The sequence below is a fragment of the Pseudomonas sp. GW822-FHT03F04 genome (genome assembly GCF_058801405.1).
In genome coordinates, this window is the sequence record NZ_JBXANF010000002.1 from 399,719 (window position 1) to 627,686 (window position 227,968).

Annotated in this window: 213 protein-coding genes, 3 tRNA genes and 3 pseudogenes (2 of these 219 cut by a window edge); 126 read left to right on the plus strand and 93 right to left on the minus strand. The window is 60.5% G+C overall.

Features of this window, described 5'->3' with window-relative positions; translation table 11 throughout:
• A protein-coding gene (locus AC1RMX_RS05460) for an MFS transporter (protein ID WP_096820461.1) crosses the window boundary here: on the plus strand, positions 1–125 show its 3' portion. It extends 1,084 nt beyond the left edge of the window; only the last 125 of its 1,209 coding nucleotides appear in the window; the start codon falls outside the window, past its left edge; the stop codon is at positions 123–125.
• A 199-nt stretch (positions 126–324) separates the two neighbouring features.
• Here AC1RMX_RS05460 and AC1RMX_RS05465 read toward each other — a convergent pair whose 3' ends face one another.
• The 4 genes from AC1RMX_RS05465 to AC1RMX_RS05480 form a co-directional block, all read right to left on the minus strand.
• Complete coding sequence (locus AC1RMX_RS05465; protein WP_429527034.1) at positions 325–1,323, minus strand: NADP-dependent oxidoreductase; 999 nt, start codon at positions 1,321–1,323, stop codon at positions 325–327.
• 68 nt (positions 1,324–1,391) lie between these two features.
• Entirely contained in the window at positions 1,392–2,261 is an 870-nt protein-coding gene (locus AC1RMX_RS05470; RefSeq protein ID WP_493070886.1) for an alpha/beta fold hydrolase, read from the minus strand.
• An 82-nt stretch (positions 2,262–2,343) separates the two neighbouring features.
• Positions 2,344–3,132 carry an SDR family NAD(P)-dependent oxidoreductase gene (locus AC1RMX_RS05475; protein WP_096820464.1) on the minus strand — a complete coding sequence of 263 codons (789 nt, stop codon included), beginning with the start codon at positions 3,130–3,132 and terminating at the stop codon, positions 2,344–2,346.
• A gap of 39 nt (positions 3,133–3,171) precedes the next feature.
• Positions 3,172–4,272, minus strand: coding sequence for an alkene reductase (locus AC1RMX_RS05480; protein WP_493070888.1), 1,101 nt, complete (start codon positions 4,270–4,272; stop codon positions 3,172–3,174).
• A gap of 149 nt (positions 4,273–4,421) precedes the next feature.
• On the opposite strand from AC1RMX_RS05480, the gene AC1RMX_RS05485 reads away from it, so the two are divergent.
• The 3 genes from AC1RMX_RS05485 to AC1RMX_RS05495 all read left to right on the plus strand — a co-directional run bounded on the left by AC1RMX_RS05485 (position 4,422) and on the right by AC1RMX_RS05495 (position 7,239).
• Positions 4,422–5,018, plus strand: coding sequence for a TetR/AcrR family transcriptional regulator (locus AC1RMX_RS05485; RefSeq protein WP_176504843.1), 597 nt, complete (start codon positions 4,422–4,424; stop codon positions 5,016–5,018).
• Between the two features lie 129 nt (positions 5,019–5,147).
• Positions 5,148–5,768, plus strand: coding sequence for a TetR/AcrR family transcriptional regulator (locus tag AC1RMX_RS05490; RefSeq protein ID WP_096820467.1), 621 nt, complete (start codon positions 5,148–5,150; stop codon positions 5,766–5,768).
• A 199-nt stretch (positions 5,769–5,967) separates the two neighbouring features.
• Positions 5,968–7,239, plus strand: coding sequence for an OmpP1/FadL family transporter (locus AC1RMX_RS05495; RefSeq protein ID WP_493070890.1), 1,272 nt, complete (start codon positions 5,968–5,970; stop codon positions 7,237–7,239).
• Positions 7,240–7,327: 88 nt separating this feature from the next.
• Here the strand turns inward: AC1RMX_RS05495 and AC1RMX_RS05500 are convergent, their stop codons facing one another.
• A complete protein-coding gene (locus AC1RMX_RS05500) occupies positions 7,328–8,788 on the minus strand; it encodes an efflux transporter outer membrane subunit (protein ID WP_493070892.1) in 1,461 nt (486 codons plus the stop codon).
• A gap of 208 nt (positions 8,789–8,996) precedes the next feature.
• On the opposite strand from AC1RMX_RS05500, the gene AC1RMX_RS05505 reads away from it, so the two are divergent.
• The 3 genes and pseudogenes from AC1RMX_RS05505 to AC1RMX_RS05515 all read left to right on the plus strand — a co-directional run.
• Entirely contained in the window at positions 8,997–10,106 is a 1,110-nt protein-coding gene (locus AC1RMX_RS05505; RefSeq protein ID WP_493070894.1) for an efflux RND transporter periplasmic adaptor subunit, read from the plus strand.
• The gene (locus AC1RMX_RS05510) at positions 10,103–13,192 is read left to right on the plus strand and encodes an efflux RND transporter permease subunit (RefSeq protein WP_493070896.1); all 3,090 of its coding nucleotides are present in this window, start codon (positions 10,103–10,105) and stop codon (positions 13,190–13,192) included. The genes AC1RMX_RS05505 and AC1RMX_RS05510 overlap by 4 nt, the downstream gene beginning before the upstream one ends.
• Before the next feature lie 63 nt (positions 13,193–13,255).
• A pseudogene (locus AC1RMX_RS05515) lies at positions 13,256–13,879 on the plus strand (DMT family transporter); the annotation flags it as partial.
• 137 nt (positions 13,880–14,016) lie between these two features.
• Here the strand turns inward: AC1RMX_RS05515 and AC1RMX_RS05520 are convergent.
• Entirely contained in the window at positions 14,017–15,231 is a 1,215-nt protein-coding gene (locus tag AC1RMX_RS05520) for an aldose 1-epimerase family protein (RefSeq protein WP_096820472.1), read from the minus strand.
• Positions 15,232–15,512: 281 nt separating this feature from the next.
• Here AC1RMX_RS05520 and AC1RMX_RS05525 point away from each other — a divergent pair, with 281 nt between their 5' ends.
• Both AC1RMX_RS05525 and AC1RMX_RS05530 read left to right on the plus strand, forming a co-directional pair.
• Positions 15,513–16,097 carry a hypothetical protein gene (locus tag AC1RMX_RS05525; RefSeq protein ID WP_096820473.1) on the plus strand — a complete coding sequence of 195 codons (585 nt, stop codon included), beginning with the start codon at positions 15,513–15,515 and terminating at the stop codon, positions 16,095–16,097.
• Complete coding sequence (locus tag AC1RMX_RS05530; RefSeq protein WP_493070899.1) at positions 16,094–17,533, plus strand: phytanoyl-CoA dioxygenase family protein; 1,440 nt, start codon at positions 16,094–16,096, stop codon at positions 17,531–17,533. The genes AC1RMX_RS05525 and AC1RMX_RS05530 overlap by 4 nt, the downstream gene beginning before the upstream one ends.
• Positions 17,534–17,581: 48 nt before the next feature.
• Here the strand turns inward: AC1RMX_RS05530 and AC1RMX_RS05535 are convergent, their stop codons facing one another.
• From AC1RMX_RS05535 to AC1RMX_RS05550, 4 genes are all read right to left on the minus strand, one after another.
• Positions 17,582–18,352 (minus strand): hypothetical protein, encoded by a 771-nt coding sequence (locus AC1RMX_RS05535; RefSeq protein WP_493070901.1) that lies wholly within the window; start codon positions 18,350–18,352, stop codon positions 17,582–17,584.
• A 54-nt stretch (positions 18,353–18,406) separates the two neighbouring features.
• Positions 18,407–19,732, minus strand: a complete 1,326-nt coding sequence (locus tag AC1RMX_RS05540; protein WP_493070903.1) for a DUF8189 domain-containing protein — start codon at positions 19,730–19,732, stop codon at positions 18,407–18,409.
• 15 nt (positions 19,733–19,747) lie between these two features.
• Positions 19,748–23,509: a hypothetical protein gene (locus AC1RMX_RS05545; protein ID WP_493070905.1), complete on the minus strand. Its 3,762-nt coding sequence runs from the start codon at positions 23,507–23,509 to the stop codon at positions 19,748–19,750.
• 81 nt (positions 23,510–23,590) lie between these two features.
• Positions 23,591–23,914, minus strand: coding sequence for a hypothetical protein (locus tag AC1RMX_RS05550; RefSeq protein ID WP_096821376.1), 324 nt, complete (start codon positions 23,912–23,914; stop codon positions 23,591–23,593).
• A gap of 434 nt (positions 23,915–24,348) precedes the next feature.
• Between AC1RMX_RS05550 and AC1RMX_RS05555 the strand changes: the two genes are divergently transcribed.
• A complete protein-coding gene (locus AC1RMX_RS05555) occupies positions 24,349–24,798 on the plus strand; it encodes an Xre family toxin-antitoxin system antitoxin (RefSeq protein WP_493070907.1) in 450 nt (149 codons plus the stop codon).
• Positions 24,799–24,948: 150 nt separating this feature from the next.
• On the opposite strand, the gene AC1RMX_RS05560 is transcribed toward AC1RMX_RS05555, so the two are convergent.
• Positions 24,949–25,233, minus strand: coding sequence for a helix-turn-helix domain-containing protein (locus AC1RMX_RS05560; RefSeq protein WP_096821380.1), 285 nt, complete (start codon positions 25,231–25,233; stop codon positions 24,949–24,951).
• 83 nt (positions 25,234–25,316) lie between these two features.
• Here AC1RMX_RS05560 and AC1RMX_RS05565 point away from each other — a divergent pair, with 83 nt between their 5' ends.
• Both AC1RMX_RS05565 and AC1RMX_RS05570 read left to right on the plus strand, forming a co-directional pair.
• Complete coding sequence (locus AC1RMX_RS05565; RefSeq protein WP_493070909.1) at positions 25,317–25,844, plus strand: hypothetical protein; 528 nt, start codon at positions 25,317–25,319, stop codon at positions 25,842–25,844.
• Between the two features lie 63 nt (positions 25,845–25,907).
• A complete protein-coding gene (locus AC1RMX_RS05570) occupies positions 25,908–26,126 on the plus strand; it encodes a hypothetical protein (RefSeq protein ID WP_141401791.1) in 219 nt (72 codons plus the stop codon).
• Positions 26,127–26,538: 412 nt separating this feature from the next.
• On the opposite strand, the gene AC1RMX_RS05575 is transcribed toward AC1RMX_RS05570, so the two are convergent.
• The 8 genes from AC1RMX_RS05575 to panB form a co-directional block, all read right to left on the minus strand.
• A complete protein-coding gene (locus AC1RMX_RS05575) occupies positions 26,539–27,054 on the minus strand; it encodes a cupin domain-containing protein (RefSeq protein ID WP_493070911.1) in 516 nt (171 codons plus the stop codon).
• Positions 27,055–27,185: 131 nt separating this feature from the next.
• Complete coding sequence (locus AC1RMX_RS05580; protein WP_493070913.1) at positions 27,186–28,796, minus strand: gamma-glutamyltransferase family protein; 1,611 nt, start codon at positions 28,794–28,796, stop codon at positions 27,186–27,188.
• A 25-nt stretch (positions 28,797–28,821) separates the two neighbouring features.
• Positions 28,822–29,913, minus strand: a complete 1,092-nt coding sequence (locus AC1RMX_RS05585) for a polyamine ABC transporter substrate-binding protein (protein WP_493070915.1) — start codon at positions 29,911–29,913, stop codon at positions 28,822–28,824.
• 20 nt (positions 29,914–29,933) lie between these two features.
• Entirely contained in the window at positions 29,934–30,713 is a 780-nt protein-coding gene (locus AC1RMX_RS05590; RefSeq protein WP_493070917.1) for an amino acid ABC transporter ATP-binding protein, read from the minus strand.
• A 2-nt stretch (positions 30,714–30,715) separates the two neighbouring features.
• On the minus strand, positions 30,716–31,492 hold the full coding sequence (locus AC1RMX_RS05595) for an amino acid ABC transporter permease (protein ID WP_493070919.1): 777 nt from the start codon (positions 31,490–31,492) through the stop codon (positions 30,716–30,718).
• An 11-nt stretch (positions 31,493–31,503) separates the two neighbouring features.
• Positions 31,504–32,310: an ABC transporter substrate-binding protein gene (locus AC1RMX_RS05600; protein ID WP_493070921.1), complete on the minus strand. Its 807-nt coding sequence runs from the start codon at positions 32,308–32,310 to the stop codon at positions 31,504–31,506.
• 79 nt (positions 32,311–32,389) lie between these two features.
• On the minus strand, positions 32,390–33,058 hold the full coding sequence (locus AC1RMX_RS05605) for a GntR family transcriptional regulator (RefSeq protein ID WP_096821385.1): 669 nt from the start codon (positions 33,056–33,058) through the stop codon (positions 32,390–32,392).
• Positions 33,059–33,357: 299 nt separating this feature from the next.
• Complete coding sequence (gene panB / locus AC1RMX_RS05610) at positions 33,358–34,182, minus strand: 3-methyl-2-oxobutanoate hydroxymethyltransferase (protein WP_493070923.1); 825 nt, start codon at positions 34,180–34,182, stop codon at positions 33,358–33,360.
• A 214-nt stretch (positions 34,183–34,396) separates the two neighbouring features.
• Here panB and AC1RMX_RS05615 point away from each other — a divergent pair, with 214 nt between their 5' ends.
• Positions 34,397–35,290, plus strand: coding sequence for a LysR family transcriptional regulator (locus AC1RMX_RS05615; RefSeq protein ID WP_493070925.1), 894 nt, complete (start codon positions 34,397–34,399; stop codon positions 35,288–35,290).
• Positions 35,291–35,299: 9 nt separating this feature from the next.
• Here the strand turns inward: AC1RMX_RS05615 and AC1RMX_RS05620 are convergent, their stop codons facing one another.
• The 12 genes from AC1RMX_RS05620 to AC1RMX_RS05675 all read right to left on the minus strand — a co-directional run bounded on the left by AC1RMX_RS05620 (position 35,300) and on the right by AC1RMX_RS05675 (position 47,603).
• Positions 35,300–36,175: an SDR family oxidoreductase gene (locus tag AC1RMX_RS05620; protein ID WP_493070927.1), complete on the minus strand. Its 876-nt coding sequence runs from the start codon at positions 36,173–36,175 to the stop codon at positions 35,300–35,302.
• A 25-nt stretch (positions 36,176–36,200) separates the two neighbouring features.
• Positions 36,201–37,349, minus strand: coding sequence for an acetyl-CoA C-acetyltransferase (locus tag AC1RMX_RS05625; protein ID WP_096821392.1), 1,149 nt, complete (start codon positions 37,347–37,349; stop codon positions 36,201–36,203).
• Positions 37,350–37,373: 24 nt separating this feature from the next.
• On the minus strand, positions 37,374–38,429 hold the full coding sequence (locus tag AC1RMX_RS05630; protein WP_493070929.1) for an acyl-CoA dehydrogenase family protein: 1,056 nt from the start codon (positions 38,427–38,429) through the stop codon (positions 37,374–37,376).
• Between the two features lie 10 nt (positions 38,430–38,439).
• Entirely contained in the window at positions 38,440–39,606 is a 1,167-nt protein-coding gene (locus AC1RMX_RS05635) for an acyl-CoA dehydrogenase family protein (RefSeq protein WP_493070931.1), read from the minus strand.
• Between the two features lie 10 nt (positions 39,607–39,616).
• Positions 39,617–40,372, minus strand: coding sequence for an enoyl-CoA hydratase family protein (locus tag AC1RMX_RS05640; protein WP_493070933.1), 756 nt, complete (start codon positions 40,370–40,372; stop codon positions 39,617–39,619).
• Between the two features lie 11 nt (positions 40,373–40,383).
• Positions 40,384–41,451, minus strand: coding sequence for an NAD(P)H-dependent flavin oxidoreductase (locus AC1RMX_RS05645; protein ID WP_096821396.1), 1,068 nt, complete (start codon positions 41,449–41,451; stop codon positions 40,384–40,386).
• A gap of 2 nt (positions 41,452–41,453) precedes the next feature.
• On the minus strand, positions 41,454–42,326 hold the full coding sequence (locus tag AC1RMX_RS05650) for an enoyl-CoA hydratase (RefSeq protein WP_192558007.1): 873 nt from the start codon (positions 42,324–42,326) through the stop codon (positions 41,454–41,456).
• 24 nt (positions 42,327–42,350) lie between these two features.
• The gene (locus tag AC1RMX_RS05655) at positions 42,351–43,145 is read right to left on the minus strand and encodes a CoA-transferase subunit beta (protein WP_493070936.1); all 795 of its coding nucleotides are present in this window, start codon (positions 43,143–43,145) and stop codon (positions 42,351–42,353) included.
• A gap of 12 nt (positions 43,146–43,157) precedes the next feature.
• Positions 43,158–44,039, minus strand: a complete 882-nt coding sequence (locus tag AC1RMX_RS05660) for a CoA transferase subunit A (RefSeq protein ID WP_493070938.1) — start codon at positions 44,037–44,039, stop codon at positions 43,158–43,160.
• An 11-nt stretch (positions 44,040–44,050) separates the two neighbouring features.
• Entirely contained in the window at positions 44,051–44,947 is an 897-nt protein-coding gene (locus AC1RMX_RS05665) for a VOC family protein (RefSeq protein ID WP_493070940.1), read from the minus strand.
• A 225-nt stretch (positions 44,948–45,172) separates the two neighbouring features.
• Positions 45,173–46,294 carry an LLM class flavin-dependent oxidoreductase gene (locus AC1RMX_RS05670; RefSeq protein ID WP_007951369.1) on the minus strand — a complete coding sequence of 374 codons (1,122 nt, stop codon included), beginning with the start codon at positions 46,292–46,294 and terminating at the stop codon, positions 45,173–45,175.
• A gap of 124 nt (positions 46,295–46,418) precedes the next feature.
• Positions 46,419–47,603, minus strand: a complete 1,185-nt coding sequence (locus tag AC1RMX_RS05675; protein ID WP_096821401.1) for an acyl-CoA dehydrogenase family protein — start codon at positions 47,601–47,603, stop codon at positions 46,419–46,421.
• A 257-nt stretch (positions 47,604–47,860) separates the two neighbouring features.
• Here AC1RMX_RS05675 and AC1RMX_RS05680 point away from each other — a divergent pair, with 257 nt between their 5' ends.
• The 6 genes and pseudogenes from AC1RMX_RS05680 to AC1RMX_RS05705 all read left to right on the plus strand — a co-directional run bounded on the left by AC1RMX_RS05680 (position 47,861) and on the right by AC1RMX_RS05705 (position 54,395).
• Entirely contained in the window at positions 47,861–48,376 is a 516-nt protein-coding gene (locus AC1RMX_RS05680; protein WP_096821402.1) for a flavin reductase family protein, read from the plus strand.
• A 9-nt stretch (positions 48,377–48,385) separates the two neighbouring features.
• Complete coding sequence (locus AC1RMX_RS05685; protein WP_493070943.1) at positions 48,386–50,065, plus strand: FAD-binding protein; 1,680 nt, start codon at positions 48,386–48,388, stop codon at positions 50,063–50,065.
• Positions 50,053–50,808, plus strand: a complete 756-nt coding sequence (locus AC1RMX_RS05690; RefSeq protein WP_085709911.1) for a glucose 1-dehydrogenase — start codon at positions 50,053–50,055, stop codon at positions 50,806–50,808. Before AC1RMX_RS05685 ends, AC1RMX_RS05690 begins: the two co-directional genes overlap by 13 nt.
• Positions 50,809–50,821: 13 nt before the next feature.
• Positions 50,822–51,907 (plus strand): annotated as a pseudogene (locus AC1RMX_RS05695) (2Fe-2S iron-sulfur cluster-binding protein).
• A 100-nt stretch (positions 51,908–52,007) separates the two neighbouring features.
• Positions 52,008–52,754, plus strand: a complete 747-nt coding sequence (locus AC1RMX_RS05700) for an SDR family NAD(P)-dependent oxidoreductase (protein ID WP_096821405.1) — start codon at positions 52,008–52,010, stop codon at positions 52,752–52,754.
• Between the two features lie 69 nt (positions 52,755–52,823).
• Positions 52,824–54,395: a FadD3 family acyl-CoA ligase gene (locus AC1RMX_RS05705; protein ID WP_493070946.1), complete on the plus strand. Its 1,572-nt coding sequence runs from the start codon at positions 52,824–52,826 to the stop codon at positions 54,393–54,395.
• Between the two features lie 39 nt (positions 54,396–54,434).
• On the opposite strand, the gene AC1RMX_RS05710 is transcribed toward AC1RMX_RS05705, so the two are convergent.
• Together AC1RMX_RS05710 and AC1RMX_RS05715 are read right to left on the minus strand one after the other, a co-directional pair.
• On the minus strand, positions 54,435–55,304 hold the full coding sequence (locus AC1RMX_RS05710) for an SDR family NAD(P)-dependent oxidoreductase (protein ID WP_493070948.1): 870 nt from the start codon (positions 55,302–55,304) through the stop codon (positions 54,435–54,437).
• Positions 55,301–57,046, minus strand: coding sequence for an FAD-dependent oxidoreductase (locus tag AC1RMX_RS05715; RefSeq protein ID WP_493070950.1), 1,746 nt, complete (start codon positions 57,044–57,046; stop codon positions 55,301–55,303). Before AC1RMX_RS05715 ends, AC1RMX_RS05710 begins: the two co-directional genes overlap by 4 nt.
• Positions 57,047–57,307: 261 nt before the next feature.
• Here AC1RMX_RS05715 and AC1RMX_RS05720 point away from each other — a divergent pair, with 261 nt between their 5' ends.
• The 3 genes from AC1RMX_RS05720 to surE all read left to right on the plus strand — a co-directional run bounded on the left by AC1RMX_RS05720 (position 57,308) and on the right by surE (position 61,315).
• Positions 57,308–58,885 (plus strand): DUF1302 domain-containing protein, encoded by a 1,578-nt coding sequence (locus AC1RMX_RS05720; RefSeq protein WP_192558019.1) that lies wholly within the window; start codon positions 57,308–57,310, stop codon positions 58,883–58,885.
• A 23-nt stretch (positions 58,886–58,908) separates the two neighbouring features.
• On the plus strand, positions 58,909–60,288 hold the full coding sequence (locus tag AC1RMX_RS05725) for a DUF1329 domain-containing protein (RefSeq protein ID WP_493070952.1): 1,380 nt from the start codon (positions 58,909–58,911) through the stop codon (positions 60,286–60,288).
• A 76-nt stretch (positions 60,289–60,364) separates the two neighbouring features.
• Entirely contained in the window at positions 60,365–61,315 is a 951-nt protein-coding gene (gene surE / locus AC1RMX_RS05730; RefSeq protein ID WP_493070954.1) for a 5'/3'-nucleotidase SurE, read from the plus strand.
• A 47-nt stretch (positions 61,316–61,362) separates the two neighbouring features.
• Here the strand turns inward: surE and ribB are convergent, their stop codons facing one another.
• Genes ribB through AC1RMX_RS05745 form a run of 3 tightly spaced genes read right to left on the minus strand, consistent with a single transcriptional unit; the run spans position 61,363 to position 64,224 of the window.
• Entirely contained in the window at positions 61,363–62,475 is a 1,113-nt protein-coding gene (gene ribB / locus AC1RMX_RS05735; RefSeq protein ID WP_493070956.1) for a 3,4-dihydroxy-2-butanone-4-phosphate synthase, read from the minus strand.
• Positions 62,472–63,398 (minus strand): LipP1 family hormone-sensitive lipase, encoded by a 927-nt coding sequence (gene lipP1 / locus AC1RMX_RS05740; protein ID WP_493070958.1) that lies wholly within the window; start codon positions 63,396–63,398, stop codon positions 62,472–62,474. Before lipP1 ends, ribB begins: the two co-directional genes overlap by 4 nt.
• Positions 63,385–64,224, minus strand: coding sequence for an SDR family NAD(P)-dependent oxidoreductase (locus tag AC1RMX_RS05745; RefSeq protein WP_493070960.1), 840 nt, complete (start codon positions 64,222–64,224; stop codon positions 63,385–63,387). The genes lipP1 and AC1RMX_RS05745 overlap by 14 nt, the downstream gene beginning before the upstream one ends.
• Positions 64,225–64,368: 144 nt before the next feature.
• On the opposite strand from AC1RMX_RS05745, the gene AC1RMX_RS05750 reads away from it, so the two are divergent.
• From AC1RMX_RS05750 to AC1RMX_RS05760, 3 genes are all read left to right on the plus strand, one after another.
• Positions 64,369–65,412: a 3-ketosteroid-9-alpha-monooxygenase, oxygenase component gene (locus tag AC1RMX_RS05750; RefSeq protein ID WP_192558025.1), complete on the plus strand. Its 1,044-nt coding sequence runs from the start codon at positions 64,369–64,371 to the stop codon at positions 65,410–65,412.
• A 132-nt stretch (positions 65,413–65,544) separates the two neighbouring features.
• Positions 65,545–66,675, plus strand: a complete 1,131-nt coding sequence (locus AC1RMX_RS05755; RefSeq protein ID WP_007951349.1) for a helix-turn-helix transcriptional regulator — start codon at positions 65,545–65,547, stop codon at positions 66,673–66,675.
• A 129-nt stretch (positions 66,676–66,804) separates the two neighbouring features.
• Positions 66,805–66,972, plus strand: coding sequence for a hypothetical protein (locus tag AC1RMX_RS05760; RefSeq protein WP_176504869.1), 168 nt, complete (start codon positions 66,805–66,807; stop codon positions 66,970–66,972).
• Positions 66,973–67,037: 65 nt separating this feature from the next.
• Here AC1RMX_RS05760 and dmpG read toward each other — a convergent pair whose 3' ends face one another.
• From dmpG to AC1RMX_RS05780, 4 genes are read right to left on the minus strand one after another with little or no spacing between them, the layout of a single operon-like run.
• On the minus strand, positions 67,038–68,072 hold the full coding sequence (gene dmpG / locus AC1RMX_RS05765; protein WP_096821416.1) for a 4-hydroxy-2-oxovalerate aldolase: 1,035 nt from the start codon (positions 68,070–68,072) through the stop codon (positions 67,038–67,040).
• Between the two features lie 13 nt (positions 68,073–68,085).
• Positions 68,086–68,994, minus strand: a complete 909-nt coding sequence (locus AC1RMX_RS05770) for an acetaldehyde dehydrogenase (acetylating) (protein WP_114883154.1) — start codon at positions 68,992–68,994, stop codon at positions 68,086–68,088.
• Positions 68,995–69,012: 18 nt separating this feature from the next.
• The gene (locus AC1RMX_RS05775) at positions 69,013–69,804 is read right to left on the minus strand and encodes a fumarylacetoacetate hydrolase family protein (protein WP_493070963.1); all 792 of its coding nucleotides are present in this window, start codon (positions 69,802–69,804) and stop codon (positions 69,013–69,015) included.
• Positions 69,801–70,643 (minus strand): alpha/beta fold hydrolase, encoded by an 843-nt coding sequence (locus AC1RMX_RS05780; protein ID WP_493070964.1) that lies wholly within the window; start codon positions 70,641–70,643, stop codon positions 69,801–69,803. The genes AC1RMX_RS05775 and AC1RMX_RS05780 overlap by 4 nt, the downstream gene beginning before the upstream one ends.
• A gap of 162 nt (positions 70,644–70,805) precedes the next feature.
• Between AC1RMX_RS05780 and AC1RMX_RS05785 the strand changes: the two genes are divergently transcribed.
• Both AC1RMX_RS05785 and AC1RMX_RS05790 read left to right on the plus strand, forming a co-directional pair.
• A complete protein-coding gene (locus tag AC1RMX_RS05785) occupies positions 70,806–71,579 on the plus strand; it encodes an SDR family oxidoreductase (protein WP_493070965.1) in 774 nt (257 codons plus the stop codon).
• A gap of 36 nt (positions 71,580–71,615) precedes the next feature.
• Positions 71,616–72,071, plus strand: coding sequence for an SRPBCC family protein (locus AC1RMX_RS05790; protein WP_493070966.1), 456 nt, complete (start codon positions 71,616–71,618; stop codon positions 72,069–72,071).
• Positions 72,072–72,113: 42 nt separating this feature from the next.
• Here the strand turns inward: AC1RMX_RS05790 and AC1RMX_RS05795 are convergent, their stop codons facing one another.
• The 6 genes from AC1RMX_RS05795 to AC1RMX_RS05820 are packed head-to-tail and all read right to left on the minus strand — an operon-like array spanning position 72,114 to position 77,345.
• On the minus strand, positions 72,114–72,497 hold the full coding sequence (locus AC1RMX_RS05795; protein WP_493070967.1) for a steroid Delta-isomerase: 384 nt from the start codon (positions 72,495–72,497) through the stop codon (positions 72,114–72,116).
• The gene (locus AC1RMX_RS05800) at positions 72,498–73,700 is read right to left on the minus strand and encodes an acetyl-CoA C-acyltransferase (protein ID WP_493070968.1); all 1,203 of its coding nucleotides are present in this window, start codon (positions 73,698–73,700) and stop codon (positions 72,498–72,500) included. It lies immediately after the preceding gene.
• Complete coding sequence (locus tag AC1RMX_RS05805; RefSeq protein WP_096821424.1) at positions 73,697–74,185, minus strand: MaoC family dehydratase; 489 nt, start codon at positions 74,183–74,185, stop codon at positions 73,697–73,699. The genes AC1RMX_RS05800 and AC1RMX_RS05805 overlap by 4 nt, the downstream gene beginning before the upstream one ends.
• A gap of 1 nt (position 74,186) precedes the next feature.
• Complete coding sequence (locus AC1RMX_RS05810; protein ID WP_493070969.1) at positions 74,187–74,969, minus strand: SDR family oxidoreductase; 783 nt, start codon at positions 74,967–74,969, stop codon at positions 74,187–74,189.
• A gap of 13 nt (positions 74,970–74,982) precedes the next feature.
• Complete coding sequence (locus AC1RMX_RS05815) at positions 74,983–76,176, minus strand: acyl-CoA dehydrogenase family protein (RefSeq protein WP_493070970.1); 1,194 nt, start codon at positions 76,174–76,176, stop codon at positions 74,983–74,985.
• Positions 76,173–77,345, minus strand: a complete 1,173-nt coding sequence (locus AC1RMX_RS05820; RefSeq protein ID WP_493070972.1) for an acyl-CoA dehydrogenase family protein — start codon at positions 77,343–77,345, stop codon at positions 76,173–76,175. Before AC1RMX_RS05820 ends, AC1RMX_RS05815 begins: the two co-directional genes overlap by 4 nt.
• 636 nt (positions 77,346–77,981) lie before the next feature.
• Here AC1RMX_RS05820 and AC1RMX_RS05825 point away from each other — a divergent pair.
• The 12 genes from AC1RMX_RS05825 (at position 77,982) to AC1RMX_RS05880 (ending at position 93,791) form a co-directional block, all read left to right on the plus strand.
• Positions 77,982–79,856 carry a 3-dehydroquinate synthase gene (locus AC1RMX_RS05825; protein WP_493070974.1) on the plus strand — a complete coding sequence of 625 codons (1,875 nt, stop codon included), beginning with the start codon at positions 77,982–77,984 and terminating at the stop codon, positions 79,854–79,856.
• Positions 79,853–80,743 (plus strand): UbiA family prenyltransferase, encoded by an 891-nt coding sequence (locus AC1RMX_RS05830; RefSeq protein WP_493070976.1) that lies wholly within the window; start codon positions 79,853–79,855, stop codon positions 80,741–80,743. The genes AC1RMX_RS05825 and AC1RMX_RS05830 overlap by 4 nt, the downstream gene beginning before the upstream one ends.
• Complete coding sequence (locus tag AC1RMX_RS05835) at positions 80,740–81,495, plus strand: EboA domain-containing protein (RefSeq protein ID WP_493070978.1); 756 nt, start codon at positions 80,740–80,742, stop codon at positions 81,493–81,495. The genes AC1RMX_RS05830 and AC1RMX_RS05835 overlap by 4 nt, the downstream gene beginning before the upstream one ends.
• Positions 81,496–81,531: 36 nt before the next feature.
• A complete protein-coding gene (locus tag AC1RMX_RS05840) occupies positions 81,532–82,416 on the plus strand; it encodes a TatD family hydrolase (RefSeq protein WP_096821431.1) in 885 nt (294 codons plus the stop codon).
• On the plus strand, positions 82,413–83,645 hold the full coding sequence (eboE, locus tag AC1RMX_RS05845; RefSeq protein ID WP_493070980.1) for a metabolite traffic protein EboE: 1,233 nt from the start codon (positions 82,413–82,415) through the stop codon (positions 83,643–83,645). The genes AC1RMX_RS05840 and eboE overlap by 4 nt, the downstream gene beginning before the upstream one ends.
• Positions 83,635–85,080 carry an alkaline phosphatase family protein gene (locus tag AC1RMX_RS05850; protein ID WP_493070982.1) on the plus strand — a complete coding sequence of 482 codons (1,446 nt, stop codon included), beginning with the start codon at positions 83,635–83,637 and terminating at the stop codon, positions 85,078–85,080. The genes eboE and AC1RMX_RS05850 overlap by 11 nt, the downstream gene beginning before the upstream one ends.
• Positions 85,059–86,201, plus strand: coding sequence for a hypothetical protein (locus AC1RMX_RS05855; RefSeq protein ID WP_493070984.1), 1,143 nt, complete (start codon positions 85,059–85,061; stop codon positions 86,199–86,201). The genes AC1RMX_RS05850 and AC1RMX_RS05855 overlap by 22 nt, the downstream gene beginning before the upstream one ends.
• Before the next feature lie 10 nt (positions 86,202–86,211).
• The gene (locus tag AC1RMX_RS05860; RefSeq protein WP_493070986.1) at positions 86,212–88,581 is read left to right on the plus strand and encodes a hypothetical protein; all 2,370 of its coding nucleotides are present in this window, start codon (positions 86,212–86,214) and stop codon (positions 88,579–88,581) included.
• Positions 88,582–88,657: 76 nt separating this feature from the next.
• Positions 88,658–89,578, plus strand: a complete 921-nt coding sequence (locus AC1RMX_RS05865; protein ID WP_096821436.1) for a hypothetical protein — start codon at positions 88,658–88,660, stop codon at positions 89,576–89,578.
• A 19-nt stretch (positions 89,579–89,597) separates the two neighbouring features.
• Positions 89,598–90,890 (plus strand): hypothetical protein, encoded by a 1,293-nt coding sequence (locus tag AC1RMX_RS05870; RefSeq protein ID WP_096821437.1) that lies wholly within the window; start codon positions 89,598–89,600, stop codon positions 90,888–90,890.
• A 3-nt stretch (positions 90,891–90,893) separates the two neighbouring features.
• Entirely contained in the window at positions 90,894–92,711 is a 1,818-nt protein-coding gene (locus AC1RMX_RS05875; RefSeq protein WP_493070988.1) for a hypothetical protein, read from the plus strand.
• A gap of 30 nt (positions 92,712–92,741) precedes the next feature.
• Positions 92,742–93,791, plus strand: a complete 1,050-nt coding sequence (locus AC1RMX_RS05880) for a hypothetical protein (RefSeq protein ID WP_493070990.1) — start codon at positions 92,742–92,744, stop codon at positions 93,789–93,791.
• A gap of 44 nt (positions 93,792–93,835) precedes the next feature.
• Here the strand turns inward: AC1RMX_RS05880 and AC1RMX_RS05885 are convergent, their stop codons facing one another.
• Positions 93,836–94,144, minus strand: a complete 309-nt coding sequence (locus tag AC1RMX_RS05885) for a cupredoxin domain-containing protein (RefSeq protein ID WP_096821440.1) — start codon at positions 94,142–94,144, stop codon at positions 93,836–93,838.
• 14 nt (positions 94,145–94,158) lie between these two features.
• On the minus strand, positions 94,159–95,130 hold the full coding sequence (locus AC1RMX_RS05890; RefSeq protein WP_493070993.1) for a metallophosphoesterase family protein: 972 nt from the start codon (positions 95,128–95,130) through the stop codon (positions 94,159–94,161).
• 154 nt (positions 95,131–95,284) lie between these two features.
• On the opposite strand from AC1RMX_RS05890, the gene AC1RMX_RS05895 reads away from it, so the two are divergent.
• Positions 95,285–95,806, plus strand: a complete 522-nt coding sequence (locus tag AC1RMX_RS05895; RefSeq protein WP_493070995.1) for a sigma-70 family RNA polymerase sigma factor — start codon at positions 95,285–95,287, stop codon at positions 95,804–95,806.
• Complete coding sequence (locus AC1RMX_RS05900) at positions 95,799–96,545, plus strand: anti-sigma factor family protein (RefSeq protein WP_493070997.1); 747 nt, start codon at positions 95,799–95,801, stop codon at positions 96,543–96,545. Before AC1RMX_RS05895 ends, AC1RMX_RS05900 begins: the two co-directional genes overlap by 8 nt.
• Before the next feature lie 18 nt (positions 96,546–96,563).
• On the opposite strand, the gene AC1RMX_RS05905 is transcribed toward AC1RMX_RS05900, so the two are convergent.
• Entirely contained in the window at positions 96,564–97,469 is a 906-nt protein-coding gene (locus tag AC1RMX_RS05905; protein ID WP_493070999.1) for a helix-turn-helix domain-containing protein, read from the minus strand.
• Between the two features lie 162 nt (positions 97,470–97,631).
• Here AC1RMX_RS05905 and AC1RMX_RS05910 point away from each other — a divergent pair, with 162 nt between their 5' ends.
• The 5 genes from AC1RMX_RS05910 (at position 97,632) to AC1RMX_RS05930 (ending at position 103,804) form a co-directional block, all read left to right on the plus strand.
• Positions 97,632–98,990 carry a glutamine synthetase family protein gene (locus tag AC1RMX_RS05910; protein WP_096821445.1) on the plus strand — a complete coding sequence of 453 codons (1,359 nt, stop codon included), beginning with the start codon at positions 97,632–97,634 and terminating at the stop codon, positions 98,988–98,990.
• 90 nt (positions 98,991–99,080) lie between these two features.
• Complete coding sequence (locus tag AC1RMX_RS05915; RefSeq protein ID WP_096821446.1) at positions 99,081–100,169, plus strand: polyamine ABC transporter substrate-binding protein; 1,089 nt, start codon at positions 99,081–99,083, stop codon at positions 100,167–100,169.
• The gene (locus AC1RMX_RS05920) at positions 100,166–101,467 is read left to right on the plus strand and encodes an NAD(P)/FAD-dependent oxidoreductase (RefSeq protein ID WP_493071001.1); all 1,302 of its coding nucleotides are present in this window, start codon (positions 100,166–100,168) and stop codon (positions 101,465–101,467) included. Before AC1RMX_RS05915 ends, AC1RMX_RS05920 begins: the two co-directional genes overlap by 4 nt.
• Before the next feature lie 113 nt (positions 101,468–101,580).
• Positions 101,581–103,236, plus strand: coding sequence for a PqiB family protein (locus AC1RMX_RS05925; protein WP_096821448.1), 1,656 nt, complete (start codon positions 101,581–101,583; stop codon positions 103,234–103,236).
• Between the two features lie 16 nt (positions 103,237–103,252).
• Positions 103,253–103,804, plus strand: coding sequence for a PqiC family protein (locus AC1RMX_RS05930; RefSeq protein WP_192558054.1), 552 nt, complete (start codon positions 103,253–103,255; stop codon positions 103,802–103,804).
• Here the strand turns inward: AC1RMX_RS05930 and AC1RMX_RS05935 are convergent.
• Positions 103,762–105,075, minus strand: coding sequence for a sensor histidine kinase (locus tag AC1RMX_RS05935; protein ID WP_096821450.1), 1,314 nt, complete (start codon positions 105,073–105,075; stop codon positions 103,762–103,764). The genes AC1RMX_RS05930 and AC1RMX_RS05935 overlap by 43 nt on opposite strands.
• A 326-nt stretch (positions 105,076–105,401) precedes the next feature.
• Here AC1RMX_RS05935 and pmrG point away from each other — a divergent pair, with 326 nt between their 5' ends.
• The 6 genes from pmrG (at position 105,402) to AC1RMX_RS05965 (ending at position 113,445) form a co-directional block, all read left to right on the plus strand.
• Positions 105,402–106,055: a lipopolysaccharide core heptose(II)-phosphate phosphatase PmrG gene (gene pmrG, locus AC1RMX_RS05940; RefSeq protein WP_096821451.1), complete on the plus strand. Its 654-nt coding sequence runs from the start codon at positions 105,402–105,404 to the stop codon at positions 106,053–106,055.
• Positions 106,056–106,336: 281 nt separating this feature from the next.
• Entirely contained in the window at positions 106,337–108,049 is a 1,713-nt protein-coding gene (arnT, locus tag AC1RMX_RS05945; RefSeq protein ID WP_493064867.1) for a lipid IV(A) 4-amino-4-deoxy-L-arabinosyltransferase, read from the plus strand.
• On the plus strand, positions 108,046–109,575 hold the full coding sequence (locus AC1RMX_RS05950) for an ArnT family glycosyltransferase (protein WP_493071004.1): 1,530 nt from the start codon (positions 108,046–108,048) through the stop codon (positions 109,573–109,575). The genes arnT (AC1RMX_RS05945) and AC1RMX_RS05950 overlap by 4 nt, the downstream gene beginning before the upstream one ends.
• Before the next feature lie 202 nt (positions 109,576–109,777).
• On the plus strand, positions 109,778–110,791 hold the full coding sequence (locus AC1RMX_RS05955) for an iron ABC transporter substrate-binding protein (protein WP_096821454.1): 1,014 nt from the start codon (positions 109,778–109,780) through the stop codon (positions 110,789–110,791).
• A 3-nt stretch (positions 110,792–110,794) separates the two neighbouring features.
• On the plus strand, positions 110,795–112,390 hold the full coding sequence (locus tag AC1RMX_RS05960; protein ID WP_493071006.1) for an ABC transporter permease: 1,596 nt from the start codon (positions 110,795–110,797) through the stop codon (positions 112,388–112,390).
• Positions 112,387–113,445: an ABC transporter ATP-binding protein gene (locus tag AC1RMX_RS05965; protein WP_493071008.1), complete on the plus strand. Its 1,059-nt coding sequence runs from the start codon at positions 112,387–112,389 to the stop codon at positions 113,443–113,445. The genes AC1RMX_RS05960 and AC1RMX_RS05965 overlap by 4 nt, the downstream gene beginning before the upstream one ends.
• Positions 113,446–113,452: 7 nt before the next feature.
• Here the strand turns inward: AC1RMX_RS05965 and AC1RMX_RS05970 are convergent, their stop codons facing one another.
• Positions 113,453–114,391, minus strand: a complete 939-nt coding sequence (locus AC1RMX_RS05970; RefSeq protein WP_493071010.1) for a site-specific integrase — start codon at positions 114,389–114,391, stop codon at positions 113,453–113,455.
• 372 nt (positions 114,392–114,763) lie between these two features.
• On the opposite strand from AC1RMX_RS05970, the gene arnB reads away from it, so the two are divergent.
• From arnB to AC1RMX_RS06020, 10 genes and pseudogenes are all read left to right on the plus strand, one after another.
• Complete coding sequence (gene arnB, locus AC1RMX_RS05975; RefSeq protein ID WP_096821457.1) at positions 114,764–115,912, plus strand: UDP-4-amino-4-deoxy-L-arabinose aminotransferase; 1,149 nt, start codon at positions 114,764–114,766, stop codon at positions 115,910–115,912.
• Positions 115,909–116,934, plus strand: coding sequence for an undecaprenyl-phosphate 4-deoxy-4-formamido-L-arabinose transferase (arnC, locus tag AC1RMX_RS05980; RefSeq protein ID WP_096821458.1), 1,026 nt, complete (start codon positions 115,909–115,911; stop codon positions 116,932–116,934). Before arnB ends, arnC begins: the two co-directional genes overlap by 4 nt.
• Complete coding sequence (arnA, locus tag AC1RMX_RS05985; protein WP_096821459.1) at positions 116,931–118,922, plus strand: bifunctional UDP-4-amino-4-deoxy-L-arabinose formyltransferase/UDP-glucuronic acid oxidase ArnA; 1,992 nt, start codon at positions 116,931–116,933, stop codon at positions 118,920–118,922. Before arnC ends, arnA begins: the two co-directional genes overlap by 4 nt.
• Positions 118,922–119,806, plus strand: coding sequence for a 4-deoxy-4-formamido-L-arabinose-phosphoundecaprenol deformylase (gene arnD / locus AC1RMX_RS05990; RefSeq protein WP_096821460.1), 885 nt, complete (start codon positions 118,922–118,924; stop codon positions 119,804–119,806). Before arnA ends, arnD begins: the two co-directional genes overlap by 1 nt.
• Entirely contained in the window at positions 119,803–121,452 is a 1,650-nt protein-coding gene (arnT, locus tag AC1RMX_RS05995) for a lipid IV(A) 4-amino-4-deoxy-L-arabinosyltransferase (protein WP_096821461.1), read from the plus strand. Before arnD ends, arnT (AC1RMX_RS05995) begins: the two co-directional genes overlap by 4 nt.
• Positions 121,449–121,793 carry a 4-amino-4-deoxy-L-arabinose-phosphoundecaprenol flippase subunit ArnE gene (gene arnE / locus AC1RMX_RS06000; RefSeq protein WP_493071012.1) on the plus strand — a complete coding sequence of 115 codons (345 nt, stop codon included), beginning with the start codon at positions 121,449–121,451 and terminating at the stop codon, positions 121,791–121,793. The genes arnT (AC1RMX_RS05995) and arnE overlap by 4 nt, the downstream gene beginning before the upstream one ends.
• Complete coding sequence (gene arnF / locus AC1RMX_RS06005; protein WP_493071014.1) at positions 121,790–122,203, plus strand: 4-amino-4-deoxy-L-arabinose-phosphoundecaprenol flippase subunit ArnF; 414 nt, start codon at positions 121,790–121,792, stop codon at positions 122,201–122,203. Before arnE ends, arnF begins: the two co-directional genes overlap by 4 nt.
• Positions 122,200–123,581: pseudogene (locus AC1RMX_RS06010) on the plus strand (UDP-glucose dehydrogenase family protein); the annotation flags it as partial. The gene arnF and the pseudogene AC1RMX_RS06010, both read left to right, overlap by 4 nt.
• Positions 123,576–125,174, plus strand: coding sequence for an ArnT family glycosyltransferase (locus tag AC1RMX_RS06015; protein WP_493071167.1), 1,599 nt, complete (start codon positions 123,576–123,578; stop codon positions 125,172–125,174). The pseudogene AC1RMX_RS06010 and the gene AC1RMX_RS06015, both read left to right, overlap by 6 nt.
• A gap of 62 nt (positions 125,175–125,236) precedes the next feature.
• Entirely contained in the window at positions 125,237–125,755 is a 519-nt protein-coding gene (locus tag AC1RMX_RS06020; RefSeq protein ID WP_493071016.1) for a GNAT family N-acetyltransferase, read from the plus strand.
• 1 nt (position 125,756) lies between these two features.
• On the opposite strand, the gene AC1RMX_RS06025 is transcribed toward AC1RMX_RS06020, so the two are convergent.
• The gene (locus AC1RMX_RS06025; protein WP_493071018.1) at positions 125,757–126,722 is read right to left on the minus strand and encodes a LysR family transcriptional regulator; all 966 of its coding nucleotides are present in this window, start codon (positions 126,720–126,722) and stop codon (positions 125,757–125,759) included.
• Between the two features lie 310 nt (positions 126,723–127,032).
• Between AC1RMX_RS06025 and argH the strand changes: the two genes are divergently transcribed.
• The 9 genes from argH (at position 127,033) to AC1RMX_RS06070 (ending at position 136,228) form a co-directional block, all read left to right on the plus strand.
• The gene (argH, locus tag AC1RMX_RS06030; protein WP_493071020.1) at positions 127,033–128,460 is read left to right on the plus strand and encodes an argininosuccinate lyase; all 1,428 of its coding nucleotides are present in this window, start codon (positions 127,033–127,035) and stop codon (positions 128,458–128,460) included.
• Positions 128,461–128,521: 61 nt separating this feature from the next.
• Positions 128,522–129,400, plus strand: coding sequence for an amino acid ABC transporter permease (locus tag AC1RMX_RS06035; protein ID WP_096821468.1), 879 nt, complete (start codon positions 128,522–128,524; stop codon positions 129,398–129,400).
• A gap of 20 nt (positions 129,401–129,420) precedes the next feature.
• On the plus strand, positions 129,421–130,185 hold the full coding sequence (locus tag AC1RMX_RS06040) for an amino acid ABC transporter ATP-binding protein (protein WP_096821469.1): 765 nt from the start codon (positions 129,421–129,423) through the stop codon (positions 130,183–130,185).
• A 39-nt stretch (positions 130,186–130,224) separates the two neighbouring features.
• Positions 130,225–131,049, plus strand: coding sequence for an ABC transporter substrate-binding protein (locus tag AC1RMX_RS06045; protein WP_249486042.1), 825 nt, complete (start codon positions 130,225–130,227; stop codon positions 131,047–131,049).
• A gap of 57 nt (positions 131,050–131,106) precedes the next feature.
• Positions 131,107–131,955 (plus strand): polysaccharide deacetylase family protein, encoded by an 849-nt coding sequence (locus tag AC1RMX_RS06050; RefSeq protein ID WP_493071022.1) that lies wholly within the window; start codon positions 131,107–131,109, stop codon positions 131,953–131,955.
• The gene (locus AC1RMX_RS06055; protein ID WP_493071024.1) at positions 131,948–132,838 is read left to right on the plus strand and encodes a polysaccharide deacetylase family protein; all 891 of its coding nucleotides are present in this window, start codon (positions 131,948–131,950) and stop codon (positions 132,836–132,838) included. Before AC1RMX_RS06050 ends, AC1RMX_RS06055 begins: the two co-directional genes overlap by 8 nt.
• Positions 132,835–134,187 (plus strand): MmgE/PrpD family protein, encoded by a 1,353-nt coding sequence (locus tag AC1RMX_RS06060; protein ID WP_493071026.1) that lies wholly within the window; start codon positions 132,835–132,837, stop codon positions 134,185–134,187. The genes AC1RMX_RS06055 and AC1RMX_RS06060 overlap by 4 nt, the downstream gene beginning before the upstream one ends.
• Before the next feature lie 16 nt (positions 134,188–134,203).
• Positions 134,204–135,382 carry an MFS transporter gene (locus AC1RMX_RS06065; protein ID WP_096821474.1) on the plus strand — a complete coding sequence of 393 codons (1,179 nt, stop codon included), beginning with the start codon at positions 134,204–134,206 and terminating at the stop codon, positions 135,380–135,382.
• Between the two features lie 159 nt (positions 135,383–135,541).
• Positions 135,542–136,228 carry an HPP family protein gene (locus tag AC1RMX_RS06070; protein WP_493071028.1) on the plus strand — a complete coding sequence of 229 codons (687 nt, stop codon included), beginning with the start codon at positions 135,542–135,544 and terminating at the stop codon, positions 136,226–136,228.
• A gap of 33 nt (positions 136,229–136,261) precedes the next feature.
• On the opposite strand, the gene AC1RMX_RS06075 is transcribed toward AC1RMX_RS06070, so the two are convergent.
• On the minus strand, positions 136,262–136,741 hold the full coding sequence (locus tag AC1RMX_RS06075; RefSeq protein WP_493071030.1) for a hypothetical protein: 480 nt from the start codon (positions 136,739–136,741) through the stop codon (positions 136,262–136,264).
• A gap of 280 nt (positions 136,742–137,021) precedes the next feature.
• Between AC1RMX_RS06075 and AC1RMX_RS06080 the strand changes: the two genes are divergently transcribed.
• Complete coding sequence (locus tag AC1RMX_RS06080; RefSeq protein WP_493071032.1) at positions 137,022–138,128, plus strand: enoyl-CoA hydratase/isomerase family protein; 1,107 nt, start codon at positions 137,022–137,024, stop codon at positions 138,126–138,128.
• 3 nt (positions 138,129–138,131) lie between these two features.
• Positions 138,132–139,283, plus strand: a complete 1,152-nt coding sequence (locus AC1RMX_RS06085; RefSeq protein WP_493071034.1) for an acyl-CoA dehydrogenase family protein — start codon at positions 138,132–138,134, stop codon at positions 139,281–139,283.
• A 37-nt stretch (positions 139,284–139,320) separates the two neighbouring features.
• On the opposite strand, the gene AC1RMX_RS06090 is transcribed toward AC1RMX_RS06085, so the two are convergent.
• The 6 genes from AC1RMX_RS06090 to AC1RMX_RS06115 form a co-directional block, all read right to left on the minus strand.
• Positions 139,321–140,094, minus strand: coding sequence for an enoyl-CoA hydratase (locus AC1RMX_RS06090; protein ID WP_085730850.1), 774 nt, complete (start codon positions 140,092–140,094; stop codon positions 139,321–139,323).
• Between the two features lie 14 nt (positions 140,095–140,108).
• Positions 140,109–141,236, minus strand: coding sequence for an acyl-CoA dehydrogenase (locus AC1RMX_RS06095; protein ID WP_493071036.1), 1,128 nt, complete (start codon positions 141,234–141,236; stop codon positions 140,109–140,111).
• A 19-nt stretch (positions 141,237–141,255) separates the two neighbouring features.
• Positions 141,256–142,446, minus strand: a complete 1,191-nt coding sequence (locus AC1RMX_RS06100) for an acetyl-CoA C-acyltransferase (RefSeq protein WP_085745585.1) — start codon at positions 142,444–142,446, stop codon at positions 141,256–141,258.
• A 12-nt stretch (positions 142,447–142,458) separates the two neighbouring features.
• Positions 142,459–143,220, minus strand: coding sequence for an SDR family NAD(P)-dependent oxidoreductase (locus AC1RMX_RS06105; RefSeq protein WP_096821481.1), 762 nt, complete (start codon positions 143,218–143,220; stop codon positions 142,459–142,461).
• Positions 143,221–143,236: 16 nt separating this feature from the next.
• Positions 143,237–144,901, minus strand: coding sequence for an AMP-binding protein (locus tag AC1RMX_RS06110; RefSeq protein WP_096821482.1), 1,665 nt, complete (start codon positions 144,899–144,901; stop codon positions 143,237–143,239).
• A 141-nt stretch (positions 144,902–145,042) separates the two neighbouring features.
• Positions 145,043–146,059 carry an AraC family transcriptional regulator gene (locus AC1RMX_RS06115; protein WP_493071038.1) on the minus strand — a complete coding sequence of 339 codons (1,017 nt, stop codon included), beginning with the start codon at positions 146,057–146,059 and terminating at the stop codon, positions 145,043–145,045.
• A 220-nt stretch (positions 146,060–146,279) separates the two neighbouring features.
• Between AC1RMX_RS06115 and efeU the strand changes: the two genes are divergently transcribed.
• From efeU to efeO (AC1RMX_RS06135), 4 genes are read left to right on the plus strand one after another with little or no spacing between them, the layout of a single operon-like run.
• Positions 146,280–147,128, plus strand: a complete 849-nt coding sequence (gene efeU / locus AC1RMX_RS06120; RefSeq protein ID WP_493071040.1) for an iron uptake transporter permease EfeU — start codon at positions 146,280–146,282, stop codon at positions 147,126–147,128.
• Positions 147,129–147,136: 8 nt separating this feature from the next.
• Positions 147,137–148,336 carry an iron uptake system protein EfeO gene (gene efeO / locus AC1RMX_RS06125; protein WP_192558072.1) on the plus strand — a complete coding sequence of 400 codons (1,200 nt, stop codon included), beginning with the start codon at positions 147,137–147,139 and terminating at the stop codon, positions 148,334–148,336.
• Between the two features lie 17 nt (positions 148,337–148,353).
• Positions 148,354–149,652: an iron uptake transporter deferrochelatase/peroxidase subunit gene (gene efeB / locus AC1RMX_RS06130; RefSeq protein WP_192558073.1), complete on the plus strand. Its 1,299-nt coding sequence runs from the start codon at positions 148,354–148,356 to the stop codon at positions 149,650–149,652.
• A gap of 21 nt (positions 149,653–149,673) precedes the next feature.
• Positions 149,674–150,498, plus strand: coding sequence for an iron uptake system protein EfeO (efeO, locus tag AC1RMX_RS06135; protein ID WP_096821487.1), 825 nt, complete (start codon positions 149,674–149,676; stop codon positions 150,496–150,498).
• 62 nt (positions 150,499–150,560) lie between these two features.
• Here efeO (AC1RMX_RS06135) and pssA read toward each other — a convergent pair whose 3' ends face one another.
• Entirely contained in the window at positions 150,561–151,904 is a 1,344-nt protein-coding gene (gene pssA / locus AC1RMX_RS06140; protein WP_493071043.1) for a CDP-diacylglycerol--serine O-phosphatidyltransferase, read from the minus strand.
• 206 nt (positions 151,905–152,110) lie between these two features.
• On the opposite strand from pssA, the gene AC1RMX_RS06145 reads away from it, so the two are divergent.
• Positions 152,111–152,677 (plus strand): TetR/AcrR family transcriptional regulator, encoded by a 567-nt coding sequence (locus AC1RMX_RS06145; protein WP_192558074.1) that lies wholly within the window; start codon positions 152,111–152,113, stop codon positions 152,675–152,677.
• A 52-nt stretch (positions 152,678–152,729) separates the two neighbouring features.
• The gene (locus AC1RMX_RS06150) at positions 152,730–153,209 is read left to right on the plus strand and encodes a nuclear transport factor 2 family protein (RefSeq protein WP_096821490.1); all 480 of its coding nucleotides are present in this window, start codon (positions 152,730–152,732) and stop codon (positions 153,207–153,209) included.
• A gap of 39 nt (positions 153,210–153,248) precedes the next feature.
• Here the strand turns inward: AC1RMX_RS06150 and sfnG are convergent, their stop codons facing one another.
• Complete coding sequence (gene sfnG / locus AC1RMX_RS06155; RefSeq protein ID WP_493071045.1) at positions 153,249–154,343, minus strand: dimethylsulfone monooxygenase SfnG; 1,095 nt, start codon at positions 154,341–154,343, stop codon at positions 153,249–153,251.
• Between the two features lie 256 nt (positions 154,344–154,599).
• Between sfnG and AC1RMX_RS06160 the strand changes: the two genes are divergently transcribed.
• Positions 154,600–155,379 (plus strand): TSUP family transporter, encoded by a 780-nt coding sequence (locus AC1RMX_RS06160; RefSeq protein ID WP_027611974.1) that lies wholly within the window; start codon positions 154,600–154,602, stop codon positions 155,377–155,379.
• On the opposite strand, the gene nudC is transcribed toward AC1RMX_RS06160, so the two are convergent.
• The 3 genes from nudC to AC1RMX_RS06175 form a co-directional block, all read right to left on the minus strand.
• Positions 155,347–156,177: an NAD(+) diphosphatase gene (gene nudC, locus AC1RMX_RS06165; protein WP_493071047.1), complete on the minus strand. Its 831-nt coding sequence runs from the start codon at positions 156,175–156,177 to the stop codon at positions 155,347–155,349. The genes AC1RMX_RS06160 and nudC overlap by 33 nt on opposite strands.
• Positions 156,178–156,183: 6 nt before the next feature.
• The gene (locus AC1RMX_RS06170; protein ID WP_085709995.1) at positions 156,184–156,996 is read right to left on the minus strand and encodes a crotonase/enoyl-CoA hydratase family protein; all 813 of its coding nucleotides are present in this window, start codon (positions 156,994–156,996) and stop codon (positions 156,184–156,186) included.
• An 82-nt stretch (positions 156,997–157,078) separates the two neighbouring features.
• On the minus strand, positions 157,079–157,852 hold the full coding sequence (locus tag AC1RMX_RS06175; RefSeq protein ID WP_096821608.1) for a class I SAM-dependent methyltransferase: 774 nt from the start codon (positions 157,850–157,852) through the stop codon (positions 157,079–157,081).
• 157 nt (positions 157,853–158,009) lie between these two features.
• Between AC1RMX_RS06175 and AC1RMX_RS06180 the strand changes: the two genes are divergently transcribed.
• The 4 genes from AC1RMX_RS06180 to pncA all read left to right on the plus strand — a co-directional run bounded on the left by AC1RMX_RS06180 (position 158,010) and on the right by pncA (position 160,524).
• On the plus strand, positions 158,010–158,543 hold the full coding sequence (locus AC1RMX_RS06180) for a tetratricopeptide repeat protein (RefSeq protein ID WP_096821494.1): 534 nt from the start codon (positions 158,010–158,012) through the stop codon (positions 158,541–158,543).
• Positions 158,544–158,605: 62 nt separating this feature from the next.
• Complete coding sequence (locus AC1RMX_RS06185; protein WP_141401792.1) at positions 158,606–159,091, plus strand: RNA polymerase sigma factor; 486 nt, start codon at positions 158,606–158,608, stop codon at positions 159,089–159,091.
• Entirely contained in the window at positions 159,088–159,846 is a 759-nt protein-coding gene (locus tag AC1RMX_RS06190; RefSeq protein ID WP_493071049.1) for an anti-sigma factor family protein, read from the plus strand. Before AC1RMX_RS06185 ends, AC1RMX_RS06190 begins: the two co-directional genes overlap by 4 nt.
• Before the next feature lie 51 nt (positions 159,847–159,897).
• Positions 159,898–160,524, plus strand: coding sequence for a bifunctional nicotinamidase/pyrazinamidase (pncA, locus tag AC1RMX_RS06195; protein WP_096821496.1), 627 nt, complete (start codon positions 159,898–159,900; stop codon positions 160,522–160,524).
• A gap of 39 nt (positions 160,525–160,563) precedes the next feature.
• Here pncA and AC1RMX_RS06200 read toward each other — a convergent pair whose 3' ends face one another.
• Complete coding sequence (locus AC1RMX_RS06200) at positions 160,564–161,865, minus strand: ATP-binding protein (protein ID WP_493071051.1); 1,302 nt, start codon at positions 161,863–161,865, stop codon at positions 160,564–160,566.
• 4 nt (positions 161,866–161,869) lie between these two features.
• Positions 161,870–162,571, minus strand: coding sequence for a response regulator (locus tag AC1RMX_RS06205; RefSeq protein WP_007960391.1), 702 nt, complete (start codon positions 162,569–162,571; stop codon positions 161,870–161,872).
• A gap of 220 nt (positions 162,572–162,791) precedes the next feature.
• Between AC1RMX_RS06205 and AC1RMX_RS06210 the strand changes: the two genes are divergently transcribed.
• The 8 genes from AC1RMX_RS06210 to AC1RMX_RS06245 all read left to right on the plus strand — a co-directional run bounded on the left by AC1RMX_RS06210 (position 162,792) and on the right by AC1RMX_RS06245 (position 173,110).
• On the plus strand, positions 162,792–163,949 hold the full coding sequence (locus tag AC1RMX_RS06210) for an efflux RND transporter periplasmic adaptor subunit (RefSeq protein ID WP_493071052.1): 1,158 nt from the start codon (positions 162,792–162,794) through the stop codon (positions 163,947–163,949).
• A gap of 15 nt (positions 163,950–163,964) precedes the next feature.
• Positions 163,965–167,063: a multidrug efflux RND transporter permease subunit gene (locus AC1RMX_RS06215; protein ID WP_493064884.1), complete on the plus strand. Its 3,099-nt coding sequence runs from the start codon at positions 163,965–163,967 to the stop codon at positions 167,061–167,063.
• Between the two features lie 79 nt (positions 167,064–167,142).
• On the plus strand, positions 167,143–167,784 hold the full coding sequence (locus tag AC1RMX_RS06220; protein WP_096821500.1) for a DUF1345 domain-containing protein: 642 nt from the start codon (positions 167,143–167,145) through the stop codon (positions 167,782–167,784).
• Between the two features lie 158 nt (positions 167,785–167,942).
• Entirely contained in the window at positions 167,943–168,968 is a 1,026-nt protein-coding gene (locus AC1RMX_RS06225; RefSeq protein ID WP_493071054.1) for a LacI family DNA-binding transcriptional regulator, read from the plus strand.
• Between the two features lie 63 nt (positions 168,969–169,031).
• The gene (locus tag AC1RMX_RS06230) at positions 169,032–169,814 is read left to right on the plus strand and encodes a sugar phosphate isomerase/epimerase family protein (RefSeq protein WP_493071056.1); all 783 of its coding nucleotides are present in this window, start codon (positions 169,032–169,034) and stop codon (positions 169,812–169,814) included.
• Positions 169,807–170,757 carry a sugar kinase gene (locus AC1RMX_RS06235; RefSeq protein ID WP_493071058.1) on the plus strand — a complete coding sequence of 317 codons (951 nt, stop codon included), beginning with the start codon at positions 169,807–169,809 and terminating at the stop codon, positions 170,755–170,757. Before AC1RMX_RS06230 ends, AC1RMX_RS06235 begins: the two co-directional genes overlap by 8 nt.
• A gap of 64 nt (positions 170,758–170,821) precedes the next feature.
• A complete protein-coding gene (locus AC1RMX_RS06240) occupies positions 170,822–172,120 on the plus strand; it encodes an MFS transporter (protein WP_096821504.1) in 1,299 nt (432 codons plus the stop codon).
• Positions 172,121–172,141: 21 nt separating this feature from the next.
• Positions 172,142–173,110 carry a 2-hydroxyacid dehydrogenase gene (locus tag AC1RMX_RS06245; RefSeq protein WP_096821610.1) on the plus strand — a complete coding sequence of 323 codons (969 nt, stop codon included), beginning with the start codon at positions 172,142–172,144 and terminating at the stop codon, positions 173,108–173,110.
• 6 nt (positions 173,111–173,116) lie between these two features.
• On the opposite strand, the gene AC1RMX_RS06250 is transcribed toward AC1RMX_RS06245, so the two are convergent.
• The 4 genes from AC1RMX_RS06250 to AC1RMX_RS06265 form a co-directional block, all read right to left on the minus strand.
• Complete coding sequence (locus tag AC1RMX_RS06250; RefSeq protein WP_096821505.1) at positions 173,117–174,304, minus strand: pyridoxal phosphate-dependent aminotransferase; 1,188 nt, start codon at positions 174,302–174,304, stop codon at positions 173,117–173,119.
• Positions 174,305–174,345: 41 nt separating this feature from the next.
• Positions 174,346–175,971 (minus strand): methyl-accepting chemotaxis protein, encoded by a 1,626-nt coding sequence (locus AC1RMX_RS06255; protein WP_493071061.1) that lies wholly within the window; start codon positions 175,969–175,971, stop codon positions 174,346–174,348.
• 224 nt (positions 175,972–176,195) lie between these two features.
• A complete protein-coding gene (locus AC1RMX_RS06260; RefSeq protein ID WP_493071063.1) occupies positions 176,196–177,335 on the minus strand; it encodes a glycerate kinase in 1,140 nt (379 codons plus the stop codon).
• A gap of 91 nt (positions 177,336–177,426) precedes the next feature.
• The gene (locus AC1RMX_RS06265) at positions 177,427–178,551 is read right to left on the minus strand and encodes a sugar diacid recognition domain-containing protein (protein WP_096821508.1); all 1,125 of its coding nucleotides are present in this window, start codon (positions 178,549–178,551) and stop codon (positions 177,427–177,429) included.
• 171 nt (positions 178,552–178,722) lie between these two features.
• On the opposite strand from AC1RMX_RS06265, the gene AC1RMX_RS06270 reads away from it, so the two are divergent.
• Complete coding sequence (locus AC1RMX_RS06270; RefSeq protein ID WP_096821509.1) at positions 178,723–180,033, plus strand: MFS transporter; 1,311 nt, start codon at positions 178,723–178,725, stop codon at positions 180,031–180,033.
• A 63-nt stretch (positions 180,034–180,096) separates the two neighbouring features.
• On the opposite strand, the gene AC1RMX_RS06275 is transcribed toward AC1RMX_RS06270, so the two are convergent.
• On the minus strand, positions 180,097–180,468 hold the full coding sequence (locus tag AC1RMX_RS06275) for a DUF6124 family protein (protein ID WP_493071066.1): 372 nt from the start codon (positions 180,466–180,468) through the stop codon (positions 180,097–180,099).
• A 352-nt stretch (positions 180,469–180,820) separates the two neighbouring features.
• On the minus strand, positions 180,821–181,186 hold the full coding sequence (locus AC1RMX_RS06280; RefSeq protein WP_493071068.1) for a VOC family protein: 366 nt from the start codon (positions 181,184–181,186) through the stop codon (positions 180,821–180,823).
• Positions 181,187–181,283: 97 nt separating this feature from the next.
• Here AC1RMX_RS06280 and AC1RMX_RS06285 point away from each other — a divergent pair, with 97 nt between their 5' ends.
• The 3 genes from AC1RMX_RS06285 (at position 181,284) to rarD (ending at position 184,287) form a co-directional block, all read left to right on the plus strand.
• A complete protein-coding gene (locus AC1RMX_RS06285; RefSeq protein WP_493071070.1) occupies positions 181,284–182,183 on the plus strand; it encodes a LysR family transcriptional regulator in 900 nt (299 codons plus the stop codon).
• 69 nt (positions 182,184–182,252) lie between these two features.
• On the plus strand, positions 182,253–183,266 hold the full coding sequence (locus AC1RMX_RS06290; RefSeq protein ID WP_493071072.1) for an aldo/keto reductase: 1,014 nt from the start codon (positions 182,253–182,255) through the stop codon (positions 183,264–183,266).
• A 139-nt stretch (positions 183,267–183,405) separates the two neighbouring features.
• The gene (gene rarD / locus AC1RMX_RS06295; protein WP_096821514.1) at positions 183,406–184,287 is read left to right on the plus strand and encodes an EamA family transporter RarD; all 882 of its coding nucleotides are present in this window, start codon (positions 183,406–183,408) and stop codon (positions 184,285–184,287) included.
• A gap of 60 nt (positions 184,288–184,347) precedes the next feature.
• Here rarD and hppD read toward each other — a convergent pair whose 3' ends face one another.
• Together hppD and AC1RMX_RS06305 are read right to left on the minus strand one after the other, a co-directional pair.
• On the minus strand, positions 184,348–185,424 hold the full coding sequence (gene hppD, locus AC1RMX_RS06300; RefSeq protein WP_493071075.1) for a 4-hydroxyphenylpyruvate dioxygenase: 1,077 nt from the start codon (positions 185,422–185,424) through the stop codon (positions 184,348–184,350).
• 246 nt (positions 185,425–185,670) lie between these two features.
• A complete protein-coding gene (locus AC1RMX_RS06305) occupies positions 185,671–186,618 on the minus strand; it encodes a DMT family transporter (RefSeq protein ID WP_493071077.1) in 948 nt (315 codons plus the stop codon).
• A gap of 77 nt (positions 186,619–186,695) precedes the next feature.
• On the opposite strand from AC1RMX_RS06305, the gene AC1RMX_RS06310 reads away from it, so the two are divergent.
• From AC1RMX_RS06310 to AC1RMX_RS06320, 3 genes are all read left to right on the plus strand, one after another.
• Positions 186,696–187,568, plus strand: coding sequence for a LysR family transcriptional regulator (locus AC1RMX_RS06310; RefSeq protein WP_493071079.1), 873 nt, complete (start codon positions 186,696–186,698; stop codon positions 187,566–187,568).
• Positions 187,569–187,683: 115 nt separating this feature from the next.
• The gene (locus AC1RMX_RS06315; RefSeq protein WP_096821519.1) at positions 187,684–189,219 is read left to right on the plus strand and encodes an EAL domain-containing protein; all 1,536 of its coding nucleotides are present in this window, start codon (positions 187,684–187,686) and stop codon (positions 189,217–189,219) included.
• A 235-nt stretch (positions 189,220–189,454) separates the two neighbouring features.
• Positions 189,455–189,820 carry a histone-like nucleoid-structuring protein, MvaT/MvaU family gene (locus AC1RMX_RS06320; RefSeq protein ID WP_096821522.1) on the plus strand — a complete coding sequence of 122 codons (366 nt, stop codon included), beginning with the start codon at positions 189,455–189,457 and terminating at the stop codon, positions 189,818–189,820.
• 208 nt (positions 189,821–190,028) lie between these two features.
• On the opposite strand, the gene AC1RMX_RS06325 is transcribed toward AC1RMX_RS06320, so the two are convergent.
• The gene (locus AC1RMX_RS06325; RefSeq protein WP_096821524.1) at positions 190,029–190,547 is read right to left on the minus strand and encodes a DUF4946 domain-containing protein; all 519 of its coding nucleotides are present in this window, start codon (positions 190,545–190,547) and stop codon (positions 190,029–190,031) included.
• A 142-nt stretch (positions 190,548–190,689) separates the two neighbouring features.
• On the opposite strand from AC1RMX_RS06325, the gene gloA reads away from it, so the two are divergent.
• The gene (gene gloA / locus AC1RMX_RS06330) at positions 190,690–191,211 is read left to right on the plus strand and encodes a lactoylglutathione lyase (protein WP_064381412.1); all 522 of its coding nucleotides are present in this window, start codon (positions 190,690–190,692) and stop codon (positions 191,209–191,211) included.
• Positions 191,212–191,303: 92 nt separating this feature from the next.
• On the opposite strand, the gene ahpF is transcribed toward gloA, so the two are convergent.
• From ahpF to AC1RMX_RS06345, 3 genes are all read right to left on the minus strand, one after another.
• On the minus strand, positions 191,304–192,866 hold the full coding sequence (gene ahpF, locus AC1RMX_RS06335; RefSeq protein ID WP_096821525.1) for an alkyl hydroperoxide reductase subunit F: 1,563 nt from the start codon (positions 192,864–192,866) through the stop codon (positions 191,304–191,306).
• 128 nt (positions 192,867–192,994) lie between these two features.
• Entirely contained in the window at positions 192,995–193,558 is a 564-nt protein-coding gene (gene ahpC / locus AC1RMX_RS06340) for an alkyl hydroperoxide reductase subunit C (protein ID WP_003224621.1), read from the minus strand.
• Positions 193,559–193,694: 136 nt separating this feature from the next.
• Positions 193,695–194,633 carry a site-specific integrase gene (locus AC1RMX_RS06345; protein ID WP_192558106.1) on the minus strand — a complete coding sequence of 313 codons (939 nt, stop codon included), beginning with the start codon at positions 194,631–194,633 and terminating at the stop codon, positions 193,695–193,697.
• A 177-nt stretch (positions 194,634–194,810) separates the two neighbouring features.
• Here AC1RMX_RS06345 and AC1RMX_RS06350 point away from each other — a divergent pair, with 177 nt between their 5' ends.
• Positions 194,811–195,815: a DNA-binding protein gene (locus AC1RMX_RS06350; protein ID WP_493071083.1), complete on the plus strand. Its 1,005-nt coding sequence runs from the start codon at positions 194,811–194,813 to the stop codon at positions 195,813–195,815.
• Here AC1RMX_RS06350 and gorA read toward each other — a convergent pair.
• Both gorA and galU read right to left on the minus strand, forming a co-directional pair.
• Positions 195,812–197,170, minus strand: a complete 1,359-nt coding sequence (gorA, locus tag AC1RMX_RS06355; protein ID WP_192558108.1) for a glutathione-disulfide reductase — start codon at positions 197,168–197,170, stop codon at positions 195,812–195,814. The genes AC1RMX_RS06350 and gorA overlap by 4 nt on opposite strands.
• Before the next feature lie 129 nt (positions 197,171–197,299).
• Positions 197,300–198,139, minus strand: a complete 840-nt coding sequence (galU, locus tag AC1RMX_RS06360; RefSeq protein ID WP_085710029.1) for a UTP--glucose-1-phosphate uridylyltransferase GalU — start codon at positions 198,137–198,139, stop codon at positions 197,300–197,302.
• Between the two features lie 247 nt (positions 198,140–198,386).
• On the opposite strand from galU, the gene AC1RMX_RS06365 reads away from it, so the two are divergent.
• Positions 198,387–198,575 (plus strand): hypothetical protein, encoded by a 189-nt coding sequence (locus tag AC1RMX_RS06365; protein ID WP_096821531.1) that lies wholly within the window; start codon positions 198,387–198,389, stop codon positions 198,573–198,575.
• Positions 198,576–198,725: 150 nt separating this feature from the next.
• Positions 198,726–199,007 (plus strand): hypothetical protein, encoded by a 282-nt coding sequence (locus tag AC1RMX_RS06370; protein WP_176504872.1) that lies wholly within the window; start codon positions 198,726–198,728, stop codon positions 199,005–199,007.
• Between the two features lie 3 nt (positions 199,008–199,010).
• Here AC1RMX_RS06370 and AC1RMX_RS06375 read toward each other — a convergent pair whose 3' ends face one another.
• Entirely contained in the window at positions 199,011–199,241 is a 231-nt protein-coding gene (locus AC1RMX_RS06375; RefSeq protein ID WP_096821535.1) for a hypothetical protein, read from the minus strand.
• Between the two features lie 72 nt (positions 199,242–199,313).
• On the minus strand, positions 199,314–199,670 hold the full coding sequence (locus tag AC1RMX_RS06380; RefSeq protein ID WP_096821537.1) for a hypothetical protein: 357 nt from the start codon (positions 199,668–199,670) through the stop codon (positions 199,314–199,316).
• A gap of 211 nt (positions 199,671–199,881) precedes the next feature.
• Between AC1RMX_RS06380 and AC1RMX_RS06385 the strand changes: the two genes are divergently transcribed.
• From AC1RMX_RS06385 to ada, 5 genes are all read left to right on the plus strand, one after another.
• The gene (locus tag AC1RMX_RS06385; protein WP_007958929.1) at positions 199,882–200,184 is read left to right on the plus strand and encodes a DUF1883 domain-containing protein; all 303 of its coding nucleotides are present in this window, start codon (positions 199,882–199,884) and stop codon (positions 200,182–200,184) included.
• A gap of 28 nt (positions 200,185–200,212) precedes the next feature.
• Positions 200,213–200,389 (plus strand): hypothetical protein, encoded by a 177-nt coding sequence (locus tag AC1RMX_RS06390; protein ID WP_169430549.1) that lies wholly within the window; start codon positions 200,213–200,215, stop codon positions 200,387–200,389.
• A gap of 92 nt (positions 200,390–200,481) precedes the next feature.
• Positions 200,482–201,195, plus strand: coding sequence for a 2OG-Fe(II) oxygenase (locus AC1RMX_RS06395; protein WP_493071085.1), 714 nt, complete (start codon positions 200,482–200,484; stop codon positions 201,193–201,195).
• Between the two features lie 5 nt (positions 201,196–201,200).
• Positions 201,201–201,863, plus strand: a complete 663-nt coding sequence (gene alkB / locus AC1RMX_RS06400) for a DNA oxidative demethylase AlkB (RefSeq protein ID WP_493071087.1) — start codon at positions 201,201–201,203, stop codon at positions 201,861–201,863.
• An 88-nt stretch (positions 201,864–201,951) separates the two neighbouring features.
• Positions 201,952–203,019, plus strand: a complete 1,068-nt coding sequence (gene ada, locus AC1RMX_RS06405; RefSeq protein WP_493071089.1) for a bifunctional DNA-binding transcriptional regulator/O6-methylguanine-DNA methyltransferase Ada — start codon at positions 201,952–201,954, stop codon at positions 203,017–203,019.
• Here the strand turns inward: ada and AC1RMX_RS06410 are convergent.
• Both AC1RMX_RS06410 and acuI read right to left on the minus strand, forming a co-directional pair.
• Entirely contained in the window at positions 203,016–203,474 is a 459-nt protein-coding gene (locus tag AC1RMX_RS06410; RefSeq protein ID WP_493071091.1) for a GyrI-like domain-containing protein, read from the minus strand. The genes ada and AC1RMX_RS06410 overlap by 4 nt on opposite strands.
• A gap of 61 nt (positions 203,475–203,535) precedes the next feature.
• Complete coding sequence (gene acuI / locus AC1RMX_RS06415) at positions 203,536–204,519, minus strand: acrylyl-CoA reductase (NADPH) (protein WP_493071093.1); 984 nt, start codon at positions 204,517–204,519, stop codon at positions 203,536–203,538.
• 179 nt (positions 204,520–204,698) lie between these two features.
• On the opposite strand from acuI, the gene AC1RMX_RS06420 reads away from it, so the two are divergent.
• The 11 genes from AC1RMX_RS06420 (at position 204,699) to AC1RMX_RS06470 (ending at position 214,901) form a co-directional block, all read left to right on the plus strand.
• Positions 204,699–207,143 (plus strand): autotransporter, encoded by a 2,445-nt coding sequence (locus AC1RMX_RS06420; RefSeq protein WP_493071095.1) that lies wholly within the window; start codon positions 204,699–204,701, stop codon positions 207,141–207,143.
• A 108-nt stretch (positions 207,144–207,251) separates the two neighbouring features.
• A complete protein-coding gene (locus AC1RMX_RS06425) occupies positions 207,252–208,313 on the plus strand; it encodes an NAD(P)H-dependent flavin oxidoreductase (RefSeq protein ID WP_096821547.1) in 1,062 nt (353 codons plus the stop codon).
• Between the two features lie 178 nt (positions 208,314–208,491).
• A complete protein-coding gene (gene modA / locus AC1RMX_RS06430; RefSeq protein WP_096821549.1) occupies positions 208,492–209,247 on the plus strand; it encodes a molybdate ABC transporter substrate-binding protein in 756 nt (251 codons plus the stop codon).
• The gene (gene modB / locus AC1RMX_RS06435) at positions 209,248–209,928 is read left to right on the plus strand and encodes a molybdate ABC transporter permease subunit (RefSeq protein ID WP_096821551.1); all 681 of its coding nucleotides are present in this window, start codon (positions 209,248–209,250) and stop codon (positions 209,926–209,928) included.
• 3 nt (positions 209,929–209,931) lie between these two features.
• Positions 209,932–211,011, plus strand: coding sequence for a molybdenum ABC transporter ATP-binding protein (gene modC / locus AC1RMX_RS06440; RefSeq protein ID WP_493071097.1), 1,080 nt, complete (start codon positions 209,932–209,934; stop codon positions 211,009–211,011).
• Positions 211,012–211,083: 72 nt separating this feature from the next.
• The gene (locus tag AC1RMX_RS06445; RefSeq protein ID WP_096821555.1) at positions 211,084–212,112 is read left to right on the plus strand and encodes a DNA topoisomerase IB; all 1,029 of its coding nucleotides are present in this window, start codon (positions 211,084–211,086) and stop codon (positions 212,110–212,112) included.
• Positions 212,113–212,205: 93 nt separating this feature from the next.
• Entirely contained in the window at positions 212,206–212,436 is a 231-nt protein-coding gene (locus AC1RMX_RS06450) for a hypothetical protein (RefSeq protein ID WP_096821557.1), read from the plus strand.
• A gap of 120 nt (positions 212,437–212,556) precedes the next feature.
• Positions 212,557–212,787, plus strand: a complete 231-nt coding sequence (locus tag AC1RMX_RS06455; protein ID WP_085730787.1) for a hypothetical protein — start codon at positions 212,557–212,559, stop codon at positions 212,785–212,787.
• An 85-nt stretch (positions 212,788–212,872) separates the two neighbouring features.
• Positions 212,873–213,157, plus strand: coding sequence for a hypothetical protein (locus AC1RMX_RS06460; protein WP_493071100.1), 285 nt, complete (start codon positions 212,873–212,875; stop codon positions 213,155–213,157).
• A gap of 114 nt (positions 213,158–213,271) precedes the next feature.
• Positions 213,272–213,943, plus strand: coding sequence for a TetR/AcrR family transcriptional regulator (locus AC1RMX_RS06465; protein WP_096821560.1), 672 nt, complete (start codon positions 213,272–213,274; stop codon positions 213,941–213,943).
• A gap of 118 nt (positions 213,944–214,061) precedes the next feature.
• Entirely contained in the window at positions 214,062–214,901 is an 840-nt protein-coding gene (locus tag AC1RMX_RS06470; protein ID WP_493071102.1) for an NAD(P)H-binding protein, read from the plus strand.
• A 194-nt stretch (positions 214,902–215,095) separates the two neighbouring features.
• Here the strand turns inward: AC1RMX_RS06470 and AC1RMX_RS06475 are convergent, their stop codons facing one another.
• The 8 genes from AC1RMX_RS06475 to AC1RMX_RS06510 all read right to left on the minus strand — a co-directional run bounded on the left by AC1RMX_RS06475 (position 215,096) and on the right by AC1RMX_RS06510 (position 219,734).
• Positions 215,096–215,335, minus strand: a complete 240-nt coding sequence (locus AC1RMX_RS06475) for a YceK/YidQ family lipoprotein (RefSeq protein WP_096821563.1) — start codon at positions 215,333–215,335, stop codon at positions 215,096–215,098.
• Positions 215,336–215,543: 208 nt separating this feature from the next.
• Positions 215,544–215,630, minus strand: a tRNA-Leu gene (locus AC1RMX_RS06480).
• Positions 215,631–215,824: 194 nt separating this feature from the next.
• Positions 215,825–215,898 (minus strand) — tRNA-Cys (locus tag AC1RMX_RS06485).
• Between the two features lie 47 nt (positions 215,899–215,945).
• Positions 215,946–216,021 (minus strand) — tRNA-Gly (locus tag AC1RMX_RS06490).
• A gap of 60 nt (positions 216,022–216,081) precedes the next feature.
• Complete coding sequence (gene pgsA / locus AC1RMX_RS06495) at positions 216,082–216,642, minus strand: CDP-diacylglycerol--glycerol-3-phosphate 3-phosphatidyltransferase (protein WP_085730785.1); 561 nt, start codon at positions 216,640–216,642, stop codon at positions 216,082–216,084.
• 32 nt (positions 216,643–216,674) lie between these two features.
• Positions 216,675–218,498: an excinuclease ABC subunit UvrC gene (gene uvrC / locus AC1RMX_RS06500; RefSeq protein ID WP_096821565.1), complete on the minus strand. Its 1,824-nt coding sequence runs from the start codon at positions 218,496–218,498 to the stop codon at positions 216,675–216,677.
• Positions 218,499–218,500: 2 nt separating this feature from the next.
• A complete protein-coding gene (gacA, locus tag AC1RMX_RS06505) occupies positions 218,501–219,142 on the minus strand; it encodes a response regulator transcription factor GacA (RefSeq protein WP_032829778.1) in 642 nt (213 codons plus the stop codon).
• A gap of 127 nt (positions 219,143–219,269) precedes the next feature.
• On the minus strand, positions 219,270–219,734 hold the full coding sequence (locus AC1RMX_RS06510; protein ID WP_096821612.1) for a GNAT family N-acetyltransferase: 465 nt from the start codon (positions 219,732–219,734) through the stop codon (positions 219,270–219,272).
• A 184-nt stretch (positions 219,735–219,918) separates the two neighbouring features.
• Here AC1RMX_RS06510 and AC1RMX_RS06515 point away from each other — a divergent pair, with 184 nt between their 5' ends.
• Complete coding sequence (locus AC1RMX_RS06515; RefSeq protein WP_255261935.1) at positions 219,919–220,047, plus strand: hypothetical protein; 129 nt, start codon at positions 219,919–219,921, stop codon at positions 220,045–220,047.
• 334 nt (positions 220,048–220,381) lie between these two features.
• Positions 220,382–221,458, plus strand: coding sequence for a 3-deoxy-7-phosphoheptulonate synthase (locus tag AC1RMX_RS06520; protein ID WP_493071106.1), 1,077 nt, complete (start codon positions 220,382–220,384; stop codon positions 221,456–221,458).
• 47 nt (positions 221,459–221,505) lie between these two features.
• Here the strand turns inward: AC1RMX_RS06520 and AC1RMX_RS06525 are convergent, their stop codons facing one another.
• Entirely contained in the window at positions 221,506–222,615 is a 1,110-nt protein-coding gene (locus AC1RMX_RS06525) for a hypothetical protein (RefSeq protein WP_493071108.1), read from the minus strand.
• 337 nt (positions 222,616–222,952) lie between these two features.
• On the opposite strand from AC1RMX_RS06525, the gene AC1RMX_RS06530 reads away from it, so the two are divergent.
• From AC1RMX_RS06530 to AC1RMX_RS06550, 5 genes are all read left to right on the plus strand, one after another.
• On the plus strand, positions 222,953–223,822 hold the full coding sequence (locus AC1RMX_RS06530) for an esterase/lipase family protein (RefSeq protein ID WP_493071110.1): 870 nt from the start codon (positions 222,953–222,955) through the stop codon (positions 223,820–223,822).
• A 97-nt stretch (positions 223,823–223,919) separates the two neighbouring features.
• Positions 223,920–224,201: a peptidylprolyl isomerase gene (locus AC1RMX_RS06535; protein ID WP_041478733.1), complete on the plus strand. Its 282-nt coding sequence runs from the start codon at positions 223,920–223,922 to the stop codon at positions 224,199–224,201.
• 135 nt (positions 224,202–224,336) lie between these two features.
• A complete protein-coding gene (locus AC1RMX_RS06540) occupies positions 224,337–226,205 on the plus strand; it encodes an extracellular solute-binding protein (RefSeq protein WP_493071112.1) in 1,869 nt (622 codons plus the stop codon).
• Positions 226,205–227,266: a microcin C ABC transporter permease YejB gene (locus AC1RMX_RS06545; protein ID WP_249485914.1), complete on the plus strand. Its 1,062-nt coding sequence runs from the start codon at positions 226,205–226,207 to the stop codon at positions 227,264–227,266. Before AC1RMX_RS06540 ends, AC1RMX_RS06545 begins: the two co-directional genes overlap by 1 nt.
• Positions 227,266–227,968, plus strand: partial view of an ABC transporter permease gene (locus AC1RMX_RS06550; RefSeq protein WP_102622254.1) — the 5' portion only. It continues 320 nt past the right edge of the window; only the first 703 of its 1,023 coding nucleotides appear in the window; its start codon is at positions 227,266–227,268; its stop codon lies beyond the right edge, outside the window. The genes AC1RMX_RS06545 and AC1RMX_RS06550 overlap by 1 nt, the downstream gene beginning before the upstream one ends.

Sequence of the window (227,968 nt, forward strand, 5' to 3'; positions counted from 1 at the left end):
TGAGCGGCTACAAAGCCACCTTCGAGCTTAGCGCCGCTGTCCTGGTCGCCGCATCTGTGCTGGCCTGGCTGGCCGGACGCAATGCCACGGAAGTTCATCTTGTCGAGCCGAACGCGACAGCCTGACGAGATCACCTGCAACCGGTTTCGCCTTATGGCTCAAGCATCAAACTGCGCCAAACGATAACGGGCGGTTCAACCCGCGCAACATCCGGTTGCGGCGCTTGCTGTTCCTGCACCTCTGGCGAAATCACTTCGGATGATGAGCGCTCAAGCAGTAAAAGCTGTGCAGTTTCTATGGTCGACTCATGAGTAGGCGGCGTGGTCATTTGAGCGAAACAACGACCTTGCCCTTGGCGCGTCCCTGCTCAACGTACTTCAATGCTTCAGCCGTTGATTCAAAGGGGAAGGAACGATCAACCACTGGTTTGATGATCCCGTCCTCCACGAGCGCGGTGATTTGTTGCAGTTGAGCGCCATTGGCCCGCATGAACACGAACGCGTAGCTGACATCCTGCTTGCGCGCTTTGCGACGAATGCCAAGGCTCAGCAGTCGCATGACTTGCTGCAATGGCCAGGACAATCCTTGCTCCCTCGCGAACTGCACAGTGGGTGGGCCCGAGATGGAAATGAGTTGACCACCGGGTTTCAGGACCGCGAGTGATTTCTCCAGCACGTCGGCGCCAAGGCTGTTCAGCACCACGTCGTAGTCACGCAGCACATTTTCGAAGTTCTGCTGTTTATAGTCGATGACTAGATCGGCCCCCAGCGCCTTGACCCATTCGACATTGGCGGTGCTGGTAGTTGTGGCGACAAACGCACCGAGGTGTTTGGCAAGCTGAATCGCAATTGTGCCGACGCCGCCGGAACCCGCGTGAATCAGCACTTTCTGGCCCTTTTGCAGCCGGGCGGTTTCAACCAGTACTTGCCAGGCGGTCAGTGCAACCAAGGGCAGGGATGCGGCTTGTGCCATGTCGGTATTGGCGGGTTTCAGGGCGACCGCGTTTTCGTTCACGGCGATCAATTGGGCGAACGTCCCGATCCGCGCTTCGGGCGGGCGAGCGTATACCTCGTCTCCCGGTTTGAAGCGTGTCACCTCCGGGCCGACTTCAACCACAACCCCCGCCAGGTCATTGCCCAATATCAACGGAAAGGCATAGGGCAGAATCAGCTTGAAGTCGCCTTTGCTGATCTTCGAATCCAGCACGTTGACACTGCTCGCATGGCCCTCGATCAAGACGTCGTGGGCACCGACTGCAGGGGCGGGCGCTTCGCCAATGCGTCCGGGGTTCTTGCCATAGCCATCAATCAGAAATGCTTTCATCGTTGTGCGGCTCTTGCTGGTTATACGGAGGGTAGTCGGTGGGGTTGCGGTGTTGCTGCGTGACGTGGTCAAGCATCGAGAAACGCCTGCGCCTTGGTCACAAAGTCGGCGTGATGCTGGAAAATCCCACCGTGCCCGGCATCCTCATAAATCACCAACTGTGCGTTGGGGATAAGCCTGGCCAGTTCAAACGAGTTAACGCTGGGCACCATGATGTCGTTGTCGCCGTTGACGACCAGCGTCGGCGTGCGCAAGCGTCCAAGCGCTTGTCGCGGTTGTCTGCCCCACGCCGTGATGGCTTTCAATTGCCGCAGGAAAGCGCGGGGCGTCGGGCCCTTGTCGCGATTTTTCTTGCGTGCCTTGAGGCGTCTTAAATACTGCGAGGCAGACCGTCGCCCATTGGCCGACGAGGTGAAGAAAAGGTAGAACTTGGGATCGCGCAGGGTCAGCAAACCTTTGAGGATCAATGGCCATGACACTGTGCCGACCTTGTCGATGCCGGTGCCGCCCGCCGGTCCAGTACCGGTCAGAATCAACCGGCGTACCAAGTCAGGCGCCTTGAGGGCAATGTCCTGAGCGACGAAACCTCCGAGGGAGAAACCGAGCACATCCACGGTTTTCAGCCCCAGCGCCCTGATCAGCTGGATGGCATCGTCGGCCATTTCGCCCACCGTCAGTGGCGCGGTTCCACCCGAGTTGCCGATGCCGCGATAGTCGGTGGTGATGACGCGTCTGGTTTGCGCCAGGCCATCGATGATCGCGGGGTCGAAGTTGTCCAGCACTGCGCCCCAATGGTTGAACAGTACCAGGGGCATGCCGGTTGCGGGCCCAGTGTCGCGGTAGGCGAAGGGCATGCCGTTGACCGTGATCGACTGGTTCGCCGCGTCGATGAATAACGTCGGCGAACCCGAGCGGGAATTTGTCTGCATTGAACTCATAGTCACTCCGGCCAGCGGGCAGGATTCGATGCAATGCCATGTGCCTGCATCGAATCTGCCGCGAATGCTCGCTAGCAAAAAATCACTGTGGCGTCTGGTAGCGTTGGGCGACCGCAGACTGGCGGATTTGCCCCAGCAGGCCCTGGCGTGCGCCCTGCAGGTCATCCCAGCGCTCAGCTTCGTGCAGCGGCGGGATGGTCACAGGTTCGCGACGATCGAAGCCGACCAGAGCGGCATCCACCAGGTCACCCACTTCCATGATTTCGCTCAGGGTATTGATGTCGACGCCGGAGCGATCCCAGATTTCCGTGCGGGTGGCGGCGGGCAACACGGCCTGCACGTAGACGCCCTGAGGCGAAAGCTCCAGGCTCAGGCCCTGGGACAGGAACAGCACAAAGGCCTTGGTCGCACCGTAGACCGTCATGCCGAACTCCGGCGCCAGACCCACCACCGAACCGATGTTGATGATCGCACCATCGCCGGCCTTGGCCAGGCGTGGGGCGATGGCGCTGGCGAGCCGCACCAATGCCGTGGTGTTGAGGGCAACCAGTTGCGCAACGCTGTCGGTGCTTTGGTCGACGAAGTGGCCGGACAGCGCGGCGCCGGCGTTATTGACGAGAATGCCGATGCGGTCGTCGTCGCGCAGGCGGCTTTCAACGGTGGTGAGATCGCTGAGTTGGGTCAGGTCTGCCGGGATGACATCGACGGCGACGTCGTGCTCGCTGCGCAATCGCGCTGCGAGTGCGTCCAGGCGAGCCTGATCGCGGGCGACCAGTACCAGATCATGGCCGCGTTGTGCGAAGCGTTCGGCGTAGACAGCGCCAATGCCGGTGGAGGCGCCGGTGATCAGAACAGTAGGGCGAGTGTTCATGGGGTATCTCTCTTTCAGGAGGTGAGAAACAGAACGCGCTCAGCTTGCGCTGACGCTCGATTCAGCCAGTGTCGGGTAGTCGATGTAGCCCGCCGCGCCGCCGCCGTAGAGGGTGGCGGGATTGAACGCGGACAGCGGCGCGCCCTGCTTGAGGCGCTCCACCAGATCCGGGTTGCCAATGAAAGGGCGACCGAAGGCGATCAGGTCGGCCTGGTCTTCGGCGAGCCGCGCGTTCGCTAGGTCCAGGTCATAGCCGTTGTTGGCGATATAGGTGTTTTTGAAGCGCTGGCGCAGGGCGCCAAAATCGAAAGGCGCCACGTCGCGCGGGCCGCCGGTCGCGCCTTCGACCACGTGCAGATAAATCACACCGAGGGCGTCGAGTTGCTCGACAACGTAATTGAATTGCGCCTGCGGATCGCTGCTGGAGACGCCATTGGCCGGCGACACTGGAGACAGGCGCACACCGGTGCGATCCGCGCCGATTTCATTGATGACGGCCGCCGTCACGTCGAGCAACAGACGCGCACGATTTTCAATCGAGCCGCCGTAAGCGTCGGTGCGCAGATTGGCGTTGTCCTTGAGGAATTGATCCAGCAAGTAGCCGTTTGCACCGTGAATCTCCACGCCATCGAACCCGGCATCGACCGCGTTAGCCGCAGCCTGGCGGAAATCGGAGACGATCCCCGGCAGTTCGCTGGTTTCCAGGGCGCGGGGTTCGGAGACGTCTTCAAAGCGGTTGTTGACGAACACTTTGGTCGCGGCACGCAGCGCAGAAGGGGCCACCGGTGCGGCGCCGTTTTCTTGCAGGTCAACGTGTGAGACGCGGCCGACATGCCACAGCTGCAGGAAGATTTTTCCGCCCTTAGCGTGGACGGCATCGGTGACTGTGCGCCAACCATCGATTTGCGCCTGGGTGTAGATCCCGGGGGTGTCCTGATAACCCTGGCCCTGTCGGGAAATCTGTGTAGCTTCGCTGATCAGCAAACCGGCGCTGGCACGCTGGCTGTAATAGGTCGCCGCAAATTCGCTGGCGACGAAGCCCTGGCCAGCGCGGTTGCGTGTCAGTGGTGCGAGAACGACGCGGTTCGACAGCGTGAGACTGCCTAGCGTGTATGGGGTGAACAAAGTCTGCTTGGTCATCTGATGAATCATCCGTGCCCGTTGGTGGAGATCGGTGGGGTGTGGAATTAGGATGATGATCGAAATCTAAACTGTCAACGGTTTTGATTATGGGCGACATCTATGTATCATCGGAGGCAGGAATTCCCGCTAAACACGAGGTATTGCACGTGAGAGTGACCAAGGCCCAGGCACAGGCCAATCGAGAACACATCGTTGAGACGGCCTCAGAGCTGTTCCGTGAGCGTGGCTTTGACGGCGTCGGTGTGGCGGATCTCATGGCGGCTGCCGGTTTCACCCATGGGGGCTTCTACAAGCATTTCGGGTCGAAGGCCGACCTGATGGCCGAAGCTTCGGCCTGCAGTCTCGGCAAATCGTTGACCGGCGCCCAGGCGCTCGATGTTCCGGGTTTCATCGACGTCTACGTGAACAGAGAACATCGCGACGGACGCGGCAGCGGTTGCACGATGGCCGCACTGTGTGGCGACGCGGCGCGTCAGTCGGACGATGTGAAAGCAACGTTTGCCGAAGGCATTGAGCACACCCTGCAAACCCTGGGGGATAAATACCCGACTGGGCCGGATGCCGCGGAGGGTGAGGGGAGAAAGAAAATGATCGATCTGCTGTCGCGTGCGGTCGGCGCAATCATCCTGTCACGCGCCTGCCCGGATGATTCTGCCTTGGCGGATGAAATCCTTGAGGTATGCCGCGCTGAAATGCTTGCTTCATTGCCGGTGTTGTCGGTCGATGAAGTGGAAACGCCGTAGAAGGGCCGATCCGCGCTGTTCGATGACTTGAACGTCAGCCCGTATTCAGCAGATCGGCCAGTTATTCGTGACTATGTACTAAATTGGTCACGATTTGTAAGTCCTCGACAGGGTGAGTAAGCTACGCCCATGAATCAGCCATCCATATCTTCGCCCGGCCCACGTGGCCCAGTCGATCACGACATTCGTGATCAGATCGTCGCGGCAGCCAATGAACACTTCAGCCAATACGGCTATGGCAAAACCACGGTTTCCGATCTGGCCAGGGCCATCGGTTTTTCCAAGGCGTACATCTATAAATTCTTTGATTCCAAACAGGCGATCGGGGAAGCGATCTGCTCAAATTGTCTGGGCCAAATCGTTGCAGCGGTAGAACAGGCTGTTAACGCAGAGGCGATTTCGCCAACCGAGCGTTTCCGCCGGCTGGTGAAAACCGTGATTGCCACGGGTGTGAACCTGTTCTTCAATGATCGCAAGCTCTACGACATCGCGGCATTTTCCGCGGCGGAGCGCTGGCCCAGTGCCCAAGTGTATGAGGAGCAGATCAAGCGCTTTATCTTCGACATCGTGCGTGAAGGGCGAGAGGTCGGAGAGTTCGAGCGCAAGACCCCGCTGGACGAGACCGTCGAGGCGATTCATCTGGCCCTGCGCCCCTTCGTCAACCCGTTGCTGCTGCAGCACAATCTCGATTTTATCGAGGTAGCGCCCACGCTGACCTCCAACCTAATTCTGCGTAGCCTGATGCCCTGATCCGACCCAGCTCACTTGTTCAAGTGAGCTGAGCCAGAGCGCGACATCCCCCAACCGGATTTCCTGTTCCCGGCACATGTGTGCCGGAGCGGCGTTCAATTTTGTATTATGTGACCATTGACTGAATTGGTCACTTGGATAGTATGGCTTCGCTGTCGTTTTCGATGTTGTTTTTCAGTGATCCCATAGAGTCCAGATAATGAAAAAAATAATGCTCAAGAATCCCGTTGGCCTGGCGGTCGCGCTGGCGTCCTCCAATGTGTTGGCCGGTGGTTTTGCACTTAACGAACAAAGCATTAGCGGGATGGGCTCCGGTTTTGCCGGGCGATCTTCATCTGCGGAAGATGCCAGTACGATCTACGGCAACCCGGCGGGCATGGCGCGGCTCAAACGAGAGCAGGTGAGCGTGGGTGCGGCGACGCTGTTCGCCAAATCGGACATCAGCCGGACTCGCAGTACCTTCGACGGCAAGGAAGACGGCAACATGGTGCCCACCACCACTGTACCGATGGGGTATTACGTCAAGCCGATCGATGAGCATTGGGCATTCGGCGTCGGGTTTTATGTGCCTTTCGGGTTGATCACCGATTACGGCAGTGGTTTTGCCGGACGCTATTACGCCAACAAGAGTGAAGTCACCACGCTGACCTTCCAGCCGACGATCAGCTACGCCTTTAACGAAAAAGTCTCGATCGGATTCGGGCCAACCATCAACCGTATCGGCGGAGAGATATCAGGCATGGTGCCCAATCCACTCAGCCCGGGGCGTAATGACGGTAAGCTTAAAAGCACCGGCGATGACACCGCACTGGGTTTCAACGCCGGCGTGCTGGTGCAGGCGACCGATCAGACCCGTCTGGGCCTGACGTATCACTCCAAAGTCAGTTACCACTTGGACGCCAAAACCAAGGTCACGGATGGCATCTTCAGCGTGCTGGGCGTCAGCGGCCGTAGTTATGACGCGTCGCTGGATGTGGACACGCCGGAGTCGGTGGACTTTTCGGTGACGCATCAATTCAACAACGACTGGACCCTCTATGTGGGCAGTACCTGGACACGCTGGAGCCGCTTCAAGGAACTGACGATTGAGAACAGCGGCTTGCCGCCGTTGCTGAGCGGCCAATTGGGGACGATCAGCGAAGAGCAGAACTGGCATGACACCTGGGCTCACGCGATCGGTGCGGCCTACCAATTGAATAACCAATGGGTGCTGCGTGGCGGGTTTTCGGTTGATCAGTCACCCACCAACAATACCAATCGCGGCCCTCGGATTCCTACCGGCGACCGTAAGGTTTTCAGCTTCGGTGCCGGCTGGACACCCGTGGACAATGTCACGATCGATCTCGCGTATTCCTATCTTTGGGAGGAGAGCGTACAGATCAACGACACCTCGGCAACCCGGGGTGCGTACAGTGCCAAGTACAAGAACAGCGCGAGCGGGTTCGGTACTTCCGTCAGTTACCGCTTCTAGTTGAACGCGGTTAAGCCAAATGCGGGTCGGGAGTACGCATGCCTCCCGACTCGGAATAGCCTGGTCTGACGCGATCTGGGGTTGCTGCTCAGCGCGCCGTTACAGACTGCGATTCAGCGGGTTGCCAGCCACCGCCGAGCGACTTGAATACCGCCACCGCCGCGCGGGCCGACTCCGTCCGCGCTTGCGCTCTGGCGTCGGAGGCCTGCAGCAGTGTTTCGTCGGTGTGCAAGACATCGATCAGGCTGGCTGTGCCTTTTTCATAGGCGGTGAACGCGGACTGGCGAGCTTGAGTCAGCGCCTCTTCGCCGCCGGTAAGGGTGGTGGTCTGAGCTTGCCGATTCACCAGCGAGGACAGCGCGTTCTCTACATCCTCGGTGGCTCGCAGTACTGACTGGCGATACGCGGCCAACGCTTCAGCTTGCTGTCCCTTGGCCTGATCGATCTGGGCGTTGATGCGTCCGAAGTCGAAAAGCCTCCAACGCAGGCCCAGGACACCGCTCGACTGGCTCGCGCCGCTGGTGAAAAGATTGCCTCCGGATACCGCTGTCGCGCTACCCAGCAAGGCGCTGAGGGAAAATTTCGGGTAGTACTCGGCAATCGCTTCACCAATGCGCGCGTTAGAGGCTGCAAGCCGACGCTCGGCCACGATCAGGTCCGGTCTGCGCTGCAGCAGATCTGCCGGTGTGCCCAGCGCAGTCAACGACGGCACCTTGGGAATTTCGCCCTCACGTGCCAGTTGCGTGCGGTGAGTGCCCGGAGGCGTGCCGAGCAGCACATCCATCGCATTCATGGCCGCCTCCAGACCGCTTTGCAGTACCGGAACGCTCGCCTGAACTTGTGACAATTCACCCTCGGCCTGGCGCACTTGGTACTCCGCGGCCAGGCCCTTCCCGTAAAGCAACCGAACCTTCTCCAGCAACGCGCGCCGGGTATCGACTTGCTGGTTGGCAATGTCCAGCCGTGCCTGCAATCCGCGCAGGGTGATGTAGATATCGGCCGTTTGCGCGGCGATTGTCAGCCGTGTAGCGGTGAAACCCGCTGCTGATGCCTGGTACTCAGCCAGTGTCGCCTCACGCCCGCGGCGCAGTCCGCCAAATACATCGACTTCCCAGCCCGCCTCGAAGTTGGCCTCGTAGGCATTGCCATAACGTTCATAGCCCGGTGTTGAATTCAAAACCTGGCCAAGTGGCGTCTCGACGGACTGATAAGCGCGTGCAGCCTGTGCGTTGATGTTCGCCGAGGGCAGCAGTGCTGCGTTTGCGGCACCCAGGCCGGCCCTTGCCTGGGTGACTCGCGCCGACGCCTGCGCCAGGTCCAGATTCTGCTGCAGAGCCTGGTTGATGAAGTCGGTCAGCATTGGATCATTAAAGTTTTCCCACCACGCGACAAGGCTGCCCGGTGTTGATTCGGACCGCGGTTCGACAGCGGACTGGCCCAAGTAATGGTCCGAAAGTGGGGCGTCCGGACGTTGGTAATCCGGACCCACCGCACAACCTGCCATCAGGCCGGCGGTAATCAAAAGAGCAATCGGGCGGAGGGGAGGCATTGGAGTTCCTTGGCGGATTGATTGTGACCATAATATAATTTGGTCACAATCTGTCAATTGACGACGCCTGTGTAGACGCAGCATTTCCAAGGACTTCTTGAGTATTTTGCTGAATTCATGAAGCGGAAATACTTTAGAGTCGTGACTATTGACGTAAATGGTCACAAGGATGAGAATATGATGATCATCCTATTTAGTAAGGGAATCTATGCGACGGCTTCGATCTTTCCCCATTGCCGCATGCCTGTTGCCACTCGCTCTGGTAGCGTGCGGTGATTCTTCCCCCGTATCCGACCCTCGTACGCAGGCGCCTTTGGTGCGGACCACCGCCGTTCAAGCTGCGACTGACGGTTCTCGATCCTTTACGGGGGTTGTGACCGCGCGCATTCAGACCGACCTGGGTTTTCGCGTATCGGGCAAGGTGCTCGAACGTCTGGTTGACACGGGCCAGACCGTCAAGCGCGGTCAGCCGCTAATGCGACTTGACCCCATCGATCTGGGGCTGCAGGCACGCGCGCAGCAGGAGTCGGTCAGCGCCGCCCGGGCCCGCGCCAGGCAGACAGCCGATGACGAAGTTCGCTATCGCACCCTGGTCAGCGCTGGCGCCATTTCCGCATCGGCTTACGATCAGATCAAAGCCGCCGCAGACACTGCCAAGGCGCAGCTCAGCGCTTCTGAAGCGCAAGCGGACGTTGCCCGCAACGCTTCTGGTTATGCGGTGCTGGTCGCCGATGCCGACGGCGTTGTGGTGGAAACACTCGCAGAACCCGGACAGGTCGTCAGCTCGGGACAACCGGTCGTTCGACTGGCGCGGGCAGGGCAGCGCGAGGCTATCGTGCACTTGCCCGAAACGTTGCGTCCCGCCGCAGGGTCCACCGCGCAAGCCACACTCTATGGTGACGCCTCGGGTGCTGTGACAGCGAAACTGAGGTTGCTTTCGGACTCGGCGGATCGCACGACGCGCACGTTCGAGGCGCGCTATGTACTGGAGGGAGCGCTGGCCAATGCGCCGATAGGTTCGACTGTCACCCTCAGAGTTGCCGAGGGCTCGACACCTGCCGCTTCATTACAGGTGCCCATCGCTGCTGTTTACGACGCGGGTAAAGGCCCTGGCGTGTGGGTCATCTCCGGTACACCGCCAACAGTGACCTGGCGACCGGTTCAGGTGCTGGGGTTGAGCGACGATTCGGCGCGAGTGGCCGGCGACCTCCGCATCGGCGAACAGATTGTGGCGCTGGGCGCTCACCTGTTGCGCGAAGGTGAACCAGTAAGAATACCCGTGCCTGATGCGACGACCGTTGCCGGGAGTCGCCCATGAGCGAGGGACGATTCAACATTTCCGCCATCGCCGTTCGGGAGCGCGCGATCACCGTCTTTCTGATCTTCTTGATCGCCGTTGCCGGCATCCTGGCGTTCTTCCAGTTGGGGCGTGCCGAAGATCCTCCGTTTACGGTCAAGCAGTTGACCGTCATCACGGCGTGGCCGGGGGCGACCGCGCAAGAGATGCAGGATCAGGTCGCGGAACCCCTGGAAAAACGCCTGCAAGAACTCAAATGGTACGACCGCTCGGAAACCTATACGCGGCCAGGGCTCGCTTTCACGATGGTCTCGTTGCTCGATAGCACGCCCCCTTCGCAAGTGCAGGAGGAGTTCTATCAGGCACGTAAAAAACTCGACGATGAATCTATCAAATTGCCGGCGGGCGTCATCGGGCCGATGGTCAACGACGAGTATTCGGACGTGACCTTTGCGCTGTTCGCCCTGAAAGCCAAAGGCGAGCCACAGCGATTGCTGGTCCGCGATGCGGAGTCCATGCGGCAGCGCCTGTTGCATGTGTCGGGGGTGAAGAAGGTCAACATCATCGGCGAACAAGCCGAACGGATATTTGTTTCGTTCTCGCATGACCGTTTGGCGACCTTGGGCTTGTCACCGCTGGACATCTTCGCCGCGCTGAACAGTCAGAACGCACTGACCCCGGCCGGGTCAATCGAAACCAGCGGGCCACAAGTTTTTCTGCGTCTTGATGGTGCGCTCGACAAGCTGCAGAAAATCCGCGACACCCCTGTTGTCGTGCAAGGGCGGACGCTCAAGCTGTCTGATGTGGCCAAGGTCGAACGTGGTTACGAAGACCCGGCCACCTTTCTGGTGCGCAATAACGGCGAAGATGCTCTGTTGCTCGGTGTGGTGATGCGTGAAGGCTGGAACGGTCTTGATCTGGGCAAGGCGCTGGATTCCGAGACCGTCAGGATCAATGAGGAAATGCCCCTGGGCATGAGCCTCTCCAAGGTCACCGACCAGGCAGTGAATATCGACTCCGCCGTTGGCGAGTTCATGGTCAAGTTCTTTGTCGCGTTGCTGGTGGTTATGCTGGTTTGCTTTCTGAGCATGGGCTGGCGTGTCGGCGTGGTAGTCGCTGCCGCCGTACCGTTGACCCTGGCGATCGTGTTTGTGGTGATGGCGGCCACCGGTAAGAATTTCGACCGTATCACCCTCGGGTCATTGATCCTGGCGCTTGGGCTGCTGGTTGACGACGCCATCATTGCCATTGAAATGATGGTCGTGAAAATGGAGGAGGGCTACGATCGCATCAAGGCGTCTGCCTATGCCTGGAGTCACACGGCAGCGCCGATGTTGTCCGGTACCTTAGTGACGGCGATCGGCTTTCTACCTAACGGATTCGCTCAGTCCACGGCCGGTGAGTACACCAGCAACATGTTCTGGATCGTGGGCATTGCACTGATCGCTTCCTGGGTCGTTGCGGTGGCTTTCACCCCCTATCTGGGCGTGAAGTTGTTGCCAGACATCAAGGCCGTGGAGGGTGGACACGCGGCGATCTACAACACGCCGCGATACAACCGCTTCCGCCGAGTTCTGACTCGGGTCATTGCGCGCAAATGGCTGGTCGCGGGCACGGTGGTCGCGCTGTTCTTCGTGGCGGCTGCGGGCATGGGCCTGGTTAAGAAACAGTTCTTCCCGACCTCTGACCGTCCCGAGGTCATGATCGAGGTGCAGATGCCCTACGGCACCTCCATCGAGCAGACCAGTGCCACGGCTGCCAAGGTCGAGGCCTGGCTGCGCCAGCAGGACGAGGCAAAAATCGTCACGGCCTATATCGGTCAGGGTGCGCCGCGTTTCTTCCTGGCGATGGCGCCGGAGCTGCCCGATCCGTCGTTCGCCAAGATCGTGGTGCTGACCGAGAGTCAGGAGGCACGGGAAACCCTCAAATTGCGTTTTCGCGAAGCAGTCGCTCAAGGGCTAGCCCCGGAAGCGCGCCTCAGGGCGTCGCAAATTGTGTTTGGTCCTTATTCGCCATTTCCGGTGGCTTACCGGGTGATGGGGCCTGACCCGGCAAAGTTGCGCGTGATCGCTGAGCAGGTGAGGGGCGTGATGCAGGACAGTCCGATGATGAGAACCGTGAACACCGACTGGGGCGCGCTTACCCCGGCCTTGCATTTCAATCTGGATCAGGATCGCCTGCAGGCTGTGGGGCTGACATCGACTGCGGTTGCACAACAATTGCAATTCCTGCTGAGCGGCGTACCGATTACAGCGGTGCGCGAGGATATTCGTTCAGTGCAGGTCATGGGGCGGGCAGCGGGCGATATCCGCCTCGATCCGCAGCAAATCGAAGGCTTCACCTTAGTCGGTGCGTCGGGGCAGCGAATCCCGTTGTCACAGATAGGCGAGGTCGATGTGCGCATGGAGGATCCGATCCTGCGCCGGCGTGATCGCACTCCGACCATCACCGTGCGCGGTGACATTGCCGAAGACTTGCAACCGCCGGATGTTTCCAGTGTGCTGCTGAAGCAACTGCAGCCGATCATCGAAAAACTGCCTTCCGGTTACCGGATTGAGCAGGCGGGTGCGATCGAAGAGTCCGGCAAGGCCGGCAAGGCGATCCTGCCGTTGTTGCCGATCATGATCGCCATGACCCTGGTCATCATCATTGTGCAGGTGCGTTCGATCTCGGCGATGATCATGGTGTTTTTGACCTCGCCGTTAGGGTTGATTGGTGTGGTGCCGACATTGCTCATCTTCAATCAGCCGTTTGGCATCAATGCGCTGGTCGGTTTGATTGCACTGTCGGGGATCCTGATGCGCAATACGCTGATTCTGATCGGGCAGATTCATCACAACGCGCAAGAAGGGCTGGATCCGTTTCACGCAGTCGTCGAAGCCACGGTGCAACGTGCGCGACCGGTACTATTAACGGCGCTGGCGGCAATCCTGGCGTTCATTCCCCTGACACACTCGGTGTTCTGGGGAACGCTGGCCTATACCCTGATTGGCGGCACGCTTGTCGGCACCATCATGACGCTGGTGTTCCTGCCCGCGATGTACTCGATCTGGTTCAAGATCGGTCCTGAGGATGAGAGGCAACCTGAAACAGTAAAACCGGTGTAGCTATAAATCTTGAAATCGAGGCCTGCTCTGTCGGGCCTCTTTGCCGCCCTCACGTGAACCCAGCACGCTGCGGCAGGTGTGGTGGTGCTGATGGCCAGTGCCTCAATTTCCTCGATCATTCTGGGGTGCATTTTCCTCAAGGATGCCATCTCCGCGAACGCTACTGTTGGCGCCACACTGGCTATCGCTGGGATCTCGGTAATCTTCGGCGGCGACCTGCAGCAGCGCTTTACCCTGCAAGGTGCTGCGCTCGCCTCCATGGCCGGTTCCGGCTATGGAGCCTTTCCGGTTGCTATGAAGCGCATGGGGGTGTCGGTGGGGCTGCACTTCACCCGTCAATTGTTGTTCTTTGGCAGCCTGTACTTACTGATGCCGGCAGCGGCCGATGGTTTCGTGATAGGCGAGCTGTCGCCGCTGGCGATCGCTGCGCTGCTGGCGCTGGCCACGCTGCCGACAATCCTGGGCTTCTTCTGCACCACCAAAGCCATCGAGTATCTCAAGCCATCCCAAGTGCAAGCGCTGGAGCTGACCGAACCACTGTTCGCCGCGCTGCTGGCATTTGTGGCGCTCAATGAGGTACCGCGCGAAAGCCTCTACGCAGGAGCGGCACTGATCATCGTCAGCCTGTGTTTTTCCAATGAACTGATCCGCTTGGGCAGCAAAGTCTCCGTCCCGTTGACCGAGTGAGCTATTTTCGAACCCTGATTAACTCTGTTGTCGCGAGCAGCCCATCGACTGCTCAAGGTCACGCGCTGGCGAACCTTGAACTAGCCGACGAATTTTTCGAGGCGCTGCAATATCGGCCGACAATGCTCTAGCCAGCGTCACCCCTTGGTCAGATCAACCAACGGTGTCTGCCGCACTTCAGTCTCCCGCCCACCCTGAATCTCGCTCACCTGCTTCAAGGCCTTATCCACAGCCATCTTATCCACCAACAAGCTGTAGCTGATGCGGAACTGCTTGTGCTCCTTCGGCCCAATTGTTGGTACCAGGCTCAGTGGCCGTTGATAACGGCGGTTGTAGGAAAAACTTGTCCCCGGCTCCAGCCCCGTGACATAACCCTGGCCTTGGGTATCGGTGTTTTTCCACAGGGAAAACACGGGCAGTGTTTGAGTATTGAAGCCGACCGAAACGCCCAGGTTGCCGGCCTTGTTGTGCAACACTGTCAACGTATCGCCCTTGGCATCGGCATACGGCACGACGTTGTAAACCGTTTCGTCGTAGTCCTTGGTCGGTGCGCGGTAGGTTTGCCATTCGGGCAGATCGCTCTTGGCCTTATCGTTGAACGGCGACACCTGTTTCACCGGCGCGGCGAAACGAGCGCCTTGCTCCAGGAACGGGGTGCTGAAGTTACTGTGATACAGCGCCTGGTATTCCTTCGGATAGTCGCCGTTGTTGGTCAGGGTGTCGTTGAGGGCGAACACTACGCTGCCGGGTTCGGTGACCAGTTCGGTCGTGATGGAGAAATCGACCTTCTTGAACGCCTGCTCTTTCAGTTCGCCACGCAGGGTGATGGCGTACGGTGCCATTTCATCAATGTGCAGGGTGACTTTGTTCGCAGGAATGTTGGCGGCCCGACCGTGCAGGGTCAGCAGTTCGCCGTTGTCGACGCCGGGGTGGCCGACCCATTCGTATCCACAACGGGTGACCAGTTCATTGAAACCTTCCAGCCAACCCAGACCACCGCGGCCATTGAGTTCGATGAAGGACGGATTGACCACTTCCTTGACCGGCGAATCCCAGCCCATGCGTACATTGCCGACCGAAGCCTGCAAGACGTTCATTCCCCGTGTCGGCACTACCGAGAGTTTCATCGTGCCGTTATCGATGTCGACGATGCTGACGCCCTCCTGCCGACCGCCATGCAAGGTGCGCAGGGTAACGCTGAAGGGTTTGTCGGTTTTTATGCCGAGTTGTTGGCTCGTGATCTGCCAGTTCAGGGCGGCTTTGTCGGTGTCGAGCAGAACGTAATCCCAGGCCATTGCGTGGGAAGAAGCGGACAGGGCACTGAGGACAGCAAAGAGTTTGAGCGGGGTCATGGCAGCAGCCTTTCTTGAAGTTGTGCCATTTTTATAACCGTGATGAAACGTTTCAGCAAGCTTGAAAAGTGACACAACACCGGTAAAACCAAGAAAGACTGGGGTCAAACCGAAAAATTGAGTCGATGCGATGCCGCAAATCCGCCGCAAGCTTCTCTGGCTCTTTGGCAGTCATCAACACTGGCTCATCCGGTATTCACTCTAGCGTCGGTTGTTTTGGAGCGAGCCTCGACTATGCTCCTAGCTGGGTATTCCCTACTGCTTTTCACAAGGACGTCACTATGAACGCAGAACAGGACAGCAGAGTCATCACCGGTATCATTCGTGCCTACGGCGGGTCGGCCTACAGGATGACTACCATCTCCACGCCGCAGGTCAAAAGCCCCGGCCTGTACGTGCTTTATTTCGTCACCGCTAGCGCGCAAGGCTATTGCATCCCCCTTTACTGCGGCTTCACCTCGCGCTCACTGGAGGTTAGGCTGAAAGAGCACGCCCAGCCCGGTGGCCAGATTTACACCATGCGAACCCCTGGCGGCGTCAAGACATCGTCGGGCTTCCCCATCGCCACGGCCAATGGCGAGGTTTATATCGGTTTTCTCGAAAGTACTGGGATGCTAGCAAAGTTGATGGAAAGCAGCCTTCTGCTCAATTACGACTTCCTGCTCAACGCTTCGGAAAACGGTCAAAGGCGGCTGTTGGATGTTACCCAGGCTAAGGAGTCTGACTGGGCTGCGCTTGATGACACTCTCACAGCCAGGCAGCAGATCGATCATTGGAACCCCGCGGTGGAAAACACCGTCAAGGAAGCCATTTTCGATGCCAAGCAACTGAATCTGAGCTTGGATAAATTCAGGGGTTTCGTTTGACTGCGCCAGCATCGAGCGCGCGTTACGGAACGGTACAATCCAACCCGGCCATGGTGTCCGCAAAAAACTTTTCGGCGCAGGTGCTGGCACAGAACGATGAAGGGCATCGATTGTGTCTGCAAGGCAGTTTCGAGGCAGCCGAGGCCTGCTTTCGATACGCAGTGCAACACCATCCCGACTGGTCCGTCGCGCACAACAATTTAGGTTGGGTGTTGCAGGCCCTAGGCCACAACGAAGACGCCATTGGCAGTTACAAGTCCGCCCTGCGTCTGGAGCCGGTCTGCGTGCTGGCTCGGGCCAACTTGGCCTATTTGCTTGCCCATTTGTATGTGCATCTAGGCCAGTTCGATGCCGCACGGGGCATGTGGCGGGTGCTGTTCGAGTTGTATCCGAACGACCCCGAAGTGTTGGATAACCTTACTAGCACGGCGCTGAGGGCCAATGATCTTGTCGACGCAGGGCATTGGGCCATGCGTCATGCGGCGGTCACTCGCGGCAGTACCTGGCACCCGCTGCCAGGCGATATACCCGAGGTTCCTATACCTGCGCCGAAGCTCAGCCGGGGCAAGCTGAGCCATGATCTCGAACAGTTGCGCTACCTGCGTGATCGGCAGTTGGTGAGTCCGCAATGGGATGCGGTCATCGACGGCTATGAAGCCGCACTGCAACGCTTCAATGAGAGCGATAGTCTCTTGCAGCAGCAGTTGTACGAGACATGGCCACTACACTCCACCTACGGTCGGGTCATTCACCATCTGCCGGCCGCACGCCAGGAAGAGGGCGCGTTGAGTGACAGCGCGGTGCTGCGTCGAGCGGAGCAGGATTACCAGCAGAGCCCACTGGGCGTGGTAGTGATCGATGATTTTCTGACGCCTCAAGCGTTGCTGGAGTTGCAAGCGTTCTGCCTGCAATCCACCGTCTGGCATACCAATCGTTACGCCCATGGCCGCTTGGGGGCTTTCTTCAGGGAGGGTTTCAACTGCCCTTTGCTGCTACAGGTTGCCGAGGAAATCCAGCAGTACTTTCCCCAGGTGATAGGCATTCAGCACCCGCTGTTGCAACTGTGGGGGTTCAAGTACGGGCACGACCAGCCGGCCACCTATCCACATGCTGACTTCGCTGCGGTGAACGTGAATTTCTGGATCACTCCCGACGAAGCGAACCTAGATAACAGCTCGGGTGGGCTGGTGATCTATGACGTCGAAGCACCGTTGGACTGGGACTTCGAAACCTACAACCGGCAAGGTGATCGGATCGCCGCGTTCCTGCAGGCGTCGGGCGCGCAGCCGCTGGTGATTCCCTACCGCTGCAATCGTGCAGTCATCTTCAATTCAGACCTGTTTCATGCCACAGCGCCCCTTGCATTTCGCCCTGGCTACGCCAATCAGCGCATCAATATCACGTTGCTTTACGGTGAGCGCGAGCGCGCTGGGTAGAGCTAATGCAGGAGTGCCCGGTACCTTGCGACACCGGGCTGGCACGGCTCAACTCCCCTTAGTTTGCAGGCTCACTTGCAGCGTGCCGATGTTGTCGCGCAAACCGGCCCCGTAGACGCCGTCCAAGTCATCGTTGATACACAACTGCAGTGGCCCCGACTGGCCCGCTGGCGCTTGTGCGTCAGCCCCTACGAGGAATGGCATATTGCTGCCGACTTTGCCAATTAGCGCGGCTTCCGGCACACCTGGCAAGGTGTAGCGTGCGGGAGCTGGGTAGGCGGGGTTGCCGGCGGGTCCCACCATGCCGGTAGCGGGGTTGGCGGTCCATGACCCTTGGGCGCTGATCCGCGTGACTTGGCGGCCGGTCACATTCAGCCCACTGGCCTGCCAGGCCTCGTTGGCCTGTACGATCAGGGTGATTGGGTACAGCACATTGATGGCATCGCTGGTGCTGGCTGCATCGAAATTCGCACCGGCCAGGGCGCTGGCCATCTCAGACGCTGGCGTACCGGGCAATACGTTGGGGGCGAGGATGATTGTACCAATTTCAAGTGCCGTCAGACTCGGATAGGTTTCATGCAGGATGATCGCCAGCGTCGCTGCGGTGATGGGTGAGAATACCTCGTGTACCGCTTCGGCCACCGCGACGCCGTTTTGAACGAGCTCTTCGTGTGGCAGCACGAGCGCCCTGGCGCCAATGCCGGTGGGGGCCGACGCCGTTGTCGATGACAGCGCAACGCGCACCGCCTCACGTGGCCCCAGTCCCTGCTCCTTGAGGGGTTGCAGGAGGTTGATCAAGGGTTGTACATCGATTGTCATGTGAGTATTCCTCTATAGGGGGCACTGACTGATTTTTGAGGGGCAGGCTGGCCATCAGGCCAGCGGTGGCGGGCTGGTGCGCGTCCAGCTCGACCAGTCGCCACCCGGTGAGCCTTGGGCGATCTGCCAGAGCTGGTTATCTTTGTCGACAGCCCAAAGCAGAACGCAACCATTGTTCTGCAAGGCTGCCGCAATTTTTTTCATGGGCGTCGGTTGCCCCTTGAAACCAGGGCCTTCCCAGTGGCTCCAGGGGCCGCCGGCAGTGGTCTGGTACAGCGTCCACACCTGGCCGCTGGCACCGACACCCCATAGCTCCACACCACGATTGCCATGCTGTTCCGACGCAGCAATAGAGGTAAACGCTTCTGGCTGGCCGACAAAGCCGGGGCCTTGCCAAGCGCCCCAGTCACCACCGGGCGACTGCTGGCTGATGCCCCACAGCTGGCCATCGCGGTCCAGCCCCCAGAACATCACTTTGCCATTGTTCTGTTGCGCGGCTGCGAGCTTGAACAGGGGGGTGGGTTGGCTCTTGAAGCCGGGGCCTTCCCAATGGCTCCAAGCGCCGCCTGCGATCAGTTGGTACAAGGTCCAGACTTGGCCGTCGGCACCCGCCGCCCACAGTTCCACACCACGACTGCCACCCTGTTGCGATGCCGCCAGTTGCTCGAAGGCGCAAGGCTGGGCACCCACCTTGGGGCCGCTCCAGGGGCTCCAGTCACCACCGGGGCTGCCCTGGCTGCAGGTCCAGACGCTGCCTGCGCCGTCCAGCCCGGCAAACAGTACGTTTCCATTGTTCTGTAGCGCAGCTGCCAACTTTTTCAAAGGGGTCGGCTGTTTTTTGAATCCCGGACCTTCCCAGGCGCTCCACTCAGCACCGGGGATTCGTTGGTACAAGGTCCATACCTGCCCCGATGTGCCGGCTACCCACAACTCGATGCCACGGTTGCCGCCTTGCATTGAGGAGGCGATCGTCGCGAAGGGTTCCTGAACGGGGGGCGCGGGGTAAAGCACCTTGATGGCATCGGCCACTGCCGTCGGTGAAAAGCCTGCCGAAACCAGTGCGCTCTGCATCTGTGCAGCTGTGGCGTCGGGGAACACTCCCGGCGCTAGCAGGACCTTGCCGATCTCCACCGGCCCAAGGTCTGGGTAGAGCTTGTGCAGGATGCTGGCCATCTCGCTCAGCGTGACAGGCGCATAGACCTGAACCAGCGCCTGGGCCAACGACGCGTGCTGTACGGGCGCATCGGCTTGGAGAGTGCTGGATGTGTCGGTGTCGGTGCCGAGCTGTGCCAGCACGGTGCTCGCAGCCAGCATGGCAGGCATGCCTTGCTGGCGCAGGGGCTGCAGGAGCCTGATCAGGCTCGGAACATCAGTTGTCATGCGGGGCTCCTTGCTTCAGTGATAAGCGCTGACCAGCGCGATGGACAAATCCAGGGGGGACAAGCCTGGGAACACTGCCGTGAGCCCCGCGCCGGTATCCTCCGCAGGGTATCCGGCTTGCGCCATGGCCGCGGCTAGGTCCTTGGCGACCAGTTCGGGGAATGCCTTGTGCAGGCTAGTTGCACAGACTACGCCGGTTGCGCCTTGGGCACGTAGGGCACGAGCCGTTTGCACCGGGCCGGGGTAGGCCTGGATCAACGCCTCCGCCAGCGCCTGCGGCGGAGTCTGTGGCCAAACGGCGAGCAAGCCCTTGCTGGTGTCGACAACGGCGTAACCGCCCTTGGCCATGGTGCTGGCCAGGGTATCGAGGGTTAGAGTCGGGAACGTATGCAATAGCTGAGGCCCGCAGTCAGCACCCGGCACGCCCCGCGCAAACAGACGGCTGGCCATTTGCACCGGATCTGGGTAAGCCTGTGTCAGCGCTGCCGCCAGGTCTTGTGGTGAGGTTTGCGGCCAGACCGCCATAAGGCCCTTGCTGGTGTCGGCCACGGCGTAACCGCCTTGGGCCATGGCGCTCGCCAAGGTTTCGATGTTCAGGCTCGGGAAGGCGTCCAGCAATTGTTGGGCGCAATGGACTCCATCGACCCTCTGGCTGTTAAGAGCCGTCGCCATCTCTACAGCACTGGCGTACAGCGTGATGGTGACTTCGACCGTGGTCGAAGGTACACCGGGCACGATGTCGTTCTGGCCCTCGGTAGGGATGGCCTGGACCTGTAGTTGGTAGAGTCGTGGCGAGCCGGCGGCACCGTTGAGGGTCAGTTTCGCAACCCACTCTTGGCCCTGGGCACTTGCTTGCAACGGGGTCACTTGCAACGGGCTGCCGGCGCTGTGTATGACTGCCTGATAGCGTGTGGCATTGGCCACGGCTTGCCAGCGCAGGGTGACGTTGCTACCGGCACTGCTGGCTTGCAGGTTCAACGGCTGGTCCAGGCGAACCAGGGTCAGCACATCGCTGGCCGGGCTAGCCACCGTGATGCTGCTGCCGTGTGTCACCAGGCTGAAGCCAAAGTTGCCGGCAGGCGCCGCCGCCTCGAAGGTGACGACACACTGCGTAGGCGGTGCCTGTTGCGGTTGGGGGGGCTCGATGTTCCGGTCGGGGACCCAGGTGCTACCGGCATGCATGCTGGAGAGGACATAAGACTGCGCTTCGGGCACGGCCGCCCAGCTCAGCATCACGCCACAGTCGGGCGCGCTGATGCTGCTCTCGTTGTGCGCCTGCAGGACTGTCGGCGCGGCAAGACGCTGGAATGATGCACCGACCCATACAGTCTTGGCATCGCCATGAGTACCCTGCACCTGGGCCTTGTACGGACCGGGGAGCCATTGGGCGTCGAAATCGAAATGGGTGTCGCGCGCGGCGACGTCCAGGCCAGGTTGGTCGAGCAGGACTTTTGCTGCGCTGTCGAGCAGTTGCGCATGATAGCCGGCGTTCCCCTGGCCACCGCCCCAGGCGAGTGTCACTACCCGGTTGACAACGCTGACGCTGGGGTGGTCGGGCGGGCTTTGGGTGCCAGTCCCCGTGCCGGTTCCGGTTCCGGTGCCCGTACCGGTTCCAGTACCTGTGCCGGTTCCAGTGCCAGTCCCCGTACCGGTTCCGCCGACGATCGCGATGATGCTCGCAACCGCACCTGCTACCGCCGCCGCGGCGCCCGCGGCTCCGGCGGCGGCCGCTTCGGATGCGGCCAGCGCCGAAGCCGCGGTTGAAGCCACGGCGTCGGCGGCGGCGCCATCTATCAGTTGCTGGCATGCCAGCGTGGCTGCGTAAGAGGCGGCAGCCTTGCCCGCCGTCAACGCAATCAAGGTGGCGATGGCCTCGCTGTTCTTGAGCAGGCCTTGCACGAACGATTCCGCCGCGCTGGCCAGCGCGCGATCGATATAGGCCCCGAGCTCCGACATCTTGATCGAGTTAGGCAGGGGAATCGAGACAATGCCAGGGAAGGGGATCGCTGCAGCGGTCAACGAAGTGTCGGCGATCGTCAGGGTGTACTTGCCATCCAGTTGCAGGCTGACGCCGTTGTCCTGCGTGCTGAACGACACGCTAATTTTGAATGTCGATTTGAGCAAGGTCTTGAAGGCGAAATCTACCAACTTACCGCAGCCGGAACTGCCTTGTTCGGACAGCTTTTGCAGCGTCTTGATGAAGTCTATCGCCTGGGTCAGGTAGTCGAAGCTTGGCCAATTGGTGACCTGGAAACCACCATCCTTGCTGTAGCGCACGCCCAGCGAGACATTTTTCGGCAGAAACGGCGAGTAATCGGAAAGAGAGGTGAGCGTGCCGTCGATCTGCATGTTGCCCTTGCTGTTCTTGCTGGTCATCACGCTGACATCGACACCGAACGATGCCTGCATGAACCACAAGCTGCCAGCAAACCCCATCGACTGCTTGCCCGAGACCGTGGAGATGGCAAGTGCCGGGCCACCAGTGGCGCTGGTCGCCTTAGGTGCGGCGATAGTCAGGATGTAGATGTCGATGGGATTGCCCAGGGCGATGGAGGCGGTGACGCCGTCCTTGGCGATCTGGATGTTGCCAACTACCTCGAAGGTGGTGACCAGTGTCAGGTCGAACAGCGCCTGGATATTGAAACCCGGCTGGTAGACGATGCTGCTGGCCGGCGGTGCGGTAGGCAATGTGCTCGGCACGATGGGGCAGGCGAACGTATCCAGACTCAGTGGTTGGCTGCCCGTCGTACTGCGATAGTAGAGCTGGCTGCCGGCCTTGAAGACGATGTTGATCAACGAGGTGGGCCATACCGCTTCGCCGATGCATTGGTTGAACACATCACCGATCGAGAGGGTCTTGTCAACTTTGACACTGGCAACCTGAGGGGTGCTGTTTACCAGATAAATGTACCCAGTGAGCTGGGCCGAACCCACCTTGACTGTGCCCTGTACCTGGAAGTTTTTCTGCGCGCTGGCGCCGCCATAGCGAGCGAAAACGCCGAACATCAGGTTGCTGAACGAGATGCCGGCCATGGCCCCACCGAACAGTTTAGGGATGCTGGCATCGGGCTTGGCGGTCTGCAGGCAGGCGGCGAAGGTCTTGTTGACGTCATCGGAAACCAGCGCACCGCTGAAGACGTAGTCGTTATCAAATACCGAGACGGTGAGATTACCGTTGACGCTCAGTTGCCTGGCCGTGGTGAACTGATAACTGATCTTGATGTTCTCGAAACCGAACAGGCCGAACAATTTGATGTTTGGAAGCGCAGCTGTGTAGAACGCCTGTTTGACAGCGGTGCCGGCCGCGCTACCGCTGGCGAGCAGGGCGGACAACGAGAGTGTGTCACCGCTGCCTGCCGAGGTGTCATAACCGATTTGAAACAGGCTGCCGAACAGTTCTATGTCCTTCAGACTGACCGTTAGCCAGAACCCACAGGTGTTGTCCATGGTCAGGGTGGTGGTGGCCACGCTCATGGGGACCGGCGTCTGTGGAAAAACGCTGAACAGATTGGTGCCGCTCGGCGGCGTGCCGTTGCCGAAGTGGTTGAAGGTGAAAAAACCCGCATCCTGTACCAGTAAGTGGCCGGTGGGCAGTTGCGTATTGAAGGCGTTGTTGATCAGCTCAAGAACATCCATCCCGCCAGCGTTCGCGGCGGCCAAGTCTGCGTAGATCAGGCTGTATTGACGTGACAGGTCCAGTTGGCACTTGCTCTGGGTGGCGAACTTGCCACCAAAAATCTCTGTCCAGGCAAAATGTGCCGATACGCGGATATCCATGGGCGAGTGGCCCTCCCGCAGGCAAGGTACTTCGAAGTGGCGGGGCCAAGACTACTGCCCCGCCATTTAGGCGAACGTGGTTCAGCTGAAGGTATGGGTCTTGGGATCGTAGGTGCCTTCCGAGACGACTACGTTCAAGTCTTTGACCACATCGCTGCCGATGGCGCCCGAGATCACGTCCATAGGTGGCGACACGGCGACGAACACCTGATTGGCGGCCCCCACGGCGACTGCGAGTAGTGTTTGCGGGTCCGGCGTCTTGCCGCCAGCTTCGGGAGCCTGCGAGATGACACTGAACAGGAACGGTGCGGCCGCTGTGGGGGCGGAGCTTGGGATGGCGAGCGAGGCGGTGTAGATTTTGTTGTCGATGTTGAATACTGCGTTTACGACAGCGCTGATAGCCATTATGAGAACTCCATTCTGCATTGACTGGCGATTACGATGGGTGACCAGCTACCTGGTACCCGATGGTGACGCATGATCACTGTAGTAGGCATTTTTGATGGCAAATAGCCACACGACGAACGGTCACTGCCGGGGAGTCCAACACCGGCTTCTAAAATTGCTGATGTCCGTATGGCGGCCGCTGAGCGAGACCTTGCCGAAATTGCAGATCAGCATATAAGAGACTCTCGCGCACTCGCCTCGATTTGAGGCAGGGGCAATGTAGCCTCCGACTGAGGTGTATGCGGTTGACGATGATCTTTTACGTTACCCCCCCTCTGAGTCGGACGTTGCTAGTAATTCACGTACTTTGTCGCGGACTTTATCAACGATGCTGATACCAGAATTTAAAATTTTATAAAGGCCCGATGCTATCTACTGAGTCAGGAGGTCCGATGTTTACAGAGGCTCTGTACCAGAATGCCCTTGGTGCTTACAGGGTAAGGTTAGAAGCACTTCTCCATATCCCCACAAACGCTTCAGATCAGGACATCCACGAACTGATCGAGGCGGGTTTTTCGCCGAGTAATGTCAAAGCTCTTTGCGACCTTGGAAGAATTAGCATGCTTGAGTGCGACCAGATAATTCCGCTTAAAACTCTCAACGCGAGGTTGGTGCGTGGCCAGCAATTGACGGTAGAGGAGAGCGATCGTCTGTTCCGTGTTGCACACATCATCGCCATGGCCCAGACACTCTTTGGGGATGACGAAAAAGCCAAACGTTGGCTATTCGAGTCCAAGGATCGCTTTTCGGGCAAAAGCCCTGTTGCGATGCTTTCCACCACTCAGGGCACCCATCTGGTTGAGGAGGTGTTGATTCAGGTAGCAGAAGGGTTTGTATTTTAATTTTGTGGCGCGTTATACAGACCGTGGTGAATAGGCCGATCAAAGGTAGAGGTATATCGCCGGAAACCAGTCGTCTGCCTGGCGACACGCCTTGCTCAAGGTCGAGATACCAGACAGCGGTCTGCAATAGCACAGCCCTCGATCCTTCTATCAGCCGTTTTTTCCTGCATTGCACTCACGGCGGATACGTTCAAACAGTGAGTCTAAATCCGTATCTGGATCGAGGAGCAAAAAACTCTCAACGAGCAGGGTGAGCGGATGTACATCCATCCTTTGGGCGAGCTCGAATGCCTTTTCTAGAGTCACGTTTTTGAGGCCTCGCTCAAGTGTGCTTAGGTATGTCCTGCTACTGACGATGCCGAAATCTTCTTGGGTCAAGCCACGGCGAATCCGCGAGTTACGTAAGGCAATGGCAAATGCTTCCCTGAGTTCCATTTTGCTTATCCACAAAAGGAACGATGAAGCCTTTTTGAACTCTATAGAGCTACAATCTATAGTGTTCATTTTTGGAGAGCTTTATGTCCGCACTTCAGAATACTGCCCGTCACCCATCGGCGACGAGTGGAGAGCACAACCCTTCTACGATAGTGCTTGTGGCAGTGGCTAACGTTGCCCAGCCGGAGGAGGGGGTAGGGATAGTCAAGCGTTTCTCAGGCCAAGATTTGATTGACCTCTTTCACGAAGTGGATCGTCCTGATTCAAATAAAACTATCGTGGGTGTCCAGTTAGCCATACCTCCTGAACTGAATGGCACTTCGCGATGGATCGCTGAAGCCATCGTTGACTTTGCGCGAGTCAGACTTTTCAGTGCAGATGCACAGGGCGTGGATACATATGCGTATCGCTTGGCAACAAATGCTATTTATAGAGACAGCGCCAAGGTCGAGCCGTCAGATATCTTTGAGTGGCGATCCCTCTACGAAGTATCCCGTGCCAACGGTGTCGATGACCCAGAGCTGGTTGTCCACCAGACCTGGCTGTCAACTGTCATTACTCGAATGGTGAATGCTGTAAATCTATCAGTGGAAGCGGCGGAGTCTCAGTAGTCGTTGCACACCCATCTTTACTAAGACCCCGACTCGACTACTCCTATCGGCGGGACTGAGGCCATGATGAAAGGAAGACGCAAAATCAAACACCCTAAGTGGGCTTTGCAAGCGCAGGTTGAGGCAGAAGCTAATCACTTGATGGCAAATCGTTCAAAAAAAGCAGCACACCGATTTTTTGATGCGATTACGCCGCTTCTGATTGATCAGGAGCCCACTGGACGGCTGGCGGGAGCCGCACGAATTACTGCTGCTGTACCCAGTACTCAGCAAGTCTCCTGATTCGGTACCACAGAGCTTGCTCCATCAGGGCTATCTCCAGCCCAAACGATTCTCGTACATCCTTTCCAGTACGCTCGACGAATGAATCCTCATCCGCCGGCATGTCGCCTGACTTTCCGTCGGCGTGCTTGCCGATCGCGAACTAATTCTTAGAGAATGTGCAGGTTATTGCTCGCCAGCGTGCGAGAACAAGCTATCAGATCTAATGGTATCGCTCTCATTTCTGATGACCACCGAGGCCTTAGACAGCCCGTGAACATCTATGACATACAATTTAACATAATATACATTACACGTAACAAGATGTTACAAGATCAGCCCGGTTGCACACCTGATTTCAATCTCCACCATGGCTCCTCAAAGCACCTTGCCTTTGATGCCTGGCGATCGCTCTATTTGGAATGTGCTGCTCTCAATCCTCGTCACGCGTCAGCTTTTCAATCAGCGCCCGATGCTGCGGATACTGCGCCGTAAGCTTCCGCCGATTCCCCATTTCCATATCCGCGAAATCAAATCCTGGCGAAACCGCTTCGCTGATCAAGCCAAATCCATTCTCGCCATTCAATAGTCTGGAGGCTTTCCAGATTCCGCCCGGTACGTGCAATTGCAGTTGTTGTCCTGCCAGAACGTCGCTGCCCATCACCAATGTCTGTAGCGAACCGTCAGGATGAATCAGGCTGTACTCGATGGCGTCGCCCAGATGGAAATAATGCAGGATGTCTGACTGGTTGAAATGAAACTGGCCGACGGGCGACTCTTCGGTCAACAGGTAATAAATGGACGTCATCAAATAACGTGAGCCGCCCTGGGTTTCGAGCATTTCTCGATGGTCGGCCTGAAATGTCCTGCGGAAATAGCCGCCTTCAATATGAGATTCAAGTTTCAGGGCTGCAATGACGTCTTTTGCGCTCGCCTGGCGTTTCAACATAGCCTTCTCCATTGATTTCACAGTAGATTTTCGCATAGCTCAACTAAAGGCTCATTTAGTGTAGTTAACCTAATATGTCGACACATTCGAAGATGTTAGCCTCATTTAGCGTCTTCTTCGTTAGCTTGTGCTTACCAAACCGCAATATGCGAATCCGCCCTGGGCTCAGTCCCACCACAAAGCACACCACTGACCGGATCACGAATAATAATCTGCCCTCTGCCGTAATCCGTAAGGTCAGAGGCGATCTGTACCTCATGTCCCCGTCGCGCCAGCGCATTGGCCAAATCCCTCGAAGCCCCCTGCTCGATCCCTACCTTCATCCCTCCCAGCCATTGCCAGCGCGGAGCGTCCAGCGCCGACTGCGGGTTCAATCCGAAATCCACCAGGTTCATGACCATCTGCACATGCCCCTGAGGCTGCATATAGCCGCCCATCACACCAAACGGCCCAAGCGCCTGGCCATCCTTGGTCAGGAAGCCCGGAATAATCGTATGGAACGTCTTCTTGCCCGGTGCCAGACAGTTGGCATGTTCCGGATCAAGGCTGAATTCTTGCCCTCTGTTCTGCAGCGCAATGCCGCTGTCAGGCAGCACCACACCCGAACCAAAGCCGTGGTAATTACTCTGGATGAACGACACCATGTTGCCGTGCCCATCGGCCGTCGCCAGATACACGGTGCCGCTGGCGTGAGGATCGCCTGGCTTCGGTGGCTGAGCCTTCTCACCAATCTGCCCCCGGCGCCGAGCGCTGTAGCCATCACTCAACAGATCGGCCACCGCCACGCGCATGTGCAATGGATCGGTGATGTAGTGCAAACCATCGCTGTACGCCAGTTTCATGGCCTCCAGCTGACGGTGCCAGGTTTGCTGGCTGTCACGATGATCGAAATCGAAACCCTCGAGAATCTTCAGCGCCATCAACGCGACCAGGCCCTGGCCGCTTGGTGGGATTTCCCAGACATCCACACCGCGATAATTGACGTGGATCGGCTCCACCCATTGCGCACGGTAATGTTCCAGATCCGTAGCTCGCAGATACCCGCCAGTAGCCCGTGAATGCGCATCCAGACGCTGAGCCAAAGCGCCGCGATACAAACTTTCACAGCAGCTCTCAGCCAATTCTTCAAGCGTCCGCGCTTGCGCTGGATTGCGAAACAGCTCCCCTGCCCTCGGCGCCCGCCCCTCAATCAGGAAAGTATCGAACCAGGCGTCCAGCACCTCGTCGCGATGGGGACTGAACTCATCCAAAGCGACCTGCCACTGATGGGCAACCACGGGCGACAGCGGAAAACCATCTCGCGCAAGGCTGATGGCCGGTTGCAACAAATCAGCGAACGGCAGCACGCCAAAGCGTTGAGAAAGTTCGGCCCAGGCCGAAGGGCAACCGGGTACCGTCACCGGCGTCCAGCCATACAGCGGCATCTGTTCATGTCCAGCCGCCTTGACCGCTTCGATGCTCAAAGCAGCCGGTGCATGGCCGTTGGCGTTGAGCCCATGCAACTGATCCTTGAACCAGACCAGAGCAAAAGCGTCACCACCAATGCCACACCCCGTTGGCTCGACTACGGTCAGCGCTGCCGCGGTGGCGATGGCGGCGTCGATCGCATTGCCACCCTTTTGCATCATCTCGATGCCGGCCTGAGCGGCCAGCGGCTGGGACGCCGCCACCATGCCACGACGGGCAAAAACACTTTGGCGTTGCGACGGATACGGGTACTCGTGAGCAGAAAATTTCAGCATGGCAAAGGCTCTTCAAAACAAGGATTCATTGGCCGGACTTGATCCGGTTCCATTCGCGGGTCATCAGGCGCTGGATGTTTTCCGGCAGATCGGCGGAGACAAAGGTGTGACTGATCACCTCGTCACTCGGGTAGATTCCCGGGTTGCCGCTGACCTTGGGATCCATCAAGGGCGTGGCGTCCTTGTTCGGATTCGCGTACCCCACATAGTCACTGACCGACGCAATGACCTCGGGCCGCAGCAAGTAGTTGATCACGGCATGGGCGTTGGCCACGTTGCCGGCATCCTTGGGAATCGCCAGCATGTCGAACCACAGGTTCACGCCTTCCTTGGGAATCAGGTAGCGGATATCGATGTTTTTCCCGGCCTCGCGAGCCCGGGTCTGGGCCTGCATCACATCGCCGGAATAACCGATCGCCACGCAAATGTCGCCATTGGCCAGGTCCGCGGTGTACTTCGATGAGTTGAAGTAAGTCACCGAGGGCCGCAAGGTCATCAGCAGTTTCGACGCCTGCTTGTAGTCGTCCGGTTTGACGCTGTTGGGGTCGAGCCCGAGATAAAGCATCGCTTGAGGAATGATCTTCACCGGCGCATCGAGAAAGGCCACACCGCAGCTTTTAAGTCTGGAAAGATTTTGCGGATCGAACACCATCGACCAAGAGTCCAGCGGCACGTCCTTGCCCAGCACCGCGCGCACCTTCTCCTCGTTGTAGCCGATGCCCACGGTGCCCCACATATAAGGCACGGCATAGCGGTTGCCCGGATCGGCCGCCTCCAGACGCTGCATCAAACGCGGGTCGAGGTGCTTCCAGTTATCCAGCAACGCTCGTTGCAGCGGCTGATAGGCACCGGCGCGAATCTGTTTCGACAGAAACTGGCTGGAAGGCACCACCACGTCATACCCCGAGTGCCCGGAAAGCAACTTGGCCTCGAGCATTTCATTGGTGTCGAAGATGTCGTACTGAACCTTGATGGCACTGTCTTTTTCGAAGTTCTTCAGGGTGTCGGGACCAATGTAGTCGGACCAGTTGTAGACCTTCACCACCGCGTCGGCGGCCTGGATCATGGGCACCACGGCAGCGCAGCACAGGGCCGCAAACACGCTCGATAAACGCATCGTCATTATCCTTGTGAGTCTCACAGCACGCGGCTGAGAAAGGCTTGGGTACGGGGATGAGAGGGGCGACTGAATATCTGTTCCGGCGGTCCCTGTTCGATCAGTTCACCCTGATCGAGCACCACTACTCGGTCGGCGACCTCTCGGGCAAAACCCATTTCATGGGTGACCACCACCATCGTCATGCCCTCCTCCGCCAGTTCCTTCATCACCTGCAGAACCTCGCCGACGGTTTCCGGATCAAGGGCACTGGTGGGTTCGTCGAACAGCATCGCCTGGGGTTTCATGGCCAGGGCCCGGGCAATCGCCACCCGTTGTTGTTGGCCACCGGAAAGCATCGAGGGGTAATGGTTGGCCTTCTCCGCCAGCCCGACACGTTTGAGCAGCGCCCGCGCTTGTTCCTCCGCCGCTTTGCGCGGCACACCCAACACCTGAATCGGTGCTTCGATGATGTTTTCCAGCGCGGTCATGTGCGGGAAGAGATTGAAGCGCTGAAACACCATGCCGATGTCCCGCCGCTGACGGGCGATGTTGCGCTCCGAATCCCGTACCAGGCTGCCATCGGCCTTCGTGCGATAGCCCATGGACTGACCGTTTACGCGGATCTGCCCGGACTGAATGTCTTCCAGCAAATTGATGCAGCGGATAAACGTGGTTTTACCGGACCCCGAGGCGCCGATCAGCACCACCACTTCACCGCGCCGGACTTGCAGGGAAATCCCTTTGAGAATTTCGAGGTTGCCGAACGACTTGTGAATGTTCAGCGCTTCAATGATCAGATCGTCACTTTGGTGCGCCATGATTAACGTCCCCTCAGCAGTTTCAGCGTGCTGCGACCGAACATCCGACTGGATGCCGGCGGCGGCGGCGAAGGCCGATCCGACTGGCCGAAACGTGTCTCCAGCCAGCGCTGGAAGAAACCCCACAGCGTCGTGAGCAACAGGAAATAGATCGCCACCACGAGGTACAACTCGAATACCCGAAAGGTCGCCGAAGTCACCATCTGCGTGCTGAGCAACAGCTCTTGAACACCGATCACACTGACCAGCGTGGTGTTTTTAAGCATCACGTTGAACTCGTTACCCAGCGGCGGCACGATGACCCGAAACGCCTGCGGCAAGACGATACGGCGCATCAACTTGGCGAAAGTCATGCCCAGGGAGCGCCCCGCCTCGTATTGCCCCTTGTCGACGGCACCGATACCGGCGCGAATGATCTCGGCCATGTACGCACCTTCGTTAAGGCCCAACGCAATGATCGCGGCCTGGATGTTGCCGGGGATCATCAGCCCGAACAGTTCAATGTCTTCAAAGCGGAAAATCCCGCCCGCCGCCAACGCCGTATAGAGGAAGACGATCTGCACCAGCAAGGGCGTCCCGCGCATCAGCCACACATAAAAACGCACCGGCAAATGCAGCAAAGGGTTCTTCGACAATCGCAGCAACGCCGCCGCCAACCCCAGGACACAACCCAGCAACATGGCCAGCACACTGATCAGGCACGTCAGCCAGAGCCCGGTGAGGTAGACCCCGCTGGGCTGCAACAGGTACTGCCAGAACACATCCCAATTGAAGTTCATCAACGCTTACCTCAATCGAGAGTGTCGCTGGAGACGTGCCATTTACTCAGGAGCTGGCTATAGCTGCCATCGCTGCGCATGTCGGTGATCACTTGCTGCACCGCGGCACTCAGTTGCGGATCGTCCTTGCGAATACCCAGACCGGTGAGGATCCGGCTGAAGGCTGGAACGCCTTCCTCGAACAGGTCCGGTGCCATGGCGGCGTAATACCCGGCGGTTTCCACCGTGGTGCCGTAAGCATCGACCTGACTGATGCGCAGCGCCTGGAATGCATCGGTGTCGGTGTTGTAGACCACCAGTTTCATCGGTGGCTTGCCGGCCTTGGCCAGGCTTTCATTCTCGGTATCGAGCAAGGTCTTGATGGTCGAACCGTTGAGCACCGCGATCTTGTGCGCGCTGAGATCAGCCAGCGTCTTGAGCCCCTTCGGGTTGCCCTTGGGCACCACTACCGCCTGGCTGGAATACATGTAGTTGACGATGTCGATCACCTCGCGGCGCTCGGGCTTGTCGAACAACTGGTCGACGATCATGTCGCACTGTTTGGCCAGCAAGGCCGGCAGCAATCCGGAAAACGGGATCACCCGCCACTCGACCTTCTTGTCCCCCAGACGCCTGGCGACTTCCAGGCCCAGGTCGACGGTCAGGCCTTTTGGTTTTTGTGCTTCATCGAAGGACACCAATGGCGGCGAATCCATGCCCGAGCAATAGGTGAGTTTGTCGACCTTGAGCAAGCGCTCCGGCACAGTGGGTGCGGCGATCGCCCACTGTGTACAGAGCCCCAGGGAAATTGCAGCCAACAGCAGGCGAGACGTATGCATGACCAGACACTCCAGTTCGGTTAGTAACGGGGCAGTTCTCAAAGTCAAAACATCGGCGGGCTCGGTGCCCGCTCTGTGGTTATCGTTCCGATTGCAGAAACTTGATGAGCTCAGGGACCGTGCCTTCGATGTGCTCGCGCACCACCGCTTCTGCCTTCGCGGCATCACCGGCACGAATTGCGTCGAGGATCACCACGTGTTCCTGGCGTGCACTCAGTGGCTTTTCAACGTGCTGCAGCCAAAGACGCATGGGGGCTTCGATCAGCGAGTAGAGCGCGCTGATCTGTTTCACCAGACGAGGTCGTCCACTGAGGCTACACAGGTACTCATGGAACTTGCGGTGGCGACTGACCCAGGCCGCACTCTCGTCGCGGTAGTCATCCATTTCGTCGAGCAGTCGTTCCAGTGCGGTCAACTGACGTTCACTGATCTTTGGCACCGCAACTCGAATCGCCAGCCCCTCAAGGGCGCTGCGCATCTCGAACACTTCGTGCATTTCCTCGACATCCAGACCGCTGACAATCGCGCCGCGATTGGGCCTGAGCGTCACCAGCCCCTGAGCATCGAGACGGCGAAAGGCTTCACGCACGGGCATCCGGCTCATGCCGATTTCACTGGCAATGTCCTCGGCGATCAGCCGGTCACCTTTGCGATAACGGCCGCCGCAGATGCCTTCCAGAAGAAAGTTGTAGGCCTCCTCCTCGGCGGTCATCGGTTGGCGCTGGTCGTAGGCGGGAGCGAATTGCATGGCGGCACCTTTTGTCTTTTTGTATCCAATTATCCACGGATACATAAAAGCAGAATGCATGCCAAAACCTGAATCTTCCCGCCAAGCGATTGTTTCGAATGAATTAATGAAAAATAGCAGCGCGCACAACGATCAGATTTGCCGGTGCGACACTGGAGATTTGCTACCTAATGGCTCATTGCGAGACCCGGAAAGGTGCAGAACGGTAGCTGAGTAACACCTCTTGAAAACACGTCGGCCAGCCCCCACTCGCCTGCCAACGCAGCAGGCGAGTGAAATGAGACATTGCGCAGTGCCAATCAGCGCTTCACGCCAAAGCAGTGCGAAAGCTCAGGGAAACTGCCCTCACGCACATCCGATGCGTACTGCCCCACCGCATCGCGGATCACCGCATGCACATCGGCATAACGTTTAGCGAAACGCGGTACAAACTCACCACCCAGCCCGAGAATGTCTTCGATCACCAGCACCTGGCCATCGCACGCAGGCGAGGCGCCGATTCCGATGGTTGGCACGCGCAGGACCTCGGTCAACTCGCAGGCCAGCGGCTCTGCTACGCCCTCCAGCACAATGCAAAACGCACCGGCCGCTTCCATCGCCAGGGCGGCCTCACGGATAGCATCTGCCGATCGTTCGTCCATGCCCTGGGCCTTGAAGCCACCCATGGTGTTGACGAACTGGGGCATCAACCCGATATGCGCCATCACCGGAATGCCCCGCTCCACCAGAAACTGCACGGTGGGCGCCATGACCGCACTGCCTTCCAGCTTCACGGCAGCAATATTGGCCTCCATCATCAATCGCGCGGCACTGCGAAAAGCCTGAGCCGGTGACTCCTGATAAGAGGCGAATGGCAGATCAGCCACCACGCACGCGCGCTGTGTGGCACGCACCACCGCACGACTGTGTTGAATCGTCTGATCCAGTGTGAAATCCAGCGTGTTGGGCTGCCCGTAAGCAACCATCGCGGTCGAATCCCCCATCAGGATAACGTCGACAAATTCGTCAACGATCTCAGCAAGCGATCGATTGTGCGCGGTCAACGACACGATCTTGCGTTTGCCCTTACAAGCCCTGATGTCGGGTACGGTCAGACGGCGGGTTTCATTGACTGCGGTACTCATGACGTGAGCTCCTCGCGAAAACAGCGTTAAAGGAAGGACCTCTTGAATCGACGCAGACGCCAAATACGATCTCCGAACAAGGCTGGCCTCCACTTCTGATTTAATGTTCCCCGTCCTTGTATCCGGACGTTTTTCGGGGGCGATGGTAGAAGCATTTCTCCAGCCGGAGTGAGCGAACAATTTTTCTGAACCGTATGCGGAAATGGAATACAAGATGGACCTGAAGAACTTGCGCTATTTCGTGGAAGTGACAGAGCATGGAAGTTTCTCGAAGGCATCCCGCACCCTTCACGTCACCCAGTCGGCATTGAGCAAAGCCGTTCAATTACTCGAAGAGGAACTGGGCGCGACGCTATTGGTTCGCAGCCGTCCGGGCGTGCCGTCACGCTTGACCCCGTCGGGCGAAGTGGTCTTCCACCACGCCAAGGGATTGCTGAGTCGCAGCAAGGAAATGCTGACGGACGTGAACTTGCTCAACAGCCTCGTCACCGGTGTCCTTCAGCTGGGGCTGCCACCCTTGGGCAGTACCGATCAAGTAGCGGCCGTGTTGACCGAATTTCGGCGGCGCTTTCCCCAAGTGGAACTGCAATTGCGTGAGCAAGGAGGCCAGGCTCTGGAAGAGGCCGTTCGCAAGGGCGAGATAGAACTGGCGATCAGTCTGCGACCCGACGGAGACGACCTGGCCTGGCTGCCGATTTGTGAGGAACCACTGGTTGTCGTCCTGCCACCTCGCCACCCACTCGCCAACCGCCATCGACTGACACTGCCGGATTTGGCGCATCACCCTTGGGTGCAGTTGCAGGGCGCCTCGATTCTCAATCACCGCATCAAGCTCTGCTGCCCTGCTGTGGACGTCAGTCGCCTACAGGCAGCCAAAAGCGACAACCTGGCTTTTTGCTTGTCATTGGTGGCCGCGAACGCAGGCCTGCTGGTATTGCCCCGACTATTGGCGCAACACCACATCCCGCCCGGTGTGGAAATCGTTCCGCTCGAATGCGCGGAACTGGAATGGCAACTCGTCGCCATCTGGCGTAAGAACGCACAGCTGTCGGTCGCGGCACAGCAATGGCTTGAATTGTTGGCAACCACTGACTCACAGAAATCGTAGCGTTTTTATTCAGCTGCCATATACCTTCGCGGCAGGCACCGCCCGATTCAGCAATTGCTCGACAGCCCCGCCGACCTCGTCTACTGCCCAACGACCTTGCCTGTCCAGCTCAGGGCCTTTGCGCCAGCCATCGGCAATCGACAATTTGCCACCCTCCACTTCAAACATCTGCCCATTCACCGACGCGGATTCCTGCGAACCGAGCCAAACCACCAGCGGTGCTACGTTCTCGGGCGCGAAGTAATCAAACCCCTCCTCCGGTTTCTTCATGACGTCGGCAAACACTCCCTCGGTCATGCCTGTGCGCGCCGCCGGGGCCAGGGCGTTGACGGTAATGCCATAGCGCCCGAGTTCTGCCGCTTGCACCAGCGTCAACGCGGCAATCCCGGCCTTGGCCGCTGCGTAGTTGGACTGGCCGATAGAACCCTGCAAACCGGCACCGGAGCTGGTGTTGATGATCCGCGCACTCAGCGACTGGCCGCCCTTGGCCTGCTCACGCCAGTAACGCGCGGCATGACTGGAAATGCAGAAATGCCCTTTGAGGTGCACCGCCATCACCGCGTCCCAATCGGATTCGCTCAGGCTGGTGAACATACGATCACGACAGATGCCGGCGTTGTTGACCACCACATCCAGCCCACCAAAAGTCTCGATCGCCTGGCGCACGATCAGCGCCGCATCGTCATAGCGGGTGATGTCGTTGCTGTTGGCCACCGCCATGCCGCCCTGCGACTCGATGGCATCCACCACCGCCAGTGCGGCCTCGCGATTGATGTCGTTGACCACCACTTTCGCGCCCTCGGCGGCGAACGCCAGCGCATACGCCCTTCCCAGCCCTCCCCCGGCACCGCTGATGATCACGACGCGGTTTTTACAGATCTGCATGGTCCTGCTCCCGTCAAAACTTCATTCACAACCGTTCGATGATCGTCACGTTGGCCTGCCCGCCGCCTTCGCACATGGTCTGCAAACCGAAGCGACCACCGCTGCGTTCCAGCTCATGCAACAGGCTGCACATCAAGCGAGTGCCGGTGGCGCCCAATGGATGGCCGAGGGCAATCGCGCCGCCGTTGACGTTGGTCTGTTCGTGGGGATAGCCGGTCTCCTTCAGCCAGGCCATGGCGACGGAGGCAAAGGCTTCGTTGATCTCGACTCGATCGATGTCCTCAAGCTTCATGCCCGCTCGCTTCAACGCATAAGCAGTGGCCGGAATCGGCGCCGTCAGCATCCAGATCGGGTCCTCGGCGCGTACGCTGAGGTGATGGATACGCGCGCGCGGTGTTAGCCCGTAGCGCTTGAGCGCCGCTTCGGAAACGATCAGCATCGCGCTCGCCGCATCGCAGGTCTGACTGGACACCGCCGCGGTCACCCGGTCACAGCCAAACAGAAACTCCAGCTCGGCCATTTTCTCGAGACTGGTGTGGCGCGGCGTTTCGTCGTGAACAACGTCGGCCAGGGGTACGATTTCCCGCAGGAATCGCCCCTGCTCGATGGCGCGCAATGCCCGCTGATGAGACTCCAGTGAATACGCTTCCAACTGCTCGCGGGACAATCCCCACTTTTCGGCAATCATCTGCGCCGAACGAAATTGCGTCGGCGGTTGCCCGCCGTAGCGCCGTACCCAGCCTTCGGAGCCGCTGAACGGGTCACTGAAACCCAAAGGCTCGGCCGCGATCATGGCCGACGAAATCGGGATCTGCGTCATGGTCTGCACGCCACCGGCGATGACCACATCCTGGGTTCCGCTCATCACCGCTTGCGCGGCAAAGTGCACCGCTTGCTGGGACGAGCCGCACTGGCGATCAATCGTGGTGCCGGGGACGGACTGCGACAACCCGGCAGCCAGCCAACTGGTCCGCGCAATGTCCCCGGCCAGCGGGCCGATCGTATCGACGCAGCCAAAGATCACGTCGTCGTAATCCTCGTCGGGGATGTCGTTGCGTGCGACCAGTTCGCGCAAGACGTGGGCGCCCAGATCGGCCGCATGAATATGACTCAAACCACCCTTGCGCCGGCCCGTGGGCGTACGCAGGGCGTCGACAATATAAGCTTCAGGCATGATTTTTCTCGGTAAGTGTTGCCGTCAGAACGTCTGGCCGGCACCCAGTGCACAACGACCGTTGAACAAGGCTGCGCGGATGCGTTCTTTGTGGAAACCGCGATCCCCCCAGACCTTGTCCAGCGCCCAGGCGCGTTTCATGAACAGGTGCAGATCGACTTCCCACGTGTAACCCATGGCGCCGTGGGCCTGAATGGTGTTTTTCGCCGCCAGCATGGCGGCTTCCGAGGTCGCCAGTTTGGCGTGGGGAACCAGCACTGAGCGGTTCGTCTGACGCTCGGCGACAGCATAGGCAGCGCGATACAACGGCCCCTTGGCGAACTCGATCTGCACCGCGACATTGGCCATCAGATGCTTGACCGCCTGGAACGAACCCACCGGTTTGCCGAACTGTTTGCGTTCGAAGGTGTAGTCCACCGCAAGATCGACCATGCGTTTGGCCAGCCCCAACAGCTGTGCGGCACTGCCCAGCGCGCCGCGATCAACCGCCTCCGCCCACAGTCGCTGCCCCTGTTCTCCGGAGGCCACGCAGGTCGCAGGCGACGGAGTCCAAGAGACCTGAAATAACTGGCGAGCCGGGTCGACCGACACATTGCGGGTCAACTGCACCGCGCCCGGTTCGACCGCATGCACCTCATCGCCATGGGCCAGCAACAGCAGATCGGCGACATGGGCATCGCTGACCAGCGGGTTGCCCGGTTCGGCAACCGCCAGTCGTGCGCGGCCTTCTGCGATACGTCCGAGCCAGTCCTGCTTGAGCGCCGCGTGGTGCTCATCCAGAGCGGCAAGCAATGGCACACCGATCAGCATCGTCTCCACCAGCGGCTCGGGCAGTCCGGCATACCCGCATTCCTGGGCGAGCAGCACGAAGTCCAGCTCGTTCATGCCCATTCCGCCATTTGCTTCGGGAACGGTCAGTGCAGTCAGCCCCAGCTCGACCAATTGCGCCCACAGCTCATTGCTGCGCCCGCTGTCGGTCTGCCAGAGTTCGCGAATGCGTTCCGGTGTCACCTCGTTGATCAGAAAATGCCTGACGTTGTCCTGGAACAGCAGTTGGTCGCGGCTGAAATTAAAGTCCATGGTCTCTTCCTCAAGCACGCGGCATGCCGAGCATGCGTTCGGCAATGATGTTGCGCTGGATCTCGTTGGTGCCGGCGTAGATCGGCCCGGCCTGGGCAAACAGAAAACCTTCCAGCCAGTGGCCGGCATCGCCCGCCGCCGGGGCTTCGGGCAACAGCTCGCCGCGCAGGCCGAGAATGCTCATGGCGGTGTCGTGCATGCGCTGATCGAGTTCCGACCAGAAGATTTTGTTGGTTGAGGACTCCGGCCCGATCTTGCCGCCCTGCACCAGTTGCGACGCGGTGCGGTAGGTGTTGAGGGTGTAGGCCTCGGCGTCGAGCCAGGCGCGCATTACCGCCTCGCCAATCGCCGGGTCGCGGTCGGCCTGCTCGCGATTGGCCTGATACAACTGCACCAGACGTCGCGCCGTTTCCTGGAAGCGTGCGGGCGAACGCAGCAGCAAACCGCGCTCGAAACCGGCGGTGGACATCGCCACGTGCCAGCCCATGCCCTCGCCGCCCAACGCGTTTTCCACCGGCACCTTGACGTCGTCGAAGAAGATTTCGGCGAACCCGGGCAAGCCGTTCAGCTGAGGAATCGGCCGCACCGTGATCCCCGGCGTATCCAGCGGCAGAAGAATGAACGTCAGGCCCTGATGACGTTGCGAGTTCGGGTCAGTGCGGAAGATCCCGAACACCCAGTCGGCCCACACGGCACGTGTTGACCAGGTCTTCTGGCCGTTGATGACGTAGTGGTCGCCAACCCGTTCGGCCCGTGAGCGGATCGCCGCCATGTCGGAACCCGCTCCCGGCTCGGACCAGGCCTGGGCCCAGATATCTTCACCGGTGGCCATGCGCGGCAGAAAACGCGCTTTCTGTGCGTCGCTGCCGTACTCCATCAGCGTCGGGCCGAGCAGGAAGATGCCGTTCTGGTTGACCCGTGCAGGCGCTTCGGCGCGGTAATACTCCTCCTCGAAAATCAACCACTCGATCAAGTCGCAACCGCGACCGCCCAACTCGACCGGCCAGGTGACCATGCCCCAGCGCCCGTCGTTGAGGCGGTTTTCCCAGGCCCGGTGTTGAGCAAAACCTTGTTCGGTGTCGAATGATTGCAGCGGCTCGCGAGGCACGTTGGCCGTCAGCCACGCCCGCGCTTCAGCGCGAAAGGCCTGTTGGGCCGGGGTATAGGTCAGATCCATGAGAGAGCCTTCAGCCGTTGAAGTGAGCATCACGTTTCTCGATGAACGAGTCGCGTGCTTCCTGTGAATCCAGTGAGCGATAGGCCTCAAGCGTGAAGCCCTGCTCCCAGCGATACTTGTCTTCCAGATTGCCGTCCTCGATGCCGTTCAGCGCTTCCTTGGCGAGGCTGATCATGGCCGGGCTCTTGGCGGCGATGGTGCGGGCGATCTGCAACGCGGCTTCGCGCAAGTCTTCGCGCTTGACCACGCGCTCCACCGCTCCGAGACGCCAGGCTTCCGCCGCATTGATGGCTTCGCCGGTGAAATACATGTGCCGAACCTTCTGCACCGGGAACAGGCGCTGCAAATGCGCACCACCACCCATGGCGCCGCGATCGACTTCGGGCACGCCGAAAGTGGCGCATTCGGAGGCCAGGACAATGTCGGCGGCGCCGCACAGACCGATGCCCCCGCCAAGTACAAAGCCGTGCACCGCCACTATCACCGGTTTCGGGTTGCGGTGAATGGCCTTGAAGCTGTCGTAGTTGCCCTTGTTGACCGCCACGATCAGGTTGCCGTTGGCAGCCAGTTCCTTGATGTCGACCCCGGCGCAGAAGCCGCGACCTTCGGCGCGAATCACGATGACCCGCACGCGCTTGTCGCTCCCAAGCCCTTCGATTTCTCGGGCGATTTCGGCCCAGGTACTGCAATTGAAGGCGTTGACCGGCGGCTGGTTGAACACCAGTTCGGCAATGCCGTTATCGATATTGACGCTGAATGGATGCATGTTTTTTCCTTTCACGACACGCGACGACAGAGTTCGTCCAGACGCAACTCGGCGTCACGAACGATCTGCTCGATCAATTGGGCACAGCTGGGCAGGCTGTCGATGGAGGCCGCGACCTGACCCGAAGGCAACACGCCTTCGGCCGGCAGCCCGTCGACCATGGCTTTCTGGATGACCATCGGCGCGTTGGCGGCCATGATGCTTTGCGCAGCGGTCAGGTCTCCGCTGCTGCGCATCTTCAATGCACTGGAAAGCAACTGACTCAAGCTCATGCCGCTAAGGCGGCGGTAAGCCAGACCGCTGCGCACCGCCAGCAACCAGCGTTTGAACACGCCGCTGGTTTCCAGTTGGTCGAGCAATTCGTTGCGGATCATGCGTTGCGGCATGCCGTCGATGGCGCGGCTGACGATGATCGCCGCCGGGTCTTTGATCGCCAGGTAACGCGCCAGGGTCTGCGCCGGCACCGGGCTTTCGGCACACATCAGAAACCGCGTCCCCATGGCGATGCCTTCGGCGCCGTAGGCCAGGGCCGACACCAGTCCTCTGCCGTCCTTGAATCCACCGGCCGCCACCACCGGGACCGACACTGCATTGACCACTTGATCGAGCAGCAACGCCGTCGGCACCGAGCCGGTATGCCCCCCGCCCTCGCCGCCCTGTACGGTGACGGCATCCGCGCCCATTTCCACGGCTTTCTGCGCGTGTTTCAAGGCGCCAACCGTGGGAATGCACACGACACCGGCATTCTTCAGGCGCTGGATCATCTGTTTGCCCGGGGAACGGCTGTAACTGACCGCTCGCACCTTATGGCGCAGCACCAACTCGACGATGTCGTCGGCGTTGGGCTGGTACATATGGAAATTGACCCCGAACGGCTGGTCCGTCAGGCGCCGGGTTTCGAGGATCGCGGCCTCCATGTGCTGCGGTTCGATGGTGGCGCCGGCCAGAAAACCGAAGGCGCCGGCATTGCTCGTGGCCGCGACCAGTTTCGGGTCAGCCACCCAGCCCATCGCGGTCTGGATGATCGGATAACGGCAACCGAGCAACTCGGTCAGCCGGGTATTCAATGAGATCGCCATGTTCACGCCCCACCCGTCGAGCGTTGCGAACTGGCCATGGCCTTGGCGTCGTAGCCGCCGAGCCGGTCGCCGGACACCAGTTCATTGTGGGCATGGGCGAAGTGGTGCAGGCCGAAGACCATGTCCATGGTCGCGCGCTTGCCCATCAGGTCTTCGGCGTTGTTGACCGCCTGCTTGCTCAATTGCAGGCCCAGGCGCGGCATCTGGGCGATGCGCCCGGCGATATCGAGGGTTTCCTGTTCCAGGGATTCGCGAGCCACCACCCGGTTGAGCATGCCCATCTGATAGGCGCGCGGCGCCGGCATGCGTTCGCCGAGGAACAGAAACTCCTTGGCGATACGCGGGTTGAGTTCATGCGCGTGGGCAAAATACTCGACCCCGGGAATGCCCATGCGCACCACCGGATCGGCAAAGTACGCATCCTCGCTGGCGACAATCAGGTCGCAGACCCAGGCCAGCATCAACCCGCCGGCAATGCACGCGCCCTGCACCATGGCGATGGTCGGCTTGGGCATTTCGCGCCAGCGCCGGCACATGCCCAGATAGACTTCCTGCTCCCGGGCGTAAAGAAACTCGCCACCGGGCTTGTTGGTGTGGTCATACCAGAGGCTCGCGCGGTCGAACGTCTTATCGACGTCCCGCCCCGGCGTGCCGATGTCATGCCCGGCGGAAAAGTGCTTGCCGGCCCCGCGCAGCACGATGACTTTCACCTCGTCATCATCGCAGGCACGGCGAAACGCCGCGTCCAGCGCGTAGGTCATCTGCGAGTTCTGGGCATTGTGATACTCGGGGCGATTCATGGTGACCAGCGCCACCGCCCCGCGCACTTCGTAGAGCACCACGTCGGCGGCATTATTATCGTTATGTTCAGCCATCACTTTTCTCCGAAACGGTGCGACTCAGCGCTGGCCCGGCGGGTTGTCTTTGAGCTGGCTGGCGCGCAGGTTGTGCGGGTCCAGACTCTCGATCAGTTGCAACTGCGCGGCGGTGGGCGACGTTGTGGTCGGGCAATCCTGTGGCACATGCAGCTCGAATCCGGTGTTGTCCTGTACCTGTTCCACGGTCACGCCGGGGTGCAGCGAACGAATCCGCACTTGTCGTTGCGGGCCGAGAAAATCCAGCACGCACAGATCCGTGACGATCAGGCGGATATCGATTTCATCCAGCGACCAGCCCCGGGCCAGGCGCGCCGGGTTGTAGCCGACCGAGGCGACCATATCGACCTCGCCTTCGACGAACACCCGACGGTTATGGCTGGGCACACAAAAGGAATTGGCATGGCTGATCGAGTTGCCAGGAAAGCCCCGCACGCCGAGCATTTGCGCCTTAGGTTTGGCGTAGTCACCGATGCAGGAAATGTTGGCCTGACCGAAGCGATCGATTTGCGTCGGGCCCACAAGCGCATGACGCTTGCCGCCCCAGACGTTGTCGAAAATCCGCGAGAAGCCCATCCAGCTATCGCGCTTTGGCTCGTAGCCGTTGCGTACACCCAACGGCACCGGCTCGGCGACCATGTACGCCTCGGAGTCGGTCATCAGCAGCTGCGGGTTGCTGGTCAGCATGCTCAATGAAGCGGCCAGGCGCGGAATCACCCCGATCCCGGTGGCGAGTACCTCGCCGTCGTCGCGCCAGGCTTCGGAAGCCGCGCATATCATCAACTCGGCGAGGCTGTAAGTCGTTGCAGAAGTCGTCATATCAAGGCTCGCTTAGTAGACCGGCAGAGGGAGCTGGCGGATGGCGTCCAGGCCGCCGACCTTGTCCAGATACTGTTCGTGGGTGCAGTCGACATAGTCGCGGACGTAGTCCTGCCAACCTTCGCCGGCCTGGGCCGAAGCGTTGTAGGCCTTGAAATGCGCCACATCGAAGCCGTACAGCGGCGCGCAGGAAGACGGGTGCGCACCGCCCGGCACGTGCGCCACGGCGGTGGTCAGGTTGCGCTCCCAGAACACTTGATGCGCCCGCGCCGGATCGGCATGGAAGTACTCGCTGTCGACCAGTTCGTCGCACGTCACATAGCTGTGGGTCGCCGCCCGGACGAGCAAGTCGTCCATGTAGTGATCGGGGCCGCTGATCTGGCAGACACCGCGTACATCGGCGCGGTCGACGTGAATCAGCGCCGCATCGAGCTCGAGCGCCGGCATCGCAACCCATTGCTTGTTGTCGGCATAGGGCGAGTCGATCAACTTGATCTGCGGGTTGTGCCGCAGCACGTCGGTGCCCAGCCCCACGGCCGTGGGAATGAACGGCACTTTCATGGCGGCAGCACGCAGGCCGAGCAACAGCATGCCTTCGTCGATTTCCATCACTTGCAGCGCCGCGTCCTGACGCGCCTTGCGGAAGTACGGTTCGAGTGGAATGAAATCCAGCGACACGAAGGCAAACACCAGTTTGCGGACCTTGCCGGCCGCGCAGAGCATGCCGACATCCGCGCCGCCGTAGGCGACCACGGTCAGGTCTTTGAGGTCCGAGCGCAGGATCTCGCGCACCAGCGCCATGGGTTTGCGCCGGGGGCCCCAGCCACCGATGCCGATGGTCATGCCGTCACGCAGTTGGCCGACCATTTCGGCCGTGGTCATTCGCTTGTCCATCGTCATAGTCCTCATTGGCGACCGACACTGAAGTCATGGCCCCAGTGGCTGACCACGGTGCTTTCGAACGGGGTGTGCTGCTCCCAGTCGACCACCAGGCCATCGCAGCCGTACTCCAGGTCAAACCCGGACGGGGTCTTGATATAGAACGAGATCATCTGGTCGTTGGTGTGCTGGCCGAGGGTGGCGGACATCTTCACGCCGTTGGCCTGCACTCGGTCGAGGGCCCGGCCGACTTCATCCAGGGCGTTGACCTCGACCATCATGTGCACGCAGCCGTGGGGCATCGGGCACTCGAAAATCGCCAGTGAATGGTGGCGACCGTTATTGCAATGCAGGAAGTGAATGCGTTTTTGCGGTTCGGCCGGGTCCGGTGTGAAGCGGACTTTCATCAGGTCCGACAGGCCGAAGCCGAGCACCTGCTCATAGAAATCCCGGCAACGATCGAAGCTCGGCGCCGGCAGTACTACATGGCCCATGCCCAGTTCGTTGGTGACGAAGCCCTTTACGCCGACCGGCGAAATGAAGCGCGCGAAGTCCTGCAACGGGCCCCAGAACAATTCGTGGCGGTTGCCATCCGGATCGCTGAAGTGCACCAGTTCCTGGACTTTGCGGTCCCGAGCCTGAGCCTCTGTGCCACGGGTGACTTGCACATCGGCGCGTTCCAGCTCGCTGACAGCCTGCTCGAGCGCCGCTTTGCCCGACACTTCCCAACCGCAGGCGCCGAAGCCGTTTTCGGCGCTTTTCTCCACCAGAATCCGGTGGTGGCGCTCGTCCATTTTCAGGTACAGGCGCTCATCGTCATCGCTGCCGGCGACCATCATGCCGAGCACCTGACTTGCGTACTGCCGCCACTGCGCCAGATCGCTGGATAACAGGGTGACGTAACCCAGACCACGGATATCCATGGATGCACTCCTCGTTGTTCTCAGGCCGAGCCGCCCGGCGGCGATTGCCGGGAAGACTGTATTGGGGCCTATTCAAACGGGTTCGCCGGGGGGAAACATCGTCCAATGGGACTAGCGCAGACCCGGAATGCAGGCATAAAAAAACGGGCCTTGGGGACCCGTTGGAAATGGGGACTGGATTCCGTTCCAGACCTTAAGTGCGATCAACAGCAGGTATCAGCCCACTTACTTTTTGCGGAAATGCGGAATCACCTTCTCGCCAATGTTCTTCAACGTCTCCAGCTGCGCCCACTGCGGTACGGTGCCCATCTGGCAGATGAACAGGATTTCGTCGGCGCCGGCGTCGATCAGTCGCTGCACGTAGCCGATGCAATCCTCGACGGTGCCGTAGGCATGGTTGGGGTTCATCATGGCCATGGTCGGGTCGGAGAAATCGACGCTGACCTCTTCCGAGGCAAAACGCGACTTGATCACGCTCTGCCCGTTGCCATCGACGAAGGTGTCGTCCTTCCACTTTTCCGGGTCCGGACGCTCGCCGCCGCCGTACCAGTAACCCAGAGACTCCATGAAATAACGCTGGCCACGGATGCCGATGCGCCGCGCTTCTTCGTTGTTTTCCAGCACGATCGCCGGGCACAGCGCCGCGATATGACGGTTGGGACGGAAGCCCACCTGGTGTTTCACGTCACGGTTGTCCCAGGCCTGGTGATAGACCTCGACCTTCTTGGCGATTTCTTCCGGCCCGCCAAAACCCAGCACCAGCGCGCCCATGCCACGGCTGCCAGCCTTTTTCAGCGAGTCAGTGTTGGTGCAAGCCAGGTACATCGGCGGGTGCGGATCCTGGTAAGGCTTGGGATGGATCGGCCGTTTCGGAATCTGCACGAAGTCGCCCTGGTGCTCGATTTCGTCGAACACGAACATTTTCGGGATCAGGTACATCATCTCGTCGATCTGCGGCTGCAACGTCGTCAGGTCATAGCCGAAGGTGCCGGCCTCCTGCTGGGTGCCGCCCTTGCCGACACCGAAATGCACCCGGCCCTTGGACAGCAGGTCGAGAGTAGCGATGCGTTCGGCGACTTTCACCGGGTGGTTCATCGCCGGTGGCAGGCAGACCACGCCGTGGCCGATGCCGATCCGCTCGGTCTTGCCGGCGACGAACGCCAGCATGGTTTCCGGCGCGGACATGTGCGAGTAGTTGCTCAGTGCCGTGTGCTCCACGCACCAGAACGTATCGAAGCCCAGTTTGTCGGCCAGCACAGCCTGTTCGACGGTGTCTTCGAAAATCTTGCGATCGCCTTCACGGCTGGAATCCACCGTCTGGGCTTCGTAAATCAGGGAAAATTTCATGGTTGATCCTTGTACTTGTTGGATGCGCAGCCGGCGCCGGAGAACCACGCCTTCGCGCTAATGCTCGGGCATCCTCGAGGCGCTCGAATCCTGCAAACGGACTAGCCGATTCAGCGCAGTGCGGTCAGAGGAAAAAGTCGTTGCTGTCCTGGCCCATGCTCACGGCGCCGAGGTTCCAGGCGTACTTCGCCGGGCTGTTGGCAACGTGGGCGCGACCGGTGTGAATGTCGCGAAATGCTCGGTTGATCGGGTGGCTGCGGAAAATCGTCGAGGCGCCGCTGTTGAACATCAGCTCGCCCACCGCTTTCGCGCATTTGTCGGCTACCCGTGCGGAGTCGTAACGCATCTTCACCCGCTCGGGCATGCTCAGCGGCTCGGCTTTTTGCGCCCGTTCCAGCATCAAGGCGAAGTTGCGATAGAGCACGGTCTTGCATTCGTCGACGCAGACCATGGCGTTGGCCAGCGCCGATTGCGCGGCCGGGTCCTGGACCATCTTGCGTCCGTCGTTAACCCCGACCCGTGCGCGGTTGTGTTCGACAAACTGATCCACCGCGCCTTGCAGCGCACCGATGGCCGCCGACGACACCGCCCGCACGAAAATCTGCCCGAACGGCAGGCGAAACAGCGGTGCGGTGTTCACCGCATTTCCGGGGCTGTTCTGCATGAAACCGTCGAACGCCCGATGGGTGCGGTACTCGGGGACGAAGGCGTTCTCGACCAGGATGTCGTGAGAGCCGGTGGCTTCCAGGCCCATGACATTCCAGTTATCGAGGATTTGGTAGTCACTGCGCGGCACCAGGAACGTCCGGTAATCCGGCGCACCACCGGCCTCTTCCGCCGGCACCAAGGCCCCGAGAAATGCCCATTCGCAATGCTTGCTGCCGGACGAAAAGCCCCAGCGCCCGCTGAGCCTGAAACCGCCCTCCACCCGTTCGACCTTGCCCACCGGCATATAGGAAGAAGAGATCAGCACGCTGGAGTCGTCGCCCCAGACATCCTGCGCCGCACGGTCATCGAACAGCGCCATCTGCCAGTTATGAATCGCCACAACGCCAAGCACCCAGGCCGAAGACATGCAGCCCTCGGCGAGGGTCATCTGCACTTCGAAGAAGTCCTTGGGTTCCAGCTCGTAGCCTTCCCAGCGTGCCGGCTGCAGGATGCGAAAGAACCCCGCTTCCTGAAAATCCTTCAGGGTCTCTTCCGGCAACTGGCCGGTTTGCGCGGCGTTCAGGGCGCGCTCACGCAGAATCGGTACCAGCTCGCGGGCACGCTGGCTCAGACGCTGGCGAATCAGGTCTTGGTTGAGCATTTTTATTGTTCTCCATTGTTCACCCCGTCCGCCGGGGCGCGCGTGCAGCGAGGCACGTGCCGCACTTGCGGTGCCTGCCTCCTGTGCGGCATTCAAACAATGTGAAAAGTGCCGGGCATCCCTCAAACGGACCATGTCGGCGATGATCCGAAGCACGTACGCGGACCACCCAAAGGCCTAGTCCCCTCGGACGATGCTGCGCAGGCACGCCAGCGCAAAAATCCATCGCACTCCAGTACAACCACAGGACGAGTGCGATGAACGACGTCAATCTGAAAGCCGACATGCTCCAGGCCATGCGCCGTCTGGCCAAGTCAGTCACCATCATCAGTACCAGCAACGGCTCCGAGCGTTTCGCCATGGCCGCCACAGCGGTCGATTCCCTCAGCACCGAGCCGCCATCGCTGCTGATCTGCGTGAACAAGACCGCCTCTTCCCACGCGGCACTGGCCACCGGCGCGGACTTCTGCGTGAACATCCTCGGCGTCGAACAACAAGGTCTGGCCCATCGCTGCAGCGGTTCGATCAAAGGCGAGGCGCGCTTCGACCAGGGCAACTGGCTGACCAGCCCCGGCGGCATTCCGTATCTGAGTGACGCTCAGTCGGCGATCCTCTGCCGTCAGGACGGCCACTTCAGCTATGGCACCCACACCGTGTTCATCGGGCGCATCCTGCAAATCCACACCAGCGACACCATCACCCCGCTGGTCTACCTCGACGGCAGCTACACCACCACCGCCAACCCGGCATCTGCCTTCGCTGCTGCGGGCTGAGGCCGGGCCATGGACGCTCAACAACAGTTGTCGGCATTGCGCGTGAACAGCGCCGATCAGTTGGACTGGGACGATCGCTGCGATTTGCTGGTGGTCGGCTTTGGCGGTGCCGGAGCCTGCGCGGCGATTGAAGCGGCCAGTCGCGGCTTGTCGGTGTTGGCACTGGACCGGTTCGCAGGCGGTGGTGCCACGGCCATCAGCGGCGGCGTCGTGTACGCCGGTGGCGGCACGCCGTATCAGCGTCAGGCCGGATACGAAGACAGCCGCGACGCGATGTTCAACTACTTGCGCCAGGAAGTCGGCGAGGCCGTGAGCCCGCAGACCCTGCGCGAATTCTGCGAAGGCAGTTGCGAGCAACTGGCCTGGCTCGAACGCCAGGGCGTGGCGTTCGAATCCAGCGTGCCGCCGCACAAGACGTCCTACCCGAGTGACCAGTTTTACCTTTACTACTCCGGCAACGAAGCCGTCCCCGCCTATGCCGCGATCGCCAAACCGGCACCGCGCGGCCATCGCACCAAAGGCCCCGGCCTGTCGGGCGCGAGCCTGTTCGCCCCGTTGAAAGCCAGCGCCTTGCGCCTTGGGGCACGCCTGCGCAGCCAATGCGAAGTCCGGCGTCTGGTGATCGATGCCAATGACCGCGTGGTGGGTGTCGAAGCCTGGCAGTTGCCGACCGGCAGTCGCGCAGCCCGGCAACATGCCCGGTTGTCACGCTGGGCCACCGCGATTCACATGTACGCGCCGGCAATGGCGGATCGGTTGCGCAATCGCTTGCGGCGCATTGAACTCGCCAGTGCCGAACGCCAGTTGATTCGCGCCGACCAAGCAGTGTTGCTGAGCAGCGGCGGTTTTATCTTCAACCGTGAATGGCTCGGTCAGCATGCGCCGCGTTATCTGCCCGGTTTGCCGCTGGGGACCACCGGTTGCAACGGCAGCGGCATCGCCCTGGGCCAGAGTGCCGGCGGTCGCGTTGCGCGCATGGACAAAGTCAGCGCCTGGCGTTTCATCAACCCGCCGCTGGCCTGGGCCCGAGGCCTGATCGTCAATGCCCGTGGCGAGCGTTACGCCAACGAAGAAATCTACGGCGCCACCCTCGGCCACTCGATGGTGGAAGAACAGGACGGCCGCGCCATCCTGATTCTCGACCGGGCATTGGTACGCGAAGCGCTGCGCCAGGTCGGCCCGGGCAAAGTCTGGGCCTTCCAGCGGTTGCCGGTGCTACTCAATCTGCTGTTCAACGCCAAACGCAGTCGCAACCTTGCCGATCTGGCAAAGCGCTGCGGATTACCGCCCGAAAACCTGCAACGCACCGTAAATACTTACAGTCGCGCCGCTCGCGGAGACACTGTCGATCCGTTCGGCAAGTCGCACGCCATGCTCGCCGACATGGATCAGGGCCCGTGGTACGCCCTCGACCTGTCCTTCGCCAGCCGCCTCTTCCCCTGCCCCGTCATCACCCTCGGCGGGCTGAAGGTCTGCGAAACCAGCGGTCAGGTGCTGAACCACGCCGACCAGCCGATTGCCGGCCTGTACAGCGCCGGGCGCAACGCGGTCGGGGTCGCTTCAAATCTGTATGTCTCGGGCCTGTCCCTGGCCGATTGCATTTATTCCGGCCGCCGTGCCGCCACCCATGTGGCCGACCAGTCCATCGCTCAAACCACACGCTCAGGAGAACAACAATGCAACGTGTAGAAGGCAAAGTCTGCATCATCACCGGCGCCGCCAGCGGCATCGGTCGCGAAGACGCCCTGCTGCTGGCCCGCGAAGGCGCCAAGGTCGTGCTGACTGATCTCAACGACAGCGCCGGCCGGGAAGTGGCCGCGCAAATCGGCAGCAACGCACTGTTCATCCGTCACGACATCGCCAGCGAAAGCGACTGGCAGAACGTGATCAAAACCACCCTGGAACACTTCGGCCGCCTCGACGTGCTGGTCAACAACGCTGCGATTCTGGCGTTGGGCAGCATCGAAGACACCACACTGGAGCTGTGGCAGAAGGTGCAGAAAATCAACGGCGACGGCTACTTCCTCGGCTGCAAGTACGCGATCCAGGCCATGAAGGAAACCGGCGGTGGTTCGATCATCAACATGTCGTCGGTGGCGGCGCTGGGCGCGATGCCGATGTTCTGTGCCTACTCGGCATCCAAAGGCGCGGTGGCGGCGATGACTCGCTCGATTGCCTTGCACTGCAAGCAACAGGGTTACCGCATTCGCTGCAACAGCGTGCATCCGGACGGGGTCAACACGCCGATGACCCAGGCCCTCACCGGTGGTGTGGCGATCAATCAGCAAGATCTCGACCAAGACCCGATGAACCGCATGTGCGCGCCGGCCGACATTGCCAATGTGGTGCTGTTCCTCGCCACCGACGAGTCGCGTTTCGTCAACGGAGCCGAGATCCGCGTCGACAACGCCCAACTGATCAGCGGGCTCTGAGGCCGAGGTGAACATGGGCACGCAACAACAGAACCTGACACCGGCCCAGGCCACAGCGGCCAGCTACGCCTTGCAAGTGTGCGCGGTGATCGACGAAACCGCCGATGCGCGCTCGCTGGTGCTGGACATACCGCCAGACCTGCGTGAGCGCTTTGGCTACAGACCGGGGCAGTTCCTGACGTTTCGCGTGCCCTGTGCCGGCAAGCTGCTGACCCGCTGCTATTCCATGGCCAGTTCGCCGTTGACCGATGAGCAACCCAAAGTCACGGTGAAACGGGTCGAGGGCGGCCGGGTGTCGAACCGAATGAACGAGGTATAGGTCGGTGACTGGCTGGACGTACTGCCGCCGGCCGGGCATTTTTGCCTTGATGAGCATCAACCGGATGACGACAAACCCCTGGTGCTGTTCGGCGGCGGGTCTGGCATCACCCCGGTGTTTTCCATTCTGAAATCGACGCTGCAACGCAGCCGGCGGCCGATCAAGTTGATCTACGCCAATCGCGATGAGGCATCGGTGATTTTCAAGGATGAGCTGCGGCAACTGGCGCAGTCCCATCCGGAACAACTGCAAGTGGTACACGCGCTCGACTCGGTGCAAGGCTTCCTGACCACCGCCCAAGTGCACCATTTGCTGAAAGGTTCTGCCGGCGGCGATTACTTCATCTGCGGCCCGGGCCCGTTCATGGACACCGTCGAACGAACCTTGCTGGAACTCGGTGAAGCGGCTGAACGCATCCACGTCGAACGCTTCGTCTCCCCGCCCGATCCCGACGAACTGCTGGCTGAAGAAGCCGCCGCCCGGCAAGCCTCTCTTGGCTCGCGCTGCGAATCGCTGGTGGTCGTGCTTGACGGTCAACAGCACGAAATTGCCTGTCAGCCCGGCGACACCCTGCTGCAAAGCTGCAAAGCCGCCGGCCTCGACGTGCCTTCGTCTTGCGAAGAAGGTTTTTGTGGCGCCTGCATGTGCGTCGTCGAGGAAGGCGAAACGCACATGGCCCGCAACGACGTGCTCAGCCCCAGAGAACTGGCCGAAGGCTGGACCCTGGCCTGCCAAAGCCGCCCGAACGGCGCACGGGTGCGCTTGAAGTTCCCGGATTGAGCGCCGGTCGAGAATAGTCTCAACGGACGATCTCCCGGGCGCGATCTGCAGTTAGACTCGGCCAGCCCATTGGCCCGAAAACAATAAAAGAGGTGCAGTTATGGCTCGTTTGCAAAACAAGGTCGCGGTGGTTACCGGCGGCGCATCGGGGATCGGTCTGGCCTGCGTGCGGCGCTTTGCCGCCGAAGGCGCGCAGGTTGTCGGCCTGGACATCGGCAATGCCCCGGAGGATTTTCCGGGCCTGTTCATGACGCTGGATGTGCGCGATGAAGCGCAGGTGCAACAGGTCATGCAGGAAGTCATCAACCACTTCGGTCACATCGACGTGCTGGTCAACGCGGCGGGTGTGGCCGACCAGGGCAGCGTCACCCAGACCAGCACCGCCAACTGGCAGCGGGTGCTGGACATCAACCTGACCGGCAGCATGCTCACCAGCAAGTACGCGCTGGCATCGATGGAACCCCGGCGCAGCGGTTCGATCATCAACATCGGCTCAATCTTCGGCCTCCAGGGTTGCGACGGCAACGTTGCGTACAACGTGTCCAAGGGCGGCATCAACCAACTGACGCGCTCGATGGCGATCGACTTCGGTTACGCCAATATTCGCGTCAACGGCTTGTGCCCCGGCCTGATCGAAACCCCGATGACCAGCATGGTCCGCGAGCACGAAGCCTTCCACGCCTTCTTCGCCTCGCAACACATGCTCAATCGCTCCGGGCAGCCGGAAGAAGTGGCCAACGTCGCCCTGTTCCTGGCCTCAGACGAAGCGTCCTTTGTCAGTGGCCAGATGATTGCCGTGGACGGCGGTTTCTCCGCCGGCCGCCGCTTCGCCCCGCCCGCCGTCTGATTTTCCTTGCCGGGCGCCTGCCCGGCACACCCCTTTCTTCCGCACCTGTCCTCTGGCCGAGGAGGCCCCATGCTGCCTGTCGAAAACGCACTGACCATCGTCCAACTGTTCGCCAACGCTGCCCGCAATTATGGCGACCGCCCGGCCATCGAGGATGACGGACGCTCGATCAGCTACCGGCAACTCGATCAACTGCGCGGCCAGGCTGCCCGGGCACTATTGGCGTTGAACGTCCAGCCTGGCGACCGCGTGGCGATCTGGGCACCGAATATCTGGGAATGGATTGTCGCCGCCGGTGCACTGCAAAGCGTCGGCGCCGCGCTGGTGCCGCTCAATACGCGCATGAAAGGCAGCGAGGCGGGTTTCATCCTGCGTCAGAGCGGCGCCTGCGTGCTGTTTGCCATCGGCGAGTTCCTGGGCGCCGACTATCCGCGCATGCTCGCCGCCGAAGACCTGCCGGCGCTGCGCCACATCGTCTCGTTGCGCAGCAGCGAACCGGGCACGCTGGGCTGGGACGCGTTCCTGGCGCTGGCCAGCGACGTGTCGCCGGAAGCTCTTCAATCACGCGAACTGGCGCTCGGCCCGCAAGATCTCTCCGACCTGCTGTTCACCTCGGGCACCACAGGCAAACCCAAAGGCGTGATGAGCAATCACGGGCAAACCCTGCGGGTGGTGCGCGACTGGAGTGAGGTGGTCGGTTTGCACGAGGGCGATCGCTACCTGATCGTCAATCCGTTCTTCCATTCGTTCGGTTACAAGGCCGGCTGGCTGGCGGCGCTGATGCGCGGCTGCACCATCGTGCCGCAGCAAATCTTCGACGTGCAGGCGGTGCTCGAATGTGTGCAGCGCGAGCGGATCACCGTGCTGCCCGGACCGCCGACCCTCTATCAATCCTTGCTCGCCCATCCGCAGCGCGATGCATTCGACCTGACGTCCTTGCGCATTGCGGTCACCGGGGCTGCGACGATTCCGGTGGAGATGATCCGGCGCATGCGCGATGAGCTGGGTTTCGCCACCATCGTCACTGCGTACGGCCTGACCGAAACCTGCGGTTTTGCCACGATCTGTCGGCCGGGGGACTCACTGGAATTGCTCGCGTCCACCAGCGGCCGGGCCATGCCGGGGGTGGAAGTGCGTTGCATCGGCGCCAACGGTCGCAGCCAGCCGGTGAACGTCCCCGGCGAAATCCAGGTGCGCGGCTACAACCTGATGCAGGGCTACTTCAACGATCCGCAAGCCAGTCAGGAAGTCCTCGATGCCGACGGCTGGCTGCACACCGGTGATATCGGCGTGCTCGACGAACAGGGTTATCTGCGCATCACCGATCGCCTGAAGGACATGTTCATCACCGGCGGTTTCAACGTCTATCCGGCGGAAATCGAACACTGCCTGCTGGGTTATCCCGGCGTGGCGCAGGTGGCGGTGATCGGCATTCCGGATGAGCGTCTGGGCGAAGTGGCCATGGCCTTTCTGCTGCCGGCGCCGGGTGTCGAGATCGAGCAGGCCCGATTCCTCGCCTGGTGCCGTGAGCAGATGGCCAACTACAAGGTGCCGCGCCGGGTGCAGGTGCTGGAGAGCATGCCGCTGAACGCGGCGGGGAAAGTGACCAAGAATGTGTTGCGGGAGTGGGCGTTGAGCTGAGCTCTTTCCTCCAGTGGGAGCCCACTGGAGGAATGACCTTCAAATCACCCGGGCCGGATGCTGTTGGCGCGGGTCGCCCAGCAGGGCGCGATGAGATGGCGGCTGACGGCCGCCGTCTTCGCTGATGCCGTAACCGGCAGCGATTTCGGCAGTGATCAGCGTCTGCCCCGAGAGCGCCATCAACTGCGGATCATTGAGCAAGGCATGAATCACCCGGCCATTGAATTGCGGGGTTTCGGCGTGCGCCAGAAAAGCCTTGTACTGCTCGCCATGCTGTTCGCCGGCAATCCGCGTGCGCTCGGTCAACTGCGGCCCGAGCCACATCGATAACGCCGCCACGCCACGGCCCTCGAAATCGATGGCCATGTCCGCCGCCAGTTTGTCGCAACCGGCCTTTTGCGCACCGTACGCCGGGCCGTGCATGTAGCAGCCGCCGCCAAACGACGAAGTAAAGCAGATAAGTCCCTGCGCGCTGTTTAACAACAGCGGTGCGGCGTGGTAGCTGGCGATGTACGCCGAGCGCAGGCCGACGTCGAGGATGCGCACCAGGTCCAGCGGCTTTTCCCAGAACGGCCCCGGCTCGATCAACTGGTCATGAATGAACGCGGCATTGTTCACCAGCAGCTCCAGTCTCCCGCACTCCCGTTCGACCTGGGCGAACAGCGCCGCAACCTGCCCATCGTCGGCATGATCACAGACCACCGCGACGCCCTCTCCGCCCGCCGCTGTAATTGCGGCGGCCGTGTCGTCCAGTGAGCTGTTCAAGGCCTGTCCATATAGATGCGCGCCTGCAGATTCCGGCGCACGCCCGGTGACGTAAACCCGCATGCCTGCCGCACCCAGTGCCAGGGCAATGCCCTGGCCGACGCCGCGACTGGCGCCGGTCACCACTGCCACTTGCCGATTCATTTGACGCTCCCGAACTGACTGATCACCGAGCCGCTTTTCTGGCTCTGACGATGAATGTGGTTGGCTGCCAGATAACCGAAGGTCATCGCCGGGCCGATGGTGGAACCGGCTCCCGGATAGGTGCGGCCCATCATCGACGCGGCGCTGTTGCCGATGGCGTACAAGCCTTTGATTGGCTGGCCATCCTCGTGCAAGACCCGGGCGTGAACGTCGGTGAGCAAACCGCCCTTCGTGCCGATGTCGCCGGCGTCAATGCGCACGGCGTAGAACGGCCCTTTGAACAACGGCGCCAGACACGGATTGGGCTGCACGTTCGGGTCACCGTAGTAGCGATCGAACAGCGATTCACCCTTGTGAAAGTCTTCGTCGTAGCCGCGCACCGCCATGCCGTTGAAGCGCTGCACCGTGCGCAGCAGCCCCGCCGCATCGACGCCGATGTTCTCCGCCAGGGTTTGCAGATCCGGTGCCTTGAAAAAGTAATCACGCAAGTGCTCGGGCAGTTGCCAGTCGCGCTGGGCATACCCCGGCAACAACGCGCCGCAGGGGTATTTGCGGCGAAACTCGGCATCGAACACCATCCAGCACGGCACACTGACGGCGCCTTCGCGGTTGTTGGCGTACATCGCGTAAACGATGTCGGTGTACGGCGCGGCTTCGTTGACGAAACGTTCGCCCGCCGAGTTGACCAGTACGCAACCGGGCAACGTCCGCTCGACGAACATCGCCCGTTGTTTTTCCTCGCCGCGAACGTGGGTGGTCGGCGCCCACCAGCTGTGTTCCATCAGCGCCGTGCGTGCGCCGATGGCCTGGCCTGCACGAATGCCGTCGCCGGTATTATGCGGCGGCGTGGCACTCCAGGTAGTCAGCGAGGGTTGCGGCAGATACTGGGTGCGCATCGTCTGATTCCGTTCAAAACCACCAGCGGCGATGATCACGCCGTAGCGCGCCTTGACGTTCAGACGTTGCCCCTCGCGGCAGACCCGCGCACCGCCGACCCGGTCGCCGACAATCAGCAGTTCTTCCAGCCCACAGTTGAGCCACAGCGATTTGCCGCGATCCAGTAAGGAACAGCGCAAGGCCCCGATCAAGGCATTGCCCAACGTCAGGTAACGATCCCGCTTCGACAGCCGCCGCCCCTCGCGGTCGCGCCAGTAACGCCACATGACCTTCAGCGTCAGGCGCAACCAGCCGGGGCCACGGCACAGCAGCACCTGCGCCTCTTTCATGGTCATCGCCATGCGTCCCATCATCAACGTGCCGGGGGATGGCGCACGCATGCGCAGAAACTCCTCACCCAGCTCGGCGGCGTCGAACGGTTGCGGGTCCATCGAGCGATAGCCGGGTTTGCCGCCTTCGATTTCCGGGTAGTAATCGGCGTAGCGCGCTTGTGCCTCGAAGCGCACGCGGGTCTTTTGTTCGAGGTATTCGACCATCGCCTTGCCGTGCTCGACATAGGCTTCGATGCGCCCGTCGTCGATCTCGCCGTGGGTCACCGCGCGAATATAGGCAATCGCTTCGGCGGCGCTGTCGCTGCCCCCCAGGGCCTCGATCCGGTGATTGCCGGGGATCCAGATCCCGCCGCCGGACACCGCCGAGGTGCCGCCGTACTCGTTGCTCTTTTCGATCAGCAACACGTTCAGTCCCAGGTCGTGAGCGCGCAGCGCCGCGGTCATCCCGCCCGCTCCGGAACCCACCACCAGCACATCGCAGCACTCATCCCATTTGATCTCGGCAGCTTTCATGCGATCACCCTTGCTCAGCGCCCTCAAGGCAAAAACCGCCGGCCGGATCTTCGTCCGGCGCGGTCGGTCTCGGGATTGTTGGGCGCGTGTGCCGGGTGGTCATCGTCCGATGGGACTAAGGGTCACGCACCCCGCTCCCGTGCAAATCGCTTAGTCCGCTTGGACGATGTTGCGCCCGGTGCGTGACCGCATAGTCGCCCACGGCACCACTTCCCCCCTGAAATGCAGGTCGGGCAGGTCCGACCTGGGCATGAGGACGACATGATAAAAACAATAATCGCCCCACAATCGCTACACCCTCGCGTACAGCTGGCCGTGTTGTTGCTGGCCGGTGGACTGGGCAGCCAGGCCAGCGCGATGACCTTCCAGCCGAGCGAGGATCTGAGCGTCGACTGGGACACCACGCTGACCTACAGCCTCGCCTGGCGGACCGAGGCACGCGATCACAAACTGACGGCCAACGCCGACGCCAATGACGGCGACAATGCGTTTTCCAAAGGCAGCCTGATCAACAACCGCGCCGGTTTCCTCACCGAAGCCAACATCAAATGGCAGGACGATTACGGCGTGTTCGTACGAGCCACGGGCTTCTACGACAACGTCTACGATCAGGACAACGACAACAACACCGGCACCTCGAACTGTTTTGCCGGTGGTCATTGCAACCGGCCGGACCGTTTCTCCCAGGACACCATCGATCAGCACCGCAACGAACTGCGCATGCTCGATTACTACGCCTACGGCACCTGGGATCTGGGCGGGCACAACCTCAATGCGCGGCTGGGTAATCAGGTGGTCAGCTGGGGTGAAAGCCTGTTCTATCCCGGCATTTCGGCGGCGCAGAGCCCGGTGGACGCGACCAAGTCGACCACGCCGGGGGTCGAGGTCAAGGAAATCCTCCTGCCGGTCGGGCAACTGTTCACCCAGTTCAGCCTGACCGACAGCCTCGATATCCAGGCCTACTACCAATACAAATGGGAAAAGACCCAGTTGTTCGGGGTCGGCAGCTACTTCTCCACCACCGACTACATCGACGAGGGCGGCTACAACGACGCCAGCGGTTTCGTGACGCGTCTGGCCAACGACAAACCGAGCAATCAGGGCCAGTACGGTGTGGCCTTCACCTACGCCGCCGAGTCGCTGAACAACACCGAGTTCGGCATTTACTACTCGCGTTATCACGACAAGACGCCGTCGCTGGACTTCCAGTCCGAGCTGGGGCGCTACCGTGCGGTGTACTTCGACAACATCGACCTGTTCGGCGCCAGTTTCTCCACGGTGATCGGCGATGTCAGCTGGGCCGGTGAAGTCAGCTACCGCGACGGTGCGCCGGTGATGGTCAACAACGGTTTCTCCAGCGCGGTACGCGGCAAGACCATGCAAGCGCAGTCGTCGATGATCTACGTGCTCGGCCCGACCTCGTTCGCCGACAACACCACCCTGACCGGCGAAGTCGTCTACAACACCGTGATCAGCAACGACAAGTCAGCGCCGGTGACCCTGGCGCCGGGCTTCACGTTGCCGGGCACCGACAGTCTGGTCTACGACCGCGAAGCCTGGGGTTACACCGCGCAGGTCAGCTTCGATTACAACGACGTGTTCAGCGGCTGGGACATGTCAGTGCCGATCACCTACAGCACCGCTGCCCACGGCGACAGCTCGATTGTCGGCTCGATCAACCAGGGCGAAGGCGACGACCGCGCCAGCATCGGCAGCTCGTGGCGCTACCTGGGCAACTTCACCGTCGAAGCCCGTTACAACGCCTACCTGGGCAATGCCAACAACAGCCCGTTGGCCGACCGCGACAACGTCGCCCTCAACTTCAAATACCGGTTCTGATTCCCCTGTCGGAGGAGCACAGCATGTCTCGATTCACCCAAACGTTATTGAGCACGGCGCTGACTGTCGGCCTGCTCGGCAGTGGCCTGACCTACGCCAAGGTCAGCCCCGAAGAGGCCGCGCGACTGGGCCAGGACCTGACCCCGATGGGCGCCGAAAAGGCTGGCAACGCCGACGGCAGCATTCCGGCCTGGAGCGGCAAGTGGCGTGGTCTGCCACCGGGTCTGAAGTTTTCGGGGCCCGGCACGCCGTACCCGGACCCGTACGCGGCGGAAAAACCGCTGTTCATCATCGATTCGAAGAACATGGACAAGTACGCCGAGAACCTGTCCGACGGTGAGAAAGCGCTGCTCAAGCGCTACCCGGAAACATTCAAGATCCCGGTGTACCCGAGCCATCGCGACTTCCGCGCCGATCAGCGTCTGGAAGACCTGATCAAGAAAAACGCGGTGACCGCCGAACTCGACAACGACAACAACGACACCAAGAACGCCTGGGGCGCCTCGCCGTTTCCGATTCCGAAAAACGGCAGCGAGTTGATGTTCAACCACACTCTGCAAGGGCGTGCCAACACCGAAGAGGCCAACTATGGCCAGGCGGTGGTGTACGCCAACAAGGAAAAAGTGCTTGAAGAGGTCAACTACAAGATCTTCTCGATCTGGTCCAGCCCGGACAAGAACCTCGACAGCGCCAACGGCATCCTGACCAACTTCCTGATCACCACCCTGGAACCGGTGCGCAAGAAAGGCGAGATCGTCGTCGGTCACGAGTTCATCAACCCGACAGCCTCGCCGCGTCAGGCCTGGCAGTACAGCCCCGGCCAGCGCCGCGTTCGTCGCGCCCCCACTGTCGGCTATGACTCGCCGACCGGCGCCGGCGGCTTCCGGGTGTACGACGAAGACCGCTTGTTCAACGGTGCGCCGGACCGCTACAACTGGACCATCGTCGGCAAAAAGGAACTCTACATTCCGTACCACAACTACAAGATCGACGACCCGAGCGTGACGGCCGACCAGATCCTGTCGACCACCGGCCACGTCGATCCGCAGTACATGCGCTACGAAAAACACCGAGTCTGGGTGCTGCAGGCAACGCTCAAGGAAGGCGCCCGCCACGTCTACGCCAAACGTGTGTTGTACCTCGACGAAGACACCTGGTCCGCGACCATGGCCGACAACTACGATGCCCGTGGCCAGTTGTGGCGTACCAACATGCAGACCTCGGTCTACGCCTATGACATCGAGCGCTACCACGCACGCCTCGGCATCTACCATGACCTGATCGCCGGCTCTTATCTGGTTGACCGTCTGCTGGTCGATCAAAAGCCTGCGAAGCTCAATGCCACCGCCTTCTCCGAAGACGAATTCACCCCTGGCAACCTGCGCAAACTCGGTACCCGCTGAACCCATGACGCCCTGACCGATTCATTCGGTCGGGGCGTTGTGCTTTTTTCAATCTGCACCTTTACGGAAACTGCCCATGAATAAACTGCTCACTGCGGCCCTCGCCGTGGCCGGCCTCGGTTTGTCGACGCAGGCCAGCGCCCTGAACATTTTGCTGACCAACGACGACGGCTGCCGCGCCCCCGGCATCGACGCGATGTATCGCGCACTGACCGCCGCCGGGCACACCGTCACCCTGGTCGGCCCGTTGAACGACAGCAGCGGCATCAGCGCCGCCAGCGTCGTGGTGCCAGGCGAGGCCTTGGCGGTGACCGAGCTTGCGCCCGGCAGATTCTGCGTCGGCCCGCCCGATGGCTACACCCCGCCGACCGGCAAGACCTCGGCCATCGGCACGCCGGTGGATGCGGTCAACGTGGGGCTGGATGTGCTGCTCAAGGACACGCCACCGGATCTGGTGGTGTCCGGCATCAACTTCGGTGAGAACGTCGGCCCGCTGACGCAGATGTCCGGCACTCTGAACGCCGCCATTCGGGCCATGTTCAAAGGCGTTCCGGCCGTGGCAGTGTCGACGGCCATCGACATGGACCTGATCATGCGCGACCAACAGGCCGGCTACCGCAAGACCCTGGGCGCCATGGACGACACCGCGAAGTTTGCGGTGAAGGTCATCGAACAGGCCCATCGGAACTGCGCTAAACACAGCTGCAAACTGAATGTGCTCGGACTGCCGGGCGTCAACGGGCTGAACCTCAACTACCCGGCGTTGCCTGCCAATCAAGTCAAAGGCGTGAGTTTTGCCCCGATCGGCAATTGGGACCGGGTGAACTTCACCTCACAGCGCGGCGCCGACGGTACGGTTCACGTCAACCTTGTCGCACCGCCAAAACCTACGGTCACCCAGCAGCAGGCCGATGCGTATCAGCTGTGGCAAGGGCATGCAGTGATTACGGTGATCGCCGGCAATATGAGCGCGCCGCCGGCGGTGCAGGATCAGGCGAAGAAAATGCTCAAAAGCGTCCAGCCTTGAAACGACACAACCCCTGCAGGTCATCACCCGCAGGGGTTGAACGGTTTTCAGACGGCAGATTGGAACGGGATGAATTCAGTGACTTCGAGATCGAACCCCGACACCGCTTTGTAGGGCACTGGAGAACTCATCAGGCGCATCTTGCGCACGTTCTGATCACGCAGTATCTGCGCGCCGATGCCCAACGTACGATGCGGAAAATGCGGCGGCCGCGACTTGCCACCGCTGCGCTGACGCAATTGCTCGAGCACACCTTCAGCAGTTTCTTTCTGCGCCAATAACACCAGCACACCGCATTCGGCCGCCGCGATGCACGCCAGCGAACGTTCAAGGGTCCATTGCTGCGGTCCGTTTTCGCTTTCGCAGCCCAGGGCATCGCGCAGGGTTTCGATGCCTTGCACTCGCACCAGCACCGGTTGAGTGCTGTCGATCCGGCCTTTGACCAGCGCCAGATGCAGCGCGCCTTGATAAGTGTCCTGATACGCCGTCACCTGAAACTCGCCGTGGCGGGTCAGCAAGGGATACGCCTCGCCGCGTTCGATCGTGCCTTCGTGAAGGATGCGGTAGTGAATCAGCTCGGCAATGCTGCCGATGCACAGGCCATGGCGGCGGGCGAATTCGTGCAACTGCTCGCCACGGGCCAGTTCGCCGTCCTCGTCGAGAATGCCCACCAGTGTCGCCGCCGGTTGCAGGCCCGCGAGGCGGGTCAGGTCGCATGCCGCCTCGACATGCCCGGCCCGCTGCATGACGCCACCTGGCAAAGCCTGCACCGGAAAGATATGTCCCGGTTGCACCAGATCCGCCGGGACACTGGCCGGGTCGACTGCCACCTGAATCGAGCGCGCCCGATCGGCAGCACTGATCCCCGTGGACACACCGGTTGCGGCCTCGATCGAACGGGTAAACCCCACGCCATGCTGCGCCCGCGAATGGGGCACCATCAGGTCCAACCCCAGCTCGCGGCAGCGCTGCTCGGTCAGTGCCAGGCAGATCAAGCCGCGTGCCTGTACTGCCATGAAGGTTACCGCCTCGGCCCCGACCCGTTCGGCGGCCATCAGCAGTGAGCCTTCAGCGTTGTTTTCGTCATCGGTGATGACCACCATCTGTCCCGCCGCGATGGCTTCGAGCAGTTGCGGCACACTGTCGAACGCCAGACTCATTGCAGCGCCTCGCGCAGGTCGGCGGCCGCTTCGGACAACACCTGGGCGGCACCTTCGACAAACGGCGCCATGCTGATGAAACCGTGAATCATCCCTTCACAGCGCTGCACGCGCACGGGCACTTCGGCTGCACGCAAGCGCTCGGCGAACGCCTCGCCTTCGTCACGCAGCGGATCGAATTCGGCGGTGATCAGGGTCGTCGGCGGCAAATGCGCCACGCTTCCGGCACGCAATGGCGAAGCCAGCGGATCATCACCCTGCCCGTCTTTCTGCAAATACTGCTGCCAGAACCAGTTCATCATGGCGCCGGTAAGGAAGAAACCATCGGCAAATTCCCGGTAGGAATGGCTGTCGCAACGGGCGTCGGTGACGGGATAGAACAGGCATTGATAGCGGATCTTCGGCCCCTGCCGTTGCACCGCCAACTGACTGACCGCCAATGCCAGATTGCCCCCGGCGCTGTCCCCCGCCACCGCGAGCCGGCTGCCATCGACGCCCAGTTGCGCCGCGTGTTCCACCAGCCAGCAGGTCGCTCGGTAGCAATCCAGCGGCGCCGCCGGGAACGGGTGTTCCGGCGCCAGGCGATAAGCCACCGACACCACCACGGCGTCGGTCAGGTGGGCCAGCGAGCGGCACAGGTTGTCGTGAGTGTCGAGGTTACCGACGACAAAACCGCCGCCATGGAAATACACCAGCAACGGCAGATTGCCCTCTTTCGACGGCCGATACAGACGCGCATCCAGTTCGCCAATCGCACCCTCGACCCGCAAGTTGCGCACTTCGATCATCGGCACGCCCGGTATCGCCGGCTGCATGTTGTCGCAGAACTGCCGATATTGCGCGGCATCGAGCTGACTGTAATCGGGTGCCGGCAGGTCGCTGAATTGCTGGAGTATCAGCGCGATCTGTTTATCGAGCGGCATGGGCATCTTCCTCTACATCGGACAGTTTGAATTGTGGGTTGGACTCTTCCAGGATGCTCTGCACCCGTTGCTGCAGGGCCACTTTGAAGCCTTTGTGGGGAAAGACCCAGAAGCGCTTTTCGGCGATGGCGGCGAACACCTGTTCTGCGAGTACCGCAGGCGTCATGCCTTGACGGATGCTGCTGTCGAGCAATTGGCTGAAGGACGAACCGGCGCCGTCGACCACTTGGTTGGACGCCATGATTTCACTGACCACCGGCCCCGGACACACGACAGAAACCGACACAGGTGCACCGAGCAGGGTCAATTCGTAGTGCAGGGTTTCCGACAGCGCGACCACCGCCTGCTTGGTCACGTTGTAAGGCGCCATCAACGGGCTGCTGAGCAGACCGGCCAGTGACGCGGTGTTGATCACATGGGCCGCGCGGCCCTGACGCAGAAACAACGGCACGAAACAGCGAATGCCGTTGATGACCCCGCAAAGATTGACGTCGAGCATGCGCTGCCACTGCTGCGCGGTGATTTCCCAGCTGTGGCCGGTCTGCATCACCCCGGCATTGTTGAACAACAGATCGACCCCGCCAAACTGATCGAGGGCGACATCGCGCAAGCGCTCCACCTGTTCCAGATCGCCAACATCGGTGACACAGGCGACGGCCTGCGCTCCGCCGCTTCGCAGTTCAGCGCAGAGGTTCTCCAGCCGCGACGCATCGAGATCGGCCAGCACCAGGCGCATCCCCAACTTGGCCGCATGCTCGGCCAGCCCCCGGCCGATGCCACTGGCGGCACCGGTAATGACCGCGACCGGCCCTGATTGCTCATTCATTGCCTGCTCCTGACAAAAAGTCCGATGGCGTCAGTAGAGCGGGCGCCGGTCGGCCGGCCATCGTCCATTCAGACGATGCCCGCTTCTACAGGGGCGGCAGAATCTCCAGCAAGCTCAAACCCGTGAACCTGGGAGAATAACAAGATGAGTACCCTGCACCGTATCGAAGCCAAACTGCTGGAAGACCGCTACGCACGCGGCTGGCACTGCCTGGGCCTGGCCGCCCGCTACCGCGACGGCAAGGCCCACCGTCTGGACGTGTTCGGCACCCGACTGGTGGCGTTTCAGGGCGAGGACGGCGAGCTGCACATTCTCGACGGTTATTGCCCGCACATGGGCGCCGACCTCAGCACCGGTTGCATCGAAGGCAATTCGATTCGCTGCCCTTTCCACGCCTGGCGCTGGGGCGCCGACGGCGTTTGCGATGACATTCCCTACGCCAAGCGCATTCCGCCACGGGCCAAGCTCAAGAGCTGGCCGCTGATGGAGGAAAACCATCTGCTGTTCGTCTGGAACGACCCCGAAGGCAACCCGCCGCTGCCCGAGCAACGCATCCCGCGCATTGACGCCTGCTTCAGCGACGAATGGGCCGAGTGGGAGGTCGCTGAATTGCAGATCGACACCAACTGCCGCGAACTGATCGACAACGTCGCCGACATGGCGCACTTCGGCACGGTACACGGCGCGCCGGTCGAGGCCTTCAGCAACGTGTTCGAAGGCCACCTCGCCACGCAGATCATGAGCGCCCGCAGCGAGCGGCTGTCCGGCGACAGCGCGTTGAGCACCGTGGCGACTTATTACGGGCCGGCCTACCAGATCACCGAAATGACCGGTGCCATGAACGGTCAGCCGATCCACTCGATCCTGCTCAACTGCCATGTGCCGATCGACCTCGACAGTTTCACCCTGCGGTACGGCGTGCTGGTGAAAAAGATCCCGGGCTTGAGCGAAGAACAGAATCAGGCAATGGCCAAGGCCTATGTGCAACAGGCCCAGGAAGCCTTTTACGAAGACGTGTCGATCTGGCACAGCAAGACCCGCGTCGATAACCCGTTGCTCTGCGATGGCGATGGCCCGGTCTATCAATTGCGGCGCTGGTACGAGCAGTTCTACACCGACGTCGGTCTGCTTTCAGCGGATGTGCAGGACCAGAAAGAGTTCATCGTGCGGGCTCGCGAACAGGCCTGATCACGGGGCTGTCGCAATTTTGCGCCTGGCCGGCCGCCGCCGGTCAGGCCTCGTGCCCGGGCGTTGCAAGTGGTCGATACAGGCGCTTATTCTCGGGCACCGCAAACCACTAATAATAAGAACGGGTTTCCCATGCAGCAGAGCCTCAGCCTCGACACGTTCAGCGATCTCATCGGCAACCTGTATCAGGGGCCGCTGGAAACCATTCCCTGGGCGACCTTTCTCAACCAGCTCAACGTTTACCTGAAAAGCAAGTACGTGACCTTCATCCTGCGGCCGCCCAGCACCCATGTGGACGGACTGATGGTCAACACCACCGGCACCTCCACCGAAGCGGTCGCCTCGTACAACACGCACTTTTTCACCCTCGACCCCTTCGTCGGCCTGCCCAACCGTCAGGTGGTGACCCTCGCCGAATTCGTCTCCAGCGATGACTGGCAGAAATCCGAGTTCTACAAGAACTTTCTCGAAGCGGTGGACGTGTTCCATATCCTCGGCGCCGACATCAACACCTGCGACGGCGCCCAGTGCCGGATCCGCATCAGTCGCGGCCGGGATGACAAGCCTTTTGGCGATGAAGAGAAAACCCTGCTCGCGCATTTCATTCCGCACCTCGAGCGCTCGATCAAGGTTCACATGCAGCTCAACCGCATTGAGGTCGAACGCAACCTCTACGCCGGTGCGGTGAATCAGATGGCGGTCGGCACGATCATCCTCGACGAAGCCGGCAAAGTGCTGCAGACCAACCAGGTGGCCGACCGGTTGATCCAGGAAAAGGACGGCATCAAACTGGTCAACGATGGCCTGCAGGTCGGTACGGACCGCGACACGCAAGAGTTTCGCCGCTTGGTCAAACAGTCGCTGCTCTCGCAGAAAAGCAGCAACCCGTCGATGGTCGAGGCGCTGCGCGTGCAACGGCCGTCCGGGCGGGCTGACTTGGGCATCATCGTGCGCTCGGTGCCGCTGTCGGAGTGGAGCGAAGGCAAACAGTGCCCGACCGTGGTGATTTTCATCAGCGACCCGGAGCAACAGTCCACCGCGCCCCAGGAGATCGTCCGCGCCCTGTTTGACTTCACACCGGCCGAGACCCAACTGGCCATGTTGCTGGCCAACGGGCTGACCCTCGACGAAGCCTCGGAAGAACTGGGCATCAGCCGCAACACGGCGCGCGCCCACCTGCGCTCGACCTTCTCCAAGACCGGCGTAACCCGCCAGACCATGCTCGTGCGCCTGATCCTGCGCAGTGTGGCCACCCTCGGCTGACACCCTTCCCGCGCCATCGTCCGCCCGGGCGATGGCTTATTTGCCTGACTAGTCCATTCAGACGAAGCCGAATATCTCGCGCCGCCCTACCTTGCCTCTACAACAATAAAAAACCGTATGAGGCCCGCGATGCGTAATTCCACCTGCGCCCTGCTCCTGATCGTCTGCGTCGGCAGTTCCGTCAGCCTGTGTCAGTTGTTCAGAAACGAAGCCTATCGACCGAGCACTGCGCTCCTCGGTTGTTCGAGCACGGCGGTCAACTGCTACCCGCCGCTGGTGCGCAATCTGCTCCCATAAATCTGCCCCCATAAAAAAACACCGGCCTGCAAGCAGCGCCGGTGTTTTTTGTTATCTGCCGAGGATCAGGTCGGCAGGAAGCCGCGCGCCCGGGACAGGGTCAGCGCCAGGTCTTCGATCATGTCTTCCTGACCGCCAACGGTGCCACGCCGCCCCAACTCCACCAGCAGTTCGCGGGCGGCGACCAGGTACTTTTTCTCCGCACGTTTGGCAAACAGCAGGAACGAGCTGTAAACCCCGGCGTATCCCAGCGTCAGGGCATCGCGGTCGAGGCGGATCGGCTGGTCCATCATCGGCACGATCAGGTCTTCGGCGACGTCCATGATCCCGTACAGATTGACGCCGCTTTCAACGCCCATCCGCTCCAGCACCGCAACGAACACTTCCAGCGGCGTGTTGCCCGCACCGGCCCCAAGACCCGCCGCCGAACCGTCGATACGCGCTGCGCCCGCCTCGATCGCGGCCAGGGAGTTGGCAATCGACATGCCCAGGTTGTGGTGGCCGTGAAAGCCCACTTCGGTCGCAGCGTTCAAGCCTGCGCGCAACACGCCGATTTTCTCGCTGACCTCGTCCGGGAGCATGTAGCCCGCCGAGTCGGTGCAGTAAATGCAGTTGGCGCCATAACTCTCCATCAACCGCGCCTGTTCCAGCAGTTTTTCTGCGCTGACCATGTGGGCCATCATCAGGAAACCGACGGTGTCGAGACCCATTTTCGCGGACATGCCGATGTGCTGGCCGGAGACGTCGGCCTCGGTGCAGTGGGTGGCGACGCGAATGGTCGAAACCCCGTGTTCATGGGCCATGCGCAGATGATCGAGGGTACCGATGCCGGGCAACAGCAGCGCCGAGACTTTCGCCTGGCGCAGGCGCGGAATCACCGCCGAAAAGTATTCCTCGTCGCTGTGGGCCGGCATCCCGTAATTCAGCGACGCACCGCCCAGGCCGTCGCCATGGGTGATTTCGATCAGCGGCACGCCGGCTGCATCAAGGCCGGTGGCTACGGCGATCATCTGGTCCAGGCTGATCTGATGCTGTTTGGCGTGCATGCCGTCGCGCAGGCTCATGTCGTGCAGACGAACGCGTTTACCTTGCAGATTCATGGTCATTCTCCACTTAACGGGCGGGCAGTTGCAGGGCGCCCTTGTGGGCTTCTTCGGCGAACATTTCGGCGGTGCGCAGGCCGGCGGCGGTCATGATGTCGAGGTTGCCGGCGGACTTGGGCAGAAAATCCCCGAGGCCTTCCACCTCGATGAAAATCGACACCTTGCGGCCATCGAACACCGGGCCGTTGATCAACTTGTAGCCGGGCACATAACGCTGCACTTCCTCGACCATCTGCAGCACCGAGGCGCGAATCCGCTGCTGATCCGGCTCGTCGTCCGTCAGGCAATGAATGGTGTCGCGCATCATCAGCGGCGGCTCGGCCGGGTTGATGACGATAATCGCCTTGCCGCGACGGGCGCCGCCGATCTTCTCGACCGCGCCGGCCGTGGTCCGGGTGAACTCGTCGATGTTCTGCCGAGTGCCCGGCCCGACGGAGCCGGACGAAACCGTGGCGACAATCTCGCCGTAACTGACCGATTGCACCCGCGACACCGCCGCGACCATCGGGATGGTTGCCTGACCACCGCAGGTGACCATGTTGACGTTCATTGCCAGCGACGCCGCGTGTTCCTTGAGGTTGACCGGCGGCACGCAGAACGGGCCGATGGCCGCCGGCGTGAGGTCGATCATGATCACCCCGAGCTCGTTGAGCTTGCGGCTGTTCTGCTCGTGGACGTAGGCCGAGGTCGCATCGAAAGCGATGCGAATGTCATCGTCGAGCACATGAGGCAGCAGCCCGTCGACGCCGCCGGCGGTTGTTTTCACTCCCAGTTCACGGGCGCGCTTGAGGCCCTCGGACTCGGGGTCGACGCCGACCATCCACACGGGTTCGATCCATTCGGACCGACACATTTTCATCAGCAGGTCAGTGCCAATGTTTCCCGGGCCGATAATGGCCGCTCTGAGTTTCTTGTTCATCCGGTTAAACCCCACGGGTCAGGCGCAGAAAGACACCCGGGCAGAGCCCAGGCCATCGATGGTCAGAGAAAAGCGGTCGCCCGCACGGGCAGGCTCAAGCGGAACCAGAGAGCCTGAGAGAATGAGCTCCCCGGCCTTGAACGGAATGCCGAAGGCACCCAGGGTGTTGGCCAGCCACGCGACCGCCGTCAACGGGTTGCCCTGTACGGCCGAGCCCAGACCTTCGCTCAGCGGTTCGTCGTTCTTGAATACGCGCATGTGCAGATTCGGCAGGTCCAGCGCACGAGGGTCGGCTTGCACATCGCCGAGCACAAACACACCGCACGAGGCGTTATCGGCGACGGTGTCCTGAATGCGGATACGCCAGTCGTGGATCCGCGAGTCGACGATCTCGAAGCACGGCGTGACGTATTCGGTCACCGCCAGCACGTCGGCTTCGGTCACGCCGGGGCCGATCAGGTCGTGCTTGAGCCTGAACGCGATCTCGCCCTCGGCACGGGGCTGGATCAGCCGGTTGGCCGACAGGGAGATCTGCGCGTCATTGGCAAACGACATCTGCCGGGTGATGAAGCCGAAATCCGGCTGATGCACGTTGAGCATTCGCTGGACCGCTGCCGACGTCACGCCGATCTTCTTGCCGACGATTTGGTCACCGGCCGCGACCCGACGCTCGATGCAATAGAGCGAAACGTGGTAGGCGTCTTCGATACTGATCGACGGCCAGCGCTCGGTTAGCGGGGCCACGGTGTTGCCCTGCAACAGTGCCTGATACAACTCTTCGCCGAACTGGCGACGCAATGCCGCGCTCATCGCTGACCTTCCTGAAAGAAGAACAGGCATTCGCGATTGAACAGCTCGCGGTACTCGACCATCACCCAATGCCCGCACTCGCTGAGCAGCACAAACCGGATGTTCTGGCAGTGCTGCATCATCGTTTGCGCACCCGACACCGGGCAGAATTTATCGTCCATGCCCCAGAACCCAAGGATCTGGCACTGCAACTCCTTCAGGCGCTCGGTCATGTTCGGCACTTGCATGGTCGACAGCACGCAGACCGGTTGCTCGCGTACCACGGCGACCCGCTCATTGACCGTTTCGGCGCTGATCAACGATTCGTCGAACAATTGCAGGGTCAACAAACGGCGCATGCCGTCCGCGTCGTGCAGTTCGCCTCGGGCAAATGCCGCGCCCATTTTCTGGATGCCTTCCATCTGCAGGTAATACTGCTCCTTTTCCATCAGCCCGCCCGGCGCCATCAATACCAGTCGGCTGACCCGCTGCGGCTGGTCCAGGGCCAGTTTGATGGCGATGGCACCGCCCAATGAGTTGCCCACCAACACGCAGCGCTGGATATCCAGGGCATCGAGCAGACCGCTCAGGGCGGTGACGAAAAAGTCCAGGGTGTAGAGGGTGTCCGGCTTGTCGGACGCGCCATAACCCGGCAGGTCAGGCACGATGACGCGATAACCGGCAGTGACGAACAGCGGGTAGTTCTGTTTGAAATTGCTGTGGCCACTGGCCCCGGGCCCGCTGCCGTGGATGAACACCACCGTCTCGCCGCTGCCGGCGCCCTGCCCGCCGACGTCCAAGTAATGCAGCCGCAACCCCTGCGGCAGCGTAACGAAGTGCCCTTGCGCCATTGCGCTCATAAGGTGTGCTCCCGGCTATTGTTGTGCCCGGATTATTTGCGCAGGCCAGGCAGGCAACATCGTCCGACAGGACTAGCTGCCCTAGTCTTTTCGGACGTTGGCCGCCGGGGGCCGCACACCTAGCATCGAGGGCATTGATCTTTGACAGAACGAGGCTTTTCCATGATGGATGCGCTGGATTTTCGCGGCAAAGTGGTGCTGGTCACCGGGGGCGGCAAAGGGGCTGGTCGGGGCATCAGTCAGCGTTTTCTCGATGGCGGCGCCGAAGTGGTGATCTGCGGTCGCGAGGCCCCGGCGTCATCGCCGACCAGCGCAGGACGCGAGGCGGTTTTTCTGCCCTGCGATCTGCGTGATGTCGAGCAGTCGGGTCGGCTGATCGAAACCATCGTTGAGCGTTTTGGCCGGCTCGACGTGCTGATCAACAATGCCGGGGGCTCGCCCAATGCCGACGCCGCCAGCGCCTCGCCGCGCTTCAGCGAAGCGATCATTCGCCTGAACCTGTTGGCGCCGCTGAATCTCTCTCAGCAGGCCAATCGGGTGATGCAGGCGCAGGACGACGGCGGTGCAATCATCAATATCTGCAGCGTCAGCGCGGTTCGTCCGTCCCCGGGCACGGCAGCTTATGGTGCGGCCAAGGCCGGATTGTTGAACCTGACCCGCTCGCTGGCCGTGGAATGGGCGCCGAAAGTGCGGGTCAACGCGGTCACGGCCGGGCTGATCCTCACCGAACAGGCTGCTCTGCACTACGGCGATCAAGCGGGCCTTGCCCGTGTGGCGGCGACCATTCCGCTGCAACGCCTGGCGGCGCCGGAAGACATCGGCGACACCTGCCTGTACCTCGCCTCCCCTCTGGCGCGCTATGTCAGCGGCGCGGACATCACTGTGCACGGCGGTGGCGAACGCCCGGCGTTTCTCGACGCTGCCCAGTCCCATTGACCCTCGACTGATCCCGACAAAAAAAGGAAATCCAGCATGCCGGCGATTGCCTGCCACAGCGTTTTGCTCGAACTGTCTCCGCCCGCCGCCTGGGCCAAACTACGGGATCTGCGCCTGGCGCCCCACTATGTGCCGGGACTCACCGGCTGCCAGCTCCATCCCGGGCCGATCGAAGGGCTTGGCGCCAGTCGCCGGGTGTTTCGCAAGGGCGGTCAATGGCTGGATGAAAGCGTGGTGCAATGGCAGGACGGGGTCGGTTTTGTCCTGGTGCTGCACAAGGCGAGCGCCGGCGCGCCCTTCCCGTTTCGCGAAGCCAGCTTCAGTTATGCCTTGCAGCGCGAGGGTGAATTCAGCCGCATGACCACCCAGATGCACTACAGCCTGCGCGGTGGCAGGCTGATGGAAAAACTGCTGGGCAAGGCGTTCGACAAGGTCGTGCAGCAGATTGCCGAGAATCTCAAGGTCTATTACGAAAACGGCGTCGCGCGATAAATCCGGTTGCAGGCTGCGATGTTCCGCAGCCTGCAACCCAAATCAGGACTGCGGGCCGATATTGGCTTCGCTCCAATAGGCTTTCATCGAGCGGATCTTGCCGTCGTCATCGAACGCCATCACGTCGATCACATGCAGCGAACAAGGTTGTCCCGCCCACTGCATGTCGACCCGGAACGGCATCGCCCCACACCCGTTCAACGTCGCACGCACCGGGCCGGTCAACGTGGCCGACACCTTGCTCGTGCCCAGGCCCTGGCGGTAGAAACGCTCGATATCCGCGAGGCCCTGAATGGGCGGCTGACCGACCGGGTCCTCAACCGTCGCATCCTCACCGTACAGCGCAAGAATCCCGTCGATGTCGCCGGCGTCCACCAATTCTACGTAGCGGGCCATGGTGGTTTGAATCTGCTGCGCGCTGATCATTCAGACCACCTCGAACAGTGCTGCAGCGCCCATGCCGCCGCCGATGCACATGCTCACCACGACGTAACGCAAACCACGGCGCTGACCTTCGATCAAGGCGTGGCCGACCATCCGCGCACCGGACATGCCGAACGGATGCCCCAGCGCAATCGCCCCGCCGTTGACGTTCAACCGCTCCTGAGGAATGCCCAGCGTGTCGCGGCAATACAGCACCTGACAGGCAAACGCTTCGTTCAGCTCCCACAGGCCGATGTGATCCATGGTCAGGCCCTGACGCTTGAGCAGCTTCGGAATGGCGTAGATCGGGCCAATGCCCATTTCATCGGAGTTGCAACCCGCGACGGCCATCCCACGATAAATCCCCAAGGGCTCCAGCCCGCGTTTCTCGGCCAGTTTGGCGCTCATCAACACCGAGGCCGATGCGCCGTCGGACAGCTGCGAGGCGTTACCGGCGGTGATGAAACGGCCCTTCTCGGTCCATTCGCCGCCGGCCCAGACCGGTTCCAGTGCGGCGAGATTTTCGCGGGTGGTGTCGACGCGGTTGCACTCGTCGCGTTGCAGGCTGAGGGTTTCGAGGCGGGTTTCGCCCGTGGCCTTGTCAAAAATTGCCTTGCGGCTGGTCATCGGCGCCAGTTCCCGGTCGAACAACCCGGCACTCTGGGCCAGCGCGGTACGTACCTGACTCTGGTAGCTGTACTCGTCCTGTTCCTCGCGGCTGATGCCGTAGCGGGCGGCGACGATCTCGGCGGTTTCAATCATCGGAATGTAAGCGTGCGGATCGCGTTCGAGCACCGCCCCGGACTGGTTGCGATAGAGGTTCTTGTGCTTGTTCTGCACCAGCGAAATCGATTCCAGGCCACCGGCCACCGCGATGTCGATTTCGTCGCACATGATGCTTTTGGCGGCCATGGCGATGCTCATCAGCCCCGAGGAACATTGGCGTTCGACGGCCATGCCCGACACGGAAAACGGTAAACCGGCGGCAATCGCGCACTGTCGGCCGAGGTTATAGGACTGCGTGCCCTGCTGCGCCGCCGCGCCGATGATCACGTCGTCCACTTCACCGGGCTCGATGCCGGCCCGGCGCACGGCTTCGCGCACCACATGGCCACCGAGCAGCGGCGCTTCGGTGTCGTTGAATGCACCGCGAAAGGCTTTGCCGATCGGGGTACGGGCGGTCGAAACGATGACGGCTTCTTTCATGCGGGACTCCTCGAAAGTGCTGCTGAATCTTGCGGGTAGTAGCGGCTGATGGTGTCGACCACACAGCCGGGGCGCTCTTCGCCGTCGATCTCGACGCTGACGCGGATGGTCGCCTGGATGCCGCCCTTGACCTCGTCGACGGCCATCAACTGCGCACGACCGCGCACACGGGCGCCCACCGGCACCACCGTGGGGAAACGCACGCGCTCGCAGCCATAGTTGACGCCCATGGCGATGCCGCGAACCTCGACGATCTGCGGCAGAAACAGGTTGACCAGCGACAGGCTCAGGTAACCGTGGGCGATGCAGCCGCCAAAGGGTCCGCTGGCGGCCTTGAGCGGATCGACGTGAATCCACTGATGATCGCCCGTGGCATCCGCGAACTGATTGATCCGGTCTTGCGCCAGCAACAGCCAGTCGCTGACACCCAGCTCTTCTCCCACTGCATCGCGCAGGGCGAAAGGCGTGTCGAAAATACGCGGCATGTCACGCCCTCTGGCTGGAGACCGACAACACTTCGCCGGTCATGTAGGAGCTGTAGTCGCTGGCCAGGAACATCATCACATTGGCCACTTCCCAGACTTCGGCGGCGCGGCCGAAGGCTTCGTTGGCCGTCAGTTGATCGAGTACGGCCTGCGGCGCGGATTTGCGCAGGAAATCGTGCAAGGCAATGCTCGGGCTCACCGCGTTGATGCGGATCCCGTAGTCGGCGGCCTCGACCGCTGCGCAGCGGGTCAACGCCATGACTCCGGCCTTGGCAGCGGCGTAGTGCGCCTGCTCTTTCTGCGCTCGCCAGCCGAGCACCGACGCGTTGTTGACGATGACCCCGGCGCGGCGCTCCATCATCTTCGGCAGCATGGCGCGGGTCATGCGCATGGTGCCGGTCAGCGTCACATCGAGAACCCGGTTCCATTGTTCATCGGTCATCTCCACCAGCAACGCCGAACCGCCGAGACCGGCGTTATTGATCAGCACATCGACGCCTTCGAGGTCGCGCTCGGCGCAGGCGATCAGCTGTTGCACCTGGGCTTCGTCGGCAACGTTGCAGACTTGCCCGAAAACTTGCTGCAGGCCGCTGGCTTCGCGGATTTTCAACACCGCTTCGGCCAGACGCCCTTCATGGATATCGCTGATCATCAAGGCGCGACAGCCCTCCTCGGCAGCTCGCAGTGCGGCGGAAAAACCGATACCGGCGCCGGCCGCTGCGGTGATCAGTACAGACTTGCCACGCAGCAGGCCGTGGCCTGCAACATAGTGAGGAACAGACATGGGAACTCCTTGATCACACAGAAAGGCGTGGCTCTTTGGGCATGCCCAGGGCACGCTCGGCGATGATGTTGCGCTGGATCTCGTTGCTGCCGCCGTAGAGGGTGTCGGCGCGGCTGAACAGGTAAAGCGATTGCAGACGCGTGAGCTGGTAAGGCGCGGCTTCGAGCAGTTCGGCGTCGGCGCCGAGGACGTCCATCGCCAGCTTGCCGAGGCTGGCGTGCCACGTGGACCAGAACAGCTTGTAGATGGTGGCTTCCTTGCGCAGCGAACCGTCCTGCGCCCCCGACAGCATGCGCAGCGAGTTGTAGCGCATGATCCGCAGACCGCTCCAGGCCTGGGCCAGACGCTGGCGCAGGACCGGATCGCGCGCGGCGCCATTGGCCCGGGCGATGCCGATGATCTCGTTCAACTCATTGTGAAACTGCATCTGCTGGCCGAGCGTCGACACCCCGCGCTCGAAACCGAGCAGCGCCATGGCGATCTTCCAGCCCTCGCCGGGCAAGCCGACGATGTTCGCTGCATCAGTACGAGCGTCGTCGAAAAACACTTCATTGAATTCCGAGGTGCCGGTCAGTTGCTCGATCGGCCGCACCGTGATTTCGGCCTGCGCCATCGGCACCAGCAGGAATGACAGACCGCGATGGCCGACACTGCCGGGCTCGGTGCGGGCCAGCACAAAACACCAGTCCGATTCATGGGCCAGTGAGGTCCAGACTTTTTGCCCGTTGATGACCCAACTGCTGCCGTCCTGATCCAGTGTGGCCCGGGTCTTGACGTTGGCGAGGTCCGACCCGGCGCCCGGTTCTGAATAGCCTTGGCACCAGAACGCCGTGCCGTTGACGATGCCCGGCAAAAAGTGCTGTTGCTGTTCGGCGCTGCCGAAAGCGGCGATGGTCGGGCCGGCCAAGCCTTCGCCGATATGGCCCATGCGTCCCGGGCCGCCAGCGCGGGCGTACTCTTCGTGGAAAATCACTTGCTGGCTGATCGACAGGCCACGGCCACCGTGCTCCGGGGCCCAGCCCACGCAGGTCCAGCCGCCCTCGGCGAGTTTGCGTTCCCAGGCTTTGCGCTCCTCGGGGAACATGTGTTCATCGCCGGGGCCGCCACGAAAACGCAGGGCTTCGAACTCACCGCTGAGGTTGACGCGCAACCAGTCGGCCACTTCCTGACGGAAGTGCTCATCGTGTTCGCTGAAACTGATTTTCATGGCTGCTCCCCCAGAATCGCCTCGGCGATACGCTCCAGATGCCAGGCCGGCAGCCCGAGAAAACTCTCGCTGGCGCGGGCGCGTTTGAAATAGAGGTGCACGTCGTATTCCCAGGTGAACCCGACCCCGCCGTGTAATTGAATGGCTTCCGAGGCGCAGTGAAAGAAGGTGTCCGAACACTGCGCCTTGGCCAGCGCAGCCGCCGTCAGCAACTCGCCGGCCACCTGCGAATCGCCTTCGGGATCGAGTACTTCCTGGGCGACGCAGGCCGCGTAATAACTGGCCGAACGCGCACATTCCACTTGCAGCATCATGTCGGCGGCACGGTGTTTGAGTGCTTGGAAACTGGCGATCGGTCGGCCGAACTGCTGGCGCTCCTGCATGTAGGCAACGCTCAGATCCAGCACCTGTTGCGCGCCACCGGTCTGTTCGCAGGCCAGGGCGATGCAGGCCAGTTGCAGTGCGCGCTCAAGGTGCGGCCAGCCCTTGCCGAACTCGCCGAGCAGGCATTGAGCGTCGAGGTACACGCCGTTGAGTCGAATCCGTGCCTGACGGCGGGTCTGGTCCATGGTCGGCAACATCTGCCGGTCGATCCCGGGTTGATCGGCGTCTACAGCGAACAGGCTGATGCCTTCCTCGCCAACAGATCCGGGCAGCCGCGCAGCGATGATCAGCAGGTCAGCGCCATGCCCGTCGAGCACGTGATTGAAGGTGCCGTTGAGCACAAAACCGTCGCCCTCCTTCACCACCGTGGCCTGCACGTCTTCGGCGGCCCGGCCGTTGGCACTGCTGAACGCCAACGCTGCGGTGACGCGGCCATCGGCAATCAACGGCAGCCAGCGCTGCTTTTGTTGATCGTCAGCGGCCAGCATCAGCGCCGGAGTAGCCATGCAGGCAGTTGCAAAGAAAGGGGAACACAGCAAGCGCCGGCCCATCTGTTCCAGCAGAATCCCCAACTCAACAAAACCGAGCCCCAGACCGCCATAGGCTTCGGGAATATGAATCGCGGGCCAGTACATCTCGCTGCACAGACGCTGCCACAGCGCCTCGTCGAAACCCCGTTCACTGATCATCGCCGCGCGCACGGCGGCAGAATCCGAGACATCTGCCAGAAAACTTTCGGCCGATTCACGGATCATTTCCTGTTCGTCGCTGAATGCAAACTCCATCGCGGCGCCTTCTACTCGTCTGGCGGAGCACCCGTAAAGTGGTGCTCCTTTGAGTAGCAAGTCTGGTCCGGGCGGTGCGCGACAGAATCGTCAGGCTTGCCTAGTCCGAATGGAGGTTGTCGAAAGATTTGAACAAATCGGCTTTCATTCGGATCTTTCTTTCAGTGTGTACTTACAAGCTTAAAGATAACTAACCCAGCAAATCGCTCAACTATCGAGAACACTTATAGCCGGCCGCAATAACTCAAATAACAAAAAATAATGCCACATAGCCACCACCTAAGTAGCTTGCTAATCAAACCAGTTGAAACAGTTTCTCATTACGCTGAAAAAACAATATTTAAACTACATCAATTAAATTTCTCATCGCCTTGAATAGATTGGAGAACTTTTCGAATAACGGCTGACACCCTGCCACACGCCAACACCCACTAAACACCTCCTGAAAAAGCCCCTCTCTCAATCGACTTGCAAAACCACAACAACCGTCTAGGTTCATGAATATCTTCAAAGGCACGATCAACTGAACAATAAAAACAGCCTACCTGGCCGGAGATTTCATTCCCCTGAAATAATTCAGACTCTGCTTTAGTTGCTGAACGGAACTCAGTCATAACCATTCAAGAGGGATGCTTGATGAAGCACAGCCGTTGGTATCGTGCGCTCTCGAAAAAGGCGCCAGCCGAACATTTTTGGCTGTCACTGTTTTGCTTTGCGGGTCTTGTGATCGCCAGCTTCGTGTTGTTCGAACAGCAGATCCAGGACTTCCTCACTCATCTCGACCTGTACCTTCCGTCTTCCCCCACCCAGCAACTCAACCTGGCGCTTTTGCTGATCGCCCTGTTGGCGCTGGACGTTGTGCTGCCCGTACCTTCCAGCGTGGTCGCGCTTCTGGCCGTGGCCATGCTGGGCAGTGTCGGCGGTTATCTGGTGATTTTCATTGGCCTGTGTCTGGGTGCCGGGTTGGGTTATGCATTGGGGGCCGGTTATTTCCGTATGCTGTCCAGTCGCCTCGGTCTGCATCAGCGCAAGCCTGGGCAACTGGCGTATCGGCTGGGTACGCTGTCGTTGATCTGCCTGCGCGGCGTGCCGGTATTGGCTGAAACCTCTGTGGTGGCGGCCGGCATGCAACGCTATCCGCTACGGGCGTTTCTGCTGGTGACTACCCTGGCCAACGCCGGTCTGGCACTGGCCTACAGCGCCATCGGCACGTTCCTCGTCGAAGAGAACGCGCTGCTGGTGACCATCCTCGCCAGCATGGTGTTGCCGGGGCTTTTCATCGCCGGCTACAGCCTGTTCAAGACCTTGCGCAAACGCGGCGCCGAGCAAGCACTGCGCGGGCGTTTCGAGGTCAGTTACGACTACCCGGTGGTGTTCACCGATCACCTGTTCGATCCGCTCAACCCTTGTCTGCATCAACAACTCACCGCCCGGCAAAACGGCCGGGTGACGGTGATGGTGTTCGCCGATGAACAACTGCTGAAAAGCGCGCCGCAACTGCTGGAACAGATCGATAGTTACTTTGCCGCCCATGCCGCGGACCTGCATTTGCAGGCGCCGCCGATTGCCGTTCCAGCCGGGGAGCTGAGCAAGGATTCACAGGTGTTGCAGCAGCTCTACACTGACATGCTGAAACATGGACTGGACCGGCATTGTTATGTCCTGGCCCTTGGCGGCGGTGCGGTACTGGATTCCGTGGGCTACGCCTGCGCTACCTTCCACCGTGGCATCCGGCTGATCCGCGTGCCAAGCACCGTGCTGGCCCAGAACGACGCCGGCATCGGGGTGAAAAACGGCATCAATGCCTTCGGCCAGAAAAATCTGCTCGGGGCCTTCTACCCTGCCACGGCCGTGATCAATGACTTCCAGTTGTTGACCAGCCTGACCCGCCGCGACCAGATCGCCGGGCTGGCCGAGGCGGTAAAAGTCGCGCTGATCAAGGACCAGGCGTTCTTCGAATGGATGGAGCAACAGGCCGACGCCCTCGCCCGCTTCGATCACCCGGCCAGCCGTTATGCGATTCGCCGCTGCGCCGAACTGCACCTGGCGCACATCACCGGCGCCGGCGATCCCTTTGAGCGCGGCAACGGGCGGCCTCTGGATTACGGGCACTGGGCCGCGCACAAACTGGAAAACCTCAGCCATCACCGGTTGCGCCATGGCGAAGCGGTCGCGGTGGGCATGGCCCTCGACGGGCTCTACGCCAATGCCCTCGGGCTGTTGAGCGATGTCGACAGTGAGCGGGTGATGAGTCTGTTGACCAAGCTCGGTTTCAACCTGTGCCCGCCGGAACTGACCCTCAAAGATGCGCAAGGTCGCTCACCGGTGTTGCTCGGGCTGGAGGAGTTCCGCCAACACCTCGGCGGACAACTCTCGATCCCGATGCTCAGCGGAATCGGCCAGTCGGTGGACCTGCATGAAATCGACGACGCGCAAATGGAACAGGCGCTGCAAAAGTTGTCCGCCCGCATCGCTCCGGCTTTCGACCTGAGCGAGGGCTTTGCGAAATGAGCCAGACCCCGCAAAGCCTCAAAACCTGGTTGACGCTTGGCCGTGTCTCCAACCTGCCCACGGTGTGGACCAACACCCTGGCCGCCGCCCTGCTGGCCAGCAGCGCCGGGGCCCTGGCGCCGCCCTCGTGGCTGGTATGGATTCTGCTGCTGTTCACCCTCTCGCTGCTGTATCTGGCCGGCATGTTGCTCAACGATCTGCTGGACGCCGACTGGGACCAGCAACACCACAATCCCCGGCCCATCACCCTGGGTCTGGTGAGCCGCCAGCAAGTGCGTCTCGCCACCGTGTTGTTGCTGACACTGGCGGCCGCCTCGGTGCTGGGCCTGAGCCAATTGATCGATCAGCCGCATTGGTTGCTGGCCAGCGTCACTCTGTTGGTGGGCTGCATCATCGGCTACAACGTGCTGCACAAAAAATACGCCCACAGCGTCTGGTTGATGGGCGCCTGCCGCTCGGCGCTGTACCTCACGGCGGCGGCCAGTCTGGCGGTGCTACCGGAGCCGATCTGGCTCTGTGCGATGTTGCTGGGCGTTTATATCAGCGGGCTGACCTACCTGGCCCGCAATGAGCACAACAATGAGTTGCTCAGTCGCTTGCCCCTGATCCTGATGCTGAGCCCGCTTGCGTTGGCGATCTACTCCGACAACCTGTGGTTCTGGCCGGTACTGCTGCTCTGGCTCGGCTGGCTGGGCTGGCACTACTGGCGAAACTTGGCCAACCCGCAGCATCGAAAGGTCCGCGCTTTTATCGGCGCCGGCCTGGCAGCGCTGCCACTGTTCGATGCGTTGGTGATGGCCGTGGCCAACCAGCCGTTGGGCAGCCTGCTGTGTGTCCTGGTGTTTTTCCTGCTCCCACACTTTCAGCGCTGGATCAAACCGACATGAACATGGACGTCACTGCGCCGCCAACGGCGGCCCTCGGCATGCGCCACGATTGCCTCGCCGAACACCTTCAGGTCTTGACCCGGCAACTCAATGACACCGAGCTGCACTGGTGGCGTCAGGCACAGGCGCAACTGGCCCGGCAGCCGGACGCCAATACTGCGGCGCTCTTGAGCGGCCAGTGCAAGCGGCATCTGCGTGACCGTGCACTGCCCGACAACCACTGGAGCCTGATCCAACTGGCTCGCGCGTTGTTGCTGGCGCAGGTCCTTGAACTGTCCTCTGAGGACGGACAATTGTCCCTGCTGCGCCAGCTTTTTCTCTGGGGCGACGATCAGGAAAAGATCGCCACCCTCAAAGCCTTCGACTGGCTCGACAGCCACGGGGTGTGCGTCGAACTGGCGTTGCAGGCCGGACGTACCAGCAACAGCCAGGTGTTTGCCGCCCTCGCCCTCGACACCCTTTACCCGTCGCGTCATTACCCGGAACGGGCCTTCCACCAACTGGTGCTGAAAGCGCTGGGCATGGGGCTCGATGTCCGGCGCCTGATCGGTCTGCCGCAGCGACGCAGCGTCACCCTCAATCAATTGGCCCTCGACCTGCTGGAAGAACAGCTCGCCGCTGATCGAACCGTGTCCACCGGATTGCCCCTGGCGATTGCCTTCGACCAGCTCAGCCAGGCGCAACGCCAGCGACTGATCGACCTGAACCAACAGCAACGCTTGCCGCCGGAATGGCGAAGCCATCTGAACTGATGCCCAACGATTCCTTTCCCTTGACGAGGATTCACCATGCCCAAGTACTTCGATCCGCATATTCATATGGTCAGCCGCACCACCGACGACTACCAGAACATGGCCGCGGCCGGCATCACCGGAGTGATCGAACCGGCCTTCTGGCAGGGCCAGGCCAGGACCAGCGTCGGCAGCTTCATCGATTACTTCGACACCCTGCTGGGCTGGGAGCGCTTTCGCGCCAGCATGTTCGGCATCCATCACTTCTGCACCATCGGCCTCAATCCCAAGGAGGCCAATGATTTGTCGGTGGCCAACGAGGTGCTGGAGATTCTGCCGCGGTATCTGGTGAAGGACGGCGTCGTCGCAGTCGGCGAAATCGGCTACGACGACATCACGCCCGAGGAAGACCGCTTTCTCGCCGCGCAACTGGAACTGGCCAGACAGTTCAACCTGCCGGTGCTGGTACACACGCCGCACCGCGACAAGATCGGCGGCACCAAACGCACCCTGGCGGTGATTCGCGAGGTGGGAATCAATGAGAACCTGGTGATCATCGACCATCTCAATGAACTGACCCTGCCGTTGGTACTCGACAGCGACTGCTGGCGCGGTCACTCGATCTACCCCAACACCAAAATGTCGGAACAGCGCATGGTCGCCCTGCTCCAGCAGTACGGCACCGAAAAAATGGTGGTCAACAGCGCCGCCGACTGGGGCATCAGCGACCCGCTCAAAGTACCGAAAACCGGTCAGGCGATGTTGGCGGCCGGCTTCAGCGAGGCTCAGGTCGAGCAAGTGCTGTTCCACAACCCGGTGGATTTTTTCGCCCAGAGCGGTCAACTGGACAAAACCCTGATCAGCACCCCGCTGCCCATCGATCAGCGTCGGCAGTGGCAGGAAAACTCCGCCCTGCGGGGCCAGGAACCGGTGATCAAATGAATGCCGGCATGGGCTGGACGCCCGGGCAGATCGGCTATTGCAGCAATGTGCACCCGACCCGCGACTTGGCCGGGTTGCAGTCTTCGATCGAGCAGCACTTTCAGGGCGTGCGGACCCTGCGCGGGCTGCCGACGCAGGACAGCGGGCTGTGGATCAGCGCCCTCGCCGAGTCCAAGTTGCAGCAGAAAGCGGCGCGTTCGGCGTTCCTCAGCCTGCTGCAACACAGCGGGCTGCGGCTGACGTCGCTGAACGGGTTTCCCTACGGTCAGTTTCATGACCGTGCAGTGAAAGCCGAGGTCTACCTGCCGAGCTGGGCCGAGCCGAAACGCCTGGCGTACAGCCTCAATCTGGCGCACATCCTCGCGCAGGCCTTGCCGCCGGATTGTCATCAGGGCGTGATTTCCAGCGTGCCGCTGGGCTATGCCGCCACCTGGAATCCAACGCTGCAACAACGGGCCGAGTATCAACTTCGCGAACTCACGGCTTCACTGGCCCAGCTGCATCGGGAAACCGGCAAGAAGATCGTGTTCTGCCTGGAAATGGAACCGGACTGCGTGCTGGAAACCACTGACCAGGCCATCGCCTTCTTCCGTCGCTGGCAAACCACGGACCCGAACCATGCCTATCTGGCGCTGTGTTTTGATGTCTGCCACCAGGCGGTGATGTTCGAAGACTGCTATCAGTCGCTGGAAAAGCTGCGTCAGGCGCGGGTGCCCATTGGCAAGATCCAGCTGTCCAACGCCTTGATCTGTCGTCTGCCTTGCGATGACGACAAGCGCCGCGAACAGGTCCTCAAGACCTTGAGCGACTTCTGCGAAACCACCTACCTGCATCAAGTGAAGGCGCGCGATGCACTGGGTCAGCTGCAGGCCTGGGCGGATCTGCCCGCGGCCCTCGTCGAATGCGCCAAACACCCGCAGCGATACCCCGAGCTGAGGATTCATTTCCATATCCCGTTGTTCAGCGAACAGCTGTTGTTGCCCGAACTGAGCGGCAGCCAGATCGCCCTGTCGCAGACCTTCGATTTTCTCGCCAGCCATGAGGATTTCAGGCCGGTGCTGGAAGTGGAAACCTACAGTTGGGGCGTCCTGCCCGCGCAACTGCGGCCGACGACAGAGTCCGCCCAGCTTCAAGGAATTGCCGCAGAGCTGAAATGGGTCGAGGACCAGTTGCGGCAACGGCAATTGCTGCAACCACAAGCGCAGGAGGCGTACGCCGATGCGCTCTGATCATGCACGTCAACCGCTGCTGCTGATCAATGTGGTCGGGCTGACGCCATCGCTGCTGGGTGACGCGACGCCGCACATCAATGCCCTGCTGAAAACCGCCAAAATGGCCAGCCTGCAACCGATGTTTCCGGCCGTCACGTCGTCGGTGCAGGCTTCGATCCTTACCGGGCGTCCACCGTCCGAGCACGGCATCGTCGGCAATGGCTGGTATTTTCGCGATCAGGCCGAAGTGCGTTTCTGGCTGCAACCCAACGCGCTGATCCAGGGTGAAAAGGTCTGGGAGACGCTCAAGCGCGAGTTGCCAGGGTTTCGCTGCAGCCAGTTGTTCTGGTGGTTCAACATGTACGCGGACGTGGATGCCGCTATCACCCCGCGCCCTCACTACCCGGCCGATGGCCGCAAGATGTTCGGTCTGTATTCGTCACCGGCTTCGTTGCACGAAACGATCGAACGGCAGATTGGCGAGTTTCCCTTTCCGGGTTTCTGGGGCCCGGCGGCGGGCATTGCATCGAGCCGCTGGATCGTCGATTGCGCCATCGCCGAATTTCAGATTGATCAGCCCGACCTGCAATTGATCTACCTGCCGCACCTCGATTACAGCCTTCAGCGTGTCGGCCCCGATCATCCGTCGATTGCCGACGAGGTTCGGGCCATCGACCAGGAAGTCGGTCGTCTACTGACCTTCGCCGAGGAACAGGGCGCGGCGGTAATGCTGCTGTCGGAATACGGGATCGAAGCGGTCAATCAATCGGTTTCGATCAACCGCCTGTTGCGTTCGGAAGGTTTGCTGGAGGTGCGCCAATCGCTGACCTGGGAATTGCTCGATCCCGGTGCCAGTGCGGCGTTTGCCGTGGCCGATCATCAGATCGCGCATGTCTACGTGAAACGGGCCCAGGACATCCCCCGCGTCAAAGCGCTGTTGCAGCGCCAGCCCGGCATCGAGCAGGTGCTGGACAAGGCCGAACAGCGGGCGTTTCAGCTGGATCACCCGCGCAGCGGCGAGCTGGTGGCCGTGGCCGCAGCCGGTTACTGGTTCGATTACTACTACTGGTTCGATGATCGCAAGGCGCCCGACTTTGCCCGCACCGTCGACATCCACCGCAAGCCGGGCTACGACCCGCTGGAACTGTTCATCGACCCGGCCATTCGCTTCCCGAAACTGCGAGTCGCGCGGCGCCTGCTGCAGAAGAAACTCGGCTTTCGCTACTACATGGACCTGATTCCACTGGACACCGGACTGGTCCGTGGCAGTCACGGTCGCCTGCCCGAGCGCGAGGAAACCGGCCCGCTGCTCATCACCAATTGCGATCTGCCATTGCCGCAAACCCTTGCGGCAACGGCAGTGAAACAACTGCTCCTTCAGCATTTTCTGGGGCACTCATACACCCACTCGGCCAATGCCAAGGAGCTTCCATGCGGCGAGCCATTTCTATAACTGTTCTCAGTGCACTGGCCGGTTTGGCTCAGGCACAGGACACCACCCCTTTCGATTGCAGCCAGTTCCTGAAGTTTGGGAATGACATCCCCACGACCAAAGCAGCGTTCGAAAAGAACCCCGAGACCATGGCCTGGAACTGGTTCGTCTGTCTGAACCAATTCAGCCCCACCCAGGCCAGCAACCGGGTGTGGGAAACCATGAAGCCTTCGGACCAGGTTTACCTGCCCGATGGCGCTGCGCCCGGCGCCTACGCCAGTCCCGTGCCGCCTCCGACCGAGGTGATAACACAGGCCCGAACGCTGGGGATGGACCTGAACCGGACCTTCCACAACATCAATGCCACCCAACAGGTCGATGGCCTGGCGCTGCACATGGGCGGTGCCGTACCCGCGTCACAGAAAGGCAACCCCGTGCGTTTTCAACTGCTGATGGGTCAGGACACCTTCGATTACATCGTGCAGCGTCAGGTCTACAACATGAACGGTCAGGCAGCCCTGGCCGGTGACCTGCACTTCCCGGCCACCTCGTGGGAGTTGAAGGCGGCGTGGCTCTGGATCGGTTCGGACACGACCTATCGCCAAACCCTGGCCAACGACGGTTACTACATTGGCCAGGCCTACTTCCAGAAGGACGACGGCACCTATCAGGTCGGTTATGCGGCGTTGAGCGGGCTGCACGTGGTCAACAAACTGGATGACAACTGGGTCTGGACCACCTTCGAAAACATCAACAACAGCAAATACACCGTGACCAACGCGCCGACACCGACGCCGATGACCAACACCACCGGGCCGACCCCGGCCGCCAAACCGGTGAACGTCAGCTTCCAGGCCAGCAACCCGACGCTGTCGAAGTACGAACTGATCGGGGTCGAGTACCAGCCCGTCACTCAGGTGCTGGCCAACTCGCAGCTGGAATCGGCGTTCCAGAACACCTCGTCCTGCCTGGCCTGCCATGGCACCGCCGCCTACTCGAACGACAAGGGCTACTTCAATTTCGCCCTCAAGCAAGGTGGCGGCATCGTCTACCCGACCACTCCGCTGCCGGCCTCCGACTTCGCAGGCTACAAAAAACTGGACTTTGTCTGGTCGCTGAAACGCGCCCAGTGGCAACGCTAAGGAGCATGACATGAGCGTATTGAACTTCCCCCGCATCTACCTCAACGGCCATATGTTCTGGAACCCGCCGACGGCCAACAACAACGATGTGCTGCCGCTCTATGACGCGGTGAAGATGGATATCAACTGGCCGTTTACCAGCTACTACGACATCACGCAGGAGAACGCGCCCACCACCCTGATGCCCTGGATCATTTCACCCGTGCAGCAGAATGATCTGCCGCCCTATGTGCAGCAGGTTCCGACCAACGGAAGCCCAAACACCTTCCCGTTCATACCCGCCGAATGGGACCTGTTTGGCGACAACGCCTGCGGGACGGTGAGTTACCAGAGTACCCGCTCGACCATTATTGGCGGCGAGTTGCAGGCCAACACCTACATTGCTCAGGACGCGCTGGTCGGCAGGGACTTCCAGCTGCTCGGCAATCCCTTTGGCAGTCAGAGCCCGACGGCCGCCCGCTTCGTCGATATCAGCCCGTGGCAGAACACCTTCACGGCGCTGTACTTCGACAAGCTGCAGCTGGGGGATGCCACCTGTGGCCTGACCCTGAACCGTCAATACCGGATGCTCGACCGCTTCCTGACGTTCAATTGGGCCGGTGACTTTGGCGGTCTGGCGTATGTCACCACCACCTGGCAGACCTGTTTTCCCCGGGACAATCTGGAATGGGTCATTGGCGATTCCGTCCTGCTGAGCAATCTCCAGCAACAGATGGAGGCTCAAAACGCTCAGGGCCTGATGTTCAGGTTCGCCACGTACCTCACCTGTTACGACAGGAACGGTGTGTTCAACGACTTCCCGTACATCAACACCCGCAACAATGACCCATCGGCGCTGGCCCGTATGACAGCGATGTATCAAAAGGGGCTGGACAACGTTTCCGATATTTTCTTCAACCCCGCCTACAACCGTACCGTAGCGACCCTGGGTCTGTGGTTCGACCACGAATACCCCACGGCGCCCGCCGGCCCGCGCCTGGTCACCGACCAGAAGATCATGGTCACTCGCCCCGGCATGTCTCAGCCGACAAGCACCAATCTGGGTGTGACATCGGCGCAGATCACCAACAACACGCTGTCGCTGGATCTGGCGAACACGTTTCCGTTCTATCCGCTGGACAAGAACGCCGATGTCCTGACTGCCGAGAAGTTCCAGGCCGGCGACTATAAGCTGGGCGTATCGCAGAACGGGAATTTCGTGCCGGTGGTCGACATCGGTTTCGATCAGTACCAACAGTCGGCATTCGACAAGCGCTCGGGCCTGCTGGATATCCCTCTCAACGCCACGCAAACGGCCACCTTGCAATCCGGTCCGCTGGAGTTGCAGCAACAGAACTCGACAGGATCCGTGAAGGCCGCCGTTCAGCAAGTCTGGACCGCCGAGGTGGTAGAAAGCGGCACCTTCGTCGACGTGAACGATCGCAAGACGCTGAACATCATGGTGCAGAAAAATGGTCAACCGGCCGCCAACACCACGCTCTGGGTGGTGGAATACGGCAACCCTTACAACGTGACCACCAGCGACTATTACCTGACGTTCAGAAACAACCCCGACTTCACGCTGTTCTACGACAACGCAGACCGCAACAAAAACACCGCCCACCTGCCACAGTTCAAGGGCGCGGCGCCTGTAGCGAACTACCTGGCCACCGGCAGCGGTCGTCGACTGGTCAATCTGGAAACCAAAGACAAACCGGTGGGCGTTCCGGTCAGTTATCAGTCATTCATGAATGGACCGAGCAAACCGATCACGGTCCCCCTGACCCCTTGCCTGGAGTTCGACGCCGGCGTCTACGTCAGTGGAACGCTGGATAACGATCAGACGGTGGAGTACTCCTACGTCGCCACCACCACCGACGCCAACGGCATCGCCCAGGTGAGTTTCAAGGCTCTGGCTCCGGGCTTCCCTACGCTGCGCTTCATCGTCAAGGAAGGCACCAGCGACCCGGTCATCCCGTTCAGCTTCGCGCTCAACAAGGCTCAGATCGACTTCCTCACCCCACTACGTGTCCTGCCTCTGGACATGCAGTTGCAACAGGACTTCGTCAATTACTGGAACGACATCTACAAGGACAAGAATGCGCCCGAAGCGATCTGGGATGACTTCATCTACCCAAGGGTGCTCAAGACCTTCTACTACCTGTACCCGATCATGAACAAGTTCATGCCGCTCAACTCCCGCACGCGGGTGGAAGGCGCTGTCGATCAGTTGATCCGGCTGATCAGCAAGGAGTACCAGGAAGAAAGCACCCTCGCGATGCCCATCACCCGCGACCTGTCGCAAAGCCGGCGCGCCGTGCTGGAGTTGTGGGCGCAGAAACTGGTCAAGCGCAACTTCCCGCCCATGCCACTCCATATGAGTGATTACGACAACCTCTGACCCACGCTGCTCAATCAGGAAAGATGAGCCACTGCGGGAGTTCGCTCCCGCCGTGCGCTTTGCCAAGGAGTGACCCATGAAAGTCAGCCTCTTGAATCGTCTGTTGCTGCTGATCCTGCTGTTCAGTCCGCCTGTATTTGCCCAGGACACCGGCGCCGTGTACTTCACCATGGGGGTGCACAACACCGAAGGGTGTAATGAGCAGAACGGCAACTGCATCGCCACGCGTCTTCCCGGCGAGCCCTCCGATCCGTTCTTCCCGGCGTTCTGGATCAGCAACTGGACCATGTACCGGGTGATGCACAACTACGAAAAGAACCCGCCGCCCTACAGCAACCCACCTTCGACCCTGACGCCTGCGGACTACACCGTCTCTCGCGGAACCAGCTACTACGACACCACGTACATCCCACCGGATGGCGACGGCTTCGGCGCGATGATGGAGCACTACGAGAAATACTGTTTGCCGATCTTCCCGATCAAGAACAACAACTACACCTGCTCGTTCGTGTCCCTGGGCAACAAGGCGTACTTCCTGACCTACCCGCAAGACCGCCCGAAAGACATGCCGGCCTGCTGCATGTTCTCTCCGATGAATCATCCGCCACGGCAGGACTTCATCGAACACCTGCCCTACAGCGCCGAGCGCAGTAAAAACCTCAACGGCAGCGTGCAGGCTTATGCCCTGGATCTCGATTCGCCGCAAGGTCCGATCCTGTTCGGCTATGCCTTCTACAAAAAAATGTCGGGACAACCGCCCTACCGGCCGCCGCAATCGTTCTTCTTTTCCGGCGATAGCAGCGTCGCCAACGCGCCGATCGTCAGCCAGAACTACACCGACTTTCACATCGCCAAACCGGACCCGGCAAAGACCTGGGCGCAGGTCGCCGCCATGTGCCCGTCGAACCCGCCGCCCTGCCAGTTGTTCGAGCCACCGGAATCGCAGAGCAATGGCCACAAGGCGCAGTGGAACAAACTCATGCAGCGTAAACCGTGATCAACGACGAAGGATCGCCATGAAAACCACATTCCGTTATTCCGTGATATTGCTGGGTCTGGCCAGCCTGCCGGTGCTGGCCAGGGAACAAGCCATGACATCGACGCAGGCCAGCCAGTTGAACTGCCAGCCGCCCAGTACTGCACCGGCCGCTACGGCCGGACAGGATCAGTTCGATCAGTACAGCTGGCAGATGTTCATCGCCTTGAGCTGGCCGGCAAAGAACGGGCAGCGCGGCAATCCCGACTGCACCAAACAGCCCGGTGCGGCCGGCTACACCGTCTGGCAGACCTACAAGACCGTTGGTGAAATCTTTCTGCCGAACGCCCGCAATCCGGGGCCGTGGAATTCCCCGCAAATCGCAAAAAGCTTCAACATCATCAACATCGCCTCGTTGAAAAACAGCGCTCAGGTGAACGCCGTCGATCAGGCGGTCGGCGGCTGGTTGATCGATCAGGCCCGGAACCCGACCTACTACGACATCTCGGCCAACGAGACTTCGTACAACTACATCGTGGGCAACAACTTCTATAACGCCGACGTCGTTTCCAAAGCCAACAACATCCAATTCCCCTGGGGCGTCATCGAGATCAAATCGAGCTGGCGCATTCTCACGCCTCGTGACAACGCCCGCCGTTACCTGACCATGATCGCGCGCGTGGCCAGGTTCAATGACCAAGGCGAGAAGATCGGGGTCAGCGAGGCGTTTCTGGGGTTGGTGGGTCTGCACATCATCACCAAGGCGAACGGTTATCCGCAGTGGATCTGGTCGACCTTCGAACAGGTCGATAACGTTCCGCCGAAGGTGCAGGTGAACGGTCAGTGGGTCGATCAGCCCGCGTCTGGCACGGCCTATTCCTACTTCAACGCTGCTGCGCCCGCCGCGACGCTCAACCAGTCGCCGTGCGACTGGCAGACTCAGGGCCCGCACCAGGTCTGCGTGCCCAAACCCGGCACCACGTTCCAGACCCCGAATCCGCTGAACCGGGTCACCCCGATCGCCGACATCACCAACCAGATCAACGCCAGTTACCAGGCCGACCCGGGGTTGCAAAAAAGCGTGTTGAAGTACTACCAGCTCATCACCACCCAGCGCCCGCTGATGCCTGACAACCCCGGCAACCCGCTGGGTCAGCCGACGCCGGCACTGTCGGCCAACGTGACCATGGAAAGCTACATCCAGCCCAACAGCAGCTGCATGAACTGTCACTCCATGGCGACACCAGTCAAGAGTCCTTACAAGTCCGATTACTCCTATCTGTTCAAATTCGCCAATTCGCCGCTCGGCAAAACCATCAAGGACGGGAAATAAATCATGAGCATCCTCAATGGCCCGCGACTGAATTTCTGGGGTGGTATCCGCACGGATGTCAGCCTGCCAAACAATTCACCCACCATTCCTTATAACGGCGATGACAACTGGCCGATCTTCGACCTGACCACCTCGACCCTCGCAGCGGGGGCCCAGTCTTACACCGACGATCAGTTGAACAACATGATCAATGCGCCCACGGGCGACTACTACACCGCCGGCGGCTGGAATCATTACGGGCAGCATGTCGTCGACATGCAAAACGCGCTGATCAGTTCCCAGGGCAGCCCCGGCAGCGTCAGTACCACCGGGGATATGGTGGGCCAGCCGGTCTATCTGCTGGGTTCTGTGGACCCGGTGACCGGACAAGGGCCGGTATCGGGCCCGATGATGGTGGATCTCGACCCCACCTCGACCACCACCACCCAGATATTTGTCGGTGGTCTGCAAATCGGTGGCAGTAACAACATCCAATTGCTGATTCGCGCCAATACGGTTTGCAGCAGTCTGGATCTCGGCATGCGGGTGCTGCAGCCACGGCCGAGTGAGATGGATTCACCCGGCTCTTGCCGTATCAGTGGCACCTTCCAGCTGACCTTTCCTCTGAGCAGTATTGTCAGCTGGAACCAGAACAGCAGCGGTTTGCGATCGATCATCCAGGCACCGGGTGCCACCGGTATCGTCCTGCGCTTCGTGATGTTCGAAATGTGCCCGACGATGACCACGCCTCAGCTGCAAGCCGATTATGCCGCCGGCAGAGACACCCCGAACCCGAGCATTGGCCGGGTCATCGGCACATTGGCTCCGGCGTTCGCCAATGAGCCGCTGAACTGTCAGGCGGGCCGTCAGATTGTCAATCAGGACACTGGCGGCACCGGCTACGCAGACCTGAGCAGCCCGGCAATGCTGAGCGTCGACATGGTCAACATCATTCCGAAAGAGACGTTCAGAGTCGTCAGGGATGACATCACCAGCCCTATCGGACCTAACGGGAATTACGGTCCTGTGACCCTGGCAGCCGGTGAGACCACCCTGACTACACTCGATCCGACCAGCAGTCCCCTGCTCGATTATTACGTGTATGGCGGCATTGTCGATGTGCCTCTCAATACAACTCAGCAGTCTGCGGTCAGATCCTCAGCGCTGGCCATCAACGCCCCCGGCACGGTCGCCGGGACTACGTTGCAGGCAACAGAGTCCGTCTATCGGATCTATGCCGATCAACGCAGTGTCTATACCGAGGACTACCCACAGGGCCTGTCGATTACGCTGCAGGTCCGGTATCTGGGTGCTGCGGTGACCAGGACAACTGAAATCGATCTCACCGCCGCGCCCTCGGGACCGTATTACACGCAACAGCGGTACTGCGACTTCCTTTATTTCCCCCCGGCGTTGACGGTGAGCCCCGGTCAATTGGCCGTCACTTTCTCCGTCAACGTAAAACCCGCAGCAGCTCCCTTCGCCGGTTTCGTCGCCCTGACCTACACCGTCAACGGTCAGGAAAGCGGCACGTATTTCACCAACTTCCGCAAATACGCCCAGACCGACTTCGGCATCCCCAGGGGCACCACCATCACCTGGCAACTGATGTATCCGAACGTCCTGCGCTTTCACTACCTGGCATTCCCGGCCATGTCTCGCTACATCCCGCTGAACCAGCCCGACGCGATCATGGGCGCGAAGAACCCGATCCTCGCGCGGACCTCGGATGCCTACAAAGGCACCACGCTGTTCATGCCGGTGGTGCGGTCGATGTCGCCCTGTCAGCGGGCACTGCTGCGAGCCTATCTCACGGGTGAACCGTGGCAACCGCCGCAGTAATCGCGTCCATCAGCCCATGGAGAGAAACCTATGACTGTCCATATTCCTGCGCGCCCCCGCGAGACCCTGCGCCCGAGCACCATCATCGCCGAAGGCCTGCTGAACCCTCGCGGCGCCTGCATGCAAGCCGACGGCAGCCTGCTGCTGGTCGAAGCCGGTTCAGGCCTGCCGGACCAGACGTTCAGCGGCCGTATCAGCCGACTGCGACCTAACCCGCTCAAGCCCGGCGCGTATCTCGCCCCTGAAACACTGGCGCAAGGTTTCCGCGCCATGAACATGCAGGCCCGCATGCTACGCGATGAAATCATGGGGCTGTCGGACATCGCCTGCGGGGATGGGCGCTGTCTGGTCAGCCAGACCGACTATGTCGAGGGCTCGAAACTGCTGGACCTGCAATACACCCCGCCCGAGCCGGTGTTTCACAGCCGGGGCAATCTGAATGCGCTGTGTTATCACCCGACCCGCCGCAGTTGGCTGGCGGTCAAACCCGATACCAATCAACTGGTGGAATTCAGCACCGGCGAGGAGGAACAGGTATTGGTCCAGTTGCCCGATCTGGACATGGGCCAGGAAGCCGTCCCCGTCACGCTGGTGCACGAACCGGCGACGGACGCCGTGCTGATCAGCCTGTTCTCCGGAGAGCTGCAAAGCGATCCGAGCCGCAAAGGCATCGACTTTGATGATCAGGCCGGCCAGGTGATCCGGGTCTGGCCCGACACCGGCCGGATCGAAGTGCTGATTCGCGGCCTGCAACTGCCTACCGGACTCGCGCTGTGTCCGCAAGGAAACGTCTTGGTGCTGGAGCTTTGCAGTCGTCTTCAACAACCTTTGCCGCCTGACTGGAACGGCGAACCGCTGCATGGCGGCTTCACTCGATTCAGCGGGCGACTGTTGAGCTGCAACCTGCAAACGAGCGAAGTGACCGTGCTCGCCCGGGACCTGGATACCCCGTCCAACCTGTGCCTGGTGCAGGATGCGGTACTGGTGAGCGAAGGCATGGGTTTGACGGGGCGCCCGCTGCCCACGCCGGATAACAAGGTGGTTGCGTTGAGCGGCAGGCTGCGTCGGGTGCAGCTCTGAAAACAGAAAAAAGGGCGCGGCCTCATTGAAGCCGCGCCCTCTGTTTATTGAGTCACCACAATCTTCCCGATCATCTGCGGATGCAGTACGCAGAAATACTCGAACTCGCCCGGCGTGTTGAACACCCAGGAAAAGCTGTCATTGGTGTCCAGCGCCCCCGAGCGAAACACCTTGTGGGTCTCTGCCACCGTATGCGGGATCTGATCGTCATTCACCCACGTCACCTTGGTGCCCACGGCCACGGTCAGATCCTTGGGGCCGAACATGAACTCCTTGATATCGACTTTCACCTCCTGCGCCCACGCCGACATCGACAGCATCAGGCACACCACCGCCAAAAATCGCGTTTTCATCTGGCTGCCCTCCCCTAGACCAGTGTCGAATCGATCAGTGCCAGCGGATGATCGCCTTGTGTCGCACGCACATCGGTGATCCCCAGATAGTTGCGCAACTGATCGGCTGCCACGGTCATCGGCCCCGGAGACGGCGCTGCGCCCGGTGCCGGTTGCGGATACGCCGTGCCACGGGCGGTGTGGAAGGTGATGTTGCCTTCGACCTTCTGGATGACCTGATGGATGTGACCGTTCAACACCGTCACCGAGCCGTATTTGCGCAACATCGCAATCGCCTGATCGCCATCCTCGGTGCCCCAGCCCCATGGCTGATAGATCGTCCACAGCGGAATGTGGGTGAACACGACGACGGGCGTACTGGTCGAAACCGCGCGCAGATCATCAGCCAGCCACGCCAGTTGATCGGCGCCGAGCGTGGCTTCATGGCCGGCCTGGAAGTTGAAGACATTGACCAGCGCGATGAAATGCACGCCATGGTCATCGAAGCTGTACCAGCCGTTGCCTTTGGTGCCTTTGCCGTAACGTTCCAGATAGAGCTTGCCGCCGCCCTCGTCGAGGGTGTCGTGTTCACCGGGGATGTAATGCACGGTGGACGGCAGGCCTTTGAGCACCTGCGCCGCCGTATCGAACTCCTCGGCCTTGGACAGGTGCGTGATGTCGCCGGTGTGCAGGATCAGCGACGGCCGTTTCGGCAGTGCGATGACCTTGTCGATCGCCACTTGCAGCGTTTTCACCGGCTCCGGATTGGCTTCCTTGTTGAAGCCGATGTGCGAATCGCTGATCTGCACGAAATGAAAGGTGCTGGCCAACGCCTTGGGGTCGCTGACGTTACCCGCCTCATCCATCGCAAACGCTCTGGGAATGCCGCCGCTCAATGCCCAGAGGACCCCGGCCCCGGCCCACGCCGAGCATTTGAGCAGCGTTCGCCGGTCAGGGTTGTGCAGCAGGCCGTCGGTGCGCAGTGGATGTTTTGCTTGATTGTCCATGGGGATGTCCTCGCTGGCGGACTACAGTGATGTAGCTGACACCAGGTAGAACCACGCGGGGCGAACGTTTATTCCACGCTGCAAAACAAATTCTTTTCAGGGAATAAAACACGACGCATCACGGTTATAGGGGTGTGACGGTGCGGAAACCACTATGAATCGATTTGAGGAACTGATTGCGCCGCACCTGGACGCGGCTTACAACCTCGCGCGCTGGATCACAGGCAACGACAGCGCTGCACGGGACGTCGTGCAGGAAAGCGCCCTACGCGCCTTCAGGTTTTTGCAGCGTTTTGCCGATGGCAACGCCAAGGCCTGGTTCCTGACCATCGTGCGCAACGAAAGCTACACCTGGCTCAAAGCCTCGGCCGGACGCCACTGGGTCGCTATCGATGACGAAACCGGCGATAGCAGCGATAGCGGCGGCGCACTGAGCCACAGCCAGAGCCCGGAACTGCTGGCCATTCACACGGAAAACTCGGCGTTGCTCCAGCAGGCACTGAGCGCCTTGCCGCCAGCGTTTCGCGAGGTCATTGTGCTCAAGGAACTCGAAGACATGCCCTACAAGGACATCGCCCTGGTGGTCGATATTCCCATCGGCACCGTCATGTCGAGACTGGCCCGGGCGCGTGCCATGCTCAAGCTGGAACTACTGAAGTTGCACGATCATGAATGAACTCCACTGCACGGTTTGCCAGACACAATTGCATGGCTATCTGGATCAGGAGCTTGATCCCGTGGCGGCTACGGATGTGGCTGCGCATCTGGCCACGTGCGCTGACTGCGCGCGGCTGCATGATGAGGCCAAACGGCTGAAGGCCAGTGTGAAGCGCCATGCGCCGTATTACTCCGCGCCGGCATCACTGGCGGCTAGTGTGTTTGCCGCAGTCGCTCCGGCATCGCCGAGCCCGTTCGAACGCTGGCGAAAATGGTTCGCCCCGGCATTTTCCGCAGCGGCCCTGGCCTTGGCGATGGTGCTTTATGTGGTAACACCGGGCAGCGAACAACCGTTGATGGACGAGGCCGTCTCCAGCCATGTGCGCTCGTTGATGGGCCAGCATCTGAACGATGTGGTGTCGTCCGACCGGCACACCGTAAAACCCTGGTTCACCGGCAAACTCGACTTCTCGCCCCCCGTCGTCGACTACTCGGCGCAGGGCTTTCCACTGCTCGGCGGGCGACTGGATTACCTGCAACACCAGACCACCGCTGCCCTGAGTTACGGCCGCGCCAAGCACATCATCAATGTGTTTATCCTGCCGACAACGGACGCCGACAAACCGTCGCAGAGCCAGACGATTCGCGGCTTCAACGTGATTTCCTGGCAGGCCGGTCACATGCGTTTCGTGCTGGTTTCCGATGTGGAGAAAGGTGAGTTGGAGGCGCTCGGTCAGTTGCTCAGGAACGGCGCTTGAAAGAATGTATCCCGTCCGTTAGCGGCACGATCGCTTCAATGTCTCACTCGGCAACTCATCGAACAGCACCCGATAACTGTTGGAAAACCGTCCAAGGTGCCAGAACGACCAATTCATCGCCACTTCGGCCACCGTGGTGCCTGAAGCGGCACCTCTGAGCAATTCCCGGCGCGCCCCGTTGAGCCGGCGCAGACGCAGCCATTGCGTCGGTGACATCCCCGTGTAGGCCTTGAAGGTCTGCTGCAATTGCCGCAGCGATACCCCGGCCACTTGGGACAATTCCAGCAGATTGAGGGTTTCCTCCGGCGAATCCGCCGCCCATTCCCCCACCCGTTTCATGGTCGTGCGCTCTTCCGCGCGGCGCTGCAAACCGCCGCTGTCGAGGCACACGCAAGCGTTGTCGAGGATGAACAGGCAGTCCTCCAGCAACTGTTGGGTCAGTGCTTCTTTGCTTGGTTGATCAAGGGTTTGCGACAACTTCGTGAGGGTCGAGCTTAACCAGCGACTGAACAGCGCGTTCTGCGCGCCGTTGAGCGGCGCCATGAACAAACCTTCCAGCCGGGCCACGTCCAGGCCGTTGCGGCGCACGAATTCGGGGCCGAACACCACGGCGATTTCCTGGTAGTTCTCCGGGGTGATCCAGATGTTGCGGCTCTCTTCGTTCAGCAGATACAGCGCGTTGTCACTGCGATCGAAACAGAACGCCAAAGACCCCGAAGGCGCACTGAAATTCTGCTCGACCCGGGTGTTCATCTGTTCTTCGTAGACCTCCACGCCTTCCAAGTCCAGATAGCGGATTCGCCCGGCGAAATGCCCCGGCGACATCTGTTGGTAATGCTGGACCCAGCCCGGTGTGGCGCGAACCTGTTCGGCGACATCGGCGGTGTTGAAAGCTTTAACCTGTAGCGGATTACACGTTGTCATGGGAGACCTTGCGCACTCTTTTGGTGCGCTTTGGTGCTGCTTAAAGTGGATAGATGGAACGGCAAGGCCCGCCCAAGATAGTCGTCAACGCGCCACAGGGGAAGCCTGCGAAAGATGAAATCGCACTTCCCCCGCGTCAATAAAACCAACGACGAGGTCTTTATGAATGCCCCTTTCGATCAGCTGTTCACGTGGCTGAAAGATCACAAGATTACCGAAGTGGAATGCGTGGTCAGCGACCTGACCGGCATCGCCCGCGGCAAAATTGCACCGACCAACAAGTTCCTGCATGAGCGAGGCATGCGCCTGCCGGAAAGTGTGCTGCTGCAAACGGTAACCGGGGATTTTGTCGACGACGACATCTACTACGACCTGCTCGACCCGGCCGACATCGACATGGTCTGCAAACCGGTGAGCGATGCGGTGTACGTGGTGCCATGGGCCATCGAACCGACGGCCATCGTGATTCACGACACCTTCGACAAGTTCGGCAACCCGATCGAACTGTCGCCGCGCAACGTGCTGAAGAAAGTCTTGCAGCTGTACACCGACAAGGGCTGGAAGCCGATTGTCGCGCCGGAAATGGAGTTCTACCTGACCCAGCGTTGCGAAGACCCGGACTTGCCGTTGAAGGCACCGCTGGGCCGTTCCGGTCGCGCCGAAAGCGGTCGGCAGTCGTTCTCCATCGATGCGGCCAACGAATTCGATCCGCTGTTCGAAGACGTCTACGACTGGTGCGAACTGCAAGGCCTGGACCTGGACACGCTGATCCACGAAGACGGCCCGGCGCAGATGGAGATCAACTTCCGTCACGGCGACGCCCTGGATCTGGCCGACCAGATCACCGTGTTCAAGCGCACCCTGCGCGAAGCCGCGCTCAAGCACAACGTCACCGCGACGTTCATGGCCAAACCGATCGGCGATGAGCCCGGCAGCGCCATGCACTTGCACCAGAGCGTGGTGGAAATCGCCACCGGCAAGCCGATTTTCGCCAATGCCGACGGCACCATGAGCGATCTGTTCCGCCACCACATCGGCGGTTTGCAGAAATTCATCCCGAAAGTGCTGCCGATGTTCGCGCCCAACGTGAACTCGTTCCGTCGCTTCCTGCCGGACACCTCGGCACCGGTCAACGTCGAGTGGGGTGAAGAGAACCGCACCGTCGGCCTGCGGGTTCCAACCTCCGGCCCTGAAGCGATGCGCGTGGAAAACCGTCTGCCCGGCGCTGACGCCAACCCGTACCTGGCGATTGCCGCGAGCCTGCTGTGCGGTTACATCGGCATGGTCGAGGGCATCGAGCCAAGTGCCGCCGTCGAAGGCCGCGCCTATGAGCGCCGCAACCTGCGCCTGCCGATCACCATCGAAGAAGCCCTGACCCAGATGGAAGAGTGCGACACCGTCGCCGAGTATCTGGGCAGCAAGTTCGTGCGCGGCTACGTGGCAGTGAAACGTGCCGAGCATGAAAACTTCAAGCGCGTGATCAGTTCCTGGGAGCGTGAGTTCCTGTTGCTGAGCGTTTAAGCCTGCGACCTGATCGCTCCCGGACACTGTCCGGGAGCGATCCCTACCGACTTTACGAGCATAAAAAATCCAACTCGAAGAGGTGTCGATATGCGTCTGTTGAAATCCCTGATCCCCGCCGCCCTGGCATTGGCGTGCAGCGCAGGTGCGCAAGCCCAACCCCAGGTCAGCGTCTACAACTGGACCGATTACATCGGCCCGACCACCCTCGCCGACTTCCAGGCCGGCAGCGGAATCAAGGTGATCTACGACGTCTTCGACTCCAACGAAACCCTCGAAGGCAAACTGCTCGCCGGTCGCACCGGTTACGACGTGGTGGTGCCGTCCAACCACTTCCTGGCCCGTCAGGTGAAGGCCGGGGCGTTCCTCAAGCTGGATCGTTCGCAACTGCCGAACTGGAAGAACCTCGACCCGAAACTGCTGGCCCTGCTCGAGAAAAACGATCCGGGTAACGAGCACTCGGTGCCGTACCTGTGGGGCACCAACGGCATCGGCTACAACGTCGACAAGGTCAAACAGGTGCTGGGCATCGACCACATCGATTCCTGGGCCGTGCTGTTCGAGCCGGAGAACCTGAAAAAACTCACCCAGTGCGGCGTGTCGATGATGGACTCGGCCGACGAAGTGTTCCCGGCGATCCTCAACTACATGGGCATGGACCCGCGCAGCGAAAACCCGGAAGACTTCAAGAAAGCCGAAACCAAGCTGCTGAGCATCCGCCCGTACATCACCTACTTCCACTCCTCGAAGTACGTGTCGGACCTGGCCAACGGCGACATCTGCGTGGCCTTCGGTTACTCCGGCGACGTGTTCCAGGCCGCCAACCGCGCCAAGGAAGCAAACAACGGCGTGAACATCGCCTATGCGATTCCCAAGGAAGGCGCGAACCTGTGGTTCGACCTGCTGGCGATTCCCGCCGATGCCGGCAACACCAAAGAAGCCCACGCCTTCATCAATTACCTGCTCGATCCGCAAGTGATCGCCAAGGTCAGCGCCTCGGTCGGCTATGCCAACCCGAACCCGCCGGCCAAGCAATACATGGACGTCGCACTGGTCAGCAATCCTGAGGTTTATCCGCCTCAGGAGGTGCTCGACAAACTCTACATTTCCACCACCCCGCCCCAGTCGATCATGCGTCTGATGACCCGTTCCTGGAGCAAAGTGAAGTCGAACAAATGAATCAGTACACCCAGGAACACGCCCGCTCCTATTACGCTGCATCGGCCCGGGCGAGCACACCCTACCCAACGCTTGAAGCCGACCTGATCGCCGATGTCTGCGTGATCGGCGGCGGCTTCACCGGCGTCAACACCGCCATCGAGCTGGCCCAGCGCGGTCTCTCGGTGGTGCTGCTCGAAGGCCGGCGCATCGGTTGGGGCGCCAGCGGGCGCAACGGCGGCCAGTTGATCCGTGGCATCGGCCATGAAGTCGAGGGCTTCGCCCGCCATGTCGGCGCAGAAGGCGTGCGCTACCTGCAACAGGCCGGCGTCGACTCGGTGGAACTGGTGCGTCGGCGCATCGGCGACAACGCCATAGAGTGCGACCTGCGCTGGGGCTTCTGCGAACTGGCCAACACCACGGCGCAATTCGAGGCGTTCAAGGCCGAACAGGACAGTCTCGCGGCCTCGGGTTATGCCCACGAAACACGTCTGGTCGGCCCCGAAGATATTCGTCGGCAAGTGGTCAACGCCGGTGTCTACAAGGGTGGCCTGATCGACATGGGTTCGGGCCATCTGCACCCGCTCGATCTGGTTCAGGGCGAAGCGCGGCTGGCAGCTTCGCTCGGGGTGCGGATCTTCGAGCAGAGCCCGGTGCTGGAAATCATCCACGGTGCGACGGTACAAGTGCGCTGCGCTTCGGGCACGGTACGCGCCGGCAGCCTGGTGCTCGGTTGCAACGCGCACCTGGACGAACTTGAGCAACAGCTCAGCGGTAAAGTCCTGCCCGCTGGCAGCTACATCATCGCTACCGAGCCTCTGTCCAAGGAACGCGCCGCCGAACTGATCCCGCAGAACCTGGCGCTCTGCGACCAGAAAGTCGGCCTCGACTATTACCGTCTCTCGGCGGACCGGCGTTTGCTGTTTGGCGGTGCCTGTCACTATTCAGGGCGGGACCCGGCGGACATCGCTGCCTACATGCGACCGAAAATGCTCAAGGTGTTCCCGCAACTGGCGGACGTGGGCATCGACTATCAATGGGGCGGCAAGATCGGCATCACCGCCAATCGCTTCCCGCAGGTCGGGCGCCTCAAGCAGCACCCGAACGTGTTCTACGCCCAGGGCTATTCCGGCCATGGCCTGAACGTCACCCACTGGTGCGCCAAGCTGTTGGGCGAAGCCATTCATGCTGGCCACAGCCAGGGCATGGACGTGTTCAGCGGCGTGCCGCACATGACCTTCCCCGGTGGCCCGGCGCTGCGCTCACCGCTGTTGGCACTGGGCATGTTCTGGTATCGCCTGCGGGAAATGCTCGGCTGAACCTCGCGGGTTGAAGCGACCTGCACATTTGCTCTATCGCAAAGCACTTCTATATTGATGAAGTGCTTTTGCGTTCCTGACGCTCAGTGCCCAACACACTCTGGAGGTCATGGATGGAGTCGTCAGCCGCCGATCAACCGCGAGCACCCGGCCAGGCACCGATCAAGACCCGGCGTTTCAGCATTTCGCTGGTGTGGATCGTGCCGATTGTCGCCGTGCTGGTGGGCATTTCGCTGGTGGTGCACAACCTGATGCAGGAAGGCCCGACGATCGTCGTCACCTTCAAGACCGGCAGCGGTCTGACCGCCAACAAGACCGAAGTCAAATACCGCAACGTGGTGGTCGGCCAGGTCTCGGATGTCGAACTGAGCGACGACCAGAAGAGCGTCAACGCCACGATCAAGCTGTCCAAACAGGCCGAAACTTTCACCCGCGAAGACTCGCAATTCTGGGTGGTACGCCCGCGTATCGGCGCGGGTGGCGTGTCGGGCATCGATACCCTGCTGTCTGGCGATTACATTGGTGCCGATATCGGCCAATCTAACGATCGCGCCAAGTACTTCAAAGGCCTGGAAAACCCGCCCCCGATCACCTATGGCGAACCGGGCAGGCGCTTCAACCTGCACGCCTCGGATCTGGGCTCGCTGGACATCGGCTCCCCCGTCTACTACCGCAAGATCCCGGTCGGTCAGGTGGTGGCCTATGCCCTGGACCCCGACGGCAAAGGGGTGAATATCGAAGTGTTCATTCACGCGCCGAACGATGCCTACGTCACGGAAAACACCCGTTTCTGGAACGCCAGCGGCATTGACGTGAACGTCGGTGCCAATGGTTTTGCGGTGAAAACCGAATCGTTGTCGACCTTGCTGGTCGGTGGCATCGCCTTCCGCGCACCCGATTACAGCCCCAACGATGTCGCCGCGGCGGATGAAAAGTCCTTCGATCTGTTCGAAGACCAGATGACCGCCCTCGCCCCGCCCAACGGCAAACCGCAGTACCTGAGCCTGCGTTTCGATCAGGCGCTGCGCGGTCTCAAGGTCGATGCTCCGGTGGAATTCCTCGGTATGGAGATCGGCCGGGTGGTCAGCATCAACCTCGACTTCGACGAGAAAAAACGCAGCTTCCCGCTCAACGTCGGCATCGTGATCTACCCGCAACGTCTGGGACGGGCCCACGAAAAAATGCTCAAGGTGCTCAACCACAACCCGGACGACGAAGCCGCCGGCGTGCGTCTGATCGGCACCTTCATCGACAACGGCCTGCGCGCCCAGGCCCGCAGCGGCAACCTTCTCACGGGTCAGCTGTACATCGCTTTGGACTTCTTCCCCAAAGCCGAAAAAGTCGCGTTTGACCCCACCGCTCGCCCGATCAGCGTTCCGACCGTCCCCGGCAGCCTCGAACAATTGCAGGAAAAACTCGAAGCCATGGTCGACAAACTCAACAAGCTGCCGGTGGAACGCATCGCCGGCAATCTCGACAGCAATCTGGTGGAGCTGCGCAAAGGCCTGACCCAATTCAACGCCAAGACCCTGCCCGGTGTTCAGAGCACCCTGGCGGACGTGAGCAAGACCCTGCAATCGGCCAGCTCGACCTTGGCCGAAGACTCGCCGCAACGCGAGCAACTGACCCAGACCCTCGACGAACTCGGGCGCATGTCGCGCTCGTTGCGTGAACTGTCGGATTACCTGGGCCGTCATCCGGAATCGCTGATTCGCGGTCGCCCCGACAACGCCGCGCCGCTGGATCTCAAAGGACCGCCGCGCAATTGAGCACAGGAGCTGTCCCATGGCTTTACCGCTGAAGTTCACCGTGCTGGCTGCGTGCCTGCTGCTGGGTGCCTGTCGCAGCGACCCGATCAGCTTTCATACTCTGACCCCGGCACAACCGGCGGCCGGCAGATCGGGCTCGGACATCGCGATTGAAGGCATCAGCGTACCGCCGCAGGTCGACCGGCCGCAGATCGTCATCCGCCAGGGCAACAGTGGCCTGGCGATTCTGGAAACCGAATGGTGGGGCGCCAGCCTGGCCGATGAGTTGCGCAGTGCGCTGGTGGATCAACTGAGCAATGCCGGCGGGTCACGCAAAGTCTCGGTGCGCATCGACGTGCAGCGTTTTGATTCGCTTCCCGGGCAATACGCGCTGATCGACGCCAAATGGCGACTGCGCGCAACCGGTGAATCCGACAATGGGCTGCTCACTTGCCGTTCAGTCCTGCAAACGCCGTCCGGGCCGAGCATCAATGAACTGGTGATTGCACAACAGAACAACGTCAAGCGACTGGCTGCGCAGATCACTCAGGCGGCGGGCAATGGACGGGGCTGTCCGCCGGCGTCCTGAGCGGCAGGGCTCAACTTCACGCTGAAGCGGCAACCGTTGGATTCGCCCGTACTCAGGTTCACCTGCCATTGCTGTCGCTTGCAGATCCGCTGCACCAGCGACAATCCCAGCCCAAGCCCCTCTCCCCGACCTTCGTCACCGCGCACGAAGGGCTGAAATACGGCCTGGCGCTGTTCTTCCGGAATGCCGATGCCACTGTCTTCCACGACAAAACCGTTTGCCATCACGGTCAATCGGACAAAACCCCGATCGGTGTAATGCCAGGCATTGCGCAGCAGGTTACCCATCACCGATTGCAGAAACGTCAGGTTGAAACGTTCCATGCAGGGCTGATCCACGTCGTAGTAAAACTCCAGCCCTTTTTCGCGAATCAGTCGGCCCCAGATCTCGCACTGAGCATCGGCGACTTCCTTGAGGGTGACGCAAATATCATTGCCGGCATCATCCTCGGCGCGAGCCAGCATCAGGAAGGTATCGACCAGTTGGCGCATCTCGTGGCTGGCCCGGGCGATGCGATTGACCTGTGCGGTCGAACGGGGATCCAGCGACGGGTTGGCGAGCAACAATTCACAGGAGCCGCCCAGCACCATCAACGGCGTGCGCAGTTCATGGCTGACATCGCTGGTGAACAGTTTTTCGCGGCTCAGGGTTTCACGCAAACGCCCCAGCGTCTGATCGAACGACAACGCCAGCTCTCCCACTTCATCCGCTGCATAGTCCGGGTGCAGCGGGGGCGCCAGCACCAACAGCTGATCGCGGTGGCGAACCTGGCGAGCCAGACGAATGACCGGCGCCATCACGCGCCGCGCCAACAGCCGACCGAGCATGATCGCCAGCAGGATGCTCAGGAGAAACCCGACCGTGACCACGATGAACAGCAACCGCTCACGTTGTTCGAGGCTTTCCTGATCACGCAGCAGCACGTATTTGCGCCCGCCGACCACCTCGACCATCGCGAAAAAATCGTCGCCGTTGAACATGATTTCCTGGAATCCGGGTGACAGCGCGGCCAGTGACGGAATCAGTGCCATGGGCCCGGGTCCGCCTTCGAAAAAAAATAATTCACTCTTTTCCGGCTGATGGCTCCAGCGATTGATGTCATCCATTGCCAGCAACCGGTGCAGGCCGCCACTCAGAGTGCTGGTGGCCAGTTTGTGTTCGACCACATGCACGGCGGCAACGATGCCCAGCGCAAACACCCCGGCGACCAGGGCGCTCATCAAAGCGAACACGATGACGATCCGTTTCGTCAGGCTTTGCTTGAGATCCATTCGGGTCGATGACTCCACTGCTGATTTCAGACTTCGCGGTCAAAAACAGGCGAGCTCCGCGACATTGACCGAACCTGCGCAGCTTCACCGCAAACATAAACATTTGTTAAGCCAGGCCGGTAAAAAAAGGGTATTTGAGTTTGGTTATCAAACACCCGATTAATTGCGCATTTTCAACTCTCGCAAATTTTTCACATGTTCTTCACTGCCCCCCAACGTGCACAAACGTAATGTTCAGCCATTATTCAAGTTCAAAACTATAAAAGTTGGTTAAATCGCCGGCCAATCTCGCCTGCGACGTCAAGGGGCATGCCGTGGAGCGACAGATGCAATTAACAGCGACATATAAACAACGCCGGACGCTGCGACTTGGAAGACTGCTGACCATCATCGGTTCGTTACTGGTCATTGCGCTGGTCAGCGGCTTCGTCTGGATGACCCGTTCGCCCATCGATCTGGGCCAGGCCGGCCATGCGGCCAAGGCTGATTTGACCAAGGCCTGGCAGGCCGGCGAAGTCGTTGCTCTGGTGCGTCATGCCGAACGTTGCGACCGTTCCGACAATCTTTGCCTGGGCCCGGCCGACGGCATCACCAAGGCCGGCAACGACTCTGCAGCGCTGGTGGGCAAAGGCTTCGTGGCACTGGGCATGCAGCAGGCTCAGGTGTTCACCAGCCCGCTGACGCGTACCGTGCAAACGGCGCGTGCCATGTTCGGGCAGGACGCCACAGCCCAGATCTGGCTTGAGTCCTGTGGTTCTTCACTGCGCAACGACGTGGTGGCGCACAAGGTGGCGCAACGCAATCTGGTGCTGGTCACCCACAGCGGCTGCATCAGCGACTTTGAAAAACAGACCGGTTTCCCCCACGCAATCGCCGCCGATTACGGCAGCACCCTGTTCGTACGCATCGATGACAAGGGGCAACTTAAAGTGCTGGGCATCATGAATGCCGACGCTTGGTCCCAACTCAAAAATCATTAATGCTTTAGTTGGATCGGGTCGGCAAGGCTGAACTTTTTTTCAACTAACCAGCGCTGATTTCATTAATTTGTAATGAGACATGTATCTGCCCCCGATTTACTGGACAACTGTTTTTTTTAAGCTTGGCTTTATCGCGAGAACTTCGGCCTGGAGGTACGACAGTTCTCTGGATACAGGAAACGCCCGACACCTGCATTCATTCAACACGATGACACGCCCGCTCAGGAACGCGCCGGGCAGGTCATCGACACAAGAACTTCGTTCGGTACCAAGGCTCTGTCATGACGTCTGAAAACAACCCGCTGCGACACGCTGCCCGTCATTTTCCCCCCGCCACAACTTTCGAACGCTTGGCCATCCCCGGCCTGATTCTGGCTTTCGTGGTGTTTTACCTGCTGCCGTTGATGACTCACGGCCTGTGGATCCCCGATGAAACCCGCTATGGCCAGATCAGCCAGGAAATGCTGCTCAGCGGCAACTGGGTGGCCCCGCACTTCATGGGCATCCGCTATTTCGAGAAGCCGATCGCCGGTTACTGGATGATTGCGATCGGTCAGGCGATCTTCGGTGACAACCTGTTCGGCGTGCGTATCGCTTCGGCGCTGAGTACCGGTGCCAGCGTCTGGCTGACTTACCTGATGGCCCGCCGGCTCTGGAACAACCCGCGCATCAGCGCCGCGAGCGCCCTGCTTTATATGAGTTTCGGGCTGATTGCCGGTCAGGCCGGTTATGCCAACCTCGATCCGCAGTTCACCCTGTGGGTCAACCTGAGCATGGTGGCCGTGTGGTTTGCCATCGACAGCCGCACGCCCCGCGCTCGCCTGGGTGGCTGGGCGCTGCTGGGTGTGGCGTGCGGCATGGGCCTGATGACCAAGGGCTTTCTGGCCTTGCTGCTGCCGGTACTGATCGCCCTGCCCTACATGATCTGGCAACGTCGCTTCGGCGAACTGGTGCGCTACGGACTGGTCGCCGTGGTGGTTTGCGTGCTGATCAGCCTGCCGTGGGTGTTGGCTGTTCATTACCGGGAACCTGACTTCTGGCGGTTCTTCTTCTGGCACGAACACATCCGTCGCTTTGCCGCCGGCGATGCCGCGCAACATGCTCGCCCGTGGTGGTTCTATCTGCCGCTGCTGTTCGCCTCCACTCTGCCGTGGGCCGTGCTGCTGCCTTCGACGCTCCTGCGCACCTGGCGTGAAAAGCGTGAGGCGAAAACCGCTTACCTGGCACTGTGGTTCCTGCTGCCGCTGGCCTTTTTCAGCCTGAGCAGCGGCAAACTGCCGACCTACATCATGCCGTGCCTGCTTCCAATCGCACTCTTGATGGGGCAGACCGTGGTCAACTGGCTGGATCAGCACAGTGGCCGCGTCCTGCGCCTGAACGGCGTGATCAATACCGTCATCGCCAGCGCTGCGCTGGTGGCGCTGCTTTATCTGCAAGCGACCAAAGAAATCTACGAAAACACCGAGATGTTCAGCCTGTCGCTGGTGTACATCGTGCTGGTGGGCTGGATCATCGCCAACGCCTTGCAGGTGTTGCGACCACTGACGTTATGGGCGATGCCGGCGCTGGGCATCGGTCTGCTGGTGGCGTTGCTGCCTGCGGCCATGCCGGCGCAGATCGTCAACAGCAAGATGCCTGACCAGTTCATTGCCGAGCATCAACAGGAACTGGGTGAAACCTCATCCTTGCTGAGCAACGACCTGGGCGCAGCCTCGGCGCTGTCGTGGCGTTTGAAGCGGCCGCAAGTGGATCTGTTCAACACGATCGGTGAACTCAAATACGGCCTCGAAGACCCGGCCATGGCGGCGCGTAAAGTCACCATGGAAAACGTCGGCCAATGGATGACCGATGCGCGGAAAAAAGGCGCGGTCGGTGTGGTCTTGCGCGTCAACAGTACCCAGGAAGAGCAGGAAGTCGAATTGCTGCCGGTGGACGGCAAGCACTACCGTCGCGGCAATCTGCAGATCTTCATCTTTGCGCAGAGCCAGCCATGACCTTACGCAACAATGAACGGGGCGCCCTGCTGCTCCTGCTGGCCGCCAGCGCCCTGATGTTGCTGCTCGGCCTGGGCAGCCGCGAACTCTGGGGCGCAGAAACCCGCTGGGCCAACATCGCGTTGCAGATGCTGCAAACCGGCGATTACTTCGACCCGTACCTCAAGGGCGATCCCTACTACGACAAACCGTTGTTGTCGTATTGGCTGATCACCGCAACCGCCTGGCTGACCGGTGGCCTGGATCACTGGTCGTTGCGCCTGTCTTCGGTGGTGTCCGCGTGGTTGAGCGTCTGGCTGGTGTACCTGCTGGGCGAGCGCCTGTTTCGCAAAGGCACCGGCCTGATCGCCGGGTGGATGCTGGCGACCACGTTCTATTTCGTGTTCTGGGCGCGGGTCGCCACGGCCGACATCCTGACGGTGTGCGGTGTGCTGGCGGCAGTCTGGTGGTACTGGCGCGGGCCGGATGACACTCGGTTTTCACGCTATTTAGTGTTCTGCGTTTTGCTGTCCCTGACTTCGCTGTTCAAAGGCCTGATCGGCTTCATCCTGCCGGGGCTGGTGCTGTTGCCGCACCTGCTGAATGAAGGCCGCTGGAAGCGCCATCTCAACCTGCGCCTGCTCGGGGCGCTGCTGGTGGCCGGGGCGTTCTATATGACGCCATTCCTGCTGTCCCATCTCTACGGCGCGCCGAACTACGGGGAAAGCGGCCTGGGATTGGTGCTGAGGGAAAACGTCGTGCGGTTCTTCCAGCCGTTCGACAACATCGGCCCGATCTACACCTATTTGTTGTACCTGCCGGTGTATACCCTGCCCTGGGCGCCGTGCTGGATCATCGCCCTGTGGGTTGCCGCGCGGAACTGGAAACACATCGAACCGGACACCCGCTGGCTGATTCAGGGCCTGGGGTTGTTGATGCTGTTCTTCACCGCCAGTGGCAGCCGGCGTAGTTACTACGTGCTGCCGCTGGTGCCGTTCGCGCAACTGCTCGGGGCCTGGTGGATCACTCGGCGCATGGCTGCGCGCAATGCCGAAAGCCCGTTCGGCGGGCGTGGCCTGAAAATCGGTTTCGGCGTGGCTACCGTCCTGCTGCTCGGTATTCTCGGCGTGCTTTACCCGTGGACCAACAGCGGCGGCGGCGCGATCCGTTTCGGCGAGACCGTGCGCCTGCAAGCCAGCCAAAAGGCGCCATTGAGTCAGTGGCACATGGTCATGGTCGAGGTGGACAACAAAGTGCCGATGTACCTGCAGACCGGCGGTGCACCGTTCTACTACGTGCCGGAAACCCGGGATTTCCCGCGTGATGGCGATGCTGCCGCGATGTTCGAGTGGCTGGAGCGCACCAGCGGCCGGCATTGGGATCCTCAACGGACCATCTTTGTCGCCCAGTACCGCACCGGCGATCCGGTGCCACTCGAGCAGCTCGGTCGCGACCATCAAGTCATCACCACCACCCCGACCCGCGGCGAACAAGTGTTCCACGGACGCGAAGATCAAAGCGTCGCCTACCTCCCCCAAGGCTCCTGAAAGACAACGCCGGGTTCGCCCGGCGTCCCCGCCAAGTGACTGCTAACCTGAATGGCAATGACATGTATTAACGGTTTGTTTGACGTTTTTTTCTCATTTGCCTCTCTACATTGCCAGCCAGCCAACATATGCAAATCATTCGCATTGAAATTTCCCCGCGAACGGTTGCCCATAACGTCTAAAAAACAGGAGCTGCCCCGTCATGAGTTCATCCATTCCGTCCTTTCTCAAGCACGCTGCTCTGGCGACGGCGCTGCTGGCTGCCGGCCAGGTGTTTGCCGCCGACTCGGTTGGTATCGTGGTCTACAACGCCCAGCATGAAACCCTGACCAAGGCGTGGGTCGCCGGCTTCACCGAAGAAACCGGGATCCCGGTCACGATCCGTAATGGCGACGACACGGAAATGGGCAACCAGATCGTGCAGGAAGGTGCGTCTTCTCCGGCAGACGTGTTCCTGACGGAAAACTCCCCGGCGATGGTGCTGGTGGACAACGCCAAGCTGTTCGCTCCGGTAGCACCGGCCACGCTTGAACAAGTGGGCGCGGCCTATCGTCCGGCGCACGGCCAGTGGGTCGGCATCGCCGCTCGCTCCACCGTATTCGTCTATAACCCGGCGAAACTGGCGGAAAAAGACCTGCCAAAATCCCTGACGGACCTCGCCTCCCCAGCCTGGAAAGGCCGCTGGGCCGCCTCGCCTGCCGGTGCGGATTTCCAGGCCATCGTTGCCGCCGTGCTGGAACAGAAAGGCGAAGCCGCCACCCTTGAATGGCTCAAGGGCATGAAAGCCAACTTCACCGCCTACCGTGGCAACAGCTCCGTGCTCAAAGCGGTCAATGCCGGGCAGATCGACAGCGGCGTGATCTATCACTATTACTACTTCGTCGATCAGTCCAAGACCGGCGAAAACAGCAAGAACACCGCCCTGCACTACTTCAAGCATCAAGACCCGGGCGCGTTCGTGAGCATTTCCGGCGGTGGCGTGCTGGCGTCCAGCAAGCACAAGGACGAGGCTCAGAAATTCCTCCAGTACATCACTGGCAAGCAGGGCCAGGAAGTTTTGCGCACCGGCAACTCCTTTGAATACGCCGTGGGCAAGGACGCAGCATCCAACGCCAAACTGGTGCCGTTGAAGGATCTGGACGCGCCAAAAGTTGACGCATCGAAGCTCGACAGCAAGAAAGCCGTCGAACTGATGACCCAGGCAGGACTGCTGTAATTGATGCCTGAAACATTACCGGCGGGGATCGCTGCGGCGCCCCCCGCCAACCGTTCACGCAGGACCCGCGCCCTCAACGGTCGCGGGAGCCCTTGGGTGGTCGTGCTGGCGATCGGTGTGTCACTGCTGTCGTTACTGCCGATCGGTTTTGTCATCGGCGTGTCGTGGTACACCGGTTGGGCGACCATCGAAGCGTTGATCTTCCGCCCCCGGGTGGCCGAACTGCTGATCAACACCGTATTGCTGGTATTGATCACCCTGCCAATCTGCATTGTGCTCGGCACCACTCTCGCCTGGTTGACCGAACGCACCAATCTGCCTGGGCGACGATTGTGGTCACTGCTGGCGGTCGCGCCGCTGGCGGTGCCGGCGTTCGTGCACAGTTACGCGTGGGTCAGCCTGATTCCGTCGATCAATGGATTGCCGGCCGGCGTGCTGGTGTCGGTGATCGCCTATTTTCCGTTCCTTTATCTGCCGATCGCGGCGACATTGCGTCGCCTCGACCCGGCGATTGAAGACGTTGCCGAATCCCTCGGCCTCAAGCCGTGGGCCGTGTTCTTCCGGGTGGTCTTGCCGCAATTACGGCTGGCGATCTGTGGCGGTGCGCTGTTGGTGGGTCTGCACCTGCTGGCCGAGTACGGCCTGTACGCAATGATTCGCTTCGATACGTTCACCACCGCCATTTTCGATCAGTTCAAATCCACCTTTAACGGTCCGGCCGCCAATATGCTCGCCAGTGTATTGGCGCTGTGCTGTCTGGCGATGCTGACCGTTGAATCCAGCGCCCGAGGCCAGGCACGTTATGCCCGGGTCGGTTCCGGCAGCGCCCGCGAACAGCGGACCGTGCGCCTCAAACGTGGCACCGCCGCGCTGGGCCTGTGTCTGCAAGTCCTGACCTGCCTGCTGGCGCTCGGCGTCCCGATGCTGACGCTGGGCAAGTGGCTGATCGCGGGCGGCGCCGAGGTCTGGCAAGGCGAAGAGTTGTTGCCGGCGCTGCTTCAGACCCTGTCGTTCGGTGTGGCCGGGGCGTTGTTGACCAGCCTTGCCGCGATTCCGATTGCCTGGCTGTCGATCCGCGCGCCCGGCAAGCTGCAGCGTCTGCTTGAAGGCTGTAACTACATCACCAGTTCTCTGCCGGGGATTGTCGTGGCACTGGCGCTGGTCACCGTGACGATTCACTTCGCCCGGCCGATCTACCAGACCACCATCACCGTGCTGCTGGCGTACCTGCTGATGTTCCTGCCGCGAGCGCTGGTCAGCCTGCGTGCCGGTTTCGCCCAGGCGCCGGTGGAGCTGGAAAACATCGCGCAAAGCCTCGGTCGCTCGCCCCTGCGCGCCTTGTGGCTGATCACCCTGCGCCTGGCCGCGCCCGGTGCGGCAGCGGGTGCCGCGCTGGTGTTCCTGGCGATCACCAATGAATTGACCGCAACCCTGTTGCTCGCGCCCAATGGCACGCGCACCCTGGCCACCGGTTTCTGGGCCATGACCAGCGAAATCGACTACGCCGCCGCAGCGCCTTACGCGCTGCTGATGGTGGTGCTTTCGCTGCCGCTCACGGCCATCCTCTATCACCAATCCAGGCGCAGTGCCGGCCGATGAACGCTCTCGACATCATCAATCTCAGCAAATCCTTCGGCGCGCAAACGGCGCTGGACACCATCAACCTGTCCGTCCCGACGGGCAGCCGCACCGTGATCGTCGGCCCGTCAGGCTCCGGCAAGACCACGCTGCTGCGAATGATCGCCGGGTTCGAATTTCCCGATACCGGCAGCCTGACGCTCAACGGCCAGACGCTGGTCGACAGCACCCACGCCGTGCCCGCCTACCAACGGCAGATCGGCTATGTACCGCAAGATGGCGCGCTGTTTCCTCACATGACCGTGGCGGACAACATCGGTTTCGGGCTCAGCGAGACCGGCAGCGCCAGAACCGAGCGCATTCAGGCGCTGATGGACAGCGTGGCCCTGAACGCCAACATGGCCGCGCGCTGGCCTCATGAATTGTCCGGTGGTCAGCAGCAACGGGTGTCACTCGCCCGGGCACTGGCCCAGCAACCACGCCTGATGCTGTTGGATGAGCCCTTTTCCGCCCTCGACACCGGCCTGCGCGGCGCCATGCGCAAAATGGTCGCCCGCCTGCTCGAAGAGGCCGGTGTGACCACGATTCTGGTCACCCACGACCAAAGCGAAGCGCTGTCGTTTGCCGACCAATTGGCCGTCATGCGTGACGGGCGACTGGTGCAATCGGGGCATCCGATGGACCTCTACCGCTATCCGGACGACGAGCAGACCGCACGTTTTCTCGGCGAAGCGGTGGTCATGCCGGCGCGGATCGAGGACGGCTGGGCCCATTGCGATCTGGGACGGATCGCGGTGAACAGCAACGGTTTCTCCGGCCCGGCGCAGATCATGCTGCGCCCGGAACAGCTTCAGCTGTCCGACCTTCCCGCCGACTCGGAGGGCTGCAATGCCGTCGTCACCGAACGCGACTTCGGCGGCAACACCTGCACCCTGACGGTCGAACTTTGCGCCAGCGTCAACGAAGAATCCGGCCGTTCGCTATTGGTTCGCAGCACCGGGATGCACGCGCCACCGGCCGGCAGCGCCGTGCAACTATCGATACTTGGGGCCGCCCACGTCTTCGAAGCGTCCTGACGTTCAGCTACAGATCGAAACGATCCACGGCGCGGCGCCGCTCGTTGTCGTCGCGCACGTCGTAGTTGGCGGTCGTCTGGATATTGCTGTGGTGCGCCAGTTTCTGGGCAATCGACAGGTCGTGCTCCTCGATCACCCGGGTGATGAATGAACGGCGGAAATCGTGGGGCATGATCTTCACCCCGACCTGCGTGCCGCGCTGGCGGGCGATGTAATAGATCGCGTGTTTGGTGATGCGCTCGCGGGTGATGTGGCTGCCTCGGCGAATGCGGTTGAACAGAAACGCATCGTCGCTTTCACCTTCCTTGAGCTCGGAACGGCGAAATTCCAGCCAGGTATTGAGTTTGGCGAACGCCCAGGCCGGTGCGTACTTGATCAGTTGCTTGTTGCCCTTGGCGTTGACGCACAGGCTGCGTTCAGTGAAATCCACCTGGTTCAAATCCAGATCCACCGACTCTGACTTGCGCATGCCGGTGCCGTACAACAGTGCAATCACGGCAGCGTCACGCAGCCCCTGCGGGCGCGGGTCGGCGGCGCAGACTTCCATCAATTCGTGAATCAGCGTGCGCTTCAGATTGCGCCCCTGAGACAGTCGCGTACCGGCGATGCCCTTGACCGAACGCATTTTCAAAAGATGATCCTGAGTGATCAGGCTCATGCGCCAGGCTTCGTTCATCACGCCGCGAATGGCATTTACATAAAGTGAAGAGGTGTTGGGGGCATAGTTGTCTGCACGCAATGCCGAGACTAACGCCACAACATCTTCGGGTTGTAAGGCGTGCCACGGAATGTCCTCGACATTCATGTCTTCAAAGCCGAGACGGTCGGCGGCATCCTGCAAAACGTAACGCATGGTGAGTTGGCTGGAAGGTGCCAAACGCGCCAGATACAAGGACAAAGGGTTACTTCTGATGGATTCTGAAGGGGTAACGGATAAGCTGCTCAAACGAAAGGCCTTGAGTAAAAACAGTCCAGCACAACAACTAACAACTGCAATGAACTTGATGTAAAGAAGAGTCTTGTAGTAGGACTTTTCCGATAAAACCGCAGAAGTCTGAACAGCGGCTGTATGAATTCCAGATAAACGATTCACCGACCGGTTTTTCATATTCCTTTCACAAAATCGGGAATAACCTTAGGTGGATAGGTCCTCAGTCGGTACCGCCCAACCTGCCGGGCAACGCCTGAAAAGTCAACCAACCCCCGACGTCTTGCTGCTCCAGCAACTCGTTGATGCAAAACCTGTTTTTTGCGTCTACGCTGGGATTGGATCCGATGAACAGATGGATCTGTCCATTTTTATCGCAATGAGGTGTCCATGAGTCAGGCGTTTCTCCCCTTCTCCCGCCCGAGTATTGGCGATGAGGAAATTGCGGCCGTCGAACAGGTACTGCGTTCAGGCTGGATCACCACCGGGCCGAAAAACCAGGCACTTGAAGAACAGTTCGCGCAGTACGTGGGTTGCAAGCACGCCGTTGCACTGTCGTCTGCCACCGGCGGGATGCACATCACCCTGCTGGCCCTGGGCATTGGCCCTGGCGATGAAGTCATCACGCCTTCGCAGACCTGGGTCTCCACCGGCAACATGATTTCCCTGCTCGGCGCCACGCCGGTGTTCGTCGATGTCGACCGCGACACCCTGATGACCGACGCGGCCCGCATCGAAGCCGCCATCACGCCGCGCACCAAAGCCATCATTCCCGTGCATTACGCCGGCGCCGCGTTCGATCTCGATCCGCTGTATGCCCTGGCCGACAAGCATGGCATCGCAGTCATCGAAGACGCCGCCCACGCTGCCGGCACCCGCTACAAGGGCCGCCACGTCGGCTCCCACGGCACGGCGATCTTCTCGTTCCACGCGATCAAGAACATGACCTGCGCCGAAGGCGCGATGTTCGTCACCGACGATGAAGCCCTGGCCGCCCGTGTACGCATGCTCAAGTTTCACGGTCTGGGCGTCGATGCCTACGACCGCCTGACCGGTGGCCGCAAACCGCAGGCCCAAGTCATGGAACCGGGCTTCAAATACAACCTGTCCGACATCAACGCCGCGATTGCCCTGGTGCAACTGCAGCGTCTGGACGCCATCAACGCCCGCCGTACTGAACTGGCCACCCAATACCTGCAAAAACTCGAAGGTCTGCCGGTGCAACCGCTGGCCGTGCCGCAGTACGCCCAGCAGCACGCCTGGCACCTGTTCATCCTGCGCATCGACAGCGAGCGCTGCGGGATGGATCGCGAAGCCTTCATGAAAGGTCTGCAGGAGCAAGGCATCGGCACCGGTATCCACTTCATTGCCACCCACTTGCACACCTGGTACCGCCAGCGTGACCCTGATCTGTATCTGCCCAACACCGAATGGAACTCGGCGCGGCTGTGCTCGATTCCGCTGTTCCCCGACATGACCGACCAGGATCTGGATCGTGTTGTCGGTGCCATCGCCACCCTTATGGACAAACGCTCGTGAGACCTTACCCGATAAAATGCGTGTCGATCGTCATCCCGGTCTACAACGAAGAGGACAGTCTGCCTGAGCTGCTTCGGCGCACAGAGGCGGCCTGCGCCCAACTCAAACATGACTACGAAATCGTGCTGGTCGACGACGGCAGTCGCGATGAATCGGCCAACATGCTCGAGGAAGCCGCCGGGCGTGAAAACAGCCCGTTCGTAGCGGTCATCCTCAATCGCAACTACGGTCAGCACGCGGCGATCATGGCCGGTTTCGAACAGTGCAAGGGCGACGTGGTGATTACCCTTGACGCCGACCTGCAAAACCCGCCGGAAGAAATCCCGCGTCTGGTGGCCGAAGCCGAAAAAGGCTACGACGTGGTCGGCACCGTGCGCGGTAACCGTCAGGATTCAGCCCTGCGCCGCTATCCGTCGAAGCTGATCAACCTCGCCGTGCAACGCTCCACCGGCGTGGCCATGAGCGACTACGGCTGCATGCTGCGCGCCTATCGCCGCACCATCATCGACGCGATGCTCGCCTGCCGCGAACGCAGCACGTTCATTCCGATCCTGGCCAACAGTTTCGCCCGTCACACCACCGAAATCGTCGTGGCCCACGCCGAGCGCGAACACGGTGATTCGAAATACAGCCCGATGCGCCTAATCAACCTGATGTTCGATCTGGTGACCTGCATGACCACCACGCCGTTGCGTCTGTTGAGCATCGTCGGCTTCGCCATGGCCGGTCTGGGTGTGCTGTTCGCCGTTGCGCTGATCATCCTGCGCCTGGCGTTCGGCGCGGGCTGGGCCGGTGACGGCACTTTCGTACTGTTTGCGGTGCTGTTCGTGTTTACCGGTGGCCAGTTCATCGGTATGGGCCTGCTGGGTGAATACCTGGGGCGCATGTACAGCGACGTGCGAGCTCGCCCGCGTTTCTTCATTGAAAAGGTGTTGCGCAGTCAGCCGGCCTCCCCGGCACCTGCGGTCACCGTTGATGGTCTCTCTTCTACTTCCACTTCTTCCGATCAGGTTCTCTCATGAGTGCAAAAACCGTTGTCTTCGCTTACCACGATATTGGCTGCGCCGGCATTGAAGCCCTGTTGAACAGCGGCTACGACATTGCAGCAGTGTTCACTCACGCCGATGATCCGAAGGAAAACGCCTTCTACGCCTCGGTTGCGCAACTGTGCGCCAACAAGGGCATCCCGGTGCACGCGCCGGAAGACGCCAACCACCCGCTGTGGATCGAGCGCATCGCCAAGCTCGACCCGGATTACATTTTCTCGTTCTACTACCGCAACCTGCTGAGCGAGCCGCTGCTGGCCCTCGCCAAAAAAGGTGCGTTCAACCTGCACGGCTCGCTGCTGCCACGCTACCGTGGTCGCGCACCGGCCAACTGGGTGCTGGTCAACGGCGAAACCGAAACCGGCGTTACCCTGCACCGCATGGTCAAGCGCGCTGATGCCGGCGCCATCGTCGCCCAGCAACGCGTGGCCATCGAGCGCAGCGATACCGGTCTGAGCCTGCACGCCAAGCTGCGTACCGCTGCCAGCGATCTGCTGCGTGACACCCTGCCGAACATGCTGCAAGGCAAGATCACCGAAACCCCGCAAGACGAATCCAAAGCCACCGTGTTTGGTCGCCGTACCCCGGCTGACGGCAAGCTGGTCTGGGCAAAACCGGCCGAAGAACTGTTCAACCTGGTTCGCGCCGTGACCCGTCCATACCCGGGCGCCTTCTGCGCCGTGGGCGAGCACAAGCTGATCGTCTGGAGCGCCGAAGTCGTCAAGGGCAACGACGGTCAGGCCCCTGGCCGCGTGATCAGCGTCGATCCGCTGCGCATTGCCTGCGGTGAAGACTCGCTGGTGATCAACGCCGGTCAGCGCAACGACAACGGCCTGTACCTGAGCGGCCCGCAACTGGCCAACGAGCTGGGTCTGGTAGACGGTTCGCTGCTGCGCGGCGCCGAGTCCGGCCGTGCACCACGCCGCACCCGCGTGCTGATCCTGGGCGTCAACGGCTTCATCGGTAACCACTTGTCCGAGCGTCTGCTGCGTGACGACCGCTACGAAGTCTATGGCCTGGACATCGGTTCCGACGCCATCTCCCGTCTGCGCGACCACCCGAACTTCCACTTCGTCGAAGGCGACATCAGCATTCACTCCGAGTGGATCGAGTACCACATCAAGAAGTGCGACGTAGTCCTGCCGCTGGTGGCCATCGCCACGCCGATCGAATACACCCGCAACCCGCTGCGCGTGTTCGAACTGGACTTCGAAGAGAACCTGAAACTGGTTCGCTACTGCGTCAAGTACAACAAGCGCGTGATCTTCCCGTCGACCTCCGAAGTCTATGGCATGTGCCAGGACAAGAACTTCGACGAAGACAGCTCGAACCTGATCGTCGGCCCGATCAACAAGCAGCGCTGGATCTACTCGGTCTCCAAGCAACTGCTGGACCGCGTAATCTGGGCTTACGGCGCCAAAGGCCTGAACTTCACCCTGTTCCGTCCGTTCAACTGGATGGGTCCGCGTCTGGACCGTCTGGACTCGGCCCGTATCGGCAGCTCCCGCGCCATCACCCAGCTGATCCTGAACCTGGTGGAAGGCACGCCGATCCGCCTGTTCGACGGCGGCGAGCAGAAACGCTGCTTCACCGACATCGCTGACGGCGTTGAAGCGCTAGCCCGCATCATCGATAACGACAACGATGTCTGCAACGGCCAGATCATCAACATCGGCAACCCGGAAAACGAAGCCAGCATCCGTCAACTGGGCGAAGAACTGCTGCGTCAGTTCGAAGCTCACCCGCTGCGCTCCAACTTCCCTCCATTCGCCGGTTTCCGCGACGTGGAAAGCAAGGCGTTCTACGGTGCCGGTTACCAGGACGTGGAACACCGCAAGCCAAGCATCGCCAACGCCAAGCGCCTGCTGAACTGGGAGCCGACCGTGGAAATGCGCGAGACCATCGGCAACACGCTCGACTTCTTCCTGCGTGAAGCCATGCTCGAAATCGCGGACAAGCGTTAATGCAGGCAGGTCTTCGTATCGATGTCGACACCTACCGAGGCACCCGTGAAGGGGTGCCCCGGCTGCTGGAAATCCTCGACGAAGCGCAGGTCAAGGCAACGTTTTTCTTCAGTGTCGGCCCGGACAACATGGGCCGACATCTGTGGCGCCTGATCCGCCCGCAATTCCTCTGGAAAATGCTCCGTTCCAATGCTGCCGGCCTTTACGGCTGGGACATTCTGCTGGCCGGCACCGCCTGGCCCGGCAAGCCGATCGGTCGCGATCTCGGGCACCTGATGCGTCAGGCCCGGGACGCCGGTCATGAAGTCGGCCTGCACGCCTGGGATCACCATGGCTGGCAGGCCAATGCCGGCACCTGGAGCGACGCGCAACTGATCGAGCAGATCCGTCGCGGCGTCGACACCCTCAGCGACATCATCGGCGAGAAGATCCAGTGCTCGGCCGCCGCCGGCTGGCGTGCGGACGAACGCGTGATCGAAGCCAAGGAAACCTTCGGTTTTCGCTACAACAGCGACTGCCGCGGGCAACAGGTGTTTCGACCTCTGTTGGCCGATGGTTCGGTGGGTGCGCCGCAGATTCCGGTGGACATGCCAACCTTCGACGAAGTGGTCGGCCCGACCGTGGCGGCGAAGGACTTCAACACCTTCATCCTTGACCGGTTCCGTCCGGACAACCTCAACAACTACACCATTCATGCCGAAGTAGAAGGGATTCTGATGGCCGAAGAGTTTCGTCGATTGCTGGCCGATGCACGCCAGCGACACATCGAGTTCAAACCTTTGGGCGACCTGCTGCCCGAGTTTCTCAACACATTGCCTGTCGGCCGTGTGCAACGTGGCGCCCTCGAAGGCCGTGAAGGCTGGCTGGGAGTGCAAGGCGCATGAGCAAACGCTGGGCATTGCCGCTGCTGATCGGACTTTTTCTGCTGGCCTACCTGCTGCCGCTCGGCACGCATGGCTTGTGGATTCCCGATGAAACCCGTTACGCACAGATCAGCCAGGACATGCTGCTGAGCGGCAACTGGGTGTCCCCGCATTTCATGGGCCTGCGCTATTTCGAGAAACCGATTGCCGGTTACTGGATGATCGCGCTCGGCCAGGAATTGTTCGGGCAGAACCTGTTCGGTGTGCGTTTCGCCTCGGCCCTCAGCACCGGATTGAGTGTGCTGTTGTGCTTCCTGATCGCCCGCCGGTTGTGGAACGAGCCGCGCAAAAGCTTCATCTGCGCCCTCCTCTACATGAGCTTTACCGTCGTCGCTGGCCAGGCAGGTTACGCCAACCTCGATCCGCAGTTCACCTTCTGGGTCAACCTGAGCCTCGTGGCGCTATGGTTTGCTGTCGACAGCCGCAGTACCGGGCAACGTCTGGCCAGTTGGGCGGTGTTGGGGCTGGCCTGTGGCATGGGGTTCATGACCAAGGGTTTTCTCGCCTGGCTGCTGCCGGTGCTGATCGCCCTGCCGTGGATGCTCTGGCAGAAGCGCTGGCGTGAGCTGCTGATCTACGGTCCGGTGGCGATTGCCGTCGCGATCATCGTCAGCCTGCCCTGGGTCCTCGCGGTTCATGCGCAGGAGCCGGACTACTGGCGGTTCTTCTTCTGGCACGAACACATCCGCCGCTTTGCCGGTGACGACGCTCAACATGATGCGCCGTGGTGGTTCTATCTGCCGTTGCTGGTCGCGTTCAGCCTGCCGTGGGTCGGCATGTTGCCGCCGGCCTTCAAGCAAGCCTGGCAGACCCGTGCTCAACCGGGCATTGCCTTCCTGCTGCTGTGGCTGGTGATGCCGCTGGCGTTTTTCAGTCTGGCCAACGGCAAGCTGCCGACCTACATCCTGCCGTGCCTGCTGCCGCTGGCGCTGCTGCTGGGTCATGCACTGGCCGACCGTCTGCGTCTGGAACAAGGTCGGGCACTGAGCGTCAATGGCCTGCTGAACCTGGTGCTGGGCGTCATCACGCTGATCGCACTGGTTTACCTGCAATTGAAAAAACCGGTGTACGACCATGAACTGCACAGCATGGTGCTGGTGTTCATCGCCCTGATCGGCTGGATCATCGCCAACCTGGCGCAGGCGTTTCTGCCGCTGCAATGCTGGGCGGCTCCGGCCCTCGGCAGCCTGCTGCTGATTGGTGTGCTGCCGGCCGCGTTGCCGAAGTCCGTGGTGGCCAACAAGACCCCGGACCAGTTCATCCTGCATCACCTCGACGAACTGTCCGGCACCACTCACCTGTTGAGTAACGATCTGGGGGCCGCCTCGGCACTGGCCTGGCGCCTGAAGCAACCCAAGGTGGCGTTGTACAACACCGTGGGCGAGCTGAAATATGGCCTGTCCTACCCTGAAGGCGCCGAACAGCGGATCACCACCGATGAAGTCCAGCAGTGGGTGCGTGATGCCCGCCGCACCGGCTCGGTCGGCGTGGTCATGCGGGTCAAGGGCGACGACGAGCTGCACGAAGTCGACCTGCTGCCCAAGGATGGCACTCGTTATGAGCAAGGCAACCTGGTGATCATGGTCCTGCCCAAGGATCCGTCATGAGCTGGTTGCTGTTGCTGACCGCGTGTCTGCTGACGTGCCTGGGCCAGGTCGCGCAAAAGTATGCGGTGGAGAGCTGGCGCGGGGTTGACTCGTCCTGGGCCGACAAACTGCGCTCGCCGTGGCTGTGGCTGGCCCTGTTCGCACTGGGCTCGGGCCTGCTGGTCTGGCTGTTCGTGCTGCAACGCCTTGAAGTGGGCATCGCTTACCCGATGCTCAGCCTCAACTTTGTGCTGATCACGCTGATCGCGCGTTTCGTGTTTCGCGAACCGATCGACCGCCAGCACTGGATCGGTGTGGCACTGGTGATCGGCGGCGTGGCACTGCTGGGGCAACAGTCATGAGCCAGGGACGCGGCATCGGCTTCGCCCTTGGCAGCGTGTTGCTGGTCAGCGGCGCCCAACTGGGCATGCGCTGGAGCATGACGCGCCTGCCGCAGCCGGAACAATGGTTGTCGGCCCTGAGCAGCGGCAACGTCGATCTGACGGCGCTGGCGGTGGTGTTTACGGCCATTCTCGCTTATGCGCTGTCGATGCTCTGCTGGCTCGCCGCCCTGCGTGACCTGCCGCTAGGCCGGGCCTATTCACTGCTGAGCATCAGCTATGCGCTGGTGTATCTGTTGGCGGCCAGCCTGCCGCTGTTCAACGAATCCTTCAGTTTTACCAAATCACTGGGCGTGGCACTGGTCATGCTCGGCGTCATCACTATCAACACTCGTCCGGCAAAAGTGCCCGATTTGAGGAGTGCTCCATGAAAATCACAGTATTTGGAAGCGGTTACGTCGGCCTGGTGCAAGCCGCGGTTCTGGCCGAGGTCGGCCATGATGTCGTGTGCATGGATATCGATCAGAAGAAGGTCGAACTGCTCACCCAGGGTCACGTCAGCATTTTCGAACCGGGGCTGTCGAGCCTGGTGCGTGAAGGCCTGGACTCCAGCCGCCTGCACTTCACGTCCGATGAAAAGTTTGCCGTACAGCACGGTCGCGTAGCGTTCATTGCCGTCGGCACGCCATCCAGCGAGGACGGCTCGGCCGATTTGAAATACGTGCTGTCGGTGGGCGATGCCGTCGCTCGTCATCGTGAGCAGCCGCTGATCCTGGTCGAGAAATCCACCGTACCGGTCGGCACCGGCGACACCTTGCGTGCGCATATTCAGGCCGCGCTGGACAAGGCCGGGCGTGCACTGCAGTTCGATATCGTCTCCAACCCGGAATTCCTCAAGGAAGGTTCGGCCGTCTCCGACTGCCGTCGTCCAGACCGCATCGTCATCGGCTGCGAAGGCGATGACGTGCGCGACGTGATGCGCGACCTGTACTCGCCGTTCAACCGCAACCATGACCGCATCATGTTCATGGACCTGCGCAGCGCCGAACTGACCAAATACGCCGCCAACTGCATGCTGGCGACCAAGATCAGCTTCATCAACCAGATCGCTGAACTGGCCGAACACCTGGGCGCGGACATCGAGTCGGTACGCCAGGGCATCGGCGCCGACACGCGCATCGGTTACCACTTCATCTACCCGGGCTGCGGTTACGGTGGTTCGTGCTTCCCCAAAGACATGCGCGCGCTGATCCACAGTGCCGAACAGGCCCATTGCTCCAGCGACCTGCTGCAAGCAGTCGAAGCGATCAACGAGCGTCAGAAGCACAAGCTGTTCGACCGCATCAATGCGTTCTACAAGGGTGATCTGCGCGGCAAGACCTTCGCCCTGTGGGGCCTGGCGTTCAAGCCGAACACCGACGACATGCGCGACGCGCCTAGCCGCGTACTGCTCGATTCGCTGTTTGCCGCCGGCGCCAGCGTTCGCGCCTTCGACCCGGAAGCGATGCAGGAAACCCAGCATCTGTACCCGAACGAAGAAAAACTGATGCTGATGGGCACCCCGGAATCGGTACTGTCCGGTTCCGACGCGCTGATCATCTGCACCGAATGGCAGCAGTTCAAGGCCCCGGACTTCGACCTGATCCAGCAACGCCTCAAGGACCCGGTGATTTTCGACGGTCGTAACCTGTACGACGCCGATCGCCTGGCACGCAACGGCTTCAAGTACTTCCCGATCGGCCGTGGGGATTCGCGCAAATTGCCGATCCCGCTGCAACAATGGCCCAACACTGCGGACGTCGCTTGATCCCGTTGTCGCCTGCCATCCGCCAGCAGTCCCTGATCGCGGGGCTGCTGGCACTGCTGTTGTTTATCGCCGGGGTTTACGGACAGGCACCCATTGGCTTCGATTCACGTTTTGTACTGTTTGCCCAGGAGATGCTGAGACACGGGCCGACGGTATTCCCGACCACGTATGGCCAGCCGTACGCCGATTATTCGGCGGTTTCGACGCTGTTCATCTGGCTGTTGTCGTTGCCCTTCGGCGCGATCAATACGCTGACGGCGTGGCTGCCCAGCGCCATCGCCGGCGGGGTGATCGTGACGTTGATGTACCGCTTGCTGGCGGTGCATTCGCAACGCTGGGCGTTGATCAGCATTGCACTGCTGATGCTCACCAGCACCTTCGTTACGGAAGTCCGGGCGGTGTCGCAGGACCTGATGCTGGCTGCCGTGGCGCTGTCGGTGTTCTACCTGGGCTACGCACACGACCATTTCGGCTCCGGCCGACGCTGGCCGCTGATCTTTGCCCTGTTGTTGCTGGGCTTCGGCATTCGCGGGCCGATCGGCCTTGTGGTGCCGACCGGCATGCTCTGCAGCTATTACCTGCTCAACCGCCAATGGGCACGGCTGTTCGTGTTCGGTGTGCTGGCGTCGATCCTGCTTGCCGCCTGCGTCGGCCTGCTGTTGTGGCTGGCCAAGCTCAGCGGTGGCGAGGCCTTTCTGCAAGACGTGATCCGCATGCAGTTCATGGGGCGCATGGACGGCAGTGAGGGCGTCAGCGGTTCGCTGTATTACTTCACCAGTTCACTGGGCAACTACGCATTGGCGTATCCGTTGGCGCTGGTAGTGTTGGCGGCGGCATGGCTGAGCAAACCGCATCAGCGCGGGCCGGCGTTGCGGCTGGTGCAATATTGCGCAGCGGCCGGGCTGATCGTCATGGTCGGCCTGTCGATTCCACAGGCGAAGAAGGCGCGTTACCTGCTGCCAATGTTGCCGATGGCGGCGATCATCGCCGCGTACCCGTTTCAGGTGGCTCATGGTCGGGTGTTCGCGTGGTTGCGCGGGATCATTCAGGGGCTTTGGCTGCTGACGCCGGCGCTGCTGATGGTTGCGTTGCTGGTGGCGCAGCGCAGGTTTCCGGGCGTGCTGACCGGTGTCATGCCGGTGCTGATCGTGCTGGGCGTGCTGCAACTGCTGGCGTTGTCCCGACTGTGGAAATCGCGCTGGCGCGCTGAAGTGCTGGCCATGAGCGCAGTGCTGGCGTTGTGGACGGTCTATGCGGCGGTGTTCGAACCGGTAGAACGTGATCTCTACGACACCCGTGCCTTCAGTCGTGCTGCGTTCGCTCAGGTTCAACAGAACCCGGCGCCGCTGGTGCTGCACGGCATGGGCAAGGACGCCAAGGCGATCAAGTTCATGGTCAACGTCGAACAGGACCTGCAACCGCAGTTCACCGAAACCGTTCAGCAACTGGAAGCGCTCAATGCCCCGGCCTGGCTGATCATGGACAGCAAGGACCTGCAATCGCTGCAAGGTACACCGCTGGCCGGCCTGCAACCGGTATTGACCGGGCGTTTCGACAAGAACGATTACGTGCTGTTGTACCTGAAACCCTTGTAGACCTCGTTGAAGGCTGCGATCTTGCGGACTTTCCCAGGATCACAGCCTTCGGCAGTTAACGCATGACATTCACGCTTCGCCTCGCCCGGCCCGCCGACGCGGCCACCCTCCCCGCCATCGAACGCTCGGCCGCCGAGCTGTTCCGCCTCGACCCGACACTGGCCTGGCTCGCCGACAGCAATGTACCCGACGCCGCACAGCATTTTCAGGCCATCGAGCAGGGACATGTATGGGTCGCAGAAAATACTGTCGGACAACTTGCCGGTTTTTTAAGGGCCGTTGAAATCGACAACCAGTTGCACGTCGAAGAACTGTCCGTCAGCCAACACTTTCAGGGCCAAGGCATCGGTCGCAAGTTACTGTTGGGCGTGATTGAACACGCGCGACGGCAACAACTTGAGGCGATCACGTTGACCACTTTTCGCGACCTGCCGTGGAATGCGCCGTTCTATCAACGCATGGGTTTTGTGCCATTGAACGAAGTGGACGCCGGACCCCGTTTGATCGAGGTACTCAACGACGAAATCGCCCACGGTTTGCCCGGTGAGCGACGTTGCGCGATGCGATTGATGCTCGGCTGAATTACAGCGGCGCCTTCAGATCAACGCCCAACGCCTGAGCGAATGCCTTCACCAACGGACTGCGCACGGTGTTGTGACGCAGGATCAGATTGAACGGCGTGGCGATGTTGATTCGCTCCGGCAGCACTGCGCGAAACTGCCCCGCCGCCACCAGCGTGGCCGCGTAATGCTGGGGCAGGAAGCCTACGAAGCGCCCGGTCTTGATCAGCAGCGCCACGGCTTCGACCTGGGTCGCCGAGGCGGAAAAACTGTCGTAGCGGGCAAAGTTGAGCTTGTCGCGATGGATCGCGTAGCGGTGGTTGATGCACTCGTAATCCTGCAGCACATCGCTGTTCATTTGTGCTTCAGGCATGTCGAACAACGGATGGCCGACAGCGCAGTAAACCTCCGAGCGTTCTTCATATAACGGGTAATAATCAAACTCTTCGCGCTTTTGATAGACCGGCACTATTCCCGCCACTAATCGCCCTTCTACCACACCTCTTTCTACCTCATCCAGCTGGGTGGCCTGAAGTTGAAACCTTACTTTCGGCGACTCTTCATTTATTCTTTTAAGCGCTGCAACTAACGGTGAATTAAGGTCACTGATCGTATTATCGATCACCCCCACACCAAGGTCGCCGATAAGTTCGTTCTGCGCTGAACTAAGCCGATCCCGAAAGTTGTCGACCGAGGCGAACAGATCAATCGACGCCTGATACACCAGACGCCCTTCCTCGGTCAGGTGAAACCCCTCGCGACCCCGGGTACACAGGCGCATGCCGATGCGGATTTCCAGGTCGGAGATCTGCTTACTGATGGCCGCAAGGCCCACGTTCAGCTCGTTTTGCGCGGCGCTGAAGCCTCCCGCCTCGACCACGGCCTTGAACACCTTGAGCAGTTTGAAATCCAGTCCGCTGAGGGCCAGCGGTGCTCGGTGAGCCGTTTTCAGCGGCGGGTTTCCGGAATTGGAAAGTGGGGTTTCCATAATGCTGATTTACCTCTGGCGCAATGTTCAACAATCTGTGTCCAACAACAAAAACATCGCCGGCTAATAATAATGATCACAGAAAACAAGCCTTGGCAACCGCCAAAAAATCCCGAACATCAGTGCCAACTCACTGATCGCCAAACATTAAAAGCTGACACTTCGATCAGCTCTTGTCTCTTTGCAACTGCCCTCTTGAAAACTGCTTTGGCCTGACTCTGTTCTCTGAGTCTGTCTGCTCACTTTTCAGCGTGTTCGACAGGCCATGCACACCGATTTCAGTTCGCGTTACCGACGAGGAAAACAACAAATGTCTCAAACCACCGACCGTCTCTGGGGTGCCCGTTTCAAAAGCGGCCCGTCCGCAGCCCTGGCGGCCCTGTCCCGTTGCCCCGAGCGCTATTTCCGCCTGACGCCGTACGATCTGGCCGGCTCCAAGGCCCACGCCGGGGAACTGCAACGTGCCGGCCTGCTGGACGAGCAGGAAACCCGCACGATGATCGAAGCCCTGGACGGCATCGGTGCCGATTTTTCTGCCGGGCGCATTGCCCCGACGCTGGACGACGAAGACGTTCACACCTTCATCGAGCGCCTGCTGACCGAACGCCTCGGTGCACTGGGCGGCAAGCTGCGCGCCGGCCGTTCACGCAACGACCAGACCGCCAACGACCTGCGCCTGTTCCTGCGGGATCACGTGCGCACCCTGGCTGTGGAAGTCCTGGCCCTGCAAACGGCGCTGGTGAATCAGGCCGAGCAGCACGTCGACAGCATCTGCCCGGGTTTCACCCACCTGCAGCAGGCGCAGCCGATCGTGTTTGCCCATCACTTGCTGGCCCACGCCCAATCGATGCTGCGTGACGTGCAGCGCCTGGTGGACTGGGACAACCGCACTTCGCTGTCGCCCCTCGGTGCAGCAGCCATGGCCGGTTCCGCCATCGCTCGCCAGCCGCAGCAATCAGCGAAGGAAATGGGTTACGCCGGGGTCTGCGAAAACTCCATCGACGCCGTGGCCAGCCGCGATCACGTCGCCGAATTCCTGTTCATTGCCAGCATGCTCGGGATCAACATCTCGCGTCTGGCCGAAGAATTCTGCCTGTGGTCGTCGCGCCAGTTCCGCTGGGTCGATCTGGACGACGCCTATGCCACCGGCAGCTCGATCATGCCGCAGAAGAAGAACCCGGACATCGCCGAACTGGCGCGGGGCAAGGCAGGCCGTCTGATCGGCAACCTGACCGGCCTGCTGTCGACGCTCAAATCCCTGCCGCTGTCGTACAACCGCGACCTGAGCGAAGACAAGAACGGCGTGCTCGACAGCGTCGATACCTTGTTGTTGGTTCTGCCGGCGATGGCCGGGATGGTTGCGACCATGACCGTCAACGTCGAGGAACTGCGTCGTCAGGCGCCGCTGGGTTTCACCCTGGCTACCGAAGTTGCCGACTGGCTGGCGGTGCGCGGCGTGCCATTCAAGGAAGCCCACGAAATCACCGGGGCGCTGGTGCAGGCCTGTGAAAAACACAGCCTCGAATTGTGGGAAGCCTCGCCGGCGCTGCTGGCCGAAATCGACCCGCGCCTGACGGCGGACGTGCGCGACAGCCTGACCCTGGAAGCCGCCATCGCTGCCCGCAGCGGTTGGGGCGGCACCGCGCCGCAGCAAGTGCGCGAGCAGATCGGCCGACTGAAAACCGCCCTCGCTGTGCAACAGCAGTGGACCGAAAACTACCAAGGCTTCCGCCTCTAAGCCGGATCCCCCTCCCATCGGGAGGGGGGTGATCTGAAAGTACAGTGTACGGAGAAACACCATGAGCCAGACTCAGGCAGAACGACTCCAGGCGGAGCGCAAACTGGCGGAAAACCAGTTCGACATCACCCAATACCAGCACGTGCCACGGCGCTATTACGGGCGGATCTTCTTCGCCACGCTGATTGTGATCGCGATCATCGGTCTGGTGCGGGCCTTCGCCGAAGGCAAGATCGAATGGTCGTACATCGGCCAGTTCCTGACCTCCGAAGCGATCATGTGGGGCCTGCTCAACACGATCATCATGGCCGTGCTGGCCATGGCGCTGGGCATCGTGTTCGGGGTGATCACCGCGATCATGCGCATGTCGGCCAACCCGATCCTGCGCTACGTGGCGCTGACCTACACCTGGCTGTTTCGCGGTACGCCGCTGATTCTGCAACTGCTGTTGTGGTTCAACCTGGCGCTGATCTTCCCCACCATCGGCATTCCCGGCCTGTTCGAACTCGACACCGTGAGCCTGATGACGCCGTTCGTGGCCGCCCTGCTCGGCTTGAGCATCAACCAGGGCGCCTACACCGCTGAAGTGGTGCGTGCCGGCCTGCTGTCGGTGGACACCGGCCAGTACGAAGCGGCCAAGTCGATCGGCATGCCGCGCCTGCAAGCGCTGCGCCGGATCATCCTGCCGCAGGCCATGCGCATCATCATTCCGCCGGTCGGCAACGAATTCATCGGCATGGTGAAAATGACCTCGCTGGCGAGCGTGATCCAGTACTCGGAACTGCTCTACAACGCCCAGAACATCTACTACGCCAACGCCCGGGTCATGGAGCTGCTGATCGTCGCCGGTATCTGGTACCTGGCCACCGTCACCGTCCTGTCCTTTGGTCAAAGCCGTCTGGAGCGTCGTTTCGCTCGCGGCGCCGGCAAGCGCTCGTAAGCCGCGCAGGAGAATCGAACATGAGAAGCATCGTCAAGGCTGTGGCCCTGAACAAATATTACGACCAGTACCACGCGCTCAAGGACATCAACATCGAGGTCGAGCAAGGCGAAGTGCTGTGCATCATCGGCCCGTCCGGCTCGGGCAAGAGCACCCTGCTGCGCTGCGTCAATCAGCTGGAAAAGATCGACAAGGGCGGTTTGTGGGTCGATGGCGAACTGGTGGGCTACCGCGTCGTCGGGCACAAGCTGCACGAACTCAACGAATCGCAGATTGCCCGTCAGCGCCTGGCCACCGGCATGGTGTTCCAGCGCTTCAACCTGTTTCCGCACATGACTGTGCTGCAAAACATCATCGAAGGCCCGTGCCAGGTGCTCAAGCGTTCACCCAAGGAGGCGCATGAAGAAGCCCTGGAACTGCTGGCCCGGGTCGGCCTTGCCGACAAACGCGACAGCTACCCGATCGAGTTGTCGGGCGGTCAGCAGCAACGGGTGGCGATCGCCCGCGCCCTGGCCATGCGACCCAAGCTGATGCTGTTCGATGAACCCACTTCGGCACTCGACCCGGAACTGGTCGGTGAGGTGCTGTCGGTGATGCGCGATCTGGCGCAGACCGGCATGACCATGATCGTCGTCACCCATGAACTGGGCTTCGCCCGGGAGGTTTCCAACCGCATGGTGTTCATGGACGGCGGGCAGATCGTGGAGGCTGGAAGCCCCGAAGAAATACTAATAAGTCCGCAAAACCCGCGCACCCAAAGCTTCATTTCTGCCGTTCGAACCTGAGGCCCCTTTGGCCTTCACAACACTCATAAGAGAACGTCCATGAAGAACTTCGTTATCCCAGCAGTACTCGCAGGCCTGATGGCTTCCAGCGTCAGCTTCGCCGCCGAATTGCCGGCCGGCATCAAGGAAAAAGGCGAGATCGTCGTCGCGATCATGCCCAACTACCCGCCGATGGATTTCAAGGACCCGGCCACCAACAAGCTCACCGGTCTGGACTACGACCTGGGCAACGCCCTGGCCGAGCGCCTCGGGATCAAGATCAAGTGGCAGGAAACCGGCTTCGAGCAAATGATCAACGCCCTGACCACCGACCGCGTCGACATCGTGTTGTCGGGCATGACCGACACCGCCGAGCGTCAGGCCAGCGTGACCTTCGTCGACTACTTCACCAGCGGCCCGCAGTTCTACACCTTGCAGAAGAACACCGCGACCAACGAAATCACCGACCTGTGCGGCAAAAAAGTCGGCACCAGCCGCCGCACCACGTTCCCGGCGGAAATCGCCGCGTGGAGCAAGGAACACTGTGAAGCGGCAGGCAAACCGGCGATCAACGTGATCGGCACCGAAGGCTCGGCCGACGCCCGCGCCCAACTGCGTCAGAGCCGTATTGATGCGGCGATGCAGGGCAGCGAGACCCTGTCGTACCTCAAGACCCAGGAAAAGGACATGTACAAGACGGTCGGCCAGCCGATCTCCGTGCAGTTCACCGGGCTGGGTGTGAGCAAGAAGAAACCTGAGCTGAGTGAAGCGGTGAAAGTGGCGTTGCAAAGCATGGTGGATGACGGCAGCTACAACGCGATTCTGAAGAAGTGGGATCTGGAGCTGGGTGCGATCAAGGAAGTGACCATCAACGCCGGCAAGTAAACCGGTCAGCGCCGACCCGACCGGTCGGCGCCTTTTTCATGAACAGCTGGAGCGCCCTTGATGTCCTCCTTGCAACCCACCTGGCCCGACCAGCACAAAGCCTGCCTCGCCCTGGCCTTCGACCTCGACGGCCCGACCGGCGACGCGATGCTCAACGGCTCGATCTGGCACAAACCCGAATACTTCGGCTTCGGCGGTTACGGCCCCTACCGCGCCTTGCCACGCCTGCTCGATCTGCTCGACACCTTCAAGATCCCGACCACCTTCTTCGTCCCCGCCTGGGTCGTGGAAAACTGGCCGAAACAGTGCCAGGCCATCGTCGAGCGCGGCCATGAAGTCGCCTACCACGGCTACAAGCACGAATCCTTCTACGCCCTGACGCTGGACCAGCAGCAGGCCGTGATGAACAAATCCCGCGACGTCTTCTGGCAATACCTGCACATCCGCGCCGAGGGTTTTCGCACTCCGTCCGGCGACTGGCGCGCCGAAACCCCGGCGATGCTGGCCGACAACGGCGTCATCTATTCCAGCAGCATGCGCGGCGACGATCGCCCGTATCTGGTCAACGTCCCCGGCCACGACACCCCGCTGGTGGAGATCCCCGGCCGCTGGGAAATGGACGACTACGCCTCCCTCGCCTACACCCGCGCACCGAACTTCCCGTCCGGGCTCGACCGCACCGCCAGCTATGAGCTGACCCTCGACAACTGGCAACGCGAGTACGACGGCGCGATGGACGAGGGGCTGTGCCTGACCACCCTGTTCCACCCGAAAATCACCGGCAAACCGGGGCGCATCCTGTTGCTGGAGAAACTCTTCGAACACATGCGCCAGCGCGATGACGTGTGGTTCGCCACCTGCAGTGACGTCGCCCGCTGGTGGCTGAAGGAGCATCACCATGGCTGACGCTGAAAACCTCTGGCCCGCCGGCAAACGCTGCGCGGTGGTGCTGACCGTCGATTACAACGACATCCACGGTATTCTCACCCAGGCCCCGGAAGTCGCCGGGCGCGACAAGACGCTGTCGGTGTGGCGCTACGGCACGCAACGCGGCGTCGAGCGTTTGCTCGGCCTGTTCAGGGAACTCGGTGTGCGCAGCAGCTGGTTCGTGCCCGGCATCGTCGCCGAGGAAAATCCGCAGCACATCGCCGCGATACAGGCTGACGGCCATGAAATCGCCTGCGCCGGCTACCGCCATCAGGATTACGACACGCTGGATCTGACGGCGCAAAGCGCGGAAGTCGCCAAGGGTTGTGCAGCACTGGAAATGTTGACCGGCGTGCGTCCGACCGGTTTCCGGATTCCTGCGGGTAACGGCGCGCCGGGATTCATCGAAGCCTTGAAAGATCACGGCATTCACTGGTCTTCATCATGGCGTGGCGATGACCTGCCGTTCTGTCACCCGACCGCGCCCGACGTGGTCGAGCTGCTGCTGCATTACGAACTGGAAGACGAACCCTATTTCGCCTTCAACCTGAGCCCGGCCGTGCCGCCGGCGCAATCGCGGATCGCTTCCTACAGCCACACGCTCGGTAACCTGCAAATGGACTTCGCCGGGTTCCACCGCTTCGGCCTGTGCTACGTGCTGCGCCTGCACCCGGAAATCATCGCCACGCCGGGGCGTATCGGTGTGTTGCGTGAATTGCTGCAAGGCATTCAGCAGCACGACGACGTGTGGATCGCCACCGGTGCCGAAGTCGCACAATGGTGGTCGCAAACGGCGGCGCCAGTCGCGCAGGATCACCCGGCCTCCGTGTATGAGCGCCATTATCGGGACTACCTCGTATGACCCAGCGCATGCAGCGGCTGGCGCAGTTTTGCGTCGAGACCCGGTTTGAAGATCTGCCCCCGGCGTTGGTGGAACAGGCCAAGCGACACATTCTCGATACCTTCGGTGCCGCGCTGGCCGGGGCCGACAGTGCGGTCGCGCTTCAGGCTCGGCAGGTGTTCGGCGCCGAACCGGGCACCGCACTGGTCTGGGGTTCATCAGTGCGTGTCGGCGCCGGGCATGCAGCATTGCTCAACGGCATCGCCGCCCATGCGCTGGAACTGGACGACACCGGCGGTTGCGATCATTCCGGCGCGGTGGTGCTGCCGGCGGTGATGGCGGCGCTGTCGCTGGTGGATCGGCCGGTGGACGGTCGCGAGTTCATCACCGCCGTGGTGATCGGTTACGAAATCGGCCGGCGAGTGCTGGAAGCCTGCGGCAGTTATTCCGCGCACAACGGCGCCGGTTGGCACTCCACCGCCACCTGCGGCGTGTTCGGCGCGGCGGCGGCCTGTGCGCGGATCTTTGCCCTGGATGCAGGGCAAACCGTGTCGGCGCTGGGCATCGCCGGCAGTTTCAGCGGCGGGTTGTGGGCGTTCATCCATGACGGTTCGCAAAGCAAGAAACTGCACAGTGGCCGTGCGGCCGAAGGTGGTCTGCTGGCGGCGCGTTTTGCTCGCGAAGGCGTCAGCGGGCCATCGGTGTTGTTCGACGATGTCTGGGGTGGATTTCTCAAGACCCTCGCGCCGGGTAGCGCGCAACCGGATGCATTGGACGCCGAGTTGGGACAGGTCTGGAAACTCGCGCGCTGCTCGATCAAACCCTACGCCGCCTGCCGTGGCACCCACTCGGCGATCGATGCGCTCGGCTTGTTGCTGGAGCAATTGCAGGTCGGCGCCGATCAGGTGGAAGACGTCCAGGTGAACCTGTGCGGGTTTCTGCTCGACATGTGCGGCGGTCGCGACACCCGCAGTCTGGCCGCTGCGCAGATGAGTCTGCCCTACGCCCTCGCCGCGCGACTGGTGCACGGGCACTGTCGGCTCGAGGCTTACGATGAACAGCCGCGCAACGATCCGCGCATTGCGCAATGGCTGACGCGCATTCGCCTTGAAGTGGATGAGCGTCTGTCGGAGGATGGCGAGCCGGTGGTCATTGTTCGAACCCGCGACGGGCGTCAGGCGAGCCTGTGTGTCGAGGTGCCGCTGGGGGCGCCGGGCAATCCGCTGAGCGAGGCGGCGCTTGAGGAGAAGTTTCTCAGTCTGGCGTTGCGCGTGAGTTCAGCAGCCAAGGCTGAACGGCTGCTGGCGCAGTTGCGGCAACTGCAAACGCTGGATTCCGTGCGCGATCTCGAGCACCTGTTAACCGAATAAGGACATTTGATTTTCCGTGGCCACCTACTCGCTCGTTATCCGCCGCCTGATGATCGTTTCGCTGACGATTGTCGTCAGCCGCGCCATCACCAGTCCTTTGCTCACCTTGTTTTTGAGCAACAAGCTCGGCCTCAACCAACAGGACGTCGGGTTGTTGCTGGGCATCGCGGTGTTCATCGCCACCCTGCTTGCGCTGTACGGCGGCTACATCATCGACCGACTCGAGAAGCGTCGGTTGCTGATTCTGGCGATGCTCTCCAGTGCAGTCGGCTTCGTGCTGCTGACCTTCGCCAAAGACCTGTACCTGACGACCGCGACCCTGGTCATCACCGAAACCGCCTCGGCGTTGTTCCTGATCGGTTCCAAGGCGATCCTCAGTGAAAACCTGCCCATGGGTCAGCGGGCCAAGGCGTTTTCCCTGCGCTATACCCTGACCAACATCGGCTACGCCACCGGCCCGATGCTGGGTGTGGTGATCGCCGGGGTGTACCCGATTGCACCGTTCCTGATTGCCGCCGGTATCGCTTTCGGCAGCATCTTCCTGATGATCGGCATTCCCAAGGACGCCAGCCCGGTCGCCGCCATCGGCCAGCCGCAAAGCTTCCTGAAAACCCTGATTACCCTGAAAAACGACCGCACGCTGATCATGTTCACCTGCGGCTGTCTGCTCAGCACCGTGGTCCATGGCCGCTTCACCCTGTACCTGTCGCAATACCTGCTGGTGGTCGAAGACTCGCAGCGCGCCCTGCAAACCATGGCCGCCCTGCTCGCCTGCAACGCCATCGCGGTGATCCTGTTGCAGTACCAGATAGGCCGCTTTCTCAACCGGGAAAAACTGCGCTACTGGATTGCCGCCGGCACCAGTCTGTTCATTCTCGGCCTGATCGGTTTCAGCCTCGCCGACAGCCTGGTGAGCTGGTGCATCGCAATGTTCATCTTCACCCTCGGCGAGATGATCATTTATCCGTCGGAGTTCCTGTTCGTCGACACCCTGGCCCCGGAAGAATTGCGCGGCAGTTATTACGGCGCGCAGAACCTCGCAGCATTGGGCGGTGCGTTGAGTCCGGTGATCTGCGGTTTCCTGCTGATGCACACGCCGGCGCCGACCATGTTCTATGCGCTCAGCGCGCTGACCGCGATGGGCGGATTCCTGTGCTTCATGAGCGGACGGCGAGTGGCTTTACTTCATAAATAATGCATTGAAGATGCATTTATATGAATTTGTCAGCATCGAGATTGCTTGGCACACTGTGCACGTTCCTCCCCCAATAGTTGGAACACTTCGAAGGACTTTCCGGATTGACGGACAAGTCCTTTTTTTTGCCTTCAGTTTCCCCAAGAGGATCGGTTCTTCATGCTCGCTCGCTGGTTGCCCGCCGCCATCAACACCCGCCCCACCGAATGGAGCCGCGCCGCCATCGGTATGGCGCTGGGCACGTTGTTCAGTGTGTGGGCGTGCAGTCAGGTGTTCGGCATCGAAGTCGCCTACCACCTGATCGGCCCGCTGGGCGCCTCGGCGGTGTTGCTGTTCGCCGTGTCCTCCGGCGCCCTCGCCCAGCCGTGGTCGATCATCGGCGGCTACCTGTGTGCGGGTGTCGTGGCATTGCTGGTGGCCCACGTCCTCGGCCGAACCCTGGGCAGCGCGTGCCTGGCGGCGGGTATGGCGCTGATCCTGATGTGCTGGCTGCGCTGCCTGCACCCACCGGCCGGCGCGGTGGCGTTGACGATGGTGCTGGCCGATCCGACGACCATTGCGATGGACTGGGCAGCCCTGGAACCGGTCATGCTCAGCGCCGCGTGCATGCTGCTCAGCGCGCTGGCATTCAACAACCTGACCCGCATCCGCTACCCGAAACGCCCGGCCGAACCCGCGCCCGCCGTGGCGCCGATCGATACGCAGTCCATCACGGCTGAAGACCTGAAACTGGCGCTGGCGGACATGGAGGCGTTTATCGATGTCACGCCGGAGGATCTGGAGCGGTTGATTCATGCCAGTGAACTGCATGCCAAGCGGCGGAGCATTGGTCAGGTGTTCACCTGAGCGCGACATATGGCGACAACGCCCCGCAAACGATCAATCCGGCATCGACCGGATGATGTCCGTCAGATCCTCTTTGGTGATTTCATTGGCTTTGATAGCTGCGGCGATGTCTTTTTTCGAGAGAGGAAAACGTTGGAAAATGTCTTTCAACGCATCGGCATCGACGCTCGACAACCAACGAGGATCAATCAATGATCCTCCATACTCGGGCTTCATCGGCACTGGATCGCCGGCAATAACACCCTTGTGATTGAAAAAGACCATGTAACGACTAAAACCTTCGGGATAGCTTTTGTCGTAATAAAGCGTCGTGCTGACGGGCAGCACGTAATAGTGTTCATCATCGCCACGCCCCGCGATCAGCAAGGGTTCTTTGGTCCTGATCATCTCCATGCCATACACCCTGGAAAGCCCGCCACGCAGGACAAACGCCAACGCTGCGACATTGATAACCGTTAGCAGCAGTAGCAACACAACGATCAGTCTGCCTGTTGAATACCTTGTTATTGACATGGTGCGCCTCCATTGCGCGTTGAGCTCTGGTGAAAAAAACGCCGTGTTTCTGTTGCAGACGCTGTTGAAACGAAGGTCTGTTTGCGGGCTCGTCGCAACCGCCGCGCAGCCTAGCAGGCGCCGGCGCTCCGGCCACAATTTTTCATTTTGTGGTCAAGGCAAAAATGCAGACACCCCATGCACATATCCCCGTTGTACACGGCAAATTTGCACTGTTACGATCCGGTAACGCTCGCGCGCGAGCTTCTCGAATAAAGACAATAAAAGCAGGGAGTTAGTGATGACTGCTCAGGCTTCATCCCCGCGGACTTCGTCCATGGATGCCACGCCACACGAAGTGCTGGCCGAGGTTCGCAATCACATCGGTCATCTGACCCTCAATCGCCCCGCCGGCCTCAATGCCCTGACCCTCGACATGGTGCGCCAGCTCCAGCAATACCTGGACGCTTGGGCCGCTGATGCCGATATCCACGCGGTCGTGCTGCGCGGTGCCGGCGAGAAAGCCTTCTGTGCCGGTGGCGACATTCGTTCCCTGTACGACAGCCATAAAAGCGGTGACACGCTGCATGAAGATTTCTTCGTCGAGGAATACGCCCTCGACCTGACGATCCACCACTACCGCAAACCGGTGCTGGCGCTGATGGACGGCTTCGTCCTCGGTGGTGGCATGGGCCTGGTGCAAGGCGCCGATCTGCGGGTGGTCACCGAGAAGAGCCGACTGGCAATGCCGGAAGTGGCCATCGGGTATTTCCCGGATGTCGGCGGCAGTTATTTCCTGCCGCGCATTCCCGGCGAACTGGGCATTTACCTGGGCGTCAGCGGCGTGCAGATTCGCGCGGCAGATGCGCTGTATTGCGGCCTCGCCGACTGGTATCTGGACAGCAGCAAACTCGCCACCCTCGACGAGCAACTCGATCAGTTGCAATGGCACGACACACCGTTGAAAGACCTGCAAAGCCTGTTGGCCCGCCACGCCGTGCAAACCCTGCCGGATGCGCCGCTTGAAGCCTTGCGCCCGGCCATCGATCACTTCTTCGCCTTGCCAGATGTGCCGAGCATCGTCGAGCAATTGCGCGCCGTGACCGTTGCCGACAGCCATGAATGGGCGACCACCACCGCCGACCTGCTGGAAACCCGCTCGCCGCTGGCCATGGGCGTGACCCTGGAAATGCTGCGTCGCGGCCGGCACCTGAGCCTGGAACACTGCTTCGCCCTCGAACTGCATCTGGATCGTCAGTGGTTCGAACGCGGCGACCTGATCGAAGGCGTGCGCGCCTTGCTGATCGACAAAGACAAATCACCACGCTGGAACCCGCCGAGCCTTGCCGCGCTGCACGCCGAGCAGGTCGCGAGTTTCTTCCACGGTTTCGCTGAGAGCGGGAGCTGAGCCATGCACGATCTCGAATTGACTGAAGACCAGGTAATGATCCGCGACATGGCCCGGGACTTCGCCCGTGGCGAAATCGCCCCCCACGCCCAAGCCTGGGAAAAGGCCGGCTGGATCGATGACGGTCTGGTGGCGAAGATGGGCGAACTCGGCCTGCTGGGCATGGTGGTGCCGGAAGAATGGGGCGGCACCTATGTCGACTACGTGGCCTATGCGCTGGCGGTGGAAGAGATTTCCGCCGGTGACGGCGCTACCGGCGCGTTCATGAGCATTCACAACTCGGTGGGCTGCGGGCCGGTGCTCAACTACGGCAGCGAAGAACAGAAACAGACCTGGCTGGCGGATCTGGCCAGTGGCGCGGTGATCGGCTGCTTCTGCCTGACCGAACCCCAGGCCGGCTCCGAAGCACACAACCTGCGCACCCGCGCTGAACTGCGTGACGGGCAATGGGTGATCAACGGCGCCAAGCAATTTGTCAGCAACGGCAAGCGGGCGAAACTGGCGATCGTGTTTGCGGTGACCGATCCGGATCTGGGCAAGCGCGGTATCTCGGCGTTCCTCGTGCCGACCGACACACCGGGTTTCATCGTCGACCGCACCGAACACAAGATGGGCATCCGCGCCTCCGACACCTGCGCGGTGACGCTGAACCATTGCAGCATTCCCGAAGCGAATCTGTTGGGTGAACGCGGTAAAGGCCTGGCGATTGCCCTTTCCAACCTGGAAGGCGGACGCATCGGCATCGCGGCGCAAGCATTGGGCATCGCCCGTGCGGCGTTTGAAGCGGCGCTGGGTTACGCCCGTGATCGGGTGCAGTTCGGCAAGGCGATCATCGAGCACCAGAGCATCGCCAACCTGCTGGCGGACATGCAGATGCAGATCAACGCGGCACGCTTGATGATCCTGCATGCGGCACGGCTGCGCACGGCGGGCAAACCGTGTCTGTCGGAAGCTTCGCAGGCCAAGCTGTTTGCTTCGGAAATGGCTGAGAAGGTGTGCTCGTCAGCGATTCAGATTCATGGCGGGTATGGGTATCTGGAGGATTACCCGGTGGAGAAATATTACCGGGATGCGCGGATTACCCAGATTTATGAGGGGTCCAGCGAGATACAGCGGATGGTGATTGCGCGGGAGTTGAAGAACTACCAACTCTGATTGGGCGCCCCCACGCAATGCGTGGGGGCGAACTCCATTACTTGCCTTGGAACTCCGGCGACCGCTTGGCCACAAACGCCGCCATCCCTTCTTTCTGATCCTGCGTCGCAAACGCCGCATGGAACACCCGACGCTCGAATCGCACGCCTTCAGTCAGGTTCACTTCGAACGCGCGATTCACGCTTTCCTTGACCATCATCGCAATCGGCAACGACTTGCTGGCGATCACCGCCGCGACTTTCAGCGCTTCATCCAGCAGTTCATCACTCGGCACGATCCGCGCGACGATGCCGCAACGCTCGGCTTCAACCGCGTCGATCAAGCGTCCGCTCAGGCACATTTCCATGGCCTTGGCCTTGCCCACGGCGCGGGTCAGGCGCTGGGTGCCGCCCATGCCCGGCAGCACGCCGAGGTTGATTTCCGGCTGGCCGAATTTGGCGTTGTCGCCGGCCAGGATGAAGTCGCACATCAGCGCCAGTTCACAGCCGCCACCGAGGGCGAAGCCGTTGACCGCCGCGATGATCGGCTTGCGGCGGTTGGCCACGCGGTCGCTGTCGCTGAACAGGTCGTCCATGTAGATCTGCGGGTAGGTCAGATCAGCCATTTCCTTGATGTCGGCGCCAGCGGCGAAGGCTTTTTTCGAACCGGTGATGACGATGCAGCCAATGTTCGCATCAGCTTCCAGGCCATCCAGGGCGCGGTTCACTTCGCTGACCAGTTGCGCGTTCAGGGCGTTCAGCGCCTGCGGGCGGTTCAGAGTGATGACGCCGACGCGGCCATGGGTTTCCAGCAAAATCGTTTCGTAACTCATGTGCAGATTCCTTCTCAAAGATTGCGCGAAATGACCATGCGCTGAATGTCGCTGGTGCCTTCGTAAATCTGGCAGACCCGCACGTCGCGGTAGATGCGCTCCAGCGGGAAGTCGTTGAGGTAACCGTAACCGCCGAGGGTTTGCAATGCCATGGAGCAGACCTTCTCGGCCATTTCCGAAGCGAACAGCTTGGCCATCGACGCTTCAACCAGTGCCGGCTGGCCGCTGTCACGCAGGGCGGCGGCGTAATGCACCATCTGCCGCGCCACGGCGATCTGGGTCGCCATGTCCGCCAGGCGGAACGCCACGGCCTGGTGCTCGATGATCGGCTTGCCGAAGGTGTCACGCTCGCGGGCGTAATCACGGGCGGCTTCGAACGCGGCGCGGGCCATGCCCACCGATTGCGAAGCGATGCCGACGCGGCCGCCTTCAAGGTTGGCCAGGGCGATCTTGTAGCCCTCGCCCTCCTCACCCAACCGGTTGGCGACCGGCACTTTCACGTCTTCGAACAGAATCTGACAGGTGTCCGAAGCGTGCTGGCCGAGCTTGTCTTCAATGCGGGCGACTTTGTAGCCCGGCGAGTCGGTCGGCACGATAAAGGCGCTGATCCCGCGTTTGCCAGCGCTCGGGTCGGTGACGGCAAACACGATCACGATCCCGGCGTTCTGCCCGGAGGTGATGAACTGTTTGCAGCCGTTGAGCACGTAGTGATCGCCTTCCAGTCGTGCACGGGTTTTCAGGCTACTGGCATCGGAACCGGCCTGCGGTTCGGTCAACGCGAAAGCACCGAGCATCGCGCCGCTGGCCAACGGTTTGAGGAAGCGTTCGCGCTGGTCGTCGTTACCGAACTTGAGGATCGGCACGCAACCCACCGAGTTGTGCACGCTCATGATCGTCGAGCAGGCGCCGTCGCCGGCGGCGATTTCTTCCAGGGCCATGGCGTAGGCCAGATAACCGGTGTCGCAACCGCCCCACTGCTCCGGCACCAGCATGCCGAAGAAGCCCAGTTCGGCCATTTCACCGATGGCTTCTTTCGGGAAGCGGTGCTCGCGATCCCACTCGGCGGCGAACGGTTTCAGCCGTTCCTCGGCAAACTGCCGGGCCATGTCGCGGATTTGTTGTTGGTCGTCATTGGGAATCATGGCAAATCCTTAAATCGGTTCAGACGCACTCGACGGCCATCGCCGTGGCTTCGCCGCCGCCGATGCAGATCGCCGCGACGCCGCGTTTCAGGCCTTTCTGGCGCAGGGCCGAGAGCAAGGTCACCAGAATCCGCGCGCCGGACGCACCGATCGGATGACCGAGGGCGCAGGCACCGCCATGGATGTTGAGCTTGTCGTGGGGGATTTCCAGGTGGGTCATCGCCGCCATGCCGACCACGGCAAAGGCCTCGTTGACTTCGAACAGATCGACCTGATCCAGCGACCAGCCGGTTTTCTTCATCAGCTTCTTGATCGCGCCGATCGGTGCCACCGGGAACAGGCCCGGGGTGTCAGCGAATGCTGCGTGGCCGTGAATCACCGCCAGTGGTTTCAGACCTTGTTTCTGCGCTTGCGACTGACGCATCAGCACCAGTGCCGCTGCGCCGTCGGAGATCGAACTGGAGTTGGCTGCGGTTACGGTGCCGCCCTCGCGGAACGCTGGTTTCAGCGAAGCGATCTTGTCCAGTTTGGCTTTTGGCGGCTGTTCGTCGTTGCTGATCACAACCTGTTCCTTGCCGACGGTCACGGTCAGCGGAACGATTTCGGCCTTGAAGCTGCCGTCCTTGATCGCCTGCTGGGCGCGGGTGGTCGAGGCGATGGCAAAGGCGTCCTGAGCCTCGCGGCTGAAGTCGTTGGTTTCAGCGCAATCTTCGGCGAAGGTGCCCATCAGGCGCCCCTTGTCGTAGGCGTCTTCGAGACCGTCGAGGAACATCGAATCCAGCACCCGGCCGTGGCCCATGCGGTAACCGGCACGGGCGCGGTCCAGCAGGTACGGCGCGTTGGACATGCTTTCCATGCCGCCGGCGATCACCACATCGGCGCTGCCGGCCAGCAGCATGTCGTGGGCCAGGATGGTGGTTTCCATGCCCGAACCGCACATCTTGTTGACGGTGGTGCAGCGGGTGGATTTGTCCAGCCCGGCACCCAGTGCAGCCTGACGCGCAGGCGCCTGGCCGAGACCGGCTGGCAGTACGCAGCCGAACAACACTTCATCGACCGCATCGGCGGCGACACCGGCACGCTCAACCGCAGCCTTGATTGCAGCGGCGCCCAGTTGCGGCGCAGTCAGGCTTTTCAGTTCGCCTTGGAAGCCGCCCATCGGGGTACGAACGGCACTGACAATGACAATCGGATCGTTGGAGATAGTCATGAGAAATCCTCCTTATTTGGCGGCCATGCGCAAGGCACCGTCGAGACGGATCACCTCGCCGTTGAGCATGCTGTTTTCAATGATATGCCGCACCAGCGCGGCGTACTCGGCAGGTTTGCCCAAGCGCGGCGGGAACGGCACGCCAGCGGCCAGCGAGTCGCGCACTTCCGGGGTCATGCCGGCCATCATCGGGGTTTCGAAAATGCCCGGGGCGATGGTCATCACGCGGATGCCGAAGCGCGCCAGTTCGCGGGCGGCAGGCAGGGTCAGGCTGGCGATGGCGCCTTTGGAAGCGGAATACGCGGCCTGGCCAATCTGGCCGTCGAATGCAGCGACGGAGGCGGTGTTGATGATCACGCCGCGCTCGCCGTCAGCGTTGGCTTCACTTTCGGCAATCGCTGCCGCTGCGAGGCGCAGCATGTTGAAGCTACCGATCAAGTTGACGTTGATCACCTGCGCGAAGCTCGCCAGCGCGTGCGGGCCGTTCTTGCCGAGGATCTTCTCGCCCCGGACGATACCGGCGCAGTTCACCAGACCATTCAGGCTACCGAAAGCTTTTACCGTAGCCTGTACGGCGGCTTCGGCGGCGGTTTCGTTGCTGATGTCGGCCACTACGCTTTGCGCACCGAGGCGCTGAGCCTGAGCGGCGACGGCTTCGGCGTTCATGTCCACCAGCATCACTTTGGCTCCGGCGGCAACCAACAGCTCAGCGGTGGCTGCACCCAGCCCGGACGCACCGCCGGTGACGATAAAAACCTTGTTCTCGATCTGCATGACTGTTTCCTTGGATTCAAGCTGAAACGTTGTGCGCCGCAGCCTCTTGAGCCTTGGCGATTTCCTGGTTGCGCAAGATAAAGCGCTGCAATTTGCCGCTCGGGGTTTTCGGCAACTCGCTGACAAATTCGATTTCACGGGGGTACGAATGCGCGGCCAGACGTTTGCGCACGTGCTGACGCAGTTCTTCAGCCAGCGCCGGTTCGGCGCGGTATTGCGGGTTGAGCACGACGAAGGCTTTCACAAGTTCGGTGCGCTCGGGATCGGGTTTGCCGACCACCGCCGCTTCGACCACCGCCGGGTGCTCGATCAGTGCGCTTTCCACGTCGAACGGCCCGACCCGATAGCCTGAAGTGGTGATCACGTCGTCACTGCGGCCGACGAAGCTGATGCTGCCGTCCGGGTTCCACTCGACGGTGTCGCCGCTCAGGTAGTAATCGCCGACGAAGGCCTTGGTCGGCGCGCCTTCGTAACCGGCGAACCAGCACATCGGCGACTGTGTGCGGTCGATGGCGAGGATGCCGGGCTGACCCACGCCGAGTTCGTTGTTCTGCTCGTCGAGCACCACAATGCGATGGCCCGGCGAGGCAAAACCGGCGGCGCCGAGGTGGATCGGGTGTTCGAGGCCATGGTGATTGCACAGCACCATGCCCAGTTCGGTCTGGCCGTAGTGGTCATGAATGACCACGCCGAGGTTGTCAGCGAACCAGCGGATCACTTCCGGGTTCAACGGCTCGCCGGCGCTGCTGACGATGCGCAGCTTGCCCTTGATCGATTTGGCGAATTCGTCGCCGCCGGCAATCAGCAGGCGATACGCCGTAGGCGAACCGGTGAGGTTGGTGATCCCGTACTTGTTGATCACCCGGCAGGTGCTTTCGAGGGTGAACGGACCATCGTAGAAGGTGATCGGATGGCCCATCGACAACGGGCCGGTGACACCGAAATAAATGCCGTAGGCCCAGCCCGGATCGGCGACGTTCCAGAACGCATCTTCCGGGCGCAGATCCACGGCATCGCGGGTGTAGCTCTGGAACGCCACGACTGCCTTGAGCGGCACCGACAACGCTTTCGACGGGCCGGTGGTGCCCGAGGTGAACATCAGCAGGAACGGGTCTTCGCCGGTCAACATCACCGGTTCGCAGACATTGGAATGGTTGGGCAGTTCGGCCCAGAAACTGAAATCGCCACGGACAATGCCCTGGCCTTTCGGGCCGCCGACGGTGACCAGCGTCGGGCAGTCGGCGACTTCGCTGAGCTTCGGCCGGTTGACCGCATCGGTCACCACCACTTTGGCACCGGAGCTGTTCAGGCGATGTTCGAGGGCTTTGGGGCCAAACGCGGTAAACAACGGTTGATACACCGCGCCGATGCGCCAGGTGGCGAACACGGTGATCAGCAATTCGATATTGCGCGGCAGCAGACCGGCGACCTTGTCGCCCTTCTGCACGCCCTGGGCGAGAAGAAAATTGGCGAAACGCGCGGCTTTGTCCTGCAGATCGCTGAAGGTGTACGTCGCACTGGCGCCGTCGCGGCCTTCCCAGAACAGCGCGATGCGCCCCGGCAAGGCGTGACGGTCACAACATTCGACGCAGGCGTTGAGCGCCTCGAGCGTGCCGCTGAGTGCGGCGTCCACGGTGTGCTGATAATCAAACTGCTGGGTGGCAGACAAGTAATCGCGCATTGCCAGAATCCCTCTGTGTTTTTATTAGGTTGGGGAACCGTAAACAACAGAGGAATACTCGCGCCGCACGCCGGCGGCGGCAATGGTCAAAGCCTTCAAAGTGGATGACTGGTTTGGCCAAGGTTTGCGGCGAATCGAGGATCAGACCGCTTCGTTGAGGATCAGGCTGCGGTAATGCCCAGGATTAGTCCCCGACCACTTGCGAAACGCCTTGTAGAACGAGCTCGCATCGGCAAACCCCAGGCGTGTGGCGATGTCGACAAAACTGATCGAAGGCTCCGCCAGCCAGGTGATCGCCAGTTCCTTGCGTACGCTGTCCTTGAGGCCTTGGTACGTCTGCCCTTCTTCAGCCAGGCGCCGGCGCAGGGTCGAGGCGGACATGCACAACTGCTGGGCCAGGGCTTCGGTTTCCGGCCACTGTTCGGCGGGCAACTGACGCAGATCCTGCTTGATGCGGCTGGCGAGGCTTTCCGGGTCGCGGTACTTCACCAGAATGTTGGCCGGGGCATGGGCGAGGAAACGCTTCAACTCATCGGCACTGCGCTTGATCGGCAGATCCAGCACGTCGGCAGCGAAGATCATCCGCGTGCGTGGCCGATCGAAGCGCAGGTTCTCGGAGAACATCACCCGGTAGTCGTCGCAGAAGTCCGGCGCCGGGCAGCGCAATTCAATGGCCAGGATCGGAATCCGCCGCCCCGCGAGCCAGCAGGCCACGCCGTGGACGATCATCCAATAGGTGAAATAGGTGAAGGCGCGGCGCGGTTCAGGATCGTCCTCCAGCAGGACGATCTCCGCCAGGCTTTGCTGGTGCACCAGTTGCGCCGGCATGCGCTCAAGCATCAGCGACAGGAAATTCAAACCGGCGCTCAAACCGGCAGCCAGATTCGGCTGGGCCATCGCGCTGCGGCAGAGGAATTCCAGGCTGCCGGACTTCAGCTTGCGCGGGTCCATGCCAAAGAACTCGTCATCGCCGCGCCGCGCCAGCAGTCGCCACAACCGTGCGTACTGGCTGGCCGGGACGCGGGCGTCATCGGTGGGCAGCAGCGCCGGATCGATGCCGACCTTGTTCAAGACTTCTTCCGTGGCCACGCCCGGGGCACAACTTTGCAGCAGTGCTTCGCGCACCAGTTGAATGGCGATGGTGTCTTTTTCCGACATGGATCGAGGCAAATCCTGTTGTTGTTCGGGTGGCAGGCATCTTAACGCAGCTGCCCTGGCACGGCTCGCTCCATCCGGGAATGTCCGTTGCGTATTTGAGAATGGTTGATCTTCAAGCTTGTTCAGCTACCGTTCAGGTAAATGTCAATGAGTGCCATGTGAGAATGACTTTCATTATGTTACAACTTGTAACCTCATTTCGTTACACAGTGGATGCCGAATGCTCGTTCCCTTTCTGATCATGCTGCGTGAAGGCATTGAAGCCGCGCTGATCGTTGGCATTATCGCCAGCTACCTGCAACAGACCGGCCGTGGCCAATGGATGCCGGCGGTATGGATCGGCGTATTTCTCGCCGCTGCGCTGGCGCTGCTGGTGGGTGGTGGCCTGGAACTGGTCAGCGCCGAATTCCCGCAGAAACAGCAGGAACTGTTCGAAGGCGTGGTCGGCCTCATCGCTGTGGGCATTCTCAGCTCCATGGTGTTCTGGATGCGCAAGGTCGCGCGTTCGATCAAGCATTCGCTGCAAGCGTCCCTCGATCATGCGCTGACCGCTTCGAAACATCAGGTCATCGCGCTGATCGCCATGGTGTTTTTCGCCGTCGCCCGGGAAGGACTGGAAACCGTGTTCTTCCTGCTCGCCGTGTTCCAGCAGAGCGAAGGCCCGGGCGCGCCGATCGGTGCCCTGCTCGGCCTGATCCTGGCCATCGTCGTCGGTTTCCTGATCTACAGCGGCAGCATGCGCCTGAATCTGTCGGCGTTCTTCCGCTGGACCGGGCTGTTCATCCTCGTGGTCGCCGCCGGGATCCTCTCCAACTCGGTGCAGGCACTGCATGAGGCCGGGGTGTGGAATCACCTGCAAACCGTGCTCTTCGACTTCAGCGCGACGCTGCCGATGGACGGCCCGCTGGGCTCGGTGCTGGCCGGCATGTTCGGTTATCAGGATGCCCCGACCGTCAGCACCCTCGGCGCATACCTGATCTACCTGGTGGTGGCGCTGGTGATGTTCTTCTATCCGGCCTCCGCCCCGGCGCCCAAAGCCGCCGCTTCGAATTCCGCTTCCAGCCAATAAGGGCCTCCATGTCAAAGCCTAATATTCCTCAGGCCTCCCCTCCCCGCGCCTTGCGCTGGGCGGTGGCCGGTTCCGTGGTCGTGATGATCGCCGCCGGTGGCCTGTTCTACTACGCCTCGAAAATGGCTGCGGCCAAGCGTCAGCACAACCATGACGAAGTGGTGGTCAACATCCACCCCGGCAGTTGCGAGCCCAACGAGCTGAGCGTGCCGGCCGGCCGTGCCAGTTTCCGCATCGTCAACCGCTCCGATCGGGCAGTGGAATGGGAAATCCTCGACGGCGTGCTGGTGATCGAAGAGCGCGAAAACATCGCTCCGGGCCTTAGCCAGGTGATCAACGCCAACCTGCAACCCGGCGATTACGCCATCACCTGCGGCCTGCTGAGCAACCCGCGCGGCGTGCTGCATGTGACGCCGACCGCAGCCTCCGATGCCGCCGCCAAGGCCAAGCCGTCGATGGTCGCTTTCGTCGGGCCGCTGTCGGAATTCCGTGTCTATCTGGCCACCCAGAGCAGCGCGCTGATCAGAGCCGTCACGGCGCTCAATCAAGCGATCACCAGCGGCGATCTGGCCCAGGCTCAGGCGGCGTACTTGCCGGCCCGCGCGGCGTATCAGCGTCTGGCTCCGGCCGCACAACGCCTGGCCGAGCTGGACAACAGCATCAACGCCCGCGCCGATTACTTCGAGAAACGCGAGCAGGATCCGGCCTTCGTCGGCTTCCACCGCATCGAGTACGCATTGTTCCAGCAACGCAGCCTCGACGGTCTGTCGCCGGTTGCCGAGCGCCTGTTGGGCGACGTCACCACGCTGAAACAACAGTTGCTGGCCCAGTCGCTGCCACCGGAGCAACTGGTGGAAATCCTCGTGCGCAACCTCAACACCCTGGCCGACGTGCGCGCCGCCAGCGGTGAAGAGGAACGCTACAGCCACGGCGACCTCAACGGTTTTGCAGCGAATCTGGAGACCGCGCACAAAGTCGTCGAACTGTTGCGCCCGATGCTGAGCAAATCCGCCGTCGACCTGCTGCCGAAAATCGACAGCGCGCTGACTGATTTCGATACCACGTTGAACGGTTTCAAGGTCAAGGATGGCTACGCCAGTTACGACACCGTCAACGGTGAGCAACGCAAGCAGATCGCCGACAAGGCCAAGGCTCTGGCCGACGCCCTCGACGCCATTGATCCCGCCCTCGGCCTCTCCGGCCTGTAAGTAGAAGACGAATACCGATGAACGATTCCGAACACTTCAACCTGCAACGTCGCCGCGTACTGATGGGCATGGGCGCCGCCGGTGTCGCACTGGCCGGCACCGCCCTGAGCTGCCCGGCAATGGCCGCCGCCCCTGCGCAAGTCACCGAAGCGCCGAGCAGTGACAAGACCCAGGATCACCACGACTTTCATGGCGCGCACCAGACCGGCATCGTTACCCCGCGTCCGGCGTCCGGCATGCTGGTGTCGTTCGATGTGCTGGCCAGCGACCGCGAAGACCTCGAACGTCTGTTCCGCACCCTCAACGAGCGCATCGCGTTCCTGATGAAGGGCGGCCCGGTGGCGCAGATCGACCCGAAATTGCCGCCACCGGATTCCGGCATCCTCGGCCCGGTGGTCACACCGGACAACCTGACCATCACCGTGTCGGTGGGCGAATCGCTGTTCGACGAGCGTTTCGGCCTCGCCTCTGCCAAGCCCAAGCGCCTGATCCGCATGGTCGGCTTCCCCAACGACGCGCTGGAAGCCGATTGCTGCCACGGCGACCTGAGCCTTCAGTTCTGCTCCAACACCGCCGACACCAACATCCACGCCCTGCGCGACATCGTGAAGAACCTGCCGGACCTGCTGCTGGTGCGCTGGAAACAGGAAGGCAGCGTGCCGCCGCAAGCCCCGGCGAAACCCGGTGTGCCAGCGCAATCGGCGCGTAACTTCCTCGGTTTCCGCGATGGTTCGGCCAACCCGGATTCCAACGATGGCAAAGCCATGGATCGCATTGTGTGGGTGCAACCGGGCAGCGACGAGCCGGCCTGGGCCGTTCACGGCAGTTATCAGGCGGTGCGGATCATCCGCAACTTCGTCGAACGCTGGGACCGCACACCGTTGCAGGAGCAGGAAAGCATCATCGGCCGCGTGAAAACCACCGGCGCGCCGATGGGCGCGAGCCATGAGACCGAAGTCCCGGACTACAGCAAGGACCCGGAAGGCAAGCTGACCAAGCTCGACGCGCACATCCGCCTGGCCAACCCGCGCACCGCCGCGAGCCAGGCCAACCTGATCCTGCGCCGGCCGTTCAACTATTCCAACGGCGTGAACAAGAACGGCCAGCTCGATATGGGCCTGCTGTTCATCTGCTACCAGGCCGATCTGGAAAAAGGCTTCATCACCGTGCAGACCCGCCTCAATGGCGAGCCGCTGGAGGAATACCTCAAGCCGGTCGGCGGCGGTTACTTCTTCACCCTGCCGGGTGTTACGGGCGACAAGGATTTCATCGGTCGCTCGTTGCTCAACGCTACCCAACCAAAAACAACTGCATAGCATTCAACAGGAGCCGCCCCCATGAAAAAGACGCCCATCGCGTTATTGCTGACCCTCGGTCTACTCAACACCCCGCTGTCGGCGTTCGCGGCGACCGCGCCGCTGGATCTGGTCGGGCCGGTTTCGGACTACAAGATCTACGTCACCGAGCAACTGGACCAACTGGGCACCCACACCAAGCAATTCACCGATGCCGTGAAAAAGGGCGACCTGGCCACCGCGCAAAAGCTCTATGCACCGACCCGCGTCTACTACGAGTCGATCGAGCCGATTGCCGAGCTGTTCAGTGACCTCGATGCATCCATCGACTCCCGCGTCGATGACCACGAAAAGGGTGTGAAGGCTGAAGACTTCACCGGTTTCCACCGCCTCGAGTACTCGCTGTTCTCGGAGAAGAGCACCCAGGGCCTGAACGATCTGGCCGACAAACTGGATAAAGACGTCCAGGACCTGCAGACCCGCGTCGCCGGCCTGACCTTCCCGCCCGAGAAAGTCGTCGGTGGTGCTGCCGCACTGCTGGAAGAAGTCGCTGCCACCAAGATCTCCGGTGAAGAAGACCGTTACAGCCACACCGACCTCTATGACTTCCAGGGCAACATCGACGGCGCGAAGAAAATCGTCGACCTGTTCCGTCCGCAGATCGAAAAACAGGACAAGGCCTTCGTGGCCAAAGTCGACAAGAACTTCGCCACCGTGGACAAGATCCTGGCCAAGTACAAGACCAAGGACGGCGGCTTCGAGACCTATGACAAAGTGAAGGAAAACGACCGCAAGGCGCTGGTCGGCCCGGTCAATACCCTGGCCGAAGACCTGTCGACCTTGCGTGGCAAGCTCGGTCTGAACTGAGTTCGGCGCATAAAAAATCCCCCGGACGCGTCCTGCGTTCGGGGGATTCTTGTTTTCCGGTCTTACAGAATCCGGTACAGCAACCGCTCGACCCGTACCCGGCTCACGCGTTTGAGGAACTTGGCCACCCCGCTCGGGTAATCCGGCAAGGCTTCCAGATCCTGGAATCGTGCGATTCGCTGGGTGTGTTCGAAGATGTTTTCCAGCTCCAGACGCCGAGGCTCCAGCCACTCGCCTTTCGGGTCATCGATCAGCAAGGCGTTTTCCAGATCGAGACGGAACGCCCGCGGGTTGAGGTTGTTGCCGGTCAGCAAGGTGTAGCGCTGATCGATCCACATGCCCTTGAGGTGATAGCTGTTGTCGCCCTCACGCCACAGATGCAGGTTCAACTGACCGCTGTCGATGTTGCGCTGATGGCGCTTGGCGAAACGGCGCAGGCTGATCTCGTAGAGATACGGCAGCGCGGCGATCACCTTGAACGGCTCGGTCGGCGGAATGTAGAAGTCGTTGGCGGTCTTGTCGCCGACCACGATGTCGATTTTCACGCCGCGAGCCAGCGCCCGGTTGATCTCGCGGATCACTCCCAGTGGCAGGTTGAAGTACGGCGTGCAGATGGTCAGTTGCTTCTGGGCGCTGGCGATCAGCTCCAGAATCACCCGGTTCAGCGGGTTGTTCTTGCCCACACCGAGCAACGGGCTGACGGACAGGCCGGTATGCGCCGTGCTGCCGGCGCTGGTGTCGTACGTCGCGTATTTGAGGCGGCTGCGCAGGTCGCCGATGTCGTTGCGCAGGCTGCGGGTGGTCGGCAGGTTCGGCAGGTCGAGGCGATGCACCGCTTTCGATTCGATCAGGCCGTGCTTGACCAGATGGTGCATCGAGTCCGCCAGTTCCCGGCTCTGCAGCACGTGATAACGGTCGAAGCGGTACTTGTCGAACTTGTGCAGGTAGACGTTGTTCAGGCTCGCACCGCTGTAGACCAGGCAATCGTCGATCACGAAGCCTTTGAGGTGCAGCACGCCGAACAGCTCACGAGTCTGCACCGGCACGCCGTAGACCGGCACCACGCTCTGGTGGGTGCGAGTCATTTCCTGATACCAGGCCGAGTTGCCCGGCTGCTTGCCGGCACCGATCAAGCCGCGCTGGGCGCGCAGCCAGTCGACGACCACAACGATTTCAAGCTCGGGACGCTTGAGTTTGGCGGCGTGCAAGGCATCGAGGATTTCCTGACCGGCTTCGTCATTTTGCAGATAGAGCGCGACGAGGTAGATGCGCTGGGTCGCCTGGGCGATTTTCTCCAGCAGGCAACGACGGAACTCGGCGGCGCCGGACAGAATGGTCACGGCCTCGGCGGTCAGCGGAAAGCTGCGCAACTTGGGCAGCAGAGAGCGTTTGAAAAGCAACGGCATAGGGCTCGCAATGGGTCGAATCCGAAGAACCCGAGAGCTTACACCATCAACTCCTTCGGGTCTTGTGAGTGTCTGTAATAACTTCATCGCCAGCCGGGTCGCTCTCACAGTGGATCGCCGTTCAAATGTGGGAGCGAGCTTGCTCGCGAAAGCCATTTCAAAATCAGCGCTTGACCAAGGAGAACGATCGTTCTACTGTTCGCCACATGAACGAAATCACTAGCAACGACACGACCCGCGACATCATTCTGGATGTCACCGAAAAGTTGATCTACAAAAGTGGCATCGCCGCCACCGGGATGGATCTTCTGGTGAAAACCGCCGGTGTCTCCAGAAAGAGTATCTACCGCTACTTCGCCAACAAGGAGGAGCTGACCGTCGCCGCCCTGCAGCGCCGCGACGTGCGCTGGATGCACTGGTACAGAAGCGCCGTCGATCAGGCCGAAACCCCGGCCGATCGCCTGCTCAACCTGTTTACCGTGCTCAAGGGCTGGTTCGCCTCGGAAGGCTTCCGGGGCTGCGCCTTCATCAATACCAGTGGCGAAACCGGCGATCCGCAGGATCCGGTGCGCCAGGTCGCCAAAGACCACAAACAAAAGCTGCTCGACTACGTGTGCGAGCTGTGTACCGAACATGGTGCCGAGGACCCGCAACTGCTGGCCAAACAGTTGCTGATCCTGATTGACGGCGCCATTACCGTAGCGCTTGTGATGGGTGATCACAGTGCCGCCGATAATGCGCAATGCATGGCGCGAAAGTTATTGGACCTGTAAAGCCTCAATAAGCGACAAGTTGTTCAATCGTTAATTTGATCGGGAGACAAACATGTCTACTGCAGCCGAAGTGCGTCCGCCATTGCCACCCTTCAACCGTGAATCGGCCATTGAAAAAGTTCGCCTGGCCGAAGATGGCTGGAATTCCCGCGACCCGCACCGCGTATCGCTGGCTTATACCCTCGACACAAAGTGGCGCAACCGCGCCGAATTCGCCAACAACCGCGAAGAAGCAAAAGGCTTCCTGACCCGCAAATGGGCCAAGGAACTGGATTACCGCCTGATCAAGGAGCTCTGGGCGTATTCCGACACCCGCATCGCCGTGCGCTACGCCTACGAATGGCACGACGACTCGGGCAACTGGTTCCGTTCCTACGGCAACGAAAACTGGGAGTTCGACGAGCACGGCCTGATGTTCCAGCGTTATGCCTGCATCAACGACATGCCGATCAAGGAAAGCGAGCGCAAGTTCCACTGGCCGCTGGGCCGACGCCCGGATGATCATCCTGGACTGTCCGAACTCGGTCTGTAATTCAGCCGATCCCTCCTGCACAAAATGCAGGAGGGATTCTCAGGCAACTTCGGCAGTCGGGACCGATTGCGCTTTTGCTTCCAGCTCCCGCACCAAAGGCAACACTCGCTTGCCGAAATACTCCACCTCTTCCTGAAAGTGCAGGAACCCCGCCAACACCAGATCCACTCCCACCGTTTTCAACGCCACGATCCGCTCGGCAATCTGCTGAGGCGTGCCGATCAGATTGGTCTTGAAGCCATCGTTGTACTGCACCAGATCTTCAAACGTCGATTTCGCCCAGTTGCCCTCACCCTCCGGCGATGCCCTGCCCGCCTGTTTCGCGGCATCACCAAAGGCATTCACCGCTTCCGGATCCGCCTGATCAATGATCTGTGCCAACACCGCTTTGGCTTCTTCTTCGGTATCCCGGGCAATGACAAACGCATTCACCCCGATTTTGACTGAATGATGGTTCGCTGCCGCTTTTGCGCGAATGTCATCGACCTGGGCCTTGATGCCTTCGACGCTGTTGCCGTTGGTGAAATACCAGTCCGACACCCGTGCCGCCATATCCCGCGCCGCACGGGAGCTGCCGCCCTGAAAGATTTCCGGCCGGCCCAGCGGTTTAGGCTTGAGGCTGTAGTTGTCGAAACGATAGAAATCGCCACGGAAGGTGAAGTTGTCCTGGCTCCAGATCCCTCGCAATGAACGGATGAACTCTTCCGAGCGACGATAGCGCTCGTCGTGCTCCAGCCAGTGTTCGCCAATGGCCTGGAACTCACCCTTGAACCAGCCACTGACGATGTTCACCGCGATCCGGCCGTTGGTGAGTTGATCGATGGTCGCCAACTGTTTGGCCGCCAGCGCCGGTTGCCACGGGCCGGGCAGAATGGCGGCGATGACTTTGAGCTTGCTGGTGGCGGCGAGCAGCGCGTGGCTGAACGCCACCGATTCATGCTGGAACTCGGCGCCGTAGCCGGCGGTGAAACGGATCTGCGTCAGGGCGTATTCGAAGCCCGCCGCCTCGGCCAGTTGCGCCAGTTTGCGGTTGTAGTCGATGCCCCAGTCGGTACGTTGTTCGATCTTGCTGACCACCAGCCCACCGCTGACGTTCGGCACCCAGTAGGCAAATTTCACGGCTTGCTGACTCATTGGCGTGTCCTCGGGACAGTTGATGACGGTGAGAGAGGTAGAGCAGCAAGCGTGCCAGCCTCGACAGCCCGGTTTTATTGTGGCTTCAGGTGATCGGGATGCATGACGGGAGGGTGATTTGTTGTGTGCGTGTTGGCTGGGCAACAGTTGAGCAGTCGGTGCCCGGGCCTTATGGGTCGCCGCAACACCCGGAAATGAGTAACATGACTGCCCTCCCCGCAGCCCAGCTCTGCAACCTGCCGAATAAGCCGATTCCATGCCTTTCGAACTCAGCGTTGACCTCACTACCCTGGCCGTTCTGGCCCTTGTCGCTTTCATTGCCGGATTCATCGACGCCATCGCCGGCGGTGGCGGCCTGTTGACCACACCTGCGTTGCTCACCGCCGGGCTGCCGCCACATCTGGTGCTGGGCACCAACAAGTTGAGTTCGACCTTCGGCTCGGCCACCGCCAGTTTCACCTTCTACCGGCGCAAGCTGTTTCACCCACGGCAGTGGATGCACGCGATCGTTGGCACCTTGGTCGGCGCACTGACCGGCGCCATCGTCGCCCACTATCTGCCAGCCGAGTGGCTGAACAAGATGCTGCCGGTGATCGTCTTCGCCTGCGGCCTGTACCTGTTGTTTGGCGGCACGCCGAAGGCACCGCTGGACAGCGACGCACCGATCAAGAAGAAGTGGCAATCGACCCAGGGCTTCAGCCTCGGTTTCTACGACGGCGTGGCTGGCCCCGGCACTGGCGCGTTCTGGACCGTCAGCAGCCTGCTGCTCTATCCGATCGATCTGGTCAAAGCCAGCGGTGTGGCGCGCAGCATGAACTTCGTCAGCAACATTGCGGCGCTGTCGGTGTTCGTGTTTTCCGGGCAGGTGGACTGGATCATCGGCCTGAGCATGGGCCTGTCGGTGATGGTCGGCGCGTTCTTCGGGGCGCGCACCGCGATCAGCGGCGGCGCCAAGTTCATTCGTCCGGTGTTCATCACCGTGGTGCTGGGGTTGACCGTGCGTCTAGCCTGGCAACACTGGTTCAGCGTGGCCTAAGCGCCGCGCCACGTAGACGTCGATCAGGTAACGGGCAATCGATTTGGACGCCGGCAACGGCGGCAAATCGTGCACGTTGAACCACTGGGCGTCCTCGATCTCGTCTTCCTGACAGACAATTTCGCCGCCGGCGTATTCGGCATGGAAACCCAGCATCATCGAGTGCGGGAACGGCCAGCACTGGCTGCCCAGGTACTGGATGTTCTTCACTTCGATGCTGACTTCCTCGCGCACTTCGCGAATCAGGCAATCCTCGGCTGACTCCCCAGGCTCCGCAAACCCCGCCAGCGTGCTGTAGACCCCGGTGACGAAACGCGGCGAACGCGCCAGGAGCACTTCATCGCCACGAGTCACCAGCACGATCATGCTCGGCGAAATACGCGGATAACTGCGCAGATCGCACGGTTGGCAATACATCGCCCGCTCCCGTGGCACTTGAGTCATGGCCTGACCGCAGTTGCCGCAGAAACGGTGTTCACGGGCCCAGGTGCCGATCTGCGCGGCGTAGCCCAGCACTTTGTAGATCGTGTGATCGCCGTCGAGCATGAACGCCCGCAAGCCTTTCCAGTTGCAGCCCGGCACCTCGCTGGCGCTGCGCAGTTCCAGCAGGTAGACCGGCTCGCCATCGAGATGGCCGATGCCATGCTCGGCGAGGATCGACAAGTCCTGGCGCTTGAGCCATTCCCGGGGGAACAGCACGCCGTTGTCATCGAACAGAAAACCCTCGGGGCTGCGCGCGACGGCCCAGCCGCCCGGTTGATCGGTGTCCAGTACTGCGGTGGTCCAGCGAGATGTCATGGTTTCTCAATCCAGAAATTCGGGTTTCTGTTTGCTCATATGGGCGGCCATGGCCACGCGCAAGTCGGTGGATTGCAACATGGCGGCGTTCCAGGTGGCAACGTACTCCAGACCATCGTCGATACGGTGGTCGCGCATATAGCTGATCATTTCCTTGGTGCCGGTGACCGCGATCGGCGACTTGCCGGCGATGTCCCGAGCAATGTCCATCACGCCTTCGATCAGGCTGTCCTTGTCGCTGTAGACGCGGTTGACCAGCCCGATGCTGCGCGCCTCTTCGGCGCCAAAGGTGCGACCGGTGTAAGCCAGCTCCCGCAGCATGCCGTCACCGATGATCCGTGGCAACCGTTGCAAAGTGCCAACGTCAGCCGCCATGCCGATATCGATTTCCTTGATGGAGAATTGCGCGTCTTCGGCGGCGTAGCGCATGTCGCAGGCCGCGATCAGATCGATGGCGCCGCCCAGGCAATAACCCTGGATCGCCGCGAGCACCGGCTTGCGGCAATTGTCGACGGCATTGAACGAGGCTTGCAGGGTCAGGATCTTTTTGCGCAGCAGGCGCGCGTTGCGGCCGACGTCCTTGCCCAGTTCATTGGCCACGCCGGCCAGCATCATCAGGTCGATGCCCGAGGAAAAGTGTTTGCCGGCACCGCTGAGCACCACCACCCGCACTTCGTCGGTGTCGTCGATCCACTGGAACACCTCGACGATTTCGCTCCAGAACGCGGCGTTCATCGAGTTGATCTTTTCCGGACGGTTGATCTGCACATGGGCGATGTTGTCGGCCAGTTCGACGCTGAAGGCGGTGTATTGAGTCATGGCAGAAATCCTTTACCGGTCTGAAAATGAGGCCTGAACTATATCAAGGCCTCAGAACGGCGGTTCGGCCAAATGCAGGACTCTAGCCGCCCTTCACCGCCACGAACGCGGCAGTCTCGTAAGGCACGGTCATCACATCCCGGCCCCGCAGCTCGGGATCGGACGCGACCAACGCCCGCAGCTGCTCATCGATCCGGGCTCTCTCTGCATCCGGCAGCGCCGCGATGAAACTGGTGGAACGCACCCGGTTGAAAATCACATCCTCCGGCGAGCCCGTATGACCATGGTGAAAATGCTGGGCCTGCAACGGCCCGAACGCCGGGTGCGGAAACACCTTGCGCCAGGCGCCGGTGTAGTAGCGCGGCGTGTCACCTTCCTGAGCATTGACGATGGCATCGAGCTTCGGCACCCAGCCGACCTTGGTGTCGCGCAGGTTCCAGATCAGCCCGAGCTTGCCGCCGGGCTTGAGCACCCGGGCGATTTCGTCCAGTGCCTCGGTGCTGGCGAACCAGTGAAAGGCCTGGGCGCAGACCACGGCGTCCACCGAGGCATCGGGCAATGGCAAATCGGTCGCCATGGCGCTGACGGCCAGCACTTCCGGCCAATTGGCAGACAGTTTTTCCAGCATCTGCGCCACCGGCTCCACGGCAATCACCTGGGCACCGGTCGCCACCAGCCGTCCGGTGAACTTGCCGGTGCCGGCGCCGAGGTCGATAACAGTCTTGTGGCCATCCAGGTCCAGTGTTGTCGTCAGCCATTCGGTGACCGCCGGCGGGTAGTCCGGCCGGCCTTTGATGTACGTGTCGGCGGCGGTCTTGTAACCGGCGGCAGCCGAGTGGTGAACCTGATCTTTCATGGCGCGACTCCCAATGTGGAACGGCGGATCGACGACAGACGTCAGGAGCATAGCGCTCGGGTTTGCGCTTTCCTTGAATGGCACCTGACAAAGCAATGAATAAAACTTCACCTTGCGGTGTTCAACGTGAAACATGACCCACTATGGAGCCTTGCCCATGACTTTCCGTTCCGTTATGTTCGCCGCCCCGTTGCTGATGGCCGCGATGTTGTCCAGCCCTTTGGCCCTGGCCCACGGTGATGAAGACGAGCCGGTGCAGAAACCCAACTGCCCGAAAGGCCAGGTGCTCGATAGCAAGACGCAGAAATGCGTCAGACAGACCAGCAGCCTGGTGCCGGACGCCGACCGCACCGACTACGCCTATCGTCTGGCCAAGGACGGTCGATATGAAGAAGCCCTTGCCTTGCTCGACACCCTGAAACAACCGAACACCGCCAAGGCCCTCAACTATCGCGGTTACGCCACGCGCAAGCTGGGCCGAACCGACGAAGGCATCGGTTATTACCTGCAATCGGTCAAGCTTGATCCGCAGTACGCGCAAGTCCGCGAATACCTGGGCGAGGCCTATGTCATCAAGGGTCGCGTCGATCTGGCGCAGGAACAGTTGCAGCATATCCAGAAGATTTGCGGCACAACCTGCGAGGAATACCGGGACCTGGCCGAAGCCATCAACGATTCATCGAAAACCTGACACGACACGCGGAGGCGAACATTTTCAGCGATCAGGCATTCAGAGCCGAACTCGGACAACACCTGGCGCGCCTGTGGCGCTACGGCTTGCTGCTGTCGCGCAATCGGCACGTGGCCGAGGATCTGGTGCAAGCCACTTGCGTGCGGGCGCTTGAACGTTCAGGCCAGTACGTGGCCGGCACGCGCATGGATCGCTGGCTGCTGAGCATTCTGCATTCGATCTGGCTCAATGAAGTGCGCGCCCGCCGGGTGCGCCAGGGCCAGGGTGTGGTGGACGCCGACAGCCAACTGACGTTCGACGGCGAATACGCTGCGCAGACTCACGTGATGGCGGCGCAGGTGATCCGCCGCGTCGATGCGCTGCCGGAAACCCAGCGCGAAACGGTGTATCTCGCCTACGTCGAAGGCCTGTCCTATCGCGAAGTCGCCGAGATCCTGCAAGTGCCGATCGGCACGGTCATGAGTCGCCTCGCCACCGCACGCCTGAAACTGGCCGAATACCCGCCGCTGCAAGCGGTACCGAACACCCCCGCAGGAGACCGGCAATGAATACGCCTTCGGACGAGCAACTGGTGGCGTATCTGGACGATGAACTGGACCGCGAACAACGCAGCCAGCTCGACAACCTCATCGCCGACGATCCGCTGCTTAATCTGCGCGTGCAGTGGCTGAGCCGCAGCAACCTGCCCTATCGCGACGCCTACGACGAACTGGCCCGACAGGCACCGCTTGATCGCCTGCAAGCCCGACTGGATGCCGCGCCCTCCCCGCAACGGCCGGGTTTCAGCCGGCGCTGGTTCATCGGCGCGGCGGCAGCGGGCATGCTGTTCGCGGGTGTCGCGGCCGACCGTCTGTTCCTTGGCTGGCAAGCGCAGCAATCGCACAATTGGCGCGAGCTGGTGGGCGATTACATGGCGCTGTACGTACCGCAAACCCTTGAACATCTGGCCACCGACGAAGCCTCCGAGCTGGCGCAGTTGCGAACCGTCGACGCGCGGCTGGGCCTGAGCCTGTCGCCGACGAAACTGAAACTGCCCGGTGCGCAGTTCAAACGCGCGCAACTGCTTGAATACGACGGCGTGCCGATTGCACAGATGACCTGGCTCGACGCCACCCATGGCCCGCTGGCGCTGTGCGTCACGCGCTCCAACAGCGGCAGCCAGCCGCTGGCCCATGAACGCCGGCACGGGATGAACGTGGTGTACTGGACCGAACGCGAACACGCGTGGATGCTGATCGGGCATAACCCGGCCACCGAGCTGGAAGGTCTGGCAAAAATGTTTAAAGAGCGGCTGAGCACATGAGCCAGCCAGTCACTATGCTTGGCGAGTGATTATCCAGGGAGGAACCCTTACATGGCGATTTCACCGCGTACTGCATTGCTGGTCATCGACGTCCAGAACGACTTCACTCCCGGCGGCCAACTGGCCGTGCCCGAGGGTGACCAGATCGTCCTGCTGATCAACCGTCTCGCCGAGCAGTTCAAGCAAGTGGTCATTGCTCAGGACTGGCACCCGGCGGGTCATGCTTCATTTGCGTCAAGCCATCCCGGCCGTCAGCCCTACGACGTGATCCAACTGCCGTATGGCGAACAGACGCTCTGGCCGGATCACTGCATTCAGGGCACACACGGTGCCGAGTTTCACTCGGGTCTCAACCTGCCCCACGCGCAACTGATCATCCGCAAGGGCTGCAACCCGGACATCGACAGTTATTCGGCGTTTCTGGAAGCGGACCGTGCCACCACCACAGGACTGGCGGGTTATCTGAAGGAGCGCGGTGTCGACACGGTGTACATGGTCGGGCTGGCGCTGGATTTCTGCGTGATGTTCTCCGCGCTGGATGCGCGGGCGGCGGGGTTCAATACGTTTGTGGTGCTGGACGCCTGTCGGGCGATCGATATGAATGGATCACTGGCGTCGGCGATCGAGCGGATGCAGGTGGCCGGGGTCGGGTTGATTCAATCCACTGAATTGCTCTGATCTCCGATCGCTCCCGCGCCATGCGCGGGAGCGATCGAATCAAACCGGGGTCGGCAACCAAAGCCTGAACCGCGCTCCGCCCAACGGCGAACCTTCCACCGTCAACGTTCCGCCCTGCGCTTCCAGCGCCCGACGGCTGATCGCCAGTCCCAGGCCAAACCCGCCGGTCGCTCGGTCGCGGCTGCGATCCAGTCGATAGAACGGTTCGAAAATCCGCTCCCGCTCGTCTTCCGGGATACCGATGCCATCGTCATCCACCCAGATCTCACAGCCTTTCGGGCAGACCTGAACACCGATCTGAATACGTTTTTCGCAGTAACGCATGGCGTTGCGCAGCAGGTTCTGAATCGCGCGGGCGGTCAGGCGCGGGTCGAGGGAGAAGCGTTCCAGCTGGTTGTGCAGCAGCACGTCGATGACGATTTCCGGGGACTCCAGCTCTTCGTCGACGCTGCCCAGAATACTGTCGATAAACTCGTCCAGCGCCACCTCGACCTGTTCCGGCAAACGCGCCGGATTCTGCAGGCGACTGTAGGACAGCAACTCCAGCACCAACTCATCCAGTTCACGAATGTGCGCGACCAGACCTTGCAGGCGTTCGCGGCTGGCTTGCGGCAAATCATCGGACAACGCCAGCGCCAGGCCGAAGTCCAGACGGGTCAGCGGCGTACGCAATTCGTGAGACACCGCGTTGAGCAAATCACGCTGCTGGTTGAGCAGGTTTTCGATGTCGCCGGCCATGGTGTCGAACACCGTGGCCAGACTGCCGATGTTCGAACTCGAGCCGATTTGCGTACGTTCGCTCAAGTGGCCTTTACCGAAGCGTTCGGCGGTGCCCTTCAGGCGTTCAAGATCACGCCAGTGCGGCCGCAGCCACAGCAACAGGCACGCCAGCAAACTCGCGCCGATCAGGACGTTGATGCTCCAGTACAACAGATTCACGTCCATCGGGTCCGGCGGCACCACCATTTGCACGGCCACCTGGTCGTTCAGCGGCGTCACCGCCAGCGTGCGCCAGCCCCAGTCGCCGATGCGCACCACGTTTTCGCCACGACGCAGGCGTTCCTGCTCGATCGGGGTGAAATCGGCGTTATCGATGCGGGCGAGGACGATGTGCAGCGGCTGGAAATCCTTGTCCATCGACGCCGCGACCGCCGGCCACTGATCCTGCGGCACCGCGCGAAACTGCTTGGTGATCAGCGATTGCAGGCCACGGGAATAATCGAGGTTGTAGGTGACGAACCGATCCCTGAACGCCATCACCACCAGATCCGGCACCAGATAGATCGCCGCGCTGTAGGAAACGATCGTCACCAGATAGAGGCGAAACAGGATTCTGAACATCGACTCAGCATTCCCACTCGGAACGGCTGAACAGATAACCCTTGCCCCACACGGTCTTGATCTTGCGCGCTTCGCCCGCGTGGTCGTCGAACTTGCGCCGCAATTTGGAAATCGCCACATCCACCGAGCGGTCGGTGCCGTTGAACTCTATGCCGCGCAGGCGTTGCAGGATCTGGTCGCGGCTCAGCACTTCACCGGCGTGACGGGCCAGCACCACCAGCAGGTTGTATTCGCCGCTGGACAGCTCGACCGGTTGTTCGCGCCAGGTCACAGTGCGCTCCGACAGGTCGATGCACAGGTTGCCCATCAGGATCCGGTCGTTGGCGGTCATCGGTTCGCCAAGGCTGCTGCGGCGCAGCAAGGTGCGTACCCGCGCCAGCAAAACCCTTGGCTCACAGGGCTTGGTGACGTAATCGTCGGCACCCATTTCCAGGCCCAGTACCTGATCGTGGCTGTCGTCGCGGGCCGTGAGCATCAGGATCGGCAGCGTTGCCGAGTCGGCGCGCAGCAATCGACAGACCTGCAAACCGTCGAGGCCCGGCAGCATCAGATCGAGAATCACCAGGTCCGGCGGATTGAGCCGCGCCCGTTCGCGCACATGGTCGCCACGACCGATCACGCTGACGGAGTAACCGTTGCGTTCCAGGTAGCTGGAAATCAGTTCGGCGAGGGCGGTGTCGTCTTCGACCAGGAGGATGTTGGGCATTGATGATCCAGAAAGTGCTGTGGCGACTGGCAGGGGCTCTTCGCGGGCTTGCCCGCGAAGGCTGCATATCTGTCGCAATAAATTTCAAGGCGTAAAGGATATACGCCCTCACTCGTCCCTGAGCAAAACCCTTACACAATTTCACACAGCACCTACAAAGCTTCACCGCTACCTTCGGTGCCTGGCCGTAGGATGCGCACATCAATATTGGGGGTTGTACATGTCGAAGAATCTGCTGGCCGGGCTCGGCCTGATCGCATTGGCGCTGGCGCTGAGTGCCTGTGGTAAATCCTCAAGCACTGAAGAACAGGCGCCACCGGCCACCGTGCGGGTCGAAACTCTTGAGGCACGCCCCCTGTCGATCAGCAGCGAACTGAGCGGGCGCATTGCCGCGCCGCGCATTGCCGAAGTCCGCGCCCGGGTGGCCGGCGTCGTGCTGCAACGTACCTACCGCGAAGGCAGCGACGTGAAAAAGGGCGACGTGCTGTTCCGCATCGATCCGGCGCCATTCAAGGCTGACCTGGACAGCGCCGAAGCTGCCCTGCGCAAAGCCGAAGCCAATGCGTTCCAGGCAAAACTGCAGGAACAGCGCTACGCCCAGTTGATCGATGACAAGGCCATCAGCGCTCAGGACTACGACAACGCCCGCGCCAACGCCCGGCAGACCGCCGCCGACGTCGCCGCCAACAAGGCTGCCGTGGAACGAGCGAAGCTGAACCTCGGTTACGCCACCGTCACCGCGCCGATCTCCGGACGCGTCGGCCGTGCGCTGGTGACCGAAGGCGCACTGGTCGGCCAGAACGAAACCACGCCCATGGCGCTGATCCAGCAACTGAATCCGATCCACGCCGACCTCACCCAGTCGACCCGTGAATTGAATGAGCTGCGCCGTGCCTTCCGTTCCGGCCAGTTGCAACAGGTCGGCCAGGATCAGGTCAAGGCCACGCTGATCCAGGACGACGGCAGCCTCTATCCGCTGCCGGGCAAGTTGCTGTTCAGCGATATCACGGTCGATCCGGGCACCGGTCAGATTATTTTGCGTAGCGAGTTCCCCAACCCGGACCTGGACCTGTTGCCCGGCAGCTACGTTCGCGTGCGTCTTGAACAAGGCGTGATTCAGCACGGCCTCACCGTTCCCCAGCGCGCAGTACAACGTGACAGCGCCGGTGTAGCGCAGGTCCTGACCGTCGACGACCAGATGCGCGTGGCCCAGCAGCCAGTGCAGCTCGGCGCGGTGCAGAACGACCGCTGGATCGTCACCGGTGGCCTCAAGCCCGGCGACCGCATTGTCATCGAAGGCCTGCAGCACGCCCGTCCGGGCGAAGTGGTGCAGATCGACGACACCCCTCTTCCACTTGCCCAGACCTCTGGTCAGTAAGCAGGACGCTCTTCTATGCCGCAGTTCTTTATCGACCGTCCGGTGTTCGCCTGGGTCGTCGCGTTGTTCATCCTGTTGGCCGGTGCGCTGGCCATCCCGCAATTGCCGGTGGCGCAATACCCCGACGTCGCACCGCCGCAGATCGAAATCTATGCCGTATACCCGGGTGCCTCGGCGCAGACCGTCGACGAGAGCGTGGTCAGCCTGATCGAGGAAGAGCTCAACGGCGCCGATCACCTGCTGTATTTCGAATCGCAGAGCAGCCTCGGCAGCGCCACGATCAAAGCCACGTTCCAGCCGGGCACCAACCCGGAACTGGCGCAGGTTGATGTGCAGAACCGCCTCAAGGTGGTCGAGTCGCGTCTGCCGCAAGCGGTCAACCAGCAAGGCTTGCAGGTGGAGAAAGTCTCCGCCGGTTTCCTGCTGCTGATCACCCTGACTTCCAGCGACGGCAAACTCGACGACGTAGCGCTCAGCGATTACCTGGCGCGCAACGTGATGAACGAGATCAAGCGCATCGACGGCGTCGGTAAAGCCCAGTTGTATGGCGCCGAACGGGCGATGCGGATCTGGGTTGATCCGCAGAAGCTGATCGGTTTCAACCTGACGCCGGCCGACGTCAACGCCGCCATCGTCGCGCAGAACGCTCAAGTATCGGCGGGCAGCATTGGCGATCTGCCAAACCCGAGCACCCAGGAAATCACCGCGACAATTCTGGTCAAGGGTCAATTGTCGACGCCGGAAGAATTTGCCGACATCGTGCTCAAGGCCAATCCGGACGGCTCCACCGTGCGCATCAAGGATGTGGCGCGGGTCGAGATCGGCAGCCAGGAATACCAGTTCGGCACCCGTCTGAACGGCAAGCCGTCCACCGCCGTCGGTGTGCAACTGGCGCCGGGCGCCAACGCCCTCAGCACCGCCACTTTGATCCGGGCGAAGATGGATGAACTGTCGCGCTACTTCCCGGCGGGCGTGGAATACAAGATCCCCTACGACACTTCGCCGTTCGTGAAGGTCTCGATCACCAAAGTGGTCTACACCCTCGGCGAGGCGATGCTGCTGGTGTTTGCGGTGATGTTCCTTTTCCTGCAGAACATCCGCTACACCCTGATCCCGACGCTGGTGGTGCCGGTGGCGCTGATGGGCACCTTCGCGACGATGCTGGCGCTGGGTTTCTCGATCAACGTGCTGACCATGTTCGGCATGGTGTTGGCCATCGGCATTCTGGTGGACGACGCCATCGTGGTGGTGGAGAACGTCGAACGGATCATGGCCACTGAAGGTCTGTCACCGAAAGAAGCGACGCGCAAGGCAATGACCCAGATCACCGGGGCGATCATCGGCATCACGCTGGTGCTGGTGGCGGTGTTCATTCCGATGGCGTTCATGCAAGGTTCGGTGGGCGTCATTTACCGACAGTTCTCGCTGTCGATGGCCACTTCGATCCTGTTCTCGGCCTTCCTTGCCCTGACCTTGACCCCGGCACTGTGCGCAACGCTGCTCAAGCCGATCGCCAAGGGCGAACATCACGAGAAAACCGGGTTCTTCGGCTGGTTCAACCGCCGCTTCGAGCAACTGACCGATCGCTATCAGGGCTGGGTCGGTTACGCGCTGAAACGCACCGGTCGTTATCTGCTGATCTACGTTGTGTTGCTGGTGGGTCTGGGCCTGTGCTTCGCGCGCCTGCCCTCCTCGTTCCTGCCGGTCGAGGATCAGGGTTACACCATCACCGACATTCAACTGCCACCCGGTGCGAGCAAGAACCGCACGGTGCAGGTGGTCGAGCAGATCGAAGCGCACAACGCCGGCGAACCGGGCGTGGGCGACAGCACCGTGATTCTCGGTTTCAGTTTCTCCGGCAGCGGGCAGAACGCCGCACTGGCGTTCACCACGCTCAAGGACTGGTCGCAGCGTGGTCACGACGACTCGGCGAGCTCGATTGCCGACCGCGCCAACATTGCCCTCAGCCAGATCAAGGACGCCGTGGCCTTCGCCGTACTGCCACCGCCCGTGGATGGTCTGGGTACGTCCAGCGGTTTCGAGTTCCGCTTGCAGGATCGCGGTGGCCTTGGTCATGCGACCTTGATGGAGGCGCGCACCCAGCTGCTGGCCGCCGCCGAGAAAAGCCCGATCCTGATGAACGTGCGCGAAAGCGCGTTGGCCGAAGCACCGCAAGTGCAGCTGGAAGTGGACCGCAAGCAGGCCAATGCCCTGGGAGTTTCGTTCGCTGACGTCGGCAACGTGCTGTCCACTGCCATCGGCTCCTCGTACGTCAACGACTTCCCCAATCAGGGGCGGATGCAACGCGTTGTCGTGCAGGCTGAAGGCGATCGCCGCAGTCAGGTCGATGACCTGCTGAGAATGCACGTGCGCAACGACGCCGGAAAAATGGTGCCGCTGTCGGCCTTCGTGAGAGCCACATGGACTCAAGGCCCGGCGCAGCTGACCCGCTACAACGGCTACCCGGCGATCTCGATTTCCGGCGAGCCGAAACCCGGCCACAGCACCGGCGAAGCCATGGCGGAAATCGAACGGCTCGTTGCCCAAGGCCCGAAAGGTCTGGGCCAGGAATGGACCGGCCTGTCGTTGCAGGAACGTTTGTCCGGCAGTCAGGCGCCGATTCTGCTGGGTCTGTCGCTGTTGATCGTGTTCCTGTGCCTGGCGGCGTTGTATGAGAGCTGGTCGATTCCGACTTCCGTGCTGCTCGTTGTGCCGCTCGGTGTACTCGGCGCGGTGCTGGCAGTGACCCTGCGCGGGATGCCCAACGATGTTTTCTTCAAGGTCGGCCTGATCACCATCATCGGCCTGTCGGCGAAAAACGCGATCCTGATCATCGAGTTTGCCAAGAGTCTGTATGACGAAGGTCACGATCTGATTGATGCCACGTTGCAAGCCGCTCGCCTGCGGTTGCGGCCGATTGTCATGACGTCGCTGGCGTTCATTCTGGGTGTGGTGCCGCTGGCGATTGCCACGGGCGCGAGTTCGGCAAGTCAGCAGGCGATTGGTACCGGGGTGATTGGCGGGATGATTACGGCCACTTTGGCGGTGATTTTTGTGCCGGTGTTTTTCGTTGTCGTGATCAAGCTTGTGCGCAGGTTTGCCAAGCCTGATTGATCGAGCGCTCCCGGCGCGGTGGCCACAGGTCGCCGCGCTGGGCTAAGGTGTCTGAACCACCCTGGCCCATCGAGTCCCCATGCGCTTCCTCGCCCGAACCCACCCTCGCCTCTCCGCCGCCGCCCTGTTCGGCCTTGCCGTCGGCCTGCTGGTACCCGCCGATTCCGTCATCAGTAAAATCCTCATCGGCTGGAATGCCGGGGTCTGGACTTATCTGGCGCTGATGCTCTGGCTTACTGCCCGATCCAAGGCGCCGGACGTCAAGCAGATCGCCGTCATCGAAGACGAAAACGCCGGGCTGGTGCTGTTCGTGGTGTGTATCGCGGCGCTGGCCAGCCTGGCGGCCATCACGATTGAACTGGCCGGCAGCAAGGACCTGGAAACCACCCGCAAACTGCTGCACTACGGCTTTACCGCACTGACGGTCATCGGCTCATGGCTGCTGATCGGGGTGATTTTCTGCGTCCACTACGCCCGGCTGTTTTACACCTGGGACGGCAAGGAACCGGCGCTGCGCTTTTCCGAAGGCCTGACGACGCCCAATTACTGGGACTTCCTGTACTTTTCGTTCACCATCGGCGTGGCGGTACAGACCGCTGATGTCGGGGTGGCGACGCGCGAGATACGCAAGATCGTGCTGGCACAGTCGCTGATCGGGTTTGTGTTCAACACCGCCATCCTCGGGTTTTCGATCAACATCGCAGCCGGGTTGTTCGGCTGACGTCCCCAATTCCCGACTGAGCGCCATTTGTCGGTGTCTTACGATTTTCTCCCGATCATTTACTTGACGATCGAATCGCTTCTGGTGTTTCCTGAAACCGGTTTCAGATCCTGATACAGCGATCTGACCTGACAAATCCAATAATAAGGTTTCAGACCGTGAACGATTTCTCCGCCGCCCAGCGCAGCCGCGTGACCATGCTCGACGTCGCCGAACACGCTGGCGTGTCCAAGGCTAGCGTCTCGCGCTTCATCGGCGACGACCGCGCCCTGCTCTCCGATGCCATTGCCCAGCGCATCGAGCAGGCGATTACCGAACTCGGCTATCGTCCCAATCAGATGGCCCGAGGCTTGAAGCGCGGCCGCACCCGCCTGATCGGCATGCTGGTGGCCGATATCCGCAACCCCTATTCGATTGCCGTGATGCACGGGGTGGAAACCGCCTGCCGCCGACACGGTTACAGCCTGGTGGTGTGCAACACCGATCGCGATGACGAGCAGGAACGCCAGCACCTGGCGCTGCTGCGCTCGTACAACATCGAAGGGCTGATCGTGAACACTCTCGGTCATCACCGGGATGAACTGGATGAGTTGAAGCGGGAAATGCCGCTGGTGCTGGTGGATCGCAAGGTCGACGGGCTCGACAGCGACATGGTCGGGTTGAACAACCCGCAAGCCATCGAGATGGCGCTCGAACATCTTCAGCAGCGTGGCTATCACGATGTGTTGCTGGTGACTGAACCCTACGACGGCACCAGTTCGCGGATCGAGCGGGTCAGCAGTTTTCAGCAACAGATTGGCCAGCGCCAACGCATGAACGGCGCGGTACTGGAAACCGGTTCAAGCCTTGCGAACGATCTTCAAACCTTTTTGAACACACCTGATAACGGCCCAAAGGCCCTGTTCTGCGCCAATGGCGTGGCGGCGCTGGCTTGCACTCTGGCCTTGCGCGAGATTGGCTGCCGGCTGTTCGAGGATATCGGGCTGATCGCGCTGGATGATCTGGATTGGTATCCGCTGGTAGGCAGCGGGATCACCGCCCTCGCCCAGCCAACCGCCGAGATTGGGGCGCAGGCATTTGAATGCTTGCTCAAGCGTTTACGTGGGAATGATGAGGCGGCGCGAACCGTGGATTTTGCGCCGGTCCTGGTCGAGCGTGGTTCGACGCGCAGTAAGGCGGAATAAGGCCCTTCGGGGCCACCCATTTTTTTTGAACAAAAATGAAACCGGTTTCAGAGGTAAATAACAATGAATAAACCCGACGTTTCCATCAGTCTTTCCAGCTACGGCGCTGACCTCGTCCGACGCCATGGCCAGGCTTCGTTCATCGAAGTGCTGGCCGCTGCGGGCGCCAATCGCATCGAATGGCGCGAAGAGCTGCTGACCAACGAAGCCCCCGAACAGCTCGCCGCCGCAACACAAGCCGAAGGCCTGCAAAGCATTTACTCCTCGCCCACCGAACTGTGGCTGGCCGGCCAGTCGCGCCCCAATCCCGAACTCATCACCGCGTTGCAAAACGCCGAAGCGTTCGGTTCGAAGTGGCTGAAAGTGTCGCTGGGCTTCTTCACCGACAACAACGATCTGCAGACGCTGGCGCAAATCCTTGCGCAAAGTCCGGTGCAACTGCTGGTGGAGAACGATCAGACCTTGCATGGCGGTCGCATCGAACCGTTCCAGCGCTTCTTCGCCGCCGTCGAGCAACACAACCTGCCGATCAAAATGACCTTCGATATCGGCAACTGGCAGTGGCAAGACCAGTCCGCCAGCAGCGCCGCACGGTTGTTGGGCCGTCACGTCGGCTATGTGCATTGCAAAGCCGTGGCCCGCCGTGCCGACGGCAAACTGGTAGCGGTGCCTCCGGCCGCCACTGACCTGCATCTGTGGGAACAACTGCTGCGGCACATGGCCCAAGGCGTTATGCGCGCCGCCGAATACCCGTTGCAGGGCGATGACCTGGTGCAACTCACTACCGAACACGTCGCCGCCCTCGCCCGCCTCGGCCAGTCCCGCCTGGAGCCTGCTCATGTCTGAGATCGATATTCTGTCGTTCGGCGAAACCATGGCCATGTTTGTCGCCGAACAGAGCGGCGATCTGGCCTGCGTCGACCAGTTTCACAAACGGATTGCCGGGGCCGACAGCAATGTGGCCATCGGCTTGTCTCGACTGGGTTTCAACGTTGCGTGGCTGAGCCGGGTCGGCGCCGATTCGCTGGGCCGGTTCGTGGTCGAAACCCTGCACGGAGAGGGTCTGGATTGCAGCCACGTTGAAGTCGATCCAGCACACCCGACCGGTTTCCAGCTCAAATCCCGCAACGATGACGGCAGCGATCCGACGGTCGAGTATTTCCGTCGAGGCTCGGCGGCCAGTCACCTGTCGCCGAAGTCGATCAACCCAACGCTGCTCGGCGCCCGGCATCTGCACGCCACCGGCATTCCACCGGCGCTGTCCGCATCGGCACGGGAAATGTCCCATGAACTGATGACCCGCATGCGCAACGCCGGGCGCAGCGTGTCGTTCGACCCGAACCTGCGCCCGAGCCTGTGGGCCAGCGAACGGGAGATGATCACCGAGATCAACCGCCTCGCCGCCCTCGCCCACTGGGTGTTGCCAGGGTTGAGCGAAGGCCGGTTGCTGACCGGGTTTGAGGACCCGGCGGACATTGCGGCGTTTTATCTCGATCAGGGTGCCGAAGCCGTGGCGATCAAGCTCGGGCCGCAGGGTGCGTATTACCGCACGCATCTGGATCAGGGGTTTGTCGCCGGTGTGCCGGTTGAAACCGTGGTCGATACGGTTGGCGCCGGGGATGGATTTGCGGTGGGGATGATCAGTGCCCTGCTGGAGCACCTGAGTTTTCCCGAAGCCGTCAGACGCGCCAACTGGATTGGCAGCCGGGCGGTGCAGAGCCGAGGTGACATGGAGGGTTTGCCGACCCGATCCGAACTCACCGCTGATCGTTCCCACGCTGCGGCGTGAGCACACGCAACAACCAATCTATTGAACCTGCTGCGACAAAAACAACAAGCTCAGGAGCAAGACCATGAAAACCGCAACCCTCGCCACCCGCCGCTGGTGGTACATCATGCCGATCGTGTTCATCACCTATAGCCTGGCGTACCTGGACCGTGCCAATTACGGTTTCGCCGCTGCGTCCGGAATGGCTGCCGACCTGATGATCACTCCGGGCCTGTCCTCGCTGCTCGGCGCGCTGTTCTTCCTCGGTTACTTTTTCTTCCAGGTGCCCGGCGCGATCTACGCGCAAAAGCACAGCGTGAAGAAACTGATCTTCGTCAGCCTGATCCTCTGGGGCGGGCTCGCCACGCTGACCGGTGTGGTCTCCAACGCCTATTGGCTGATCGTCATCCGCTTCATGCTCGGCGTGGTCGAAGCGGCGGTGATGCCGGCGATGCTGGTCTACCTCTGCCACTGGTTCACCCGCGCCGAACGCTCGCGGGCCAACACCTTCCTGATCCTCGGCAACCCGGTAACCATGCTGTGGATGTCGGTAGTTTCGGGCTATCTGGTGCAGCATTTCAGCTGGCGCTGGATGTTCATCATCGAAGGGTTGCCGGCGGTGCTTTGGGCATTCATCTGGTGGAAGCTCGCCGATGATCGTCCGGCTCAGGCCAAGTGGCTGAGCGACCGGGAAAAGCACGATCTGGAAAGCGCCCTCGCCGCCGAACAGGTCGGGATCAAAGCCGTGAAGAACTACGCCGAAGCCTTCCGTTCGCCGAAGGTGATCATCCTGGCGCTGCAATTCTTCTGCTGGAGCATCGGCGTCTACGGCTTCGTGTTGTGGCTGCCGTCGATCCTCAAGGCCGGTGCGCAGATGGACATGATCGAGGCCGGCTGGCTGTCGGCATTGCCGTATCTGGCGGCGGTGATCGGCATGCTGCTGGTGTCGTGGGGCTCGGACAAACTGCAGAAGCGTAAACGCTTCGTCTGGCCGCCGCTGCTGATTGCCTCGGTGGCGTTCTATGGTTCCTACGCTTTGGGCGCGGAGCATTTCTGGTGGTCGTACACGCTGCTGGTGATCGCCGGCGCCTGTATGTACGCGCCTTACGGGCCGTTCTTTGCCATCGTCCCGGAGATCCTGCCAGCCAACGTTGCCGGTGGTGCCATGGCGCTGATCAACAGCATGGGCGCCCTCGGTTCGTTCGGCGGTTCGTATCTGGTCGGCTACCTGAACAGCTCCACCGGTTCGCCCGGCGCTTCGTACCTGTTGATGAGCGGCGCGCTGATGCTCTCGGTGGTGCTGACGATTTTTCTCAAGCCCGGCGCCAGCGACCGGGTTACGGCCAAGCGTGTCGCAACGCGCCCGCTGCCGGCCCATTCCTGAATTGACAGAGAGATGACTGCGATGAAAAAGCAGGTTGTGTTGTACAAGAAACTGTCGCCTTCTCTGATGGCGCGTCTGCAAGAGCAGGTCGATGTGACGCTGATCGACAGCCTCGACGCCACTGGCCTGATGAAACTGCGCGACGCCCTGCCCGCCGCCCACGGTCTGCTTGGCGCCAGCCTGAAACTGGACGCGGCGCTGCTCGATCTGGCGCCGCAGCTTGAAGCGATTTCTAGCGTCTCTGTCGGCGTCGACAACTACGACATCGACTACCTGAGCCGGCGCCGGATCCTGCTGACCAACACCCCGGACGTGCTCACCGAAACCACCGCCGACACCGGTTTCGCGCTGATCCTGGCCACCGCCCGGCGGGTGGTGGAACTGGCGAACATGGTGCGCGGCGGTCACTGGCACCGCAGCATCGGCCCGGCGCATTTCGGTACCGATGTGCACGGCAAGACCTTGGGCATCATCGGCATGGGGCGGATCGGTGAGGCGTTGGCGCAGCGCGGGCATTTCGGATTTGGCATGCCGGTGATCTATCACAGTCAGTCGCGCAAACCGGCGGTTGAAGCGCGGTTCGATGCGCAGTACCGCAGCCTGGAGGATCTGTTGCAGCAGGCGGACTTCATCTGCCTGACGTTGCCGCTGACTGCACAGACAGAAGGCTTGATCGGCGCCGAACAGTTCGCGTTGATGCGCCCGGAAAGCATCTTCATCAACATCTCCCGGGGCAAGGTGGTGGACGAAGCCGCGATGATCGAAGCGCTGCGGCATAACCGGATTCGCGCGGCGGGGCTGGATGTGTTTGAACGCGAGCCGCTAAATCACGATTCGCCGTTATTGCAGTTGAACAACGTCGTGGCAACGCCGCACATGGGCTCGGCAACCCACGAAACGCGCGAAGCCATGGCGCGGTGTGCGGTGGAGAATCTGTTGGCGGCGTTGGCGGGTGAAAGGCCCGCCAACCTGGTGAATCCCCCGCGATGATCGAGGTCAGGCGCTGCGCACTTGCAAAAGTTGCGCAGCGCACAAGGCAATCCTTGAACACGCATCCGCCAGTTTCACCCGATCCACCACCAGCCCGATGCGAATATGCCCCGCCGCACTCGGCCCGAACGCCTCACCGGCCAGCACAGAAACCCCATACCCCTCCAGTAATTGCTCGGCAAAGTCCTGCGCGCCGATCCCGGTCTGGCGCACATCGACCATCACGAACATCCCGCCATCCGGTTTGATCGGGTACAACCCCGGACAGCCGCGCAACCGTTCGCACACCAGATCCCGGCGCAAACGGTATTCCTCGCGCATCTGCGTCACTTCCGGCAGATCCCTCTCCAGCGCCACTTGCGCCGCTTTCTGCACAAAGTCCGGCAGACCGAACAGCATGCTCAGCGACAGATTCACCAGATGTTCGGCCAAGGGTTTGGGGCCGATCATCCAGCCTATGCGCCACCCGGTCATGGCGTGGGATTTGGACAGGCTGTTGATGGTCGCGGTGCGCTCGGCCATGCCCGGCAGGCTCGCCGGGCTGACATGCTCGCCTTCGTATAACAATTCGCTGTAGACCTCATCGCTGATCAGCCACAAATCATGGCGGATGCACAGTGCCGCCAGCTCCTGCCAGATCAACAGCGACAGACTGGCGCCGGAGGGATTGTTGGGACTGTTGAGCAATATGGCCCGAGTCTTCGAGGTGATTCGCGCCGCAACATCCACCGGATCGACGCGAAAGCCGTTTTCCGGCCGTACCGGCACCGGCACGACTGTTGCGCCACAGGCACCAAACACGCCTTCGTAGGTGACATACATGGGTTCGGCGACGATGACTTCATCGCCCGGATCGAGCAGACACTGCGCCACCGAATACACCGCGCATTGCGCACCGGGCAGCACGATCACATGCTCGGCATCGACATCCTGGCCGCTGCGTCGCCGATGGCGCTCGGCAATCCGCTTGCGCAGCTCCAGCCGGCCACGCACTTCGGAATAATGGGTATCGCCTGCCAACAGGCTGTCGATGGCGCCGTGGATGATCGGCAGCGGCGTATCGAAATCCGGATCACCCACAGACAGCAGCAAGACATCAATGCCCCCGGCGCGCAGCTCCAGCGCTCGGTCGTGAATCCGCCAGGCCGCTGCTCCCTCCCCGGCGATTCGTTGGGTCAAGGCTGAATAGCGCATGTACGTCTCCTGATTGCGCGGTCTCCAGCCTTCACCCTAGGTCAAATCACAAACCGCGCCACCATCGCATTCAAATCCACCGCCAGACGCGACAGTTCATGGGTCGCGGCGCTGGTCTGGTTGGCGCTGGCGGCCGATTGGGTGGCCAGGTCGCGGATGTTGACCAGGTTGCGGTCGACTTCACGGGACACCTGCGCCTGCTCTTCCGAGGCACTGGCGATCACCAGGTTGCGTTCGTTGATCTGGTTGATCGACTGGGTGATCTGCTCCAGTGCGACGCCAGCGGCGCGGGCCATTTCAAGAGTGGACTGGGTGCGCTGGTTGCTTTGCTGCATCGACTCGACCGCTTCGCCGGTGCCGTTCTGGATGCCGGCGACCATTTTTTCGATTTCCTGGGTCGATTGCGCGGTGCGATGAGCCAGTGCGCGAACTTCGTCCGCTACCACGGCGAAACCGCGTCCGGCTTCACCGGCACGGGCTGCTTCGATGGCGGCGTTGAGCGCCAGCAGGTTGGTCTGTTCGGCGATGGCGCGGATCACGTCCAGCACCTTGCCGATGTCGCGGCCCTGAGCCGCCAGGCCTTCGATCATTTGCGCGGTGTTCTGCACGTCGTGGGTCATGGTCTGGATCGCGTCGACGGTTTTCACCACCTGATCGCGACCTTCGCGGGCGGCGTGGGTCGACTGGTTCGACGCTTCGGAGGTCGACACCGCGTTGCGTGCGACCTCTTCCACCGCTGCGGTCATTTCGTTGACGGCGGTGGCGGCCTGTTCGATTTCGTCGTTCTGCTGTTGCAGGCCACGGGACGCTTCTTCGGTCACGGCGCTGAGTTCTTCGGCAGCGGCGCCCAGTTGCGTGGCGGAACCGGCAATCTGTTCGATGGTTTTACGCAGGTTGGCCTGCATCGCAGCCAGGGCTTCGAGCAGACGCGCCGGTTCGTCCTTGCCGTCAATTTCGATGGCTTTGGTCAGGTTGCCGCCAGCAATGGTTTGCGCGGCAGCGACGGCACGGTTCAACGGGGTAACGATGCTGCGGGTCAGCAACCAGGCCAACAACACCGTGGCAAATGCTGCGAAGACCGCCACGATGACAATGCCGGTGATCGCGCTGTCGTAATGTTCACCGGCCTGAATGGACGCGTCCTTTGCACCCGCGGCATTGATCGCAATCAGTTTGTTGAGCTGCTCGCCCATCTGGTCGGTGCCGTCCTTGATCTTCGTGTTGATCAGGGTGCGCATGTCCTCGACCTTGTCCTGACGCGACAAGTCCATCATCTGGTTCTGGGCTTGCAGGTAGTTGTCCAGGGTCGTCGCGAAAGCCTGGTATTGCGCGCGCTCTTCACTCTCGGCCGGCAATGCGGCGTAGGCGGCCTGAGCGCTGCGTACCTTGTCCACCAGCACGCCGATGCGAGTCTGTGCTTCTTGCAGGCCGGCAGCGTCACGGTTGACCAGAATGCGGAACGACAGGATCCGCAGTCGCAAGACGTTTTCCGTCACCACGCCAAGGTAAGTGACGCTGGGCAACTGATTGGTCTGCATTTCGACAGAGGCCTGGCGGATGACCGACATGCGGTTGACGGCGAACACGCCGAGCACGATCACCAGCAGGGCAATAAAGGCAAAACCGAGGAAGGCACGGGGCGCGATATTCAGATTACGCAAGGACATAGGAAGGCTCTCGGAAAGTCGAAGCTAAGAGCATCCATGCCGTAATCACTGGCCCGCGAGGGCGGGCTTCAGTCCGGCGTCACTGTTTGTGGAGGTCTTGTGCGCGCCTGATCTTTATATCGGCCAGGCTTGAGGAATTTTGCAGGTAAAGAACAAATATTTTTCAAATTATTGCGAGTGTTTCGCTATTGAAACACCCGACGTTTTAGATGATGGGTGACAGGTCAGTCCGGAGTCGCCATGCGCCAGACGCGGGCAATGTCCGTAGCGCGCTCGCGCAGCAGACGCGGTGCTTCGGCGCAGGCTTGTTCCAGCGTCATCGGACCGCTGGTGACGGCGAATGCGGCGTCGATGCCGTGACCGTAGAGTTCTTGATAGCCCTCGCCGAGGGTGCCGGCAATGACGATCACGGGTACACCGTGTTGCTTGGCGATCCGTGCCACGCCAAACGGGGTTTTGCCGCGCAAGGTCTGCGCATCGAAGCGCCCTTCCCCGGAGATCACCAGATCTGCGCCTTTCACTGCATCGGCCAGCCCGACCAATTCGGCAACCACTTCAACCCCGGCCTGGAACCGCGCGCCGAGAAACGCTTTGGCTGCAAAACCCAGTCCGCCCGCTGCACCGCTGCCCGGCTCATCACGAACGTCTTTATCCAACGCTTGCGCGCAGAGTTCGGCGAAGTGGCCCAGCGCCTGATCCAGTTGCTGCACTTGCGCGGGTGATGCGCCTTTCTGCGGGCCGAAAATCGCCGAGGCGCCGTGGGGGCCGCATAGCGGATTGTTGACGTCGGCGGCGATGTCGAAACGGACTTGCGCCAGACGCGGGTCCAGTTCATTGAGGTCCAGTTTGGCGAGTTGCGCCAGCGCGAGGCCGCCCGGCACCAGTGATTGCCCTTGAGCGTCCAGCAACTTCACGCCCAGCGCCTGCATTGCACCAGCGCCGCCGTCATTCGTGGCGCTGCCGCCGATGGCGAGGATCACCCGTTGTGCGCCGGCATCCAGCGCTGCGCGGATCAATTCGCCCGTGCCGAAGGTACTGCTGATGCACGCATCGCGTTGCCCCGGCGGCACCAGTTGCAGACCACTGGCCTCGGCCATTTCGATGATCGCGGTGTGGTTATGCGGCAACCAGCCCCACGCCGCTTCAACCGCCGCGCCCAACGGACCACGCACGCGGGTGCGGCGCAGTTCGCCTTCGCAGGCGGCGAGAATCGACTCCACCGTGCCTTCGCCACCGTCGGCCATCGGGCATTTGACCAGCGTCGCCTGCGGCCAGACCTGCGCCAGACCCAGCGCAATGGCTTCTGCAACGCCTTGGGCACTCAGGCTGTCCTTGAACGAATCGGGGGCGATGACGATTTTCATGCGAATTCTCCAGTTCCAATGCCCCTCATGCTGCCAGTCGCTTTGCGCGTTGACGCCTGTCCGCTGCACAAGTTGGATAGGCGTTTATTGTTCATTTCGACAAATCGTCAGTCTGCGGCAGCAATTGCACACCCAGATACAGCGCCAACATGCCGTCGAGCCTCAGCGGATCGACCCCGCTCAACTCGGCAATTCGCTCCATCCGATAGCGCAGGCTGTTGCGGTGAATCCCCAACGCATCCGCGCAAGCCTGGCTCTGCCCGTCGTGATCGCACCAACTGCGCAGGGTCGCGAGCAACTGGCCGTTGTTGTCCTTGGCGATGACCTTGCGCAACGGTTTGAGCAGTTCATCCAGCGCATCATCGTTGCGATGGCGCCAGAGCATGACCGGCAAGCGATAGCGATTGAGAGTCAGCAGCCGTGAACGGGGCAACACTTCGCGGCCATAGGCGAGCAAGTCGCCGACCCGTCGATAGCAACGGCGCAACCCGGCCAGCCCATCGGCCTGTCCACCGACGGCGATGCGCAGGATGTTCCAGCCCAGGCCATCGAGTTTTTCCAGCAAACGATCATGCTCGACGTTCTGACTCGCTGGCCGGCACCACAGCAGTGACGACTTCGCGGAACTCACGCACCAGCTGTCCGGATAGCGCGTCATCAACCAGGCACTCAGCGCCTCGACGGTCTGCCCCGGCCCATGCTCCAGACCCAATTCAAACAGATAGGGCACCCGCGTCAGTTGCGGTTTCAGCCCGAGTTGCTGAGCTTCATCGACCAAACGCGGCGAGTCCCCAGCTTCGCTCAACAGCAACGCGAGCAAGTCATCGCAGCGTTGTCGCCGCCACTGCTGCTCGGATTGCTGATTGCGCTGGCCAACGAGCATTTCAGCCGTCATGCGCACCAGCTCGGCGTAAGTGCGCAATTGCTCCGGCTCACCGGTGATCCCGAGCACACCGATCAAACGCTGATCGAGCAGCAACGGCAGATTGATCCCCGGCTGCACGCCTTTCAGATGCACCGCCGTCTGCGCGTCAATCTCCACTACTCTCCCGTTGGCCAGCACCAGTTGCGCACCTTCGTGACGGGTGTTGATCCGCTCCGGCTCGCCGCTGCCGAGGATCAGCCCCTGGCTGTCCATGACGTTGACGTTGTACGGCAAAATGGCCATGGCCCGGTCGACGATGTCCTGGGCGAGGTCGTGATCGAGTTCGAACATAAGGGCTGGAATCCTTGAAAACAGGCGCGGACGGTTGTTCACCCGCACAGGGTCTGGCGGCAAACCCTGTGCTCAGGCACAAAGACAATCCGGCCAAAGGTGGCCGAGACTCTCAGGGCGATCAACGTTACCCTTTGCATCGCAAAAAATCATAATAAAGAGAGAGCCGCCATGTCGCAGAGCGCCGCTGCCGCCCAGACCATCGATGACGATAAAAATGCCGTCTACAAACGCATCACCCTGCGTTTGATCCCCTTCATCTTCATCTGCTACCTGTTCAACTACCTCGACCGGGTCAACGTTGGATTCGCCAAACTGCAGATGCTTGACGCGCTGAAATTCAGCGAAACCGTGTACGGCCTTGGTGCCGGTATCTTCTTCATTGGCTACGTGCTGTGCGGCGTACCGAGCAACCTGGCCCTGACCAAATTCGGTCCACGGCGCTGGATTGCCGTGATGATGATCACCTGGGGCACGCTGTCGACCTGCCTGCTGTTCGTCACCACGCCGACCGAGTTTTATACCTTGCGCCTGTTCACTGGCGCCGCCGAAGCCGGGTTCTTCCCGGGCGTGGTGCTCTATCTCTCGCAGTGGTTCCCGACCTTTCGCCGTGGCCGGATCATGGCGCTGTTCATGTCGGCGATCCCGGTGTCGGGCCTGCTCGGCAGCCCGTTTTCTGGCTGGATCCTGAATCACTTCGCTGCGGGCCAAGGTGGCCTTGCCGGTTGGCAGTGGATGTTCCTGCTGCAAGGTATTCCGACCGTGATACTGGGCGCACTCGCCTACTTCCTGCTCAGCGATAACTTCGCCAACGCCAAATGGCTGACCCCGCATGAGCGTTCGGTGCTGGAAGCGGATCAGGCGGAAGACCTGGCGAACAAGCCGAAAACCACTTCCGATTCGCTGATTGCGGTGTTCAAGAACCCGGCGATCTGGGCGTTTGGCTTGATCTACTTCTGCATCCAGAGCGGCGTGTACGCGATCAACTTCTGGCTGCCGTCGATCATCAAGAACCTCGGTTTCAGCGATAACCTGGTGATTGGCTGGTTGAGTGCGATTCCGTATCTGCTGGCGGCGGTGTTCATGCTGGTGGTCGGGCGTTCGGCGGACTTGCGTAAAGAACGTCGCTGGCATTTGGTGGTGCCGATGTTGATGGGCGCCATCGGCCTGTTGATCGCGGTGAACTTTGCGGCGAATCCGGCGATTGCGATTCTCGGTCTGACCATCGCGACCATGGGTGCGTTGACCGGTCTGCCGATGTTCTGGCCGGTGCCGACGGCCATGCTGAGCGCAGGTGCTGCGGCGGGCGGGTTGGCGTTGATCAACTCCATGGGGCAGATGGCCGGGTTCCTGAGCCCTTACCTTGTGGGTTGGGTCAAGGACAGCACCGGCTCGACCGATGCGGCGCTTTATCTGCTGGCGGGTGTGATTGTTGGCGGGAGTTTGCTGGCGTTGCGGATGACGCGGACGTTGCGGGCCTGATTGCTGGCGAACACACAAAAACGGCCCACTTCGGGCCGTTTTTTATTGGTGCTCTACGATCGTTCAGGGCCGGGCTTCAGCCGCCGTATCCAGATTATCCAGCACCCGATTGACCGCCAGTTCCGCCAGCATGATCAGTTGCCCAATGCCCAGCAGGACATGCCGCTGCGGCGCATCGATCATCCCGGCGAAATCGCTGGCCATGGTTTTGGCGGAGGTCAGGGTTTCGCAGGCGTCGGCCAACAGTTCTTCGCTTGGAATGCCGGGGGCGATGAGGTAGCGGGCGTTGGGTTTGAGCAGCGGTTTTCTGGGGTGGAACGGATTGAGGTAGTGATCGAGCGCGCGTTCGGCGGCTTCGTGGAATTTCTTGGAGTCGAGGGTTTCGTAGGGCGAGGTGGTGTCGGTTTCGGGTGGGTTGGGTGTTGGTTTGATCATAAGTGAATCTCCAGATACAAGATTGGAGCCATCACCTTCGCTACCAAACGATTGGGTGGCGGCCATACGAAGGTTGGTAGACCGGTGATCTGGCAAACCGGCGCGCCCGAAGACGCCCTACGCATGGCCACCATAAAAACAGAAAAAACTCTGAATATAGGTGCGCTATGCGCCAGATTAAAACCGGGCTACCAAACCCGATCGCTGTTCTTTTCAGCGACGGGACAACGATAAAACCCGGCCCTTAAGCGCACAAGCCGGCGGATTCTGGCTTAGTCGTAGGCAACGGCGCAAGGTTGTGTAGCCTGCGGTGCGTGTCTGGACGTGTCCTTTAAACGCCACGATTAAACGCTCACAAGATCCCCGTTTTCGCATCCAGTTCCAGCACCAACCCGCCCGGCATCTGCACAAAAATCTGCCAGATCCCGTCCTCCGGCACCTGCGCCACCTGATACGGCAACCCACTGCCCTGCACCCGCTTCAAAACCACCGCCGCGTCTTCATCCGTACGAAACGCAATATGACTCAATGCCGCCTCATCCAGCGCCGGCTGTTCAATCACATGCACCAGCGCCTCCCCATCCTGATACAACCAGCGCCCGGGAAACGGAAACGGTGGCCGACGCCCCGGCGTCAATCCCAATAACCCGCCGAAAGCGTCCTGCAGCGTCTGCCCGTCAGCGGTGTTGAAGGCGAGATGATCGAATGTCCACGTCATGTCTGTCTCCTGCGGTTATTCAGGATTCCAGTATCTGCGCTTGCCAATCCCGGAAAAATCCCGCAAAACGCCAAGGATCTTTAAAGGATTTTTACCAATGAGCTCGATTCTGGATCTTGAGATCTTCGTCCGCACCGCCGACTCCGGCAGCATTTCCGCCGCCGCCCGGGCGCTTGAGCTGACGCCGGCCGCCGCCAGCATCGCGTTGAAACGCCTGGAAACCCGCCTCGGCATCCGCCTCTTCGCCCGCTCGACCCGCAGCATGCGCCTGACCGAAGAAGGCCGGCGCTATCTGGAAAGCGTGCGCTTGGCACTGGCCACACTGGCCGAGGGCGAACAGGCGCTGAAGCAGCAAACCGAGGGTCTGAGCGGCGTGCTGCAACTGGCGGCGCCGTCGGACTTCGGGCGCAATGTGTTGCTGCCGTGGCTGGACGATTTCAAGCGCGAGCATCCGCACATTCAGCTGCAATTGCTGCTCAACGACCGGCATGCGGACCTGTTTCGCGAAACAGTAGATGTGGCGCTGCGCTTTGGCGTGCCGAGCGATTCGACGCTGGTGGCGTTGCCGATTCTGCCTGAGCATCGTCGTCTCGCCTGCGCCAGCCCTGCGTATCTGGAGCGCCACGGTACACCGCAAAATCCTGCCGACTTGAGCGAGCACAGCGCCCTGCTCTACCTGCGCAACGGTCGGCCCTATAACACCTGGCGCTTCCATCGCGACGACGAAACGGTCGAGGTCGAAGTACGCGGCGACTATCTCAGCGACGACGGCGAAGTCGCCCGCCGCTGGGCGCTCGCCGGGCACGGCATCGCCTACAAGGCCTGGCTCGACGTCGCCGAAGACGTGCGTGCCGGGCGGCTGCTGACGCTGTTCGATGACTGGCTCGGCGAGAGCGTGCCGTTTAATCTGCTGTGCCCGCACCGGGTGCAGGTGTCGGAACGGGTGAAGGTGCTGCAGGCGTTTTTGCGCGAGCGTTGCGAGGCGTTGCGCCGATAAATTCACTTTGCCGTACCGGGCGCTTCTGGTATTTGATGGAAGCTTTCCCACCGACAAAAGGATTTCGGCATGAGCTATCGCACACTGGGTCACTCGGGGTTGCAGGTGTCCACCCTCACCCTCGGCACGATGATGTTCGGCGAGCAGACCAGCGCAGAAGACTCGCTGCGCATCATCGACAAGGCCTGGGATCAGGGCATCAACTTCATCGACACCGCCGACGTCTACACCAACGGCCGCTCGGAAGAGATCGTCGGCGAAGCCATCGCCCGTCATCGGCATGAATGGGTGCTGGCGACCAAGGTCGGTTTCGGCCCGGTGGATGGCGTGCCGAACCGCAGCGGTCTGAGCCGCAAGCACATCTTCAATGGTCTGGAGGCCAGCCTGACCCGGCTCGGCACCGACTACCTCGACATCTATTACCTGCACCGCGAAGACCACAACACCCCGCTGGAAGTGACGATTTCGGCGATTGGCGATCTGATTCGCCAGGGCAAGATCCGTTATTGGGGCCTGTCGAACTATCGCGGCTGGCGGATTGCCGAGGTGATTCGCGTAGCGGACAAACTCGGCGTCGATCGCCCGGTGATCAGCCAGCCGCTGTACAACATCGTCAACCGTCAGGCCGAAACCGAGCAGATCACCGCCGCCCAGACTTACGGCCTTGGCGTGGTGCCTTACAGCCCGCTTGCCCGTGGCGTGCTCAGCGGCAAGTACGCACCGGACGTGACCCCGGACGCCAACAGCCGTGCCGGGCGCCAGGACAAACGGATTCTGGAAACCGAATGGCGGGTGGAGTCGTTGCGCATTACCCAGCAGATTCAGCAATACACAAAAGAGCGTGGGGTCGGGATTGTCGAGTTTGCGATTGCCTGGGTGTTGAACAACGGCGCGGTGACGTCGGCGATTGTCGGGCCGCGCACTGAAGAACAGTGGGATGCGTACACCAAGGCGCAGGCGGTGAAGATCACGGCGGAGGATGAGGCATTTATCGACTCACTGGTGACGCCGGGGCATGCGTCTACGCCGGGGTTTAATGATGTGAGCCATTTTGTGCCGGGGCGTAAACCGCATCAGGCTTAAGCACCTATGCTTCGACACAGGTCCCTGCTCTCACAGGACCTGTGTCGAATGTTGGAAATATTGATCACTCGGCCAATATTCAGCACAAAAACCACGTATCCTGCGCGCCCCGTTTGACCATCACCCCCGCGAGGACAGTTTGTCTAAAGGCATTGCTCTATCGGTGACAGCATCGACGCTGTTTGCCGTCATGTATTACTACACCTCGTTGCTCACCCCGTTGAGCGGCGTGGAAATCTTCGGTTGGCGGATGCTGCTGACCGTGCCCTGCATGACCGTGTTCATGTTGTTGTCCGGCGAATGGCGGCGGGTGCTGGAGTTGCTGCGCCGGATCCCAGCGCTACCGAAGTTGATCGGTGGCCTGATCGTTTCGGCAGCGTTGCTGGGCGTGCAGTTGTGGTTGTTCATGTGGGCGCCGCTCAATGGCTACAGCCTCGATGTATCGCTGGGCTACTTCCTGCTGCCGCTGGCCATGGTGCTGACCGGGCGCATCGCTTATGGCGAAAGCCTGTCGTACCTGCAAAAAGTCGCAGTGTTTTTTGCCAGCCTCGGCGTGTTGAACGAGTTGTATCAGGTCGGCGGGTTTTCCTGGGCGACGCTGGTCGTAGTCGTCGGCTACCCGTTGTATTTCGTGCTGCGCAAATACCTCAAGACCGACAACCTCGGCGGCTTGTGGGTCGACATGACGCTGATGCTGCCGGTGGCGTACTGGTTTGTGCGCGGCGGCGAACAGGGTTTTGGCGTGTTCGATCAGTATCCGGCGCTGGCGTGGCTGATTCCGCTGCTCGGCCTGATCAGTGCATCGGCGCTGGTGGTGTACATCATTGCCAGTCGCCTGTTGCCGTTCAGCCTGTTCGGTTTGTTGAGTTACGTGGAGCCGGTGTTGCTGCTTGGAGTGGCGCTGCTGCTCGGCGAGAGCATCAAACCCGGTGAATGGCTGACCTACATCCCGATCTGGCTCGCAGTGGTGGTGCTGGTGTTTGAAGGGTTCAAGCATCTGATGCGCCAGCGGCGCCCGTAAGACGCGCAATAAAAAGCCCGGCCTGCAACATTGCAGGCCGGGCTTTTTTACATCCGCAGGTTACTCGGTAGCGAGTACGCCACGACGCACCTGGTCACGCTCGATCGATTCGAACAGTGCCTTGAAGTTGCCTTCGCCGAAACCATCGTCGCCTTTGCGCTGGATGAATTCGAAGAACACCGGGCCCATCAGGGTTTCCGAGAAGATCTGCAGCAGCAGACGCTTGTCTTCTTTGTCCGATGCACCGTCGAGCAGGATGCCGCGCGATTGCAGCTGATCAACCGGCTCGCCGTGGTTCGGCAGACGGCCTTCGAGCATTTCGTAGTAGGTGTCCGGCGGCGCGGTCATGAAACGCATGCCGATCTTCTTCAACTGATCCCAGGTCTTGACCAGGTCATCAGTGAGGAACGCCACGTGCTGGATGCCTTCGCCGTTGAACTGCATCAGGAACTCTTCGATCTGCCCGGCGCCCTTCGACGATTCTTCGTTGAGCGGGATGCGGATCATGCCGTCCGGCGCGGTCATCGCTTTCGAGGTCAGGCCGGTGTATTCGCCCTTGATGTCGAAGTAACGGATCTCGCGGAAGTTGAACAGCGTCTCGTAGAACTTGGCCCAGTAGGCCATGCGGCCGCGATATACGTTGTGAGTCAGGTGGTCGATGATCTTCAGGCCGGCACCGACCGGGTTGCGGTCAACGCCTTCGATGAACACGAAGTCGATGTCATAGATCGAGCTGCCTTCGCCGAAACGGTCGATCAGGTACAGCGGCGCGCCGCCGATGCCTTTGATCGCCGGCAGGTTCAGTTCCATCGGACCGGTTTCGATGTGGATCGGCTGGGCGCCGAGCTCCAGCGCGCGGCTGTAGGCTTTTTGCGAATCCTTGACCCGGAACGCCATGCCACACACGGACGGGCCGTGTTCAGCCGCGAAGTACGAAGCAACGCTGTGGGGTTCGTTGTTGAGGATCAGGTTGATCGCGCCCTGGCGATACAGGTGCACGTTCTTGGAACGGTGGGTCGCGACCTTGGTGAAGCCCATGATCTCGAAGATCGGCTCCAGGGTGCCAGGAGTCGGCGATGCGAACTCGATGAACTCGAAGCCCATCAGGCCCATTGGGTTTTCGTATAAATCTGCCATGGTTGGCGCCTCATCATTCTTATCAATTAACCAGAGTTATTTGTCAGTAATGCTGAGACCGGTGGGTGGCGCACAGGAGATGCCACGCACACTGCGGGCGAGGAAGTCACCGTAGATCAGTTGAAACCCGAATATCTTCATTGTCGACCCAAGGCTCTTGCGGGCGAGGCTTCTGCTGCCAGAAGACGATTATTATTGTATGCGTAACCCGATTCTACACAGCGTAAATAGGGTTGTCTGCCCTCTCTATAAAATCCGCTTTTTTCGGCCCGGTGCAAGGGGTTTGTTGCACAGCCAGATGCCCGCCAGAACCAGCACGCCGCCCAGGCACATCGGCATCGTCAGTTGCTCGCCCAGCAGGATTGCACCGGCCAGCACGGCGGTCAGCGGGTTGAGCGCAATGAACACGCCGGAGCGGGTCGCACCGATTTTGCGGATGCCATCGTAGTAACCGATGTAGGCCAGCGCCGAGCCCAGGCCCCCGAGATAGATCAGGCTCAGCCACTGCGTCATCCCCAGACTGGCCACCGACGCCACGCTCACTTCGCCACGAACGGCAGCCAGTGCCCAGAGCATCAGCGTGCCGAGCAAAATCGAAAAGGTCACCGTCTGCAATGGGCCGATGCTCTGGTTGAGACGGCGGGAGAACAGCGAATAAACACCCCAGCTCAACACGCAGCCAAGAATCAGCAGGTCGCCGATCCAGGCGTCTGGCGTTGCGGCCAGCAATTGCGGATTGCGACTGACGATCACTACACCCGCACCACCGATGCAAACCAGGATGCCGATGACTTTCAATCGACTCAGGCGCTCCTTGAACAGCAACCATGACGCCAGGCCAATCACCGCCGGATTCAACGCAACGATCAAAGAGGCCCGCGATGCATTGATGTATTGCAAGCCGTAAAAGAAGCACAGGTTGTAGAAGAAAATCCCGAAGAACCCCAGCGATGCCAGTTGCAGCCATTGCCCCGCCGTCGGCCGTGCGAAGGGAATCCGCGCCAGCCACAAAAATCCAAGCAGCGCAACGCTGGCCAGCAAGAACCGAAGACTGGCAGCGAAGATCGGACTCAGACTGCCGGCCAGAAACCGCCCGGCCACCCAAGTCCCGCCCCAGATCATGCTGACCATGGCGAGGTTCAGATAGACGGGCATGTCCGAGGCGACCGGACGAATGGATTCATGACTGTTCATAACACTCCCGACGATGAAACTGACGAATGACGTATCATTCGACTGATTCAACATCATCGTAAAATGAGTCTTTACTCATGACCCTGACCCAACTCGAGATCTTTTCGCTGGTGGCCGAGCTACGCGGCTTCACCCTCGCCGCTCATCGCCTGGGGATTTCACAGTCGGCGGTGTCCCACGCCTTGAAGTCGCTGGAGCAGGAACTGGGCGTCGAATTGCTGCGCCGGCATCAATCGCACGTGGAGCTCAGCGACATTGGCGAACAATTGCTGTTGCGCGCACGGGCCATGCTCGGGCTGGCCAACACATTGCGTCAGGAAGCCGCCGATGCGCGGGGCATGAAACGCGGCACGTTGCGTATCGGCTCGTTCGGCCCGACGTCTTCGATCAGGTTGCTGCCGAACATTCTTCGGCATTACCGCGAGGCGCATCCGGGCATCGAGGTGCACATCGACGAAGGGCCGGATCGGCAAGTGGTCCAGTGGCTTGAGGAGCGGCGGATCGATATCGGCTTCGTGGTCCTGCCTGAAGATCGATTCGACACGTTTGCCCTGGTGGAAGATCAGATGGTCGCCCTGCTCCCTCTCGATCATCCGCTGGCGACTCGTGACACGTTGACCCTGAAGGAGCTGTGCAACGACCCGTTCGTGCTGACCGAGGCGGGTTCCTCGGAGTTGGTATCGCGGATGTTCAACGCAGCAAAGTTGAGCCCGAATATCCGCTACCGCTGCTCGCAGTTGCTGAGTACCCTCGACACCGTGGGCCGGGGCGATGCCATTACCGTCGTGGCCGAAGGTTTTCTGCCGGTTGAGGCGGATCCGCGCTACGTGAAGCGACCGCTGTCACCCATCGTGCAACGACAAGTCGGTCTGGCCGTGCTTGATCAACGTCAGGCTTCACCCGCCGCCCTGGCCTTTATCCAGCTGGCGACACGGCTGGATTACCGATGAGCGGCACAAGCGCCATCGGCCATCTATCATGGGCACAGAGCAAATGCTTTCCGGAAGGTGCCCCGTTGCCCCGTCTGCAATCGAGAATCCCATTTCATCGCGACAGGATGCGCCCATGCCGCTGACCGCCCGGCCCCGCCGCAAACGCAGCACCCGAATCATTGTGACACTGCTTTGTGGCGCGCTTCCGATCATCATCGGCAGCGTCATTCTCCACATGCAGGCCGAACGCACACTCCAGCAGAGCTCCCGGGAAACCGCCAACGAAGCCCTGCGCCAATTCGAACTGATGCTCGACAACACCGCCCAGGCCGCGCGTGATTTGCTGCCGCTGGCAGGCCAGACGTGCGAAAACGTCAAACTGGCCTTGCGCGAACAGGTAACCCGCCGCCCGTTCGTTCGCTCGACCAACCTGGTGTGGGACAACAACCTCTACTGCAGTTCGCTGTTCGGCGACTTCAAGGAAGCGGTCAATCCCGGCGATTATGCCCAGGGCAAGTTGTGGCTCATGAACGGCAACCCGGTCACGCCTGACACCGCGCTGCTGGTGTATCGGCTGAGCGACGGTCGTGGTGGCGCACTGACCACACTGGACGGTTATCACTTGAGCAATATTCTGCGGCTGATCGGACGGCAGACATTGCTGTTGCTGCAAGTGGGCAACACCTGGCTTTCCGCCGACGGCAAAGTGCACCAAGGCCCCCTGCCCGAGTTGCCGGTTGCGCAAAGTACCTTGAACTCATCGCACTACGCTTTCACGGTGTCGGCCGGTTTCCCTGAAGGTGAAACCTGGCGGTACATGAGCAACGAATACCCGCCGTTGTTCAGCCTGCTGATGTTTTTTGGCGCGGTGTCCGGCGCGATCGGCTACAGCATGCAAAGACGCTCTACGTCGCCGAGTCACGAAATGCTTCGTGCACTGGAAGCGGGGGAATTCATTCCGTACTTTCAACCGGTAGTGCATGGCGACAGCAAACAATGGTCAGGCACTGAAGTGTTGATGCGCTGGAAGCATCCCAAAGAAGGCCTGGTGCGTCCGGACCTGTTCATACCGTTTGCCGAACACTCCGGGCTGATCGTGCCGATGACCCGTTCATTGATGCAACAGACCGCCGTTGCACTCGGGCCGCTGTCGTCTTCCTTTGTGGCGCCTTTTCACATCGGCATCAACATTACGGCCAGTCACTGCCAGGATCTGGAGTTGCTGGAAGATTGCCGCGAGTTTCTGGCGGCATTCGCCCCCGGCAGCATCAGTCTGGTGCTGGAGTTGACCGAGCGCGAGTTGATCGAGCCCACCGACATCACCCATCAACTGTTTGCACAACTGCGCGCCATGGGCGTGAAGATCGCCATCGACGACTTCGGCACCGGTCATTCGAGCCTGGGTTACTTGAGAACATTCAATGTCGACTTCCTGAAGATCGACCAGACATTTGTCGCCATGATTGATAAGGACGCCCTGTCCCGCCACATTCTGGACAGCATCATCGAACTGTCCGCCAAACTGGACCTTGGCACGGTAGCCGAAGGCGTGGAAACACAGACCCAGGCAGATTACCTGACCGCGCACCACGTCAACTTTCTGCAAGGCTATCTGTTTGGCAAACCGATGTCGGCCGCAGACTTCATCGACGCATTAACTCACCATTAACTAATCGCGATAAAACCGGCGGGCTCAGACCGATCGCACCAAATTGATACAAGACATCGCTGTTTTTACATAAAGAAAAAGTCATGATTTACTCTTGACGCATTAACTACTACAATTTTTCTTACCTGTTGCTAGATTGGCAGGTGAGCCACTATCACCGAGTCGCTTCAAGGCTCTTGGCTTATAGCTTTGTTTGCGGTTGGTATCAGCCAAACACACTATTGGAGTAAAGATATTGTCCAGACTCGCTGAATTTCGCGCAGCCGAAAAGGCCCTTCAAGAACAGCTCAAGCAGCTGGAGTCGCTGAAGAACGATGCCGGGCTCAAGAAAGAAATCGAATTCGAAGAAAAGCTCCAGGGGCTGATGAAAACCTACGGCAAAGGCCTGCGCGACATCATCGCCATCCTCGATCCGAATCCGGCAAAATCCGGCCTGCAACAGGCCGCGGCACCTAAAACCCGCCGCGCTCGCGTGGTCAAGGTCTATCAGAACCCGCACACCGGCGAGCTGATCGAGACCAAGGGCGGCAACCATCGCGGGCTGAAGGCCTGGAAGGAACAATACGGTGCAGCCACCGTTGATTCCTGGTTGCGCGGTTAATCCCTCGCAAACATAAAAGCCCTGCATTTGCAGGGCTTTTTTTTGGACGATATCTAACAAATGCAACAATTTCTTGTTGCGAAAGTTGAGAGCCAAACACCGTCTTGCACTGGAACTATGCTTCCGGATGTTGCGTCATTGCCGGGCGATCAACTTTGTATTTAATCACTTCAGGTATCTAACGCCCCACTGACCACCGAACAGATGACTAAAATTTCAAGCTGTTTCTCGCCGCCACTATTTCATCCGCACTGGCCTTGTAAACCTCGGCCTGCCCGGCATAGGAAAGTACATAGGCTTTGTCTGCCTCTACTGCGGCAACCAATGTTTGTGACAGCACATGACGGCCGTTTTCGGTGACGGTACAAGTGGTCTCAAGCGCCGCGAGTGAACCGAGCGTGCTCGAATGAACCTTGTTGCAGACACTCTGATAGCCGCCTTGGAAAAAGTCTTTCTGTACCGACTTGCGCATCTCCAGCAACACGCCTTGCAAATTGACCTGATGACCCGTTTCCACACGCGTCATTGTCAACTCCATCACCATGACCTGATTGCCATCGGCATCAGTCTTCACCGCCCGCTGACGGGAAACTTCCGGCGCGGTTTCGGGCAGCGCTTCGACTTGCCAGCCGGCGGGCCAGGTAATGCTCGGCGCCTCGGCGCAGGCCGCAGCCGCGATGAGGGACAAGCCGAAGAAAACGAACAGCGATTTGAACGGTCGGATCATTACCAGAGGCACTCGCGGATTGAGCCGTAAAGTTTGAGGCCCGCCCGCCCACAGGGCAAGCCCGCGCTTTCGGTTTGGCGATGCCGCAAGGCATGCGTATCATTGCGCCCATTCACTCGCCCCAATTTGTTACGGAGGGCTCATGAGCCTGCAAGAACTGAACACTTTCCCTGGCGTGACCGCCACCCCGGACAGCGCAACCCGCCACTTCGTCTTCAACCACACCATGCTGCGCGTGAAGGACATCACCAAGTCGCTGGATTTCTACACCCGCGTACTGGGTTTCTCGCTGGTGGAAAAGCGTGACTTCCCGGAAGCGGAATTCAGCCTGTACTTCCTCGCCTTGGTCGACAAATCGCAGATTCCGGCCGACGCCGCTGCGCGCACCGAGTGGATGAAGTCGATTCCCGGCATCCTGGAACTGACCCACAACCACGGCACCGAGAACGACGCGGACTTCGCTTATCACAACGGCAACACCGATCCGCGCGGTTTTGGCCACATCTGCATTTCGGTGCCGGACATCGTCGCCGCCTGCGCACGTTTCGAAGAACTGGGCTGTGACTTCCAGAAGCGCCTGACCGATGGCCGCATGAAAAGCCTGGCGTTCATCAAGGACCCGGATGGCTACTGGGTCGAGATCATTCAGCCGGCGCCGCTGTAAGCGCCTAAACCTCTCTTCCTTGGGGAGAGGACGTTGAAGAAATAAAAAACCCCATCATCGCTGATGGGGTTTTTCTTTTTCAGGCCCGGGATTTACGCCGGCGCTGAAGTGCGGATCAGGTGATCGAAGGCGCTGAGGGAAGCCTTGGCGCCCTCGCCTACCGCAATCACGATCTGCTTGTACGGCACGGTGGTCACGTCACCGGCAGCGAAGATGCCGGGGATCGAGGTTTCACCACGGTTGTCGACGATGATCTCGCCGCGCGGCGACAGCTCGATGGTGCCTTTGAGCCAATCGGTGTTAGGCAGCAGACCGATCTGCACGAAGATCCCTTCCAGCTCGACAGTGCGCAGCTCGTCACTGTTGCGATCCTTGTAACGCAGGCCGTTGACCTTCTGCCCGTCGCCGGTGACTTCAGTGGTCAACGCACTGGTGATCACGGTGACGTTCGGCAGGCTGTGCAGCTTGCGTTGCAAGACCGCGTCGGCACGCAGTTGTACGTCGAACTCAAGCAAGGTTACGTGGGACACGATACCGGCCAGGTCGATGGCCGCCTCGACGCCGGAGTTACCGCCGCCAATCACCGCCACACGCTTGCCTTTGAACAGCGGACCGTCGCAGTGCGGGCAGTACGCCACGCCTTTGTTGCGGTATTCCTGTTCGCCCGGCACGTTCATTTCTCGCCACCGCGCACCGGTCGCCAGAATCACGCTCTTGGCTTTGAGGGTTGCGCCGCTGGCAAAGCGAACCTCGTGCAACTCGCCGTTCTTGCCCGGGATCAGCTTGTCGGCACGCTGCAGGTTCATGATGTCGACGTCGTACTGCTTGACGTGTTCTTCCAGCGCGGTCGCCAGTTTCGGGCCTTCGGTTTCCTGTACGGAAATGAAGTTCTCGATGGCCATGGTGTCCAGCACCTGACCGCCGAATCGCTCGGCCGCAACGCCGGTACGAATACCTTTACGTGCGGCGTAGATCGCCGCCGAAGCACCGGCCGGGCCACCGCCGACGACCAACACATCAAAAGCCTGCTTGGCGCTGATTTTCTCGGCCTGACGCTCGATGGCGCCGGTGTCTAGTTTGGCGAGGATTTCTTCCAGGCCCATGCGGCCCTGGCCGAAGTTTTCGCCGTTCAGGTAAATGCTCGGCACGGCCATGATCTTGCGATCGTTGACTTCGTCCTGGAACAGCGCGCCGTCGATGGCGACGTGGCGGATGTTCGGGTTCAGCACGGCCATCAGGTTCAGCGCCTGAACCACGTCCGGGCAGTTCTGGCAGGACAGCGAGAAGTAAGTCTCGAAGTTGAACTCGCCCTTCAGCGAGCGGATCTGTTCGATCACTTCGACACTGGCCTTCGAAGGGTGGCCACCGACTTGCAGCAGGGCCAGCACCAGCGAAGTGAATTCATGGCCCATCGGGATGCCGGCGAAACGCAGGCTGATGTCGGCACCCGGGCGGTTGATCGAGAACGACGGTTTGCGTGCATCGTCGCCGCTGTCGATCAAAGTAATCTGGTGCGAAAGACTGGCAACGTCTTTCAGCAGGTCGAGCATTTCACGGGATTTCGCACCGTCGTCGAGTGAAGCAACGATCTCGATCGGCTGGGTGACCCGTTCCAGGTACGATTTCAACTGGGCTTTAAGATTGGCGTCCAACATACGGGCGATCTCCTGACTTTATTTGAGACGAAAAAAAGCCCGAGCGAATCTCGCCCGGGCTTTTCTATTGGGCGGTGCAGCTTACTTAGGTAGGTGCGGAGTTCCGCCCTGCGTTGCGTGTCACAGACTTAGATCTTGCCGACCAGGTCCAGGGACGGAGCCAGAGTGGCCTCGCCTTCTTTCCACTTGGCCGGGCAAACTTCGCCTGGGTGAGCAGCGACGTACTGAGCAGCCTTGATCTTGCGCAGCAGCTCGGAAGCGTCACGGCCAACGCCGCCATCGTTCAGTTCAACGATTTTGATCTGGCCTTCAGGGTTGATCACGAAGGTGCCACGGTCAGCCAGACCAGCTTCTTCGATCAGTACGTCGAAGTTGCGGGAGATGACGTGGGTCGGGTCGCCGATCATGGTGTATTCGATTTTGCCGATGGCTGGCGAAGTGTTGTGCCAGGCAGCGTGGGCAAAGTGGGTGTCGGTCGAAACGCTGTAGATTTCTACGCCCAGTTTCTGGAAGGCAGCGTAGTTGTCGGCCAGGTCTTCCAGCTCGGTTGGGCAAACGAAGGTGAAGTCGGCTGGGTAGAAGAACACTACGGACCATTTGCCTTTCAGGTCAGCGTCCGAGACTTGTACGAAGTCGCCGTTTTTGAACGCGGTAGCTTTGAACGGTTTTACTTGGCTGTTGATGATAGGCATTGATGACTCTCCGTCAGGGTTGTGAATTCGATGGGTGAATCCTACCCACTCACTCGACGGATGGCTCATTGGCAAACCTGATGCTGCTGATTTGTTTTCGCTATTAGCGGACTGTATTAATAGAAGAAAACGATATCTACGACGACAACGGCTTATCCGTAATCCGGGCCATCCCGTGAAAGGGGCTCGCTTCAACATAGCGCATGGCGGACTTCATATCCTTCCAGCCCACGTAACTCATCAACGACTTGAGATCCCAGCCGCTTTGATGGGCCCAGGTGGCAAAGCCGCGCCGCAACGAGTGGCTGGTGTAGCGCTCGGCGGAGATCCCGGCGCGCTCCAGGGCCTGTCGCAGCAGCGGAATCACGCTGTTGGCGTGCAAGCCCTCCTCGCTCAGGTTGCCCCAGCGATCGACAGCGCGAAACACCGGGCCGCGTACGAGCGCCGCTTCGGTGATCCAGTCGATGTAAGCCTGCACCGGGCACAGCTTCAGCAACGCAGGGGCCTGATAGGTCTGACCGAGGTTTTCCCGGTCGCCCTTGCTGCGCGGCAGGTACAGGGTGATACCGCTGCCGGCGTGGGCCTGCACATGCTCGATCTGCACCCGGCACAGCTCGTCACTGCGAAAGCCGCGCCAGAACCCCAGAAGAATCAGCGCTCGATCCCTACAGGCTCTGAGTAGCAACGGCCGGTCCTGTTGTTCTCGGGCCTCTTTCATTTCCTGTTCAAGCCAGGCCACGGTCTGTTCAAGATCACGCAGTTGCAACGGCTCGGCCTGTTTTTCCTGCGCGGGATGCAGCGCACGGATGCCCTTGAAGACTTTGCGCACCACCGGCGTCTTGGTCGGATCGGCGAACCCCTGACTGTTGTGCCACTGCGCGAGTGCCGACAAGCGCAACTTCAGCGTATTGACCGACAGCACGCCTGCATGAGCCACCAGATACCGCGCGACACTGTCAGCCGTCGCGGGCAGGAACCCGCCCCATACCGTTTCGAAATGCTCGACGGCCGCACGATAGCTGCGGCGGGTGTTGTCACGGGTGGCGGCTTGCAGATAGCGATCGATATCGCTCATGGGCTGATTTCTCGCAGATGTACTGATTTGAAGATTGAAAAGCGGATTCTGGCGCTTCACACGGGGTAATACCAGTATATCCCGCCCGTTCATCTTGAAACATTTAACTTTATTTTCAGCATGGTACACTGCGTACTTTGGTGGCATGTACCACAGTACGTAATCGTAGGAGCACATATGGCCCGTGGCGGCGTTAACAAAGCAGTAGTCCAGATCGCGCGCTCAGCGATCCTCGCCCGTGGCGAACACCCAAGCATCGACGCAGTACGCATCGAGCTGGGCAACACCGGATCGAAAACCACTATTCATCGCTATCTGAAGGAGCTGGATGACGGCAGCGAACCGGCTGATCCGTCGGCAGAACCGATTGATGACGAGCTGCTGGCGCTCGTCACGCGCCTGGCGCAACGCCTGAAAGAACAAGCACAGGAGCCGATTGACCAGGCTCGCGAACAGTACGAGCAGCAACGACAGGCATTGGAAGCAGAGCTGAATCAGCTCCGTCAGAACCATGCGCAACTGGAGCAAAAGCACGACATCCAGGGCGCTGCATTGGCCAGGGAATCCGAAGCGTTGAGCGACACTCGCTCGATGCTGCAAACCGAACAGACACGCAATGCCGGCCTGAATCAGGCGCTGGCAGATTTCGAATTACGCTTGCAGGACAAGGACGAGCAGATCCGCTCGCTGGAAGAAAAGCACCTGCACGCTCGCGACGCGCTTGAGCATTACCGCAATGCCGTCAAGGAGCAGCGCGAACAGGAACAGAGCCGTCACGAAAGTCAGGTTCAGCAGTTGCAGATGGAGTTGCGTCAGGCGCAGCAAAGCGCACTGGTGCGCCAGGATGAAATCACTCAATTGCACCGCGACAACGAACGCTTGCTGACCGAGAACCGCGGCACGTTGCGTGAACTGAGCCTGCTGCAGGATCAGCTCAAACACAGCAATCAGCGTCAGGATCAACTGCTGGAGCAAGCGACGCGTGTCGACAGCGAACGCACCCTCCTCCAGGAACGCTTGCGCGTGGCATTGCTGGACAGCCAGACACTCAAGCAGAGTGTCGACGAGCACGCCCAACTCAACCAGTCACTGGAAAAGCAACTGACCCAGGCTCAGGACAGTTTGCGCCTGGCCACTACCGCTGCGGCAGCGCCAGACGCAAAAACTTCAAAGGACGATTAAGCGCCGACCGGCGTGCGCATGGTGACAAACTCTTCGGCCGCCGTCGGGTGCACCCCGATGGTGTCGTCGAAGTCACGCTTGGTTGCGCCAGCCTTCAGAGCAATCGCCAGGCCCTGCACGATCTCGCCGGCATCCGGCCCGACCATGTGACAGCCAAGCACCTTGTCGGTTTTGCCATCGACCACCAGCTTCATCAGCGTGCGCTCCTGGCATTCGGTCAGGGTCAGTTTCATCGGGCGGAAACGGCTTTCGTAGATCACCACGTCGTGCCCCGCCTTCCGCGCCTCTTCTTCAGTCAAGCCGACGGTGCCGATATTCGGCAGGCTGAACACCGCTGTCGGGATCATCTTGTAATCCACCGGACGGTATTGCTCTGGCTTGAACAGACGTCGCGCCACCGCCATGCCTTCAGCCAGCGCCACCGGCGTCAGTTGAACGCGACCGATGACATCGCCCAGCGCAAGAATTGACGGTTCGGTGGTCTGATATTGCTCGTCAACCTTGATGAAGCCCTTGTCGTCCAGCTGCACCTCGGTATTTTCCAGCCCGAGATTGTCCAGCATCGGACGCCGACCGGTGGCGTAGAACACGCAGTCCGCTTCCAGTACACGACCATCCTTGAGGGTCGCCTTCAGGCTGCCATCCGCTTGCTTGTCGATCCGCTCGATGTCGGCATTGAACTGCAGATTCATGCCGCGCTTGGTCAACTCTTCCTGCAGATGCTTGCGCACCGAGCCGTCGAAGCCGCGCAGGAACAGATCACCGCGATACAGCAACGTGGTCTCCGCACCCAGACCATGGAAGATTCCGGCAAATTCGACCGCAATGTAACCGCCGCCGACGACCAGGACACGCTTGGGCAGCTCTTTCAGGAAAAACGCCTGATTGGAGCTGATGGCATGCTCATGCCCCGGGATTTCTGGAATCTGTGGCCAGCCGCCCGTGGCGATCAGAATATTTTTCGCGGTGAAACGCTCACCATTGACCTCGACCTCATGCGGGCCAACGATCTTCGCGTGCGCTTCGTGCAGGGTCACGCCACTGTTGACCAGCAGATTGCGATAAATGCCGTTCAGGCGATTGATCTCGCGATCCTTGTTGGCGATCAGGGTCGCCCAATCGAAATTCGCCTCACCCAGGCTCCAGCCGAAACCGGACGACTGTTCAAAGTCTTCGGCGAAATGCGCGCCGTACACCAGCAATTTTTTCGGCACACAGCCGACATTGACGCAGGTGCCGCCCAGATAACGGCTCTCGGCCACCGCCACTTTTGCACCGAAACCGGCAGCAAAACGCGCAGCCCGCACACCGCCGGAACCGGCACCAATCACATAAAGGTCAAAATCGTAGGCCATTTCTATCTCCTCGGCAGGCGATCAGCATACCCGGCGTCGTCCGTTGGGCAAGCACTCCTGCCGATATAGGGGCGAAAAATGAAAAAGCCACCCGAAGGTGGCTTTTTCGTACAGACAGATCAGGCGCTATCAGTAGGCCTTGCCAGTCTTGTAGAAGTTTTCGAAGCAGAAGTTGGTTGCCTCGATGTAACCCTCGGCACCACCGCAGTCGAAACGCTTGCCCTTGAATTTATAGGCCATCACGCAGCCGTTCTGGGCTTGCTTCATCAGGGCGTCGGTGATCTGGATTTCACCACCCTTGCCTGGCTCGGTCTGTTCGATCAGGTCGAAGATGTCCGGGGTCAGGATGTAACGACCAATGATCGCCAGGTTGGACGGCGCATCTTCCGGCTTTGGCTTCTCGACCATGCTGTGTACGCGGTAGATGTCGTCGCGGATCATCTCGCCGGCAATGACGCCGTACTTGCTGGTTTCTGCCGGATCGACTTCCTGGATGGCGATGATCGAGCAGCGGAACTGCTTGTACAGCTTGACCATCTGGGTCAGTACGCCGTCGCCTTCGAGGTTGACGCACAGGTCGTCCGCCAGCACCACGGCAAACGGCTCATCGCCGATCAGCGGACGACCGGTCAGGATCGCATGACCCAAGCCTTTCATTTCAGTCTGACGGGTGTAGGAGAACGAGCACTCGTCCAACAGCTTGCGGATACCGACCAGGTATTTCTCTTTGTCGGTGCCCTTGATCTGGTTTTCCAGCTCATAGCTGATGTCGAAGTGGTCTTCCAGGGCACGCTTGCCACGGCCGGTCACGATGGAGATCTCAGTCAGACCAGCATCCAGAGCTTCTTCGACGCCGTACTGGATCAGTGGCTTGTTTACCACCGGCAGCATTTCTTTGGGCATGGCTTTAGTCGCTGGAAGGAAGCGAGTACCGTAACCGGCTGCTGGGAACAAGCATTTCTTGATCATATAAGTCCTTGAAAGGGCTGTGTGTACGAGTTTCGGCGCAGTCTAATCAGGCGGCGTGCACCTTACAATGCCCCGCACTGGCTAACCGATGTCAACATAGAGAAATATTCTGGCGGATAGTTCAATCCGCACGCAGAAGCTGCGCATTCAGCGTAGCCCAAAGATTCAGGAACACCGCATCGACCCGCGCCCGTTTGCCCGTTTCCCGTTATCATGACGCCTTTGAACCAGCCAACGAGGCCGCTAGATGTCCGCAGCAAAAATCATCAACGGGTACACCGTCGCCAAGGCAAAAGATGGCCAGTGGCATATCACCGCCGCCAACGGCGAAGATGTGTCCGGTCCATTGCCCACTGAAGCGATGGCGATTGAGGTAGCCGCGGTGCTTGATTACACGCCTCCTGCACCGAAGCGTCGCGGTAAGGATCAGGACTGATCAGCTGTAACGCATCCAGAGCCCTGCCATTGCGCGGGGCTTTTTTTGAACATGAAGATGTGGCCAATCGCTATAACCTTTTCATGCCGGCGCTGTCATAGCGTCTAGCCCTCTCCTTCCGAAGACGACATCGCCATGAACACCCGTACGCTGCACCGCATGCTGCCCCTGTTAGCACTTCTGGCCCTGGCCGGCTGCGCCAGCTCTCAACCCACTTACCTGGACAACGGCGAGCAAGGGTTGAGCATCGATTGCTCCGGCGAGGCCAATTCCTGGGCAACCTGTTATGAAAAGGCTGATGCCTCCTGCGCCGGCACCGGCTATCGCATCGTCGGAACCGATGGCACACCGGCGTCCAAGGAAAGCGACAAAACGCTGGGTATCGATGTCGGCAACTACAAGAACCGTAGTGTCGTGGTGGTCTGCAAGTAGGTTTTACATGTGAATTTCGGCGAACTTGATCCCCAGCCCGCGAACGACCTCAATCAGGTCATCCAGACGGCCAAACGATTCGACTTCGTCGTTTTCATCCACCAGAAAATAACTGCGCCCGGCGCTCTTCTTGAAAAACACGATCCATTCACCCGAATTCGCCGGGTTCTGAATCACATGGGTGGCCGCGATCAGCCCCTCTTTATGGCGCTCGCGCACCTGTTCTCGCTTCATGCACATCTCCAGAAATGACAATGCCGCCCAGGCGTGACCTGGACGGCATCAATACCGATGACTGACAGTTTATCAGCCGGAAATGCACACCGTGGCGGCATTGCGCACATCCCTTGGACGTATCGGCACGTTGGACATGCGCTCGTGCAACTTGATGCTGCTGCCGCCGGAGCGGTCCTCAATGTCAAACACCGCTGCCGGGCCGGACGACAACTTCCCTGGCACGATCACCCGAACCCCGTCCTTGTGCGGCTCCATTTGCAGGGCCCCGCGGCTTTGCGCCAGCTTGTCGGCCAGACACTGTGCGTACTCGTGGGGTTTCTTGCCGGAAATGACGCTCATGGTCGGCAGTGTTTCATTGATTTCCGAAACACTTGCGCAACCACCCATCGCCAATGCCAACGGCACAAAGACCACACCCCACTTCATACAGAATCTCCTATAAAGACCCTCGGACAGCGTGAATGCCGTTTTTCTCCGAGGCTCATTGCATTTAACGCACATGAAATCGCGAATAACTGTTTTTAATTGTCAAAGCGGCGCCCGACGGCCGGATAATAACCTGTCCGGGCTGATAAACTGCGCCAATCGACCCTGCTATCGTTTTGATTTTGTAGAAAAAGCCCTTCTGGAGGCGCCCATGAAATTTATTCACCAGCGCGAGCACCTCAACGAAGACGACATCGTCGTCATCCAGTGCTCACAAACCTGCAACATCCGTCTGATGAACGACGCCAACTTTCGCAGCTTCAAGAACGGCGGCCGTCATACCTATCACGGCGGCGCGTTCGACACCTTTCCGGCCCGCATCACCGCGCCGAGCACCGGGTTCTGGAACATCACCATCGACACCGTCAACCGCCGTGCGATCAGTGTGACCCGCAAGCCGACCCTGACGCACTCGATCAAGATCATCCGTCGCTCCAGCTCGAAACTCAGCTGATCGGCTCCCTTAACGCAATCAGGTAAGCATGACCGTGGCCCAAACGACCAAATACGTCATCAAGTACAAACTGAACGGCGAGCGCCGCTTCGAATTCGCCCAGCTGGAAAACGGCACGCCGGAAGAAGCCAAGGCTGCGCTGGATGCCCTGCACGGCCAGAGCGAAGACGTGATCAGCGACATCAGCGTCAGCAAGGCGTTGTAAGACGCGGGTGACAATTCGACCGCAAGCGCCGGAGTGTTCCGGCCTGGCGGGCTGCCTAGGCTGATCACCTGGACGCAAGCCAAGGAATCAGTATGCCGATGTCACCCGACTCTCCCCTCGACGCGCTCGACTGGGTCGCACTGGAACAACAGCTGGATCAGGACGGCTGCGCCATCATCCGTTCGCTGTTGCGCCCGCAAACCTGTGATCGCCTGAGTGCGCTGTACCCGCAAAGCGAACCGTTCCGCTCACAGGTGATCATGGCCCGCCACGGTTTCGGTCGCGGCGAATACAAGTATCTGCGCTACCCGTTGCCTCCATTGGTGGAGCGCCTGCGCAATGCGCTTTATCCGCGCCTTGTTCCCCTGGCCAATCGCTGGCATGAACGGATGGGCTTGCCGCAACGCTTTCCACCCCTGCACAGCGAGTTTCTTGCGCGCTGCCATGCCGCCGGTCAACTGCGGCCAACCCCGCTCTTGCTGCAATACGGCCCACAGGACTACAACTGTTTGCATCAGGACCTGTACGGCGAACACATCTTCCCGCTGCAAGTCGCGATTCTTCTGTCAGAACCTGGCGAGGATTTCAGCGGTGGTGAGTTCGTCCTGACCGAACAACGCCCGAGAATGCAGTCTCGCCCACTGGTGATGGACCTGAAGAAAGGCGACGCGCTGATCTTTGCCGTCAACCAACGCCCGGTCAAAGGCGTGCGCGGCGACTATCGGGTCACCATGCGCCACGGTGTCAGCCGCCTGCACAGCGGAAAACGGCATACTCTGGGCATCATTTTTCACGACGCTACCTGACCATCATGCACACCCACTTCGATCTGTTCGCCGACACCGAATCCGAGCAGCCCCGACGCGTTGAGCAGATCGGCGAACAATCCTGGGTGCTGCGCGGCTTCGCCCTTCCCCGTATCGAACAATTATTGCCGGCTCTGAAATCGGTCATCGAACGCGCCCCGTTGCGGCACATGATGACGCCCGGCGGTTTCAGCATGTCAGTAGCCACCAGCAGTTGCGGAGGGCTTGGCTGGATCACCGACCGCAGCGGTTACCGTTACTCGGTCGATGACCCTCTCAGCCACCAGCCTTGGCCGGAGATGCCCGAAGTCTTTCGCGACCTGGCGCAGACAGCGGCGAAGCAAGTCGGATTTTCCGATTTCATACCGGACTCCTGCCTGATCAATCGTTATGTCCCCGGCGCGAAAATGTCTTTGCATCAGGACAAGGACGAACATTCCTACACCGCACCGATCGTTTCTCTGTCATTGGGTTTGCCCGCCATGTTCCTGTTCGGTGGTTTCGCCCGCAGCGACAGGAGCCAGCGCATTCCACTGTTGCACGGCGACATGGTGATCTGGGGTGGCGTTGATCGGCTGCGCTACCACGGCGTCCTGCCAATCAAGTACGGCCGGCATCCGCAGTTGGGCGAACAGCGTTTCAACCTGACGTTTCGCACCGCCGGATAACCGCGCAAAGTTTGACCGCAAGGGCCGGAGTGTTACGGTTGGCGGCACTGGTTAACCTGAAATTCAACAGGTCAACGGACTCTCCATCATGAAAACGCTTTCGACCCCGCTGAACATTGAAGACGATCCACGCTGGTCCGCCGTCGTCGCCCGCGACCCTCGGGCGGACGGTGAATTTGTCTACGCCGTGAAAACCACTGGCATCTATTGCCGTCCTAGCAGCCTGGCGCGTTTGCCTAAGCCGCAGAATGTCGAATTCTTCGACACCGCCGAAGAGGCCGAGGCCGCGGGTTATCGCCCCAGCAAACGGGCGAGCAAGGATCAAAGCGACGTGGCCGCGCAACATGCCGCAACGGTAGCCGCTGCGTGCCGACAGATCGAAACCGCGGAAACCCTGCCAGCGCTCAACGAACTGGCGGATGCCGCCGGCCTGAGCTCATTCCATTTCCATCGGGTATTCAAAGCCGCCACCGGCCTGACGCCCAAGGGTTACGCCGCGGCGCACCGTTCACGCAGAGTGCGGCAACGGTTGGCGGATGGCGACTCGGTGACCGACGCGTTGTACGACGCCGGCTTCAACTCCAACAGCCGTTTCTATGAAGCCGCTGACCAGTTGCTGGGCATGAAGCCCGGCGACTTCCGGGCCGCCGGGCAAAACAACGACATTCGTTTTGCGGTCGGCCAATGCTCGCTCGGCGCCATTCTGGTGGCCCAGAGTGACCGGGGGATTTGCGCAATTCTGTTGGGCGACGATCCCCATCAACTGGTCTGCGACCTGCAGGATCAGTTTCGCCGGGCCAACCTGATCGGAGCCGACGCCGAGTTCGAACAACTGATCGCCCACGTCGTCGGCTTTATCGAAGCGCCGGCAATCGGTCTCGATCTGCCACTGGATGTACGGGGCACCGCGTTTCAGGAACGGGTCTGGCAGGCGCTGCGCGAAATACCGGTTGGCAGCACCGCCAGTTATGCCGACATCGCCCAGCGCATCGGCTCGCCAAAAGCGGTTCGGGCCGTGGCTCAGGCCTGCGGCGCCAACAGCCTTGCGGTGGCGATCCCTTGCCACCGCGTGGTCCGCAGCGACGGCAACCTTTCGGGCTATCGCTGGGGCGTGGAGCGCAAGCGTGAGTTGTTGTCCCGGGAAACGCAGCCTTAGCAAATGCCGATGTAAATCGACACTGACTCGGGGCCGAAATAGGCCTCGAAGTCAGTGGCGTAACGTCGCTGAATCTGCGGATTGGCTTCGAAGTGCTTCCAGATCCGGCCCCAAGTGGCAATGACCGCATCGGGCAATGCACCATGTCCCTGGAACACCAGATACTCACCGCTTTCGATCCGAATGGTTTCGAAATCCGTCTGCGGATTGACGACGGCAACACCCGCCGTCACATCGAATGCCCCCGAAGCATCCGATTCATAGGCCGAGTACACCCCGTAAATCGGCGACTCGGTCAGCTTGCCGGGAATGACCTCCGCCAGGTTCTTGCCGAAGAATTGCCCCCACATCGGGCCGATTTTCGCGGTCTCGGCCTTGTGTTCTGCGGCGTTGGTGGTTCGAACGCGCAAGCCTGAAACCGTGAACGACTCAACGTGCTGTTGTTGTAGATCCATCGAAGTGCCACTCCCTTTTTTTGAAGTGCGGCCCGGCAGGTCCGCGATGGCGCTTAATGTGTCAGCGATTGACGTCCACGACAACCCGTCCGCGCAGCTGCCCGGCGAGCAACTTCGGGGCCGCTTCGATGGCTTCGCTGAGACCGATTTCGTGGCTGATCAGCGGCAACAGGGAAAAATCCAGATCCTTGGCCAGACGTTCCCACGCCTCGATTCGACGCGCTTTGGGCTGGGTCACGCTGTTGATTCCGGCCAGCGTCACACCACGCAAGATGAAAGGCGCCACCGACGCCGGGAAATCCATGCCCTGAGCCAGACCGCATGCCGCGACAGTACCTTCGGCGCGGGTGCTGGCGCAGGCGTTGGCCAATGTGTGGCTGCCGACCGAATCGATCACCGCCGCCCAACGCTCCTTCGCCAGTGGCTTGCCGGGCTCGGACAAGGTCGCACGATCAATGATTTCGCTGGCGCCCAATTGCTGCAGATATTCATGCTCCGACACCCGCCCGGTGGACGCCACCACGCGATAGCCAAGCTTGTGCAACAAGGCGATTGCAAAGCTGCCGACCCCACCATTGGCACCCGTGACCAATACTTCGCCCTGCTCCGGCGTCACGCCATTACGCTCCAGCGCCATGATGCACAGCATCGCCGTGTAGCCCGCCGTGCCAATGGCCATGGCTTGCGCAGCGGAAAACGCCTTGGGCAGTGGAATCAGCCAGTCGCCGTTGAGCCGTGCCTTTTGGGCCAGGCCACCCCAGTGGTTTTCGCCCACGCCCCAACCGTTGAGCAGCACCTGATCGCCAGCCTTATAGTCGGGATGCGAACTGACCTCGACCGTACCGGCCAGATCGATCCCCGGTACCATCGGAAACTTGCGCACCACCGGACTGCTGCCGGTAATCGCCAGCCCGTCCTTGAAGTTGAGCGTGCTGTACGCGACGCGCACCGTCACATCGCCTTCAGGCAACTGCAGCTCGTCGATTTTCTGCAGGCTGGCGCGATAACCGCTGTCGTCTTTGTCGATCAGAATGCCGTTGAACATGATTGCCTCTCAGGGAATGAATTCAGGGTCTCGTGGCATTCAAATAGCACATCGCAACATTTTGCCCCACTCGACCTTCCGCCAATCGCTGAAACCGCCGGATGATTCCGGATCGGCCGGCTATGCTCTTTCGACGGCTTCCACTTATCCCCGAGAAGCCCTTGTCGATGGAGCTGACAATGTCCCGCGCCCGCCCTTTTCTTGCCTGGCTGATGCTCTGTCTGTTGGCATTCAATACCGCTTGGGCGGCGCCTGCGGCCAAGACGGCAGACGCCACTGCCGTTGAGCCGACATGGCCGCAAGTCATCACCAGCGGCAAGTCAAAACTCACCGTGTATCAGCCGCAGCTCGACAGCTGGGACGGCTACACCTTGCAGGCCCGCGCCGCCGTAGAAGCAACCGATGCTGCCGGCAAGTCGACTTATGGCATCGTCCAGTTCAGCGCTCACACGCTGGTCGACAAGACCACTCGCTGGGTCATGCTCGACCAGTACAAAATCATCAAAGCCGATTTCCCCGCAGACGCCAGCCAGGCAGAGATGTGGATCACGACACTGCAAAACGATGCGGCCAAGCGCAAGAAAACTATTTCACTCGATCAATTGGAGGCTGCCGTTGGCGTACTGACCGCCGAACAGAAAGCCGACACCGCGCCCCTGGAAAACACGCCACCGACCATCCTCAGCTCGGACGTGCCGGCCATGCTTGTCTATATCGACGGTGAGGCTGCGTATCGCCAGGTCGACGGCACCGGATTGCAACGGGTAATCAACACCCGCCCTCTGCTGCTCAAGGACGCTCAGGGCAAACATTATCTGCATGTGTTCGATGGCTGGATGGTTGCCGATCAATTGTCGGGGCCCTACGCCCTGCTCTCATCGCCTCCAGCGGATCTGGAGAAAGCCAAGAAAGCGGCGATCGAGAGCCGGCAGGTGGATCTGCTCACCGGGCAAAGCGATCCGAAGGACAAAGTACCGAGCCTGGCCAAACCGCCGCAGCCAAAGATCTTCGTGGCCAAGACCCCGACCGAACTGATCGTCACCGACGGCGCGCCACAGTGGCAGCCGATCCAGGGAACGCAATTGCTGTATGTCAGCAACACCACCGGGCACATCTTCAAGGAAATCGGCGACCAGAACAGTTATGTGCTGATCTCCGGCCGCTGGTTCCGCGCCGGCGACATGAACGGCCCGTGGACATTTACCCCGGCGGACAAACTGCCAGCAGACTTCGCCAACATCCCCGACGACAGTCCGAAAGAAAACGTCAAAGCCTCGGTCGCCGGGACGCCACAGGCCAAGGAAGCAGCCATTGCCGCCACCATCCCGCAGACGTCAGCGATCAAGAAAAGCGCAGTGAAAATGACGGCACCACAATTTGATGGCGAGCCTCAACTCAAAGCCATCAGCGGGACCCCGCTTCAATATGTGATCAACAGCGCCACGCCGATCATCCGGGTCGACAACAACAGTTGGTACGCCGTGGAGAACGGCATCTGGTTCGTCGCCACGGCAGTGACCGGGCCATGGACCGTCGCCAGCTCAGTGCCAGCGGTGATTTATTCGATTCCGCCGAACTCGCCGATGCACTACCTCACTTACGTCAAAGTCTATGAATCCAGTGGTGACACGGTCGTCGTCGGTTACACCCCGGGCTATCAGGGATCGACGCTGGATCCGGCGACCGGCGTTGTGGTCTACGGCACCGGCTATCCGTACACACCATGGGTCGGTAGCGTCTGGTACGGACCTCCGGTGACTTACGGCTTTGGTGTCGCCATCCGCTACACGCCGTGGACTGGCTGGACCTTCGGCTTCGGGTTCGGCTGGAGCTGGGGCGGCAGCACTGCCGCCATGGGTTGGGGATGGGGCGCCTATCCATGGTGGGGCAATTACGGATGGGGTTACGCGTGGGGACCGCACCTGTATCCCGCGCCATTGGCCTGGGGCGGCGCAGCCTACGGTTATCACGGTGGCGCCGTGGCCTGGGGCCCGGGCGGCTGGGCCGGTACTACCGGCAACATTTACCGGCAATGGGGTGATCGGGCGACCGTCAGCCGCTATGGCGCAGGCTACAACGCCTGGACCGGCAACCGCTGGGCTGGCCAGGTTGGTTCCTCCTACAACTCACGGACCGGGATTGCGACCGCCGGCCAGCGTGGGGCGGTACACAATGTCTACACCGGCAACTATGCAGCCGGCCGCAGCGGTGAAGTGGTCGGACCGAACGGAGGTGCAATCGCCGGGGGCCGGGTGACGGCAGGCAACGCTCGCAATGGCACTCAGGTAACGGCCAATCGTGGCGCCGTTTACAACCCGAACACCGGCAATACCACGCAATACGGCGGAATTCACGGACGCAACAGCGGCGCCGCACGGGTTGGCGACAATGTTTACGCCGGGCATGACGGCAACGTCTACAAGAAAACCGATGACGGCTGGCAGTCGATGGTCAAGGGGGGCGCAACTCGCGCACCGGCCAACAACAATGCTCAGTTACAGAACCTCAATCGCGACTCCGCGGCGCGTAACGTTGGCAATCAGCGTCTGAACAACTTCCACAACTCTTCGCAGTTCATGAACCATTCATTCGGCGGAGGGGGCGGTGGACTTCATCGACGCTGACCTGAATCCCGCGAGGCTACAAATCTCGGCTGGCCCTGCACCCGGTTTTGCTGGTAAAAAAACCGGCTTCAGCTTCCCTGCCCTGCTTTGTCCTTCGGAGTCTTTTCCATGAACCAATGGCCAGATACCCGCATTCTTGACCTGCTCGGCATCGAACTGCCGATCATCCAGGGCCCGATGGCCGGTGCCACCAACTCGTCGATGGTCATTGCCGTGTGCAATGCGGGCGGTTTGGGATCAATGCCGGCAGCGATGTTGAGCATCGAGCAATTGCGCGAAGAACTGAAAGCCATCCGCCAGGGCACTGACAAACCTTTCAACGTCAACTTCTTCTGCCACCAGCCACCGGCCGCCGATGAACAGCGGGCGCGGGACTGGAAGAATCTGCTGGAGCCCTACTACCGCGAACTGGGTGCCGACTTCGATGCGCCGACGCCGGTATCCAACCGAGCGCCGTTTGATGGGGCGGCTTGCGAAGTGCTGGAAGAGTTTCGCCCTGAGGTGGTGAGTTTCCACTTCGGCCTGCCGGAAAAGTCCCTGCTGAACCGGGTCAAGGCCACCGGTGCGAAAATCCTGTCTTCGGCCACCAACGTCGATGAAGCCATCTGGCTGGAACAGAACGGTTGCGATGCAATCATCGCCATGGGCTACGAAGCCGGAGGCCATCGGGGCATGTTCCTCAGCGATGACCTGAGCAGCCAGGTCGGAACCTTTGCCCTCGTTCCGCAAATCGTCGACGCGGTCAAAGTGCCGGTGATTGCTGCCGGTGCGATCGCCGATGCGCGAGGCGTTGCAGCGGCGTTCATGCTCGGTGCATCTGCTGCTCAGGTCGGAACGGCTTATCTGTTTACACCAGAGGCCAAAGTCAGTGCCTCTCATCACAAGGCGCTGCGCACGGCGAAAGACAGTGAGACCGCTATCACCAACCTGTTCACCGGACGTCCGGCACGGGGAATTCTGAATCGAGTGATGCGTGAAGTGGGACCGATGTCGGACAAAGCGCCGGCGTTTCCCTTGGCCGGCGGTGCCCTGATGCCATTGCGCGCCAAGGATGAGGCCGACTTCAGCAATCTCTGGGCCGGTCAGGCGTTTACGTTGGGCAAGGAGTTGAGCAGTGCCGAACTGACTCGCCAACTCGCCGAAGGAGCGCTCGCGAAACTGGCTCGGTAAAAAAGCACGGCAGACTGAGGGATTTCATGCCCTCACCTGCCTGCCTGAAACCAGCACTTTCCGTTTAGAGGCATTTCGCTATATATTCATCTATATAGCGATTCACCCCCTCGCATCGGCGCAGTCTACCCCTCCAACAATAACTGCCCACTGCACTTGCCAACAACGGAGCTGTTACATGACCATTCGTGCCTCACGGTTTGCCCCTGCCCTGCTCGCGGTATTCGCCATCGGCGCCGCTCAGGCCGACGAAGTGCAAGTCGCCGTCGCGGCCAACTTCACTGCACCGATCCAGGCGATCGCCGCCGATTTCGAAAAAGACACCGGGCACAAACTGGTCGCGGCCTATGGCGCCACCGGACAGTTCTACACCCAGATCAAGAACGGCGCGCCGTTCGAAGTGTTCCTCTCGGCTGACGACACCACCCCTGAGAAACTGGAAAAAGAAGGCGACACCGTCAAGGGCTCGCGCTTCACCTACGCCATCGGCACGCTGGCGCTATGGTCGGCCAAAGAAGGTTACGTCGACGCCAAAGGCGACGTTCTGAAGAAAAACGAATACCAACACCTTTCCATCGCCAACCCGAAAGCTGCGCCTTACGGCCTGGCTGCCACCCAGGTGCTGGAAAAGCTGAAATTGACTGATGCAACCAAAGCCAAAATCGTCGAAGGCCAGAACATCACTCAGGCTTATCAATTCGTGTCCACCGGCAACGCTGAACTGGGCTTCGTTGCCCTGTCGCAGATCTACAAGGACGGCAAGGTCAGCAGCGGCTCGGCGTGGATCGTTCCGGCGAGCATGCACGACCCGATCAAACAGGACGCCGTCATCCTGAACAAAGGCAAAGACAACGCCGCTGCCAAGGCGCTGGTTGAATACCTCAAAGGCCCGAAAGCCGCTGCGGTGATCAAGTCCTACGGTTATCAGCTGTAAATGTCGCTGACGAGTGCCGATTTCGCGGCGATCTGGCTGACCCTGAAACTGGCGTCCCTGACCACCGCGATCCTGCTGGTCATCGGCACTCCGATTGCCCTGTGGCTGTCGCGCAGCCAATCCTGGTTGCGTGGCCCCATCGGGGCAATTGTCGCCCTGCCTCTGGTACTGCCGCCGACCGTCATCGGTTTTTATCTGTTGCTCGCGCTCGGGCCTAATGGCTTTCTTGGGCATTTCACCCAGTGGCTGGGGCTCGGCACACTGACGTTCAGTTTCACCGGACTGGTCATCGGTTCGGTGCTCTATTCCATGCCCTTTGTGGTGCAGCCGTTGCAAAACGCCTTCTCCGCCATCGGCACTCGCCCCCTGGAAGTGGCGGCCACCTTGCGCGCCAATCCATGGGACACTTTTTTCAGCGTCATCCTGCCGCTCGCACGTCCCGGTTTCATTACGGCGGCGATCCTGGGTTTCGCCCATACCGTCGGCGAATTCGGCGTTGTACTGATGATCGGCGGCAATATTCCCGACAAGACCCGGGTGGTCTCGGTACAAATCTACGACCACGTCGAAGCCATGGAATACTCACAAGCACATTGGCTCGCCGGTGCGATGCTGGTGTTTTCGTTTCTGGTGTTGCTGGCGCTCTATTCCAGCCGCAAGTCGCGCGCAGGCTGGAGTTGATCGATGATTGAAGCACGCTTGAAACTCGCTTACTCCGGCTTCGGCCTGGATGTCGACCTGCACTTGCCCGGTCGTGGCGTGACCGCATTGTTCGGACAATCGGGCTCAGGCAAGACCACCTGCCTGCGTTGCATTGCCGGACTGGAACGGGCTCCGTACGCCTTTGTGCAAATCAACGACGAAATCTGGCAGGACAGCGAGAAAGGCATTTTCGTACCGCCGCACAAACGTGCGCTCGGCTATGTGTTTCAGGAGGCGAGCCTGTTTCCACACCTCTCGGTACTGGCCAACCTGCAATTCGGCCTCAAACGGATTGCCAGGAATCAACGTCGGGTCGACATGGCACAGGCCACCGAACTGTTGGGAATCGGCCATTTGCTGGAGCGTCATCCGCAGCATTTATCCGGCGGCGAACGTCAACGCGTCGGCATCGCTCGGGCGCTCTTGACCAGTCCGAAACTGTTGCTGATGGACGAGCCGCTCGCGGCCCTCGACAGTCAGCGCAAAAGCGAAATCCTGCCTTACCTGCAACGGCTGCACGACGAACTCGATATCCCGGTTCTGTATGTCAGCCACGCCCAGGACGAAGTCGCGCGCCTGGCCGACCACCTGGTGCTGCTCGACAACGGCAAAGCGCTGGCCAGCGGTCCGATCGGCGAAACTCTGGCCCGCCTGGATCTGCCACTGGCAATGGGCGATGACGCCGGAGTGGTGATCGAGGGGCACGTTATCTCCTACGATCACAACTACCAATTGCTCTGCCTGCAATTGCCCGACACGTTACTGAGCATTCGTGTGACCCACTCCCCCATGGAAGTCGGTCAGACGCTGCGCTGCAAAGTGCAGGCTCGCGATATCAGCCTGACCCTGCAAAACACTGAGCACAGCAGCATCCTCAATCGCCTGCCGGTCACGGTGGCCAGCGAAATGCCTGCCGACAATGCCGCTCATGTGCTGATCCGCCTTGATGCAGGCGGCACGCCTCTGCTGGCAAGAATCACCCGGTATTCGCGGGATCAGTTGGGCGTGCATGCGGGTCAACAATTGTGGGCGCAGATCAAGGCTGTCGCGGTTCTGGCTTGAATCGGTCGGCACGACTGTCATGGCATGCGGTCAATCGCTGTAACAGCCTGATTGCCGCCAAGGATTCCCGCCATGCCCGATACCGCGCTGACCGATGTGTTGCCTTCGGACCTGCATTACGTCGATGACACCCAGCCCGGGCTCACCCGCAAAAAGCTGCGCGGCAAGTTCTGCTACTTCGACACAGCTGGTCAGCGCATCAGTGATCCTGACGAAATCAAACGCATCAACGCGCTGGCCGTGCCTCCGGCTTACACCGATGTCTGGATCTGCGCAGACCCTCGCGGCCACCTGCAAGCCACCGGTCGCGATGCTCGCGGGCGCAAACAGTACCGTTATCACCCGCGCTGGCGCGAGGTCCGTGATGCCGACAAATACTCGCGACTGCGCGAGTTCGGCATCGCGCTGCCGAAGTTGCGCAAACAACTGGAAACACTGTTGGCGGCGCCAGGGTTCAGTCGCGACAAAGTCATGGCCACGGTGATCACTTTGCTCGATGCCACGCTGATCCGCGTCGGCAATACCCAATACGCGCGGGACAACCGGTCGTACGGACTGACCACCCTGCGCAGCCGACATGTCGAGGTCAACGGCAGCGCGATCCTGTTCCAGTTTCGCGGCAAAAGCGGTGTCGAACATCAGATCACGGTGAAGGACCGACGCCTGGCGCGGATCATCAAGCGCTGCCTGGAAATCCCGGGGCAGAATCTGTTCCAGTATCTGGATGAACATGGCGAGCGGCACACCGTCAGCTCTTCAGACGTCAACACCTACCTGCAAACCCTGACCGGTGCGGACTTCACCGCCAAGGACTACCGAACCTGGGCCGGCAGCGCCCTCGCCCTGGCAGTGTTGCGGGAGTTGCAATGGGAATCGGAAACCGAAGCCAGGCGGCATGTGGTGGAGATGGTCAAGGGTGTGGCGCGGCAACTGGGGAACACGCCGGCGGTGTGCCGTAAATGTTATATCCACCCGGCCGTGGTGGAGCATTTCATGCTGGGCGCGCTGGCCGAGCTACCACGACCTCGGGTGCGCAAGGGGCTGCGCGCCGAGGAGGTTGCACTGGCCATGTTCCTGGAACGGATGACCACCCTGACCTGAGCGTCTGCAACCGACGAACTGACCTGCCTATTTTTTGCACGATTTGTCAGGGCTTCTATAGTTGATCTGACACGAATCAACTGCGGTGACGCCATGGAAGACATATTCGTCGTGAAGCGTTGCAACAAGATCATCATTCACGGTCGCCGCGCCGGAGAAAGTCTCCATGAACCTGCCGAAGCCACCGGTTGGTACCGCATCAGTGACACGCGTACCGGCGGCTTCATCGGGGATGGCTACGATCTGGAAGAGGACGCCCGGCGAGAATGCCTGCGGCTTAACGCCGCCAGCTCGCGGGTGACGGTCAGCGAGTCTTCGGGCTGATAGCTGTCATTTACGGGTCTATACTCAAACCAGCTGAAGGAGCAGCGCCCCAACGGCAGAGAGCTCGCGCTTCGCGGGCTTTTTGCTGCCTCAGAGCGGTTTCCTGAACGGAGGTGTTCCATGTCCGAAAGAGAGTCCATCACCACTCTCCTCACCTTGCTCGATGCCCGGGAGGCACGCCTCGCCGCGGCCTGCAAAGAGATCGCCGACTGGGTCGATCATCAAGGCGGGCACCCGACCGCCCTGCGCATTCGCGATCGTTTGAACGACATCGAAAAAGATGCTCCGCTGATTCGCAGCACCCTGTCGTCGCTCAAACCTGTCGACCGGCCGCTGCCACGCTTCAGGTGATCCGCTGATTGGCGCAATGCTGCAAAAAAGAACGTCCTTGGTGGTGAGAGGTCAAACCCTCTACACGTCACCAAGGAGGCGTCTCATGGTCATTCACTTCAAAGTCGACGGGCATCTGGCCTGTGGTCACAAGGGCAATAACCTCAGTGCCAGCCCCGAGCTCAATCGCGTCAAATGCCGCAGCTGCCGCAACACAGAAGCTTATAAAAACGCACGCAAAGACCAACGTAATGCTGCGCGTCGGCTCGCTCGCCATGCAAAAGCAACGCACCGTGCATCTGGTTGGCGCTCGGAGTGGATCGAGCGTCTGACAGCGATGACTGGTCTCCAACGCCTGCCAAGAGGTTTTACCGGGCAAGCATTCGTTTAAGCGGCCGACGACAATGGGCCGTCTGTTCGGCCCATTTCTGCTGATGAGTTTATGACTGTGTAGATCCGCCGATGCTATGGTAAGCCCTGTCCGTTTCAGTTTCGGTAACTCAGAGTGCAAGCATCCATTGATCCTGAAGAAAGCGTCGGAGCTTCCCCCTCACCTCGCCGCAATCCGTCGCAAAAACGCAGCCGTGAACGGCAGGAACGAATTCTCGGTGTGGCCACCCGGCTGATTGCCAGCAAGGGCAGCGATCAACTGAAGATGAGTGAAATCGCTGCACTCTGCGAGATATCCATTGGCTCTCTCTACCAGTATTTTCCTGACAAGAGTTCGATCATCCTCAGCCTCGCACAGCGTTACAACGCCGAAAGCCGCCGCTGCATTCAGGTTGCTCTGGAGGCGGTCCACGATGCGCAATCGCTGGAAGTCGCTTATTCGGAACTGCTGGATCTGTACTACCAGATCATCACGGCAGAACCGGTCATGCGCGATATCTGGTCAGGTATGCAGGCTGACAAACAGCTGCTGGATCTGGAACTGCAGGAAAGTCGCATCGCGGCGCAAATGTTGACCCACGCGGTGCTGCGCGCCTTCCCTGATGCCAATGAACAACAAGTGAGCGATGGGGCTTTTCTGGTCTGGCAACTGGGTGAATCGACGATGCGCCTGGCCATTTCCTGCTCTGAGGCAGAAGGTAAGCGACTGGTCGAAACCTTCAAGCGCATGTCGCTTCGGGAAATACTGCATCCGGCCCTCGCCGACTCTCTCAATTCTTCGATCTAAATCCGTGACGTTCAACAAATGACCTGTCGTCGGCTGAGGACAGGCGTTTCTTGACGGCATAACGTGAGCATCTATCGTATTTTTTGTGAGAGATGCTCACGTTAACAGAGAGATGATCATGACAAGCTCAGAAGCCCAACCCTTTCTGATACTCGGCGCTACCGGAAAAACCGGAAGCCGCATCAGCAAACGACTGATCGAAGAAGGACATCCGGTTCGACCAGGGTCGCGCAATGCACCCATCCCGTTCGATTGGGAGAATCCTTCAACCTGGAGCGCTGCTCTCACGGGTGTGCGCGCAGTCTATATCTCCTATCAGCCCGATCTCGCCATGCCCGGCGCCTTGGAAACCCTGCAGGCGTTCGTTTCGCTCGCCGTCAAGCACCACATCAAACACTTGGTACTGCTTTCAGGACGCGGAGAAATTGAAGCGCAAGAAGCTGAACGGATTGTGCAGAACAGCGGCATCGACTGGACAATTCTGCGAGCCAGTTGGTTTTTCCAGAACTTCAGCGAGGCACATTTCCTCGATCCGATCATCGAAGGTCAGCTCGTGCTTCCAGTCGGCAATGTCGCTGAGCCGTTTGTCGATGCGGAAGATATTGCCGAAGTCGCCGTGCAGGCACTCACCAAACCGGGTCATGCTGGAAAACTCTATGAACTGACCGGGCCACAAGCACTGACCTTCACTGAGGCAATACGGGAAATCAGCTCGGCAACAGGGCGCGATATCCAGTTCATACAAGTGCCGGCGGAGAGTTACCGCAAAGAACTTGAAAATGCGCAACTACCTGCGCCGTGGGTCGACCTGGTGCTTTATCTCTTCACCACTGTACTGGACGGGCGCAATACCGCTGTTGCCGATGGTGTGACGCAAGCGTTGGGACGGCCGGCGGCAGACTTCAGTGCTTATGCCAGACGTACGGCTTCGACTGGGGTCTGGAATGCTCGACCGTGAATGAAGGGCGGATGTTTTTGTGGCACAAAAAAGGCTTGCATGAAAAACGTCATGCAAGCCTTTATATTCAATGTATCGAAAGCCGAGCCTGAACGAATGCCCCTCTGGAGAGCTCAATCGGTTCGTATTCCATACTGTCCAGTGATTGAAATCCAGGTCGAAACCTCATCCCGATACGGAGGCATTCCAGCAAATCAAAGGTTACAGCTGTACTGATACTCGAAGGGGAAAAATACCGTATCGACCACTAATGAAAACGGTGCGTCTATGAGTAAAAACGGAATCAACTTTCCTTTGGATGCACCCACCGCCCACCAATCAAACCGCACTCCGATATAGGGGCATCGATGCTCGTCGTAATCCATCCGCATGGCGGTTGCTGCACAACCACTCAGACTGGCGATCAACACCAGTAAAACTGCTTTGCGAAACACGTAACGTCCTTATTACATCATCGATGGAGACTGAATGCTCCTGCCCCACCTCTCAGTTGACCGCGATAGCGACGAGGTTGAACAGCACGATCCGAATGGCAGGGAAAAGGTCATGACAACAAGATCAATCAGGGTTGAGATCAAAATTGCGACCCAGAAACTAACAAGGGTTTGCATCAGCTTTCGCCCGCAAACCCTTGATTCAAGATGGTGCCCGAAGCCGGAATCGAACCGGCACGCCCTTACGAGCGGGGGATTTTAAGTCCCATGCGTCTACCAGTTTCGCCATTCGGGCGGTAGCGCGATACTGCGTTGCCCTGATGCCGGTTCACAATCCTGACAGATTGCTGCCCGTACAGCAGAGGGGGAAATATATACATCACTCCCCCGTGAAGCAAGTTGGCAAAGGCCGTTTTAAAGACTAAATCTTTCAGCACAATGCAATAAAAAAAGCTCCGTAAATCATGGATCTACGGAGCTTATTTATAGTGGAGGCCGAGGTCGGAATCGAACCGGCGTAGGTGGATTTGCAATCCACTGCATAACCATTTTGCTACTCGGCCTCAAAAACATTTGCTGTCAGTAGCGCAACAACAAACGCTGTAAAACTTGGAGCGGGAAACGAGACTCGAACTCGCGACCCCGACCTTGGCAAGGTCGTGCTCTACCAACTGAGCTATTCCCGCTTGGTGTGGCGCATTCTATAGAAATCAGAAGCGCCGTCAACCCCTTGATTCAAAAAAGTTTTATTTCTTTTCAACATCGGTCTTCAGATGCGGCCAGGCAGCCCGAAGGTATTGAACCATCGACCACAAGGTCAGGCCTGCAGAAACCATCAGCAACGTGTAACCGATGAAAACCCAGAAGCTGAAAACCTTGGGGTTGGCCAGAAGAATCACCAGTGCAAGCATTTGCGCAGCGGTTTTCCATTTGCCCAGGTTCGATACAGCCACATGAGCCCGCGCACCAAGTTCGGCCATCCACTCACGCAACGCCGAAACGACGATCTCGCGACCGATGATGACGGCCGCCGGCAACGTGAGCCACAGGTTGCCGTGTTCCTGCACCAGCAACACCAGTGCAACAGCAACCATCAGTTTGTCAGCGACAGGATCCAGAAACGCTCCAAACGGAGTGCTTTGCTCCAGGCGTCGCGCCAGATAACCATCCAGCCAGTCCGTTGCTGCCGCGAAGGCAAAGACCGAACTTGAGGCCAGATAACTCCACTGGTAAGGCAGATAGAACAACAAAATGAAGATCGGGATGAGCAGGACACGGAGAACGGTAATCAGATTAGGGATATTCATCGGCACAACTGGCTACGAGGTGAATGGGCATTCTACTCACTATGCAGGTTTGCATAAATCGACTCTGCTAGCTTTTTGCTGATCCCCGGCGCTTTGGCGATCTCTTCGATGCTTGCACGAGACAGCTCCTGCAATCCACCAAAATGTTTCAACAAGTCCCTGCGCCGAGTCGGCCCCACGCCCGCCACGCCTTCCAGCGTCGACGTACGACGGGTTTTGCCACGGCGCGCACGGTGTCCAGTGATCGCAAAGCGGTGAGCTTCGTCACGAATCTGCTGAATCAGGTGCAACGCCGGAGAGTCGCCACGCAACGTGAATTCGTGCGCGGCATCATTCAGATACAAAGTCTCGAACCCAGCCTTGCGCGTCGCACCTTTCGCAACGCCCAGCAGGATCAGATCCGGCACGGCCAGTTCGTTGAGCACATCTCGCGCCATCGACAACTGCCCTTTGCCGCCGTCCACCAACAGAATGTCCGGCAACTTGCCCTCACCGTCCTTCAGCTTGCTGAAGCGCCGGGTCAACGCCTGGTGCATGGCGGCATAATCATCACCCGCCGTCACGCCTTCGATGTTGTATCGGCGGTAATCCGATTTGATCGGCCCTTCTGGCCCGAATACCACACAGGACGCAACGGTTGCCTCGCCGCTGGAATGACTGATGTCGTAGCACTCCAGGCGCTGCGGCGGCTCGTCCAGTTTCAGTACCTCGGCCAATGCCTCGAAACGGGCCGCAACGTGCTGACGGTTGGCCAGCCTCGCACCCAGCGCCTGTTCGGCATTGGTCACGGCCAGTTGTTGCCAGCGCGCCCTTGTACCGCGAACCCGATGACTGATGGACAGTTCGCGACCGCGCAGCTCCTGGATCGCTTCGATCAACGTGGGGAAGTCTTCATGGACGACATTGACGATCAGTTCACTGGGCAAATCCCGCTCGGGACTGCTGATGAAATACTGGCCAAGAAACGCAGCCATGACTTCGGCAACGTCTTCCTCAATCCCGACCTGCGGGAAAAAGTTCTTGCTGCCCAGAACCCGCCCTCCCCGTACGCTGATCAAATGCACGCAGGCGCCACCGGGGTTGACGAAAGCTGCGATCACATCGATATCGCCAGTCCCGCCTTCCATGCTCTGCTGATCCTGAACCCGACGCAGCAATGCAATCTGGTCGCGCAGCTCCGCAGCGCGCTCGAACTCGAGATTGATTGCAGCCTCTTCCATCGCCGTGGACAGTTCATTTGTCAGTGCATGACTGCGCCCCTCGAGGAACATCACCGAGTGCCGCACGTCTTCGGCGTATACCTCGGGCTCGACCAGCCCGACACAGGGAGCCTTGCAGCGCTTGATCTGGTACTGCAGGCAAGGACGCGTCCGGTTTTTGTAGTAGCTGTCTTCGCACTGACGCACGAAGAAAGCCTTTTGCAGAAGGCTGAGGCTTTCGCGAATTGCCCCGGCACTCGGATAAGGCCCGAAGTACTTGCCCTTGGCCTTCTTGGCGCCGCGATGAATGCTCAGGCGAGGGAATTGTCCGTCAGACAGAAACACATACGGATAAGACTTATCGTCGCGCAACAGGATGTTGTACGGCGGCCGCCACTCCTTGATCAGTGTTTGCTCAAGCAACAGGGCTTCGGTTTCGTTGGCGGTAATGGTCGTTTCGACCTGGGCTATTCGCCCAACCAGCGCGGCGGTTTTGGGTGCCAGTCCGGTTTTTCGAAAGTAACTGGCCAGGCGCTTCTTCAGATTCTTGGCCTTGCCGACGTACAACAGACGCGCATCGCTGTCGAACATGCGGTAAACGCCGGGGCGCCCGCTGACAGTCGACAGGAAGGCGCCGGAATCGAATGTTTCAGTCATGGTCAGAGGCTGGCATCAACCATGCCGTGACGAACTGCCAGAAGCGTCAGCTCGACATCACTGCTGATCGAAAGCTTCTCGAAAATGCGGTAACGGTAGGTGTTTACGGTTTTTGGCGACAGGCACAATTTGTCGGAAATGATCTGCACCTTCTGGCACCCGACAATCATCAAGGCAATCTGGATTTCGCGCTCCGACAAGGCATCGAACGGAGAATCGTTGGTTGGCTGGAAGGACTTGATCGCCAGTTGCTGGGCAATCTGCGGACTGATGTAGCGCTGACCGGCAAAGACCAGGCGGATGGCCTGTACCATTTCCGGCAATCCAGCACCCTTGGTCAGGTAACCCGCGGCTCCCGCCTGCAGCAATCGGGTAGGAAACGGATCTTCTTCGCACACGGTGACTGCAACCACCTTGATGTCCGGATGGCTGCGCAACAGTTTGCGCGTGGCTTCCAGGCCGCCGATGCCAGGCATCTTGACGTCCATCAGCACCACGTCTGGCTTCAGCTCACGGGCCTTGATAAGGGATTCTTCCCCGGACTCGGCCTGGCCAACCACTTGCAGGCCATCGATATCGGCCAGCATCCGTGTAATGCCCGTACGAACGAGATCATGGTCATCGACCACTAGCACCCTAATCAAGCAGACACCTCGCGATATGGTCTTATTGGGATGCCGGACACCTTAGCAAAAAGTGCCAGACAGACCTAGCGGCAAGCAGCATATAAAAAGTTTCAATTCATCATTCAGGGCTTGCCGGCCGTGCGTTTCAGAGCACACGTGTACTGAATTCGAGATGCATCCTCAGGAAACACTCGTCCTCGCCCTGCACAACCATTCCCTTTCTGCGATACAGGTTTTGCGCCGGATTGTTCTTGAACACTGTCAGACGCAATGCCGGGCGACGTTCAAGGTGCGCAATTGCAACAATCTGATCGATCGCCCAGGAACCTGCACCTTGTCCCTGAAATCCCCCGCAGACCTGTAACTCGCGAATGTACAACGCGCGGGCATCACGACTGAGGCTGAAATAACCTACTGGCCTGCCTTCGCATTCGATCATCCAGTTTTCGCGCCCGGCCCAGGCGATATCGAAAGCTTCGTCCTGCCACAGCAGATCGTAGCTGATGTAATAGCGGAGCATGTTCTGGCAAGTGATTTCTCGCGTAAACGACAGGTCATCGGTCGTCGCCGGTCGCAAATGAAACCTTGTTTGCACATCCACCACCTTCATGCCTTGCCCTCCCCTGATGCCAACCTCGACGCGACTCAACCTTGAACCGCTGAAAACGGCAGAGTGTGTCATAGCTTGCCGAAGGCTCAACCGATAGAGGACGTCTTGTACCTTCAATAGCATTTTCTGATTGCTGACGCGCATCAGGCTCTAGTAAGCTCGGCGCATTCATCGGAGACACATCATGTTCAACGCCCTTGCACAGCTTCTTGCCACCAGCGCCCAGCGCTCGGTTGCGGCTGCGCGCGTGAACAACATTTGCGCTCCAGCCAGCTTTTATTTTGGGTATTGGTTTAGCCACTGGCGCGCCTGATACCCACACGGCGCCCATATAGACGGGTCGCCTACCAGAGAATTCTCAACCCCCGGTCGGCCTCCCGACCGGGGGTTTTGTTTTTTCAGGCCCTGAACTTTCAGCGACACACCAGACATTTGAGGAATCACGACATGAACTACGCCACTTATTACCGCTACGACAGTTTTACCGCCTGGCGATTTAGCAGCCTCCGCTCGGGACAGCCTGCCGCCTCCGATCGGTCACCCACAGGTGGCAAGCCAACACATGTAGCCAATACGGCCAACTGTCGAACACCCCAATAGGGCCGAGTCGGCGGGAAAGACCCGCGACCAGCCCAGGAAGACCGAATATGAACTCGTCCGTTTCTGCTCTGCCACTGTCCACCCTGAACCCGGCCAACGAAGCATTGACCCTGCGTCTGCCCAGTTCGCTGCAACTCAAGCAGCAATTGCCCCTGAGCAATGCCTTGAACCAGCAGGTTGCCAATCACCGCCAGGCCATCCGCGCCATTCTCAACGGCGAAGACCACCGTTTGCTGGTCGTTGTCGGCCCTTGCTCCATTCACGATCCCGAATCAGCGCTCGAATACGCCGAAAAACTTGCCCGACTGGCCAACGACGTCAGTCAGGAAATGCTGCTCGTGATGCGTGCCTACGTCGAAAAACCCCGCACCACCGTCGGCTGGAAGGGTCTCGCTTACGATCCCCATCTGGACGGCAGCGACGACATGGCCGCCGGCCTGACGTTGTCACGCGAACTGATGCTGGAAATGATCCGCCTCGGCCTGCCTGTTGCCACCGAACTTCTGCAACCCATGGCTGCTGGCTACTTCGACGACCTGCTCAGTTGGGTTGCCATCGGTGCGCGGACAACCGAATCACAGATTCATCGCGAGATGGCCAGCGGACTCAGCATGCCGGTCGGCTTCAAGAACGGCACCGATGGCGGCGTATCCATTGCCGTCGACGCAATGCGCTCAGCGGCTCATCCACATCGCCATTTCGGCGTAGACAGCCAGGGTCATCCGGCAATCATCCCGACTTCGGGCAACCCGGACACGCACCTGGTCCTGCGCGGCGGCCATCAAGGGCCGAACTACGACCGCGCCAGCGTGTCCCGAATCCATACCGAGCTGAACCGCCTGAAAATCCCGAGCCGGATCATGGTCGATTGCAGTCACGCCAACAGCGGCAAGGACCCTCTGCGTCAGCCGGAAGTATTCAACGATGTGCTGGAACAACGCCTGCAAGGCGACCGCTCACTGGTCGGCATGATGATCGAGTCGCACCTGTTCGAAGGATGCCAGCCTCTGAGCGAGTCGTTGCGTTACGGCGTTTCCGTGACCGATGGCTGCCTGGGCTTCAGTGCCACGGAACACCTGCTGCTCAATGCAGCCGACCGCCTTCGGACACAACCTCTGCCTTGATTGCAAAAGCAGCCTTCCGTAGCAGATACGCGCGGAAGGCTGTTTGATCATTCCTGTACGTGCAACAAGACACCCTCGGAAACCTGGCTGACATCGTCCAGTCGCTCGACGGAATAAGACACACGCACGACCGTATTGATGTGTTCACGCCAGAATCGATGGGGAACGATAAAGACGATCGGCTCAACTTCCATCCCGCTGCCGATTTCCCGATCATCACGATGAAAGAAGAACTCTCCATCGCACTTGAGATAAACCAGCTCTCCAACCTCCAGCTGCGCATTGCCGATCACCACACTGACACCGTCAATCGTGTCCTTTACGTCGAGCACGCTGCCTTCCGCCTCCAACACTTGTGGCGCGGCCAGTTCGCCCCGCACCAGCGGAGCAATGTTGACTCGCGTAACCCCTGACTCACGAATCGCACCACTTTTCTGTTCTATGCAGTACTGAACCACCACCTCTCCACCCAGGTGCGGGGCGATGAATTGTGGGTTGACACCGAATACCAGCGACTCTCCAACAGCAAAGGATTCGACGATCAGACAGTCCCGAAAGGAAGCGTGCTCTACGGGACCTTGCCAGATCAACGCCACCCGGTCTCCCGCTGTCATTCCGGCGTAAGGCTGCAGGGTGACCGTGGTTCCATCGATGACACGCGCAGGCTCAAGACTCCCTCCGACAGCATCATCAATGATGGCCGGCAGCAGACTGTAACGAACATCTCCGACATCCAGTCGTTCTCGAGCGGAGGTCACCGGCATCGGCCTTGAAGCGCTGGTCAATGTCCAGAAGACCTCCAGTGAACCGCCGTCCAATGCCGCGATGTGAGGGTTTCTGACGACAAATACAATTTCCTTTCCCAACTGGGCTTCGCTGATGAATCGAACGCCTTCGTTTCGGTACGGCATGCCCTCGATATCAAGACCGTGCCAGCTCAATACCACCCTGTCGCCGCAAGCCATATCGGGATAAGGCGCAATCCGCACGACGACCTTGTTCCGCGAGGGATCAAGAACCGCATCCTCCACAGCGTCGAGGGTGACTGCGGGCAGTGAGTCAACCGGCTCATGACTGCAAGACTGCCCGGATGACTCGATCATTGTTGCGACCAAAGCGTTGCCTTGCGTTGCTTCCTGCGCGTTCTGCGTATTCATTCGTAGCTCCATTCCCTGGAAATACCCTGCAGCTGGCTCGCTGCGTCGAAGAGCCTCTATTCAAGCCGCTTCATCAACAATTTAATGTCGTCCGTTCGCTGTGCAGAACGCGGGCAAGTGCATCACATGAAGTAGGCAACGGCAGGAAAAACACATGGGGCAACGCAGGAGATGTCCAAATATTCCGATCCGGATTTCATACATCAGGGAAGTTTCCTTCAGGCGCTGATCCAGTTTCGGGCGGTGAACCGGGACTCTTCATGCATCATGAGCTCCACGACTGTTTTAGAGTGGCACCGTGCAAATATCGATGAACTTCTGCGATCAAGGATGAAAAATGCAACGAAATACCACAACTCTTTATCCCATCCTGCTGGTGCACGGTCTGTTCGGATTCGAGCGGATCGGCCCTTTTGAGCTGTTCCACGACGTCAAACAGGCGCTGAAGGCCGTCGGCGTGCAGGTGTTCGTGCCGCACCTGTCAGCCATTCATGACAATGAAGTACGAGGCAAACAACTGCTCGGGCAGATTGATTCTGTGCTCAGAGGCACAGGTGCGAGCAAAGTCAACCTGATCGGTCATAGTCAGGGCGCATTGGCGGCTCGCTATGCCGCAGCGGTTGCCCCGCAAAGGGTTGCTTCCGTGACTTCGGTCAGTGGACCGAACCACGGCTCGGAGCTCGCGGACTTCTTGCGCAAGGCACTGATTCCCGGAAGGTTGCCGGAGAGCGTCGCTCAGAATGTGGCCACGCTGTTTTCCGACCTTCTATGCCTGCTCGGTGGAACCACAGCCCTGCCGAAAAATGCGCTGGCCGCATTGAATGCACTGACGACCGTAGGGGTCGGGGATTTCAATGACAAATATCCGCAAGCCCTGCCAGAGAGCTGGGGCGCACAGGGACCCGAACGGGTCAATGGCGTCCGCTACTATTCCTGGAGCGGCGTCGTGCCGGAAATGAATCTGCAAACATTCGATCCCGTTCATGGCATTTGCCGGGCGCTGTCGCAGTACTTCATCACCGAGCCCGGCCAGAACGACGGGATTGTCGGCCGCTACAGCTCTCATCTGGGCACCGTGATCCGTTCCGACTACCCATTTGATCACTTGCGCAGCTTGCGTCGGGCCTCCGGTGAGCCTGCCGGCTCAGCCGATTCGATCCAGTTGTACGTCGAGCACGCCTTGCGCCTGCAGGCAGCTAATCTCTGAGAACCGGCCTCAGACAGCCGAACGGAACTTTGCCGAGAAATCGGCCACTGAATCCGGTAGGCTCCACCCTTTACTGATTTGATTGGAGATTTTTCCCATGGCTAAAGCCACCGCCCGCCACATCCTGGTTTCCAGCGAAGACAAGTGCAACGAACTCAAGGCCCAGATCGAAGCCGGCGCCGATTTCGCTGAAGTCGCCAAAGCCAACTCCACCTGCCCGTCCAGCCGTCAGGGCGGTGATCTGGGCTCGTTCGGCCCGGGCCAGATGGTCAAGGAATTCGATACCGTGGTTTTCAGCGCCCCGATCAATGTCGTCCAGGGCCCGGTCAAGACCCAGTTCGGTTATCACCTGCTGGAAGTCACCAGCCGTCAGGACTGATCCTTCGTCCGCTGAGCTGTGTAACGGCCCGCCAGATGGCGGGCCGTTGTGTTTTGGTTACACCACGCGACTGGCGAACAGCGCTGCGCTCGCGTACAAATTGCGCTTATCGATTACCCGGCTCTAAGGCTGACAATGCGACTGGCTTTCTCCACTTTGATGTTCACTGCCGTGGCTCTGCTGATGAGCGCCGCCGGTGTGAGCGCTGCACCGCAGCATGCTTTGACCGTTTACGGCGAACCGGCAAAGTATCCGGCCAATTTCAGTCACTTCGACTACACCAATCCGCAGGCCCCCAAGGGCGGAACGATGCGCCGCTCGGCGATCGAAATCGGTCACTTCGACCATGTCCTGCCCTACATCGACAAAGGCATCGGCGTCACCCAGATCGATGGCCTGCTGTATTCCCCGCTGGCCCAGCGCTCGATGGACGAGCCCTACACCGTCTACGGACTGGTGGCACAAAAGATGGAGCGTTCCGAGGACGGCCTGTCCCTGCGCTTCTTCATCAACCCCAAGGCTCGCTTCGCCGACGGCAAACCGATCACCGCCGAAGACGTGCGCTACACCTACGATTTGCTGATGACCCAGGGCAGCCTGCGCTATCGCACCCAGTTCGCCGACGTCAAAGGCGTCGAAGTCGAGGCGCCGCTCACCGTGCGCTTCGATTTCAAGAGTAATGAAAACCGCACCCTGCCGCTGGATATCGCAACCCTGCCGGTGTTTCCCGAGCACTGGTGGAAGACTCGGGATTTTGCTGGCGGTGGCGGCTATGAACCTCCGCTGGGCAGCGGCCCGTACCGAGTCGGAAAAGTCGACTCCGGACGCAGTATCACCTTCGAGCGCAATGGCGACTGGTGGGGCAAGGACTTGCCGGTCAGCCGCGGGCTCTACAATTTCGATCACTTCAGCATCGAGTACTTCGGCGACACCGATGTCGCCCGCCAGGTGTTGCGCGGCGGCGCCTACGACTACAACCGCGAATTTTCCGCTACCGGCTACTCGATCGGCTACGACAGCCCGGCCCTGAGCGACGGGCGCCTGCAGAAGGCTCACCTGGCAACCGAGGCGCCGCAATCGGCCCAGGGCTTCGTGTTCAACCTGCAAAAACCGATGTTCCAGGACCGCCGCGTACGTCAGTCCCTGGCCATGCTCTGGGACTTCGAATGGAGCAACCGGCAGATGATGCGCAACATGTACATCCGCCAGCAGAGTTACTTTTCCAACAGCGCCCTCGCGGCCAGTGAACTGCCAGACGCCGCCGAACTGAAGATCCTTGAACCACTGCGCGGACAAATCCCCGACGAGGTATTCACGAAGGTCTTCGAGGCACCGAAAACCGACGGCAGCGGCCTGATCCGTGACAAGCAGCTTCAGGCACTGGAGCTGCTGGAACAGGCTGGCTGGAAACCCGACGGCGACCAATTGGTCAACGCGCAGGGCGAGCCGCTGAGCTTCACCTTCCTGGTCAGCCAGAACGGCATGGATCGCCTGCTGTTGCCCTACAAGCGCACGCTGAAACAGATCGGCATCAACCTCGATATCCGCCGCATCGACTCCTCGCAATACGTCAACCGGCTGATGAGCCGCGATTACGACATGATTGTCACGGGCTACCCGGTCACCACCTCACCCGGTGGGGAACTGCTCAACTACTTCGGGTCCGCCTCGGCCAACGATCCCGGCGCCAACAACTATATGGTGCTGAAAAACCCGGCAGTCGACACCTTGATCAACGGTCTGATCCGCGCCTCGACCCAGCCAGATATGCTGCATTACGCCCACGCGCTGGACCGGGTGCTGCAATGGAACTACTACTGGATCCCCAATTATTACCCGCCCGGCACCTCGACCGTCTGGTGGAACCGCTTCGGCATCCCGACCGTGCAGGCGAGCAATGACGAAGCGATCGAGAGCTGGTGGGAAATCAGCAGCACGCCGCTGACCAACCAGCAGATGACGGCCGAGAAGATCAGCCGTGGCAGACCCGGAGGGCCGCACTGATGTGGGCTTACATACTGCGGCGCCTGCTGCTGATCATTCCGACGCTGGTGATCATTCTGCTGGTCAACTTCGTGATCATCCAGGCCGCCCCTGGCGGTCCGGTGGAACAGGCCATCGCTCATTTGCAAGGCATCGGTGGCGCCAATGTCGGCGGCGGTGCAAGCGAAACCATGAGCAGCACCTCCCGCGCCAGCCGGGGCCTTGATCCGCAGCTGATCAAGGACATCGAAAAACAGTACGGCTTCGACAAACCGGCCCATGAACGCCTGTGGCTGATGCTCAAGAACTATGCGCAGCTGGATTTCGGCAAGAGCTTTTTCCGGGGCGCCACGGTTACCGACCTGATCCTGCAGAAAATGCCGGTGACCATTTCCCTCGGGTTGTGGGCGACGCTGATCACCTATCTGGTGTCGATCCCGCTGGGCATTCGCAAAGCCGTGCACCACGGCAGTCATTTCGATATCTGGAGCAGTACGGCGATCATCATCGGTTACGCGATGCCGGCGTTTCTGTTCGCGATGTTTCTGATCGTTGTGTTTGCCGGCGGTACGTCGCTGAACTGGTTTCCGGTGCGTGGGTTGGTCTCGGACAACTTCGAATCGCTGTCGACCCTGGGCAAAATTGCCGACTACTTCTGGCACCTTGTTCTGCCGGTCACTGCACTGGTGATTGGTGGCTTCGCGACCCTGACCATTCTCACCAAGAACTCGTTCCTCAATGAAATCACCCGTCAGTACGTGGTCACCGCTCGCGCCAAAGGCCTGAGCGAACGCCGGGTGCTGTATGGCCATGTATTTCGCAACGCGATGTTGCTGGTGGTGTCGGGCATTCCCCAGGCGTTCATCAGTGTGTTCTTCGCCGGCTCGTTGCTGATCGAGGTGATCTTCTCCCTCGACGGCCTCGGGCGCATGAGCTACGAAGCGGCCGTGTCCCGCGACTATCCAGTGGTGTTTGGGTCGCTGTTCATCTTCACCCTGTTCGGCCTCCTGATAAAACTGATCGGCGACCTGTGCTACACGCTGGTCGATCCGCGCATCGACTTCGCCGCGAGGAATGCCTGATGTTCAAGCTCTCGCCTCTGGGCCGTCGCCGTTTCGAACGCTTCAAGAAAAACCGTCGGGGCTGGTGGTCGCTGTGGTTGTTCATTGGTCTGTTCGTGATCAGCCTCGGTGGCGAACTGATCGCCAACGACAAACCGCTGGTCGTCAGCTATCAGGGCCAGTGGTACTTCCCGGTGTTCAAGCGCCACACCGAACAGGAATTTGGCGGCCAGTTGCCGTTCCAGGCCGATTACCGCAGCGACTACGTCCAGAACCTGATTCGCAAGGACGGTGGCTGGTTGCTGTTTCCGCCGATCCCGTTCAGTGATGACACACCGAACTACGACCTCAACAAACCGGCGCCGAGCCCACCGACTTCGGTCAACTGGCTGGGCACCGACGATCAGGCGCGGGACGTGCTGGCACGGGTGATTTTCGGCGCGCGGGTGTCGATCCTGTTCGCGCTGATGCTGACCTTCGTCAGCGCCCTGATCGGCATCGCGGCCGGCGCCCTGCAAGGCTATTACGGTGGCTGGATCGACTTGCTCGGTCAGCGTCTGCTCGAAGTCTGGTCGGGGCTGCCGGTGCTGTACCTGCTGATCATTCTGTCGGGGTTTGTCGAGCCGAACTTCTGGTGGCTGCTGGGGATCATGGCACTGTTTTCATGGCTGGCGCTGGTGGATGTGGTGCGGGCCGAATTCCTGCGCGGGCGCAACCTCGAAT

Bases quoted from the DNA above. Each gene is read 5' to 3' on its own strand.
- AC1RMX_RS05890 (WP_493070993.1), bottom strand. From the start codon at position 95,130: ATGGACAATCAAGCAAAACATCCACTGCGCACCGACGGCCTGCTGCAC.
- AC1RMX_RS05605 (WP_096821385.1), bottom strand. From the start codon at position 33,058: ATGCAATTCGCTCCCGCCTACGACCAGCGCCAACCGATGACCGCCGAG.
- AC1RMX_RS06420 (WP_493071095.1), top strand. From the start codon at position 204,699: ATGTCCCGCGCCCGCCCTTTTCTTGCCTGGCTGATGCTCTGTCTGTTG.
- AC1RMX_RS05800 (WP_493070968.1), bottom strand. From the start codon at position 73,700: ATGAAAGAAGCCGTCATCGTTTCGACCGCCCGTACCCCGATCGGCAAA.
- gorA (WP_192558108.1), bottom strand. From the start codon at position 197,170: ATGGCCTACGATTTTGACCTTTATGTGATTGGTGCCGGTTCCGGCGGT.
- AC1RMX_RS05790 (WP_493070966.1), top strand. From the start codon at position 71,616: ATGCCGGCGATTGCCTGCCACAGCGTTTTGCTCGAACTGTCTCCGCCC.
- AC1RMX_RS05905 (WP_493070999.1), bottom strand. From the start codon at position 97,469: ATGACAACGTGTAATCCGCTACAGGTTAAAGCTTTCAACACCGCCGAT.
- AC1RMX_RS05775 (WP_493070963.1), bottom strand. From the start codon at position 69,804: ATGAGCGCGGCATTGCGTCGCCAGTTCGGCGAAGAGTTGTATCAGGCA.
- pssA (WP_493071043.1), bottom strand. From the start codon at position 151,904: ATGCCGTTGCTTTTCAAACGCTCTCTGCTGCCCAAGTTGCGCAGCTTT.
- AC1RMX_RS06055 (WP_493071024.1), top strand. From the start codon at position 131,948: ATGGCTGACGCTGAAAACCTCTGGCCCGCCGGCAAACGCTGCGCGGTG.
- AC1RMX_RS05910 (WP_096821445.1), top strand. From the start codon at position 97,632: ATGAATGCCCCTTTCGATCAGCTGTTCACGTGGCTGAAAGATCACAAG.
- AC1RMX_RS05645 (WP_096821396.1), bottom strand. From the start codon at position 41,451: ATGGCGATCTCATTGAATACCCGGCTGACCGAGTTGCTCGGTTGCCGT.
- AC1RMX_RS06305 (WP_493071077.1), bottom strand. From the start codon at position 186,618: ATGAACAGTCATGAATCCATTCGTCCGGTCGCCTCGGACATGCCCGTC.
- lipP1 (WP_493070958.1), bottom strand. From the start codon at position 63,398: ATGCCGCTCGATAAACAGATCGCGCTGATACTCCAGCAATTCAGCGAC.
- AC1RMX_RS06180 (WP_096821494.1), top strand. From the start codon at position 158,010: ATGACTTTCCGTTCCGTTATGTTCGCCGCCCCGTTGCTGATGGCCGCG.
- AC1RMX_RS06460 (WP_493071100.1), top strand. From the start codon at position 212,873: ATGGTCATTCACTTCAAAGTCGACGGGCATCTGGCCTGTGGTCACAAG.
- AC1RMX_RS05680 (WP_096821402.1), top strand. From the start codon at position 47,861: ATGAACGACGTCAATCTGAAAGCCGACATGCTCCAGGCCATGCGCCGT.
- AC1RMX_RS05795 (WP_493070967.1), bottom strand. From the start codon at position 72,497: ATGATCAGCGCGCAGCAGATTCAAACCACCATGGCCCGCTACGTAGAA.
- efeO (WP_192558072.1), top strand. From the start codon at position 147,137: ATGTCAAAGCCTAATATTCCTCAGGCCTCCCCTCCCCGCGCCTTGCGC.
- AC1RMX_RS05540 (WP_493070903.1), bottom strand. From the start codon at position 19,732: ATGACAACTGATGTTCCGAGCCTGATCAGGCTCCTGCAGCCCCTGCGC.
- AC1RMX_RS06115 (WP_493071038.1), bottom strand. From the start codon at position 146,059: ATGTCGGAAAAAGACACCATCGCCATTCAACTGGTGCGCGAAGCACTG.
- AC1RMX_RS06105 (WP_096821481.1), bottom strand. From the start codon at position 143,220: ATGCAGATCGAGAACAAGGTTTTTATCGTCACCGGCGGTGCGTCCGGG.
- AC1RMX_RS06325 (WP_096821524.1), bottom strand. From the start codon at position 190,547: ATGATCCGACCGTTCAAATCGCTGTTCGTTTTCTTCGGCTTGTCCCTC.
- AC1RMX_RS05960 (WP_493071006.1), top strand. From the start codon at position 110,795: ATGCCTGAAACATTACCGGCGGGGATCGCTGCGGCGCCCCCCGCCAAC.
- AC1RMX_RS05830 (WP_493070976.1), top strand. From the start codon at position 79,853: ATGAGCCAGACCCCGCAAAGCCTCAAAACCTGGTTGACGCTTGGCCGT.
- AC1RMX_RS05510 (WP_493070896.1), top strand. From the start codon at position 10,103: ATGAGCGAGGGACGATTCAACATTTCCGCCATCGCCGTTCGGGAGCGC.
- arnA (WP_096821459.1), top strand. From the start codon at position 116,931: ATGAGTGCAAAAACCGTTGTCTTCGCTTACCACGATATTGGCTGCGCC.
- arnE (WP_493071012.1), top strand. From the start codon at position 121,449: ATGAGCTGGTTGCTGTTGCTGACCGCGTGTCTGCTGACGTGCCTGGGC.
- AC1RMX_RS05750 (WP_192558025.1), top strand. From the start codon at position 64,369: ATGAGTACCCTGCACCGTATCGAAGCCAAACTGCTGGAAGACCGCTAC.
- AC1RMX_RS05630 (WP_493070929.1), bottom strand. From the start codon at position 38,429: ATGGACTTTAATTTCAGCCGCGACCAACTGCTGTTCCAGGACAACGTC.
- AC1RMX_RS05670 (WP_007951369.1), bottom strand. From the start codon at position 46,294: ATGAAATTTTCCCTGATTTACGAAGCCCAGACGGTGGATTCCAGCCGT.
- AC1RMX_RS06170 (WP_085709995.1), bottom strand. From the start codon at position 156,996: ATGACTCAATACACCGCCTTCAGCGTCGAACTGGCCGACAACATCGCC.
- panB (WP_493070923.1), bottom strand. From the start codon at position 34,182: ATGAGTACCGCAGTCAATGAAACCCGCCGTCTGACCGTACCCGACATC.
- AC1RMX_RS06445 (WP_096821555.1), top strand. From the start codon at position 211,084: ATGCCCGATACCGCGCTGACCGATGTGTTGCCTTCGGACCTGCATTAC.
- AC1RMX_RS06085 (WP_493071034.1), top strand. From the start codon at position 138,132: ATGCACGATCTCGAATTGACTGAAGACCAGGTAATGATCCGCGACATG.
- AC1RMX_RS05805 (WP_096821424.1), bottom strand. From the start codon at position 74,185: ATGCCGCGTATTTTCGACACGCCTTTCGCCCTGCGCGATGCAGTGGGA.
- AC1RMX_RS06090 (WP_085730850.1), bottom strand. From the start codon at position 140,094: ATGAGTTACGAAACGATTTTGCTGGAAACCCATGGCCGCGTCGGCGTC.
- AC1RMX_RS05810 (WP_493070969.1), bottom strand. From the start codon at position 74,969: ATGTCTGTTCCTCACTATGTTGCAGGCCACGGCCTGCTGCGTGGCAAG.
- AC1RMX_RS06100 (WP_085745585.1), bottom strand. From the start codon at position 142,446: ATGACTATCTCCAACGATCCGATTGTCATTGTCAGTGCCGTTCGTACC.
- AC1RMX_RS06220 (WP_096821500.1), top strand. From the start codon at position 167,143: ATGCGCTTCCTCGCCCGAACCCACCCTCGCCTCTCCGCCGCCGCCCTG.
- AC1RMX_RS06395 (WP_493071085.1), top strand. From the start codon at position 200,482: ATGCCGATGTCACCCGACTCTCCCCTCGACGCGCTCGACTGGGTCGCA.
- AC1RMX_RS06075 (WP_493071030.1), bottom strand. From the start codon at position 136,741: ATGTCAATAACAAGGTATTCAACAGGCAGACTGATCGTTGTGTTGCTA.
- hppD (WP_493071075.1), bottom strand. From the start codon at position 185,424: ATGGCAGATTTATACGAAAACCCAATGGGCCTGATGGGCTTCGAGTTC.
- AC1RMX_RS06310 (WP_493071079.1), top strand. From the start codon at position 186,696: ATGACCCTGACCCAACTCGAGATCTTTTCGCTGGTGGCCGAGCTACGC.
- AC1RMX_RS06470 (WP_493071102.1), top strand. From the start codon at position 214,062: ATGACAAGCTCAGAAGCCCAACCCTTTCTGATACTCGGCGCTACCGGA.
- AC1RMX_RS05715 (WP_493070950.1), bottom strand. From the start codon at position 57,046: ATGAAAGCTGCCGAGATCAAATGGGATGAGTGCTGCGATGTGCTGGTG.
- AC1RMX_RS06190 (WP_493071049.1), top strand. From the start codon at position 159,088: ATGAATACGCCTTCGGACGAGCAACTGGTGGCGTATCTGGACGATGAA.
- AC1RMX_RS05915 (WP_096821446.1), top strand. From the start codon at position 99,081: ATGCGTCTGTTGAAATCCCTGATCCCCGCCGCCCTGGCATTGGCGTGC.
- acuI (WP_493071093.1), bottom strand. From the start codon at position 204,519: ATGTTCAACGGCATTCTGATCGACAAAGACGACAGCGGTTATCGCGCC.
- AC1RMX_RS05870 (WP_096821437.1), top strand. From the start codon at position 89,598: ATGAAAACCACATTCCGTTATTCCGTGATATTGCTGGGTCTGGCCAGC.
- AC1RMX_RS05815 (WP_493070970.1), bottom strand. From the start codon at position 76,176: ATGAAAATCAGTTTCAGCGAACACGATGAGCACTTCCGTCAGGAAGTG.
- AC1RMX_RS05535 (WP_493070901.1), bottom strand. From the start codon at position 18,352: ATGACAATCGATGTACAACCCTTGATCAACCTCCTGCAACCCCTCAAG.
- AC1RMX_RS05490 (WP_096820467.1), top strand. From the start codon at position 5,148: ATGAATCAGCCATCCATATCTTCGCCCGGCCCACGTGGCCCAGTCGAT.
- AC1RMX_RS05570 (WP_141401791.1), top strand. From the start codon at position 25,908: ATGATGAAAGGAAGACGCAAAATCAAACACCCTAAGTGGGCTTTGCAA.
- AC1RMX_RS05475 (WP_096820464.1), bottom strand. From the start codon at position 3,132: ATGAACACTCGCCCTACTGTTCTGATCACCGGCGCCTCCACCGGCATT.
- AC1RMX_RS06530 (WP_493071110.1), top strand. From the start codon at position 222,953: ATGCAACGAAATACCACAACTCTTTATCCCATCCTGCTGGTGCACGGT.
- AC1RMX_RS05720 (WP_192558019.1), top strand. From the start codon at position 57,308: ATGATAAAAACAATAATCGCCCCACAATCGCTACACCCTCGCGTACAG.
- AC1RMX_RS05850 (WP_493070982.1), top strand. From the start codon at position 83,635: ATGCGCTCTGATCATGCACGTCAACCGCTGCTGCTGATCAATGTGGTC.
- AC1RMX_RS06350 (WP_493071083.1), top strand. From the start codon at position 194,811: ATGGCCCGTGGCGGCGTTAACAAAGCAGTAGTCCAGATCGCGCGCTCA.
- AC1RMX_RS05625 (WP_096821392.1), bottom strand. From the start codon at position 37,349: ATGCCTGAAGCTTATATTGTCGACGCCCTGCGTACGCCCACGGGCCGG.
- AC1RMX_RS05920 (WP_493071001.1), top strand. From the start codon at position 100,166: ATGAATCAGTACACCCAGGAACACGCCCGCTCCTATTACGCTGCATCG.
- AC1RMX_RS05755 (WP_007951349.1), top strand. From the start codon at position 65,545: ATGCAGCAGAGCCTCAGCCTCGACACGTTCAGCGATCTCATCGGCAAC.
- AC1RMX_RS05585 (WP_493070915.1), bottom strand. From the start codon at position 29,913: ATGCGTTTATCGAGCGTGTTTGCGGCCCTGTGCTGCGCTGCCGTGGTG.
- AC1RMX_RS05955 (WP_096821454.1), top strand. From the start codon at position 109,778: ATGAGTTCATCCATTCCGTCCTTTCTCAAGCACGCTGCTCTGGCGACG.
- AC1RMX_RS05855 (WP_493070984.1), top strand. From the start codon at position 85,059: ATGCGGCGAGCCATTTCTATAACTGTTCTCAGTGCACTGGCCGGTTTG.
- AC1RMX_RS05900 (WP_493070997.1), top strand. From the start codon at position 95,799: ATGAATGAACTCCACTGCACGGTTTGCCAGACACAATTGCATGGCTAT.
- AC1RMX_RS06365 (WP_096821531.1), top strand. From the start codon at position 198,387: ATGTCCGCAGCAAAAATCATCAACGGGTACACCGTCGCCAAGGCAAAA.
- arnF (WP_493071014.1), top strand. From the start codon at position 121,790: ATGAGCCAGGGACGCGGCATCGGCTTCGCCCTTGGCAGCGTGTTGCTG.
- sfnG (WP_493071045.1), bottom strand. From the start codon at position 154,343: ATGAGTCAGCAAGCCGTGAAATTTGCCTACTGGGTGCCGAACGTCAGC.
- AC1RMX_RS05785 (WP_493070965.1), top strand. From the start codon at position 70,806: ATGATGGATGCGCTGGATTTTCGCGGCAAAGTGGTGCTGGTCACCGGG.
- ada (WP_493071089.1), top strand. From the start codon at position 201,952: ATGAAAACGCTTTCGACCCCGCTGAACATTGAAGACGATCCACGCTGG.
- AC1RMX_RS06425 (WP_096821547.1), top strand. From the start codon at position 207,252: ATGAACCAATGGCCAGATACCCGCATTCTTGACCTGCTCGGCATCGAA.
- AC1RMX_RS05840 (WP_096821431.1), top strand. From the start codon at position 81,532: ATGCCCAAGTACTTCGATCCGCATATTCATATGGTCAGCCGCACCACC.
- AC1RMX_RS05710 (WP_493070948.1), bottom strand. From the start codon at position 55,304: ATGAATCGGCAAGTGGCAGTGGTGACCGGCGCCAGTCGCGGCGTCGGC.
- AC1RMX_RS06060 (WP_493071026.1), top strand. From the start codon at position 132,835: ATGACCCAGCGCATGCAGCGGCTGGCGCAGTTTTGCGTCGAGACCCGG.
- arnB (WP_096821457.1), top strand. From the start codon at position 114,764: ATGAGTCAGGCGTTTCTCCCCTTCTCCCGCCCGAGTATTGGCGATGAG.
- AC1RMX_RS05470 (WP_493070886.1), bottom strand. From the start codon at position 2,261: ATGAGTTCAATGCAGACAAATTCCCGCTCGGGTTCGCCGACGTTATTC.
- ribB (WP_493070956.1), bottom strand. From the start codon at position 62,475: ATGAGTCTGGCGTTCGACAGTGTGCCGCAACTGCTCGAAGCCATCGCG.
- AC1RMX_RS05820 (WP_493070972.1), bottom strand. From the start codon at position 77,345: ATGGAGTTTGCATTCAGCGACGAACAGGAAATGATCCGTGAATCGGCC.
- argH (WP_493071020.1), top strand. From the start codon at position 127,033: ATGTCTCAAACCACCGACCGTCTCTGGGGTGCCCGTTTCAAAAGCGGC.
- AC1RMX_RS05600 (WP_493070921.1), bottom strand. From the start codon at position 32,310: ATGCATACGTCTCGCCTGCTGTTGGCTGCAATTTCCCTGGGGCTCTGT.
- uvrC (WP_096821565.1), bottom strand. From the start codon at position 218,498: ATGACTGAAACATTCGATTCCGGCGCCTTCCTGTCGACTGTCAGCGGG.
- AC1RMX_RS05885 (WP_096821440.1), bottom strand. From the start codon at position 94,144: ATGAAAACGCGATTTTTGGCGGTGGTGTGCCTGATGCTGTCGATGTCG.
- AC1RMX_RS06290 (WP_493071072.1), top strand. From the start codon at position 182,253: ATGAGCTATCGCACACTGGGTCACTCGGGGTTGCAGGTGTCCACCCTC.
- AC1RMX_RS05465 (WP_429527034.1), bottom strand. From the start codon at position 1,323: ATGAAAGCATTTCTGATTGATGGCTATGGCAAGAACCCCGGACGCATT.
- AC1RMX_RS06515 (WP_255261935.1), top strand. From the start codon at position 219,919: ATGTTCAACGCCCTTGCACAGCTTCTTGCCACCAGCGCCCAGCGCTCG.
- AC1RMX_RS06390 (WP_169430549.1), top strand. From the start codon at position 200,213: ATGACCGTGGCCCAAACGACCAAATACGTCATCAAGTACAAACTGAAC.
- AC1RMX_RS06255 (WP_493071061.1), bottom strand. From the start codon at position 175,971: ATGTCCTTGCGTAATCTGAATATCGCGCCCCGTGCCTTCCTCGGTTTT.
- AC1RMX_RS06145 (WP_192558074.1), top strand. From the start codon at position 152,111: ATGAACGAAATCACTAGCAACGACACGACCCGCGACATCATTCTGGAT.
- AC1RMX_RS05505 (WP_493070894.1), top strand. From the start codon at position 8,997: ATGCGACGGCTTCGATCTTTCCCCATTGCCGCATGCCTGTTGCCACTC.
- AC1RMX_RS05660 (WP_493070938.1), bottom strand. From the start codon at position 44,039: ATGGACAAGCGAATGACCACGGCCGAAATGGTCGGCCAACTGCGTGAC.
- AC1RMX_RS05545 (WP_493070905.1), bottom strand. From the start codon at position 23,509: ATGGATATCCGCGTATCGGCACATTTTGCCTGGACAGAGATTTTTGGT.
- AC1RMX_RS06380 (WP_096821537.1), bottom strand. From the start codon at position 199,670: ATGAAGTGGGGTGTGGTCTTTGTGCCGTTGGCATTGGCGATGGGTGGT.
- AC1RMX_RS06160 (WP_027611974.1), top strand. From the start codon at position 154,600: ATGCCTTTCGAACTCAGCGTTGACCTCACTACCCTGGCCGTTCTGGCC.
- AC1RMX_RS05875 (WP_493070988.1), top strand. From the start codon at position 90,894: ATGAGCATCCTCAATGGCCCGCGACTGAATTTCTGGGGTGGTATCCGC.
- AC1RMX_RS06035 (WP_096821468.1), top strand. From the start codon at position 128,522: ATGAGCCAGACTCAGGCAGAACGACTCCAGGCGGAGCGCAAACTGGCG.
- AC1RMX_RS05895 (WP_493070995.1), top strand. From the start codon at position 95,285: ATGAATCGATTTGAGGAACTGATTGCGCCGCACCTGGACGCGGCTTAC.
- efeB (WP_192558073.1), top strand. From the start codon at position 148,354: ATGAACGATTCCGAACACTTCAACCTGCAACGTCGCCGCGTACTGATG.
- AC1RMX_RS06285 (WP_493071070.1), top strand. From the start codon at position 181,284: ATGAGCTCGATTCTGGATCTTGAGATCTTCGTCCGCACCGCCGACTCC.
- AC1RMX_RS05565 (WP_493070909.1), top strand. From the start codon at position 25,317: ATGTCCGCACTTCAGAATACTGCCCGTCACCCATCGGCGACGAGTGGA.
- AC1RMX_RS06385 (WP_007958929.1), top strand. From the start codon at position 199,882: ATGAAATTTATTCACCAGCGCGAGCACCTCAACGAAGACGACATCGTC.
- AC1RMX_RS05760 (WP_176504869.1), top strand. From the start codon at position 66,805: ATGCGTAATTCCACCTGCGCCCTGCTCCTGATCGTCTGCGTCGGCAGT.
- AC1RMX_RS06525 (WP_493071108.1), bottom strand. From the start codon at position 222,615: ATGAATACGCAGAACGCGCAGGAAGCAACGCAAGGCAACGCTTTGGTC.
- AC1RMX_RS05580 (WP_493070913.1), bottom strand. From the start codon at position 28,796: ATGCTGAAATTTTCTGCTCACGAGTACCCGTATCCGTCGCAACGCCAA.
- AC1RMX_RS05520 (WP_096820472.1), bottom strand. From the start codon at position 15,231: ATGACCCCGCTCAAACTCTTTGCTGTCCTCAGTGCCCTGTCCGCTTCT.
- AC1RMX_RS05745 (WP_493070960.1), bottom strand. From the start codon at position 64,224: ATGAATGAGCAATCAGGGCCGGTCGCGGTCATTACCGGTGCCGCCAGT.
- modA (WP_096821549.1), top strand. From the start codon at position 208,492: ATGACCATTCGTGCCTCACGGTTTGCCCCTGCCCTGCTCGCGGTATTC.
- AC1RMX_RS06280 (WP_493071068.1), bottom strand. From the start codon at position 181,186: ATGACGTGGACATTCGATCATCTCGCCTTCAACACCGCTGACGGGCAG.
- AC1RMX_RS06025 (WP_493071018.1), bottom strand. From the start codon at position 126,722: ATGGAAACCCCACTTTCCAATTCCGGAAACCCGCCGCTGAAAACGGCT.
- nudC (WP_493071047.1), bottom strand. From the start codon at position 156,177: ATGACATCTCGCTGGACCACCGCAGTACTGGACACCGATCAACCGGGC.
- AC1RMX_RS06020 (WP_493071016.1), top strand. From the start codon at position 125,237: ATGACATTCACGCTTCGCCTCGCCCGGCCCGCCGACGCGGCCACCCTC.
- AC1RMX_RS06540 (WP_493071112.1), top strand. From the start codon at position 224,337: ATGCGACTGGCTTTCTCCACTTTGATGTTCACTGCCGTGGCTCTGCTG.
- AC1RMX_RS06240 (WP_096821504.1), top strand. From the start codon at position 170,822: ATGAAAACCGCAACCCTCGCCACCCGCCGCTGGTGGTACATCATGCCG.
- AC1RMX_RS06275 (WP_493071066.1), bottom strand. From the start codon at position 180,468: ATGATCAAACCAACACCCAACCCACCCGAAACCGACACCACCTCGCCC.
- AC1RMX_RS05950 (WP_493071004.1), top strand. From the start codon at position 108,046: ATGACCTTACGCAACAATGAACGGGGCGCCCTGCTGCTCCTGCTGGCC.
- AC1RMX_RS06210 (WP_493071052.1), top strand. From the start codon at position 162,792: ATGTCGAAGAATCTGCTGGCCGGGCTCGGCCTGATCGCATTGGCGCTG.
- AC1RMX_RS05700 (WP_096821405.1), top strand. From the start codon at position 52,008: ATGGCTCGTTTGCAAAACAAGGTCGCGGTGGTTACCGGCGGCGCATCG.
- AC1RMX_RS06510 (WP_096821612.1), bottom strand. From the start codon at position 219,734: ATGAAGGTGGTGGATGTGCAAACAAGGTTTCATTTGCGACCGGCGACG.
- efeU (WP_493071040.1), top strand. From the start codon at position 146,280: ATGCTCGTTCCCTTTCTGATCATGCTGCGTGAAGGCATTGAAGCCGCG.
- AC1RMX_RS06110 (WP_096821482.1), bottom strand. From the start codon at position 144,901: ATGCGCGATTACTTGTCTGCCACCCAGCAGTTTGATTATCAGCACACC.
- AC1RMX_RS05620 (WP_493070927.1), bottom strand. From the start codon at position 36,175: ATGCAGATCTGTAAAAACCGCGTCGTGATCATCAGCGGTGCCGGGGGA.
- AC1RMX_RS05825 (WP_493070974.1), top strand. From the start codon at position 77,982: ATGAAGCACAGCCGTTGGTATCGTGCGCTCTCGAAAAAGGCGCCAGCC.
- AC1RMX_RS05770 (WP_114883154.1), bottom strand. From the start codon at position 68,994: ATGAACAAGAAACTCAGAGCGGCCATTATCGGCCCGGGAAACATTGGC.
- AC1RMX_RS06230 (WP_493071056.1), top strand. From the start codon at position 169,032: ATGAATAAACCCGACGTTTCCATCAGTCTTTCCAGCTACGGCGCTGAC.
- AC1RMX_RS05590 (WP_493070917.1), bottom strand. From the start codon at position 30,713: ATGGCGCACCAAAGTGACGATCTGATCATTGAAGCGCTGAACATTCAC.
- AC1RMX_RS06080 (WP_493071032.1), top strand. From the start codon at position 137,022: ATGACTGCTCAGGCTTCATCCCCGCGGACTTCGTCCATGGATGCCACG.
- AC1RMX_RS06070 (WP_493071028.1), top strand. From the start codon at position 135,542: ATGCTCGCTCGCTGGTTGCCCGCCGCCATCAACACCCGCCCCACCGAA.
- AC1RMX_RS06040 (WP_096821469.1), top strand. From the start codon at position 129,421: ATGAGAAGCATCGTCAAGGCTGTGGCCCTGAACAAATATTACGACCAG.
- AC1RMX_RS05935 (WP_096821450.1), bottom strand. From the start codon at position 105,075: ATGGATCTCAAGCAAAGCCTGACGAAACGGATCGTCATCGTGTTCGCT.
- AC1RMX_RS05860 (WP_493070986.1), top strand. From the start codon at position 86,212: ATGAGCGTATTGAACTTCCCCCGCATCTACCTCAACGGCCATATGTTC.
- AC1RMX_RS05865 (WP_096821436.1), top strand. From the start codon at position 88,658: ATGAAAGTCAGCCTCTTGAATCGTCTGTTGCTGCTGATCCTGCTGTTC.
- AC1RMX_RS05930 (WP_192558054.1), top strand. From the start codon at position 103,253: ATGGCTTTACCGCTGAAGTTCACCGTGCTGGCTGCGTGCCTGCTGCTG.
- AC1RMX_RS05690 (WP_085709911.1), top strand. From the start codon at position 50,053: ATGCAACGTGTAGAAGGCAAAGTCTGCATCATCACCGGCGCCGCCAGC.
- ahpC (WP_003224621.1), bottom strand. From the start codon at position 193,558: ATGCCTATCATCAACAGCCAAGTAAAACCGTTCAAAGCTACCGCGTTC.
- AC1RMX_RS05665 (WP_493070940.1), bottom strand. From the start codon at position 44,947: ATGGATATCCGTGGTCTGGGTTACGTCACCCTGTTATCCAGCGATCTG.
- AC1RMX_RS05965 (WP_493071008.1), top strand. From the start codon at position 112,387: ATGAACGCTCTCGACATCATCAATCTCAGCAAATCCTTCGGCGCGCAA.
- AC1RMX_RS06455 (WP_085730787.1), top strand. From the start codon at position 212,557: ATGTCCGAAAGAGAGTCCATCACCACTCTCCTCACCTTGCTCGATGCC.
- AC1RMX_RS06250 (WP_096821505.1), bottom strand. From the start codon at position 174,304: ATGCGCTATTCAGCCTTGACCCAACGAATCGCCGGGGAGGGAGCAGCG.
- pgsA (WP_085730785.1), bottom strand. From the start codon at position 216,642: ATGAATATCCCTAATCTGATTACCGTTCTCCGTGTCCTGCTCATCCCG.
- AC1RMX_RS05635 (WP_493070931.1), bottom strand. From the start codon at position 39,606: ATGGATCTGACCTATACCCCGGCCCAACAGGCCTTTCGCGCTGAAGCG.
- AC1RMX_RS06375 (WP_096821535.1), bottom strand. From the start codon at position 199,241: ATGAAGCGAGAACAGGTGCGCGAGCGCCATAAAGAGGGGCTGATCGCG.
- AC1RMX_RS05500 (WP_493070892.1), bottom strand. From the start codon at position 8,788: ATGCCTCCCCTCCGCCCGATTGCTCTTTTGATTACCGCCGGCCTGATG.
- modB (WP_096821551.1), top strand. From the start codon at position 209,248: ATGTCGCTGACGAGTGCCGATTTCGCGGCGATCTGGCTGACCCTGAAA.
- AC1RMX_RS06520 (WP_493071106.1), top strand. From the start codon at position 220,382: ATGAACTCGTCCGTTTCTGCTCTGCCACTGTCCACCCTGAACCCGGCC.
- AC1RMX_RS06535 (WP_041478733.1), top strand. From the start codon at position 223,920: ATGGCTAAAGCCACCGCCCGCCACATCCTGGTTTCCAGCGAAGACAAG.
- AC1RMX_RS05615 (WP_493070925.1), top strand. From the start codon at position 34,397: ATGGACCTGAAGAACTTGCGCTATTTCGTGGAAGTGACAGAGCATGGA.
- AC1RMX_RS05705 (WP_493070946.1), top strand. From the start codon at position 52,824: ATGCTGCCTGTCGAAAACGCACTGACCATCGTCCAACTGTTCGCCAAC.
- pncA (WP_096821496.1), top strand. From the start codon at position 159,898: ATGGCGATTTCACCGCGTACTGCATTGCTGGTCATCGACGTCCAGAAC.
- AC1RMX_RS05650 (WP_192558007.1), bottom strand. From the start codon at position 42,326: ATGGCTGAACATAACGATAATAATGCCGCCGACGTGGTGCTCTACGAA.
- AC1RMX_RS05655 (WP_493070936.1), bottom strand. From the start codon at position 43,145: ATGACGACTTCTGCAACGACTTACAGCCTCGCCGAGTTGATGATATGC.
- arnT (WP_493064867.1), top strand. From the start codon at position 106,337: ATGACGTCTGAAAACAACCCGCTGCGACACGCTGCCCGTCATTTTCCC.
- arnT (WP_096821461.1), top strand. From the start codon at position 119,803: ATGAGCAAACGCTGGGCATTGCCGCTGCTGATCGGACTTTTTCTGCTG.
- AC1RMX_RS05555 (WP_493070907.1), top strand. From the start codon at position 24,349: ATGTTTACAGAGGCTCTGTACCAGAATGCCCTTGGTGCTTACAGGGTA.
- AC1RMX_RS05525 (WP_096820473.1), top strand. From the start codon at position 15,513: ATGAACGCAGAACAGGACAGCAGAGTCATCACCGGTATCATTCGTGCC.
- AC1RMX_RS06045 (WP_249486042.1), top strand. From the start codon at position 130,225: ATGAAGAACTTCGTTATCCCAGCAGTACTCGCAGGCCTGATGGCTTCC.
- AC1RMX_RS06265 (WP_096821508.1), bottom strand. From the start codon at position 178,551: ATGTTCGAACTCGATCACGACCTCGCCCAGGACATCGTCGACCGGGCC.
- AC1RMX_RS06205 (WP_007960391.1), bottom strand. From the start codon at position 162,571: ATGCCCAACATCCTCCTGGTCGAAGACGACACCGCCCTCGCCGAACTG.
- AC1RMX_RS06175 (WP_096821608.1), bottom strand. From the start codon at position 157,852: ATGAAAGATCAGGTTCACCACTCGGCTGCCGCCGGTTACAAGACCGCC.
- AC1RMX_RS05550 (WP_096821376.1), bottom strand. From the start codon at position 23,914: ATGGCTATCAGCGCTGTCGTAAACGCAGTATTCAACATCGACAACAAA.
- gloA (WP_064381412.1), top strand. From the start codon at position 190,690: ATGAGCCTGCAAGAACTGAACACTTTCCCTGGCGTGACCGCCACCCCG.
- AC1RMX_RS05595 (WP_493070919.1), bottom strand. From the start codon at position 31,492: ATGAACTTCAATTGGGATGTGTTCTGGCAGTACCTGTTGCAGCCCAGC.
- AC1RMX_RS06545 (WP_249485914.1), top strand. From the start codon at position 226,205: ATGTGGGCTTACATACTGCGGCGCCTGCTGCTGATCATTCCGACGCTG.
- AC1RMX_RS05480 (WP_493070888.1), bottom strand. From the start codon at position 4,272: ATGACCAAGCAGACTTTGTTCACCCCATACACGCTAGGCAGTCTCACG.
- alkB (WP_493071087.1), top strand. From the start codon at position 201,201: ATGCACACCCACTTCGATCTGTTCGCCGACACCGAATCCGAGCAGCCC.
- AC1RMX_RS06345 (WP_192558106.1), bottom strand. From the start codon at position 194,633: ATGAGCGATATCGATCGCTATCTGCAAGCCGCCACCCGTGACAACACC.
- arnD (WP_096821460.1), top strand. From the start codon at position 118,922: ATGCAGGCAGGTCTTCGTATCGATGTCGACACCTACCGAGGCACCCGT.
- AC1RMX_RS05725 (WP_493070952.1), top strand. From the start codon at position 58,909: ATGTCTCGATTCACCCAAACGTTATTGAGCACGGCGCTGACTGTCGGC.
- modC (WP_493071097.1), top strand. From the start codon at position 209,932: ATGATTGAAGCACGCTTGAAACTCGCTTACTCCGGCTTCGGCCTGGAT.
- AC1RMX_RS05925 (WP_096821448.1), top strand. From the start codon at position 101,581: ATGGAGTCGTCAGCCGCCGATCAACCGCGAGCACCCGGCCAGGCACCG.
- AC1RMX_RS06200 (WP_493071051.1), bottom strand. From the start codon at position 161,865: ATGTTCAGAATCCTGTTTCGCCTCTATCTGGTGACGATCGTTTCCTAC.
- AC1RMX_RS06245 (WP_096821610.1), top strand. From the start codon at position 172,142: ATGAAAAAGCAGGTTGTGTTGTACAAGAAACTGTCGCCTTCTCTGATG.
- AC1RMX_RS06215 (WP_493064884.1), top strand. From the start codon at position 163,965: ATGCCGCAGTTCTTTATCGACCGTCCGGTGTTCGCCTGGGTCGTCGCG.
- AC1RMX_RS06235 (WP_493071058.1), top strand. From the start codon at position 169,807: ATGTCTGAGATCGATATTCTGTCGTTCGGCGAAACCATGGCCATGTTT.
- AC1RMX_RS05835 (WP_493070978.1), top strand. From the start codon at position 80,740: ATGAACATGGACGTCACTGCGCCGCCAACGGCGGCCCTCGGCATGCGC.
- AC1RMX_RS05780 (WP_493070964.1), bottom strand. From the start codon at position 70,643: ATGAGCGCAATGGCGCAAGGGCACTTCGTTACGCTGCCGCAGGGGTTG.
- dmpG (WP_096821416.1), bottom strand. From the start codon at position 68,072: ATGAATCTGCAAGGTAAACGCGTTCGTCTGCACGACATGAGCCTGCGC.
- ahpF (WP_096821525.1), bottom strand. From the start codon at position 192,866: ATGTTGGACGCCAATCTTAAAGCCCAGTTGAAATCGTACCTGGAACGG.
- AC1RMX_RS06095 (WP_493071036.1), bottom strand. From the start codon at position 141,236: ATGATTCCCAATGACGACCAACAACAAATCCGCGACATGGCCCGGCAG.
- AC1RMX_RS06260 (WP_493071063.1), bottom strand. From the start codon at position 177,335: ATGAAAATCGTCATCGCCCCCGATTCGTTCAAGGACAGCCTGAGTGCC.
- AC1RMX_RS05640 (WP_493070933.1), bottom strand. From the start codon at position 40,372: ATGCATCCATTCAGCGTCAATATCGATAACGGCATTGCCGAACTGGTG.
- galU (WP_085710029.1), bottom strand. From the start codon at position 198,139: ATGATCAAGAAATGCTTGTTCCCAGCAGCCGGTTACGGTACTCGCTTC.
- efeO (WP_096821487.1), top strand. From the start codon at position 149,674: ATGAAAAAGACGCCCATCGCGTTATTGCTGACCCTCGGTCTACTCAAC.
- pmrG (WP_096821451.1), top strand. From the start codon at position 105,402: ATGCAATTAACAGCGACATATAAACAACGCCGGACGCTGCGACTTGGA.
- surE (WP_493070954.1), top strand. From the start codon at position 60,365: ATGAATAAACTGCTCACTGCGGCCCTCGCCGTGGCCGGCCTCGGTTTG.
- AC1RMX_RS05880 (WP_493070990.1), top strand. From the start codon at position 92,742: ATGACTGTCCATATTCCTGCGCGCCCCCGCGAGACCCTGCGCCCGAGC.
- AC1RMX_RS06450 (WP_096821557.1), top strand. From the start codon at position 212,206: ATGGAAGACATATTCGTCGTGAAGCGTTGCAACAAGATCATCATTCAC.
- AC1RMX_RS05575 (WP_493070911.1), bottom strand. From the start codon at position 27,054: ATGTTGAAACGCCAGGCGAGCGCAAAAGACGTCATTGCAGCCCTGAAA.
- AC1RMX_RS06410 (WP_493071091.1), bottom strand. From the start codon at position 203,474: ATGGATCTACAACAACAGCACGTTGAGTCGTTCACGGTTTCAGGCTTG.
- AC1RMX_RS06150 (WP_096821490.1), top strand. From the start codon at position 152,730: ATGTCTACTGCAGCCGAAGTGCGTCCGCCATTGCCACCCTTCAACCGT.
- AC1RMX_RS05685 (WP_493070943.1), top strand. From the start codon at position 48,386: ATGGACGCTCAACAACAGTTGTCGGCATTGCGCGTGAACAGCGCCGAT.
- AC1RMX_RS06270 (WP_096821509.1), top strand. From the start codon at position 178,723: ATGTCGCAGAGCGCCGCTGCCGCCCAGACCATCGATGACGATAAAAAT.
- AC1RMX_RS05560 (WP_096821380.1), bottom strand. From the start codon at position 25,233: ATGGAACTCAGGGAAGCATTTGCCATTGCCTTACGTAACTCGCGGATT.
- eboE (WP_493070980.1), top strand. From the start codon at position 82,413: ATGAATGCCGGCATGGGCTGGACGCCCGGGCAGATCGGCTATTGCAGC.
- AC1RMX_RS05675 (WP_096821401.1), bottom strand. From the start codon at position 47,603: ATGCTCAACCAAGACCTGATTCGCCAGCGTCTGAGCCAGCGTGCCCGC.
- AC1RMX_RS06315 (WP_096821519.1), top strand. From the start codon at position 187,684: ATGCCGCTGACCGCCCGGCCCCGCCGCAAACGCAGCACCCGAATCATT.
- AC1RMX_RS05495 (WP_493070890.1), top strand. From the start codon at position 5,968: ATGAAAAAAATAATGCTCAAGAATCCCGTTGGCCTGGCGGTCGCGCTG.